The sequence below is a fragment of the Comamonas testosteroni ATCC 11996 genome (assembly GCF_000241525.1).
GTDB lineage: Bacteria > Pseudomonadota > Gammaproteobacteria > Burkholderiales > Burkholderiaceae_C > Comamonas > Comamonas testosteroni.
Genome location: NZ_AHIL01000043.1, coordinates 115,343 through 346,028 on the forward strand (window position 1 = coordinate 115,343; position 230,686 = coordinate 346,028).

A 230,686-nucleotide genomic window follows, 5' to 3' on the forward strand; every position below is an offset into this window, starting at 1 on the left:
CGGGCAAGACCATCGTTGGCGGTTTCCAGGTACGTGTGAAGCGCAAGAACGGCAGCCTGTTCGACGCGCGCCTGTATGTATCGCCGCTGATTGATGCCCATGGCCAGCATACGGGGTGGATGTCGTCCATGACGGACATTACCGAGCCCAATCGGATTCGCGAACAGCTTTCTGCCTCGTACGAGCGCTTCACCATCGTGCTGGAAGCGCTGGATGCCTCCGTTTCCGTGGCACCGCTTGGCAGTGCCGAGCTGCTGTTTGCCAACAAGCTGTACCGCCAGTGGTTTGGTTCGCACACCGAAGGGCATCTGCAGCTGGTCGCCCAGGCCGGCAAACTGCCGATTCGCCACCAGCCCGAAGCCGAGAACGAGGACGGCCTCATGGGCTTGCCCACGGATACGCTGACTGCCGCACGCAGCGAGAATGCCGAGATCTTCGTGCCTAGCCTTGGCAAATGGCTGGAAGTCCGTTCGCGCTATCTGAGCTGGGTGGACGGCCGTCTGGCCCAGATGGTGATTGCCACCGACATCACCCAGCGCCGCCTGGCCGAGGAACAGGCTGCGGCCCAGGCCGAAAAGGCCCAGACCGCCAGCCGCCTCATCACCATGGGCGAGATGGCATCCAGCGTGGCCCACGAGCTCAACCAGCCCCTGACCGCCATCAGCAATTACAGCTCGGGCATGCTGACACGCCTCGAAAACGGCACGCTTACACCCGAGCAGATGAAGTTCGCACTGGAAAAGACAGCACACCAGGCCCAGCGTGCCGGACAGATCATTCAGCGCATCCGCTCCTTCGTGAAAAAGAGCGAGCCCAATCGCATGCTGGCCCAGGTGGGCGAGATGGTGAGTGAGGCGCTGGAACTGGCCGGTATCGAGTTGCGCCGCCGCAATGTGCAGCTGACCTCGCATATTGCCGAACGCATGCCGCCGGTAATGGCCGATGCCATCCTCATCGAGCAGGTCCTCATCAATTTGATGAAAAACAGTGCTGAGTCAATTGATATGTCCGACCGCCCGCTGGGTCAGCGCAATGTGGAATTGCGCGTGCGCCCCCAGGTCTTTGAAAGCCTGCCGGGGGTGGAGTTCACCGTGGAAGACACGGGCAAGGGCCTGCCGCCGGAAGTGTTGGAACACTTGTTCGAAGCCTTCTTCTCCACCAAGAGCGAAGGCATGGGCATAGGCCTGAACCTTTGCCGCTCGATTGTCGAATCACATCAGGGCCGAATGCATGCCGAGAACCTCTACAATGGAAGCGAAGTCACTGGTTGCCGGTTCTCATTCTGGCTACCGTTGGCAACGGGTGTGGAGACGACAACACTCACCACGACAAGCGAACCCATAAAGAGGACGATTGCATGAGTTTGATTCCCAAAAAAGGCACTGTTTACGTAGTTGACGACGACGAAGCAGTCCGTGATTCGCTGCAATGGCTGCTGGAAGGCAAGGACTACCGCGTGCGTTGCTTTGACTCAGCCGAGACCTTTTTGTCGCGCTATGACCCGCGTGAAGTGGCCTGCCTGATCGTCGACATCCGCATGGGCGGCATGACCGGTCTGGAACTGCAGGACCGACTGATCGAGCGCAAGTCTCCTCTACCCATCGTCTTCATCACCGGTCACGGCGATGTGCCCATGGCTGTGAACACCATGAAGAAAGGCGCACTGGACTTCATCCAGAAGCCTTTCAACGAGGAAGAACTGCTGGGTCTGGTCGAGCGCATGCTGGATCACGCCCGCGAGGCCTTTACCGGCCACCAGCAGGCCGCCAGCCGCGATGCGCTGCTGGCCAAGCTCACGGGCCGCGAAGCTCAGGTGCTCGAGCGCATCGTCGCCGGCCGCCTGAACAAGCAGATCGCCGACGATCTGGGCATCTCCATCAAGACCGTGGAAGCCCACCGCGCGAACATCATGGAAAAGCTCAACGCCAATACCGTGGCCGATCTGCTCAAGATTGCGCTGGGCCAGGGCCAGACCAGCGCTGCGGCCAAGGCGGCAGCTGCCGTCAATTAAGTGCTCCCCGCGAAATTGGAAGCCATTCCAATCGCGAGATAATCCTAGGAGCACTGGCCAAGCCTCGCGCTTTAGCCAACTCCTATTCTGATAGCTGCTAGTGCTTGTACATCAAGGGCTAGCAGCATTTTTTATTGGTACTCCAGCAATGACAGCCCAACTCATCGACGGCAAAGCACTCTCCGAACAACTGCGCAAGGAAGTCGCCACACGCGCGGCAGCACTCAAGGCCAAGGGCATCACGCCCGGCCTAGCCGTAGTTCTGGTGGGCGACAACCAGGCCTCCCAGGTCTATGTGCGCAACAAGGTCAAGGCCTGCGAAGACGTGGGCTTCCACTCGGTGCTGGAAAAGTACGATGCCTCCATGACCGAAGCCGAACTGCTGGCACGTGTCGAAGCGCTGAACAACGACCCCAGCATTCACGGCATTCTGGTGCAGTTGCCCCTGCCCAAGCACATCGACGACCACAAGGTCATCGAAACCATCTCCCCTGCCAAGGATGTGGATGGCTTCCACGTGGCCAGCGCCGGCGCACTGATGGTCGGCGAAGTCGGCTTCAAGGCCTGCACGCCCTATGGCTGCATGAAGATGCTGGAATCCATCGGTATGAAGGATCTGCGCGGCAAGCACGCCGTGGTCATCGGCCGCTCCAACATCGTGGGCAAGCCCATGGCCATGATGCTGCTGGCCGCCAACGCCACGGTCACCGTCACCCATAGCGGCACCGCCGATCTGGCTGCCATGACTCGCCAGGCCGACATCATCGTCGCGGCCGTGGGCAAGGTCGACGTGCTGACCGCCGACATGGTCAAGCCCGGTGCCGTGGTCATCGACGTGGGTATGAACCGCAACGCCGAAGGCAAGCTCTGCGGCGATGTTGACTTCAACGGCGTCAAGGAAGTGGCCGGCTACATCACCCCTGTGCCCGGTGGTGTCGGCCCCATGACGATTACCATGCTGCTGGTCAACACCATGGAATCTGCGGAACGCGCTACGCGCTGACCCCCCCTGAGGCGCTTTCGCGCCTTCCCCCTCTCTATTCGGGAGGGGGACGACAGCATCGCTGCGGGGCGGCCCTTGCTTGCTGTCTCTGGCTTAAAACCAGCACAGCGCGCTTCTGACCAATGGCTGACGCTATGACTGCCATAGCAAATATTGCCGTGGCAGTGCTTGATTTTCCCGACCTTGCCGGCACCTAATACAGCATGAGCAATCCACTTCTCGAATCCTCCTCCCTGCCCTTGTTTGACCGCATTCAGCCTGCGGATGTGGCACCCGCCATCGACACTTTGCTGGCCCGTGCCAGCGAGGCGCTGGAGACCGTGGTTGCACCGGACTTCCCCGCACAGTGGGAAGCCATCTCTGCCGTGCTGGACGTGGCGACCGAAAGGCTTGGCACCGCCTGGTCGGCCATCAACCATCTCAACAGCGTGGCCGACACCCCCGAGTTGCGTGCGGCCTATAACGAAGCCCTGCCAAAAGTCACCGAGTTCTGGACCAATCTGGGCGCCGATGAGCGCCTGTATGCCAAGTACAAGGCCATTGACCCGGCCAGCCTCAACAAGGAACAGCGCGCCGCCTGGGACCATGCCATGCGCGGCTTTGTGCTCTCCGGTGCAGAACTGCAGGGCGCTGCCAAGGAACGCTTTGCGCAGATTCAGGCACGCTCTGCCGAGCTGGCCCAGAAATTCAGCGAGAACGCGCTGGACGCCACCGATGCCTTTGCCTACTACGCCAGGCTCGACGAGCTGGACGGTGTTCCGGCCGATGTGATCGCCGCGGCCAAGGCTGGCGCCGAAGCCGATGGCAAGGAAGGCTACAAGCTGACGCTTAAGATGCCCAGCTATCTGCCCGTGATGCAGTTTGCCAAGAGCAGCGCACTGCGCGAGAAAATCTATCAGGCCTATGTGACCCGAGCTTCCGATCAGGCCGAGGGCGATGGCAAACGCTTTGACAACACTGCCGTGATGAAGGAAATCCTCGCGCTGCGCCTGGAAGAATCCCAGTTGCTGGGTTACAGGAACTTCGGCGAAGTCTCGATCGTGCCCAAGATGGCCGATTCGCCCCAGCAGGTCATTGACTTTCTGCGCGATCTGGCGAAACGTGCCCGTCCCTATGCCGAAAAGGATGCAGCCGATCTGCGTGCCTTTGCCAAGGCTGAACTCGGCATTGCCGACCCGCAGCCCTGGGACTGGGCCTTCATCGGCGAAAAGCTCAAGGAAGCCCGCTACTCCTTCAGCGAACAGGAGCTCAAGCAGTACTTTCCGGCCCCCAAGGTGCTGGCCGGCCTGTTCAAGATTGTCGAAACCCTGTTCGAAGTCTCCATCCGCCGCGATGAAGCTCCGGTCTGGAACCCCTGCGTGGAGTTCTACCGGATCGAGCGCTCCACCGCACAAGGCCCTCAGCTGGTCGGCCAGTTCTATCTGGACCCTCAGGCGCGCAAGGGCAAGCGCGGCGGCGCCTGGATGGATGATGTGCGCACGCGCTGGCTGCGCCCCGACACCCATAAGCTGCAAACACCTGTGGCCCATCTGGTCTGCAATTTCGCGTCCGGCGTGGACGGCAAGCCCGCGCTGCTCACGCACGATGACGTGATCACCCTGTTCCACGAAACCGGCCACGGACTGCACCACATGCTCACGCAGGTCAACGAACGCGATGTCTCGGGCATTGCTGGCGTGGAATGGGATGCGGTCGAACTGCCCAGCCAGTTCATGGAAAACTTTTGTTGGGAATGGGATGTGCTCAAGCACATGACCGCCCATGTGGACACGGGCGAGGCCCTGCCCCGCACGCTGTACGACAAGATGATTGCCGCCAAGAACTTCCAGTCCGGCATGCAGACCCTGCGCCAGATCGAGTTCGCGTTGTTCGACATGTTGCTGCACACCGAGCACAACCCGGCAGACGACTTCATGGCGCTGCTGAACCAGGTGCGCGCCGAGGTGTCCGTGCTGCAATCGCCAGCCTACAACCGCATGGCCCACACCTTCAGCCATATCTTTGCCGGTGGCTATGCCGCCGGTTATTACAGCTACAAATGGGCCGAGGTGCTGAGCGCGGACGCCTATGCGGCTTTCGAAGAAACCATGCTGGCCGATGGCTCGCCCAACCCCGAGACCGGCCGCAAGTACCGCGAGTCGATCCTGGCGGCCGGCGGCAGCCGCCCTGCCATGGAATCCTTCAAGGCTTTCCGTGGTCGCGAACCACAGATTGACGCCCTGCTGCGCCACCAAGGCATGAGCCAGGCCGCCTAAGTTCTTGTGCGGCCTCTCAAAAAAGCGCCCCTCCAGGGCGCTTTTTCATGCCCGCGACTGCGAGCAGAAGGCATAGACTGACACTGGCTGACTTGCGCACCGGGACCAGATCAAGACAAACCGGAGTCTGGCTGCAGACAGACCTTCATGCAGGCTATGCTCTGCCCATTGGCGTTCGCGCCCTCAGACCTCTTCATTGCACTTCATTGATCAAGATTGAGATGCCACGATCTTTCATTGCCCGGCCTTCGGCCGAGAAACCGACTTCACGCAACGCCCTGCTACTGACGATGCTTGTGGCCGCCTTTGCCGCATTGGCGGGCGGAGTCAGCCAGGCCCAGAACCTTTATCGCAGTGTAGGCCCCGATGGGCGAGTCACTTATTCCGACCGGGCCATCAGCCCCAACGCCAAGCCCAGCGCCGAAGCCGTGAGCAATGCCGATGGCCCGGCGTCTACGGCCAACGTGCAGCTGCCTTACGACTTGCGCCAGACGGCCAACCGTTACCCCGTCACGATCTATACGGGCAAGGACTGCGGCCCGTGCGACGAGGCTCGGTCGCATCTGCAGAACCGCGGAATCCCGTTCAACGAGCGCACCATAGATACCAGCAGCGATGTTGCAGCGCTGCGCAAGCTCAGCGGACAGGACAACCTGCCCTTTGCCACCATCGGCAACCAGCACCTCAAGGGCTTTGGCGCCGACAGCTGGGACCAATACCTGAGCGCCGCAGGCTACCCCAAGCAGCCCCAGTTGCCGAAGAACTACAAAGCCCCCGCTGCCAAGCCCTTGACCGTACCGGCGCCAGCCGCGACCGATGCGGTCAAGCCTGCAGAGCGCCCCGCTGCACGCATCACGGCGCCCGCAGCCCCCGCCCCGGGCGCACCCACACCCGACAACCCCGCAGGCCTGCGCTTCTAGAATTCATGAACTTCAATAAAATCAGGCTCTAACGCTTACCCATCAAGCGCTAGCAGCTATCAATTTCATAAAAAAAGCCACCTGCACAAGCAGGTGGCTTTCGGGCAGCTGCTTGCTGCTTAGTATTCCAGCGTCTGCACGCCTTGCGCGGTTCCCAGCAGGCAAACCGCAGCCTTCTGATGGGCAAACACGCCGACGGTCACCACGCCTGGCCACTGGTTGACTTCGGACTCGAAGGCCAGCGGCTCGGCGATCTTCAGGCCGCGGACATCCAGAATATGCTGGCCGTTGTCGGTCACCAGCGGCGCTCCATCCTTCATGCGAATTTGCGCCGTCACGTCAGCGCCCATGGCTTCGAAGCGACGGGCGATCTGGGCAGCTGCCATGGGAATGACTTCCACGGGCAGTGGAAAATTGCCCAGCACTGGCACGCGCTTGGATTCATCGGCAATACAGACAAAACGTTGAGCCAGCGCCGCCACGATCTTCTCGCGCGTCAGCGCCGCACCGCCGCCCTTGACCATATGGCCCTTGCCGTCGATCTCGTCGGCACCGTCGATATAGACAGCCAGGCTGGTGACTTCATTGGCATCGAATACCTTGATGCCCAGGGCCTTCAGGCGCTCGGTACTGGCCACGGAGCTGGAAACGGCGCCAGGAATCTGATCCTTGATGGTGGCCAGTGCATCAATGAATTTGTTGACCGTGGAGCCTGTGCCCACGCCCACAATTTCACCAGCGACCACATATTTCAGGGCAGCTTGTCCGACCAAAGTTTTCAGTTCATCTTGAGAAAGAGGTGCAGCAGATGTCGTCATGAGGGAAAATCCAGGTAATCCAGCGATTATCTCCATGTCTCTTATTCCTTACTCACTGACGCGTCCTATTCTTTTCGGCATGGACCCCGAAGCGGCCCACGACCTCACCATGAACTTCATGGCCAAGGGTCAAAATACCTTGCTCCAGAAAGCCTGGGCGCGCCCTCTGATCAGCGACCCCATCGAGCTGGCGGGCCTCAAGTTCCCGAACCGCGTCGGCATGGCCGCCGGCCTGGACAAGAATGCACGCTGCATCGATGCGCTGGCCGCCATGGGGTTCGGCTTTGTGGAAGTGGGTACCGTCACGCCCCGCCCCCAGCCCGGCAACCCCAAGCCCCGCATGTTCCGCATTCCGGAAAAGAACGCGCTGATCAACCGTCTGGGCTTCAACAACGAAGGCCTGGATGCTTTCCTGGCCAATGTGCGTCGCTCGCAGGTGCGTGCAAAAGCAGGAAACAATGGCGGCGCCATGCTGCTGGGCCTGAACATCGGCAAGAACGCCACAACCCCCATCGAAGAGGCCACCAGCGACTACATCAAGGCGCTGGACGGTGTTTACCCTCATGCCGACTACGTGACGGTCAACATCAGTTCGCCCAACACCAAGAATCTGCGTGCGCTGCAAAGCGACGAAGCGCTGGATGCTCTGCTGGGTGCTGTCGCCAATCGCCGCGAACAGCTTTCCAGCCAGCATGGCAAGCGCACGCCGGTGTTCGTGAAGATCGCTCCCGACCTCGATGAAGAGCAAGTCGGCGTGATTGCGGCGACGCTGGAGCGCCACGGCATGGATGGCGTGATTGCCACCAACACCACCATCAGCCGCGACGCCGTCAAGGGGCTGCCGCATGCCGAAGAAGCCGGCGGCCTGTCCGGCGCGCCCGTGCTCGAAGCCAGCAACCAGATCATTCGCCAGCTGCGCTCAGCCCTTGGCAGCCGCTTTCCCATCATTGGCGTGGGCGGCATCCTCAGCGGTGCCGACGCCGTGAGCAAGATCCGCGCGGGCGCCGATGTGGTGCAGATCTACAGCGGCCTGATCTATCGCGGCCCCGACCTGGTCACCGAAGCAGCCCAGGCCATCGCTCATATGCACTGAGTTTGACGCGTGGCCTGGCCGCGCCAAAAGAAACAGCCCGTCATGCCTGAGCCTGACGGGCTGTTTTTTCATGCCCCTTCAGCCGCGTGTACGTTGCTGCAGTTTGAGGATCCAGGGCAGTGCTGCGCTACCCCAGCGAATCAGCTTGCGTGGTCCCAGAACCATGAGCAAGCCACCCGCTGCCGCAGTTGCCAGTGGATGCAGGCGAACAAAAGACAGCAGCCGCTCAGGCAAGGGAGCCTCCGCGTCTACATGCGGAGTTTGCGTAGTGCGCAAGGCGAGTGCCTGCGCCTTGGCCGTGGCTCGGGCCTTGACGCGCGCGCGTTGCTTGGCAATGCGCGACAGCACCAGCTTTTGCTCGGCGGTCGCTTCATCCCAGAGCAGAGCATCCATGTCTGCGGGCTTGATGGGCTCCAGCTCTGTGGATCGCGAATCGGGAGAGATCCTGCTCATGCTAAATCCTCTCCTTCAGCGCTTGCCAATCCGATTTGAGCTCGCGCCGCGTGAGCCTGAAAGGACTGGAGAGTTGATTGACAGCTGCCAGCAGTCGCCACAGCCCCAGGCCCCAGACCAGAACCCAGCCACCGACCAGCAGCCATGCCACCAGCCGACGATGCTCGCTGTCCCAGAACTGCACGAGCACAGCCATGGACAGGACGATGAGCACGACCACGGTGAGTGCACCCAGCACAATGGCCAGCACCGCCAGCACTTGCATGCTGCGCTTGTGCTGCTGCCACTCAAGCTGGGCAAGATCAACCCGATCTTCGGCCGCGATCGCGGCCTCGTTCAGATTGGCACGCCAGCGCTCCAGCAGGGAATCAAGACCTAGTAGTGAAATCAAATTCACAGGCACTTGTCCTTTTGCAGCTCAGCAATGCTTAGCGACGACCCAGCATGAAACCCAGCAGTGCACCCACTGCCAGCGCGGCACCGGCGACGCGCCAGGGTTCGTCATGAGCGTAACGATCCGCCACATCGGCAGCTTCACGTGCCTGGCGAGCGGCATCCTGAGCCGCACGCACGGCAGACTCGCGCACGTTGGCCATGCCGTCGTCGATGCGCTGACGAAGCACGCCGATTTCAGGAAGCTTGTCCAGTTCACGGGCAGACAGCAGACCACGCAGATCGCTGACCAGTTTTTCCAGATCGTCTTGGGCGGTGGAAACGGCGTCGGAAACAGAGCGTGACATATCGATCCTTTCAATGTGACGAAATTGGAATATCGCATGCACTTTGCAGTGCACCAAGATAGCTGCGAGACAGCAAGCATCAGGGCCGGCCGCTCATAAAACCTGCAGCATGTGAACATCTTACAGAAAACGCACCGCCTCTAAGAAACTCGCGGGCCTGCAGCACTGTCGGACAGCAGCGAAACTGCCTTGCGTCAAGGACATACAAAGCCACCCAAGGCTCCAAACCGATCTGTTTGCTGCAGCAGCCGTTGCGGTGGCGCAGCACATCGAACTCAGACTGCGCTCAGGCACGCCATGTATGCATCAGCTTGATCTCCAGAACTTGCCACCAAGTAAAGCCGATTACATACGGCAACACACCGATTGCTTAACAGTTCATTAATAAAGTGACTGCATGCTCGGCGGCAAGTCATCTTCTCGCGAGATTTCCATTCAAAAAAACTCCTGGGCAAGCGAAGACTTGACTCAAATCAAGTGACACAAACGGCAACTTTCATATAGTCAATTAGACATAAAAGATATTAATTTAATACTATTTTGTGTTTAAGGCATCGGGGTTTTCTGGTGCCAGTGCGACGATGAAAGGAAGGGCCATGCCACTTCAGAAACGAGAATTCTCCGACTGCTCAACCAGCAGCTCGGACTGCACCTGCAGCACCCCATCCATTGCCCGGACACCTCAGCAGGCAGTGACAGCGCCCACCAAGCGCGGTTTTTTGCAGGACTTGATTGCCATGGCCGCCAGCTTCGGCGTTGCGGGCAGCGCCCGCGCAGCGCTGCCCGGCGACCCCAGCTTCCAGCCCCTACGCCGACCCGGCATGGAAGGCAAGCGCTTCGGCATGCTGGTCGATATGCGCAAGTGCATTGGCTGCCAGGCCTGCACAGTGAGCTGCTCGGTCGAAAACCAGCCCCCTATCGGCCAGTTCCGCACCACGGTGCTGCAGTACGAGATCGACCAGGCCGGCGACACGGCTGCCGCTATGGTCAGTCTGCCGCGACTGTGCAACCACTGCGATGAACCGCCTTGCGTGCCCGTCTGCCCGGTACAAGCCACATTTCAGCGCACCGACGGAATCGTTCTTGTCGACAACGAGCGCTGCGTAGGCTGCGGCTATTGCGTACAGGCCTGCCCTTACGACGCACGCTTCATCAATCACGAAACGCAGACCGCCGACAAATGCACCTTCTGCGAACACCGCCTGGAAGCCGGTCTGCTGCCCGCCTGCGTGGAAAGCTGCGTGGGCGGTGCGCGCGTGATTGGCGACCTGAACGACGCACACAGCGAAATCAACCAGCGCATCAATGCTCACAAGGACGAGATCAAGGTCCTCAAACCCGGCATGAAGACCAAGCCGCATGTCTTCTACATCGGCCTGCCCGATGAGTTTGTGAACGGTGTCGATGGTCAGGCCACGGTTCGCCTTGTTGCCGAACATCTGTGAAAGGAGTGCCCTCATGCAAATCATTGAACTCCTGACCCCAGCCTACGAAGCGGCATGGCTGCCATGGGCCGTGCAGTATTTCTTTCTGGTCGGCATGGCCACGGGGGCCGCACTGCTGACTTCGGCCTGTGCGTTCGGCCCGGCCCGAGGCTTGCTCCAACGCCTGTTGCCCACTTCCGTGCTGGTGCTGGCCGTGAGCGCAATTGCCGCACCTATCGCCCTGCTGGCCGACCTGCACCAGCCAGCGCGCTTCTGGCATTTCTATGCCCACCTCACACCCTGGTCGTGGATGAGCCTGGGTGCCGTGCTCATGCCCACGTTTGTCGGGCTATGCGTGTTGATGTGCGCGCTGTGGTGGCTGGGCAAGCACAGGTTGATGCGCCTTCTGGTGCCTGTACTGGTGCTGTCCACACTCAGCATCGTGGTCTACACGGGCGCCGAAATCATGGTCATCCGCTCGCGCCCGCTGTGGAACACGCTGTGGGTACCGATCAATCTGGCACTCAGCGGCTGGCTGGCCACCGTGGGCATGGGCTTTGTGCTCTACCGCTTTCTGCCCCGAGCCTTGCAGCCTGATGCAGCAGCCCTGCATGGGCTGCGCCATCTGGGCCTGTGGCTGGCCACCGGCCTGATTGCCAGCGCCCTGACCTGGGGGATTGCCGGGATCGCAGGCCAGAGCCCTTCATTTGACATGGCGGTGCGCCTGTTCAATGAATTCCCTGTCTGGCGCATCTCCATGCTGGGCTCGGCCATGTTTGGCGCAGCCGTGGTGATCGCCCTGCTGCGCGGCGAGCATCGTCTGGCAGCCAAGGGCTACACCCTGGTGCTGGGCGCCGGCCTGACAGCATCGGCATGGGCCTTCCGCTGGGCACTGTTCATGGGCGTGCAGGGCGTGCCCAAGTTTGGCGCAGGCCTGTATCTGTACAGCATGCCTCTGGGCGGTGAAGGACTGATGGGCATGCTGGGCATGGCTGGCCTGTGCGTGGCACTGGTTGGGCTGGCCACCTGGGCGCTGGAGCTGTTCCCGGCTCGCAAGCCCGCTAGCGCCGCCTAGAAATCAAGCCAAGTACGTATACAACGCAATACCCGCAGGCGCCAGCAGCTATCAAAACCATAGAAATGCTGCAGCGCTTGCCCTTCCCTCACACAAAGGGCAAGACCATGACTGACAAAAAACTCCCCCCCGAACAATCCCAAGGCGCCGAGACCGGGCACACCGATGCCGGCCGCCGCCGCATGCTGCTGCGCGGCGGCGCCGTCGCAGGCGGTCTGGCAGCTTTTGCCGCAGGCTATGGCGAAACTGTGGCCAAGGGAGCCAAGGGACTGATCACCGGCAGCTCGGGCAAAACCACCCAAAGCGCCACGCGCGGCAACTCGCTGACGCCCGAATTCCGTATCGACCCCGCCAGCGGCAAGCTGACAACCCAGCCCGGACAGGTGGTCAGCCCCTCCTCATGTCTGGGCTGCTGGACACAGTGCGGCGTGCGTGTGCGCGTCGACACCGCCGACAACCGTATCATCCGTATCGCCGGCAACCCCTATCACCCGCTGGCCACAACCCACCCCGCGCCCATGGAAACGCCGGTGCGCGAGGTCTATGCCATGCTGGGCGGTGACAACGGCCTGGAAGGCCGCGCCACCAGTTGCGCCCGCGGCTCGGCCATGCTCGAGCACCAAAAAGCTCCCCACCGCGTTCTCAAGCCGCTCAAGCGCGTGGGCCCACGTGGCGCCGGCCAGTGGAAGAGCATCACGCTCGAAGAGCTGGTTCAGGAAATCTGCGAAGGCGGCGATCTCTTCGGCGAAGGCCATGTGGACGGCCTGCGCGCCATCCGCGACGTCAACACGCTGATCGATGAAGCCAATCCCGAATACGGCCCCAAGTCCAACCAGCTGCTGGTGACGGAGGCCGCCAACGAAGGCCGCACCCCGCTGGTCAACCGCTTTGCCAAACAATCGTTCGGCACCATCAATGTGTCCAATCACGGCTCTTACTGCGGTCAGACCTACCGTGTGGGCACAGGTGCGGCGCTGGGCGATATGGCCGGCATGCCCCACGGCAAGCCGGACTGGCAGAATTCGCGCTTCGGCCTGTTCATCGGCACCTCGCCAGCGCAGTCCGGCAACCCGTTTCAGCGCGTGGGGCGCGAGCTGGCCGAGGCCCGTTCGCGTAGCGAGAACACCTATAAATATGTGGTGGTCTCACCCATGCTGCCCACTTCGTCCAGCCATGCGGCAGGTGACAACAACCGCTGGCTGCCCGTCAAACCCGGCAGCGACCTGGCGCTGGCCATGGGTCTGATCCGCTGGATCATCGACAACGAGCGCTATGACAAGCAGTTTCTGACCCAGCCCGGCCCCGCCGCCATGGCAGCAGTGGGCGAGGCATCCTGGAGTAACGCCACGCACTTGCTCATCAACGAACCCAAGCACCCCCGCTTTGGCCAGTTCTTGCGCGGCGCGGACATTGGCCTGCCCATGCCGGAGCCAGTGGACGAAAAAACACCCGCCGAAGACGTGTATGTGGTGCAACTGGCTGATGGATCGCTGGCCGCGCACACCGTGGCCCAGAGCGCCGAGCTGATCGTGGAGCGTGAATTCACTCCCCGCAAGGCTGCGGATGCGACCGATGAACCCACTCCGATTGCTGTCTGCACCGCCTTCGTCAAACTGCGCACTGAAGCGCACAAAAAGACGCTGGAGGAATACGCTGCTCTTTGCGCCGTGCCCGTAAAGGAGATCGAAGACCTGGCGCGCGAGTTCACCAGTCATGGCAAACAGGCCGTGGCCAACTCCCACGGCGGCACCATGAATGGCTCCGGCTTCTACACCGCCTACGCCATCGCCATGCTCAACAATCTGATCGGCAACTTGAACGTATGCGGCGGCTGGGTGATGGACGCGGGGCCATTTGGCCCCTTCGGCCCCGGCCCACGCTACAACTTTGCGCAGTTTGAAGGTGCCGTCAAACCCAAGGGCGTGGCCCTGTCTCGCACCAAGTTCCCCTACGAGAAGACCAGCGAGTTCCGACGCAAGAAAGAAGCGGGCCAGAACCCCTACCCCGCCAAGGCCCCCTGGTACCCCGCGCCCGGCGGCCTTTCCAGCGAGATGCTGGCCGCCGGAATGCTGGGCTACCCCTACCCGGTCAAGGCCTGGATCAACCATATCAGCAACCCCATCTACGCTATGTGCGGTTTCGAGAATGCGCTGGCCGACTCGGTCAAGGACGTGAAAAAGCTGCCGCTGTTTGTCTCGGTGGATCCCTTCATCAACGAAACCTCTGCGCTGGCCGACTACATCGTGCCAGACACCGTCACCTATGAGAGCTGGGGCATTGGCGCACCATGGGCCGACGTGGTGGCCAAGAGCAGCACGGTGCGCTGGCCCACCGTCGATGCCGCTACCGCCAAAACTGCCGACGGTCAGCCCATCAGCTTCGAGACCTTTGTCTTTGCCGTTGCCAAGCAACTGGGTCTGCCTGGTTTTGGCAAGAACGCCATGTCCACCAAAGACGGCGAGCCGCTCGATCTGGAAAACGCCGAAGACTTCTATCTGCGCGGCATCTGCAATATCGCCTACCAGGCGGGCAAGTCCGTGCCCGAAGCCAGCGATGACGACATCGCAATCACCGGCCTCGAGAAGTGGATGCCCTCGCTGCAAAAGCGTGTCGCCCCTGAGGAAGTGCGCCGCGTCGCCATGGTCATGAGCCGTGGCGGTCGCTTCGACAAGGTCGAAGACGCCTGGAAGGGCGACCAGCTCAAGCTGCAGGCCAAGTTCCCGGCCACGTTCTGGCACGAAGGTCTGTCCAGAATGCGCCACTCCATGACCGGCGAGCGTTACAGCGGCTGCCCCACCTGGTACCCCACGCGTCTGGCCGATGGCTCGGACATGCGCCAAGTGTTTTCCGAGCAAGACTGGCCGCTGACCATGACCAGCTACAAGTCCAACTTGATGAGCAGCATGTCCATCGCCGCCTCACGGCTGCGCCAGGTGCACCCGCACAATCCTGTGAGCATCAACAAGGCCGACGCGGCAAGGCTGGGCATAGCCAATGGCGACCACATCGAACTCAGCACCCCCGGCGGCAAACTCCAAGGCGTAGCCTTGGTACGCGCGGGTATCGCGCCCGGTGCGATCGCCATTGAGCACGGCTACGGTCACAAGCAACTGGGCACCGTGTCCCACAAGGTCGACGGCCAGCCCACCCATGCCAACCCCCAACACGGCAATGGCGTGAACCTCAATGCTCTGGGCTTTACCGATCCGACCCGACCTCAAAAAGACAATGTATGGATCGACTGGGTATCGGGGGCAGTGGTCAGGCAAGGGTTACCAGTAAGAGTCCGAAAAGCTTGATAAGAGCCTGAAGCTCTGGCGGGCGATCGGGGCAGAAAATCCCGTCGCTCGCGTCTGCGAGGGATGGCCCTGAAACGACCGCCAACAACCCGCTGCGATATCTTGAACCTGCCGAGAAGCAACCGCATTGCCGATCATTGGCTTGCAACAAAAATCCTGGCCGGATTAGAGATTAGGTTCGCCGCGACATTGGACGTGGCAAACCGCAAGCTCTACTCCCGGATGACAGGTTTTCAACTTTCATGGAAATTCAAAAAGATAGTAATCAATTCATGAAGCACTATTCCATCAAATAAAACAGCACATTATTTACAATTAAAAACCACTCAATATTGGTATTTAAAGCCAAAAAAAACAAAGCTTCTTTCTTCTCAGGAAAATTTCGCATACAGCCATCAGAATATAGATGATTATATTGTTTTGAAAATTACACTTAAAAACAATATCTAAATTATCTAATTTCACTTCATTGTTGATAGCAATGTAGTTCTAGACTTCAATAAATTGTACAAATAACAACAGCAGATCCGCAGAATCCTATTCCGTGCCCAAACAAGGTATTTCTGTTTTCATCTGGCTTATTGAAACTGACATTAACCGAAAGAACGTTTTGGCACAGGCATCTGCGAAGCCAAAACGCAACTCCGGTTGGCATTGATCATTGCGCAATGGCAAATGGTCTTTCGCCTGAATTCATCCCGGTGGTCTGAGAACTCGCTATTCAAAGGAATGATCATGAAAAAGTCTTTGATTGTCATGGCGGTTGCTGCCTTGGCTGGTGTGGCATCTGCTGCAACCAACACGGGGACCAATGCATCCTCGGGAACCTATTCCTCGGTTGCAAGCTCCGGCACGGGCAGCGCTGTGAGCTTCAATAGTGCGAAGACCAGCGCTCAAGCAAGCGGCTTTGGAACCAGCACCGGCACCACCGGTTCCTGGGGACCTGTGGCCTCGGGCCAATCGAGTGTCGGCGGAAGCGCCTCCACCACAGGAACCGTCACCAGTCTTGCGGCAACCAGCGGGGGCGGCGTTGCCGGCGGCTACGGAACCACCAACGCCAACGCACATTCGGATGTAGGTAGCAATTACCTCGGCCACGCTCCCGGTAAGTTGGTCAGCGGTGGCGCCGGAGGCTACGCAAACTCGAGCACCAACAATGTGGCTGGAACCGCGTCAATCGGCAACGGCATTGCAGTGGTGAACAGCACTGCCCATACCAACTCCTACTTTGGTGCGAACTCGCAGGCGATCTCGGGTCCGGGAGGAACCTCGACCAGCAATAACTCTGGCGCCTCCTCTGTCGGCAATGCGACAACTACCGGCTTCAGCCTGGGTACAGCCTTCGGAGGCTCCAATGGTGGCGGAACTTCGGGCAATGCTTATGGATGGGCGAACTCAGCCGCCAACTAGATAAGTTCCGCGAACTCAGTTGTATTGCCCCCGAGTTGAGGCCTCCCAAGTCAAGACTCGGGGACAAGGGAGAAACAGCATGAAAGCCTCAATAGCCTTGCTAAGCCTTTGTGTCCCTTTGTGCAGCTTTGCGCAGAATGCCGATAGCAGTGCACAAAGCCTCTCCAGCTCCTCGTCAGTGGGTGCACAACAGAATCAATCCATCACCATCGTGAATCCGGTTGCTGCGGCGGACAGCCGATCGGTATCCAGCATCGAAAGCAGGTCGACCTCAAGCTCGGATCAAAACATAACAACCAACGGAACCACCACCCAGAATCTGAACAGCACGGTATCTGGGACATCCAGGAACATCGTCGAGTACAGCGGCACATACACCGTGAAGAACGTTCCCAGCGTGAACGGCCCCAACCTCACGACCAGCAATGACACCTGCATGGGCAGCAGCAGTGGAAGTGCCAACGGCCCAGGCTTTGGCGTGAGCTTCGGCACAACCTGGACGGACGAGCATTGCAAACGCCTGAAAATGAGCCGTGAGCTCTGGAACAAGGGCATGAAGGCAGCCTCGCTGGCAATGGACTGCATGGATCCTGCCGCTCGCATGGCACTTGAGATCACGGGTTCTAAATGCCCTCAATCCATGACCGTAGAAGAGCGTCGGAACAACTACGGGCCGGATGCTTCGGCACAGGGCAGTCCTGCACCTTCTACCGCCCAGGTGATTTCTGGCACCAGCCTCGGGCAGGCAATCGAGTCCAGACAAACGGCAAGCCTCTATCCGAACTGACAAGCGCTCGGGGCAGTCCTGGCGGGTGGCACAAGGGCAGCCTGAGCCTTGGCGGATTCTGTGAAATGCAGGAGCAATCCTTGCAAAGACTAGGGCTTTGGCCCAAGCCAAGCACGGTTGGTGCCGCTGTGGAGTGGACTGCAAGTCCTCCTGAATCCACACTATCCCGGCCACCCCAATCTCGCGGGCTGATGCGATACGCTAGCATCCTCTTGTGCGCCTTGGCGCTCCGTCGCATTGTGCGGGATTTCTCCGCCTAGCCCCTTCGAGATCCAGCCCATTTGTCCGTCATGCCCATCTATGTCGCTCTGCTGCGGGCCGTCATGTCGGCGGAACCGGCAAACTCCCCATGGCCGAGTTGAAGTCCATGTGCGAGGCCGAAGGGTTTGCACAGGTACAGACCTATATTGCCAGCGGCAATGTAGTACTGGATGCAGATTGCACCGAGCAGCAGCTCAAGTCCGCATTGGAACGACGCCTGGCCAGTTACGCCGGCAAGCCCGTGGATGTCATCGTGCGCACGGCCCGGGAAATGGAGGAGGTGCTGGCCAACAACCCCTTTCCCGAATCCCCGGGCAACCGCACTGTTGCCATCTTTCTCGATGAAGCACCACCTGCGGACGCACTAACCCAGATCAAGGGTCGCAAGGACGAACAACTGCAGTTGGGACGGCGCGAGATCTATGTGGCTTATGGTGCAGGAATGGGCAGTTCCAAGCTCAGGATTCCAGCAGCAGCCCAAGGTACGGCCAGAAATATCAACACGATTGCCCAATTGGTTGAAATGGCGACAGCACGCCATGAGGTTGCGACACGGGAAAAGCGCTGATACCCGCTTGAGCCGGTCGCACGCAGGCGGTGAAAGCGGCACAGCCACCTGATATCTCATCCTTTGTCTTGGCTCAGGCAGGCTCTTTCTATCCACCCTTGCTCATGAATGCGTAGTGTTCTGCTGCCGGTACCGGCTTGCGCGCACTCGAAAGTACGGAGCCCTGCTCCGTGAAGAGAAAAGGATAGAAGCTCATGCAAGCATCATTGCCCATGCCGGCCACCTCGGCTTCCCAGCCTTCCCAACGCAAATCACGGTAGAAGTCGCGCAGCCCACCCGTGAAAGCCCATTGCACAAAAGCCGTATGCCTCATCTCCAGCGACTCCCAGGCCCAGGTGTCTGGAGCCAGATAATGGACGGCCCCCAGATCCTCGCCCAGGGCCCCGCCATTGATGGCAAAGAATCCCCCAACGGCATCGTCGGCAATCAGCAAAAATCCGCTGCTGCGCGCGCGATTCCACGCTGCGAGATCGCGTGTAAGCCTGGGATGCCCCGAGCCCAGCATTCTGAGCCAGCCCCCATCAATGAGAATTCCACCGGTTCCATGAGCCATGGCCCCCAGCGGCGAGCGTGTCGTGACCTGCAATGCAAGCAACACGGAGTCTCTCTGAGCCGAGGGAGGAAGGCATTCGACAGGAATGCTCGCCTCCTGCGCCCAGGCTTGTATCAGTGGCAAGGCCGGCTCGTCGCGATCCAAAAGTTCTGCCAGTGCACGCATCGATCCTCCTTGATGCAAAAGTCAATAATGTCGGAATTCTGACATTTGATCCTGGTATCCGGAAGCCTCGTGAAAGACCTCCAATCGCTGCATGACTCAACATTGACGTGATGGCTCATTCGCTAGGCATCGGCTCCGGCGGCTGGCTGGCGCCTGGCAGTGTCTGGACCGCTTGCACGGAATGAGGGTGGGCCTGATGCAGCCCTAAGGTGCAGCCAAAGGGATCAAGCAGCATTGCCGCAGCCGCACCAAGGCTTGTGACGATGGGACCTCGGTACAAAACCGCCCCTCTTTGTTCAAGTTCCTGTATCGCTTCCTGCAAATCAGCCACCTCCCAATAGACTGTCGCCCCACCGGCTCCCCCCGGACACTTGCTGTCCTGCGGATGGAAACCGATCAGACATCCCGACGTCCGGATAAAAGCGTAGTGATGATTCTCGTATTGCACCTGGGACTGAAACAATTCGGCATACCAGATAGCAGCGGCATCAATATCTTGCACAAACAGCACGATGGATTCAATTTGCTTCAGCAACATAAGCGTTCAATGACTCTGCAAAACAGCGGCCCACAAATGTAGCGCTGACCTGGTGCTGAAAAGCAGCCGATATGCAGAAGCTGCAATCGCCTGGGAAGCATGCCGCGCAGCAGCCAGGAGCCATCGATTCCCGAGAATGTCTGCAGCCTCCTTCTCACCCCCCATTGGGTGGCACTCTGAAGCCTGCCCCTACTCGTGCCTCGGCACGCTCCAGCCAGTTTCGGACTCGTGCCAGCCACTGCAACGCGCGGAGTTCCCCGGACTTTGTCACTTCAAGCGAGTTGAGGCTCGGAGCCCTGTCACTCAAGACCCCATATTCCCCGCCGTGGTCTTCAATTTGATGATTTTTCATGGTCGGCCAATGGTCTACAGACACCTAACATCTGTAAAGTTGAATGATCTGACCATTTAATTCAGAAAATCTGAAGAATAAATCATGCGAAACCTCAATCTCGACCAGTTGCAGACGCTGATTGCCATTGCCGATCTCGGCACCTTCGCCGCAGCGGCCCAGGCGCTGCATCTGGCTCCACCCACGGTCAGCCTGCACGTCAAGGAACTGGAGGCGCGCATGAATGCCACGCTGCTGCTGCGCGGCAGGCGCCAGGCGGAACTGACATCGGCCGGCCTGGTGCTGGTGCAGAAGGGACGCAAGCTGCTGGAGGCCGGAGACGACCTGATCGATCAGGTTCAGCGCCATGCAAGCGGTCGCGCCGGCCTGGTCAAGGTAGGCGTATCAGCCGGGGTCAACATCCGGCTGTTTCCGTTGATGCTCGACGCCCTGAGTCGCCGCAGCCCGGGCATTGACATCAAGTTGGAGGCTGTTGGCTCGGCCGACTCCATGCAACGCCTCAAGGCCGGAACGCTCGATATCGCCCTGGTCGCCAGCCCGCAGGCGGAGACGGCTGAGATCATGCTCACGCCCTGGCGTAACGACCCCATGGTGGCCCTGTTGCCCGCAGCCTGGGAGGTCCCCGAACAGGTCAGCCCCGAATGGCTGGCAAGCCGCCCCTGGGCCTGCTTTGCTTCCGCCACGCAGATGCACGGCCTGATTGCCGGCTGGTTCGGCCAGGCAGGCCTGAGTCCCCGCCCATTCATTGCACTGACCTATACCGAGGCGCTAAAAAGCCTGGCAGCCGCCGGTCAGGCTGCAGCCCTGCTGCCGCTGGAAGCCATGGAAGAGCAGCAGCAACAGAGCAGCGTGCAGATACGGCATCTGTCACCCACCTTGATGCGCCCCATGGCCATCGCCCATCGCCAATTGCCAACGCTGAACCCTGCGACCGCCAGCGTGCTGACGGTGCTGGCGGAGTTCGGCAATCAGGCAGCGGCGTGCGCGCCACAGCTCGCTTGACCTCAGCGCTGGACTGCCTAGAATTGAGCACTTTCGCTTTCCAACGAGACTCTTCACCCATGCGCCATTGATGCCGCCGTCTGCTTGACGGCCACCTCCCCTCCTCCCAATCGCTGCCGTCCACATGTGCAGCCTGGGGATGTTAGGCATCAACCCATCGCATGGTCTTATGACAGAAACTCGCCTGACGCTGCATGGCGTCTCTTACACACTGCCCAATGGGCGGCCACTCTTTTCCAATCTTTGCTGCAACTTCGGCTCACAGCGCACGGCGATGGTGGGTCGCAATGGAGTGGGCAAAACCGTGCTGGCACGCATTCTGGCTGGCGAGTTACCTCCCGGCAGCGGCGGCGTAACCCGTGCGGGCCGCATTCACTATCTGCCACAGAACCCTCTGGCATCCCGTCCAGACCTGAGCATCGCTGCACTGGCAGGCCTGAGCAACACGCTGCTGGCACTGGAGCGTATTGAACAGGGCAGCTGCGAAGCCAGCGACTACGAACTGCTAGCCGAGCGCTGGGACATACGTCAGCAATTTCAGATGCAGCTCGAGCGGATCGGCCTGCCTCAGCTGGCACCGCAAACACCTGCCAGCCAGCTCAGTGGTGGCCAGGCCATGCGCGTGGCGCTGCTGGGTGCACAACTGGCCCAGGCCGACTTTCTGATTCTGGATGAACCCAGCAATCATCTGGACGCTGCCAGCCGCTCTGCCCTGGCGCAGCAACTGCAACAATGGCGCAGCGGCCTGCTGCTGATCAGCCATGACAGAGTCTTGCTGGAGGTCATGGACTCTGTTGCGGAACTGACCCCCAGCGCAATCACCATCTATGGCGGAAACTACTCTTTTTACAGAGAAGTCCAACGCCAGAAAACCCAGAATGCACAAGACGAACTGGCCCGCCTCAAGCTGGAGCGCAGCCGCACCGAGCAGGCCTTGCACACGCAGCAGCAGCGCCAGAGTCGCAGGCAGGCACGCGGTGAAAAGCTGGGAAAGAACGGCAATCAGGCCAAGATTCTGCTGGACGCTGGCAAGGAACGCGCCCAGAGTTCGGGCGGCAAGCTGGCGACCCAGCAGGCCGCAGCGCGCGAAACCCTGAACCAAAACGTGCGCGAGGCGGCCCTGGCACTGCAGCGCCAGGTGGACTGGCAGGCCGACAGCATCCACTGGCATCCGCCTCAAGAGCTGAGGAGCCAGGGAGACCACATCGTTGCCGAGCTGCGTGATGTGCAACTGCCTCACGTTGGGCCGCCCCCTCCTCTAAATCTGGTGCTGCGCGCCGGTCAGCGCATGGCCGTCAGCGGCCCCAACGGCTGCGGTAAGTCCATGCTGTTGCAACTGCTGGCAGGGCAGTTGCAGCCGCTGACGGGCGAGTACAGCCTGAATACGCCGTTTGCACTGCTGGACCAGCACCAGAGCCTGTTGCAATCCGAATCACCGGTTCTGAGCCAGTTGCTGGCCGCCAGTCCGCGCACGCCCGAGTCGCTGCAACGTATGCGACTGGCACAGGTCGGACTGGATGCGCGCCATATTGATCAACCTAGCGGACAACTCAGCGGTGGCGAGCGCCTCAAGGCTGCCATGGCCTGTGCACTCTACCGTGACGAGCCAGCGCAATTGCTGCTGCTGGACGAACCTGACAACCACCTGGATCTGCCATCCCTTCAGGCGCTGGAGAACATGTTGTGCCAATACGCGGGCACGCTGATTATCGTCTCGCACGACAGCATGCTGCTCCGGGCGCTGAAGTTGACGCACCAGCTGAGCTTTGCCGCTGAAACATGGACATTGACAACGCTCTGATCGCTGCAGTCGGCACTGTCACGTTCATTGCCGACTGGCAGGGTCAGCTCTCGGTTGAGCAGCGCCGCGCATCCTGCCCGTAGTTCGGCAATCCACGAGGCACCTGTGCACACCATGTTTCCGAGCTCCCCGACCATTCACGCGCTTGCCCCTGTTTTCGGTTTCAGAGGTTCAGGAAGTCTTTTTCCAGCTTCTTCCGTCAGTGGAGCGATAGTCACCACCCGTGGCACAGCAACCGCCTGCACCAAAGGCCATTCGCCCCAGTGTGACCCGAAGCACGCCGGCCTCATAACGGATGGATTGACGCTGGCAGGAGGTGAAGAACGGGTATGGCTCGGGTGCCAGCACCTTTTCCCAGCGAACTTCGCCCTTCTCCAAAGGCTCCACAAGAAAGACCTCGCAATCGTGGACCAACAGGAATACCGGCAGGCCTGCCAGCACGCCCTTGAAGACCTGCTCCGGCGTTGCATCACGCGTGGCCTGCGCCTGCTTGCTAAGAGGTGTTCGGGCTTCGCCAGAGTTGCAGCCCGACAGACCTGTCAGCGCCAGCAACAGAAAGGAAAACAAGGGCTTTGCGATCATGAGAGCCCAGTATGCCAGTTGCCTGCAATCGCCACGGCTGAAATCGTTTTGGAAAACCAGAGCAGTCAGCCTGTGTTTCCTGTGATCCGCGATATCTTCATGCCCTACTGCATCAGCGCGCGCGACCAGCCCACCATATCGCCCCCTGGAGTACGGTGTCAGACCACCAGCGCAAGCTGTGTTTTTTCAAATCGGCCCCACGTCTCATGCCTTCCGGGCGAGTCTCAAGGCATTGGGCTTCGACCTGAAAACCGACAAGGTCATGAAGCTTGAGCTGGGTGCAGACCAGAGCCATTTCTCTTCGGGCAATGCCACGGCAGAACTCCCGCTCTTGGCAGCGCTTCAATTTCTGGGCACAAGGTCTAGCGGACTTGAAAAAATGGCCAGCGCCTGATGCATCAGCGCTGGTCGCTACGGTTGTAGTGAGTGCGACCTAACCGAGCTTGGTGCCCACGCGTTCGCGCAGTGATGCCAGAAGCTCGGCCGGGAGAAACCTGAAAGCCAGTTGCAGCAGCACAAAGCCGATCAGGCCATCGTCCAGCCAGCCCAGAATGGGGATGGTGTCGGGGACGAAGTCTATGGGGCTGACAATATAGAGCGCCGCCAGCACGGTGAACAACTTGGCCGTCCGGGGCGAGCGCGGGTCACGCAGCACGGCCCATGCGAGCAGCAGCTCCTTGCGAAAGCTTGTCAGCAGACGACCCAGTTTCCACATGGCGGAGACCCCTTCAAAGCGACAAAACACCAGCCCTTAGCTTGCGACTGCTCTCAGGAAAAACAAGGGAGCAGCCATTTTCTGGCGGCACAGAATGTATCCAGGAACCCGATCCATTCAGGACATACTCACTGCGGCGCCTTGTAGGCAGCCGCTGAAAGTTATCTTTTTCGGAGCAACTCAACCATCCACCGGATTCAGCGGCGTCTGCAGCGTGAGCTGATAGAAGGCCAGATCCAGCCAGCGCCCGAACTTGAAGCCCACCTGCGGCATCAGGCCCACGGACTCAAAACCCAGACGCTTGTGTAGTGCAATGCTGCCCGAGTTGGCGGCGTCGATGGCACCAACGAGCACGTGCACATCTCCACGCTGCCTGGCCTCGGCAATCAGCAGCTCCATCAGTTGCTGCCCCAAACCTCGGCCCCGGTGCTGTGGATGGACATAGACCGAATGCTCGACCGTGTACTTATAGGCGGGGTAGGCGCGAAAACCACCCCAGCTGCAAAAGCCCAGCAACCGGCCTTGCGCATCCTCAATGCCGATGACGGGGAAACCGCCTGCACGCTTGGCCTCAAACCAGCTGACCATGTTTTGTGTCGTGCGCGGCTGGTAGTCGTAGAGCGCCGTGGAGTTGACGATGGCATCGTTGAAAATGTCCAGAATCGCAGCGGCGTGGCGTTCGTGCGTGCATTGCACGGTGTTCAGATCACTCATTTCTTGGCCTAAGGCACCCAAATTAGAGACGGTATTATGGGCAAGGACCAAGCAGTCGTGGCCTGCGCAGCGTTTAACTGCACAGGCCTGAGTGCTATAAGAATAGATCCGGCATCCTTCCCGCCGGTATTTTCAGGAAACCCTCATGCAAAGCAGCGCACGCAACCAGTTCAAGGGCAGTGTCTCCCATATCAGCCACGGCATCGTCACCGATGAAGTCCAGATCCGTACTGAACACAATGCTGAGCTGGTGGCGACCATCACGCATGGCAGCGCCGTCAGCCTGGGCCTGAAGGCCGGCAGTACCGTGATCGCCATGGTCAAGGCGCCGTCCGTGATGGTGGTGACGAATTGCGAAGGCGTGCGCTTTTCGGCGCGCAACCAGCTCAACGGCAAGATCACCCGAATCAAGCCCGGCGCGGTGAATGCCGAAGTGACCATAGACGCCCAGGGTCTGCAGGTAGTGGCCATGATCACGCAGGAGAGCACCGAAAACCTGGGCCTTGCCGTGGGCAAGACGGCCACCGCCTTGTTCAAGGCTTCTCAGGTCGTGCTTGCGGTGCTGCCTTGATTAACGAATCTATTGTTCTGCAGCCGATAGGCCGCGTACACAGCCCGTTCAAGCATGCCGTGGGCATGCCCATACAGACCGTTGCCGCCCAGCAGCATGAAGGAAAGATAGAGGTTTTTGCGCCTTTTGCCGCGGGCTTGCGCGATGTGCAGGAGTTTCAATACCTGATCCTGCTCACGCACCTGCATGAAGCCACGGAAAAGCTTGAAGTCGTGCCCTTCATGGACACCAGCAGTCACGGCGTGTTTGCCACAAGGGCACCTGCAAGGCCCAACCGCATTGGTCTGTCCATTGTCGAACTGCTTAGCATGGACGGATGCTGGCTGCATTTCCGCGGTAACGACATGCTGGATGGCACGCCCGTGCTCGACATCAAACCCTATGTGCCCCAGCTGGATGTGCGCGAGACAGAACGCATAGGCTGGTTTGCCAGAGGGCTGGATCAGTTGCCGGGCAGACTCTCCGACGAGCGTATGCGTTAAGAGCTATTTATTTTCCGAGCTGGAACAGCCGATGCGTCCATCCCCAAAGCGCATGCAGCTAATTGATGCATGGCATGGCACTTAGCGCTCTTCGTATCTGCCGGTCACGCGCCCCTGGCTATCCGTCACCACACTGCTCTTGACCTGCCAGACCAGACCATCGAGTCCTGGCACGGTGTACTCGCCGTCGCGCCCCTTGACGGCCTGCTTCCAGGCCTGCATCTGAGCCTGGGTCAGGCTAAGCTTGAGCTCATGGTCGCTATGCCAGTCCAACATCCCGCCTTCGCTGTCGCCGGCAGGCACCAGCTCCAGGGTGGAACCATCACCTGCCAGAATCAGCGGACGGCCATGGGGCAGGCGAGCCGGCAGCATGGCCTTGAGGTCGCGCACGCCCAGGCTTCCCAGACGTATCACTGTCTGCGGGCTGCGCAGCAGGCGCTTGCGGTGACTGAAGCCAAGCACATCGTTGTAGAGCACACCCGTCTTGGAGCCTTCACGCGCCGCACCAGCATCAATGGCGGCCTGGACATCGGGCAGATCATGCAGGCTGGGCCGCGCCAGGTCGGTGATCCACAGCGGCATATAACTCTGCAGGGAATGCAGCGCTCCCTGCACATTCCAGCGGCGTACCTCGCGCAACTCGTCACTGGTCAGCCCCACCAGCTGCAAAAACATCAGGTCGCCATAGGGCGTATGAATGGCCGGCAACTCCGGATCCAGCGCAAAGCCCATTTCGGTCAGCAGCGTGTCGGCGTCAGCCTTGATAGGACCGTTGGCCGTCATCCAGTGGCCGGGAGCCAGCACATTGCCAGTGCGAAATACATATCGAGCAATATTTTGCAAAAAGTTAACAGGCCAACTAGGTGGCTCCTGCTCACTGGCGGCACGCATCAGTCTGAAGCTCAGCTCGAAACCATAACCACTGGGCTTGCCTGGAGCGATGTCGTAGCTATCATCCAGATCGCCATACAGGTCGCTGAAACCATAGCTGACATAGTGCCAGTGCGGCGCACCCTGCTCGCTGCGATAGACGCTGACCCCGTCCAGCGGCTCTTCTCCCCCTAGACGAAACTTGATCAGCGTCCCGAAATGCACGGGCTGCTGATCGCCATAAACCGTCTGCAGCGCCCCATCAATTGCATCCCATCCCTGGCTGCCCTCTTGCCCGTTAGCGTGGGTTTGAGAGTCGTAGGTTTCGCGGGAATTCATGGCCTTTTTCTCCTTTGCCCCAAGTATCAAGGCAGGCGAAAGCCGTTCGAGCAGGATTACAAACGGAGATGTGAGCGAGCGTTTCTTGCAACCATGCGTTCAAAAACCTCGGCCGCCCACTTCAATCTGCCACCAGGCTGGCAGCAGTGCACGCACCTCGGCGCGCGCGAAGCGGTCGTCCATCAGCACCAGAACGCCACGATCGTACTCGCTGCGTATGACCCGGCCAGCTGCCTGCACCACCTTGCGCAGGCCAGGGTAGAGATAGGTATAGTCATAGCCCAGCCCCACTCCCATGGCCTGATCCATGGCTCGCTGCATGGCTTCGTTGACAGGATTGAGCTGGGGCAGACCCAGCGTGGCAACAAAAGCACCGATCAGACGGCTGCCGGGCAGATCCACGCCTTCGGAGAACGCCCCGCCCAGCACGGCCAGACCCAGGCCCCGACCGCCCTCGACAAAGCGGGCCAGGAATTCGGCACGCGCGGCTTCGTCCATGCCGCGCTGCTGCAGCCATAGCGGCAGCTGCGGGTGCAGACGTTCCAAAGTGGCGGCAACCTGCTGAAGATAGTCAAAACTGCTGACAAAACACAGATAGTTGCCAGGCAGTCGTGCGTATTGCTGCGCGATCAGCTCGGCCATGGGGGTCAGCGATGCATCGCGATCTCGCCAACGTGTCGAAATATGGCGTGCGATATGCACCTGCAGCTGCCGGGCTGCGAACGGCGCCGGAACATCCAGCCAGGCCGTATCCGCAGGCAGCCCCAGTAGATCGCGATAGAACTGTGGCGGACTCAGCGTACCCGAAAACAGCACCGTGGCCTGTGCCGCCTCATGGCGTGCCGCCAAATGCGGCGCGGGCACCACATTGCGAATGCACAGCGTGGATGTCGGCGTACGCACTCTGCTCGCACGCTGCAGCGGCGTGGCCAGTTGAATATCAAACAGCGCATGCGGCCCGAACTGATCAGCCAGCGCCTGAAAATGCAGCAATTCCCAGTAAAAATCCAGCAAGGCATGGTCGGCAAGTGCAGGCTGCCCTCCTGTGGCCGCATGACCGGCTATCTCCTGCTCAGCCAGCTGATCCGCTATTGCGCCTGCGGCCCGTTGCATGGCGCCCAGCAGCACACCAGGAATGCTCTCGTAGCTTTGGTAACTGGTCTGATCCTGGGCCTTGTTCAGCGCCTGCCACTGGCGCTGCAGTGCATCGAGTGCCTTTTTGACAGCACCTGTCGCGCCCTGGCGAGCCTGCGCCAGATCAAGCTGTGACAGCGGTGCCGTATACATGCTGCGTGCGCGCTCCAGCAGATTGTGCGCCTCGTCCACCAGCACACCCACACGCCAGTCCTGCTGCAAGGCCAGCGCATAGAGCATGGCGGCACTGTCGTAGTAATAGTGGTAGTCGGCCACCACCACATCGGCCCAGCGCACCAACTCCTGCGACAGATAATAGGGACAGATGCCATGCTCCAAGGCCAGAGTCCGCAACGCCGGTCCATCCCAGAGCGGCAGTTGCAGCGCCTGTTGCCTGGCCGCAGGCAGTCGGTCAAAGAAGCCACGCGCTAACGGACAGGACTCTCCATGGCAGGCCTTGTCGGGATGCTCGCAGGTCTTTTCGCGCGCCTTCATGTCCAGGACACGCAGTGGCGCAAACGATGCCGATGCCGATGCCGATGCCGATGCCGGCAAGGCTTGCTGCAGCTGGCCCAGCGCATGCAGGGCCAGTCCATGGCCAGTGCCCTTGGCAGTGAGAAAGAACAGCTTGTCCAGACCGGCTGCATCAGCCTCCGAGGCACCCTTGACCATGACTGCTGCCATGCTCTTGAGCATGGGAAAAATCGTAGCCAGGGTCTTGCCGATGCCGGTCGGGGCCTGGGCCATCAGGCAACGACCGCCTTCGCTGGCATGGGCCGTACGATAGACGGCCACGGCCAGCTCCCGCTGCCCGGATCTGAAAGCCGGCATGGGAAATTTCAGCTGCGCCATGGCCCCATCGCGCGCCTGACGGTGGGCGTCCTCGCGACGTGCCCATTCGAGATAACGGGCACATTGCAACTCGAAAAAGGCTTGCAGTTCGGTGGCAGAGCACTCTTCCACCAGCACGGTCTCCTCTGCGCTGCCGATCTGGAAATAAACCAGCGCCAGCTTGATCCGCTCAAGGCCGCGCTCCTGACACAGCAAATGACCATAGACCCTGGCCTGGGCCCAGTGCAAGGCCCGGTGATGAGGGCGCACGCCGTCGAGCCGGCCCCGGTACGTCTTGATCTCTTCGAGTTGCTGCTTGAAGGCATCGAAGCCATCGGCCCGGCCGCGAACCTGCAGCTCTTCGAACCGGCCGCTGAGCGCCAGCTCCGTTTCGTAGCCACTGATGTTTTTACGCCGTTTCTGCACCACGGCATGGCCTTCCATACCCTCCAGCGCACTGGGCGCAGGCGTGAAGCGCAGATCCAGATCGCCGCCGCGCGCCGTGAACTCGCACAGTGTGCGTACTGCCACGCTAAGCGCAGGCTTCATGGCGCGCCACCATCGTCACGCCACTGTACATGGCAGACGCTCACGGGAATGCCCTTCTCCGTGCAATAGGCCAGCCAGCGAATCTGGTTGTCCTGCAGCTTGTCACCCGGCGCTTTGACTTCCACCAGCTCATAGCGTGAACCGGCATCGGACCGCAGAGGCCAGAAGCGCACCAGATCGGGAAAGCCGGTGCGGTTAGCCTTCACGTCCAGCAGCAGCCGCGCGAACAGAATCCGCAGATGGGCTGCAGGCATGCAATCGAGCGCCAGCTCCAGCAGCTCTTGCGTCAATGTGCCCCAGAACACGAACGGCGACTGAACGCCTTGCTTGTCGGCAAAACGCTGGCGAATCGTGGCCCGATAGCGACCGTCCTCCAGCTCGGCCAGACAGGCATCAAACAGCGGCTGGCGGCGCAGCACAAAATCCGGTGCTCCCAGATCGGCCGGCCCACTCTGGAAGGGATGAAAAAACGCCCCCGGCAGCGGCGCAAAGACGGCGGGCCAGCACAGCAGACCGAATAGCGAGTTGACCAACGCGTTCTCGACATAGAACACCGGCGCATCGTCTCTATGCCAATGGAATTGAAGCGCGAACTCCACCGCCATGGGCTGGGTGGGTCGGTCCAGCAGCACATCGCTGCGCAGGGCCGCCACGGCCGGGGCCAGAGCAGGCTGGCGCCCCGCAGCCACCAGCCCCAGGCTGCGGCTCAGACGCGGCAACATGCGCGCCACGCGCTGACGCTCCTCTTCACTTTCAGGCGCGGCTTGCGCCTGGCTGGCAAGAGCCAGCGCCTGGTCGAAGCATTGCATGCGCTCCAGCACGCGAATATGACGGTGACGTGCACCCGCATAGCGGCTGGCCCCATAGGCCTGAGCTGCCAGCGGCCAGTCCTGCAGCCTCTCGCACTCCTGGCCAAGCTTCAGCAGGACCTTGGCCCTGCGCATGTCCAGCCACGGGTTTTCGCTATGGTTTTCAACAAGTGCAGGCAGCAGTTGTGCGGGCTCCACGCCTTCATCGAGAGCCTGGCGCCGGGCCGATATCTCCAGATAGAAGTCCAGATCTTCGCGGCGCTGAAATGCGCGCGAGTCAGCATCCAGCGCCACCGGCTCATAGCGGAAAATACCGAGGTCGGCCAGCACGAACTCCGACCAGTCCTGATAGAGATTGCCAAAAAACATCAGCCTCAGACGCTCTCCCAGCTCGCCCACCATGACGCGCCAGACTGGCTCCACGGCCCCTGGGTACCAGACGGCATAAGACCGGGGCTCGGGTTGCCTCTCGGCCAGCAGCTGCAGCATCTCGGCCTTGCGCATGGAAGAACACAGTTCAAAACCAGCCAAGATCCGCAATAGCTCGGGTTTGGTGTGCAGGCCGAACAGCTCGACCACCTCCATGGGCTCGGTGGCACTGAGCCAGCCACGCTCCAGCAGGGGCGCTGCGGCATCGACCGTCATTGGAATCTCCTCGTAGGCCAGCTTGCTGGCGCGAAACCAGGGCCCGCGCCGCATCAGCATGCGTACCAGCAGCGCCCTGGAGCTCTGTGGCAGGCGCGCAAAGCCGGCGATGAAATCAACCTCCTGCTCGCTGAGCAGATCGCCATAGCGCTGCGCCAACCAGTCCAGCGCCTGCTGGAAGTTGTGCAGATAGTAGAAGCGGTGCGGCGGAAGAATGGCGACTTGGGGTACGGTCACGATGACGCTTACAAAATGCTCGGCAGGAAGATGGGTGGATGCCAACGATGGGACCTGTATTTTCATACAGCTCGAAAATCCCTGCAGATTCACCCACCCAACGATTGCTGCTCAGCGGACGAAACGCTTGTAGCTTGAATGCCCGATGACAGTGGCACACAATCAAAGCTTCATTCAACAAGGAGCAGGCAATGCTGGACTGGAACGAATACCGCAAGGAATTGGCTGGCAGGCTGGGAGAGTTTTCCGAGTTGAGCCCAGGCACCATGGAGGGCTACAAGGCCCTGTCCAGCGCGGGCAAGAAGACCGCTCATCTTGATGCCAAGACTCGCGAGCTGATTGCGATTGCCGTGGGCGTTACCACGCGCTGCGACGGCTGCATTGCCGTGCATACCAAGGCTGCCAAGGCAGCCGGTGCCAGCCGGGAGGAAATTGCCGAAGCTCTGGGTGTGGCTGTGGCCTTGAATGCGGGCGCCGCCATGGTCTACTCGGCGCGTGCCCTGGACGCTTTGGACGAATAAGACTCTAAAAACATGGTGGCCAGTGCTTGGCTGGCTTGCCTCCCTACCATTCAAAGCACGACCTGCGTGCCCAGCTCCACCACCTGGTTGGCTGGCAACTTGTAATAAGTCGCCGCGCTGGCCGATTGTCGGGACATCCAGCCAAACAGAGCGCAGCGCCAGGCGGAAAGACCGCCGGGCCCGTCCACCACCTGCACCCTGGCCACGAAAAAGCTGGTCGTCATGGGGTCCAGATTCGGTATCTCGCCATCGACGTCCGGTGCAATCCGCTGGAGCGCCGCCGGAATATCAGGCTGCTCGCGAAAGCCGAAATGCATGTCCAGTGCCCAGACCCCATTGCACATGGGCTTCAGTTGCAGGCGCTCGCCATCATGCACATAGGGCGTGTTCTCGTTGATCACGTGGAGAAATACCGTCTGCTCATGCATGACCTTGAAATGCTTGAGATTGTGGAACAGCGCGTTCGGCACCAGCTTGGGGTCGGAAGTCAAATAGACGGCCGTGCCGGACACTACCGGCACGCCGCTCATGGGCGAGCTCATCAGATCGCTCATGGGAATATCAAGGCGACGGCGATGTTCGGCCACCAGCTGGGTGCCGTCGCGCCATGTCGTCAGCGCAATGAAGATGATGGCGCCCAGCGTCAGCGGCAGCCAGCCGCCCTGCTCCAGCTTGGTCAGGTTGGAGGCAAAAAAACCTATCTCCAGCACCGCAAAACAGGCCAGCGCTGCCAATGTGGCGACTCTTGCGCGGCTGCGCCCCAGATAGACCACAAAGCCCACCAGCATGGTGGTGATCAGCATGGTGCCCGACACGGCAATGCCATAGGCCGCCGCCAATGCCCCCGAGGACTTGAAGGCCAGCACCAGCGCGATCACGGCCAGCAGCATCAACCAGTTCACGCTGGGGATATAGATCTGGCCCTGCTCCTGATCGGAGGTGTGCAACACACGCACACGCGGCAGATAACCCAGACGGCTGGCCTGCAGCGTCATGGAATAAGCCCCCGAGATGGTCGCCTGCGAGGCAATCACCGTGGCAGCCGTGGCCAGCACCACAAAAATCAGCAACCAGGACGGCGCAGCCAGCAAGAAAAAGGGATTGCTGGCCGCAGTCGCATCGCGCAACAGCAACGCGCCCTGGCCGAAGTAATTGAGCATCAGAGCCGGGAACACCAACCCATACCAGCCCAGACGCACGGCCCGGCTGCCGAAGTGACCCATATCGGCATAGAGGGCCTCGGCACCTGTCATGGCCAGAAACACGGCCGACAGCAGGAAGAAGGCCTTGTCCGTGTGTTGCACGGCGAAGCGAAGCGCATGCAGCGGGTTGACGGCCTCCAGCACCATGGGCGTCTGCACAATGCTGGCCACACCTGCCCAGGCAATGCATAGGAACCAAACAATGGTGACCGGGCCGAACAGCCTCCCCACCACACTGGTGCCCTTCATCTGAATGGAAAACAGTCCGATCAGAATACCTATCGTGATAGGTACGATGAAATGCTCGAACTCTGGCGTGGCAATGCTCATGCCCTCCACGGCAGAGAGCACGGAAATCGCCGGCGTGATGATGGCATCACCATAGAACAGTGCAGCCGCAAACACGCCGGCCCCGACCACAAAGCGGGAGCGGCGCGACTGATCGCCCATCACGCGGTGGGCCAGCGCCGTCAGCGCCAGCACGCCGCCCTCTCCATCGTTATCGTGGCTGAGCACCACCCACACATATTTGATGGCGACGATGACGATCACAGCCCACAGCAGGGCCGAGAGCGCGGCCAGCACATTTTCGGGACCCACCGTCAGCCCATGTGTGCCTGTAAAAGCCTCCTTGAACGCATAGAGCGGGCTGGTGCCGATATCGCCAAAAACCACGCCCAAAGCCGCCAATGTCAGTGCCGACTGGCTGCTGCCCTGCCCCGTACTCCCAGCCCCATGAAGCCCGTGTTTGCTTTGTGACATAGCCATGCTTTTGCAGTGATAAAGGCCACCGCAGCCGGGCGGCGGCAGCCCAGTATGGCACGCTGACGGAAATTGAAAAGCCTGGATGACGCCGGACCGAGCTGTCTTTCTTTATGCAATCTTGATAGCAGCAGCCACCATCCATACCAGGGCTTGAGGCCTGATTTTCTAGATTCAAGGCTTCACAACAACCGGCTTGCCCTTCAAGCCTGTCTCCCATGAAGCCTGTCGCCATCCTCCAGCACGAAGCATCGCAAGGTCCCGGCATCCTGCTCGACCATCTGCGTCAGCAAGACATTGCCCATGTGCTGCTAGATCCCTGTGCCGAAGGCGCGGCCCCGGCCAATGCGCGCGACTATCGCGGCATCATCGTGCTGGGCAGCAACCATTGCGCCAACGAGCAGTTGCTCTGGATCGATGAAGAGCGCTGCCTGCTGCAAAGTGCCCTGCAGTACGACATCCCCGTGCTGGGCCACTGCTTTGGCGCGCAAATGCTGGCCCGCGCCATGGGCGCACGCGTATGGCGCAACCCCTGCCCGAACATAGGCTGGAGCGAAGTCCGTATCACCCCCAGCGCCCAGCAACTGATGAACCTGCCCGCACAAGCCACCATCTTCAACTGGCATTACGACACATTCGACATTCCGATGGCCGCCAGGCGCACCATGTACGGACAGCATTGCCTGAACAAGGGCTTTGTCCATGGCCGGCAATGGGCGTTTCAAGGCCATCTGGAAGTGACCGCAGACAGCGTGCGCCAATGGTGCGGCGAGGGCCACGATGAGCTGCTGCAGGCCCGGGGACCGGCCGTTCAGAGCGAGGCCCAGATCCTGAACCGGCTGCCGCAACACATAGACCGGCTGCATGCCATGGCTCTGCGCACCTACAAGGCATGGACCGATCAGCTGGACAGGCCGGTGTCGGTTTCGTGCAGCAATTCCTCGGAAGCTTTGAGCCGATTTCGCCTTAAGTCCAATGCATACCTTCGCATGCAGCTATGAATTTGCAAGCATCAGAGTCCAGGAATGCAATGAACAGACGTTTTTTTGCATCTGGCGGACGGTCTCTGGCAAGGCACGGCCGCTGTCTGGGTCAGAATGGCCTGCAAACTCACTGCTCCAAGCTTCATGGACTTCACAACGCTTGAAAAACACCTGGATGCCTCGCCACTGCTGAAGGCGCACAAGCAATACTTTCTGAATCTGGCCCAGCCCGCCGTGGCCATTCGCCTGGGCCACACAATAGGCACGCCCCTGCAAAGCCGCTTTGGCGGCCAGCCCATGGTGCCTGCGGGCTTTGCCTGGCCCGAGCATCCAGACGGCCACTACCTGTTTGTCGGACAGGTCAACTTTGCCGAACTCCCGGGCGGGCCCGGCCGCCCTGCAGAGCTGCCGGCCAGCGGCCTGCTGTCGCTGTTCTACGGCTTTGACGAGGACGACGCCATCTTCTGGCGCGACCAGGACTATCTCAAGGCGTTCTACTGGCCGGACATCAGCGACATGCATGAGATCCAGGCTCCCCACCAGTGGGTCACGGACAGCCGTGCGCTTCAGTTTGAGAACGGCATCGACCTTCCTCGTCACGAGGAGCTGCGCAAGGACTGGCCAGTGGAGTTCGATGAACTCCAGGACTGGCTCCATGGGCTTGAGGAAAGCGGCGATCTGCCTCGCGACTATCTGCTGGGCCGCCCCTCCTGGGACAGCCTGGGCTACGACCCCACGCCCGAGGCAGAGGAACACCCCGGCAGCTCGCACTGGCGCTCTCTACTGACGCTGCAGTCGCATGAGCAGTTCCACTGGTGCTGGCAGGACGGCGCACGCCTCATGGCCTTTATCGAGGATGCCAGGCTACGCGCCAGGGACTTCAGCCATTTGCAGGTGGACTGCGGCTGACGCCAGGTTCAACAGCCACAACCATAAAGAGCAGTTCATGCCCACACAAATTCCAGCAGAGATCCTCAGGCACTGGCAAAACGGTCACAAGATCGAAGCCATCAAACAGCTGCGCGAGCAAAGCGGGCTGGGTTTGAAGGAGGCCAAAGACCTGCTGGAAGCCAGCGACGAGCCGGACTTTGTCCAACATGGCGCAGCAGAGCGGACGCAGGCCATGCAGCAGTTGCGCGAGCAGCTGGACAAACTGGGCATGAAGGATGCCACTTTGCTGCTGGACCAGCTGAATCGGGCCGACACCGTGCCCGGCAGCTCCTTCTCTTCCATCAAGACCACCACCACGACCGTCAATGGCAAGACCACCACCAGCGTCACCGTGAGCGGCGATCATGCAGAGGCCATAGAGGCGTTGATGTCCGGCGCGAACACAGTGCCCGCAGAAACCAGGGCCGAGGTGGAAGACGCCATGGCACGCGGCAACAAGATCGAGGCCATCAAGCTGCTGCGCGATGCCACGGGCCTGGGTCTTGCCCAGGCCAAGGACCATATCGATGCGGCCATGGATGGGATTGCGCTGGACTGGCAAATCCTGCAACGGCAATCGGTGCAGGCCAGCGTCCCAAACCGCTTTCAGCCCGGAGCGCCATCGCCGGGAGAAGTCCCCAGAGGGCAAGGCCGGTATCTGTGGCTGCTGGTGCTGGCACTGGCTGCCGTCGGCCTTTGGTATTACTTCAAGATGCCTTAAACCCATAAAACACAGGCGGAGAAGGCTCACTTTCCAGGAGCTTTCGGCTCAGATTCAAGGTTGCGGGGCAGTTGCATCGGCCAACTGCCAGCCGCCACCCAGCGCCTGGTACAGCGCCACGGCGTTTTCCAGCTGGCTCTGACGCAGGCGCAGCACTTCCTGCTGCACGGCAAACAGATTGCGCTGGGCATCCAGCTCCTCCAGATAGCTGGCGTAGCCGGCCTCATACCGATCCTTGGCAAAACCCAGGGTACGACCCAGCACTTTTTCGCGTTCCTTGGCATGCTCCCACTGGGCTTGCAGTTGCTGGGAACTAACCAGGGCTGTTTCCACATCGCCAAACGCCTTGATGACCACGCCGCGATAGGCATAGGCGGCCTGATCGCGCTGGGCAGATGCCGCATCGAACTGACCCTGCAGGCGACCGCCGTTGAACAGCGGGGCCAGAATGCTGCCTCCCAGCGACCAGACCCGGGCCGGGTTGTAATCCAGCGCGTTGATGAACAGGCTGCCGAAGTTCACGCTCAGGCTCACCTGCGGCAAAAAGGACGCGCGCTGTGCCGCAAGATTGCTGTCGCTGGCCGCCAGCAGCAGCTGGGCACGTGCAATATCGGGGCGGCGCTCCAGCAAGCCCGATGGCAAGCCAGGTGCAGGCATGGCAGGCAAGCTCATGGACTCGAGCCTGGCATGGTCGCTCAATGTGGTACGGGCCAAGGCCTGTGCCTGGTCGTCACCGCTGCCGCCCACCAACTGCATCAGCACTATGCGCTGGCGCTGCAGCGCCAGAGACAGCTGCTGCACCGATTGCCGCACGCTTTCCAGCTCGGCCAGCGCCTGGCTTTGCTGCAGCTGCGAGATATAGCCCACACGCACCTGGTCGGTGAGCAGGCGCACCGCTTCCTCGCGCGACTTCACCGTATCCTCGGCCACGGCCAGCTGGGCCTGCAGCGAGCGCAGAGCGATATAGGCCTGCGCCACGGTCGCGGCCACCGTCAAATGTACTGCGTCGCGATCCGCCTGGCTGGCCTGCAGGCGCTGATCGGCGGCCCGGCTCATACTGCCCAGGCGGTCCCAGAGATCCAGCTCCCAGCTCGCTTGCAGCACGGGCTGGGCCGAACGCACATGCACCATCTGGCCGGTTCTCGCGCTCAAGCTGCGGTTGGCCGAGCCCGGTGCGCTGAGCGACAGCTGCGGTGCAGCCGCCGAGCCCGTCACATCGAGATTCGCGCGTGCCTCCTCCACCCTGGCCAGGGCTGTGAGTACATCGTTGTTGCGCGCAAGCGCCAGTTCCACCCAGCGACTCAGCTGCGCATCACCAAAGGCCTGCCACCAACCGGTCTGGACTACGCTGGCACCACCTGCGGCCTGATCCGTGCTCCAGCTGGCCGGCACCGCAGGCTGAGCGCTGTCCGGGGCCCGGGTCAGACTGGGCACGCTGCAACCAGCCACGAGGAATGCCAGCGCCAGGGGCAAGGCACGCACGGTATGAAGGGCGTTCTTCATGGCTTGGCCTGTTCGGATGCAGAAGCTGCGGGCGCTTGAGATTTTTGAGCCAAATCGGCATCAATCGCCTGCTGGGTATGCGCTGAATGCTCTACTTTTTGTGCAGTATCGAGGCGCACGATGACCGACATGCCGGGGCGCAGACGCGCCGCATCGGCCTGACCCTCATCGATGGCTATCTTGATGGGCAGACGCTGGACGACCTTGGTGAAATTACCCGTGGCGTTGTCGGCCTTGAGCACGCTGAACTCCGAACCCGTGGCTGGCGCAATCTCCAGCACATGGCCCGTGAGGCGCAAGCCGCCCAGTGCGTCCACGCTGAAGCTCACGAGCTGGCCGATCTGCACCCGAGCGGTCTGGGTTTCCTTGTAGTTGGCCACCACCCAGTAAGTGGGCGGCACCACATACATGAGCTGCGTACCGGCCGCCACGTACTGGCCCTTGCGCACCGATACCTCGCTGACCTGTCCATCGCTGGGAGCATGGACCACGGTGTTGTCCAGATTGATCTGGGCCTGACGCAGCAGCGCTTCAGCCATCTGCACCTGGGCCTTGAGAGAGTCACGGCCCACGGTCGTGGCCTTGATCTTTTCCTGGTTGATCGCGATGTCGGCCTGGGCCTTGGCCACGTTGGTCGCGGCCAGGCGCGAGGTGGCGCGCACCTTGTCGCGTTCGTTCAGAGACACAGAGCCTCGCTCGGCCAGCTCCTGCACACGCTTGAGCTCCGCCTGCGAGCGCTGGGCCTCTGCCTCCACGGCAGCCAGACCGGCGCGGCTGGCACTCAGCGTGGCACGGTTCTGGGCCTGTGTCTGTTCCGAATTGCTCAGCTGCGCCTGGGCATTGGCCAGTTGCGCCTGGGCCTGGGCGACGGCCGCTTCATAGCTGCGGCTATCGATGCGCACCAGCGGCTGGCCGGCCTTGACCTGCTCATAATCCTTGACCAGCACCTCCGTCACGTAGCCATTGACCTGCGGAGCCAGCACGGTGACGGCACCACGCACATAGGCATTGTCCGTGGTCACCACCGAGCTGTTGAAGGGCCACAGATTCCAGGCCCGCAACACGAGCAGCATGCCTGCCAGGGCCACGACCAGCATGATGAGCACGCTGCGCAATGAAGGCTTGATCTTTTTTGGCGTGGGAGGCAAGGCTGCAGCGGGTGAAGGGGCAGCTGTCGCCGCAGAGGCTGCGGGGGAATGGGGTTGTTGACTGTCGCTCATGCTCAATCTCTTGCTGTTATCGGTTTGAGTTCCTTGCCTGGGGGCCGGAGCCATCCCGGCCGCCATCGTCGGCCGCAGGGCTGCTGCGGGCGTTTGTGTCGATTTCCTGCTCCAGTTCGGCCTCGAGTTCGAGCGCCTGGGCGTTGTCCTGCAGGGGGTCGCGGCTGGCCAGCACGGCCTGCTCGCGAGTCTCGGCCGCCTGCGCGGCGGCAGCCAGGTGCGTGGCCTGCGCGCCTTCGATCACCACGGTCCGCGCCGGACTGGCGGGCCCGGCCTGAGCGCCCTCTTCCACATCGCCATAGGCATCGGTGGCCGTGGGCTGCACCACCACCGTGACACGCTGCGATACATCGGGCTCATGGGCGTTCGCTGCCTCAGGCTCTGCGAGCGGCGCCACCGAAGGTGCGCGCTGGGGCGTACCGTCGGTCCCGGCGGCTGCCGCCACCTGGTTGCCGCTTTGCCGTGTCATGGCGCGCACCATGGCGGCAGCCTGGCGCACTCGCGCCGAGGCTCCCAGACTCCAGAGCAGATACAGCAAGGCGATGGCGGCCGTCAGCGCAAACACATCGTTATAGGCCCTGACATTGGCTTCACGCCGCACGATCTGCGACAGCTGCAGCGTTCCCTGGTTGGCGCGCATGGCGGGATCGGGCGTCACCTTGCCGTAGATCTGGTTCTGTATCTTGAGCCGCTCGGCCACCACGGGGTCGGTCGGGTCCATCTGCGCCACCAGGGCCACGGAGTAGATCTGCTCGCGGTAGGTCTGGTAAGTGCTCAGCAAGGCCGAACCGAGCAAACCGCCCATAGCCTGGGTCATTGAGATGGTGACCACGGCGGTGAGCATGTGATTGGCTCCGAACTTGAGCCCCTGGATGATGCCGGTCAGCATCAGCGGGCCCATGAAGACGCCCGAGCCCACCGCCAGCAGGAACTGGCTGAAGAAAAAGTCCGAAGGACGGTCCACGCTGCTGCGATGGTGATCGAGAAACGCGGCCACGGCGAACAGCGCAATCGCCACCACAATCTGCTTGCCCATATTGGGGACACCGAAAGTAGTGGCAGACAATGCAATACCTATAAGCGTTCCAAGCAAAATCACCATGAATAGCGGCTGCATCTGGTCGGATGTCATGCCCAGCGTGCGCATCAATCCCACCACGCCGTAGCTTTGCTCGGCCGTGAGAAAGCGCAGCAAAATGGCACCGATCACGAAACGAATCGTCGGCATCTGCGCGAACCAGCGCGTGTGGAACATGGGGTTGACGCGATGGTGCTCGATGTAAAGCGCGACGCTGAGCAACGCGATCGCTGCCACCAGCATCCAGGCCAGCCCCGGCGTATCGAACCACCAGCGCGAATAGCCCTGGACCAGCACCGCGATCAACAGACCCAGGCCCGGCACCATCAGGCTGAAAGTGACGAAGTCCAGCTTCTCGAAGGTCCTGATGTACAAGCCCGATGGCAGCTTGAGCAGCACCACGGCGGCAAAGGACATCAGTGCCAGGCCGGCTTCAAACAGATAGAGGTTGTGCCACTCGCTGTTGTAGAGCAGACCCGGCGACAGAATCCAGGCCAGCGGCGTGGCCAGTTGGCCCACGCCCACGCCGATCACCAGCATCTTGAGCACATAGGTGCGTGGTGCGGCCTGCAGCATGTAGAGCGTGCTCAGCGACGAGCAGGTCGCTGCTGCCAGGCCACTGGCCGCGCGCAGCAGAATCAGGCTGTCGTAGCTGCCCAGCAGCAGATGCAGCACGCTGAGCGCCGCGTAGCAACCCAGGCCGATCTCGGTGAACAGGCGCATGCCGAACTGCTGGCGGAATTTATAGACCAGCAGATTGGCCGTCATATTGAACATGACGTAGGCGCCCGTCAGCCAGGCGGCCTCGACCGAGGTCAGCCCCATCTGTCCCTGAATCGTGGGCAGATTGGCTGTGAACAAGGCATTGCCCAAGCCACCGGTCAACCCGACCAGCACAGCAATCAGCCCGTAGCAGACGCGAATCCAGGGCTCGTGATGGGGCATGGCCGGCGAGCCGGGCAGCGCGGGCTTTTCATGCTCGGCCCAGTCCGGCGGGCGGCGCAGCAGGATGACGGGCCCCTGAGGAATGGCGGGAGGAGCTGAAGCCTGACTGCTGGGAGATTTCGGGCCTTCTTGATTGGCTTGAGCCTCCGTGGCTTGTGCTGCAGCTTGACTCATAAACCTCAGGCCTTGATTCCGTCCAGAATGATTTGCAGGGCGCGACGCGCCAGTTGTTTGCGTTGCGCAGGAGTTTCACCACGCAGGGCGCCGCCCAGCATGCCGAACACCAGGGACAGATCCTTGGCATTCAAGGCCTGCTTGCACAGGCCCTTGGCCACAGCACGCTTCATGGGCTCTTCGAAAACCAGCCACATCTGCTGGCGCGCATGGATGACCTCTGCATCACTCTGGTCCACCGTACGCCAGTAGTCCACCAGCGTGGCGGAGACAGCGATGCGCTCGCCCACCAGAGCCAGCAGCTTGAAGAAGGCCTGGTCGTCGTCGCGCCAGGCGATGGCAGCGGCCCGGGTCTTCTCGACCGAGCGCTCCAGCAGCGCCACCATGATGGCGCGACGGTCCGGGAACTGACGGTACAGCGTGGCGCGGCCTACCTGGGCACGCTCGACGATGAGATCCAGGGGAGCGGTCACGCCATGCTCGGCAAACACGGCATCGGCCGCGTCCAGCAACTGGGCGCGGCGTTCGGCGGATGGAGGACGGGTGGTGGACATGTCATCAATTATCGGACAGTTTTGTCCGATAATTGATGACACCCAACGTTTCCCCTTCCCTGGTAAGGGTCGGGCAATGCGCTGCCGGACTCAGTCTTGCGGCAGCGCCTGCAGGCCGCGCCGGCTGGCGAATTCGCGGCGTTGTCCAGTCAGAGGATCGTCAAAGGCCAGGCTGCGTGCCAGCAACTGCAAGGGATTGGAATAGTCGCCCGGCTCCGGGTCATTGACCACGGGATAGAAGGCATCACCCCTGAGCGGCAGACCCAGCGCCGCCATATGCACACGCAGCTGATGGCGCTTGCCCGAAACAGGACTGAGCCGATAGCGTGCCCAGGCACTGTTGTGCTCAATGATTTCCATCAAGGTGCGGCTATTGGGCTCGCCCGCGACCTCATGCATGCGAAAGAAATGCCCGCTCTCCTCCATGCGGCTCACGTGCTCGCGCGGAAAGCTCAACTCGGCACGGTAAGGTGCCACGGCCTCGTAGACCTTGTGAATGGCCCTGTCCCTGAACATCCCCTGATAGATGCCGCGTGTAGCGCGCTGCACCGAAAACACCACCAGCCCCGCGGTGTCGCGGTCGATGCGATGAATCGGCGACAGCTCGGGCAGATCGAACTCGCGCTTGAGCCGTACCAGCAGCGTGTTCTGCAGATACTGGCCTGCGGGCACCACAGGCAGAAAATGCGGCTTGTCGGCGACGAGCAGATGCGCATCGCGATGGATGACTTCAGCCGCAAACGGAATCTCTGGCTCGCCGTCCTGCTCGCGATAGTAGTAATAGCGCAGCCCCGGCATGAATGCAGCGTCCGGGCCGGCCATCTCTCCGGTTTCGCTGACCACTTGACCGGCTGCCATGCGACGCAGCCAGTCTGCGCGCCCGACGGCGGGCAGGCGTTCGCACAAGAAGTCGATCAACAGCCCCCCGCCCTGGGATGGCAACACCACACAACTAGGGCTGACGCCATCGCGCACGGGCAGAACCTTGGGATCGTGGGAGTTATGCATGGCGCGGAATTTTAGTGGCTGACCCGATTCCTGGACCTCATGGCGGCATGGCCCCCTGAGCTCGGGGCGTCATGAATGCTCCGACCAGCTGCTGCCGGATCAGCGACCGCCTGCGCCCTCGCCAGACAACGATGCGACTTGGCGCTGGCTAATCCGTTCGGATATTGGCTTTGCGAATAGTGTTCTCCAGAACTCTTTTCTCCTGCTCCAGATAGGCCAGGAACTGGAGATGCCCCATTCGCATGGGCTTGAAGCCGGCTTCCGTCAGTTTTCTGCTCATCTCGAGGTCCGCTTGCAAGACCGCGATTTCATCGGCCAGACGCTTGACGATACGGGCATCCGTATGAGCGGGAGCCAGCAAGCCTTGCCAGGCCTCAACCTCCAGATTGCGAAGGGCCGGTGTCTTCGAAAGACTTGGCGTTTGGGGCAGCGCGGCCAGACGCTGGCGGGATGTCATGCCCAGTGCCCTGACCTTGCCCTCCAGCACAAACGGCTGAGCCAGCGCTACAGGCAGCACGGCAAGGTCGATCTGACCACCTGCCAGCTCGGTCAGCACCTGCGGGCCAGACCTGTAGGGAACATGCACCAGATCGATACCGGACATCTGCTGAATCAGCTCCCCCGTCAGGTGCAGGCTGGTACCGATACCATCGGTGCCCAGAGTTAGTCGCCCCGGTTTCTGGCGCGCAAGTTCAATGAGATCGTCCGCACTGCCTGCAGCAAGTCCCGGGCGGGCGAGCAGCGCAAACACCGAAGAGGCAACCGGTGCCACGGGCTTCAACTCGTGCAAGCCGTCATAGCGAAACTTTGCCGGCGAGATCAAGGGAGCAACCAGCACCGAGCTGGCCACACCGAAGAGCAAGGTATAGCCATCGGGTCTGGCTTTGATGACACGCTGCGTTGCAATGGTCCCCGATGCCCCAACCATGTTCTCGATGATCACGGGCTGGCCCAGGCGCTCTGCCAGACGCGGCACTACCAGCCTGGCGGCTACGTCCACACTGCCTCCGGGCGCGAAGGGAACTACCACCGTCAGTGCCTGGGCAGGCCAGAGCTGGACAGCAGCCTGGCTTGCCGGTGATAGCTGCTGCAGCAGCGGAGCGCCCAACGCCCAGGCTGCAAACTGTCTGCGTCGTATTTGCATGATGATCTTTCTGCTGGATCTGGAATGGCTCAGCGGGACAACCAAGGCAGTTGCGCTGCCTGGTAACGCCATGTCTGGAACACCATGTTCAAACGGCCCGGGCCTGTGCGTCGTGCAGCGGCATCGGGATACTCGCCAAACCAGGGCAGGATGAACTCCCAGACCACCTCGCCTTGCGGCGTCACTTCAAACAGGCGTCCCGTGGCTGACTCCGTGATGTGCGTGTTGCCGTTCCAAAGCCGCTGCGCGCTGCCCATGAAGGCGGTGTAGAAGGCATTGACCATCTCGTCCTGGTAGCTCCACGCGATCTCATGCGAGACAGGATCTATTTCCAGCACACGCGAGAAAGCGACATGGGCTCCCGTGCGGAAGTTGCCGTTGTCAAAGGTCAGGATATGGCCGTTTGCCAGAGGAACCGGAGCATGCTGGTGCGAGACCACCGATGGCGGGATATGCAGCTTCACGCTGCCACTGGCCTTGTCCACGCCAATGATTCCCGAGGTCGTGCGCAAGCTCATGAACACCGTTCCATCGACCGCAAGCCCAAGGCCGTTGACCAAAGGCCAGTGATAGCGGCCAAAGCCCGGGTGAATGGGAAAGTGCTCGGGCTCCAGATGCTCCCAGGCCTTCCACTCCCAGACCAATCGACCTGTGCGGTCCACTTCCCGGATCACATCGCCATACATCACCTCATCCGGCCCTTGGGAGCTGCCGCCCGGCACGCGTTCTGCAAAGCCCTGGGGGACAGGGGCGCAAGCGGCGTAGAGCAAATGGCCATTGGGCAACCACTGTGCATCATGGTGATGGGCCGGATCTTCATAGCGCCAGACCACCTCTCCATCGGGTCTGACCTCGTAGAAATCGCCGCCGTGCCACATGGACCATGGCGCATAGAGGTCCGGCGATCCACGGTGGTTGCCGTTGTAGCCCAGATTGCCGTTAGGCAGGATGACAGCATGGCGGCCGGCGCGCACCGGCAGCTTCCACTCGTGAGCCACCTGGCCGTGGATATCTATGAGGTAGACATGCCCATCCGCCGTCTGGGGGGCGATCAATGTGTAGCCGCCTGCGCTCAGAGCGCTGTCATGAGCGATAAGACCTGTGCCGCGTCGGCGTTGGGTGACCTGGTCAACGGTGGTAGCCATGGGGTTCTTTCTGTGACAGAAGGGATTGATGGCTGCCACTCTAGAAGTTCGTCAGCGTCAGGAATAGCTGTTTGTTTTTTAAGAGGTGTCAGATAAAACTTTACACTCAGGACATGCCAGCAATTTCTCAGGCTTTTCGATGCTTTGACGAGGTGGCGCGCCGAGGTTCGGTGCGCAAGGCCTCGGCGACCCTGCACCTGACCGCAGCAGCGGTCAACCAGCAAATCCTCAATCTCGAAGCGCAGGTGGGTCAGCCACTGTTCGACCGACTGCCCAGAGGCATGCAGCTGACGGTGGCCGGCGAGATCGTGCTGGCAGCAGTCAGGCGAAGCCAGCGCGACTTTGACAATGCCCTAGCCCAGGTCGAAGACCTGAATGCCTTGCGGCACGGGCATGTAAGCGTGGGTGTACCCCACGCGACGGCCGAATACCTCGTGCCCCAGGTAATTGCGGCAATGCATCATCGCTATCCGGACATCACTTTCAGCGTGCGTGCCGGCATCGGTGAAGAGCTTCTGCGTCATGTAGCGCAAGGCGAGATCGATGTGGCCTATTGCCTGCGCCGAACACCTCCTGCCGGTGTCGAGGAAATGCGCTCCTGGGCACAACCCTTGGGCGTGGTGATGACTCCTGATCACCCTCTGCGCATGCGGCCTCGACTGCTGCGTCTGCGTGACTGCCTGGCCTATCCGCTGATCATGATGACTCCCGACATGGAGTTGCGCAGCATGCTCGAGCGTCTGGGCGACGGTGCACTGAGCCGGGCCCTACCGCTGGTGCAAACCAGCAGCATCCCCATGGCCCGGCGCCTGGTGGCAAGCGGCCAGGCACTGGCCTTCATGCTGCCGGACAATGTGGCGGAAGACGTGGCGGCCGAACGCCTGAGCTGGCGTGCGCTGCACGATGCCGGAGCCCTGCTGCACAGCTGCGCTTATCAGCGCACCGGCTACGCGATGGCTGCGGCCATGGAGATGTTTCTGACCGAGCTGGAACATGCAGCGGACGAGTTGAAGGCAAACTTTGATACCGGTGTTTCCTGGTCCATCGGCAATCTTGCCGTTTAACAGCATGGAATCGGCAGGCACCGGATAGGCACTGGCACCTCAACGCCGAGCGGAATGACTTTGCACAATGGAGCAACACTTCGCAGCACTTCATGAAGCACCGCAGTCATTGCTGCAGATGTTTGCATTCGCAGCAACAGCACTCTTCCAGCTGCAGCATCGTTTCCCGGATCGGTCGCAAAGTCTGAGCTCATTGCATGCGGGCATACATGCATCAGGCAATTGGATGACGAGGCATTTCACGTATGCGCAATAGCATGTGGCAAAAAAGGATGCAACAGCCATGGTCGATCCCACCAGCACTTCAGCCCCTGAATCCGCTCCTGCACATTCGCGCCTGGCACGTCACTGGCTGCGCTGGTCAGCCCTTGCGATGGCGCTGCTGCTGGCTTTGATTCTGGCGGCGTCACTGCTGATTGCCTTCATGGACTGGAACAAGCTCAAGCCATGGATCAATGAAAAAGTCAGCACTTCCACGGGCCGCGAATTCGCCATCAATGGCGATCTGCAGCTGCAGTGGACCTGGCCACAGCCTCTCGATACGGGCTGGCGTCACTGGGTGCCCGGCGTGGTGGTGCACGCCAGCGATCTGACACTTTCGCAGCCCCAGGGCTGGCTGGTTCAACAGGCGCCTGAAAAATCCGATGACAAACAGCCGGCATTACCTGCGACGCCCAAGGAGCTCAACACCGGTCGCCTGCCCGAGCAAGGCCAGGCAGCTAACGAGAAAAAGACGGCCGCAGATGACGATGACGCCATAGCTGATGCCGGCCGGCAACCGCCCGAACGCGATGCCCGCACCATGATCACCGCAGCAAATGCCACGGCCAGCCTGCGCCTTTGGCCACTATTGGCGCACCATGTGCAGCTCGACTCCTTGCTGTTGCAGGCTCCAGATATGGTGCTGGCCCGCAACGACAAGGGCGAGAACAACTGGACATTTGACAAGCCCGCAAGCAGCGGCCCGAAGTGGAGTTTTGAAATAGGCCAGCTGCGCATCAGCGACGGCGTTCTGGGCTGGTCCGACGCTGTCAAGAACATGGCCGTGCGCGCCCGTATCGACACGCTGCGTAGACCGGTCAGTGCCGATCAACCTTATGGCGTGCGCTTTGGCCTCGCTGGCTATCTGCACCAAGGCAAGACCCGCGCGCAAATTCAGGCCCAGGGTCTGGCGGGGCCTGTACTGGATCTGCGCCAGGACAGGCTGCGCTTTCCGTTGCTCATTTCGGCCAAGGCTGGCAGCCTGCAAGCATTTGCCAAGGGGATTCTCGACAATCCCAAGACACTGGACGGACTGGACTTTCAAGTTCAGGTGCGCGGCAAGAGTATGGCCGACCTGTTCGAGCTCAGCGGCTTGCTGCTGCCCGCCACACCGCCGTTCGAGACCAGCGGCCGTCTGATCGGCAGCCTAGCGCCAGGCAAGGCCGTCTGGCAATACGAGAAGTTTCAGGGCAAGCTGGGTCAGAGTGATTTGAGCGGCGACCTCCAATACCGCTCCGCCCAGCCTCGGCCAAAACTGACAGCACAGCTGCACTCCAAACAACTGCGACTGGTGGATCTGGGTCCGGTCATAGGCGCAGCCCCGTCCGGCAGCCCCGACAAACCCCAGCCCGTCAACGGCAAGGTACTGCCGCAAATTCGGTTCCAGACCGAGAACTGGGACAAGATGGATCTCGACCTGCGCTATGAAAGCAGCCATATCCTGCGGCCCGAAGCTCTGCCCCTGCAAAACCTCAGCGTGCATGCGCTGCTGGACAACGGCAAACTCACCCTATCGCCACTGAAGTTCGGCCTCGCCGAAGGCACGCTGAATATCGACGCCAGCGTGGACAGCCACGCCAGGCCCGTTGCAGCCAAACTCAACACACAGGTGCAATCTCTCAAGCTCTCCGCGCTGTTTCCCACGATTGAAAGGATGAAGAAAAGCCTGGGCCGGCTCGATGGCGCAGTCGCGCTCACCGGGCAAGGCGAGTCACTGGCACAGTGGCTGGGCACGGGCAATGGCTCGCTACGCCTGTTTGTGCGCGACGGCACTTTCAGCTCGCAACTGCTGGACCTCGCCGGACTGAACGTAGGCTCCATCGTCATCGCCAAGCTATTTGGGAGCGACAAGGAAGTGCAGCTGCGTTGTGCCGTGGCCGACTTCAATGTGCAACAAGGCATTGCCCGCCCACGCATGGCCAAGCTGGCCACGACTGAAGCCGTTGTTGAAGCCACGGGCGAGATCAACCTGGCGCAGGAACAGCTCAATCTGCGCATCGTCCCTGAATCGCTGAAGTGGAAGTTTTTCTCACTGCGCACACCACTTTATGTGCGCGGCAGCTTTGCCAAACCCGATGTGGGCCTGGAGCCGGGCCCCTTGGCAGCCCGTGCCGGTGCTGCAGTGGCTGCTGCCGTTTTTGCGCCAGCGGCACTGGCTCTGGTGCCGCTGACCGTGCCTGCCGCCGACGACGATGTGAACTGCAAGCAGTTGCTGACTCAAGTACGCAGCCGGTAGACGAAGGCAAAGGCGGGCTGCCGATTCTCGCCTTCCCAACCGGAGCTCATTGGTACCTGCTTGTCTGCGCACGATCCAATTCGGTCGTCAACGCCTCCGTACTCAGTGACGGCCTTCATTGTGGAAGATCATCAAGAAATGAACGGATGTATCAAATCTCGAATGCCCCAGGCCTAGGAATGAAGCTCGGTACTCTGGGCACGTAGCCAATTGAATACCTGCAGGACGATTTCCGAACGCGCCTGCTTCTCCATCCCCGACAACCACCAGGTAGAGCCAGGCAAGCGCGGATATTCCGAAAGTATTTGCAGTTGACCGCGTGCGAGGCTGGCGTCTACCAATAGACGCGGCAGACAAGCAATACAGCCTCCTTCCAGAACAGCCTCGATCAAGAGGCGAGCGTCGTCATAAATGGCTCGCTTCCTGAAGCGTGCCAGCGGCCCCAGGAACAGCGGAGCAGTTACGTCACTCGTCAGGCTTTCTTCCAGACACGTCAGATCCGCATGCAAATGGTGCTGTGTCTGCGGCACTTTGGCTAACTTCCGTGCCAGATCGGTGTTCGCTACGAGTACCCATTCATCCTGAAATAGTGGTATTTCCTGCAAACCAGGCTGCAAAAGAGGCCTGTTGCCGATAGCGATATCGACATCAATTTCGTCAACAAAACGGGCACTTTCGTCCACGGACAGCAGCAGACACAGCTCGGGCAGTTGAGCTTGAAGTTCTCGCAATCTTGGCTGCAGCCAGCCATGCAGCAAGGGTGCCGGGCATACCAGCACCACCAATCCCGGATCCAGATAAGTGGCGATTCTTCCGAGGCCACTTCGCAAAACGGTCAGCGTACGTTGAACGCTGCGCAGCAGCACTTCACCAGCGACGGTCAGTTCCACTCCCCGCCCTGCCCGCCGGAACAAAGGCTGCATGACCTGGTCTTCCAACTGCTGCACCTGATGGCTGATTGCCGACTGTGTCACATGCAGTTCGTCAGCCGCACGCGAGAAACTGCCATGTCGGGCTGCAGCCTCAAACCCCATCAACAACTTCAGAGAAGGAATGCGATGCTCTGACATATGAGAAAACTTAATACATTTATCAGAATCATATCATTTGTCCTCATATAACTCTCTCACCACAATGCCGTCCATAGCAATGCGGTGGCAATTTCCCCGCATTGATTCTTTTGATTGATAAGGATGAGTGATGAGTACACGTCGATATTTCATGCGAAGCTGCGCGTCAGGTGGCGGCGCAATGGCGGTGCTGGGTTTGCTGGCCGCGTGTGGCGGAGGCAGTGATGGCGGTCCAGACACAAACCCGGTCACTCCGCCCTTGGACAACGGCAGCACCAGCAATCAGGGCCAGGACTGGCATATGCCCGACGAGGCCGAAGCACATAAGGCAACATGGATGGCGCATGGCGCCTCGAGCGCGATCTGGACACGTGCGCAAGTACCGCAGGTTCAACTGGCACTGGCGCGCATCGCCAACGCCATTGCAGCCTACGAACCCGTCAACATGCTGGTTCGCCAGAGTGAACTCGAAAATGCGCGGCAGTTGCTTGATCCGCGTGTCACGCTGATTCCCGCCAAACTTGACGATCTGTGGATGCGCGACACCGGCCCCGTCTTTATACGCAAGCCCAATGGCGAGCGGGCGTGTGTGAAGTTCAATTTCAATGGCTGGGGAAAAAAGCAGCAGTTTGACCATGACGGCCTGGTAGCCGATGTGGTCAGTGCTCATGTGAAATTGCCACTGCTTGCCACACGCCTGGTCCTTGAAGGCGGAGCATTGGAGGTTGACGGCAAGGGAACGGCCATCATCACGGAAAGCTGTGTGCTGAACAGCAATCGCAATCCAGGCTGGAGCAAGGCCGATTGCGAAGCAGAGTTACGCCGTTTGCTGGGTATTCGCAAGGTCATCTGGTTGCCCGGCATCAAGAACAAGGACATCACTGATGCTCACACGGACTTCTATGCTCGCTTTGTACGTTCCGGCGTGGTGGTTGCTCACCGCGACATGAACCCTGACTCCTATGAGTATTCGCTGACCAGGCAACACCTGGAGATCTTGCGAAGCGCCACCGATGTCGACAATCAGCCGCTGAAAATCGTCGTTGTCGATAGACCCAGCCAGATTCGCCCGGGAAATAATCCGGACACTTTCGCCGCTGGCTACATCAACTACTATGCAAGCAGCCGCGCCATTTTCTTGCCCGAATTCGGGGATGCGAAAGCTGATTCGATTGCCAAGGAAATATATGCGCAGCTGTACCCAGGACGCGCAGTGGTCCAGATCAATATCGACCCTATCGCTGCCGGCGGCGGGGGCATCCATTGCACCACGCAACAGGAAATCATCTAAGACCGGATGAGCCATATGCAACGACGACATTTCCTGAATGCCGCTATTGGCCTGACAGCCGGCACAACCGCTGGCATGCATGGATTGCCAGCTCAGGCAGCCGGTAGCTGGCGCATGCCTGACGAAGGGGAGCGCCACTCGGCCACCTGGATGGCCTTTGGCGCCAATGACGATGTGTGGGGAAAACGTCTGAAATCGGGCGCGCAGGCAAACCTGGCACGCATCGCACAAGCGATTGCCAGTGTTGAACCCGTTCACATGCTGGTCAACGAGGAAGACTACGACCTTGCGGCGCGGTTGTGCGGCAATAAGGTCAAGCTGGTGGTGCAACCCATCGACGACTTCTGGATGCGCGACACCGGGCCAGTCTTCGTGAAAGGGGCTGGCGGAGCGTTAGCCGGTGTGAGCTTCAATTTCAATGGTTGGGGTGAAAAGCAGGACTACGAGGACGATGCGCTGGTGGCCAGCTTCGTCGCCGGGCGCGCGGGTGTTCCCGTTATTGAAAGCTCCCTCGTTCTGGAAGGGGGCGGTATCGAAGTCGATGGTCGCGGAACGGCGATCATTACGGAAAGCTGTGTACTGAATGTCAATCGCAACCCTGGCGTAAGCAAGGCGCAGTGTGAAAAAGAGCTGCACCGAGTGCTGGGTATCGAGAAAGTCATCTGGTTGCCAGGTATTGCCGGCCAAGACATCACCGATGGTCATACCGACTTTTATGCCCGCTTCTGCGCTCCTGGTATGGTGGTGGCCGGTTTCGAAAGCGATTCATCGTCGCCTGAGCATGCGGTCACACGTCGCCATCTCGAAATCCTGCGCAAAGCCACGGACGCACGTGGCCTTCCGCTAAAAGTTGTGACCCTGCCAGGGCCTGACCATGTTCGGCCGCAGTATGAAAACAAGGACTTTGCTGCCGGCTACATCAACTTTTATGTATGCAATGGCGCGGTGCTATGCCCTGAATTTGGTCATGTGCAAGCCGATCGCAACACGAAAGCGATCCTGCGTGAGCAATTTCCCGGACGCGACATCGTGCAACTCAACATTGACGCGATCGCAGCTGGCGGTGGCGGAATCCACTGCACCACACAGCAGCAGCCGGCCTGAAATGATCAATAGACCTGTCCGGAATGAGAGGTTTCAGGAAAAGCTGACCTTCACTACAGGATCTCGAACGACAGCAATCGGTGTGCTGCCGCAGCATCCATCGACGTAAGCAAGCTCTGTTTTTGGCTCGATTGCTGCCGTTGAGCTTTCTGACTGCTTTGGCGAGTCTCGCTGTCCGGCCTCCCGGGGTCTTGCTGTGTCCAGTACTGCGACCAGAAATCTGTTTGAGTGCCAATATTGAAAGCTTCATGCATGCTTTCAGGCGAGATGGTGCCGGACTGTTCCAGCCATGTCTTGCATGCCGGGAATCGACGGCAGCCAGAAGGCATACAGCCTCCTGCACTGCCGCGGATAAACCTTTCGGCTTCAGTCCTGATCGCTCTACAGAATCAGACGCTCTTGAGGCGGAAGACGCTGACCATCTGCGACAGGTCGCTGGTCTGCTGCTGCATGGATTGCGCAGCAGCGGTGGACTCTTCCACGAGGGCAGCATTCTGCTGGGTCACCAGATCCATCTCGGCCACCGCGCGGTTGATCTGCTCGATGCCGCTGGTCTGCTCATGGCTGGCGGCAGTGATCTCACCCATGATGTCAGTCACGCGCTGCACGCTGCTGACGATTTCATCCATGGTCTGGCCAGCCTGACTGACCTGCGCGCTACCCTCCTCCACCTTGGTGACCGAGGCCTGAATCAGCTGCTTGATTTCCTTGGCCGCTTCAGCGCTGCGGCCAGCCAGCGAGCGCACTTCCGATGCCACGACGGCAAAGCCGCGGCCTTGCTCGCCTGCGCGTGCCGCTTCCACGGCTGCGTTCAGCGCCAGGATATTGGTCTGGAAAGCAATGCTGTCGATCACGCCGATGATGTCGGATATCTTGCGCGAAGACTGGCTGATGGCCCCCATGGTCTCCACCACCTGCGACACCACCATACCGCCCTTGACGGCCACGTCGGAGGCCGACAGCGCCAGCTGATTGGCCTGACTGGCGTTATCGGCATTTTGCTTGACGGTAGAAGTCAGTTGCTCCATGGATGCAGCCGTCTGCTGCAGGGAGCTGGCCTGCTCTTCCGTGCGCGCAGACAGGTCATGGTTGCCCGCTGCAATCTGCCCCGACGCTGTGGCAATGCTGTCCGTGCCCTGACGCACCTGCCCCACCAGCCTATCCAGGCTGGTATTCATATCGTGCAAGGCCTGCATGAGTTGCCCGGTTTCATCGCTGCTGTTCACATGGATCTGTGCCGTGAGATCACCATCGGCCACGCGGCGGGCCACGCCGACAGCATGCTTGAGCGGAGCGGTGATGCCTTGCGTCAGGCGCCAGGCGCTGACAGTGCCGATGGCCAGAGCCAGCAAGGCCAGAACCAGGAAGTACGTCCGGCTGCTGCTCTCGATCTGCTCCACCTCTGCCGCCTTGGCATCCAAGCTGGCGCGCTGCAGGTTCAGCAGCTCGCCGAGAAGCTTCAGATAGCCCTGGGCGGCTGGCACATAGCTGTTGATCAGCGTGGACTCCGCCTCTTCGGCCATGCCTTCGGCCTTGAGCTGACTGACCTTGTCGCGGCTGGCGAGATAGGTCTTGCGCACCTGCATGATCCTGTCCAGGATCTCGCGCTCCGCAGGCTCGGAGATCAGGGGCTCGATCTGCTTGAGCACATTGGCCGTGCTCTTGGTAGTGGCGGCCGCATCCGCTGCCAGAAACTGCACAAGACTTGCGTCGCTGCTCTTGGCGATGGCCGTGGTGCGTGCCACGGCCACGCTGACATTACTGTTCCAGTCGCTGATCAAGCGCTCCTTGGTCAGCGGCTCCTGCATCATCTGCTGCGTGGCCTTGCCCACCGAGTGCAGTTGCCAGATGCCGATAACCGTGATCACCACGGCAAATGCCAACACCACTGCGAACCCCAGGCCCAGTCGGGCACCAATGTTCAGCTTGGTCAATCTCATCGCTTTCATCCATTCCATATAAAAGTAAATAGCCGGCAAAGCGGCCACTCCGATACATGAAATGGGGCCGACCCGGCAAAGCCGCTTGCTGCGTCACTCGCATAGCGCAAATCGCAACACAATGTAATTGGTATTATCAAGGGATTACGTCGTTGGGTTAGCCGACCTGAAGCATCAACGCACAATGCAACGCGCTACAGCCTTCACAACAACAAGCAAAGGGCGCGAAATGCGCCCTTTGGTGTCTTTGTTGCATGCTCTGGTTAAGCAAGCCTGCTGGCTCACGAGAAGCTGGGTGACCGCTTCTCGATAAAGGCTATCACTGCTTCACGATGATCTGCCGTTTTATGGGCAATCGCCTGATAGCCGGCCGATATTTCCAGCAGCGAAGCCAGCGTGGCATTCTGGCCCTCTCGCAGCAAACGCTTGGTCATGCGCATCACCCCGCCCGGATTGGCGGCTATCTTGAGCGCCAAGGCCCTGGCGGCCGGCAGCAGCTCGTTCGGGGGCACGACCTGGCTCACCAGACCACAGGCCAATGCCTGGCCTGCGCTGATCGCCTCTCCCGTGAAAGCCATTTCGCTGGCCTTCGACATCCCCACCACGCGCGGCAGCAACCAGGCCCCGCCATCACCGGGAACAATGCCCACACGAACAAAGCTCTCCGCGAACGTGGCATTTTCCGACGCAATCCGGATATCGCACATGCAGCTCAGATCCAGACCCGCTCCAATGGCCGGGCCGTTGACGGCACAGATCACGGGAACATCCAACTGGTAGAGGGCATTCGGAATTTGCTGAATTCCCTGCCGGTATTCCTCGCGAATCATGTCGGGAGTGAGTGCGTCATCGAAATAGCGCTTCATGTCCTTGACATTGCCGCCGGAGCTGAAGATAGAGCCTGCGCCGGTCAGGATCAGCACCTTCACGCTGGCGTCCAGGCGCACATCTGCACAGAGCTGCACGAACTCCGCAACCGCCGTATTGCCGGTCAGCGCATTGCGTGTCTCCGGCTGATTCATGGTGACGGTCAAGATACCGCCATCGCGTTCAATGTTCAGAAATGCCATGTTCCATGGTCTCCATAGTTGTTGAGCTGCTTCAAGCCAGGGCCTCTACATCGGTGATCCGCCGGATCAGATCCAGTGTCATGCCCTCGTGCGACATCAGGGCCTGCCCGGCCGATGCCTGCCAATAGGCTTCGCTGCCTGCCGTCAGTCGCCATGCATGCAATCTGCGGGTGAACAGCTGCAGGTCATATTCCTCGGTGAAGCCAATCGCGCCATGAATCGCATGCGCAAGCTCCGTGACCACCAAAGCCGCCTCGCTGCAGCGTGCCTTGGCAACGGCCACACGCAATCTGTCAGGTACGATGCCTTCACCGCTGCAACCGAGCTGAGCCGCCATGCGGGCCGCAAACACATGCTCGCTCATGACTGCCAGCTGATGCTGGATCGCCTGGAACTTCCCGATAGCACGCCCAAACTGCTGACGCTCGTTCGCATATTGCAAGCTACGCTGGAACACGTCACGCATGGCTCCCGCCATCTGCGCGGCCACCACGGAGGCCTGCAGGCTGCGGGCATCGAACTGCAGCCCGGGCCGGATGACGCCGGCGACCCGCAGCTGGTCTGGCGCCCAGGTCAACGACGCGTCCAGCGCCAGAGCGTGCGGCGCAAGCTCAGCCTGTGCAACGCTCAGCAGATACCAGACCCCGGCTTCTTCTTGCACTTGCACCAGCACCGAGTCCGTGACCTGCCCGCCTCGCACCAGCGCGCAATGCAAACCGCCATCGACCTGCACCGTACCCTGCGCCAGCGCAATGCTGCCGGCCGGGCAGGCCATCTCCGCCTGCGCCAGCATGGCCCGAGCAAGCATGGTCTCTCCCAGAGGCAGAGGCAGGGCGTGGGCTCCACATTGCTCCAGCACGCCAAATATCTCGCTCAAACCCAGACCGGCACCGCCCTCTTCTTCGGCCAGCAAGGCATCGGCCAAGCCGGTTTCCTCCAGCTGCTGCCATAGTCGGGCGACGGCCGCTGAGCGGCTGCCAGCACTCTCGATCTTGCGAATCATCTGAGGGGAACACCAGTCTGCCAGCACCTTGCGCGCTGCATCTGCAAACAAATCGTTATTGCTCATGAACTTGTCTCCGATCAGCGCAAACCCAGACCACGGGCGATCATGCCGCGCAGAATGTCACGCGTGCCACCGCGCAAGGAAAACGAGGGAGAAGCTTCGGTGACGTACTTGAGCGTCAGCAGCAGCTCCACCGGTACATCTTCGGCCGGCCGGGCAAACAGCTCCTCGGCAATGGCCGCCGGGATCATCTGCTCCAGTGTCGTGCCCAGCTCCTTGACCAGCGCGGCTTCGACAACAGGACTTGCTCCCTGGGTCAGCTTCTGCTGCACGGATACCGACATCGCGCGCAGCGGTGCCAGTTGCGTCAGTACTTTGCCCGCAAGCCGCATGCCGGACTCGGTGCGCCCCTGCGGCGTGCGTGCATATTGCAGCCATTGGTCGAACAGCACGATGCTGGAGAACAGCCGCTCCGGGCCGCTGCGCTCGAAAGCGAGTTCGGCGGTAACCTGCTCCCAGCCCTGACCTTCGGCACCGATCAGCGCATCGGCAGACAGCTGCACATTCTCGAAAAAGACCTCGCAGAAATGGCTGTCACCCGATAGATCCTGAATGGGACGCACCGTCACACCGGGCAATGTCAGGTCCACGATGACTTGCGACAAGCCCTTGTGACGGTCCTCGGCACTGCCGGAGGTTCGCACCAGGGCAATCATGTACTGGCAGTGATGCGCGTTGGTGGTCCAGATCTTCTGGCCATTGAGCAAGAAACCCTGCTCGTTGGGAAGCGCTCTAGTCCTCACACTTGCCAGATCCGATCCCGCATTGGGCTCGCTCATGCCAATACAGAAAAATATCTCGCCCCGGCAGACTCTTGGAATGTAGAACTGCTTTTGCGCTTCCGTACCGTATTTGAGGATCAGCGGTGCACTCTGACGATCGGCAATCCAGTGCGAACCCACGGGCGCACCGAAGTTCAGGCATTCCTCCACCAGCACATAGCGGGCGAACGCGCTGCGCTCGCCTCCGCCATAAGCCTTGGGCAAGGTCATGCCAATCCAGCCCTTTTCCCCCAGCTTGCGGCTGAGGGCCGGGTCATATCCGCTCCAGGATTTGGCGCGGACATGCGCAGGAATGTCTTTGACCGCGTCCTGCAGAAAAGCACGCACCTCGGCGCGCAGTGCCTCGCCTTCTGGCGGGATGCCTGTCAGGCTCAGTCCATCGAGAATGGTCATCGTCTTGCTTTCTCTCAGTCCAGGGACACGCCCGTGCTTTTGACAACACCTGCCCAGCGCTTGATTTCGCTCTGTATGTATTCGCCGTAGGCCTTGGGCGTGGATCCCAGCGGCTCGGTGCCCTGCACGCGCAGCTTCTCCAGCACTCCGGGGTTCCTGAGGGCCTTCATCAGCTCGGCATTCAGGCGCTCCACAATCGCATCAGGCGTTTTGGCGGGCACCATCACGCCTTGCCAGGCACCGGCCTCGAACCCGGTCATGCCGCTTTCGGCCAGCGTAGGCGCCTTGGGGAAATTGGGAATCCGTCCGGCCGTGCTGACGGCCAGCAGCCTGAGCCTGCCGTCCTTGATGAAAGGCGCTACCGAATTGATGGTGTCGGTCATGAAATCGATCTGGCCAGCCACCAGATCCACGTCGGCAGGGGCGCTGCCTTTGTAGGGCACATGACTTGCATCCACGTTGTAGTGCTGCACCACCTGAAAAGCCGCCAGGTGCGTGACATTGCCGTTGCCCGCCGAGCCGTAGGAGAGCTTGCCTTTGTGGTCCTGGGCGTACTTCACAAGCTCCTGCACCGTGGCGACAGGCAGCTTGGGATTGACGACCAGTCCCAGCGGAACCACCGCAGTCAAGGCTACGGGGCGCAGGTCCCGGCTCACGTCATAGCTCTGCTTTTTGTAGAGCGAGGGGCTCAGTGCAATCGAGGAGGTGTTGTAGAGCACGGTGTAGCCGTCGGCTGGCGCCTTGGCCACCAGCGCATTGCCGATGTTGCCGTTGGCACCTGGCCGGTTGTCCACGATGACCGACTGCCCCAGTTGCTGGCCTACCTGCTGCGCCAGCACTCGTGCCACCATGTCCGTGGGACCGCCTGGCGGGAAAGGGACGATCAGCGTGATCGGCTTGCTGGGCCAGTTGTCCTGCGCCTGAACCGCACCGCAAACGGCCAGCGCGGCAGCGGCCGACGCGGCAACGGCGAGCAGCGACAACCGACGTGAAAATCGATATCTCATCTTGTGTCTCCTGTAGTTTTCTCATCTCGGCGCACAGGGATGTGCGCACTGGTGCAACGGCGTCAGCAGCAGCGCGGACCTAAGCTCCACGCCCAGCCAGCAGGCGCACGGCGGTATAGACCATCACCTGCTGGCGACGCTGGTTGTAGACCTCGATCCGCGAACTCACCACCGCGCGACCGCCTTTGCTCGTTGGCTTGATGTCGATCACTTCGACCAGCGCCTCAATGGTGTCGCCCACCACCACTGGGGCCAGAATCTTCTGGTGCAGCTCGAGCATGGCCAGGCCCGTGCCCTGGATCATGCTTTGCAGGATGAAGCCTTCGATCAAGGTATAGGTGAGCGCGCCCGGCACCGGGCGGCCCTGAATGGCACCGCCGTCATAGCCGTCCTCGATGAAGATCGCCTCAAGCATGCCCGTGGTGTTGATGAAGTTGACCAGATCGGTCTCGGTCACCGTACGGCGAAAGGTGCGCAGTTGCTGGCCTACCCGCAGGTCCTGCCAGACAAAGCCCTGGCCCATGCGCGGCGTGTCTGCCAGCGCCGAGGCACGGTTTTCAGTAGATGAAATCAAATTGCTCACGCTCATTCTGTCTCCGCTTCATGCTGTTTGTTCAGCAGTCCTTCGACTGCAAGGCGGCAATGCGCGCGTCGTCCCAGCCTGCCTCGCGCAGCAATGCCTGTGTGTGCTCGCCCAGGCGCGGGGGCATGCCTATGGGTGGCTGGGTGCCGTTGATGCGCACGGACGAACGCGGAAATTTCACAACCCCCATCGCGGCATCCTTCTTCTCGACAAAAAAGCCGGTGGCCTGCAAATGCGGGTCATGGGGCAGATCGTCCATGCGAGTCACCGGGGAGGCTGGAATCTCCAGCTGTTCGCTGCTGGCCAGCCAATAGGCGGTGTCCTTTTGCGCCACGTAGCCGCTCATCGTCTCCAGCAGCTCGGCGATGTGGCGGGTGCGCATCGCCTGGGTGGCAAAGCGCTGGTCCTGTGCCAGCTGCGGCTGACCGACGGCCGCAAAGAAGCGGCGCCAGTGCGCATCGGTGTATGGCATCAGGCAGACATGGCCGTCCAGCGTCCTATAGGGCTTGCGCCAGGGCGCCATCACGCGCGGATAGCCCGCGCCACTCTGCGCGGGTGTGAAGTGCATGCCGTAGAAATGCTCCACCAGGTTGAAGCCCGCCATGGTTTCGTACATGGGCACTTCGACATAACTGCCCTCGCCCCTGCGCTCACGCTGATAGAGCGCCGCCAGCACCGCATGCGCCGCTACCAGAGCGCAGGTCTTGTCGGCCGCAATCGTGGGCAGATAGCGGGCCTCGCCCGTCTGGCGCTGCATGAGATCGGCCAGGCCACTCATGCCCTGGATCACGTCGTCATATGCAGGCTGCCCGGCATAGGGACCGTCTTCGCCAAAACCGTGCAGGCCCACATAGATGAGGCGCGGGTATTGCTTGCGCAGGCTGTCCGGATCGAGCCCGAGCCTGGCCAGCTTTTGCGGGCGCATGCTGTGCATGAGCACATCAGCGCCCTGCAACAGCGCATGCAGCGCGGCCTGCGCCTGCGCTTGCTTGAGGTCCAGCATCACACTTTTCTTGCTGCGGTTGGAGCCCATGAACATTGCCGCCATGCCAGGCTCCAGTGCCGGGCCGGTGTGGCGCGTGGAGTCGCCCTGCGGCGGCTCGATCTTGATCACCTCGGCGCCGTAGTCGGCCAGCACCTGGCTGGCCATGGGGCCGAAAATCACGCTGGAAAGGTCCAGTACCCGCACCCCTGACAAGGCCCCCTGGGCTTCGTCCTGGCCCACGATGCGCGTGTGCTTCAACGACTCCTGGCTGCTCATCCCAATACTCCGCTTTCCTGATAGGCCTGCATCTGCTGGGCAGACAGGCCCAGATGGCGCTCCAGCACCTCTTGTGTGTGCTGCCCCAGCTGAGGCGGTGCATGGCGGTACGTCACCGGTGTGTCCGACAAACGGATGGGGCTGGCGACCAACGGCACCTGGCCCGCCTTGGGGTGTGTCATGGCGATCTGCATGCCGCGAGCCCTGACCTGCGGATCCTCGAACACCTCACGCACCGTGTTGATGGGGCCGCAAGGCACGGCATGCTGCTCCAGCAGTTGCACCCAGGCCCTGGTGCTGCGCGTGAGCGTCACGCGGCGGATCATCTCCACCAGCTCGGCTCTATGGGCCAGCCGCGCCGCATTGCTGCAGAAACGCTCGTCCTCGGCCCATTCGCTCCTGCCTGCCGCCTGGCAGAAACGGGCAAACTGGCCGTCATTGCCCACGGCCAGGATCATGTGGCCGTCTTCGGTCGGGAACTCCTGGTAGGGCACCGTGTTCGGATGCGCATTGCCCATGCGCTGCGGCACCTGGTCCCCGTACAGATAGTTCATGCTCTGGTTGGCCAGACAGGCCACGCCGACATCGAGCAAAGCCAGATCTATGTGCTGGCCACGCCCCGTATGCTCGCGGGCCTGCAGGGCCGCCAGAATCGCCGTGCTGGCATAAAGCCCGGTGAGGATGTCGGTCAGCGCCACGCCGACCTTCATGGGGCCGCCTCCGGGCTGGCCATCGGCATGGCCCGAAATACTCATCAGTCCCCCCATACCCTGGATCAGAAAGTCATAGCCCGCACGATGCGCATAGGGACCGTCCTGGCCAAAGCCCGTGACCGAGCAGTAGACAAGGCGGGGATTCAGGGCACTGAGGCTCGCGTAATCAAGCCCGTACTGCGCCAGACCGCCAGTCTTGAAGTTCTCGATCAGCACATCGCATCGGGCCGCCAGCTGACGCACGATCTCCTGGCCTTCGCCGCGGGTGAAGTCCACGGAAATCGACTGCTTGTTGCGGTTGGTGCACATATAGTAGGCCGACTCCCCCGTCGGCAGGCCTTCGGTGTCGGCCACGTAGGGCGGCCCCCAGGCACGCGTGTCGTCACCGCTGCCGGGTCTTTCCACCTTGATCACCTCGGCGCCCAGATCGCCCAGGGTCTGTGCCGCCCACGGACCCGCCAATACCCGCGAAAGATCGAGCACCTTGATGTGCTGCAGCGCCTGTGCCGGCCGGCTTTCATTGGCTTTCATTGCAAGGGAACCTTGGCCTTGACGACGATGCGCTTCCACAGCGCGATTTCGTTCTTCTGGAATTCATGCATCTGTGCCGGGCCGCCGGTCATGGGAATGGCCCCCAGACGCTCGTAGAAGGCACGGGTCTCATCCATCTTCGAGATGGCGGTGAAAAGCTCGGCAAGCCTGGCAGTCTCGGCGGCCGGTGTCTTGGCGCTCACCATGGCACCCACCCAGGTGTAGGCCTCGAATCCGGGCAGGCCGGCCTCGGTGGCCGTGGGTATCTCCGGGGAGGTGCTCACGCGCTTGTCGGAGGCCACTGCCAGGATCTTGACGCGCCCTCCCCGGGCCAGTTCCTGTACTGCCGTGACTTCCGCGAAGGTGTAGTCCACCGTCCCTGAAGCGACGGCCGTGGTGGTCTCCCCTGCGCCCTTGAACGGGACATGCACGGTTTCGATCCTGGCAGCGTCGTTGAGCAGCTCGCCCATCAGCTGATAGCCTGCCGAGCCGGCCCCGAAATTCACCTTCCCCGGGTTGGCCCTGGCATGGCTGATCAGGCCCTTCAGGTCCGAGTAGGCCGCTTGGGGCGCAACGGCCAGCATGGCCGGCGAGCGCATCATCATGGTCAGCGGCGCAAAGTCCGTTAAGGGATCGTAGGGCAGATGCCTGAACAGCGCTACATTGACCGCCAGCGTTGAATTGCTGCCGATGAACACGGTATAGCCATCGGCGGGCGCCGACAGCACCTGTTTGACGGCGATGAAGCCGTTGGCTCCTGCCTTGTTTTCCACGACCACGGGCTGGCCTGTGAGTTCCTGAAGCTTGCGCCCGAAATAGCGTGCCGAGGTGTCGGTGCCGCTGCCCGGACCAAAGGGCACGATGAGCTTGATCGGCTTGGAAGGGAAGGCCTGGGCCCGGGCCATGGAGGGCATGCCTGCGCCGAGCAGGCCGTAGCCCAGCAAGGTCGCCAGCAGGTATCTGCGTGCTTGCTTCAAGTTTGTCTCCTGATACGGAATTGCTGCCGTGTTTTTCTTGTGAGCTCACTTTAGGCAGGCGAGAAATTAATGTCTAATATTAAAAATTTCATTTCTGATATCCATTGAATATCAATGAACCTGAAGCAACTGAACCAGTTCATCGCTCTGGCCGAAACCGGCAACTTCCACCGTGCCGCAGAGCAGTTGCATATGGCTCAGCCGCCGCTGTCCATCTCGATTCGCAAGCTGGAGGAGGAGCTGGGCAGCGCCCTGTTCGATCGCACCAGCACCGGCGTCGTGCTGACGGCTGCCGGCAAGGCCATGCTGGAGAGCGCACGCGCCACCCTATTTCATGCCGACCAATGTCGCCAGGCTGTACGCGATACCAGGGAAGGCGTGGGCGGCCTGATACGGCTGGGCTTTGTCGGCTCGGCCACCTACGAACTGCTGCCGCGCCTGATCCCATCGTTTCGCGACCGCTACCCCAAGGTGGGGCTGGAGTTCTATGAGGCGACCAGTGCCGAAATCCTGGAAGGGCTGACGACCCGGCGCTTTGATGCCGGCCTGCTGCGCTACCCCGTGCTGGAGCTTGACGAAGGTATTGAACTCACGCCGCTGGATCAGGACGAGTTCGTGCTGGCCGTCTCGGACAGCAGCCCCCTGGCGCAGCGCGACGCCATCGCTCTGTCCGAGGCAGCGCACGAACCTTTTGTGATGTATCCGCAGGACACGGTTCCCAGCCTCGCCGCGCTGGCCAAGCTACGCTGCCAGCAATCGGGCTTCACCCCCCGCATCGCCCAGGAGGCCATGCAGGTGCAGACCATCATGAGCCTGGTGGCCTCCGGCCTGGGCGTGGGACTGGTCGCAGGCGTGTCGCACCTCGTTCAGCCACGCGGCGTGAAATGCCTGCCCTTGCTGGACAACCCACCCGGCTTTCGTGTGGGCATAGCACTGGTGCATTCGACCGCACCGGGGAGCCGGGCCGTGGAAAAGCTCATTGAACATGCGCTGCAACATGCCAAGCTGCCGGCAGCGCCCTGAATTCGCTGCGGCCAGCGCGCACCGGCCTCGGCGGGCTCAATGAAAATCCCGGCTGTTCAGTCCGACCTCGGCAAACCGCCCCAGCCAGCGGGTCACATCCCTGGCCTTCATCACGACCAGATGACGAACCGCAGGTTCATCCCCTGTCTGGGCCGCAGGCATATCCCCCTCTGACTCCGACGCCTCCAGTTGCGGGGCCGTGCTACGCTGCCAGATGCCCTCCACGGCCAGCAGACGCGAGGCCAACAATGCAGAGCGCCAGCGCGCAAAGGTCTGGCTCCAGACCACCAGGTTGATGACGCCGGTTTCGTCTTCCAGCGTGATGAACAGCGTGCCGTTGGCGGTAGGCGGGCGCTGGCGCACGGTCACGATGCCACAGGCACGTACCTTCTGGCCTGGCAGCATCTGATGCAGCTCGGCTGCGGTTTTCAGGCCATGGCGCGCCAGCCTTGGGCGCAGCAAGGCCAGCGGATGGCGGCGCAGGCTCAGGCCGGTGGCGGCATAGTCGAACATGATTTCCTCGCCCTCGGCAGCCTGGGGCAGCTCAAGCCTCGGCTCATGAATGGCGGCCTGCGCAAAAATGGGCGGCAGGCTGGCCTGCGCAGCAGCATCCCACATCTGCTGGCGGCGGTGACCGGCCAGGCTGCGCAGCGCATCGGCTGCGGCCAGGGCTTCCATATCCGCCTTGTCCAGCCGAGCCCGGATCGCCAGATCGCTCACGCCCTTCCACGGAGCCTGCGCAGCTTCACCTTCGATCCGCAGCGCAGCGGCCTTGCCCAGCCTGGCAACCCGGTTCAGCCCCAGGCGCACGGCCGGCTGAGGCTGGGCCACGCCGCGCATGGCTTGCAAAGGGGCTTCCAAGGTGCAATGCCAGTGGCTGTGGCAGACATCGACCGGCAGCACACGCACGCCATGGCGGCGCGCATCCTGCACCAGTTGCGAGGGCGAGTAAAAGCCCATGGGCTGGGCGTTGAGCAGAGCCTGCAGAAAAATGGCCGGCTCGTGGCGCTTGAGCCAGGCGCTGGCATAGGCCAGCAGCGCAAAGCTATAGGCATGGCTTTCGGGGAAGCCATATTCGCCAAAACCCAGCATCTGCGCAAAGATGGCCTGAGCGAATTCCAGCTTGTAACCACGCGCCACCATACCGTCGATCAACGGGCGCTCGAACTTGTGTACGCCGCCCTTGCGCTTCCAGGCCGCCATGGAGCGACGCAGCTCATCAGCCTTGCCGGCCGAAAACTTGGCAGCATCCATGGCGATCTGCATCACCTGCTCCTGAAAAATGGGCACACCCAGGGTCCTCAGCAAGGCATTTTCAAGCTCCGGTTTTTCAAGCTTGAGTGGCAGCTTCCGGCGTGCACGCTCGCGCGCAAGCAGATAGGGATGGACCATGCCGCCCTGAATCGGGCCGGGGCGCACAATGGCGACCTCCACCACCAGGTCATAGAAGGTGCGCGGCTGCAGACGCGGCAGCATGCTCATCTGGGCACGGCTTTCGATCTGGAAAGTACCCACGGTATCGGCCTGGCAGATCATCTCGTAGGTCGCGGCATCCTCCTGCGGAATCTGGTGCAGCTCCCATGGCTCGCCACGCCAGCGAGCGCGCTCGTTCAGCGCATTGCGCAGCATGGTGAGCATGCCCAGGGCCAGCACATCGACCTTGAGCAGACCCACGACATCGAGATCGTCCTTGTCCCACTGTATGACGGAGCGCCTGGCCATCGTGGCAGGCTCCACGGGCACCAGGCGCGTGAGCTTGTCCTCGGTCAGCACAAAACCACCCACATGCTGGCTGAGATGACGCGGGCTGTCCTTGAGCTGCCAGGCCAGCTCTATCCAGAGGCGCAGCCGGTGCGCGCCCACAGCGCAATGCATTTCGCGCGCCAGCACCTCGGCTTCCTGTAGCTTGCGCTGCACCCAGTCTTCGGGCAGTGCTTCGGGCGCCTGGTACTCCTCTGCCGCATCCGCCGTCTCGGCATGCGTCTGTGCTTGCGCCTGGGCATGCTCGCTGAACCAATACTGTCCCTTGGCCAGGGCATCGATCAGATCGACCGGCAGGCCCAGCGCCTTGCCCACATCGCGCAGCGCGCTGCGGCTGCGCCAGCAGCTGACCACGGCCGTGAGCGCGGCGCGGTCACGGCCATATTTGCCGTAGATGTACTGGATGACCTCTTCGCGCCGCGCGTGCTCAAAGTCCACATCGATATCGGGTGGCTCGCTGCGCTCCTTGCTGATAAAGCGCTCGAACAGCAGATTGCCACCATCCGGGTTTACCGCGGTGATGCCCAAGTAGTAGCAGACCGCAGAATTGGCCGCCGAGCCGCGCCCCTGGCAGAGAATACCGACGCTACGCGCATAGCGCACGATGTCATGCACGGTGAGAAAGTACATCTCGTACTTCTGATCCTCGATCAACGCCAGCTCTTTGTGTAGCTGATCGCGCACCTTCTCGGGAATGCCCTGGGGATAGCGTCCCGCCGCGCCCTCCCAGGTCAACCAGGCCAGGGTCTGCGTCGCCGTCATGCCGGGCAGCACGCTCTCCTTCGGATAGCGGTAGCGGATCTCGTCCAGAGTGAAGCTGCAGCGCCCTGCCAGCTCCAGTGTTGCCTCCAGCATGGCCCTGGGATAGAGCGAAGCCAGCCGCAGACGCGAACGCAGATGCCGCTCGGCATTGGGCTGCAGCGCAAAGCCGCATTCGGCCACGGTGCGCCCCATGCGGATCGCCGTGACCACATCCTGCAGCGGCTTGCGCGAGCGCGCATGCATATGGACATCCCCGCAGGCCAGCAAGCGCAACCCCAGCGCCGCGCCCGCCTGCTGCAGGGTCTGCAGCCACAGGCTGTCGTCGGGCGCCAGGTGCAGCTCCACACCCAGCCAGAGGTTTTCAGCATCAAGATAGCCTGAAACGCCTTCCAAGCAAGCGGTTACAGCTATCAAATCCGATGCATCCAGCTTCCCACGCTGCGGCAGCAGCAGGCACTCGCAGCCTTGATTCAGCAGCTGCCAGGGGCTGGACTCGTCGACCAGATACTTCCCTTTGTCAGCCCGGCTGCGTGCAGCGGTGATGAATTCACAGAGATTGCCCCAGCCTGGCAGATCACGCACCAGCACCACGATCCTGAGCGGGCCCCAGGCGAATTCGCTGCCATGGATCAGATGCAGGCCGCAGTCCCGCGCCGCTTCAAAGGCGCGCACGGCACCGGCTACCGAGCATTCGTCGGTCAGCGCCAGCGCCGCATAGCCCAGGCTTTTGGCCCGGTGCACCAGCTCTGCAGGCGATGAAGCACCGCGCAGGAAGCTGAAATGCGAGAGACAGTGCAGCTCGGCATAGGCCAGCGGCCCTCTGCCCATGCCCTGAGCCACGGGACTGGCCGGTATCGCGGCAGGCGGCGGCCCCGCCAACCGCAGAGAGGGAGCGGGCGGCTCGGCCATGATCAGCTCAGCCATACATGCCTTGCGCGAACCAGCTGGCAGGGCTGGCGGTCATGCCCATCAGGTGTTCGCTACGGACGCGCTCGCGGTAGATCCAGACATGTCCGACGACGGCGTTATAGGCCACGAAATAGTCACGCTCGGCGAGGCCGCTCGGTGCAGCAGCCTGGGCATCGCCAGCAGCATCCCACCAGCCGGACTCCAGCCTGTAGGGACCAGCCCTGAGCTGCAGCGGCCCATGCCATTGGGGACGATTGCCCTGCACGGGCAAGGCCTGGGGCTGGGGCAGCAGCCAGGGCGGCCACAGGGCTTGCCAGGGGTCGGCACATCCGGGCTGACGGCCGCGTTGCGTGCCTTGCTGCCTGAGCTGCGCTCCCGCTCCAGCCTGGGTAGCGTCTCTTGCCGCAGCCGGATTCTTGCTCTGCAGCAAGGGCGCAGCAGCTTGCCAGCGCTGCATGCGCTCGGGGCGGTGGTCGGCCAGCGGCTGCACCATCTGCACGGCCTCCTCACCCCAGCGGGCGCTCAGCCGTTCCACCCATTCATGCCAGGCCAGACTGTCCGACGGGCTCTGGCCCTGGGCGGCAGGCAGGCAGCTCAGCGGCTCGGCCGCCCAGGCAGCCGTCTCCAGCGCCTGCAACTCCAGCATGTCCACGGGTGCGCGCCAGCGCTGCTGGCCCAGGTGCTCACGCAGCAGGCGCTGCAGATGCGCCATGCCCTGCGTGGGCTGGGCCGTGCGGATGACCAGCGCTTCCCAGGCCGGCAGCTCCTGGCCGTCGATACGGCGCAGATCATGGTGCCAGCGCAATTGCAGTGCCAGCACCGCATGGTGACGGGCCTGCAGCCAGCACTGCAGCGCGCGCAACAGCGGCTGCGCGGCATGGAGCACGGCATCGGCATGGTGGGCCGGATAACCCAGATCATGGCGCAGCTCGAACTGCTGAGGCAGTTGCAGCCAGTCAAGTGGCTGGGGCAGCAGACCATAGGCCTCGTCGAGCGCACGCAAGGCCTTGGCTCCAATACGGCGCGACAGCCCCGCGCGCGGCAGTGAGCGCACATCGCCCCAGCACCGGCAACCCAGGCGCAGCAGCACGGCGCTGTTCTGCTCCAGAGCGCTCAGCGTCCATAGCGGCAGCGCATCGGCATGCAGCGATGTCTCAGGCATGGTCAAGGAAACAGGGATGGAGCCACAAGGTCGCCCCTGCTGCAGCCGCAGCCGTGCCAACGCCTGCCAGGCCGTGCCGCCCTGTCCGCGCAGCGGCTGCACTGCCGCATCGCCGCCCCCGGTCTCCGGCGGGCCGGACACAGCGGCCTGACAGGCCTGGGCAAAAGCACTGTCCAGCCGTGTCAGCAAGACCTCTCTCCCGCCCCAAAGACGCTGCACCATACTGGTCTCCATGAGCAAGGCGTCTTCGAGCAAGGCCACACGCGGCGAAAACTCCAGCGCCCACCAGCAGGCACTCTCGGGCACCGGGCTTGACTTGCTCAGGCAGGCCAGAGGCCAGGCTATCCAGTGCTCTGCACTGCCCATCTCATGCCTCCGTCATCCAAGGCGAGGCCGCTGCAGGAGCTGCGGCTGTCATGCGCCCTTGCATGAGCATGGCGGCCTCTTCGCTCTGGCGCGCATGTCTTTGTGCCTGTGCCTGCAGCACGGGCTGCCAGGCCCACTTTGAAAGCGGGAGCTGTATGGGGCGCTCCAGCAAAGGCCCACGGCGCTTGAGTATCTGTATCTGCAAACCCGGCGCCTGCTGGGCAGCGGAGTCTGCCGTGACTCTCTCCAGTCTCAACCGCAATGCGGCGGGAGAGCTCAGCGGCTCGGCCAGCAACTCCTGCCATAGCCACAGAGGCCGGCCCTGCGAAGCGGCAGCCAGCTGCAAGCGGCGCAGCGTGGACGTTGGAAGTTCAGGCAACCAGGCCAGCACCGCCAGCACATCCCGGCAATGCAGCGCCTGCTCGCAGGCCCAGGCCAGATCCTGGGCACTGCGCCCCAGCTGCACCGCGCACAGCCGCTTTGCGTCAATGCCGGCGGCCTGCAAGGCCGGGGCGAAGGGCAGATAGGGCGGAGCCACCAGCACCAGTTGCCCCATCCGCGCATCCCCGCGAGAAGCCGCATGCTGCCGGACACGGGCGGCCAGCGCGGGCAACAGCAAGGCCCACTCCGCATGGCAGTGCGCGGGTTGCTGCAGCTGAATCAAGGCGTTGCCGGGCCAGCCACCACCGGGCAGCTCGCAGTCCAGCGCTGCATGGCCGCTGGGCCAGACATTGCGGCAGGCATCCTGCTGCCAGTCCGTGCCGCGCCAGACACCGGGAATCTGTATGGCGGACAAATGCGGGTGGCCCACAGCTTGCAGACCCCGCTGCACGCCCTGCTCTGCACCAGCCTGCTGCCGGACGGACGCCGTCATGCCTGGCTGTGAGCCAGGGCGGGCCAAGGATGTCTGGGACTGGATGTGCATGCGAAAACTCTTTGATACTGTACAAATATACAGTTATCTGAGTTTCTGCGCAAAACAAAGCCCTAAGACTGGTAGAAGATGCTGCCAGCCCTTGTTGATCGGGCATCGCACGCTATCAAAAATACTTTTTCAAAATGCCGCCAGCAGACACGGCAAAGCACGCCGCGCCGCGGCGTGATGCACAGAATATTGAAGAAATACCCATGTAGCGCCCGTCGATAAAGCGCCTGCAGCTATCAAACTTGAGGACAGCCGTTTCGAGCGAAGCTCGTGGTCAATGCCGTCAATTGAGCGACTGCGTGTCGACATTCATGGCCGAAGTGCGGCCTGCCTGCGGCATCAGCTGAGCACAGGCCTCGCACCATTCGGCCACGGCGACTTCCAGCGTGGAGCCGCCCTGCCCCAGCGTGGGCCAACGGCGCAGGCAGTCGTTCATGATCGCCTGCAGCTGCCACAGGGCCTCGCGGTTGACCAGGGCCAGCTCGCTCATGCCCATCGCATCATCCTTGAAGAATCTCAACACATCCAGCTGCTGGCTGGGGTGGGAGCCTGCCTCGGCCAGCTGTTTCTGCAATTGCGCAAGACTGGCCTCCACGGCCACCGCCGCCTGTGCGTCGGGCATTTGCTGCCAGTGCTCGGGAAAGTCACGCCTGAGTTCGCTCCATTTGCGCAGCGCAGCCTCCAGGGCCGCAATGCTGTGAGAGAACTCAGCCTGAATCGGCGCCAGCGGCTTGCCGGGACTGATTTCGTCGTAGAGCAGCGGCAAAATCAGGTGCACCAGATCGGCCGGATAGCTCTTGTGGTTCATCCGCAGCATGAGCGACAGGCGCTGACCCGGCATGTCCGTGAATTTCTCGAAGAAGGCCGAGACCACCTCGGCCAGCAGCAGCACCTGCCCCATGGGCGAAATGGCGTTGCCCTTGATGCCGCGCGGATAGCCGGAGCCATCCATGCGCTCATGGTGCTCGAGCACGGCGATTTCCACGGCGCGCGAATACAGTTCGGTGCTGCGCACCACCAGCATGGCGGTGACGGAGTGCGCGACCAGATGCTTGCGTTCCTCGCCGCTCAAGCGATGGTCCGGGTCGGTCCAGACCGGGTCCATATAGAGCATGCCCACATCGTGCAGCAGCGCAGCCGTGGCCAGTGGCACGCATTCGCGCTCGGTCCAGCCGTTCTTGAGCGCCAGAAAGATCGCCACCAACGTCATCTGCAGGCTGTGGTGGTAGAGGTCGGAGCGCTGCTCGCGCATGACGGTGAGCTTGAAGGCAATGGCCTGAGGCAACAGCAAACTCTTGAGCGGCGCGAGCAGACGCTCGATATCACCGATGGACGCCACCATGCGGTGCAGCAGATCGACCTGCTCGCATTGCTGGCGCGCCAGAGCGACCAGGGATGCCACGTCGACCAGGTCGCCCGTGATCAGGTTGGCATCGATGGGGTCACGCAGCTTGTGCATGACCAGACGGTCATAGAGACGGCTGTCAACACGTGTGCCTTTGTCCACCAATTTCATGCCCTTGTCGGTATAGATTGCATCGCCTGTCATGACCTCCGTATGCTCGGCCATATCGGTGACCGCGCGCAAAAAATGTACATCGGTCTCGTGCCCCTGCGCACCAGCGTTCTCACTCATCAAAGCGCTCTTTTTCTGTCTGCTCAATCAAACTCAATTGTTGCAGATTGCAATAATTTGTGGGCCACAATTAAAGCAAAAACAGCTTACATCGCTTGTCTCATCAACCCTGGCAGCTATTAATTCTGCTGATTTCGCAGAAAAGGCATAAAAAAAGAACCGCCGCAGCGGTTCTTGCCCGGGAGCGCAGCGCCGCTTATTTCAGCAGCGTGACACCCGTCTTGGACTGGATCTCGTCAAAGCTCACGCCCTCGGCCAGCTCCACCAGCTTCAGGCCTTCGGGTGTCACGTCCATAACACCCAGATCGGTGATGATGCGATCCACCACGCCCAGACCCGTCAGCGGCAGGGTGCAGCTGGGCAGAATCTTCAGGTCGGTCGTGCCGTCCTTTTTCTTGGCCACATGTTCCATGAGCACGATGACGCGCTTGACGCCTGCCACCAGGTCCATGGCTCCGCCCATGCCCTTGACCATCTTGCCGGGAATCATCCAGTTGGCCAGATCGCCTTTTTCGGACACCTGCATGGCGCCCAGAATGGACAGATTGATCTTGCCGCCGCGGATCATGGCAAACGACTGGTCGGAGCCGAAGATGGCCGAGCCGGGAAGCGTGGTCACGGTCTGCTTGCCGGCATTGATCAGGTCGGCGTCGACCTGGTCTTCGGTCGGGAAGGGGCCGATGCCCAGCATGCCGTTTTCGGACTGCAGCCACACTTCCTTGTCGCCCGTGTGGTTGGCCACCAGTGTGGGAATGCCGATACCGAGGTTGACGTAGAAACCGTCTTCGAGTTCTTGGGCCGCGCGCGCGGCCATCTGGTCTTGGGTCCAGGGCATAAGAGCCTCCTGAATAAATCTTGATTGACGTTATTGGTAGTCGCCGGAATCGATCATGGGCTGCAGGTGCGAAATCACACCATCGAGCAAGTGCAGCAGATCGACGCTCTGGCCGTCTTCGAGCCGTTTGAGGACCATGTCGCGAGCCCCCACCTGGATGCTGGTTTCGCGGTAGCGCACAACGGGGTCGGTTCCCCACTCGTCGCTCACCATATGCCAGTCCATATCGTCCATTTCGCAGCTCAGCGCGTCCCCCAGCACCACGCCCAGTCCTCGGGCCAGCAACAGGTTGTCGGCCGATACCAGGCCTCGATCGAGCAACTGCTGCAACTGCGCCAGGCCAGAGCGGTCCATGCTCCAGTCGCTCAGCCCCAGTTCACGGGCCGCGACCTGGCACACCAGCAAGCGCTCGCGGTCCAGTTGCTCCAGCTCCTGCGCAGCCAGCGCACGAAAGATTGGCAGGTCGGCCTGGGCGGCAGCCTCGGGCGAATGGGACGAATCCACCATGGTTCAGGCTTCGCGCACGGTGCGCTTTTCGATGCGCTTTTCGGGATTGGCGTTGTGCACGATGCGGTGCACATAGATGCCGGGCAGATGGATGTCGTCGGGGGCGATCTCGCCCACTTCCACCAGTTCTTCGACCTCCACCACGCAGACCTTGCCGCAGGTGGCTGCCGCAGGGTTGAAGTTGCGCGCCGTCAGGCGGAACTGCAGATTGCCGCTCTTGTCCGCGCGCCAGGCCTTGACCAGGGACACATCGGCCACGATGGCGTGCTCCATCACATAGGTCTCGCCGTCGAATTCGCGCAATTCCTTGCCCTCGGCCACCAGCGTGCCCACACCGGTCTTGGTGAAGAAGGCCGGAATGCCGGCGCCGCCAGCGCGCATCTTCTCGGCCAGCGTGCCCTGAGGCGTGAACTCCAGCTCCAGCTCACCAGCCAGGTACTGGCGCTCGAACTCCTTGTTCTCGCCCACATAGCTGGAGATCATCTTCTTGACCTGGCGGGTGTCCAGCAGCTTGCCCAGACCAAAGCCGTCCACGCCGGCGTTGTTGGATGCCACCGTGAGGTTCTTGACGCCGCTGGCGCAAACCGCATCGATCAGGGCCTCGGGAATGCCGCACAGGCCGAAGCCGCCAACGGCCAGCAATTGCCCGTCGGACACCACGCCCTGCAGCGCCGCTTCTGCTGATGGGTAGAGCTTTTTCACACATGTCTCCTTGAAATTGGATGCGCTACGATACTACGTACTTGAGTAAGTAGTTTTTCGTAAAGAGCAGTACCATGGTTGTGGATTACCGGCTGGCGTTCGACGCCGCCCCTGTAGGTCTCGTCATCTCGCGCAACCGCATCATGATTGACTGTAATCGGCAATTGTGCGAAATGTTCCATGCCTCGCGCGAGGTACTCATAGGACAGACGTTCCAGGTGCTATACCCCAGCGTTGACGAATACGAGCGCCTGGGCGCGCGCATTGCCCCGATTCTCAACACCACAGGCATCTATTCCGACAACCGCATCATGAAGCGCGCCAATGGCGAGGTGTTCTGGTGCCATGTCAGCGGCCGCACGCTGGACCGCAACGATCCCCATGCCTCGGGCATCTGGAGCTTCGAGGACCTCTCGGCCCACCGCCCCGTCAAGGCCGAACTCACGGGCCGCGAACGCGAAGTCGCTGCACGTCTTCTCGAAGGCATGACCAGCAAGGAAATCGGCAAGGCACTGGCCATCAGCCATCGCACCGTGGAAATCTACCGCGCCCGGCTGATGCGCAAATACGGCGCCTCCACCGCAGCCGATCTGGTGCACAAGCTGGTAGCCGGCTGAGCCGCTGCCACAGCTGAGGCCAGGTAGGTCAACGACCTGATTTGATGGCTCATGCTTGTGCAAACAGGCTGCCTCGCATACGCTTTAAAAGTCACAGTCTCAGTCACTTTGCGAAGTACCTGAACCCGACTTTGCGTCGGCTCAAGACTCGACCCACATTTCTTCCTATGGCGCTGCTTAGTAATTTCAATAGCACAACACGCGCTTCAGGCCAGCCGCGCACCGATAATTCATCTCAGCCAATCGCTAATAGCTATTGAGTTGAATTGAGTGATATCAATTATTGATTGATATCTGTTTCCTGGACCTACCGACCTGTCGGATCGTTGAAACGGAGAGCCCCATGACTACTGAATCCAAGTGCCCCTTCCACCAAGGACAGAACAGCGAAACCGCCGCCGCAGGCAACGCCACCAGCAACAAGGACTGGTGGCCCAATCAGCTGCGCGTGGATTTGCTGAGCCAGCACTCCGCCAAAAGCAACCCCTTGGGTGAAAATTTCAACTACGCCCAGGCTTTCCAGAAGCTGGACTATGAAGCCGTCAAGCGCGACCTGCGCGCCCTGATGACCGACTCGCAGGACTGGTGGCCCGCCGACTTCGGCCACTACGGTCCCCAGTTCATCCGCATGGCCTGGCACGCAGCAGGCACCTATCGCATTCAGGACGGTCGAGGCGGCGCAGGCCGCGCCCAGCAGCGCTTTGCCCCGCTCAACAGCTGGCCTGACAACGTCAACATCGACAAGTCGCGCCGCCTGCTGTGGCCGATCAAGCAAAAGTACGGCAGCCAGATTTCCTGGGGCGACCTGATGATGCTGTGCGGCAACGTTGCACTGGAAACCATGGGATTCCGCACCTTCGGCTTCGGCGGCGGCCGCGTGGACACCTGGGAACCCGATCAGGATGTGTACTGGGGCGCCGAGAAGGAATGGCTGGCCCCCACCCAGAACCCGAACAGCCGCTACAGCGGCGAGCGCGACCTCGAGAACCCGCTGGCCGCCGTGCAGATGGGTCTGATCTATGTCAACCCCGAAGGCCCGGACGGCAATGGCGACCCTCTCTCGGCCGCGCATGACATCCGCGACACCTTTGCCCGCATGGCCATGGATGACGAGGAAACCGTGGCGCTGATCGCCGGCGGCCACACCTTCGGCAAGACCCATGGTGCGGGCCCCGCCAGCCATGTGGGCGCCGAGCCCGAAGCCGCCGGCCTGGAAGCCCAGGGCCTGGGCTGGGCCAGCAGCTACAAGTCCGGCAAGGCCGGCGATGCCATCACCTCCGGCCTGGAAGTGACCTGGACCCAGACTCCTGCACAGTGGAGCAATTTCTTCTTCGAGAACCTGTTCAAGTACGAATGGGTGCAGGAAAAAAGCCCTGCGGGTGCCATTCAGTGGGTTGCCAAGGACGCTGGCGATGTCATCCCCGACGCACATGGCGGCCCCCACAAAAAGCCCACCATGCTGACCACCGACCTGTCGCTGCGCATGGACCCGGCCTACGAGAAGATCTCGCGCCGCTTCCTCGAAAACCCACAGGCTTTCGCCGAAGCCTTTGCCCGCGCCTGGTTCAAGCTGACCCACCGCGACATGGGCCCGCGTGCACGCTATCTGGGCCCCGAAGTACCCCGGGAAGAGCTGATCTGGCAAGACCCCATCCCCGCCGTCAAGCATGAACTGGTCAACAACGCCGATGTGGCCGCCCTCAAGGCCAGGCTGCTGGCATCGGGTCTGTCGGTGCAGGAGCTGGTGGCCACGGCCTGGGCATCGGCCTCCACCTTCCGCGGCTCGGACAAGCGCGGCGGCGCCAACGGTGCCCGCATCCGCCTGGCTCCGCAAAAGGACTGGGCAGCCAACAACCCAGCGCAACTGGCCAAGGTACTGGGCAAGCTCGAGGAAATCCAGCGCGAGTTCAACAAGGCTGCCGAGGGCGACAAGCGCATCTCGCTGGCCGACCTGATCGTGCTGGCTGGCAGCGCGGGCGTTGAAAAAGCGGCCGCAGACGCTGGTGTGAAGATCAACGTGCCCTTCACTCCCGGTCGCGGCGACGCCAGCGACGAGCAGACCGATGCAGAATCCTTCGCGCCGCTGGAGCCCAAGGCCGACGGCTTCCGCAACCACCTGCAAGGACGCTTCCCGGCACCCGCCGAAGCCCTGTTGATCGACAAGGCCCAGTTGCTGACGCTCACGGCCCCCGAGATGACCGTGCTGATCGGCGGCCTGCGTGCCATCAACATCAACACCGCCGGCAACCACGGCGTGCTGACCCAGACTCCGGGCAAGCTGACGAACGACTTCTTCGTCAACCTGCTGGACATGGGCACACAGTGGCAGCCTCTGGAGGATGGCAACTACGAAGGCGTGGACCGCAAGAGCGGCGCCAAGAAGTGGACCGGCACCCGCGTGGATCTGGTCTTCGGCTCCAACGCCGTTCTGCGCGCCGTGGCCGAGGTCTATGCCGAAAAGGGCAATGAGCAGAAGTTCTACCAGGACTTCGTCGCTGCCTGGGTCAAGGTCATGGAACTGGACCGCTTCGACCTGAAGAAGTAACAGGGCGCACCGGGGTGAAAGCCCCGGCTCCAGGAAAATCCCAAAAGAAAAAGCTGCCAGCGCCTGTCAATCAAGCGCTGGCAGCTCTTTTTCCAGGCGCAACACATCACATCTCCAGCTCGACTGCTTCCTGCGACAGATCCCAGCCCAGCACAAAGACTTCGTACTGGTTCTGTCCGCTGTCGTCGCTCCAGACCTCGGGACCGAACTCGCTCATATTGCCGCTCAGGCTCAGCCCTTCGCGCAGCGCGCTGGAATCGGTCTGCTCGGCCAGCACAAAGCGGCCGTTGCCGGTACGCAATGCGACCCGCCCGGAAGACTGCTTGAAGGCCACGACGGTGGCTTGTTCTGGCATAAGGACTCCTGTGCCATTGCTGGCTGTTTTTGGTTGCAGCCAAGTCTAATCAGGCCTGGGCAAAGCGAAAGCCCTGCTATTTCGGCCTGTGTGTTCCATCCGTAGGACGATCTCCGTTAGGCTTGCGATATCTCCCCAATCAAGCCCCACAAGCCATGCTTTTCATTCTGTTCAAACTTCTGCACCTTCTGGCCATCATCATCTGGGTGGGCGGCATGTTTTTCGCGCATTTCTTTCTGCGCCCTGCCGTCCAGGGTCTGCAGCCGCCCGAGCGCGTGACGCTGATGCATGGCGTGCTGCAGCGCTTTTTTGCCTGGGTCATGGTGCTGGTGGTCGTCGTGCTGGCCACCGGCATCGGCATGATTGGCAGCATTCACGCCATGGCCGCCCAGGCCGGCGGCCAGTTCAACATGCCGGTCAACTGGATCGTGATGAGCATTCTGGGCCTGGTGATGATGGCCGTGTTCGGTCATATCCGCTTCGCCCTGTTCAAGCGCCTGAATGCGGCCGTGCAGCTCAAGGACTGGCCCGCAGGCGGCAAGGCACTGGAGAGCATCCGCAAATGGGTCTCCTTCAATCTGGCCCTGGGCCTGGTGATCGTGGTCGTGCTGCGCGTGCCGCTCTGAGCCTCCTTTCCCCTGCCCGCACCCGCCCGGTCTCCATGACCGGGCTTTTTTTTGGGGCTGCGCCAGATTCATGCACATAACAACAAAACGCAAACTGCTTTTATTTTCATAGCAAGCGGTACAAGCACGCCAAGGCCCGATATCTCGCTGCTCAAACCTTGCTGACATTTTTTTGCAGCTGCACAATAATTGCTGACTCAATCATTGACCAAGCAAATATTGGTGGCGCCATTGCAAAACCAGACCGACCCCATCATCGACCCGCAGGACGAATCCAGCTTCTTCTACCAGGCAGGGGTCTACGCGCCAGACAAAAGCATTGGCTTTCTCATGCGGCGTGTACTGAGCTCCATCCTGCAGCTGGCCGACGCTCAGCTGGCCGAGCAAGGACTGACCTATGTGCAGTGGCTGCCGCTTTACAAGCTGCTGATCTGCTCCGACACCAACAGCAGCACGCTGGCCAAGGACCTGGGCATGGACCCGGCTTCGGTGACGCGCGCGCTGGACCGCATCGAGGCCAAGGGGCTGCTGCGCCGCGAGCGCTCCACCACCGACCGGCGCGTGGTACATCTGGTACTCACCGAGGAAGGGCGCAGCGTCGCCACCCAGGTGCCCAAGGTGCTGACCAAGGTGCTCAACGGCCATCTGCGCGGCTTCAGCCACAGCGAATGCACGCTGATGCTGTCCATGCTGCAGCGCATGCTGGTCAACGGCGATGCGCTGCGCGAGGCCCTGACCCAGGAGCCGGGCAAGCCCCCCATCCAAACGAACGAGGCAGGCCGCGACCCCGGGCACTAGGCTGGCCTGCTGCCTACTTTTTTCACCGCCCTATTTCAATAAAAACCACTGGCACTTTTCCATGACCTCTAGACCTTCACGCAAACCCGCCACCGAGTGCGCCCCTGGCCGCCCGCTGCTGGCAACCGCAGCACTGGCCGCCGTGCTCGCGCTGGCAGGCTGTGCCTCGCAAGGGCCGGCACACCAGCCGCTGGCACGACTGGGCTCGGCCGATGTCGGCCTGAACGACTCCGCCAGCCTCAGCGCTGCAGATGCCACGGCACTGGCCTCCTCCCAATGGTGGAAAGGTCTGGGCGATGCCCAGCTCAATCAGCTCATCGATCAGGCCCTGGCCGGCAGCCCCAGCCTGGCTGCCAGCAACGCCCGCTTTGAAAAAGCCGCGGCCCTGGCCACGGCCAGCAGCACGGCCAGCGATGTGCGCGGAACGCTGAGCGCTGATGCCACACGCCAGCGCTACACGGCCAACGGCATGATTCCCGCCCCCATTGCGGGCAATATCTACAACAGCGGCAATCTGCAGGCCGGCCTGTCCTGGTCGCCCGACTTCTTCGGCAAGCATGCCGCGGACCTGCAGGCCGCGCTGGGCCAGGCGCGTGCTGCCAAGGCCGACAGCGCCGCCGCCGCCAACCAGCTGGCCGCACAGGTGGCGCGCAGCTATATCGCCCTGGCCAGGCTGATTGCCCAGAAGGAAGTGGCACAGCGCACGCTGGGCCAGCGCCAGTCACTGCTGAACCTGAGCGAGCAGCGCACCCGGGCGGGTCTGGACAGCCAGGTGGAGCTGACCCAGGCCCAGGCCGGCATGCCCGATGCCCAAACCCAGATCGAGATGCTCGGCGAGCAGATCACGCTGGCGCGGCGCACGATTGCCGTGCTCTGCGCCCAGGCGCCCGATGCACAGAATGCGCTCTCACCCAGACTGTCGGTGCTGCGCATCCAGCCCGTTCCCCAGGCTCTGGGCGCGGATCTGCTGGGCCGCCGCCCCGATGTGGTTGCCGCGCGCTGGCGCGTGGAAGCGGCCACGCAAGGCATTGAATCGGCCAGGGCCGACTTCTACCCCGATGTGAACCTGACCGCCTTTGTGGGCCTGAACGCGCTGGGCCTGGATAATCTGCTGCAGGGCAGCTCGCGCCAGATGGGCATCACGCCTGCGCTGCGCCTGCCGATCTTCGACGGCAAGCGCCTGCGCGCCCAGCTGCGCGGCAAACAGGCCGATCTCGACACCGCCATCGCCCAGTACAACGGCGCCGTGCTAGATGCCGTCAAGCAGGCGGGCGACGCCATTGCCTCCGTGCAATCGCTGCAGCGCCAGCAGCAGCTGCAAACCGAGTCGCTGTCCAAGGCCGAGCGGGCCTATGACTTTGCCGTGCAGCGCTATCAGGCCGGCCTGGGCAGCCAGATCACCGTGCTCAACACCGAAACCCAGCTCATCAACCAGCGTCGCCTGGCCGTGGACCTGCAGGCGCGCGAGCTGGACACCCGAGTGGCCCTGGCCGCAGCCCTGGGCGGCGGCTGGAGCGACGACACCCCGGCTGTTGCCCTGCAATAAACATCGGACTCAACAAAATCAATAGCTGCTATCGCCCTACTGTCATTGAATTCAAGGCAGAAACACTCTCAATTCCTTTATTGACAAGCGCTAGCAGCTCCTCTTTTTCAATAGCGCAAAACCGCTTCACAGATAACAAAGCGCCAACATCATGACCGACACCAAGCCTACTCAGAACGCTCCTCAAGCTCCTGCGGCAGCCACGCCCAGCGCCAACCCTGCGGGCCGCCGCAAGGGCCTGACCATCGTGGCGGCCGCTGTCGCCGTGGCCGCCATCGCCTGGGGCGGCTGGCACTGGATGGTGGCCCGCAACTACCAGACCACGGACAACGCCTATGTGGCAGGCAATGTGGTGCAGATCACGCCCCAGGTCGGCGGCACCGTGATCAGCATCGGCGCCGACGATACCGACTATGTCAGGGCCGGCCAGCTGCTGGTGCAGCTGGACCCTGCCGACTATCTGGTGCAGCTGGCCCAGGCCGAGTCGCAACTGGCCCAGACCGCGCGCCAGACCCGCACCCTGTATGCCAACAACGCCCCGCTGGCCGCCCAGGTAGCCCAGCGCGAAGCCGATCTGCTGCGCCTCAAGGCCGATGCCGCCAAGGCCAACGACGATGTGGCGCGGCGCCGCCCCCTCACGGCCACCGGCGCCGTGGGCAAGGAAGAGTTTGACCATGCCAAGGCTCTGGCAGCGGCCGCCAGCAACGCCGTGGCGGCCGCCGAAGCCGCCGTGCGCGCGGCCAAGGCCCAGCTGACGGCCGCCGAAGCCCAGACCAAGGGCACGACGGCCGAGGACTTCCCCGCCGTCATGGCGGCCGCAGCCAAGGTGCGCGAGGCCTATCTGGCCCTGCAGCGCACGCGGCTGATCGCGCCCGTGGACGGTTTTGTGGCCAAGCGCGGCGTGCAACTGGGCCAGCGCGTGGCCGCCGGCTCGCCGCTGCTGACCGTGGTCGATCTGCACAAGCTCTGGGTGGATGCCAACTTCAAGGAAAGCCAGCTGGCCGATCTGCGCATGGGCCAAAAGGTGGAGCTGACCGCCGATGTCTACGGCGACAAGACAACGTACGAAGGCAAGGTCGTGGGCCTGGGCGCAGGCACGGGTGCGGCGTTTGCGCTGCTGCCCGCGCAGAACGCGACCGGCAACTGGATCAAGGTGGTGCAGCGCGTTCCCGTGCGCATCAGCCTCGAGCCCGAGGCGCTCAAGCAGCACCCGCTGCGTGTGGGCCTGTCCATGGACGTGAAGGTCGATATCCGCGACAAGGACGGTCAGGCCCTGGCCAGCACGCCGCGCACCGAGCCCGTGGCCCAGACTACCGTCTATGACGGCAGCCTGGCCCAGGCCGAGCAGCGCATCCAGCACATCATCGCGGGCGACAAGCTGCCGGCGCTGACCCAGCTGGCCGACCTGCCCGCCCCGGTCGCACCCGCTCAGCCCGCCCAGTCCGCAGCCCAAACTGCGCAATAAGACGCGGAATCAGCCATGACTTCCACGACCTCTGACGACCCCGGAGCTGGCGCCTCGCCACCAGCCCCGGCGGCCCGCCCCATGCCGCCAGCCATCGCCCCGCTCAAGGGCGCGCAGCTCGCCCTGGGTACGCTGGCGCTATCGCTGGCCACCTTCATGAACGTGCTGGACTCCTCCATTGCCAACGTGGCCATTCCGGCCATCTCCGGCGATGTGGGCGTCAGCCCCAGCCAGGGCACCTGGGTCATCACCAGCTTTGGTGTGGCCAATGCCATCTCAGTGCCGCTGACGGGCTGGCTCACCCAGCGCTTCGGCGCCGTGCGCCTGTTCACCATGAGCGTGCTGCTGTTCGTGCTGACCTCCTGGCTCTGCGGCTTTGCCTCCTCGCTGGAGATGCTGGTGCTGTTCCGCGTGCTGCAAGGCGCCGTGGCCGGCCCCATGATCCCGCTGTCGCAGACCCTGCTGCTGTCCAGCTATCCGCCCGCCAAGGCCGGTGTGGCGCTATCGCTCTGGGGCGTGACCACGCTGGTCGCGCCCGTGGTCGGGCCACTGCTGGGCGGATGGATCACGGACAATATTTCCTGGCCCTGGATCTTCTACATCAACGTTCCCGTGGGCCTGCTCTCGGCCCTCATGACCTGGAGCATCTACCGCAACCGCGAAACGCCCACGCGCAAGCTGCCTATCGACACCGTGGGCCTGTCCCTGCTCGTGCTCTGGGTGGCGGCGCTGCAGCTGATGCTGGACAAGGGCAAGGAGCTGGACTGGTTTGCCTCCAATGAAATCATCGCCTTTGCGGTGATTGCCGTGGTGGCCTTTGCCGTCTTCGTGGTCTGGGAGCTGACCGACGCCCATCCAGTCGTCGATCTGCGCCTGTTCAAGCGACGCAACTTCGCGGCTGGCTCGATCGCGCTGTCGATCGCCTATGGCCTGTTCTTCGGCAATGTCGTGCTGCTGCCGCTGTGGCTGCAGCAATGGATGGGCTACACCTCCACCTCGGCCGGCCTGGCCCTGGCGCCGGTTGGCCTGCTGGCCATCCTGCTCACGCCAATGGTGGGCCGCAAGGTCGGTGTCTGGGATCCGCGCAAGATGGCCACGATTGCCTTCATCGTGTTTGCCATGGTGCTGTGGATGCGCTCGAAGTTCACCGTGGAGACCGACTTCGCCCATATCCTGATTCCCACGCTGATTCAGGGCGGTGCCATGGCATTTTTCTTCATTCCGCTGACCACCATCACGCTGAGCGGACTGACGCCGGACCGCATTCCTGCCGCCGCTGGTCTGTCCAACTTCGTGCGGATCACGGCTGGTGCCATGGGAACCTCGATTGCCACCACCCTGTGGGAAAGCCGGGCTTCCATGCACCATGCGCATCTGACCGAGTTGCTGGTGCAGGGCCAGGGCACGTTTGCCAGCACGGTCAGAAATCTGCAGGCAGCGGGCATGAGCGCCGAGCAGGCCTATGCCCAGATCAACCGGCTGATCGATCAGCAGGCCTTCACACGGGCCGCCGACGACATCTTTCTGGCATCGTCCTTTCTGTTCCTGAGCCTGATCGTGCTGATCTGGTTCACCAAGCGCCCGGCCTCTGCCGCAGGAGCCTCCGACGCGGCCGCCGGCGCACACTGACAAACTTCAGACAGAATGGGCTGCAAGCGATTGATCCACAATCGCTTGCAGCTATTTTTCTGAAGTTTCTAGGTGCCGGCAGCCTGCTTGTCCAGGCGCCGCAAAAACACCTGCAGCTCCTTGACGACCTGGGCATCGCCCTTGGCCTGAGCGCAGCTCAGCCCTTGCTGCCAGGCGGCTCGCGCCGCCTGCGCATCGCCCAGCGCCAGCTCCACCCTGCCCAGCTGCTTCCAGGCGACGGAGTATTCGGCATCCAGTGCCGTGGCCTTGCGCAGATGCTCGCGCGCCACGCCCATCAGCTCCTCATCGGCATAAGCCTTGCCCAGGGTGTAACGCAGCAAGGCACCGTCCTTGCCGGCAGCCAGCAGATTTTCGAGATTCAGAACCATGGGATTCATTGTGCTTGCTCCTCCTCGAGCAAGTGTCGCATCGGTCCCATGCCAGTGCCCGAATGGCCGTTGCCGCGATACGGCCTCTTGCAAGTTCGCTCTTGCAGCGCAGCAAACCGTCCCAAACTGCGGCAAATGTCTTACTAAGGCGCCCGATCTTGTTTCGCAAACCAAGCCTCTCCACCCCCATCGCCGACTACGAGGACTCGCCTCAGTATTCAGGCGGGCGCTTTCGCAACACGTATCCACGTCCGGCTGACGGCCCCAAGCCTGATGCCGGGACGCTGTGGAAGTTCTTCTTCAACAAGCCGGCCGATTCCGAGCCGGGCAAGGCGCTGCCCGTGCTGCCGCTTAGCACGGCCGAGCTGAACCTCGCGCCCGAACGCAGCCTGTATCGCCTGGGCCATTCCACCTTGCTGATGAAGCTGCGCGGCGGCTGGTGGCTGACGGACCCGGTGTTTTCCGAGCGTGCCTCCCCACTATCGTTTGCCGGCCCCAAGCGCTTTCATGCCCCGCCGATTGCCCTGGACGAGTTGCCTGCCTTGCGCGGCGTGCTGCTCTCGCATGACCACTACGACCACCTGGACCGAGCCACCATTCGAGTGCTTGCGCCCAAGGTAGGCGTTTTTCTCTGCCCTTTGGGAGTGGGAGACAGACTGGCGGCCTGGGGCGTGCCGGCCGACAAGATCGTGCAGCACGACTGGTGGCAGGGCAGCGAGGTCGACGGCCTGCGTTTCACGGCCACGCCCGCCCAGCATTTCTCTGGGCGCAGCCTGCGAGACGGCAACCGTACGCTCTGGTCTTCCTGGACCATAGAAGACCGCCAGGCCGACAGGCCGCTGCGCGTTTTCTTCAGCGGCGATGGCGGCTACTTCGACGGATTTGCCGAAATCGGCAGGCGCTTCGGCCCCTTCGATGTCACATTGATGGAGACCGGAGCCTACGACGCCCACTGGCCCTATGTCCATATGCATCCGGCCCAGACCATGCAAGCCCACCGGGATCTCGGCGGCCAATGGCTGCTGCCCATACACAACGGCACTTTCAACCTCGCCATGCATGCCTGGTGGGATCCCTTCGAGCAAATTCTGAGTCTGGGCAGGCAGCACGGCATAGAGATCGCCACGCCCATGATGGGCGAGCGCCTGGACCTGAGCGCTCCGCATGCCGGCTCGGCCTGGTGGCGTGCCTGTGCCGAGGTCGATATCAAAGGACTGGATCTGCGCCCTGCGCAACCCTGAAAATGCTGCCGACATGGCCGACAATGCCCTCATGGACATTTCGCGCACTTCACACCTTGCCGCAGCCCTGGCCACCTTGCTGCTCGGTGCCTGTTCCCACCTCTCCGATGGCAGTCAGCCCAAGCTGCCTCCGGATGCCGGCACCCCGAGCACGGTTTCCGAGCGGCCGGAGCCGACGCCGGCTCCGTCATTGAACACGCAGCGCAAGCGGTCACAGAGCATGGAATGGCCCGCCTGGATCAATGCAGATTGCACACCCCCCGCCCAGCTCGATCAGCAACCCCGGCCACGCCGCCACACCACGCCCTCCATCAGCGCCCACTGGTTTCCGAACGGGCTGGAAACCACGGTGGTCTTCCGCCTGGAAGTCACGGCTCAGGGTCAGCTCGGCCGTGTGGCCTATCAACCTGCCGATGCCGATCCCCGCATCGTGAATTCCATCATGCGCTCGCTCAAGCTCTGGAAGTTCAAGCCCGGCATGCGCCAGGGCCAGCCCGTGGCAGCCTGCTTCGAGCAGCCCTATCAGTTGGTGTTTCCACGCCAGGAGATTGAGCTCCCCGAGCCTCCATCCTTGAATACCGAGACACGATGAGCGCACAGGCCCAATCCCGGCGATCTGTGCTCGAAAACCCCAAAATCCACTAATTGCGGTGGTGCAGGCACCCTGCCCGCCGCTAGAATCGCCAACGTCAGGAGAGAGTGCCTGCAGCTTGAAGCTGCCTTGCACCGCCGAAGGCGCAGACCCCCACCCGGAGTCAAAACGCTCAGGCAAAAGGACTGACAAACGCTGCAAGGTGTGCGAGCCTGCAGCGTCCCTTGCTGGAGAGAGATGCAGGCCGTCATTTCGTATGTGCGCCAGCATCCACCGAAGGAGCAAACTGTCCGCGAAAGCAAAGACAGTGAATCTCTCAGGTAAAGCGGACAGCAGGGCAAGCCCGCCAAGCATGGCCCAGTCATGCATGGCCACTCATTTGGTTTTGACCACCGGAGCGCTTGCCTGTGACTGCTGCTGCCACTTCTTCCGATCTGCGTTCCACGCCGCTGTTTGCCCTGCACCAGAAACTGGGTGCCCGCATGGTGCCGTTTGCCGGCTACTCCATGCCCGTGCAATACCCTCAAGGCCTGATGGCCGAGCATCTGCACACGCGCAAGGCCGCCGGCCTGTTCGATGTCTCGCACATGGGCCAGTTGCTGTTGCGCGGCCCCGATGCCGCCGCCGCGCTCGAATCGCTGATGCCCGTCGATGTCATCGACCTGGGCCTGCACAAGCAGCGCTACGGACTGCTGCTCGATGAACAAGGCGGCATTCTCGACGACCTGATGTTCGTCAATCGCGGCGATGATCTGTTCCTCATCGTCAACGGCGCCTGCAAAGAGGCCGATATCACCCATATCCAGAGCGGCATCGGTAACCGCTGCGAGGTCGTCCCACTGCCCGAGCGCGCCCTGCTGGCCCTGCAAGGCCCGCAAGCCGCTGCGGCCCTCTCGCGTCTGATTCCCGGTGTGACGCAACTGGTCTTCATGACCGGCAATCACTTCGACTGGCAAGGCCATGCGCTCTACATCACGCGAAGCGGCTATACGGGCGAGGACGGCTTTGAAATCTCCCTGCCCGGAGAAGCAGCCGAAGCCTTTGCCCAAGCTCTGCTGGCCCAGCCCGAGGTGGCCCCCATCGGTCTGGGCGCGCGCAACTCGCTGCGCCTTGAAGCCGGACTTTGCCTGTACGGCAACGACATAGACACCAGCACCACCCCGGTGGAAGCCGCGCTGAACTGGGCCATGCAGAAGGTGCGCCGCACCGGCGGCGAGCGCGAGGGCGGCTTTCCCGGTGCGGCCATCGTGCTGGAGCAATTGCAGAACCCTCAGTCGCTGCGCCGCAAGCGCGTGGGCCTGATCGCGCTGGAGCGCATTCCCGTGCGCGAGCCCGCCGTGCTGGAAAACATGGACGGACAGCATATCGGCCACATCACCAGCGGCCTGCTCAGCCCCACGCTCAACCAGCCCGTGGCACTGGCCTATGTCGAGCCCGACTACGCCGCCATTGATACGGAAATCTTCGCCATGGTGCGCGGCAAGCCCGTGCCCATGAAGGTGGTCGCCACGCCATTCGTTCCCACCCGCTACTACCGCGGCTAGGTCTGCCGCCGTGCATGAGACGGGCCACTTTGCCAAACAGCCGCCAGAACACCGCTAAAGTGCGAACTGGACCTTTCTCAAACAACACCCGATTCCCCTGAATCCCCCATCTGGAGCTTTCCATGAGCATCAAGTATTCCAAAGAACACGAGTGGATCAACGCCGCTGACACCAATGCCGCCATCGTCGGCATCACCATACACGCACAGGATGCGCTGGGCGATGTGGTGTTTGTGGACCTGCCTGCCGTGGGATCCTCCTTCAAAGCCGGCGATGTGGCTGGCGTGGTCGAATCCGTCAAGGCCGCTGCCGATGTCTACATGCCCGTGACCGGCGAGATCGTCGAAGTCAACGAAGCCCTGCGCGATGACCCGTCTCTCGCCAACAGCGACCCACTGGCCGCGGGCTGGTTCTTCAAGGTCAAGATGAGCAATGTGGGCGAGCTCGAAGCTCTGATGGAAGAGACCGCCTACAACGACTTCGCCAAGGACAACTAAGCGTATCAACGGCCCTCGCATTGCGAAGGCCGTTTTTGCATGCAGCCATGAGCACCATTCTGTATTTCGACGATCCGGACATCGGTCTCGCCCGCGAGACCAGTCACCCGACCTTTGCACGCATCGCGGCCCAGGACTTCTATTACGACTGCGGTGACGACTTCAGCCCCTTCGGCAACGATGATGGCAGCGACACGCTGGCCGCACTTGAAGAGTGGTACCAGGAGCAGACGGGCGGTAAGCCCGCCAAGGCACTGCGCTTTCTGCGCCAGCAACTGAGCGACTGGGATTTGCCCGTGCCCCAGGACATGCTGGCTCAAGACGAAGCTGCCAAGGCCCAATGGATGGCCAGCGACGACATGAACCAGATCTATCTGCGCTCGGTCTGTCGCGCCCACGTGGCCACCGCCTTTGGTCAGCTCAAGATCACAGGCAGCATCGATGCCGATCTGCACCAGCAAGCCCTGCTTGCCCTGGCCTGCCAGCAATGGCTGAACACCGTGGCGCGCAGCAAATATCCCGATTGGGAATATGCCGACCAGGAAAGCGAACGCCTGGCCCTGATGAACACCGCGCTGGAACAAGCCAGCACTGCTTGAAGCACCGGCCGTATGCCTTCAGGCATACGGCATTCACGCATGCCTGGCATGCAAACCGTCAGTCACAGTATTTGAGAATAGGTCCCTCCCATGCTGATGTCGCCTCCCGCCCCCGTCGCTTCGCTGGAAGCGCTGGAAAACAGCCAAGAATTCATCCCCCGTCATATAGGCCCGGACGCCGATGAGCAGCAAAAAATGCTGGCCGCCATCGGCAAGCCATCGCTGGACGCCTTGATCCGCGATGTGATGCCCGACTCCATCGCTCGCGCCAGGCCCATGGATCTTCCGCCGCCGATTACTGAAGCCGCTGCGCTGGCCGAACTCAAGGCCATCGCCAGCAAGAACCAGGTGCTGAAGAGCTTTATCGGCCAGGGCTATTACGGCACGCACACGCCGGGCGTCATCCTGCGCAACATCCTCGAGAACCCCGCCTGGTACACGGCCTACACTCCCTACCAGGCCGAAATCTCACAAGGCCGCATGGAGGCGCTGGTCAACTTCCAGACCATGGTGACCGACCTGACCGGCATGCCGATTGCCAATGCTTCCATGCTGGACGAGGCCACGGCAGCCGCCGAGGCCATGGCGCTGGCCAGGCGCTCTGTCAAATCCAGAAGCCATCGCATCGTGCTGGCCGGCGATCTGCACCCGCAAACGATTGAAGTCATCGAGACCCGCGCCCGGCCGATCGGCATCGAAGTGGTGATCGCCAACAGCCAGCAGGAGTGGGATGCCGCGCTGGCGGGCGACCTGTTTGCCGCCGTCATCCAGTACCCGGCCTCCAGTGGCTGGATCGTGGACTGGAAGGCCGATGTGCAAGCCATTCACGCCAAGCAGGCGGCCGCCATCGTGGCCACCGACCTGCTGGCCCTGACACTGCTGACACCGCCCGGCGAATGGGATGCCGATATTGTCGTGGGCAACAGCCAGCGCTTCGGCATGCCCATGGGAGCAGGCGGCCCGCACGCGGCCTTCATGGCCTGCCGCGACGAATACAAGCGCAGCCTGCCCGGCCGTCTGGTGGGTGTCAGCGTCGATGTGCATGGCAAGCCCGCCTACCGCCTCGCGCTGCAGACACGTGAGCAGCATATCCGCCGCGAAAAGGCGACGTCCAATATCTGTACGGCCCAGGTCCTGCCGGCCGTGATCGCCAGCATGTATGCCGTCTACCACGGCCCCCAGGGACTGAAGCGCATTGCCCAGCGGGTGGCGCGCCTGACGGCGATCCTGAGCCGGGGCCTGGCAAGGCTGGGCTTCAGCGCCCATCACCACGACACAGCCTTCGACACACTGAGCCTGCATACCCGGGATGCAACCGATGCCCTGGCGGCTCGTGCCGTATCCCGAGGCGTCAATCTGCGCAAGGCCTGGAATGAATATCTGTGCATCAGCCTGGACGAAACCACGACCCGGGCCGATGTCGAGCTGATCTGGAGCATCTTTGCCCAGGAGGGTCAGGCTCTGCCCACCATCGAGGCCATGGATGAAGGCCCTACCTCACTGATCCCCGAATCCCTGCAGCGCAGCACGGCCTATCTGAGCCACCCGGTCTTCAACACCCATCACTCCGAAACCGCCATGCTGCGCTATATCCGCAGCCTCAGCGACAAGGACCTGGCCCTGGACCGCAGCATGATCCCGCTGGGCAGTTGCACCATGAAGCTCAATGCCACCAGCGAGATGATCCCCATCACCTGGCCCGAGTTCGCCGACATCCACCCGTTTGCTCCTGCCAGCCAGCTGCAAGGCTATGCCGAGCTGGACCAGCAACTGCGCGACTGGCTGTGTCAGGCCACGGGCTACGCGGGCATCAGCCTGCAGCCCAATGCAGGCAGCCAGGGCGAGTACGCAGGTCTGCTGGCCATCAAGGCCTTCCATGAATCACGCGGCCAGGCGCACCGCAATATCTGCCTGATTCCCAGCAGCGCCCACGGCACCAACCCGGCAAGCGCGCAGATGGTGGGCCTGCAGGTCGTGGTCACCCAATGCGACGACAACGGCAACGTGGACATGGCGGATCTGAAGCTGGCCTGCGAGAAGCACAGTGCCAATCTGGCCTGTATCATGATCACCTACCCCAGCACGCACGGCGTGTTCGAGACCCAGGTCAAGGAGCTGTGCCAGCTGGTGCACAGCCATGGCGGCCGCGTCTATGTGGACGGCGCCAATATGAACGCCCTGGTAGGTCTTGCCGCGCCCGGCGAGTTCGGCGGCGATGTCAGCCATCTGAACCTGCACAAGACCTTCTGCATTCCTCACGGCGGCGGCGGCCCCGGCGTCGGCCCCGTGTGCGTGGTCGAAGATCTGGTGCCCTTTCTGCCTGGGCATGCCACCGCAGGCGACGTCCGCCAGGTGGGCGCTGTCAGCGCAGCGCCTCTGGGCAATGCAGCCGTTCTGCCGATCAGCTGGATGTATATCCGCATGATGGGCGAGCCGGGTCTGAAGCTGGCGACCGAAACCGCCATCCTCAACGCCAACTACATCAGCGCGCGGCTCAAGGAGCACTTCCCCACGCTGTACGCGGGCGAATACGGACACGTGGCCCATGAATGCATTGTGGATCTGCGCCACTTCAAGGACAGCTGCGGCGTGATGGCCGAGGACGTGGCCAAGCGCCTGATCGACTACGGCTTCCATGCACCCACACTGTCCTTTCCCGTGCCCAACACCCTGATGGTGGAGCCGACCGAGAGTGAAAGCCTGTATGAGCTGGACCGCTTCATCGAGGCCATGATCGCCATCCGCGCCGAGATTGCCGAGGTCGAGGCCGGCAGACTGCCCCGGGACGACAACCCGCTCAAGAACGCACCCCATACGGCAGAGGCCTTGCTGGCCGCCGACTGGCACCATGGCTACAGCCGCGAAACCGCCGCCTATCCCGTGCCTGCCCTGCGCCGCGCCAAGTATTGGAGCCCCGTGGGCCGCGTCGATAACGTCTATGGTGATCGCAATCTGTTTTGCAGCTGCGTGCCCATGGACGCTTACGAAGACTGATAGCCAAGGTCTCCGCCCCAAGCCAGTGCGTTCCGCCGCACTGGCTTTTTTATGCTCAATCAATGCCGAACGCCTGCCAGCCCATCGCTGCTCGCCAGCAATCAGTGCATTCACAACATCAATGCAATCCGCGTTGCTGGCGCCAAACCGAGCACCGAGTTGCCTGAATACCGGTTGACTGTCCGCCTTTTTCAAGGGCAACTGCAGGGACCGGCTTACACTGCCGATGTCTTCCGCCTGTCTCATGAGCTCCTCTGAACCCACTTCCCCACCCTTGCTGCCTGTCATTGACGGCGGCCTGCCTCTGCATGCCCTGCTGGCCCCTGGTGCTGCGCCGCTGGGCCTGAGCGCCAGCACCCAGCCATTGGTGCCCGAGGATGAAGACCCGCTGCAGGCCCTGGTAGCGGAGTTGCGCAACTACCAGCACGAGCTGGAGCTGCAAAACGAGGTGCTCAATTACAGCCAGGCCGTCGCCGAGAGCGCATCGGAGCGGTTTGAAACGCTGTTTGCAAGCATTCCGCTGCCGCTGCTGGTGGTTGATGAATACGATATGGTGGTTCAGGCCAATGCCATGGCACACCGCGCTTTTCAGCCCACCGAAAAAGACCGGTTGCTGATCAACTTCAAGCCCTTTGTGCATGTCAACGACGCAGAGCGCGTGACCACGGCCTTCGAGCAGGCCAAAGCGCTGGGACGCGCCGAGGTACACGAGGTTCTGTTCCAGATCACCGAAGAATTCGAGCTCTGCGGCGACCTGCATGTGGCCGGCGTGGTCGTGCCCCAGCAAAACGGTCCAGCCACCTGGCAGTATTTGTGTGCCGTTGTCAATCAAGGCCCGCTGCTGGCCGAGCGCAAGGCGCTGCAAGAGCGCAACCAGCAGCTTTATGCCAGCGAGAGACGGCTGGAGTCGGTCATCAACTCCGCGCTGGACGCCATCATCTGCGTCGACCAGCACCAGCGCATCACCGTCTTCAATCCCACGGCGGCGGCCCTGTTTCTGTGCTCGCCTCAGGATGCCCTGGGCAGCCCGCTGGAGCGCTTTCTACCCGATGCCGCCCGGGCGCTGGCTTTTTCCTCGCTGACCACACAGGCCGTGCTGGGCGAGATGACGGGTCTGACCCTGTCGGGGCGTGAGATTCCCATGGAAATCAGCGTCTCCTTCGAGCACCACAGCAGCGGCGACACCACCACCATCTTTGCGCGCGACCTGACCAGCCGCAATCGCGCCGAAGCACAGCGCAATGTGCTGGAGACCCAGCTGCGCGAATCCCACAAGATGCAGGCCGTGGGCACCATGGCCGGCGGGATTGCCCACGACTTCAACAACATCGTGGGTGCAATCCTGGGCAATGTGGAACTGGCCAAGGCCGATAGCTGCGGCAACCCGGCTGCCATGGAAAGCCTGCGCGAGATCGAAAAAGCCGGTCGCCGCGCCCGAGATCTGGTGCGCCAGATTCTGACTTTCAGCCGCAATGACCTGCCTGAACGCCGTCCGGTTCAGGTGCAGGAAGTCATGTCCGACACAGCTCGCCTGCTGCGCGTGACTCTGCCTCCCTCCATAGAGCTTCAGGTGCAGGAGTCCAGCGATCTGCCACCGCTGCTGGCCGACCCCACCCAGGTGGAACAGGCGCTGTTCAATCTCTGCAACAACGCCATGCAGGCCATTGGCAGTCAGCGCGGCATCATCCAGATGCGAGCCATGCGCATTGCTCCCGACAGCTACCAATGCGAGCGCCTGGGTCTGGCCGTGGCCGAATACCTGGTCTTTATGGTGCAGGACTCCGGCCCCGGCATGGACGCCGTGACCCAGAGGCGCATCTTCGAGCCTTTTTTCACCACCAAACCGGTCGGCCAGGGCACAGGCCTGGGCCTCTCGGTCGTACATGGCGTGATGCGCACCCATGGCGGCGCTGTCGATGTACACAGCGAACTGGGCCAGGGCAGTTGCTTCACGCTGTACTTTCCGCTCAGCGACCCGACTTCCAGCCACTGTGCGCTGCCGCCCATGCGCATGGACAAACCCGAAGCCCCGCTGCCCGAACCTGTCCTGGCCACGCGCCCCAGCCATGTCATGTATGTGGACGACGATCAGGCCCTGGTCTTTCTGTTTCAGCGCCTGCTGCGCCGTCGCGGCTATGAAGTCTCGGGCTTTACCGATCCTCACGAGGCCATGGCCGCCCTGCATGAGGAGCCACAGCGCTTTGACCTCATAGTCACCGACTACAACATGCCCGGCTTCAGCGGCCTGGACCTGCTCAGACAGGCTCTGCAGATCAGCCCTCAACTGCCGGTTGCCCTGGCCTCCGGCTATGTGACGGCCGAAATCGAGCAGGCCGCGATTGCAGCCGGCGCCCGGGCCCTGATCCACAAGCCCAACGATGTGCAGGAGTTCTGCGCCACTGTGCACGAACTGCTCAACCCCTGAAACAATCGATAGCTGCTTGAATGAGTGCGTTGAACTGTGTGTATGAAGACGAGCACCTGCTGGTGCTTGACAAGCCCTCCGGCCTGTTGTGCGTGCCCGGTCGCGGCCCCGACAAGCAAGACTGCCTGAGCCTGCGAGCCCTCCGGCATTTCGGCGATGCACTGGTCGTGCATCGGCTCGATCAGGCCACATCCGGTCTGGTCGTCATGGCTCGCAATCCGGCCGTCCAACGCCAGCTCAGCCAGGCCTTTGCCGAGCGCAAGGTCGACAAGCGCTATATGGCCGTAGTGGCCGGCGAATTGCAGGCGCACAGTGAAGCAGCGGATACCAGGGGCTGGCAACTGATAGACCTGCCGATTGCGGCCGACTGGGAGCGTCGGCCGCTGCGCGTCATCAATCACGAAACCGGCAAAAGCAGCCAGACGCTGTGGCGGGTGATCGAGCACACCACTCAATCTGGAATACCCGGCACCCGGGTTCTGCTGAGCCCGTTGACGGGCCGCACCCATCAGTTGCGCCTGCATATGGCTGCCATAGGCCACCCCATGCTGGGCGATGCGCTATATGCCAGCGAAGCCGTGGCCAGCGCCAGCCCGCGCCTGCTGCTGCATGCTGCAGCACTGGAGCTGTCGCACCCGGTCACCGGTGAACTGCTGCAGCTAAAAAGCGAGCCTCTTTTTTAAGCCCCATCAAATCAGCAGCAGCCGTCAAGCTCTCAAAGTTGCCACGCCGCAACAAAAAACCCTTCAGCGCTGCACTGAGGCAGGACAGGAGCCTGCACAAAAAGACCGCTGATGCAGACACTTGCAGCACAGTTCAGGCCTGGACTGTGCATATACATCACAAATGCAGGCTGAGCCATAGCCCTTGGGTAATAGCTGCTATGCACGACATAGCAAAAACCGAAAGCCTGCACCAGCCCCTGCATACCCTGTTGCCTTCGTTGACCACTCGATTAATCTGAGCTTCTTTGCGCGAACTGCTATGGCAGCAATCGCGCTTTTCGAACATCTCCCGATTAAGGAAGTCCTCATGAGCATTCCGTTCCGCATGCAAACCGTTGTTGCTGCCCTGGGCCTGGCTGGTGCCGCCCTGGTCTCCACCGCGCATGCCCAAATCAAGATCGCCCTGGTCATCCCCACCACCGGTGCGCTGACCCAGTATGGCGACATGGTCAAGGAAGGCGCCACCACCGCCGTTGAAATGGCCAATGCCTCTGGCGGCATCAACGGCAAGAAGATCGAGCTGGTACCCGTGGACGATGCCTGCGAACCCAAGCAAGGTCCTGTCGCTGCCAACCGAGTGGTCAACAACAAGATCGGCTATGTGGTCGGCCCCGTCTGCTCCGGCGCCTCGATTGCCGCAGCACCCATCTACAACAACGAAGGCGTGGTGGTCGTCACTCCTTCTGCGACCTCGCCCGCTCTGACCGACGGCAAGAACTACCACTTCATCTTCCGCACCATTGGCCGTGACGACCAGCAAGGCCCGGCGGCCGCCAAGTTCATTGCCGAGAAGCTCAAGCCCAAGAAGGTTGCCGTGCTGCACGACAAGCAGTCTTACGGCCAGGGTATTGCCTCCTCCGTGCGTGACGACCTGAAGAAGGCCAAGATCGAGGTGGCCCTGTTCGAGGGCATCAACGCTGGCGACAGCGACTACTCCGCCGTCATCACCAAGCTCAAGGGCGCAGGCGTGGACTTTGTCTATTACGGCGGCTACCACCCCGAAATGGGTCTGCTGCTGCGCCAGGCTGCCGAGCAAGGTCTGAAGGTCAAGATGATGGGCCCTGAAGGCGTGGGCAACCCCGAAGTGAATGCCATTGCCGGCCCTGCCGTCGAAGGCATGCTGGTGACTCTGCCCGCCGACTTTGCCGCCAACCCCAAGAACGCTGCCGTGGTCAAGGCCTTCCAGGACAAGAAGCGCAATGCTTCGGGTGCCTTCCAGCTGACCTCGTTTGCCGCAACTCAATCGCTGCTGGCCGCCATCAAGGCCGCTGGCGACAACCCCGCCAAGGTGGCGGACTGGATGCACAAATCGACCGGCGTGGACACCGTGCTGGGCCCCGTGTCCTGGAACAAGCAAGGTGACCTGAACTCCTTCGATTTCCAGGTCTTCCAGTGGCACAAGGACGGCAGCAAATCGCTCGCCAAGTAATTCCACCACTCTCTCCGGAGGCAATGGCAGGGGCCATGCCTCCGGATGTTTGTTATCTGGCCCTCGGGCCTTTTCCTGTTTCAAGGGTGGCGTTACATGTCAGACTTTCTCCCCCAGCTGATACAACAGCTATTCAACGGGCTCTCACTCGGAGCCATTTACGCCCTGATCGCCATTGGCTACACCATGGTCTACGGCATCATCGGCATGATCAATTTCGCACACGGTGACATCTACATGATCGGGGCCTATATTGGCCTCGTGACGCTTTCGGCGATTGGCACGCAAAGCGGCCTGCCCGTATGGGCCATCATCGGCCTGATGCTGGTGGTGGCCGTGTTCGTCACCGGAGTCTATGGCCTGGTCGTCGAACAGGTGGCCTACAAGCCCGTGCGCCAGAGCCCGCGTCTGGTCGCACTGATCTCGGCCATCGGCATGTCCATATTCCTGCAGAACTGGGTGGCTCTGGGCCAGGGCGCACGCGATATGGCCGTGCCTTCGCTGCTGCCGGGCGCCATCAATTTCCACATGGGCAATTTCGAGGTCTTCATCCCCTATACCCGCGTGCTCATCATCGCAGTGACCGTGGTTCTGATGATTGCGCTGACCATGTACATCAAGCATTCGCGCATGGGCCGTGCCTCACGCGCCTGCGCTCAGGATATGCACATGGCCAATCTGCTGGGCATAGATACCAACAAAGTCATCTCCTTCACCTTTGTGCTGGGCGCCGTGCTGGCGGCCGTGGGCGGCGTTCTGATTGCGCTGGCGGTGGGCAAGCTCAACCCCTTCATCGGCTTCCTCGCCGGCATCAAGGCCTTCACGGCCGCCGTGCTGGGCGGCATCGGATCCATCCCCGGCGCCATGCTGGGCGGTGTGATTCTGGGCGTAGCCGAGACCTTTGCTGCAGCCTACATCTCGTCGGAATACAAGGACATCGTGGCTTTCGGCCTGCTGGTGACCATATTGATGTTCCGCCCCTCGGGCCTGCTGGGCAAACCTGAAGTGGAGAAAGTCTGATGAAGTACAGCTTTTCTGCCGCTTTGCGCGATGCGCTGATCGCCACCGTGATGACGGCCATCGTCGTCACCCCCATCTTCAGCCTGCACCTGGAGCGCGCCGGCGTGCGCACCATCATCACTCCCGACTGGAGCATGACCGGCTGGGCTTGCCTTGCCATCTTTGTCGTGCAGATGCTCAAGCCCCTGCTCGCTGGCAAGCTGCCCAAGGTCAATCTGCCGGCCGTGCCGCAGATGAAGTCGGGCACACGCAACGTCGTCATCTTCGTGGTGCTGATGATGGCCGCCTCCTGGCCGTTCTTCGCGGGCCGCAATGCTGTCGACATCGCGACCCTGGCCATGATTTACGTCATGCTGGGCCTTGGTCTGAACGTGGTGGTCGGCTTTGCCGGCCTGCTGGATCTGGGCTTTGTGGGCTTCTATGCCGTGGGCGCCTACACCTATGCGCTGCTGTTCCACTGGGCTGGCTGGACGTTCTGGGAAGCGCTGCCGCTGGCCGGCGCAGCCTCGGCCCTGTTCGGCTTCGTGCTGGGCTTTCCCGTGCTGCGCCTGCGTGGTGACTATCTGGCCATCGTGACGCTGGGCTTTGGTGAAATCATCCGCCTGCTGCTGACCAATCTGACCAGCTTCACGGGCGGCCCCGACGGCATCTCCAGCATTCCCAAGCCTACGGTGCTGGGCCTGCCCATGACCCGCTCGCCCCTGACCGAGGACGGCACGACCTTTCATCAGTTCTTCGGTCTGGAGTTCAACTCCATGCACATGGTGATCTTCGTCTATCTGATGGCCCTGCTGCTGGCCATGGTGACGCTATTCATCAGCAACCGCCTGATCCGCATGCCCATTGGCCGCGCCTGGGAAGCGCTGCGCGAGGATGAGATCGCCTGCCGTTCGCTGGGCCTGAACCCCATGAAGATCAAGCTCTCGGCCTTCACGCTGGGCGCCATGTTCGCGGGTTTCGGCGGCGCCTTCTTCGCCGCTCGCCAGGGCATCGTCAATCCCGAGTCCTTCACCTTCATCGAGTCGGCCCTGATCTTGGCCATTGTGGTGCTGGGCGGCATGGGCTCGCAGCTGGGCGTGATCGTGGCGGCCATCATCCTGACCGTGCTGCCCGAGTTGGCACGCGAGTTTTCCGAATACCGCATGCTGATCTTCGGTCTGGTCATGATTTTGATGATGGTCTGGCGCCCACAGGGCCTGCTGCCCATGAAGCGGCACCAAGTGGAGGTGAAGTCATGAAGCTGCACCTGAACGCTATTATTTCAATAACTACAACCACAGGCAGGGCAAGCGCATGAGCGAGTATTTGCTAGAAGTCAAAGACCTGTGCATGCGCTTCGGCGGCCTGCTGGCCGTGGACAACGTGGGCTTTAACGTACGCCCTCAGGAAGTGTTTGCCATCATCGGCCCCAACGGCGCGGGCAAGACCACGGTATTCAACTGCATCAGCGGGTTCTACCAGCCTTCAGGCGGCTCGGTCGTTCTGGACGGCCAGAGCATTGCAGGCCACAGCAGCCACCAGGTCGCCAACCATGGCGTGGTGCGCACCTTCCAGAACGTGCGCCTGTTCAAGAGCATGACGGCACTGGAAAACCTGCTGGTCGCACAGCACCGCCAGTCGCGCGCCACGCTGCTCGGCGGCCTGTTCAACACGCCAGGCTATCGCCGTGCCGAACAGGAAAAGATCGACAACGCGCTGCAATGGCTGGACGTGATGGGCCTGCGCCAGTTTGCCAACCGCGAGGCCGGCAATCTGGCCTATGGTCACCAGCGCCGGCTGGAGATTGCGCGCTGCATGATCACCAAGCCTCGTGTGCTGATGCTGGACGAGCCCGCCGCCGGCCTGAACCCGCAGGAGAAGAAAGACCTGCAGCATCTGATCGACGATCTGCGCAAGCAGTACGGTGTGGCTGTGCTGCTGATCGAGCACGATATGGGCCTGGTCATGGGAGTGTCCGAGCGCATTCTGGTCATGGAATACGGCAAGCCCATCGCCATGGGCCTGCCCGAGGCGATTCGCAATGATGAACGGGTCATCAAGGCCTATCTGGGAGAGGCCTGATGAGCCAGCATATGTTGCAACTGGAGCAGGTCTCCACCCACTATGGCGCGATCTGCGCGGTCAATCATGTCAGCCTGCATGTCGATCAGGGCGAGATCGTCACCCTCATCGGCAGCAATGGTGCAGGCAAGACATCGCTCTTGATGACGGTCTGCGGCAACCCTCGTGCCAGCAGCGGGCGCATTCTGTTCGAGGGCGAGGACATCACCCAGATGTCCACTCATCACATCATGCGCCGCGGCATTGCCGTCTCGCCCGAAGGCCGTCGTGTCTTCAAGGACCTGACGGTGACCGAGAACCTGCAGATGGGCGGTTTTTTCCTGAACAAGGCCGAGATCGCCGACGGCGTCGAGCATGTGTTCAAGCTCTTTCCTCGCTTGAAGGAGCGTGCAGCGCAACGCTCGGGCACCATGTCCGGCGGTGAGCAGCAGATGCTGGCCATAGGCCGCGCACTGATGAGCAAGCCGCGCCTGCTGCTGCTGGACGAACCCACACTGGGCCTGGCGCCGCTCATCATTGCGCAGATCTTCGAGATCATTCAGACCATCCGTGCAGCGGGTGTGACGGTGTTCCTGGTCGAGCAAAACGCCAACCGCGCCCTGCAGATTGCCGACCGAGGCTATGTGCTGGAAACCGGCAAGGTGGTGCTGGAGGACAGCGGCGTCAACCTGCTGAGCAATGACGAGGTGCGCAAGGCCTATCTGGGTCATTGACAGCTCACTGACCTCATCCGAGGTCATCACCAGGCCCTGCCGGACGCCAGTCTTGCGGGGCCTGCTCTTTTTCTGTCTTCAATCACCCGTAAGATGCCCGGCATGACAAAGCATTTAACGATTCTGACCGGTGGCTCTCGCGGCATGGGCCTGTCCATGGGGCAACTGCTGCTGCAACAAGGCCATCAGTTGCTGAGCATTGCCCGCAAAACCAGCTCCGCCCTCACTTCCAGCGCCAGCAAGCCCGAGCAGCTATTGCAATGGGAGCAGGACCTGGCACAAAGCGCCGCAGCCGCGCAACGCCTAGCGACCTGGCTGGGCACGATGGATCCCCATGAATGGGCCAGCATCACCCTGATCAACAATGCGGGCGTCATGCCGCAGATTGCGCCGCTGTCTCAGGTGCCTGCCGCCGACATGATCAATGCCCTGCGCGTGGGTCTTGAAGCGCCCATGGCCCTGACCGGAGCCTTTCTCGGAGCAACCGAGAGCTGGCAGATCCCCCGCAAGGTGCTCAATATCTCCTCGGGTCTGGGCCGCCGTGCCATGGCCTCGCAAGCCAGCTACTGCACGGCCAAGGCCGGCATGGACCAGTTCAGCAGCTGTGTGGCGCTGGAAGAGGCTGCCAAGCCCAACGGCGCACGCATTGTCTCTCTGGCACCCGGCGTCATCGACACCGATATGCAGGTACAACTGCGCAGCGCAGCTTCAACCGACTTCCCCGACGTGGGCCGTTTTGCAGGCCTGCACAGCAACGGGCAGCTGACCTCGGCCGATGACGCCGCAGCCCGCGTGCTGGCCTGGCTGGCACGACCGGACTTCGGCGACCAGGTAGTCGCCGACGTACGCCAGGCCTGAGATCGCACTCGGAGCGGCCGGACTCCAACACATGGCTGCAGCCGCCTTATCCAAACCAAAGGCCAAAGGCGCCTGCAGCTCTTGTTGCTGTGAACTACCGGGCCAGGCAAAAAATCGGGGAACAGGCCCTGCCTATTCTCGAACCAAGCCCTGGCAAGTCTTTCATGCGTGGCAGAATGTTTCCACTGGTCTGCAGCAGCCTCTGAGGCTGCGCGCAGAACCACAATCCGCACCCGTGGGCCACATCGGCAGCGACACCCGATCGGTACGCTGCCCCCGTGCTAGCAACGGCAGCAACCCTGTCGTGCAGCGCGTGCGGATGGCGATCATGTCCGTACGGCATGGCTCTCGCACCCCGGTAAAGACAAATACCCATTGATGGCGGAACCACCGTCCCCGATCATCGAAAAGCCCACCTTCCGTGACTCTGGCTTCCGAGCTCAAGGCTCAGGTACCAGCCGCGACTGCGCCGCCCTTGTTTGCGGGCCAGCGCTCCCCCGTTCGTCTCTGGAGCTTCTTTTTCATGATTCGCCAAATTCTCATCAGCACAGCCGTGATCGCAAGCGCGGGCCTGAGCTTTTCAGCCGCTGCACAAGACCCCGCTGCCGACTACCCCAACAAGCCCGTGCGCATGATCGTGCCCTTCCCGCCTGGCGGCGGCACCGACATCCTCTCGCGCGTGATTGCCAACAAGCTCACCGAAGTCAGCAAATGGACCGTGGTGCCCGACAACCGTGCGGGTGCAGGCGGCACCATCGGCATCACCGAAGCGGTCAAAGCGGCGCCCACGGGCTATGACATGGTGATGGGCCAGAAGGACAATGTGGTCCTTGGCCCCTACCTCTACAAGAACCTGCCCTGGAACCCCAGCAAGGATCTGACCCCCGTGGCTCATGTGGCCTACACCCCCATCGTGATCGCCACCGCCGCCAACTCGCCGTACAAGACGCTGGCCGACGTAGTGGCTGCAGCCAAGAAGACCCCGTCCAAGATCACCTACGGCTCGCCCGGCAACGGCACCAGCATCCATCTGGCCGGCGTGATGCTGGAAAAGGCCTCGGACATTCATCTGACCCACGTGCCCTACAAGGGCTCCAACCCCGCGATGATGGATGCACTGGCCGGCAATGTGGATCTGCTGGTGTCCTCCGTACCCTCGGCCATAGCCCAGATCAAGGCCGGCAAGCTGCGCGCCATCGCCGTGACCTCGGCAAAGCGCTCGTCCTCGCTGCCAGACACCCCTACACTGGCCGAGTCCGGTCTCAAGGGCTTTGATGTGAGCACCTGGTACGGACTGTTCATGCCCAAGGGCACGCCCGCAGCCATCGTGACCAAGGTCAATGTCGAAGTGAACAAGCTGCTGGCCACGCCCGAGGTGCGCGACGCCATTCTGACCCAGGGCGCCGAGCCCCAGTCCATGAGCGTGGCCAACTTCGACAAGATGTTCCAGGCCGACTTCAAGCAGTCCAAGCAGGTTGTCGAGTCCTCGGGCGCCAAGATCGAGTGACATCCCGACGCGGCGCGCAGGATTCGCGCCGCCCTGCCTGGCGTGGACAGGCCTGATCTGAATCAATGCAGCCTATGACAGGCTCGTGAATACTTCTGCGGAAACCCCTGAATTTCTGGAGAACATCATGGCATTGCTGGTCTGGGTCCCCGAGCTGGACACCGGGATTGCGGAGATCGACCGGCAGCACCGCCGCATCGTCGATTACATCAACAGACTCTACGAGTTGCGCAGCTCGCCAGATCGCGAAGGTCTGGGCGATGTCATCGGCGAGATGATCGACTACACCGTCTCGCACTTCGTCTTCGAGGAAAGCCTGATCGAGAGCGCCGGCTATATGTTCGCCGGCCCGCACAAAAAAGTGCACGAGCTGTTCACGCGCCGCGTGATCGAGATGCAGACCCGCTTCGATGCGGGTGAGGATGTGGCCGCCGAACTGCACGGCATGCTTTCGCGCTGGCTGTTCAACCACATCCGCAACGAAGACCATGGCTATGTGGACTCGGCCAAGGTCTATCTGCGCATGATGTCCAAAGAGAGCGGACAAGCTGCACAGAAGGAACAGCTCAAGGCCGAGGTGCTTCAGGAGCTGGAATTGCAGCGCAAGAAAAAAGGCTGGCTGGCCCGGCTGCTCAATCGCTGAGCACTCTGGCTCATCAGAAAAACGGCTCCCTGAGGAGCCGTTGCTTCGTGGGCAGCCGCCTTACGCTCACTCGCGCACCACAAGAACCGGGATTTTGACTGCGCCCAGCACACGTTGCGTGACGCTGCCCAGCATCAGCTTCTCAAGGCCGCGTCGCCCCTGCGAGCCCATGACAACAAGGTCTGCGCCCACGCTCTCCATGGTGCGCACAATGCCTTCATGCACGGCATGACCCTCACCCACCAGGGTCTTCACGGGCACACCCGCCTCATCCATGATGGCCTTGACCGCATCCAGGGCGGTGTTGGCTTCGGCGGTGGCCGCGCTCAGATACTGAGACTGGCCATAGGCAAAGTCGGCGCCCACGCCGGTGAAAGGATAGGGATCGACCACATACACCGCCGTCACGGCGCTGCCGAAAACCTTGGAGAGTTCAGCGGCCTTGCGTGCGGCCAGCATGGAGGGCTTGGAGCCGTCGACCGGAACCAGGATGTGATTGAACATGGACATATGTTTCTCCTTCTAGGTTGCAGGCGACACGGAACCCGGACCAGGGACCCAGGGCAAATGCCGCTCTTGGAATAGCATGCAGTCTGCCTTCATCATGCCTCAGCGTGTTGACATGAATCAACCCTAAAGTTCACTCCAAGCCATCTGCCTCAGATGCAGACATGGGCCGCCTGGTACTCGTAGCACTTGTCCAGCAGAGTGTCGGACTTGTCGGTGATAGTGATGCGCGTGCCGTCTGGGCGCAGCAGGGAGACGTTCTTGAAAGCCGGCTCATGAGGCTTGCTCGATGCATCGCGGCGCACGGTCCATTCCTCCTGGACGATGCCGCCCGGCAGGTCCAGCATCACGACGATCTGCTCGGTATCGTCCGACAGCCTGATGCACTTGGCATCATTGAGCTCGACCACGGCACCGGCCGGCGCGGCCAGACCATAAGGGCACTCCTCCACCCCGTGAACCGGCACCGAGGCATCGCCAAGGGTAATCTCAAGGCCATTGCGAAAGTAGATCGTGGGTTCCTTGGTGTAGGCCGCCTGTGCCGGACGGTCTTGCGAAGGCTTGCAGGCCGCTACTGTGACAAGAGCGGTCAGCACTGAAATACTAAGGGCGTAAAAGCGATTCATATAAAAAACCACGCCCTGCAGGGCGTGGTGTCGGCCAGCTGTTCTGGCTTGTTGGATGCAGGAAAGACTTGAAGGGGCGAGAGCCTCGCCGCAACAAGCCTGCATCATGCAGTGTCGAGGGCGTCACTTTGATGCGTTGAGCACGTTACAGTTTTGCTCAAATTTTCAGAACAAAGCCGTCCGGCCCAATCAAGCTCAAGCGGCCTGGCCCTGCTGCTCCTGGAGCTCGGCCCCCTGGAAGTTGCCGCGGCGATAGGTCAGCACCAGCGTGTCGCGCACGCCACCGGGCTCGGCAGGTTGGATCGGCGTGGTCTCATGAATCATGCGCGCATCGTCGAGCAGCATCACCGACCAGGGCTCGGTCAACGTGAAGCGCTGGCCATTGGGGCCGGTCGCTTCGAACACGCGGGTCTCGCCCCCTTTGACGCCCTTGCGTCCCACCAGCAGCACGGCGACCAGATCGACGCCGTCGCGGTGCGCGCCTTCGGGCGTGGGCCGCCCGATGCCGTCCGTGGTGTCGATGCGGAACTGGTGCGCCTCGACAAACCAGCGCTCATGCCGCTCGTCGGCGCAGAACACCTGATCGGCCAGTTGCCCCAGAGCATTGATCATCTCCAGCCATGCCGCGCTCGTCGTCGTGCTCTCCAGCATGGGCTCGAACATGCGCTGCATGCCGCCATGCAGCGCGTTGTATTCCACCGGCTGCCAGTGCGCGCGGTGGGGCACTTGCTGCACCTGGTCGCCTTCGCTGACAAAGCAGGAATGGCGGCGGCAGCGATAGCGGCCACCATCCTTGAGGAAGGCATCGGGCGGCAGGCCCTGCCAGTCCGCATCCATGGCATGCAGATCGCTCACGCTCAGGCCCATCCACTGGGCAAAGTCCTCGGGCTGCAGCACGGCATAGCCGCGCGTGCGCAGGGACTGGGCTGCCTCGGCAGCGGCAATATAGGGAGGGGAAAACATGATGTGCGCCATAAGGTCGGCAAGCTTACTCCTCGCAAGCCCCGCCGGCTTGCGCCGCGTCATCAAAATTTACGCAAGGCAGCATCAACCAAATTGCATGGATGAAAAAAAGCCTGCTTCGCGCATGGCAATGCAGGCAGAGCGCAAGGCGCCGGGACCACGCACCGGGCTTCCATCACCGCGGTGATGAAGCCCAGGCGGTCTTGGGCTTAAACCAGGGGCAGACCCACATAGTTCTCGGCCAGCGAGGTCGAGCCTGCCTCGGAGTGAACGATGTAGTCCAGTTCGGCTTCCTGCACCTTGGTGTTGAACTCGCCCTCGCCGGGGAAGTTGTGCAGCATGGAAGTCATCCACCACGAGAAGCGCTCGGCCTTCCAGACACGGCGCAGGCACTGCTCGGAGTAGCGGTCGATACCGGCTTCGGACTGCTCCTTGTAGTACTGGGCAAAGGCCTGCGACAGATAGCCCACGTCGGAAGCCGCCAGGTTCAGGCCCTTGGCGCCGGTGGGGGGAACGATGTGCGCGGCGTCACCTGCCAGGAACATGCGGCCGAAGCGCATGGGCTCGGTCACAAAGCTGCGCAGCGGTGCAATGCTTTTTTCCAGCGATGGCCCGGTCACCAGATTGGCGCGGGCTTCGGGGTCCAGGCGCTTCTTGAGCTCTTCCCAGAACGCCTCGTCGCTCCAGTCCTCGACCTTGTCGGTCAGCGGCACCTGCAGATAGTAGCGGCTGCGCGTGGCGCTGCGCTGGCTGCACAGGGCAAAGCCGCGCTCGGTGTTGGCGTAGATCAGCTCGTGCGACACGGGCGGCGTATCCGAGAGCAGGCCCAGCCAGCCAAAGGGATAGACCTTCTCGAAGGTCTTGATCTTGTCCTGAGGAGCGCTGGCGCGGCAGATGCCGTGAAAGCCGTCGCAACCGGCGATGAAGTCGCACTCGATCTCATGCACCTGGCCGTCTTTTTCGTAGCGCACCTTGGGCTTGTCGCTCTCGAAGTCCACAGGCTGCACATGACTGGCTTCGTAGACTGTGGTCAGGCCTTCCTGAGCCCGCACCTCCATCAGGTCACGGGTCACTTCGGTCTGGCCATAGACCATCACGCGCTTGCCGCCGGTCAGACCATTCAGGTCGATGCGGTGGCGCTTGCCCTTGAACAGCAGCTCGATACCGTCGTGGGGCAGGCCTTCCTCGTTCATGCGCTTGTCGGCACCCGCCTGCTTGAGCAGATCCACCGTCACCTGCTCCAGCACGCCGGCGCGGATGCGGCCCAGCACATAGTCGGCGCTGCGCTGCTCGATGATGATGTTGTCGATGCCCGCCTTGTAGAGCAGCTGCCCCAGCAGCAGACCTGAGGGACCGGCACCGATGATGGCGACTTGTGTACGCATGATTGTGACTCCTTGTTATGGCTCAAAAACCTGTCAATCGGCGAGCGTGACAACGCCGGTTGCGCTATGAAGCAAGACTAAGTTTTGTGCTGTATCAAGACAAAGGAGAGAAGCGTTGTTTGCGCGATAATCGCACAATGAGAACGATGATCGCGCAAAACAAGAACGGCAGCCCCCTCCATGAGTGACCCCGGCTCCCCCTCCATCGCCCCGGCAGACTTCATTGCTGGCCTGGCCAAGGGCCTGGCCGTACTCGAGAGCTTCGACACCGAGCGCCAGCGCCTGAACGCCACCATGGCGGCTGATCGCGCAGGCATCACGCGCGCCGCAGCCAGGCGCCATCTGCTCACGCTGGCCTATCTCGGCTATCTCGAATCCGATGGCAGCTATTTCTGGCTGGCTCCCAAGGTCCTGCGCCTGTCGGGCAGCTATCTGGCCTCGGCCCGGCTGCCGCGCATCGTGCAACCCGTGCTGCACAGGCTGGCCGCACAGACCGGACTGTCCTACTCCTGCGTGGTGCGCGAGGGGCGTGAAGTCGTCATCGTCGCGCGCAGCGCCGTGCATGAAAAAGGCGAGCGTCTGATGGCCCACGGACTGCACCTGGGCACGCGCCTGCCGGCGCACGCTACGTCCACCGGACGGGTGCTGCTGGCTTCGCTCTCGAGCTCGGAGCTCGACGACTGGCTGGCCACCTATGACCTGCCCAAGCTGACGGCACACACGGTATCCGATGGCGCGGCGCTCAAGGGCTTGCTCGACGAGGTGCGCCGTCTCGACTACTGCATGGCACTTGAAGAGCATGAACTGGCGATTCAGGCTGTGGCCGTGCCGCTGCGCAATATGCGCGGGCGCACCGTGGCTGCGCTGAATGTGGTGACATCGGCCAAACGCATGAGCCCGCAAACCATGCAGCAGGAAATACTGCCGCTGCTGCAGGAGGCCGCCAGAACCTTGCGCCCCCAGCTTTGACGCTATTAATTCAGAAGCTTATTGCGCCTGCTCCCATTCAATTTCAGATAGATATATATCTGAAATCGTTATCTAACAATCGCAACAAGCTCCACTAACAGGAGCATGAGCCATCAGCGGCAATGCCCCGGCACAGGCCAGTCGTTCAGATATGCCCGCTTTCCACCGAGCAGACCTGCATGCTGAGGCGGCGCAGCAGCTCGGCCGTGCGGCGCATCAGGGGCGTGGACTTCTTCTTGGCGGGCTGCACCAGGCACAAGGTGCTGACGATATGCGGCGACTTGATGGGCACCTCCACCAGCGCAGCATCCGTGGCATGACTGTGCATGGCGCTATCGGTCAGCGCCGCATAGCCATAGCCGCCGCGCACCAGATCCAGAATGGCGGGCACGCTGGAAACCTCCCAGACCACATTGAGCTTGACCTGGGACAGCGTGGCCTGGGCCTCCATCAGCTTGCGGAAAATCTGCCCGTGCTGGGGCATGATCAACGGGAACTCGGCCAGATGCTCGAACGGGATGCTGGTGCGCCCTGCCAGCGTGCTGGCCGGGCCGATCAGGCACAGGCGCTCTTCGAGCACGGGCAAGACCTCGATCTGCGGATGGGGCTCGGGCGTGTAGACCAGGCCCAGATCCATGCGCCCCGAGGTCAGCCACTCCGAGATATTCATGGAAAAACCCTCGACCACCGCCAGCCTGGCCTTGGGCATTTCGCGGCTGAAGCCGTCGATCAGGGGCAGGGTCAGGCGCCGCGCCAGGCTCGGCGGCAGGCCGACGGTGATGCGCCCCACGGGCTCGTCGCGCTGGCTGCCCAGATCTTCCTTGGCCATGGCCACGCGCTGCATGATGGCGTGACCATGCTCGAGCAGGCGCCGCCCCGCATCGGTCAGCGTCACGCCGCGCCCGGTGCGTATCAGCAAGGTCTCGCGCAACTCTGTTTCAAGGGCCCGCACCTGACGGCTGAGAGCCGGCTGGGCGGTGTCCAGCAGTACCGCAGCCTTGCTAAAGCTCCCTACTTCGGCCACCCGAACAAAGGTCTCTATCTGCTGCAGATTCATGCTCACACCTTTCAAAACAAGCTATGCTATTTTGCTATAGCTGCTAGCCTCAGCTAGACCTAGGTGTTTATGCCCCAAGTGACACAATGTAATTAACTGGGCCTGAATATCTAAAAATAACAGCCGACGATATCAACAATGCGTGGTCCACACGCAATTCATCATCGACATCCTTCCAGGGAGACAAAATGACCCATAAGCTCAATATGAGCCGTCGCCAAGCTGCATTCGCACTTGGCGCCATTGCTGCAGCCGTGGCAGCCCCCTCTTTCGCCCAGAGCGACAAGTGGCCCACCAAGTCCTCGCGCATCATCAACCCCTTCCCCGTAGGCGGCGGCCCTGATGGCATCTCGCGCCTGGTGGCCGACAAGCTGGGCCGCGCCTGGGGCCAGCCCGTGGTGGTGGAAAACCGTCCCGGCGGCAACGGCTTCATCGCCATCAACGAATTCAAGCGTGGCGCGACTGACGGCACGGACATGATCCAGCTGGACAACGTCCACATCGCGGCCTACCCCCACCTGTTCAAGAAGCTGCCCTACGACCTGAACAAGGACTTCGACATCCTGATGCCCTTGTTCCGCAACTACTTCTTTGTCTGCGTGCCCGTCAACAGCCCCTACAAGACCATCGGCGATCTGATCGCCGATGCCAAGGCGCATCCCGGCAAGCTTAACTACGGTTCCTGGTCCGTGGGCAACCCCGTGCACCTGGGCTCGGCGCTGCTGGAAAACCAGACCGGCACCAAGATGGAGCACGTGATCTACAAGGAAACCAGCCAGCTCTACCAGGGCGTTGCCAATGGCGAGCTGACCTTTGCCCTGGGCTCTCTGGGCACTGCTGGTCCTCTGGTGCGTGGCGGCAAGCTGCGCTTCCTGGCGGTGGCGGCTCCCAGCCGCATTGCTGGCTTCGAGAACGTGCCCACGGTGTCCGAATCGGGCGGCCCCAAGGATTTCGCAGCCATCGGCTGGAACGCCCTGGCCGTGCGCCCCGGCACCCCTGCCGCCGTGGTCGAGAAGATCCGCACCGATGTCCGCCAGGCGCTGACCGGCCAGGACGTGAAGGAAAAGTTCGCCGCCTTCGGCTACGAGTCCTTCAACCCCACACCCGCCGAATTCAAGGCCTTCATGGCTTCAGAGAGCAAGCGCTTTGGCGAGGTGATCAAGAAGGCTGGTCTGGCTCTGGACTGATCCAGCCCGCCCATCCGTAAAGAAGCCGCCTCTTGAAGGCGGCTTTTTCATGCGCTGCGGCATCAGGAAAAACGCCCGATGCACAGCACCGGGCGTTTTGCAGAGAAGCGAGCAACCTTCTTATTGATCGCGCGCCTCGATGGCACGGTTGATACCCAAGGCAGCCAGCGTGCACAAGGCGCCCGACAGCAGATAGATACCCAGAGCCACCAGTCCGAACTTTGCCGAGACTCCCAGGGCCACCAGAGGCGCAAACGCCGCACCGATGAGCCAGGCCATATCCGTGGACAGGGCCGCGCCGGTGTAACGGTAGCGCGACGAGAAGTTGGAGGTCACGGTGCCCGAGGCCTGGCCGTAGGACAGACCCAGCAGCACAAAGCCCACCAGGATGAACACATTGTTGCCGGTGCTGCCGCTGCCCAGCAGCCAGGGCGCCAGAAAGCTGAAGATGCCGATCAGGCAGGCCATGGTGCCCAGGGTGTTGCGGCGACCCACACGGTCCGCCAGCCAGCCCGAGAGCATGATGGCCGCGCCTGCCAGCAGCGCGCCAATGATCTGCACCACCAGCACTTCTGTCATGGACTGGTTGGAATACATGGAAATCCAGGACAGCGGGAACACGGTCACCAGATGGAACAGCGCAAAGCTGGCCAGCGCGGCAAAAGCCCCGATCATCACATTGCGGCCTTCGTTGGCCATGAGACTGGTCACGCTGATGGGCTCCAGCTCACGTTCCTGCAGAAGCTGGGTATAGGACTGGCCCACGACCAGGCGCAGGCGGGCAAACAGCGCCACCACGTTGATGGCGAAGGCCACGCAGAAGGGGTAGCGCCAGCCATAGCTCATGAACTCGTCGGCCGTCAGGTTGGAGTACAGAAAGGCAAACAGCGCTGCCGCAATGATGAAACCCAGCGGCGCCCCGAGCTGACCAATCATCGAGTACCAGCCGCGCTTGTTCGGCGGCGCGGACATTGCCAGCAGCGAAGGCAAGCCGTCCCAGGTACCACCCAGCGCCAGGCCCTGGCCGATGCGCAGGATCACCAGCGCCCAGACGGCCTTCATGCCGGCCGTCTCATAGCTGGGCAAAAAGGTCATGCCCACCGTGCACACGCCCAGCAGCAGCAGCGCCAGAGTCAGCTTGGTGGCACGGCCCCAGGCCCGCTGCACGGCCATGGACAGCGCCGTGCCCACGGGGCGGGCCACGAAGGCCAGCGAGAAGATGGCAAACGCGGCCAGCGTGCCGTCGAGCTTGGATAGGTAGGGAAACAGCAGCGAGGGAAACACCAGCACGCAGGCGATGCCGAACACGAAGAAGTCAAAGTACTCGGAAGAGCGCCCGATGATCACCCCCACGGCAATCTCGCCGGGGGTCACATCCTCGTCGGTATCCGCATAGGCCAAGGTTTCCGAGTTCTCATAGTCTTGCTGAGTAAGACCAACGGACGGGTTCATGCTTGTCATAAAGGTACAACTCCTTGTCTTACTTTTCAGTCCCGGGGACGCTTTCCGTTCTACGCCCAAGCATGTGCAGCTGCAATAGAGTTTTTGCCCTGAACACTGTCAGCCCAGCCCCGTGCGGGCCCCGTTTCTGAGGGCTGATTTGACAATTTCAAGCCCTGTCAGCTCAAAGTTTGTCTACACGCCAAAGCTGCTAAACCCTTGTCGCATAGCGCATTTCCAATCCCGAGCTGTTGACCTTGGACAAAATGTCCAATGGACAAGCCCCTGTTTGGTATTACATTTGCCGAGATCCAGTAATCCGCGTTTACACCTAAGCGCGACTTTGTCACGCCTAAAGCATGTTAAAAATCAAGGAAATCCGTGGGCCCGCGTGGCTCTCAGCGGCCGCTTTGACCGCAACCCTCGCCGGTTGCAGCAAGGCCGTCGTCCTCAACCCAGCTGGCGATGTCGCCAAGCAGCAAGGCGACCTGGTCATTACGGCCACTTTGCTGATGTTGCTCATCATCGTCCCCGTCATCTTTTTGACGCTGCTGTTTGCCTGGAAATACCGCCAGTCCAACACCGAAGCCAAGTACGACCCCGAATGGCACCACTCCACTGCGCTGGAGCTGGTGATCTGGACGGTTCCCCTGCTCATCATCATCGCTTTGGGCGCCATTACCTGGATCAGCACCCACAAGCTCGACCCCTATCGTCCCCTGGACCGCATCTCCTCGACCAAGGCTCTGGACCCCAACGTCAAGCCTCTGGAGATCCAGGTCGTGTCGCTGGACTGGAAATGGCTGTTCTTCTACCCTGAGCAAGGCATTGCCACCGTCAACGAAGTGGCTGCCCCGGTGGATCGCCCCATTCACTTCAAGCTGACCTCCACCCACACCATGAACGCGTTCTACGTTCCTGATCTGGCCGGCATGATCTACACCATGCCCGGCATGCAGACCGAGCTGAACGCCGTGATCAACAAGCCCGGTGTCTATGGCGGCAAGTCCTCTCACTACAGCGGCGCTGGTTTTGCGGGCATGACCTTCAAGTTCCACGGCCTGGAAAACGAGCAGTTCGATCAGTGGATTGCCAAGGCCAAGACCGAAGGCAAGACCCTGACACGCGATGCCTATATCGATCTGGCCAAGCCCAGCGAGCGCAACCCCGTTGAACGCTTCGCCAGCGTGGACGAAGGCCTGTACCACAAGGTCCTCAACCGCTGCGTGGAAGACGGCAAGATGTGCATGAACGAAATGATGGCCATCGACGCCGCCGGCGGCAGGCCACCTGCACACCACAGCAAGACCTCCAGCGTGACCCTACCCCTGGATGTCTGCACTTCCAAAGACGCTGACCGCGTTGTCGCTCTGCTCGACGAAGTCGCCGCCTCCGGAGCTGTCGCACAGCAATAAGTAGTTCACGGTGCGGATGCGCTCACCGCTCAGCCGCTCCAATACGACAGAAGAGACTCAACATGTCTGAAACAACAACCCCGGCCTCCCACTGGCTGTTGGGCCGTATCACATGGGACCAGATTCCCATGACGCATGAGCCCATCGTGCTCTTGACCTTTATTGCCGTGGTGCTTGGCGGCCTCGTCGTGGTCGGCGGCATCACCAAGTTCCGCCTCTGGGCTCCGCTGTGGAACGACTGGATCACCTCCATCGACCACAAGAAGATCGGCATCATGTACATGATCCTCGGTCTGGTCATGTTCCTGCGCGGCTTTGCCGATGCCGTGATGATGCGTCTGCAGCAGTCCATGGCCTTTGGCGACAACATGGGCTACCTGCCTCCTCACCACTACGACCAGATCTTCACGGCCCACGGCGTGATCATGATCTTCTTCGTGGCGATGCCCTTCGTGACCGGCCTGATGAACTACCTGGTTCCTCTGCAGATCGGCGCACGTGACGTGTCCTTCCCGTTCCTGAACAACTTCAGCTTCTGGATGACCACCGGCGGCGCCGTGCTGGTCATGATCTCCCTGTTCCTGGGCGAGTTCTCCACCTCCGGCTGGCTGGCCCTGTCCAATCTGGGGCACCAGAGCGGCAGCACGGGTCTTGACTACTACATCTGGGGCCTGCAGGTCGCCGGTGTGGGCACGACCTTGTCAGGTATCAACCTGATCGTGACCATCATCAAGATGCGCGCTCCCGGCATGAACCTGATGAAGATGCCCGTCTTCACCTGGACTGCCCTGTGCACCAACGCCCTGATCGTGGCCTCCTTCCCCGTGCTGACCGCAGCCCTGGTGCTGATGTCGCTGGACCGCTACGTCGGCACCAACTTCTTCACGAACGAGCTGGGCGGCAACCCCATGCTGTACGTGAACCTGATCTGGATCTGGGGCCACCCCGAGGTCTACATCCTGATCCTGCCCTGCTTCGGCGTGTTCTCCGAAATCGTGGCAACGTTCAGCCGCAAGCGCCTGTTCGGCTACACCTCGATGGTCTACGCCACCGTGTGTATCACCATCCTGTCCTACCTGGTGTGGCTGCACCACTTCTTCACCATGGGCTCGGGTGCCAGCGTGAATACCTTCTTCGGTATCACCACGATGATCATCTCCATCCCCACGGGCGCGAAGATCTTCAACTGGCTGTTCACCATGTACCGCGGTCGCATCCGCTTCTCGGTGCCCATGCTGTGGACGGTGGGCTTCATGGTCACCTTCGCCATCGGCGGCATGACCGGCGTGCTGCTGGCCGTACCTCCCGCAGACTTCGTGCTGCACAACTCGCTGTTCCTGATCGCCCACTTCCACAACGTGATCATCGGCGGCGTGGTGTTTGCCGTGTTTGCCGGTATCAACTACTGGTTCCCCAAGGCTTTCGGCTTCCGACTCAACGAGTTCTGGGGCAAGGCTTCGTTCTGGTTCTGGCTGGTCGGCTTCTGGGTTGCCTTCACTCCCCTGTACATCCTGGGTCTGATGGGCGTGACTCGCCGTGCCAACCACTTTGACGATCCCTCGCTGCAGATCTGGTTCATCATCGCTGCCTGCGGCGCTGCCCTGATCGCTGCCGGTATCGGCTGCTTCTTCATCCAGCTGGCCGTGTCCATCTGGAAGCGCGACGAGCTGCGTGACGTGACCGGCGACCCATGGGAAGGCCGTACCCTGGAATGGGCCACCTCCTCGCCCCCTCCCCAGTACAACTTTGCCTTCACCCCCGTGGTGCACGACATCGACGCCTGGACCGACATGAAGAAGCACGGCTATCAGCGTCCGCTGAGCGGCTTCGAGCCCATCCACATGCCCGCCAATACCGGCGCCGGCGTGGTGATTGCCGGCCTGTCCACGGTTCTGGGCTTTGCTCTGATCTGGCATATGTGGCCTCTGACGATCGCTTCGTTCGTCGCGACCATCCTGGCTTCGATCATTCATACCTTCAACTACAAGCGTGACTACTACATCCCTGCGGTCGAAGTGGCCACAACGGAAGAAGCACGTACAAAGCAGCTTGCAGCAGCCCATGTCTAATACACATATCAACGCTGGCGGCGCAGCCGCCCTGGCTACTCGCGAGTACCACCTCGCGCACGAGCCCCATCCGGAAAACGGCACCTCGCTGGGCTTCTGGCTCTACCTGATGAGCGACTGCCTGATCTTTGCCGCACTGTTCGCCACCTATGGCGTGCTGGGCCGCAGCTATGCAGGCGGCCCCTCGGGCAAGGATCTGTTCGATCTGTCGCTGGTCGCCGTCAACACGGCCTTCCTGCTGATGTCGTCCATCACCTTCGGCTTTGCCATGCTGCAAAAGCAGAAGAAGAACGTGAACGGCACGCTGCTGTGGCTGGCCGTCACCGGCCTGCTGGGCGCAGCCTTCCTGGCCGTGGAACTCTATGAGTTCCACCACCTGATCCATCAAGGTGCAACGCCTCAGAGCAGCGCCTTCCTGTCGTCCTTCTTCACGCTGGTGGGCACCCACGGTATCCACGTGACCTTCGGTCTGGTCTGGCTGATCACCCTGATGATCCAGATCAAGAAGCACGGCCTGATCAACGAGAACGTGCGCCGTATCAACTGCCTGTCCATGTTCTGGCACTTCTTGGACGTGGTCTGGATCGGTGTGTTCACCTTTGTGTATCTGATGGGGGTGCTGTAAATGAGCGCACACGATATCCACGCCGGTCATGACGATCACCACGATCACGACGACCTGCACGTCACCATGGGCGACTATGTGAAGGGCTTCATCCTGGCTGTCATCCTGACAGCCATCCCCTTCTACCTGGTCATGAACAACATCATCACCGACCGCACCACGGCCGTGGCCGTGCTGGGTCTGTTCGCGGTGATCCAGGTGCTCGTGCACATGGTGTACTTCCTGCACATGAACGGCAAGATCCAGGGCGGCTGGACCATGCTGTCCACCATCTTCACGGTGATCTTCCTGGCGATTGCGATCTCCGGCACGCTTTGGGTCATGTTCCACATGAACACCAACATGATGCCCGGTCATGAAATGCACCAGGCCGCAGGCCATGCAGATCACGCAGGTCACACGGCTCCCGCAGCTGTCACACCTTGACTGACCTGATGAAGAACCAGAGCGCTGCGCGGCAGCGCTCTCCCTTCGCCAAGGCGATGCTCGCGTTTGTGGGCATCGCCTTGTTTTTAGGGTTCATGGCTCTGGGCACCTGGCAGGTGCAGCGCCGCGCCTGGAAGCTCGATCTCATCGAGCGCGTGGAGCAGCGCGTGCACAGCGCCCCCGTGGCTTTGCCCGAGCCCGGTCAATGGCCGCAGATCAATGCGGCCAGCCACGAGTACCTGCCCGTCAAGGCGCAGGGCCAATGGCTGGACAGGCAAAGCGTGCTGGCCAAGGCCTTGACCGAGGCCGGCGCGGGCTTCTGGCTCATGACGCCGCTGCAGCTGAGCGATGGCACGCAGGTTCTGGTCAACCGCGGCTTCACGCCCGAGAAGCTGCGCGGCCAATGGCTCAAGCAGATTGCCGAAGCCGGCCCGTCCGCCGAGACCGTCACCGTCATCGGCCTGATGCGCATGAGCGAGCCCGGCGGTGGCTTTTTGCGCAAGAACGATCCCGCCAACGGCCAGTGGTACTCGCGCGATGTCACCGCCATCGCCCAGGCCCTGGGCCTGAGCAGGGCCGCCCCCTACTTCATAGACCAGGGCGTGCCCGCCAGCAACCCGGCCTATGCCCGGGCAGAGGCCGGCACCGAAGTCCTGCGCCCCGGCATGACGGTCATCCGCTTCCCGAACAGTCATCTGGTCTATGCGCTTACCTGGTATGGGCTGGCCATCATGGTGATCGGAGCGGCCTGGCTGGTACGCCGGCACGACAAGGCAGTTGCCAAAAGCTGATGCCCCCTGAAAAGCGCTCCCCGGAGCGCTTTTTTTCAGTCCCTTAAGGCGGCGCCTACATCAGGAACGCATAGCCCCAGAGGCGTCCGTGGCAGTCCCGCTCGGTGACAATTGCGCGGTGAGCCAAATTTCCGATTCCCTGTTTCGCGTACAGCGCCTGACCGAGCGGCAGAACATGCAGCTGCTGATTCAGCTGCGCTGGATTGCCGTGGTCGGCCAGGTCGTCACCATCTCGCTGGTGCACTACGGCTTTCAGATTGCCCTGCCCCTGCTGCCCATGGCGCTGGTGCTGGTAGCCCTGGTCGCCACCAACCTGGCCTATATCTACTGGAGCCAGGGCCTGCACCGCCCCGTGACCTCGCGCAGCGTCTTCTATGCGCTGCTGGCCGATGTGCTGGCCCTGACCATTCAGCTGTACCTGAGCGGCGGCGCCAGCAACCCCTTTATCTATCTGTATCTGCTGCAGGGGATTCTGAGTGCCGTGCTGCTGCCAGCTCATTACACCTGGTGCGTGGTGGCGGCCTCCTTTGTCGGTGTCATGGGCCTGACCCTGTTTCACCAGCCCCTGCATGTGCAGTTCGTCAGCCAGGAAGGCCTGCCCAGCCTCTACGTCGTGGGTGTGCTCATCAGCTTTGCGCTGACCAGCATTCTGACCATCGTCTTTCTGACCCGCATCGTCGAGAACACGCGCCGCCGCGACAAGCGCATCTCCAACATGCGCCAGCGCGCCAGCGAGGAAGAACACATCGTGCGCCTGGGCCTGCTGGCCACCGGCGCGGCCCACGAGCTGGGCACCCCCATGGCCACCATGTCCGTGATCCTGGGCGACTGGCAGCATATGCCGGCCCTCATGCAGGACGAGGACCTGCGCGAGGACCTGCAGGAAATGCAGCGTCAGCTGCTGCGCTGCAAGTCCATCGTCTCGGGCGTGCTGCTGTCTGCCGGCGAGACCCGGGCCGAAGGCACGGAAAGCACCACCTTCGCCAGCTTTGTGCAAGGCGTGGTCAGCCACTGGCAGGCACATAACAGCCTGCAGCACTTTGCACTGCACCAGCAGGGTGTGAAGGACTTCGCCATGCTCTCGGATACTGCATTGCAGCAAATGATTTGCAATTTGCTGGACAATGCCCTCGAAGCCTCGCCCGACTGGGTGGAGCTGACCCTGAGCAGCGATCACGACCAGATCCGCATCCAGGTGCGCGACCACGGCCCGGGCTTCGATGCCGCCGTGCTGCAGCAACTGGGCCAGTGCCATGTCTCCACCAAACAGGAGCGCCCCGGTCGCGGCCTGGGCCTGTTTCTGGTGACCAACGTGGCCCGCGCCCTTGGCGGCCGCGTTCACGCCGGCAATCTGCCGGCTCAGCAAGGCGGCGGCGCTCTGGTGGAGGTCAACCTGCCCCAGTCCGCTCTCGCGATTTAAGACATTGTTGTTTGCATGCAAGAAGACCGTTTACTGCTGCTGGTTGAAGATGACGCGGCATTTGCACGCACGCTCAAGCGCTCATTCGAGCGCCGGGGCTACCGCGTGCTGCATGCCACCAGCGGCGAGGAAGTGCAGCTGCTGCTGACCCAGCACCGGCCGCAATATGCGGTCATGGACCTGAAGCTGGCCGGCAATGCATCGGGCCTGAACTGCGTGCAGATGCTGCATCTGCACAACCCCGATGCGCTCATTGTCGTGCTCACCGGCTACGCCAGCATTGCCACGGCCGTGGAAGCCGTCAAGCTCGGCGCCTGCCACTACCTGGCCAAGCCTTCGAATACCGACGATATCGAAGCCGCCTTCGGGCGGGTCGAGGGCCGCACCGACGTGGAGGTCAGCAGCCAGACCACCTCCATCAAGACGCTGGAATGGGAGCATATTCACGAGACCCTGGCCGAGTCCGGCTTCAACATCTCCGAGGCCGCACGCCGCCTGGGCATGCACCGGCGCACGCTGGCGCGCAAGCTGGAAAAGCGCCAGGTCAAGTGAGCGGCATCAAACCCTGACAACAATGTTGATAGCTGCCTACGCTTTTCAGCATTGCCTTTCAAATACAAAAGTATCTGAAATCGTTATGCAGCAATCGATAGCAGCTCCTTTTTTTATTAGCTTCGCTGCCTCGTCCCAGCGCACCGGCAGGCGTCCATGAAGCAGCAGCAACAGCGGCAGCCCCGACTCATCGGAACCACCGGCCTCGGCCTGCTGGTTCTGTCCTATGCGACGGCCCTGCCCTGGCTGCTTGGGGGCGAAGCCGTGCATCTGGTGCCTTTTCTCTGCGCCCTGGTCTTTGGCTGCTGCCTGATCCGCCCCCTGACCATCGCCTTTCAGCGCGCGCCAGGGGCAGCCAGGGCGACCGCTCTCCTGTTTCTGACCTTGATCGCCGCAGCCATTGCCTTCATAGTGACTGGCGGGCATGGCCAGCGCGTGCTTGTGCATCTGCGCACCCTGCCGCTGTGGCAGGCCAACCACCTCTTTTTTCTGTTCTTTGCCTTGCTGCCGCTGACCAAGGGCATCATCGTCGCTGCACTCAGCCTCATCAGCCAGGTCGCGCGCGGCACGGCAGGCAAGCCCTAGGCAGGCTCCCGTACCGTTTTCTCGCCGCAACCCGGCATTCATGGCTCCACCATCTATAGTTGCTTGGGAGATGCACATCATGAAAACCCTGGGCCGACTTGTTCTCTCCGCCTTTCTGGCACTGCTTGCCAGCCTGGCCGTGGCGGCGCTTTTTCTGCCGTTTCACAGCATCTTTCTGCCGCCCGACGGGGTCAGCTGCCTGCATGAGGGCATCTCGGGATGCATACGCACCCTGGAAATAAGCCTGCTTGTTTACGGCCCCTTGTTCTGCATCATTGGCGTTCTGATCGGCACGCCGGTCTTCATGCTGCTTCTGTACCTGCGCGATTGATCAGGCAGCTCTGCCCCCGGCATTGCGGTGCGGCTCCTTCGCGTGCGCGATCTGATCGTCGTCCGCAGGACAAAACATTCCGCCAAAGCTTGCGCCCATTCTGGCTACAAGCCCCGAAACGACCGCATTGGCAGCTGCTGCATCCGCCAGGATGCAGTCCATAGAACCTGATGAGCGAATCATCATTCATAGCTGACTTCGCCCGCCACCAGAAGTACTCAAGCATAAAAGCACCTGAATTGCTTGCCAAACAAGCGATAAAAGCTCTCATAAAGAGAGCAAATACAGGCCAGGCAGGCAATAAAAAACCGGCAGCGTCGCCACTGCCGGTCTCTTGTTTCAGCACCGCATACGGGCGCTGGCGAAGGCCTTAGTCGGCCACTGCCTGCTCGGGCTCGGCCTTGGGGGCATCCTTGGGCAACTCGGTAATGGTGAGCTTGACATCACCCTTGCCTTCGTTGCCCGCTTCGTCCCAGTCCACCTCCAGGCGTCCGCCGTTGGTCAGGCGACCGAACAGCAGCTCATCGGCCAGCGAGCGGCGGATGGTGTCCTGGATCAGGCGCTGCATGGGGCGCGCACCCATGAGCGGATCGAAGCCCTTCTTGGCCAGATGCTTGCGCAGCTCGTCGCTGAAGGTGACGTCCACCTTCTTCTCGGCCAGTTGCTGCTCCAGCTGCAGCAGGAACTTGTCGACCACGCGCAGAATGATCTGCTCGTCCAGCGGCTTGAAGCTGACGATGGCATCCAGACGGTTGCGGAACTCGGGCGTGAACAGGCGCTTGATATCGCCCATTTCATCACCGGCCTCACGCGGGTTCGTGAAACCGATGGTGGCCTTGTTCATGGTCTCGGCACCCGCATTCGTGGTCATGATGATGATCACGTTGCGGAAGTCGGCCTTGCGTCCGTTGTTGTCGGTCAGCGTGCCGTGATCCATGACCTGCAGCAGCACGTTGAAGATGTCCGGATGCGCTTTTTCGATTTCATCGAGCAGCAGCACCGAATGCGGCTTCTTGGTCACGGCCTCGGTCAGCAGACCGCCCTGGTCAAAGCCGACATAGCCGGGAGGCGCGCCGATCAGGCGACTGACTGCATGACGCTCCATGTACTCGGACATGTCGAAGCGGATCAGGTCCACGCCCAGGATATAGGCCAGCTGCTTGGCAGCTTCCGTCTTGCCGACGCCCGTGGGGCCGGAGAACAGGAAGGAGCCGATCGGCTTGTCCGGCTTGCCCAGACCCGAGCGCGCCATCTTCACGGCAGACGACAGCACTTCCAGCGCCTTGTCCTGACCGAAGACCACGCTCTTCAAGTCACGCTCCAGCGTCTGCAGCTTGCTGCGGTCGTCGTTGCTGACGTTGGCCGGCGGAATGCGGGCGATCTTGGCCACGATGGCCTCGATCTCGGCCTTGCCGATGGTCTGCTTGCGCTGACCTTCGGGTGCGATGCGCTGGGCAGCACCGGCCTCGTCGATCACGTCGATGGCCTTGTCGGGCAGGTGACGGTCATTGATGTACTTGGCCGACAGCTCAGCCGCCGCCTGCAGGGCTTCCTGCGCATAGGTGATGCTGTGGTGCTCCTCGAAGCGGGACTTCAGGCCCTTGAGGATGTCCACGGTCTCGGCCACGGTTGGCTCGACCACATCGACCTTCTGGAAACGGCGCGACAGGGCCGCGTCTTTTTCGAAGATGCCACGGTATTCCGTGAACGTGGTCGCACCGATGCAGCGCAGCTGTCCGCTGGACAGCGCGGGCTTGAGCAGATTGGACGCATCCAGCGTGCCGCCCGAGGCCGCACCGGCGCCGATCAGCGTGTGGATTTCGTCAATGAACAGGATGGCATGCGGCTTGTCCTTGAGCGACTTGAGCACGCCCTTGAGGCGCTGCTCGAAATCGCCGCGGTACTTGGTGCCGGCCAGCAACGCGCCCATGTCCAGCGAGTAGACCACGCCTTCCTTGAGCACCTCGGGCACCGTGCCTTCGGTGATGCGCCAGGCCAGCCCCTCGGCAATGGCCGTCTTGCCCACACCGGCCTCGCCCACCAGCAGCGGGTTGTTCTTGCGGCGGCGGCAGAGGATCTGGATGGTGCGCTCGACCTCGTACTCGCGCCCGATCAGCGGATCGATCTTGCCTTCCTTGGCAGCCTGGTTCAGGTTCAGCGTGAACTGCTCCAGCGGCGATGCTTTTTCATTGCGTTCGCCCGCCGCGCCTTCTTCGCTCTCCGAAGGAGATTCGGCCTTGGCGGGCTCGGGCGGCTCACCCTTCTTGATGCCATGAGCAATGTAGTTGACCACGTCCAGGCGCGTCACGCCCTGCTGGTGCAGGTAGTACACGGCATGGGAGTCCTTTTCGCCGAAGATGGCCACGAGCACATTGGCGCCCGTCACCTCCTTCTTGCCATTGCCTGTGGACTGCACATGCATGATGGCACGCTGAATCACACGCTGGAATCCCAGCGTGGGCTGCGTATCCACCTCTTCGGTGCCGTCCACCTGCGGTGTGTTGTCCTTGATGAAGTTGGACAGCGATGAACGCAGGTCGTCGATATTGGCCGCGCATGCGCGCAGCACTTCAGCTGCACTGGGGTTGTCCAGCAGGGCGAGCAGCAGATGCTCCACGGTGATGAACTCGTGGCGCTGCTGACGGGCCTCGACAAACGCCATGTGCAAGCTGACTTCCAGTTCTTGAGCGATCATGTGCGACTCCTTTCGGCTTGCTTGGTTGACTCTCTGCTAACTAATCTGAGGGCGGACTGCGCTTATTCAACAGGCTCGAATGTGGCCTGCAACGGATGGCCCGCTTTCTGGGCCGCCTGCAGCACCTGCTCGACCTTGGTCGCCGCCACATCCTGACTGTAGACGCCGCAGACGCCACGGCCGTCCAAATGAATCTTGAGCATGATCTGCGTGGCCGATTCTCGGTCCTTGCCGAACAGCTCCTGCAGCACGGCAATCACGAACTCCATGGGCGTGAAGTCGTCGTTGAGCATCACCACCTGATACATGCGTGGCGGCTGCAGCCGCTGGCGGCGCCTTTCAAGCACCAAGGAATCTCCATCGTCAGGCGTTCTGATCGCTGGCGAGACCGGGGGAATTGATGGGAGTTGGGTAGCCATGAAATCCATTCTAGCGAGCCGTTGCAATGTTTTTGCGCTGGCATATGCATAGCATTGTTAGGGATTTCAAGGCGACTGGAATCAAATTTGGCAAAACCAAGGGAAATCCATGGAAATCCCTTACCCAGCAAGCGCCCTGCGCTATCAAAAAATCAGGCTCTTATCCGACATTCGAGTGCAGGCAGCTTGCAAGGGCTGCCATGCTGTCTATTCATAGACCACTTTGACCTGACCCGCAGCTGCCGAGCCATACCAGGCGGCCAGTGCGGCATCCGAGGGATAGAAGCGACTGCTCTCGCCCAGCGCCAGCTCGCAACTGGCCGAGCCGCGCTCGTCGCGGCAGATCAGGTCCAGGCGCACTTTCACGCCATGGTTGATATTGCCGCTCTCGGTTTCCTCGACCTTGGCCGGGAACTGGCGCAGCAGCGCCGGCACATCGGGCATCTTCTCCCCGACGCTGACCTGCAGATAGCGCGCAAAACGGCAGCGTGCATCGGCCAGGCTCCACATCTGCTGCACCTTCATGCGCAGGCCGCCGCTGAAGCGGTCGGGCTGAAGACGGCCCGAAACCACGACAAACTCGTCCTCCTTGAGCACTTCGGCGCAAGCTGCCATGGTTTTTTCGTCGACGGAAGCTTCGATCACCGCCGATTTGTCGTCCAGCGTGAAGATGCTGAGCTTGCCGCGCTGGCCGTTGATGGTGCGCAGACCGCCGATGATGCCGGCCATGGTCTGCGGCTCGCGGCTGTCGCGCATCTCGCCGATCGGGGTGCGCACGAAACGGCGCACTTCGGCCTCGACCTCGTCGAACAGATGGCCTGTCAGATAGAAGCCGATGGCCGTTTTTTCCAGCGTCAGCTTTTCCTTGACGCCCCAGGGCAGCACATCGGCCATGGGCGGCTCCGCCGTGCTCGAGCCCAGCGCGTCATCGCCCATCATGTCGAACAGACCACCCTGATCGGCGTTGGCAATCGAGGTGGCAGCAAAGCCGAAGGCCGTGTCCAGCGTCGCCATCAGCGAGGCGCGGTTCATGTCTATCGTGTCAAAGGCACCGCCCTTGATCAGCGCTTCCACCGTCCGCTTGTTGATGCGGCTGCGATCCACACGCAGGCAGAAGTCGAACAGGCTCTTGAACGGCCCCTTCTCGTGGCCGTTGGGGCCTGTGCCCTCGCCGTTGCGCGCAGCCACAATGGCTTCAATGGCCGCCTGCCCTGTCCCCTTGATGGCTCCAAGGCCATAGCGTATGACCTTGTCGGTCACCGGCTCGAAGCGGTGCACGCCGCGGTTCACATCGGGCATCTCGAAAGTGATGCCCATCTTGAGCGCGTCCTCGTACAACACCTTGAGCTTGTCGGTGTTGTCCATTTCCACGGTCATATTGCCGCAGTAGAACTCGGCCGTGTAGTGCACCTTGAGCCAGCCCGTGTGATAGGCCAGCAGGGAGTAGGCTGCCGCGTGCGACTTGTTGAAGCCGTAGCCTGCGAACTTCTCCATCAGGTCGAAGACCTCGTCGGCCTTTTCCTCGCTCAGTCCGTTCTTGGCCGCACCCTCGCGGAAGATGCCCCGGTGCTTGACCATCTCCTCGACTTTTTTCTTGCCCATGGCCCGGCGCAGCAAGTCGGCGCCGCCCAGCGAGTAGCCGCCCAGCACCTGGGCGGTCTGCATCACCTGCTCCTGGTAGACCATGATGCCGTAGGTTTCGGCCAGCACCGACTCGACCAGCGGATGCGGGTACTCCACGACTTCCTGCCCGTGCTTGCGGGCAATGAAGGTGGGAATCAGGTCCATGGGGCCGGGACGGTAGAGGGCGTTCAGGGCGATCAGGTCTTCCAGGCGTGAGGGCTTGGCCTCCTTGAGCATCTGCTGCATGCCGCGCGATTCAAACTGGAAGACTGCTTCGGTCTTGCCGTCGGAGAACAGCTTGTAGGTCGGGTAGTCGTCCAGCGGAATGTTCTCGAATTGGAAGTTCTCCTGGCCCTTGTGGCGCTTCATGATGAATTCGCGCGCGATCTCCAGGATCGTCAGCGTGGCCAGACCCAAGAAGTCGAACTTCACCAGGCCCACGGCTTCCACGTCGTCCTTGTCGTACATGGCCACGGCCGAGGTACTGCCTGGCTGCTGGTAGAGCGGGCAGAAATCGGCCAGGCGGCCCGGCGCAATCACCACGCCGCCGGCGTGCATGCCGATGTTTCGCGTCATGCCCTCCAGGCTCTGCGCCATCTCGATCAGGGTCTTGACGTCCTCCTCGCGCTCGATGCGCTCGGCCAGAATCGGCTCTTCCTTGATGGCGTAGGTGTATTTGTCGCCTTCCTTGGGCGGATTGGGCGGGTACTTGAGCGTGACATGCAGGCCGGGCTTGTTCGGGATCAGCTTGGAGATGCCGTCGCAGAAGGTGTAGCTCATGTCCAGCACGCGGCCCACGTCGCGGATGGCCGCACGCGCGGCCATGGTGCCGAAGGTGGCGATCTGGCTGACGGCGTCGCGGCCGTAGCGGTCCTTGACATAGTCGATCACGCGATCGCGGTTCTGCTGGCAGAAGTCCACGTCAAAGTCGGGCATGGACACGCGCTCGGGGTTCAGGAAACGCTCGAACAGCAGGTTGTATTCCAGCGGATCGAGATCGGTCACCTTGAGCACATAGGCCACCAGTGAGCCGGCACCCGAGCCACGGCCCGGCCCCACCGGGCAGCCATTGGCCTTGGCCCACTTGATAAAGTCCGACACGATGAGGAAGTAGCCCGGAAAGCCCATCTTCATGATGGTGCCCAGCTCGAACTCCAGCCGCTCCACATAGCGCGCACGCTGGGCGTCGCGCTTGGCCGCATCGGGATAGAGGTGGACCAGGCGCTCCTCCAGCCCCTGGTAGGACTCATGACGGAAGAACTCGTCCATGGTCATGCCATCGGGCACGGGAAAGTTGGGCAGTTGCGGGTTGCCCAGCTCCAGCGTCAGGCTGCAGCGGCGGGCAATTTCCACCGTGTTCTCGATCGCGCTCGGAATATCGGCAAACAGTTGCTCCATCTCGGCAGCGGTCTTGAAATACTGGTCGCGCGTGAACTTGCGCACCCGCTTGGCATTGCCCAGGATCTCGCCTTCGGCGATGCAGACACGGGCCTCGTGCGCCTCGTAATCGTCGGGCTTGGCATACTGGATCGGGTGGGTCGCGACCACCGGCAGATTCAGACGGCTGGCCAGCTTCACGGCCGCCAGCACATGCGACTCGTCATCGGAGCGGCCTGCACGCTGCAGCTCGATGTAGAAGCGGTGCGGGAACATGGTGGCCAGGCGCTGGGCGATCTCGGCCGCGCCTTTTTCGTCGCCACGCGTCAGCGCAATGCCCACGGGTCCGGCCTGCGCGCCGGACAGCACGATCAGGCCCTCGCCCAGCTCCTGCAACCATTCCCACTTGTGCTGTGCCTGGTCGCGCACCACATTGCGCGTCCAGCCGCGTGCCAGCAGCTCGGCAATATTGTGGTAGCCCTGCCTGCTCTGCACAAGAACGATGATCCGCGAAGGCGGCGCATCGCCCAGCCCTTCGAGCACGATCTCGGCGCCCAGCAGAGGCTTGACGCCCTTGCCGCGACCTTCGCGGTAGAACTTGATACCGCCAAACAGATTGTTGAAGTCGGTAATGGCCATCGCCACCTGCCCGTCTTCGGCAGCGGCCTTGATCATGGCATTGACGCGGGTGGTTCCGTCGACGACGGAGAATTCGGTGTGCAGGCGCAGATGGACAAACATGGCCGCTATTGTAGGAAGAGCGCTTCGTCCCTGCGGACTCAATGCCTCTAGATTCGCTGTGGCCGTAGCGTAAAGACGCCAGCAACTCGCCGGCGCGATCCAGCGGCCCATTACAATGCGTCGATCCTTTTTCAGGAAGGTTTAGGCCTGGTGGTGTATGGTGTAGGTTTTGCGCCTTGCCGCCAGATGCGACGGGCCTGCCTCCTATTACCGCTAATGATTGTCAGAAAACTGTCCACCATGCCGCGTATTTCACTGACTCTAGTCCCTGCCGTGTTAATCGCCGCCACGCTGGCGGGATGCTCCAGCACCAAGGACGACCCGACGGCCAAGTGGACACCCGAGCGCATCTATACCGAGGCGCGCGACGAATCTTCCTCGGGTGCCTATGACAAGGCCGTGCCGCTGTTTGAAAAGCTCGAAGGCCGTGCCGCCGGCACACCTCTGGCCCAGCAGGCCCAGCTGGAAAAAGCCTACGCCCAGTACAAGGCCGGCGAAAAAGTGCAGGCTCTGGCCACGCTGGACCGTTTCACCAAGCTGCACCCTGCCAGCCCCGCCATGGACTATGCCCTCTACCTCAAGGGCCTGGTCAACTTCAATGACAACCTGGGCATGTTTGGCTGGCTGACCCGCCAGGATCTGTCCGAGCGCGACCAGAAAGCCGCCAAGGATTCGTTTGAGTCCTTCCGCGAACTGGTGACCCGCTTTCCAGATTCCAAGTACTCCGATGATGCCCGCCAGCGCATGCAGTACATCGTGAACTCGTTGGCCCAGTACGAAGTCCATGTCGCCAGGTATTACTACAGCCGAGGCGCCTATGTGGCGGCCATTGCCCGTGCGCAGACTGCCATCAGGGACTACCAGAACGTGCCCTCGGTGCGCGAAGCCATGGTGATCCTCGTCAAATCCTATGACGCCCTGGGCATGACTCAGCTGCGTGACGATGCCCAGCGCGTGCTGGACAGCAGCTATGGCGCCAACGCCGAGCAAAACGTAGAGAAGAAAAAAGAATCCTGGTGGAAGCTCTGGTAAGCAGCGTTTGCCACCCAAGAGACAAAAGGATGCGCCGAGCGCATCCTTTTTCATTTCTACGTCTCTGAATCCTGCGTCGGCGTCTGCTCGCCGTCACGTTTGACGTGTTGCACCGTCAACTGCTCCAGCGCCGCCTCGAACTCCGGCTGACTGCCCAGCACGCGCATGGGAGGCAACGCCGACATCAACTCCGCTCCATAGCCCATCGTCATCAAGCGACTGTCGCAGATGACCAGCACGCCACGATCGGCTTCACTACGGATCAGGCGTCCGGCCCCTTGCTTGAGGGCCAGGGCCGCCTCGGGCAGCATGTAATCATGAAACGCCCCTCTCCCCACGCTCTCCAGCAGTCGCGAACGGGCTTCAACCAGGGGATCGTCAGGTGGCGGAAACGGAAGCTTGTCGATCACCACCAGCTGCAGCATATCGCCGGGCAGGTCCACCCCCTCCCAGAAAGTGGCGGAAGCCACCAGAACAGCTCCTCGCCCAGCGACTGCCCCGGCGGCCATAAAGCGCTGAATCAAGGCCAGCTTGGGTGCCTCGCCCTGTACCAGCACATCCAGATCTGCAAACAGGCCCAGGCTGCTGCGCAGCGATGCGCTGATCGCATGCAGGGCCTTGAGGGTGGTAGTGAGCACCAGGGTGCGCCCACCTATGCGCTGCGCTGCATCCAGCACCAGTTGGGCGACCTGCTGGCTGTGCTGCGCGCTGCCTGCCGCAGCAAAGGGCTGGGGCACATAGACACCGGCTTGCCGATGGTAGTCAAACGGGCTTTCCACCTGTAGCACCTGTGCGCCGCGCAGGCCGCAGGATTCGACAAACCAGCTCAGCTGGGCGTCATTGCCCAATGTGGCCGAGGTGAAAACCCAGGCCTTCTTCCTTGAAGGATCGACCTCCCCGCCCTCATCCGAGCCGGCATCCTCCAGCGAGCGCTGAAGCAGCCGCTGCTGCATGATGCGGGCAATCGACAGCGGAGACTCCAGCATGCGCAGATACTGCGCACCGACCTCCAGCCAGCGCACGCATTCATCATCTGCAGGTGCAGCAAAGCGTGCCAGTCGCGCGAGCAACTCTGCGCCGCGCTCATACAGACGCTGCAACTCGGCCCCTGCCCCCCCCAGGCTTGAGAGTGGAATCAACAGGGCACGCAGGCTCTGCCCCAGCCGCACCAGTGCCGCACGCCATTTCACCGCATCCAGTCCCTGCGGGGTCACTGCTTGCCACGCAAGCCGCCCTCCGACCGGAGGCTTGCCTGCCTGCAGGCGCAGCTCACGCATGGCCTGCTCCAGCGTGGCGCAGAGCACCAGCCAGTCGGCCATGCCGCGTGCATGCTCCTGCGTCAGCCGAAGGGCATCACGTGCGTACCCCACCAACTGCTGACTGGACAGAGCCTCGCCCGCAAACTGCACGCCGATGTCGTTGAGCTGATGGGCTTCATCGATCACCACCACACCGGTGCTGGGCAAAAGATGGGCCATGCCGCTGTCGCGCACATCGAGATCAGCAAACAGCAGGTGATGGTTGACCACCACCACGTCGGCCTCCAACGCCTGCTGACGCGCCTGATTGACATGGCAGTCCTGCCAGTGCGGGCAGTCAGACCCCAAGCAATTGTCCTTGGTGGAGCTCACCAAGGGCATCACAGGGGAGCGCTCATCCAGCGCTGTCAGCTCGGCAAGGTCGCCGGTACGCGTGACCCTGGCCCAGCGCTCCACATCCGCCACGGCGCGCAGCACCTGCGGATCCTGGGGAGCCGTGCGGCCCTGGCGCACACGCTCCAGCCGCTCCATACACAGATAGGAAGAGCGCCCCTTGAGCCTGGCCATGCGAAGTGGCAGGCCCAGGCCATGAACCAGGCGCGGAAGATCACGGGCAAACAGCTGGTCCTGCAGCGCCTTGGTGGCCGTAGACACCAGCACGCGCTGGCCGCTGAGCAAGGCAGGCACCAGATAAGCGTAGGTCTTGCCAACACCCGTGCCTGCCTCCACCACCAGCACCCCGCCCTCCTCTATGGCCTGAGCCACCGCCAACGCCATGCGGGTCTGGCCTGGGCGCGGCGTGAATGCGGGCTCAGCCAGCGAGAGCGCACCTTGCTGCGCAAACACCTGCGCGACCGCCTCCTGCAAATGAGTCAAAACCGTTTCACCTTCCAACAAGCCAAGTCAGCCCAAGCTCACATAAGATCGCAAATATTCGCCGAAGCCCAGCCTCCGGTCGATAAAATGTAACGCAACGTTAAATCTCGCTCTGCGAGCGCACTCGCACATACTCATGTCATCCAGCTACCGCATTCAGGCGGCCACCGGCATCCATCGCGGTGACCGAGAATACCAGCAGGACCAGGTTCTGCTCATGGCGCACCCCTATGCCAAGGGCTGCATTCTCGGCGTGGTAGCCGATGGCATGGGCGGGCGCAGCGGCGGGAGAAAGGCATCTGACCAGGTCATGCTGACGGCCCGCCAGCTTTTCGAGCGCTTTGAGCCCGCCAAGGAAGACTGCACACGCATGCTGCGCACCATTGTGCAAGATGCCCACACAGTCATTCGCCTTACCGCCATAGCAGCGGAACAGGAGCCCCACAGCACCATCGCGGTCTTCGTGGTGCTGCCCGACAATCGCTGCCACTTCATGCACTCCGGCGATTCACGGCTCTACCATTTTCGCGGCGCCGCCCTGGTGCACCGCACGCTCGATCATTCCTATGTACAGGCACTGGTTGACCGCGGCGAGCTCACCGAAGCCGAGGCGCAATACCACCCACAGTCCAATATCTTGCTGGGCTGCCTGGGTGCCGAGCCGCCGCCGCCCATGAGCCACCACATGATTGAGAAACTGCTGCCAGGCGACAGCCTGATGGCCTGCTCGGACGGCCTGTGGCATTACTTCACCGCGCAGGAGCTGGGCACTGTGCTCGACGGCCTGTCGCCACGCGAAGCCTCTCAATTTCTGATTGAAAAAGCCAGGCGGCGCGCGGCTGGAGGTGGTGACAACCTCTCGCTGGCAATACTCAAGCTGGATACCTCAGCCGCAGCAGCAAGCGCCTGAAGAGTTATCAGTCCAGACAAGACATCTTCAAACGCCTTGGAAACGCGCGCTTGCAGCAATGCTTTCGGTAGCACCCTGCTGTTGAGCACTATCGATCCTCGAATGCATCAGGGAGCAGGCGCTGGCAGCGGCGCTGCAGTCTGACCGCGCTCCTTGGCCTGCTGCATAGCCCTGGCTTTGTGCTCGGCTGCAGCCTTCAGCTTGGCCTCATGATCTGCCCGGGCCTTGGCTTCACGCTCGGCCCGCCCCTGATCGGCCTGGGCACGGTTTTGCTCGTGACGGCGCACATAGTCGGCCTGCTTGCTGGCACGCTGCTGGGCCTCGGTCTGGCGCTGGGCCTGCGCCGCCTGCTCGTCAACCGCAGGTTTGGCACCCGGGCCAGTGGGCTGCGGCAAGCTCTTGCCGTTCTTCTCGCGTTGCTGCGACTTCATGGGCACGGCAGCATTTTCGGCCTTTTTCTCTTCGATGGCCTGCAGCTTGGCCGCCGCCTTTTCCTTGCGCTCCGCATCGTTGATTTCCAGCTCGCGCGCGCGCAGTGGCTCATCTTTTTCACGTGCCGCCTTGCGGGCATCGGCCAGACAGCCTTCCACGGCAAACTTCTGATAGCAGAGTTTTTCATCAGCCACGCGCTGCTGCTCGATGACGGCGCGCTTGCTGAGAATCTCGTCGCGCTCGGCTTCGCGCTGCTGAAGCAGATGCTGGCGCGCCTTGTCGGCAACCTCCTTCTGCGCCTGCTTGTCGCTCTGCTGCGCCGAATCCGCCTTTACCTGGGCCATGGCCGGCGCGCAAGCCAGCCAGACGGCGGCCAGAGGCGCCAGTGCAAAGCCTGCAATGCGGCGGCGGATCAGCTGGGCAAGGATAGTGGGCATCGTCATCAACTCAGAACTCGAAGTACAGGCTGGCATCTTAAAGCCGCAGGCAGCTGCCCGCAGGCGATCAGGTCAAGCTGGTGTCGACCACGCGGCGCTCAAGCGCCAGATATTCCTTGGAGCGCATCTCGTTGAGGCGCGAGACGGTGCGCGGGAACTCGTGGGACAGAGGACCTTCGGTATAGATCTTCTCGGGCGGCACGGCTGCCGACACAATGAGCTTGACATGGCGATCGTAGAGCACGTCCACCAGCAGCGTGAAGCGCCGCGCGGCCGAAGCCATGTTCACATGCAGCTCGGGCACATCGGACAACAAGATGGTGTGAAACTGCGTGGCAATTTCAAGATAGTCGTTCTGCGAGCGAGGGCCGCCGCAGAGTTCGCGAAAGTCAAACCACACGACGCCGCCGGCTCGGCGCTTGGCCGCAATCTTGCGGGTCTCGATCTGCATCACCGGTTCTTCGTCATGGGCTTCGGCCAGGCGATCGAAGGTCTCCTGCATCGCGGCATCGGCCTCCGGACCCAGCGGGCAGTGATAGAGCTTGGCATCTTCGAGAGTGCGGCGGCGATAGTCAGTGCCGTTGTCCACATTCACCACTTCCATGCGCTCCTTGAGCAAGGCAATCGCAGGCAGGATCCGGTCGCGGTGCAAACCACCGGGATAGAGCCCGTCTGGCTCGAAGTTGGAGGTCGTCACAAAGCCCACGCCGTTGGCAAACAGCGACTCGAGCAGCTTGTAGAGAATCATGGCGTCGGTGATGTCGGCGACATGAAACTCGTCAAAACAGATCAGCTTGTACTTCTTGGCGATCTTGGCGCCGAGGGCATCGAGCGGATTCTGCGTGCCTTGCATGAGATGCATCTCGCGGTGCACTTCGCGCATGAATTCGTGAAAGTGCAGACGCACCTTGCGCTTGAGGGGCACGGCGTTGAAGAAGCACTCCATCAGAAAGCTCTTGCCGCGCCCCACCCCGCCGTACATATAGACGCCCTTGGGCAGATCGGGGTGATTGATCAGTTTCTTGAGAGCATTGGAGCGCTTGCCCTTGTACGCGGCCCACTCGTCAGCGCAGCGCTGCAACGCATCGACTGCACGCAACTGCGCGGGATCGCTTTTGAAACCCTTGGCGGCCAGCTCCGCCTCGTAGGCTTGTCTTACATTCACCGTCTTGTCTCCAGATGCTCAAAAAACAATAGCTGCTACCGCTTATGCACTAAGCGTTAGCAGCCATTTTGTTCTGAATTCTAAAAGAAACTCAGCCTGCGCGCGGGCACTTCACAGCCATGTCAAAACCTGCGCGCAAGACTGAAAAAAACTTAGAAGTTCAGGGTGCGCTTGTCCACAGCCAGAGCCGCTTCCTTGGTGGATTCGGACAGCGAGGGGTGAGCGTGGCAGATACGGGCGATATCTTCGCTCGATGCCTTGAACTCCATGGCCACCACGGCTTCGGAAATCAGCTCGGACACCATGGGACCCACCATGTGCACGCCCAGGATCTCGTCAGTCTCGGCATCGGCCAGGAACTTGACCATGCCGGTCGTGTCACCCAGTGCGCGCGCGCGGCCGTTGGCCAGGAAGGGGAAGGAACCCGCCTTGTACTTGACGCCTTCAGCCTTGAGCTGCTGCTCGGTGCGGCCCACCCATGCCACTTCGGGGCTGGTGTAGATCACCGAAGGCAGGGTGGCGAAGTTCACATGGCCGTGCTGGCCGGCAATGCGCTCGGCCACGGCCACGGCCTCTTCCTCAGCCTTGTGCGCCAGCATGGGGCCGCGCACCACGTCGCCCACGGCCCACACGCCGGGCAGATTGGTCTTGCACAGATCGTCCACCACGATGGCGCCGCGCTCGTCCAGGGCCAGGCCCACAGCTTCGGCGTTCAGGCCGATGGTGTTGGCAGTACGGCCGATCGAAACGATCAGCTTGTCCACTTCCAGCGTCTGGGCTTCGCCCTTGGCATTGGTGTAGGCAACGGTCACGCCCTTCTTGCCGGACTTGACTTCACCGATCTTCACGCCCAGCTCGATCTTCAGACCTTGCTTGTCGAACGCCTTCTTGGCTTCCTTGGCGATCTGCTCGTCCACCACTGGCAGGAACTTGTCCATGCCTTCGAGCACGGTCACTTCCGTACCCAGACGGCGCCAGACCGAGCCCATTTCCAGGCCGATCACGCCAGCGCCGATCAGGCCCAGCTTCTTGGGAGCCTTGCCCAGGCTCAGGGCGCCGTCGTTGGACAGGATGTTCTCTTCGTCGAAAGCCACGCCGGGCAGAGCACGGGCGTTGGAGCCGGTGGCCACCACGATCTGCTTGCCGGTGATGACTTCCTCTTCCTTGCCGGCAACCTTGATTTCATAGCCGCCTTCGGCAGCCTTGACGAAGGAGCCGCGGCCGTGGAAGAAAGTAACCTTGTTCTTCTTGAACAGGTACAGGATGCCGTCGTTGTTCTGCTTCACGATCGCTTCCTTGCGGGCGATCATCTTGGCCACGTCCATCTCGACTTTGCCGGTGGAGATGCCATGGTCGGCAAAGTGCAGCTTGGCATGCTCGAAATGCTCGGAAGACTGCAGCAGCGCCTTGGAGGGAATACAGCCCACGTTGGTGCAGGTGCCGCCAGGAGCAGCGCCGCCAGCGGCGTTCTTCCACTCGTCGATACAGGCGACGTTGAAACCCAGTTGTGCCGCGCGGATGGCAGCGATGTAGCCGCCGGGGCCTGCGCCGATCACGACGACGTCAAATTGCTTGCTCATGATTTGAATCTTTTCTCTGTTTAACTCGAAAAAAGCCCACCGCTTTTGGTGGTGGGCTTTGTAGAAGCTCGATCTGCTGAATTACAGATCAAACAGGAGGCGAGAAGGATCTTCCAGCGCGTCCTTCATGGCCACCAGGCTCAGCACGGCTTCGCGGCCGTCGATGATGCGGTGGTCATAGGACATGGCCAGGTAGTTCATGGGACGGATCACGATCTGACCGTTCTCGACCACGGCGCGATCCTTGGTGGCGTGCACGCCCAGAATGGCGGATTGAGGGGGGTTGATGATGGGGGTGGACATCATCGAGCCGAAGGTGCCGCCATTGGAGATGGAGAAGGTACCGCCGGTCATTTCTTCAATGCCCAGCTTGCCTTCCTTGGCCTTCTGACCGAATTCGACAATCTTCTTTTCGATGTCGGCGAAGCTCATCTGGTCTGCATTGCGCAGGATGGGCACCACCAGGCCGCGAGGCGAGCTCACAGCGATACCGATGTCGAAGTAGCCGTGGTAGACGATGTCGTTGCCGTCAATGGAGGCGTTCACTGCGGGGAACTTCTTCAGGGCATGCACTGCAGCCTTGACGAAGAAGGACATGAAGCCCAGCTTCACGCCATGTTCCTTGGTGAACTGGTCCTGGAACTTCTTGCGCAGTTCCATCACAGGAGCCATGTTCACTTCGTTGAACGTGGTCAGGATGGCATTGGTCGCCTGGGATTGCAGCAGACGCTCGGCAATACGGGCGCGCAGACGTGTCATGGGCACGCGCTGCTCGGGACGGTCGCCCAGGTTTTCCTTGGTCACGGGAGCTGCCACCTGAGGCAGAGCTGCCTTGGGAGCGCCGGTGGGGATGGCTGCGCCGGCCTTGATGGCACCCAGAGCATCACCCTTGGTCACGCGACCGTCCTTGCCTGTGCCAGCCACGTTGGCAGCGGACAGGTTGTTGTCGGCCAGGATCTTAGCAGCAGCAGGCATGGCCACACCGCTCTTGTCGGCGCCGGCAGGAGCAGCGGCCACGGGGGCAGCAGCAGGAGTCGCAGCAGCAGCGGGGGCGGCAGCAGGAGCAGCGGCACCGGCGACGGCTTCGGAGTCGATCTTGGCGATCACTTGCTCGGCAGCCACGGTTGCGCCGTCGCCTTGCAGGATTTCGGTGATCACGCCAGCCGAAGGAGCGGGCACTTCCAGCACGACCTTGTCAGTTTCGATTTCGATGAGGATTTCATCGATGGCCACTGCCTCGCCGACCTTTTTCTTCCAGGTCAGCATGGTGGCTTCAGTGATGGATTCGGACAGCTGGGGGACTTTAACTTCAACGATTGCCATTTTGAATTCTTTCCAAAGATGTTTCTTGTGCCCCCTGTCCTCGGACAGGGGGTGTCGCCTGTATTACTTGGTCAGGACAAAGCCCTTGAGCTTGGCGAATGCGCCTTCCACCAGTGCCTTTTGTTGCTCTTGGTGCAGATGTGCGTAGCCAACGGCGGGCGAAGCGGACGCAGCGCGACCGGAGTAGCCCAGCTTCTGGCCTTCACGCATGTTCTCGTGGATGTTGTGCTGGATGAAGAACCAGGCACCCTGGTTCTGAGGCTCATCCTGGCACCACACGATGTCAGTAGCGTTGGCGTACTTCTTCACTTCGGCGGCGAACGCCTTGTGGGGGAAGGGATACAGCTGCTCGACGCGGATGATGGCGACGTCCTTGGATTCCTTCTCGGCACGCTTCTTGACCAGATCGTAGTACACCTTGCCCGAGCAGGCGATGATGCGCTTGACCTTGGCAGCGTTCTTGACGATGGTTTCGTCCTGCTCGGGGATCACGGTCTGGAAGCCACCAGAGGTGAACTCGGACAGGGGCGACGTGGCGTCCTTGTTACGCAGCAGCGACTTGGGAGTCATGATGACCAGCGGCTTGCGCAGGCCGCGAACCATCTGGCGACGCAGCACGTGGAAGATCTGGCTGGCCGTTGTGGGCTGCACGATCTGCATATTGGTGTCGGCAGCCAGCTGCATGAAGCGCTCCAGACGCGCCGAGCTGTGCTCGGGGCCCTGGCCTTCATAGCCGTGAGGCAGCATCAGTGTCAGGCCGTTGACACGACCCCACTTCACTTCACCGGATGCGATGAACTGGTCGATCACCACCTGGGCGCCGTTGGCGAAGTCGCCGAACTGGGCTTCCCACACCACCAGGGTATTGGGATCGTTCGATGCATAGCCGTATTCAAAGCCCAGCACAGCCTCTTCGGACAGGATGGAGTCGATCACGACGAACGGAGCCTGATTCTCGGCAGCGTTCTGCAGAGGAATATATGTGCCCTCGTCCCACTTTTCACGCTTCTGGTCATGAACCACGGCGTGACGGTGCGTGAAGGTGCCGCGACCCGAGTCTTCACCCGACAGACGCACGGGATAGCCCGAAGCGACCAGGGAGCCGAAGGCCATGGTTTCACCCATGCCCCAGTCCACGTTCACATCGCCGCGGCCCATGGCTGCGCGATCGTCATACACCTTCTTGACCAGAGCATGAGGGTTCACGCTGGCAGGCAGAGTCGTGATCTTCTCGGCCAGGCGCTTCCACTCGGTCAAGGGAATAGCTGTGTCGCCAGCGTCGGTCCAGGTCTTGCCCACGAAGGGGCTCCAGTCCACAGCGTACTTGCTCTTGAAGTTGGTCAGCACCACGTCCTGGGTGTGACGACCTTCGTCCATGGCGGCGCGATAGGCCTTGACCATGTCGTCGCCCAGCGTGTCGCCCAGGCCTTGCGTGGCCAGCTTGTCTGCGTACAGCTTGCGCGTGCCGGGGTGGGCAGCGATCTTCTTGTACATCAGAGGCTGTGTCAGTGCAGGTGTGTCCTGCTCGTTGTGACCCAGCTTGCGGAAGCAGATGATGTCGACCACCACGTCCTTAGAGAACTCCATACGGAATTCCAGCGCCAGCTGCATGGCCAGGCACACGGCTTCTGGATCATCGCCATTCACGTGCAGCACGGGCGACTCGATCATCTTGACGATGTCGGTGCAATACAGCGTGGAGCGCAGATCGCGGGGATCAGAGGTGGTGAAACCGATCTGGTTGTTGATGATGATGTGAACCGTACCTCCGGTGGTGTAGCCACGGGTTTCGGACAGCGCCAGGGTTTCCTGGTTCACGCCCTGGCCGGCGAAGGCTGCGTCACCGTGCACCAACACGGGCAGCACTTGCTTGCCCATGGGGTCGTCGCGACGATCCATGCGCGAGCGCACCGAACCTTCGACTACGGGGTTGACGATTTCCAGGTGCGAGGGGTTGAAGGCCAGCGACAGGTGAACGGGGCCGCCCTTGGCAGACACGTCGGAGCTGAAGCCCTGGTGATACTTCACGTCACCGGCAGGCAGATCTTCGGGAGCGGTGTGGTCAAACTCGGCAAACAGATCCTTGGGCGCCTTGCCCAGGGTATTGACCAGCACGTTCAGACGGCCGCGGTGAGCCATGCCGATCACGACTTCCTGCACGCCCTTGGCGCTGGCGGAGTTGATCAGCTCGTCCATGGCGGCGATGAAGGACTCGCCACCTTCCAGCGAGAAGCGCTTCTGGCCCACATACTTGGTGTGCAGATAACGCTCCAGGCCTTCAGCAGCGGTCAGGCGGTCAAGGATGCGCTTTTTCTCGTCGGCGTTGAAGACGGGCTTGGAACGAATCGATTCCAGGCGTTGCTGCCACCAGCGCTTTTGATTCTGATTGGTGGCATACATGTACTCGGCGCCCAGGGTGCCGCAGTAGGTTTCGCGCAGAGCATTCATCAGCTCGCGCAAAGTCATGCTTTCCTTGCCGAAGAAAGTGTTGCTGGTGTTGAACACCACTTCCTGGTCGGCGTCGGTGAAGCCGTAGAAGGAAGGCTCCAGCTCGGGAATTTCGGGGCGCTCGGTGCGCTTCAGGGGATCCAGATCGGCCCAGCGTTGACCCACGTTGCGGTAGGCAGCAATCAGCTGCTGCACGGCCGTGCGCTTGCGACCCAGCTCGGAGTCAGCGCCGGAAGCCACCACCACCTTGGTGCCGCCCTGCTTTGCACGCTCGGCAAAAGCATTGATCACGGGCAGGTGAGGAACGTCCTTGTTGTCGGTGCCGTCCACTGCAGGCACATGCTGCAGTGCATCGAAGTATTCACGCCAGGAATCGGGGACGCTACCGGGGTTGGCCAGGTAGTTCTCGTACATCTCTTCGACATAGGGCGCATTGCCGCCGAACAGATAGGTGTTGCCTTGATAGGCTTGATAGATCGTTGACTGATCGCTCATATCTCGCTGACCTCCGCTTTCCTTCGGAAAGCATTAGCTGGTTTGTGGAACCTCCCGCGACACGGCTGTACCGATTGGCGGATGCGACTGTGGCTGGGGAAGGGCCTTGAGTTGCGGCAGCCATTGTGCCACTGTTCAAAGTCTTGGTCTTATAAAAGACAAGATGTTTACACCCCTGGGAGTCGCTTACATTGCGGGAACTCCATAAACAAGGATTCGCATGCCGCTTTTGCCGCTTCACAAACGTGCATTCATTCTTCTTTTAATAGCAGTAACCGCAGGATTCGGCTTGGTTCTCGAGGAATATGCCGTAGCCATCTTCTGGGGTGTGGTGTTTGCCATCGTCTTCGCCCCCCTGCACCGCAAGCTGCTGATGCGCATGCCCAACAAGCCCACGCTGGCCGCGTTGGCAACCTTGCTAATTAGTCTGGTAATGGTCATTTTGCCGCTGTCTCTGATAGGGCTGTCGCTCATCAAGGAGACCTCGGCCATCTATGACCAGGTCAGCAGCGGCAACCTGTCCGCTGGCAGCTATGTGGAGCAAGTCTTCAATGCCCTTCCCTCCTGGCTGACGCCATGGATGGAAAAGCTGCACCTGGGCACTCTGGAGGAAATCCAGGCCAAACTCTCCAACATCGCGCTGCAGGCCAGCAAGCTCGCGGCTACCAAGGCCGTGGGACTGGGACAGAACACCCTGGGCTTTGTCGTGGGCTTCGGCGTCATGCTCTACCTGATCTTTTTTCTGCTGCGCGACGGCAAGGAGTTGGTCGCACGCATCTGGGCAGCCACGCCTCTCGCGCCCGAACACAAGCGCGAGCTGGCCATCAAGTTCATTACTGTCATCCGCGCCACAGTCAAGGGCAATCTGGCCGTTGCAGCCGCCCAGGGCGCGCTGGGGGGACTGATTTTCTGGATTCTGGGCATTCAGGGCGCAGTACTCTGGGCTGTGGTCATGGCTTTTCTGTCGCTGCTGCCCGCAGTGGGGGCGGGCCTGGTCTGGGGGCCGGTGGCTATCTACTTTCTGGCCACGGGCGCTGTCACCAAAGGCCTGATCCTTGCCGCTTATGGCGTACTGGTCATCGGCCTGGTGGACAACGTGCTGCGCCCCCTGCTGGTCGGCAAGGACACCAAGATGCCTGACTATGTGGTGCTGATCTCCACCCTGGGGGGCATGGCCTTGTTCGGTCTTTCGGGCTTTGTGCTCGGTCCGGCGATCGCCGCCCTGTTCATGGCGGCCTGGGAGTTGTTTGCCACCATGCAGGAGCAGGAGGAGAAGCTGCTGAATCAGAAAATCGCGCAAAAACGCACAACAACCGATTCGCAACAGCCTGCAGCAGACCTTGCCTCCACCGTCGCCCCCCTTCCTACCGAAACACGGAAAAGCGACACAGATTAGGAATTTTCTGTTCAATTCGGCCTGCCGACCGATGGCTTTTCGAGCTGAAAGTTGATAGGTTGAGAGGCGTAGGTTGAAAGCTATCGCCGCCATTAAGAAAAACAAAAACGAAACATAAAACTCAAAGTCGCTCAACGTTACTCAAGAATTAAGGGTTTGTAACTGCTATCAAAAATGAGGGGGGTCGTAAAATTTGCTTTCACATAAGCGTTCATACGAAAAGGTACCCCACAATGGACCAATTCTCCAGACGCCAGTTCATGAAAGTGACTGGTTCGACTCTGGCGGGTTCAAGCTTGGCGCTGATGGGCTTCTCACCCACAGCCGCCCTTGCTGAGGTGCGACAGTACAAACTGTCAGCCACCACCGTAACCCGTCAAACCTGCACCTACTGCTCGGTAGGTTGCGGCATCCTCATGTACTCCCTGGGCGACGGCGGGAAAAACTCCCGCCTGTCCGTGATGCACGTGGAAGGCGACCCGGATCATCCGGTCAATCGCGGCACGCTGTGCCCCAAGGGTGCATCGCTGCTGGACTTTGTCCACAGCCCCAGCCGTCTCAAGTACCCCGAATACCGCGCCCCCGGCTCGTCCGAGTGGAAGCGCATGTCCTGGGACGAGGCACTGAACCGCATCGCTAAGCTGCTCAAGGAAGACCGCGACGCCAATTTCGTTGAAACCAACGAAAAAGGTCAGAAGGTCAACCGCTGGCTGACCACCGGCATGCTGGCCGCTTCGGCCTCCAGCAACGAAGCCGGCTACATCACGCACAAAGTGGCCCGTTCCTGGGGCCTTCTTGCACTCGACAACCAAGCACGTGTCTGACACGGCCCGACGGTGGCAGGTCTTGCCCCGACGTTTGGCCGTGGAGCGATGACGAACCATTGGGTCGACATCAAGAACGCGGACGTTATTTTGATCATGGGCGGTAATGCCGCCGAAGCACACCCCTGCGGCTTCAAGTGGGTGACCGAAGCGAAGGAGCACAACAAGGCTCACTTCATGGTGGTCGATCCGCGCTTCAACCGCTCGGCATCCGTGGCTGACTTCTATGCGCCGATCCGTTCCGGCTCGGACATCGTCTTCCTCGGTGGCGTGATCAATTACCTGCTGACAAACGACAGAATCCACCACGAGTATGTGAAGAACTACACGGACTTCTCATTCATCGTGCGCGAGGACTTTGCGTTCGACGAAGGTATTTTCTCCGGCTACAACCCCGAAAAACGCACGTACGACAAGGCCTCCTGGGACTATGAGCTCGGTGAAGATGGCTTTGTGAAGGTCGATCCCACGCTGGAACACCCTCGCTGCGTCTATCAGTGGCTCAAGAAGCACTACGCCGGCTATACGCCCGAGAAGGTGGAATCCATCTGCGGCACACCCAAGGAAAAATTCCTGCACGTGTGCGAGAAGCTTGCTTCGACCGCCGAAGCCGGCCGTGTTGCCACCATCATGTACGCCCTGGGCTGGACTCAGCACACCACTGGTGCGCAGATCCTGCGTACCGGCGCCATGATCCAGCTGCTGCTGGGAAATATCGGTATCGCCGGCGGCGGCATGAACGCGCTGCGCGGCCACTCCAACATCCAGGGCCTGACGGACCTGGGCATCCTGTCTGCTTCGCTTCCCGGGTACCTGACGCTGCCAAACGAAGCCGAACAGGACTACAACCAGTACATCGCCACCCGCACGCCCAAGCTGCTGCGCCCTGGCCAGATGAATTACTGGTCGAACACGCCCAAGTTCCATGTCAGCCTGATGAAGGCGTGGTGGGGAGCGGCCGCAACTGCTGAAAACAACTGGGCGTTCGACTATCTGCCCAAGTTGGACAAGCAGTACGACATGCTGCAGATCTTCGAGATGATGACGCAGGGCAAGGTCAACGGCTATATCGCTCAAGGCTTCAACCCCTTGGCGGCTCTGGCCAACAGCAACAGCGTGCGCGAAGGTCTCAAGAAGCTGAAGTTCCTGGTCATCATGGATCCGCTGGTCACAGAAACTTCCGAGTTCTGGAAGAACCACGGCGAATTCAACGACGTGGACTCCGCTTCCATCCAGACCGAAGTGTTCCGCCTGCCAACCACCTGCTTCGCCGAAGAAGATGGCGCAGTGGTCAGCTCCTCGCGCGTGCTGCAGTGGCACTGGAAGGCTGCAGAGCCCCCAGGAGAGGCCAAGACCGACATTGCCATCATGTCCGGTCTGCACCTGCGCCTGAAGGCTCTCTACCAGAAGGACGGCGGCAAGTTCTCCGACCCCATCACCAATCTGTACTGGCCTTATGCCGAAGCCGATCACCCCTCCTCCGAGGAAGTGGCCAAGGAATACAACGGTCGTGCGCTGGTGGATCTGTTCGACCCCAAGGACCCCACCAAGCTCATCCGCAAGGCCGGCGAGCAACTGGCGGGCTTCGGCGAAATGCGCGATGACGGCACCACCCTGGGCGGCTGCTGGATCTGGGCTGGCAGCTGGACCTCGTCCGGCAACCAGATGGCGCGCCGCGACAACAGCGACCCGACAGGCATAGGCAACACGCTGAACTGGGCCTGGGCCTGGCCTGCCAACCGCCGTGTGCTGTACAACCGCGCATCCTGCGACCGCCAGGGCAAGCCCTTCAACCCCGAACGCGTGCTGATCAAGTGGAACGGCAAGCAATGGGGCGGCGCGGACGTGCCGGACGTCGCCGTGGGCCTGGATCCTGAGGTGATCAACCCCTTCATCATGAACCCCGAAGGGGTGGCTCGCCTGTTTGCCCGCAAGGGTATGGCAGAAGGTCCGTTCCCCACGCATTACGAGGCGTTTGACAACCCGCTGGGCTACAACCCCATGTATCCCAACAACAAGTTGGCCGTCATCAGCCCCGTGATACGCATCCTGGAAACCGCCAAGGGCACCCAGGGCGATCCCAAGGACTACCCGCACGTGGGTACGACCTACCGCCTGACCGAGCACTTCCACTACTGGACCAAGCACGTTCAGCTGAACAACATCGTTCAGCCCGAGCAGTTCGTGGAAATCGGCGAGGCACTGGGCAAGGAACTGGGCATAGAGACCGGCCAGAAGGTCAAGGTTTCGTCCAAGCGCGGTTTCGTGAAGGCGGTTGCCGTGGTGACCAAGCGCATCAAGCCCATGAAGATCGATGGCAAGACCATCCATCACGTGGGTGTGCCTATTCACTGGGGCTTCTCCACAACGGGACGCAAGGGCTATCTGGCGAACAACCTGACAGCCTCCGTGGGTGACGGTAACAGCTTGACCCCTGAATCCAAGACCTTCCTCGTGAAGGTGGAAAAGATCTAAGGAGCCACGCTGATGTCCTCAACCATGTCTCTCGATATCAAACGCCGCTCGGCCACGACGACCCCCGCACCCAGCGCACGCGGTGCGCACGCGGGGGAAGTCGCCAAGCTGATCGACGTCTCCAAATGCATTGGCTGCAAGGCTTGCCAGACCGCCTGCATGGAGTGGAACGACCTTCGCGACGAAATCGGCACGGTTGCCGCAGGCGTCTACGACAACCCGACGGATCTGACGTCGGAGTCGTGGACCGTGATGCGCTTTGCCGAGTACGAAAACGAAGCCACAGGCAACCTGGAATGGCTGATCCGCAAGGACGGCTGCATGCACTGCGAAGACCCGGGCTGCCTCAAGGCCTGCCCCTCGCCTGGCGCCATCGTCCAATATGCCAACGGCATCGTGGACTTCCAGCAAGACCAGTGCGTAGGCTGCGGCTACTGCGTCACGGGCTGTCCGTTCAACATTCCGCGCATCTCCAAGAAGGACAACAAGGCGTACAAGTGCACCTTGTGTTCGGACCGCGTGGCTGTTGGCCAGGAGCCCGCCTGCGTCAAGACCTGCCCCACGGGCGCTATCCAGTTCGGCACCAAGGAAGCCATGCAGGAGCAAGCGTCCCGCCGTGTCGTGGACCTCAAGGAACGCGGCTACGAAAAGGCGGGTCTCTACGACCCGCAGGGTGTGGGCGGTACGCACGTGATGTACGTGCTGCACCATGCGGACAAACCTTCGCTGTACAAGGGCCTGCCGGACGATCCGTCCATCAGCCCCATGGTGTCGCTGTGGAAGGGTGTAGCCAAGCCTCTGGCCATGGCCGCACTGGGCGCAGCCGCAATCGGCAGCCTGTTCCACTACATCACCAAGGGACCCAACGACGTGTCCAAGGACCTTGAAGATGAAATGGAACGCAAGGACGCCGAAGCGCTGAACAAGGAGAACGGCAAATGAAACGCAATCCTCGCGACCTCGTGCGCTACAACGCATCGGAGCGCGCCAACCACTGGGTGGTAGGCATTTGCTTCATCTTGCTGGCCCTGTCCGGTCTGGCGTTCTTTCACCCGGCCTTCTTCTGGTTGACCAATCTGTTCGGTGGCGGCCCCTGGACCCGCATCCTGCACCCCTACATCGGGGTTGTCATGGGCGCATTCTTCGTCATCATGGCCTGCCGTTTCGCCAAGCTCAACATCGTTGAGCCGCGCGACATCGAATGGCTCAAGAACGTCAACAAGATGATCGATGGCGACGACCACGACATGCCCGAACAGGGCAAGTACAACGGTGGTCAGAAGCTGTTGTTCTGGGGCCTGGTAATCGGCATGCTGCTGATCGTGATCACCGGCTTTCTGATGTGGCGCGCCTGGTGGACATTGCCGGTCAACGTGGTGCGAGCGGCTTCGGTGGTTCACGCCATCGCTGCCGTGTGGATGATCGGTCTGATCATCATGCACGTGTATGCCGCCATCTGGACTCGCGGAACCATTCGCGCCATGCTTTATGGCACAGTAACGCGAGCCTGGGCCAAGCAACACCACCGCGGCTGGTACCGCAAGATGACGGGTGACAACGACTAAGGTTTTTAGTCTTCTCCCCTAACAACCCAGCCGCCAAGCGTTTATCGGCGCTCGGCGGCTGATTCATTTGGAAACCCTGTCAATGCAACGCATTCTTCAACCCGGTGAAATTGAAGCACTGGATCACACCAGCTTTCCCCGCATCTTGCTGCCCCAGGTAAGCAGTCTGTTCGCCGAACGCGCTGCACGCCTGCGTCAGCTGGCCAACGGCAATCCCATTGCAGACTATCTGCTGTTTGTGGCCCAGATCATGGATGCGCAGCACAAGGCTGCCGCCACCATCGAGATCTCTGTGCCCGATGCCGAACTCATGGCGCGTGCTCAGGAGCACTCGATGCCTCTGCTGCCCGCAGTCGACACCATCGACCCCGCTTGGCAAGCCGTGCTCGACAACATGCTCGACACGCTGCAGGGCAGCGAAGGCCTGCCCGCACCGCTGCAGCCTCTGCTCAAGGAGCTGCGTGCACTAGCCCCCGAGACCCGTGCAGACATTGCCAAAAAGCTGCTGCAAAAAGAAGTCGCCGCCCGCCATGTGGGCATGGCCCCCTTCATCATGGCTGCGCTGCAAGTGACCTTTGCCAAGCGCTCGGCCAGTCTCCGTGCCCGCGACGTTCCCTACACCGACCCTGCCAGCATCTGCCCCATCTGTGCCAGCGAGCCCGTGGCCAGCATCATCCGCATTGGCGGCAAAGTGGCCGGTCACCGCTATGCGCACTGCGGAACCTGCGCCTGCGAGTGGCATATGGTGCGTATCAAATGCACGCACTGCGAATCCACCAAGGGCATCCACTACCAGGGCCTTGAAGGTGCGGGCGAAGAAGTTCTGGCCGAGACCTGCGATGAATGTGGCAGCTACCGCAAGATCGTGAATCAGGAAAAGAACCCCATGGTCGAGCCTCTGGCCGACGATCTGGCCAGCCTGATGCTGGATCTGCTGATGAGCGAGACCCAGTTCCAGCGCGCCAGCGCCAATCCTCTGTTGTTTGTGGCCGTAGCCGAAGAGCAGTCGGGCGAGACTGGCAACGAGCTGGTGGACCCCGCAGCCTGATCCCGCCGGCAGCAAGCGCCAGCATAATGAAGGCGGCAGCTCTTTCTGCCGCCTTTTCCATTTTCCGAAGACCCCACACCCTCCGGCCATGAGCAATACCGCAGCGACCGCCCCTGAAATTTCGCACCCCTCCCAGCTTCCCGCCGTGGACAAGGTCTTGCTCGCCATCGAGATGCAGATGTTGCGCGAATCCTATGGCCTGGACGCCTGCACCAAGGCAGTACGCGATGTGCTGACGGGGCTGCGCCAGCAGCTCCTGGGTTTTGCCGATCAGCCCGGCCAGACTTTGCAGGCCGACATCGGCAGCATTGTGCAAGCCGCACAGCGCCAGCTTCAGGCCCGGTTCGCGCCACGCCTGCAGCCGGTCTTCAACCTCACCGGCACGGTGCTGCATACCAATCTGGGCCGCGCCCTGCTGCCGCAGGCTGCGATCGATGCCGTGGTGCAGGCCATGAGCTCCCCCGCCAATCTGGAATATGACCTTGAAGACGGCAGCCGCGGCGATCGCGACGACCTGGTCGAGTCGCTGATCTGCGAGCTGACCGGCGCCGAAGCCGCTACCGTTGTCAACAACAATGCCGCAGCCGTGCTGCTGGTTCTCTCCACCATGGCCACGGGCAAGGAAGTCGTGGTCTCGCGCGGCGAGCTGGTGGAAATCGGCGGCGCCTTCCGCATCCCCGATGTCATGACCCGCGCCGGCGCGCGGCTGGTCGAGATCGGCACCACCAATCGCACGCATGAAAAAGACTATGCAGAGGCCATAGGCGAAAACACGGCCGCGCTCATGAAGGTGCATTGCAGCAACTACGCCATCACTGGCTTTACCAAGGCGGTGAGCGACGCCGATGTCGCCCGCATTGCACACGACAGCAATCTGCCGATGATTGTCGACCTGGGCAGCGGCACGCTGATCGACATGCGCGACTGGGGCCTGCCCTATGAAGTCACGGTGCGCGAGACGGTCGAGTCCGGCGCCGACATCGTCACCTTCAGCGGTGACAAGCTCCTTGGCGGCCCGCAGGCCGGAATCATCGTGGGCCGCAAGGAGCTGATCGCCAGAATCAAGAAAAATCCGCTCAAGCGCGCTCTTCGCGTGGGCAAGATCACGCTGGCTGCGCTGGAGCCCACGCTGCGCCTGTATCTGAACCCCGAAAAGCTCGCCCAGGAGCTGACCACGCTGCGCCTGTTCACGCGCAAGGCCAGCGACATGCAGACCCAGGCCGAGCAGCTGCAGCCTCTGCTTCAGCAGGCACTGGGCCAGGACTATGTGGTGGAGACCGCTGCCATGAACAGCCAGATCGGCAGCGGCGCCCTGCCCGTGGAAAATCTGCCCAGCTTCGGCCTCAGAATCTATCCGGCCAGCGGCAAGCAGGCGGGTCGCCAGCTGACCCGGCTCGAAGCACGCTTTCGTGGCCTGCCTCGGCCCGTGATCGGGCGCCTGCATGACGACGCGCTGTGGCTGGATCTGCGCTGCCTGGAAAACCCGGCACAGGCCCTGTTTGCCGCGCAACTGTCGCGGCTGGCCTGAGACAGCACCATGGCCCCGGCCCTCCGCATTTATACAAAAACACCTTGCCTCGCTTGATACACAAGCGCCAGCAGCCATCAAAACTACAAGCACACCATGATCATCGGAACCGCAGGCCATATCGACCACGGCAAAACCACGCTGGTGCGTGCGCTCACCGGCGTGGAAACCGACCGCCTCAAGGAAGAGAAAGCCCGCGGCATCTCCATAGAACTGGGCTATGCCTACAGCCCGCTGCCCAACGGCGATGTGCTGGGCATCATCGACGTGCCGGGCCACGAGAAATTCGTCCATACCATGGCCGCCGGCGCCGTGGGCATTGATCACGCCCTGCTGGTCGTGGCTGCCGACGACGGCGTCATGCCCCAGACCATAGAGCATCTGGAAATTCTGCAGCTGCTGGGTGTCAGGCGTGGCAGCGTGGCGCTGACCAAGGTCGATCGCGTGCTGCCGCAACGCATTGCCGACGTGCACCGCGAAATCAACGCCATTCTCGGCGTCACTGCGCTGGCGGGCAGTCCCATCTTTGAAACCAATGCCGCAGACCCCGGCAATGCCGGCGTGCAGGCTCTGCGCGAACACCTGCAGGTGCAGGCCCAGATGATGCAGGCCCGTCCCCGGGACGGACTGTTCCGGCTCGCCGTGGACCGCGTCTTCACGCTGCCGGGACAGGGCACGGTGGTCACGGGCACGGTCTTCAATGGCCAGGTGCGGGTGGGTGACACGCTGGCGCATTCGACCAGCGGTCAGGCCGTGCGCGTACGCAGCATTCATGCCCAGAACCAGAGCAGCGACAGCGGCGTCGCCGGCCAGCGCTGCGCACTGAATCTGGCTGGCATAGGCAAGGACGAAATCGAACGCGGCGACTGGATCATGGACCCGCGCCTGCTACAGGCCACAGATCGCCTCGACATTCATCTGCATCTGCTCAGCGAAGCGCCCCCACTAGAGCAATGGACTGCGGTGCATGTGCATCTGGGCACCAAGCGCACAACAGGCCATGTCGCCCTGCTGCAGGACCAAGGCATAGAGCCCGGCACCGAAGCCCGCGTGCAGCTGGTGCTGGATACGCCGGTCTTCGCACTGCCCGGCGACCGCCTGATTCTGCGCAACGCCCAGGCCAGCCGCACCATCGCAGGCGGCATGGTGCTCGACCCCTATGCCCCGAGCCGCAAGCGCCGCAGCGCGGAGCGCATGGCCTACCTCGACGCCATGGAGCAGCTCATAGCCCGCAGCGACTTCGGGCCACTGATTGCACAGGCTCCACACGGCATTGCGCGCTCGCAGCTGGTGCGTCTGAGCGGCCATGCCTTCCCCGAGTCCCGCCTTGCCGACACCATCCAGCTACCCATTGCCGGCGGCGATGCCCTGGTGCTGGGCCTGCAGCGCTGGCAGCGGCTGCAGACCCAGATCATCGACAGCCTGGCGCGCTTTCACGAAAAATCGCCCGACGAGCCCGGCGTCAACGCGGCCAGACTGAGGCGCATGGCCTTGCCCGGCCTGCAGCAAGGCAGCTACGACGCACTCTATCAAGGCCTGGTCGATGCCCTGCTCAGCAGCCAACTGCTAGCCAGCACCGGTGCCTGGCTGCATTTGCCGCAACACAGCGTGCAGCTGAGCAGTGCCGAGCAGACGCTGGCCGAAAAGCTGCTGCCCGCCATCACTGCAGGCCGCTATGACCCGCCCTGGGTGCGCGATCTGGCGCGCGACCATGCGGCAGGCGAAGAGCTCGTGCGCCAGCTGCTCAAAAAGCTTTCGCGCCAGGGCCAGTTGTTCCAGGTCGTCAAGGATTTGTTCTATACACCGGCACGCATGGATGAGCTCGCGGCCCTGGTTGCCGACATCGCCAGCCGCCACGCCAGGGGGGAAGTGGAAGCCAGCGCCTTCCGCGACGCAACTGGTCTGGGCCGCAAGCGCGCCATCCAGATTCTCGAATTCTTCGACCGTACCGGCTACACGCGCCGCGTGCGCGACGCCCATCTGCTGCGCCCTGACGTACATTGGAATAGCACTCCACGCTGAGCCTACAAGGAAAACAGATAGGAATCAGTCCAGGTTCTTTATCCCGCTTACGCAACAAGCTATCAAATTTGAGTAGATCGGGATATGCGGCCTTGACGTGCTTTTGTCATCGGGTGCCGGATTGCTGGCTACAATCGCTGTCTTATCTTCTACAAGAGTGGCAGTTGCCACTCTTGACTCAAAGGAAGGCAATCGTGCCCGGTGGCGCGGCCGGGCTTCAAACCCGGTGGGGGGCGTCAGCCGCTCCCGGGTTGGTTCGACTCCAGCTGCTTTCCGCCAGAATACGGTTTCAACCGTTGATGCGAAGCGACCACAACGGGCAATTGCCATCTCGCGGGAGCTGTGGTCGCAAGGAGCTCAGCTGATCGACAAAGGCACCTTTGTGGTGGACGAGTCCGAGCACAGCGGGGCCCCGGACATCATCACCATTCGCGCCCGTGCTGCCGATCTGGGCGGCGAGATCAGCAAGCGCACCGAAAAAAGCTGGCACGACAACAGTCTGGGCAACATCCTGGCCACGCTCGCCAAACGCAACGAGCTCACCCACAAGGTAGATGCCAAGCTGGGCGCCACCCAGATCCAGCACATCGACCAGACCAATGAATCAGACATGCACGTCATCACCCGGCTGGCGCGCAAATATGACGCCGTGGCCACTGTGAAGAAGAAGCATCTGCTCTTCATGCCGATCAAAGGCACCAAGACCAGCAAGGGCGAGAGCTTGCCCACCATTGAAATCACCCGCATCGACGGAGATCAGCACCGCTGGGCCAGTGGCACCCGCGATGCCTATGACGGCGTGAAGGCGCTGTGGAATGACCGAAACTTTGGCAGCGAGGCCGATGCGCTGGCTGCCGCCAAGAGTGAGCTGCAGCGCATCAATAGAGGTATGGCCACGTTCGATCTGAATCTGGCCATCGGTGTGCCAGAACTGATGCATCAGACCCCTGTGCGCGTGACGGGGTTCACTTCTGAGAGTGATGGCCAAGGCTGGCTGGTCAAGGAAGTCACCCACACATTGGGGGATAGCGGCCTGACCAGCAAGGGGCAGATGGAACGCAATGCAGACGCGATGAATACAACCGAAGCTGATGCTTAACGCTGCCCAGGCAGCTCTTACTTCAACGATCCCTTGTGCATCCTGGCATTCTCAATTTCCTTGCCTGCATCAGCGATAGCTTTTTCATAATCGCCTCTCGATGGTGAAATCACTGGCAAGACTTGCCGTTCGTCGAAATCCTTTACCGAAGCAAATTCAAGCTTCAGTTGGTACTGTTTGCTTTTGGCATTCTGGACCTCCAAGGTGTTCCAGTTTTCGCAAGCCATGAAGCCGACTTCATAGTTCTTCCTCATGCTTGCACCGGCACGCAGGCCGCCGCCGTACTTGAAAGAGCTGTAGACCTTGCAATGACGCGTGCTGGTTTCTTCACCATTCAAGAACAACCAGGCATCCCATTGGGCAGACGACAAATTGAATTTACTGGCGTTGCTGACTTCATAGACAAAGTCCTTGCCAAATCCAAATCGATTCTGAATCGTCAGTCCTCGAGCCGAGATCTTGGAAAGCTCTGCCTCCACGCTCTTCAGAGACTGCTCCTGCTGCGTCAGCCTCTCTGCATTGGCCGCCAACTCTGCTGCACTCTTTGCTGCCTGCAGGGTTTTCAGCTCTATGTACTCATCTGTCTCACGACTGATGACGACACGCGGCGTCATGCTCGAGTACTTCGCGATCAGCTGCTGCAGACTGAAATTGCTTACGGCCCAGTTGAATGCCTCCTGCTGATGAGCACTCATGTCTGGCCATGCCTTGTTCAGCGAAGCTCTATAAGCCGTTTCATCAGTTGTTGCCAAGGGAGCATCGATGCCCTTACCTGTACAGCCTACCAACAACAGCGCTAAGCCCAGCAGGCCCGCTGATCCACGACTCACTAGCATCGAAGTTCCCTCATTCGTTGATGTATTGCCGGCTCAAATATACCAATTGTTACAACTATACCAATGTATCTGAGACGACCCAATGTGGGTTCTGGAAATTCATGCGATCACTCAGTGCAGGAGGCCTTTGGATAAGACGAAGTTATCCGTCGCGCAAGTGATGTTGGTTACAAGAGCAATTTTGCGATTGACACACTGTGCACATAAACAGTATTTCAGTGAACCAACCTGCCCTCGTGGTCAGCACTCTTCCAGAGCCGGCCATGGCGCTAGGTTGCGTGCAGGCCGGATTTTCCAGCCCTGCAGAAGACTTTGGGATTCCCCGCTTTGACCTGGCCAAGAGCCTGATTCAACACCCTGCCACCGCCTTTGTGATGCCTTAAACGGTGACAGCATGATGGGCGCGGGCCTTTATGACGGAGATTGGCTCCCGGTGGATGAATTCTTACGTCCCCAGCATGACGACATAGTGGTGGCGGAGATGGACGGGGATTTCACCTGCAAGCGCCTGTCCAGCGCTCCTGCAGCGTGTGTGCAACTTTGCCGGGTCGTCGGTCGGCGATCTGCAATCTCTGATGGAATGCACGCCCGTGGACGATGCATGGGCGTCGGCTGGCGAGCAGCCGAGCACTTGGCAGAGCTTGACGTGCATACCGAGGTAGGCGCGCAAATTCTGGTGCAGGAAGGTCTCTACGGGCCGACGCAGGCCCTGTGCGACAAGGTGCTGTCGCTGCATCGACTATTTCGACAGCGTGACATGGTGCCCCTCGTCGCAAGGATAAGTCTGCTTGAGCCAACCAGCAATCTGCTTAGGCGACCATAGCATCCGTAATTTGTGGGCCACGGTTTGGGACAATGTGCGGTTCGCAACGAGTTTGCAGCACGTGGGGCGCCTTGCTCGGTCCCAAACAGCTGCATCTACCTGGTTCACTCGGTAGCTGTAGTGCCCAGCATTGCGCTTGATCTCCCGGCTGACTGTCGATGGTGCTCGTCCTAGCCGAGTGGCAATGGCGCGAATCAACGCCCCCCCCACGATGACTCGCGAGATCTCTTCTCGTTGGGCCAGCGTCAATGCGGTTGCGGCCCGTGATCGTTGGGCGGGACGGATTCCACCTGTCTCGGCCAGGATTCGGTGGATCGAAGAGTGGGCGCGATCAAAGAGCTTGCCGATCTCCTGCAACGTCCAGCCTTACGTCCAGCGCCCCTCATCAGAGCTTTCCGGCTATCTTAATAATAGATTCTGGGTCGCTGCTTCATTTGCAACACTCCTGCCGCCTATGTGGTGGCTAGTGTGTTGCATCGACCGGTTGAATCCGCCGCCGGACTACGACAGTCGCAGATCAACACATCTCAGCCACTGAAGGCCGCGAGGCTGTAATGACCGCTTTCGAAATAAGAACCGCCCCCCGAATCGCTACTGCGGTGCAAGCGATCCAAACCAGCAGGACGCGGTAACGCCCCCATCCGTCAGAAAGTCGCTGCCAGTAATAAAGGCACCATCGGGCCCCACCGGTAGCACGGCTACGTTCGCAACGTCATCCGGCTCGGTGAAAGGCTTCGCTGGACAGCCATCGATCATGCATCAATAGTCGGTGCCGCGCGCTCCTGAGAGCTCGTCCTTTGCCAGTGGTGTGATGATGCCCAGACTGATGGTATTGACGCGTACACTGCGCTCACGCCGCAATATTTTGTGCGCTACATATCGCTATCTACAGCCACCGTGCCGAGCGCAGTTTTCAAGTCGCCTTCCACCTTGACGCAGTTAAGGAACTTACACCCTCAAGCGAGTGCGTTCTGTGCGCCCAGACTTCGAAGTCCTGCACGAACGCGAGGCTGCACTCTTCCTGGCACTGTTTGGGCGCAACGGTGTCGAGCACAACCACTTCGTTGCTGCCCGAGGGCGACTTGACCATCAACGCGTGTCAGACCTTGATCGAGCCGTCGTCGACCAGCGTGTGCGTGATCAGCAGCAGCGAATCGTAAAGGCCGGTCAGGTACGACACCAACAATTTGATCTGACTCAGCGAACCCGAGCGATGTCTTCCAATTGCCACGTCTTGTCAAAGAGGGGCTTCGTCGGACCATATGCCCGAAACATCACTTCGAAGGTCCCACCGGATTTGGTCGGAATCCAGTTCTCAGCGCGCCGGGCCGGTGCCTTCGGACCAAAGTAGATATCCACGGAACCGTCCGAATTTTTTTGTAGGCCGGCCTCCAGCGAAGAACGCGTCGGGAGTTCTACCCCACGTATAAACGTGTGGGTCGCGCGGTCATATAAGGTGATGGACCAGTACTGGCTGACAGGTACATTCGGGGGTACGGTGAGGCGATAAGTGGTACCTCCATCAAGGAAGCGCCCGCCGCTGTCCTTTGTTGTCAGCAGGTAGTACTGACCGGTGCCCGGGTTTTTGATGTTGCTGAATCCGAAATAGTAGATGGTGCCACGCGCATCGGTTAGATAGCGGTCACCGAGCTCAAACGTTCCATGAGACTCGCTGACACCGGGTTCCGCTGGAAAGAACCACTGCCTGCCAGGGTAATACCGAGGCGGCACCATCAGGAATCGATTTACGAACCACTGGTGCGCTTCGTGAAGCGAAGAAAGGAGGATTGTCTTTGTCGTATTGTCCGGCGCGAATCGCTTACCTTTTTCGATGCCGATCGATGCCAGCCAGCTATACATCATCTTGTCTCGCGCCTGAACCGGTTCAATCTGAACCATCCTGTCAAGTGCCTCGAAGAAGCGGAGATCGTAGGGAATTGCCCCATCAAACTCGATGTTCGTCACATCGACAAACTTCGTTTCGGCCACGCTTTCAGCGGTAGACAACGGGTATAGCTTTACGCGTTTCACGTACGAACCGGCAGCAGCGATGTCCGCTTCGCTGTGGCTCCTCGGTATGGAACGAAGCAGGGCAAATCCCTGAAACGTCTGTGACGGAACGACAATGTAGCCGTCGGGCACTTGGCCTTGATATCCAGGTGGCAAGATCAGATATTTCCCGCCCTTTCCCTTGTCAGCACCGGCGATGCCCACATCTTCGACTGCTGATTGCCAAGCGTCCATTATCGAACCATTGATTGTGCCTCCGTCCGCAGGAGGAATCTCGAGCACCATCGGCCCGGCATCCTTGGTGTTGATGAATGGAATTGCGTACAGAACTTCGCTGTTGGGTGTAAGCAGTTGATTCGTCCAGTTCGACGGACGCGTCCACACAGCGATTTCGTTGGTGTGTCCTCCAGCTCGTTCCATTGACTGGATAATGCCGTCGAAATTTACCAAGGGGATGCCCCAGATTGCGAGTTCGACGGCGCGTCGTTCGACGGTGCGTTGGTGTATCGCTTCGCCAGAGAGAGGCCGCAGGTCGAATGGGGATGATCGAGCGACGAGGGGGAGTGTTGAGGTAGCGAGGGCGACGAACAACAATAGTTTCCGGCTTTTCTGCTTCACACGATTCATCGTTTTACCCTCCCGAACTAATAGTCATGCTGGCTTGAAAGCCAATTTAGTGGAGCCGGATATTTCCAGTTTCGACCGACACTGATTGCGGGCCCCTCTCGCCAGGTCATGCGGCATATGATCTAGCCTATGCAGGCCCAGTTTCTGGCGCATCGTCCGAATGGGGTAGCTCCTGGTAAGAAAGGATGCCGCTCAGGATTCGTAATGGATCATTCGATGCGGGGCGGCCTAGCTGTGAACCGTCAAGAGGTTATTTGCAGGTTCGAGCCTGGACACCGGAGCGATGTGACTGATGCCCCTGTATGGCCTGTGTCAGTTGTAGTGGCGCTGCAAGATAGCCAGGGAACGGGTCCGCTCAGCTGAGTTCTGGCACGTCCAGCCATAGGCCCACTCGCGTAGCGCTGACTGGATGAACCGCTTATCCTTCACTTCGCAGCCCGCTTTTGGCCGATCTGCGACTATCGCTGAACGACCCAATGCCGTCTATGGCTAAGAGTGGCTAACATCACTTCGTCATAGCCCCTCGCAGAGCAGTTATGCTTGCGGCCCTCATGGCAAGACGACCCGTTAGCAAAGAACTGTGGCGACAGCTACAACCCCTGATCCCAGCCTTCGTGCCTTCTGCCAAGGGCGGTGCGCGCAAGCTCGCGGTCAGCGACGAAGCCGCCCTCAACGGCATCCTGTTCGTGCTGCAAACAGGCATTCCATGGGAGGACCTTCCCCAATCTCTTGGGTACGGCAGCGGCATGACTTGCTGGCGGCGCCTGCGAGACTGGAATGCCGCTGGTGTCTGGAAGCAGTTGCACCAAGCCATGCTGATGCGCTTGCGTGAACACGACCAGATCGATTGGAGCCGGGCCAGCATTGATGGCTCCTCGGTACCAAGCCCCCGGGGGGCCAGGAAACGAGCCCCAACCCCACGGACAGAGGCAAGCTCGGCTCCAAACGACACATCGTCGTAGATGCCAGAGGCATCCCGCTGGTGATCTTGGTCAGCGGCGCGAACCGGCACGACTCTAAGATGTTCGAGAGGTGCGTGGACGCGATTCCTGCGATTGCAGGCTTGTCAGGGCGTCCCCGTAAAAGACCAGCCAAGCTGCACGCCGACAAAGGCTACGACTTCAAGCGATGCCGAACCCACCTGAGGCAGCGGGGCATCATCGGCCGGATTGCCAGACGAGGCGTTGAGAGCAGCCAGCGGCTGGGCAAGCACCGCTGGGTGGTGGAGAGGTCGCACAGCTGGTTTGCAGGCTTTGGCAAGCTGCGAATCCGCTTTGAACGACGGCTGGATATCCACGAAGCGCTGTTGAAGTTGGCGGCAGCGATCATCTGCGCACGCTTCGTGGATAGGTGGTGTTAGCCAGTCTAAGGACATGTCGACGACCGCTTTGCGGCGGTCCACAAAATTGCAGTCCTGACGCGTGAGGCTGCTTTGAGGCCAATAGCGTCCGCTCACATCAGCAAATCGGCGACACCGAAGAGCTAAGTAGCACGCAGAAGGAAGTACCGGCGTTCTTCTAGGAAAAACTGCCTCGATTAGACCGGGCAGGTCAGATAGGGCCGCTTCGGAATTAAAGCCACAGCTCTCGCCATAATTCAGGATGTGCCGAGGTTGATTCCTGCGCTGCCAGGATGCCTGGCGCTGCATGTTCCTTCATTTCACGTCTACCGATTCCTATCCGCATGTCCGCTACAACTTCAGACTCCAATCCTGCTGCACCGGCAGTGAAGCTTCGCATGCGTGTCATGACAGGTGACGTCATTGCCATCGGCCCGGGCAAAATTGAACTACTGGAGGCCATCAACGAAACGAAATCCATTGCAGCTGCTGCAAAGTCCCTGGGCATGTCCTATCGCCGGGCCTGGTTGCTTGTCGATGGCATCAATCATTCGTTGAATGCTCCGGCAGTGATCACCTCAACCGGGGGATCTCATGGCGGCGGTACAGCACTCACGGAAACAGGGCATCTGGTCGTCGCACTGTATCGACGTATAGAGCAAGAGGCACTCAAAGCATGCCAGTCTGATCTGGACAAGCTGGTCGCCCTGGTCCAGAGCAGCTAGGCAGGCATTTGACAGACACGCTGATTTGCAGGTGTCCCGCTCGGCCATGGAAGTGCATGCCAAAGTGGCACTTTGCACCCTGGACCTCATGACCGGGAGCAATGTATGCGCCTTCACCGCGGGCGCTCAATACATCCAGTCGGGTTCGTTGTAGGCTGCGGCAGAGCTTCCAAGCCTCTGTCGGGAGACTGCCCAATCCATCGCAATATATACTCAGATATAACGAGAGATGACCTGATGGACCTGATCTACTGACGCGCATGGACTGCTGCTTCAGGCTGCTCAGTCCTCCCCAACGCTTACGGAAATCGAGATCTATATGGGAAGCGAAAAGCTCAGTATCGAAGAGCGGCTGCAAGTGCTGGAGATTCTGCTGGAGGAATCGATATGGGGGCTGCACCTCGAGCAGCCAGAGCACCGCAAGGCCATCGCGTCTGCGCTCTATACCCGCCTTGCAGTGGCCAATCTGCATCAGGCTTATCCACCCAGCGTGACCGCCGCCTTGTATGAGCAGGCAGATGCGCTGTGCGAGCTGGACAACACGCCCGCCCCCCTCAAGCCCATGTTGCGCCCCCTGATCAGATATTCGGGGACCGGAGACTGAAAGCAAGCCCGGCCTCGGAACATTTAGGCCAGTTGGCAAAGGTTGGCGGGGCGAGAACCTGTGAGCACATGGCGCATGCGGGTGACCCCAATCACCGTCCATCGGCGCGTTCGAACAAGCAATGCCTTGTTGGCGCTGCGCAGCAATCACGTTGAATAGAGGGCTTTAGTGAAGCAAGATCACCTCTCCTACCTGCTAGCCCTCCACCAGGAGCAGGACTGGGTAGCCGCAGCAGTCGAATCTGTTCGAGCAGGAGAAACTGCGCCGCGACCCTCTCGCTTCCCGTGAAGACGTCAAACGTGCGCGCGAGCATGCCACGCGCAGTCCTGTCTTACTGGCTTTCATCGTGTCGCCCCAGCTGCGCATGCGAGTGCCGGAGCGCGAGCAATGGCTGGCAGCCGGCTGCGCCCTAGGCAACTTCATGAATGCCGCGCACCAGCTCGGCTTCGGTGCCATCATGCTCAGCGGCGAGCGCTGTTTCAATGCCTTGTTGTGTGCTGAGCTGGGGCTTGACCCCACAGAGTCTCTGGCTGGTTTCATCAGCCTCGGCAGCATAAAGACCGCAGCCGAGCCGCGCAAGCCGACCATGCTCAATGCCGTCAGAGCCTTTTGGCAACCTGGCAGCAGCCCCGAGTCATCTGGCTCGGCGGCAGACAGTTCACGCAGCGCAACATAAGGACCCGTTAAGCTGGCTGCGGCCAGGTCCAAGTGGTGCGCGGCAGATCACCTGAGCCGCATGGCTAGGCCCGCGTTGCATGCCGAGAACCGAGAAAATTCTCACGTTTTTTTCGCGACCGGTCTTTCAAGCTTCCGAAGTAGAAAGAATGCCAATGCTGCAACTCCAGTCAGCACCAGAGACAGCGCGTTCGCGCAATCTGTCTCTGACCCCAGCACATGGTTGTAAACAGCCAGCGATAGCGTCTCGGTGCGCCCACTGACATTGCCACCCAACATCAACGAGATGCCGACTTCCCCCATCGCGCGGCCAGCCGCCAACACCAGTCCGGCCAGAATACCGAGCTTGGCCTGCGGCAACTCGACCTTCAGAAACACCTGCCAAGGTCTTGCGCCCAGCGTCGCTGCCACCTCACGCAATGACTCGTCAATTTCAGCAAACGCGGCCTGGGACGGTTTAACCATCAGCGGAAGGCCTGCAGCCACCGCAGCAATCACCAGGCCGGTTTCGCTGAACACCCAATGCGGCCTCCATTCCAGAGGTAACCAAGCCAGCAACCAGCCCTCGCGCCCCAACAGCAGCAGCAGTGCATAGCCAATGACAATAGGCGGAAAGACCAGCGGCAAGGTCACGAGCGCGTCGAGCAAGGCCTTGCCACGAAATGCGCAGCGAGCCAAAGCCCAGGCAATGGGCACTCCAAGCGCCAATTGCAGCAACACGCTCCAGCCCATAACCTTCAGTGTCAGTGGGATGGAGATCCAGGCACAGGTCTCAGCGAGCAAAACAGCCGGGCAGAGGTTTAAAGACCATTGGCGGTCATGATGCGCCGCGCGGTGTCACCTTGCATAAAGGCCTGAAAGCGACTTTGTGCCTCGGTGAGGGAACGATCCCTGACTGTGCCAAGCGATATCTCAATCGGGTCGTAGCAGCTCTGTGGCAATTCGAGCACGGAGCCTGCGCGCCCGGCAATCGCCAGCGCCTCGGTCTTGTTCACGAACCCCGCATCCACTTCTCCCGAGGTGATGTAGCTACCAACTTGAGGCACACCTTCAACCTCGAGCAACTTGGGAGCCAGCGCATCGGCGAGGTGAAGCCGCTTCACGCACTCATCGGCCGCTCTGCCAAATACGGTCCGCGAGCGATGAGGAATTGCGACGCGCGTGAAGGCCGTGTTTTTGAGCTCGTCAAGGCGACTCAAGGATTTGCCTTTGCTTGAGACAAGAACCAGCCGACCTGTTCCGAGCCGGTCAAAGTTGCTGAATAGTCCGGTCGGCTCCAGCAGACTCTTGTCACCGATCAAAAAAACGACTTCCCGATTCTGCCTAGCCTGGGTCTCGATCTGTTTGATGTGGCCAAATGCAGCCTGCGCTTCAACACCCGTTTCTTTGCGAAATGCCTCGATGAGTTCGAGCACCGGTTTGCGGTAGCCGCCCATGGCGGCAACAAGCACTGACTCAGCGGCGCTGACTGGCGTGGCGACCAGCAGCGTGACCATGCCCGCCAGTCCCAGCAGATTGCGGGCAAAGAAGCGCCGTGAGGAACGCCGCGCTCGATATTGATTCAAATCGGCAGTGCTCTCGTCGTGATTAACAGCATTCAACATTCAGATCCTCTGCAGAAGCCAGCGCTGGTATGCAGCGTAGCGTTATATTCTTCTAAATATAACACTCTAAAATATTGAGCCGCAGCTTATGACAGACACCATCACACTACGCCCCATTGGCATCATTCATAGCCCTTTTCAAAGTACCCAGGGAATGCCGATACAGACTGTGGCAGCAGCCGACGTTGAAGGTGAGTTGGAGGTCTTCGAAGAGTTCGCCCCAGGACTGCGTGATATCGAAGGCTTTGAGTTCCTCATCCTGATCACCCATCTGCACCAGGCGGTGGAGAAGCTGGAAGTCGTGCCGTTTATGGATACGGTGAGCCACGGCGTATTTGCGACCCGTGCTCCAGCGCGGCCCAACCGGCTTGGTCTGTCCATTGTGCAACTGGTGAAGGTCAAGGGACGCATATTGTGCTTTCGCGGCAACGACATGCTGGACGGTACGCCTGTACTCGACATCAAGCCTTATGTACCCCAGCTGGATGTCCGCAGCACGGAGCAAGTCGGCTGGTTTGGCCACGGGCTGCAACGTCTGCCCGGCGCAGTCTCGGATGACCGGATGTCCTGACTCGACTCGGGTGACCTATATCTTCACTGGCCGCTTAGGCGTTTGGTACATGACACCGCATAGGCCTGGAAGCCAAAACGCAGCACCTATGCTCTGACCGCATCCTCGAGACAGCGCTCGAGGTCTGCAATGGGTTAGAACCACCAGTCCGCCGCCATGAATACTGCTTTTGACCTGCCTGGATCCGCTGATCCTTGATTGCCCTTGCGAGAGCTCTGCTGAATGGCCGCTCCCTGTTGGTACAGCGATCGCTCAGGGCACGAAGAGTCCAATGACCGCTAATGACGGCAGCTGTGACCAGTTCTCCAGAACTGGATGACTGCAGCCAGCCTGAGGCGGCCTGTCGGGCAATGATGCTGACCTGCAGCTCTTGGCCAGCCTCAGCCCTTGAACACGACCAAGACCAAGCCGCAGTCATTAACTAAGAAAAGATAGGCCTATGCATTGGCTTATAGAAACAATAAATAAAGCAGAAAGCAGAAAGCACGCCATGACGCAAATTTGCGCGGAAGCTGCTTCCCGCCATTCACCCTCTTTGCATTTCAGACTGCGACTTCCTGCTCCTGCAGCATCCGCCACATCACCTTGCCGCTTCCGCTCTTGGGCAAGGCCGTCACGAACTGCACCAGACGCGGTGCCTTGTAGACCGCCATATTGTCATGGCACCACTGGATGATCTGCTCTGCCGTCGTAGCCTCATGGCCGGCACGCAGCACGACCACGGCCTTGACGGTCTCGCCGCGATAGGCATCCTTGGCGGAGATCACGCAGGCCTCCTGAATCCCGGGATGGCGGAACATCAGCGACTCCACCTCGGCCGGCCACACCTTGAAGCCGCTGGCATTGATCATGCGCTTGAGCCGGTCGGTGATGAAGAAATAGCCCTCCTCATCCACGCGCCCCAGGTCGCCGGTGCGGAAAAAGCGCTTGCCATCCAGTTCCATAAAGCTCTGCTCGGTCGCCTCGGGGCGCTGCCAGTAGCCTTCAAACACCTCGGGGCCGTTGACCACGATCTCGCCCTGCTCTCCTTGGGGCACTTCCTCCAGTGTGTCGGGGCTGATCACGCGCGCATCGGTACTCATGAAGGGAATGCCCAGGCATTGCTGCTTGGGATGGTCGGGCGGATTGCTGTGCGAAGGTGCGGCGGTTTCGGTCAGGCCATAGCCCTCGCAAAAGCGCAGGCCGTATTGCTCAAGCAGGCGCTGGGCCACGGCCTGGGGCATGGCGGCGCCGCCGCCGCCGATGTATTTGAGGCTGGAGAGATCGAAGGACGCAAAATTGGGGCTGGCCAGCAGATCGATCACCATGGTCGGGATATTGGTCCAGCTCGTGACCTGATAGTGCGAGATCAGGCGCCCTGCCAGTTCACGCTCCCAGCGCGGCATGATGATCAGCGTCGCCCCCACGTAGATGGCGCTGTGCAGCACGGACACCATGCCCGTGATGTGAAACATGGGCACGACGGCGAGCACCACGTTCTCGCTGGTGCCCGTGCCCCACAGCGCGCCAGAGACGGCGTTGTGGTTGATGCTGCGGTGCAGGTGCATGCAGCCCTTGGGCTGGCCCGTGGTGCCGCTGGTATAGGGCAGAACGGCCAGATCGTCACGGCCCGCAGTATGCAGTGGCGGCAGCTCGCTGCAGGCCAGCGCCTGCGTCCATGCATGGACCTGGCCGTGGTTCAGGCTGGCAGGCTCGCGCTCGCCCAGCAGCCAGTTGCGCCAGGCTTCGGGCGGCGCATCCGGCCCCTGCACATCGGCATCAAAGCCGTCGGTGAACCGTGTCACCAGCAAGTGCTGCAGCGCCTCGGAGGGTTCCAGTGCATTGCTGGCCTTGGCCAGCTCCGGCGCTAGATCGGCCGTGGTAATGGCCACCTTGGCGCCCGAATCCGTGATGTAGTGCTTGAGCTCCTCTGCCGTATTCATGGGGTTGACCGGCACCACCACCGCATTGGCACGAAAGATGGCGTAATGCGCCAGCACCAATTGCGAGCTGTTTTGCATCAGCACGATGACGCGGTCGCCTTTTTTCACACCCAGGCCATGCAGATAGGCAGCCATGCGCTCCGTGCCCTCGCACAGCTGCTTATAGGTCGTGGTGCGCCCCAGAAACACCAGCGCGGCCTTGTCCGGGTAGCGCCTGGCATTGATAGCAAGGTTTTCCCAGACGCTAGTTGCTGGAACGGTGATGGAATATGGCAGCCGATTAGGCCAAAACTTGTGGTGAGCGGGCATGAGTCAGGCAATCAGAAAAGCGTATACATAGTCCGGGTGGACTAATCAATCCGCAAGACTAGGCCTGCAACCTCGGCCCGGCATCCGGGATGCCCCCAACAGCCGGTCACGCAGGTGACGACTGGTGCGACCTGGCGCGGCTCGCCCTGCTCCGGCTCCGCGCTATGGCTTACCATGCGCAAATGCCTCATGAATCACGCCTGCAGCAGTCGCTGCGCCAGCTACTCGCCAGCCAGCGCACCGCCGCCCTGGCCGTACAACCGCAGGCCGGCTCTTCAGCGCCCGGATATCTTCCGGCCCCGGGCCTGTCTCTGGTGCCATGGGCCTGGAGTGGCGAATTCAGCTGCCTGGTACTGCATGTCAGCGCGCTGGCCAGCCACACACAGGCCATGGAGCGGCATCCCGCCGTCAGCCTGCTGATGAGCAGGCCAGAGTCCGCTGGCGAAGCCGTGCATGCGCTGGAGCGCATCAGCATTCAGGGTGTGGCATCCACTCCGCCGCGCGACAGCGGCCTGTGGCATGGCGCCCGGGCCAGCTATCTGGAGCGCTTTCCCGAAGCCGAGCCCATGACGGCGCTGGGCGACTTTCGTTTTGTCTGCATCACGCCGCAAAGCGGCAGGCATGTCGCAGGCTTCGGCGCGGCGCGCGATGTGGACGAGCACGATCTCATAGCCGCACTCAACCCGGCTGCCTAGTCTTTGCTGACCCGGCCCAACCTGGATTGGACAGCTTGAGCCTGGTGCACATGCTCGGCAATCAGGCACATGCAGGCCAGAGGCTGGCCCTGCACCAGGGCCTGAACATGGTCCTGCCAGATCTGCCCCTGCTGCTCCACGCTTGCGTCCAGAAAGCACTGCAGCATCTGCTGCGGATCTGCACAGGCCCGATAGTGATAGGGATCGCGCCGCTGGCATGCCGCGCGCAGATGCAGGCCGAACGCCTCCCACGTCACCGCCCGGCCTTGCAGACGCTGCCACTGATGCAGCAGCTCATGGGCAAAGACGCCTGCCACCACAGGGTGGGCAAGCCGCAGCGGCCGATGCGGGTCAGCCTGCTCAAAAAAGCTGCGCGGCAGATAGATGCGCCCGCCACCCAGGGACAGCGCCCGCCTGGTATCGCCCAGACGCCGCACATGCAGACGCATGCCGGGCAGCAGCTCATCCAGCGCAGTGCCGAAATGCCGCTGCACGAATCCGGTCTCGACCGGCATCAGCCTTCGCCGCCAGAACATCATGCAACAGGGCGCGCGCAAGGAGGATTCCGCATATCGGAGACTCCCGGCACGCGCTAGAACTCGAAGACCTGGCCGGGCTGCGGAACCTGCACCGAGAAATGCAGGCGCTCGTGCAGCAGCGCGGCCAAGGCCCGGGATGCCTGCGGCTCCCCATGCACCACAAAGGTCTGCTGCGGCGGCCGGGTGAACGCAGCCGCCCAGTCCAGCAGGGCCTGCTGGTCGGCATGGGCCGAAAAGCCGCCCAGGGTATGGATGCCGGCACGGACCTCGACTTCATCGCCGAGCAGGCGCACCAACCTGGCACCGTCGACCAGCCTGCGCCCCAGCGAACCTTCGGCCTGAAAGCCGCAGATCACCACGGCACACTCGGGCCTGGAGAGATTGTTCTTCAGATGATGCAGCACCCGCCCCGCATCGCACATGCCGCTGGCCGAGATGATGACCGCGCCGCTCCTGATGCGGTTGAGCTTGATGGAGTCCTCCACATCGCTGATGAAATGAATGTGCGGCGACTCCTTGAGTCTTTTGACGCTGCCCAGCAACTGCCTGGCCTCCTCGTCGAACACGCTGAAGTGCCGCAGCGTGATGTCCGTGGCCGCCACCGCCATGGGTGAATCCACAAATATCTCTACCGGCGGCAGACGCTGCTGCTGGATCAGCTGCAGAAAGTGATAGAGCAGCTCCTGCGTGCGCCCCACGGCAAATGCCGGGATGACCACATTGCCATGGGGAACCGTGCGCGTGACCACATCGACCAGCTCCTCCAGGGTATCGCCCGTGCTCCTGTGCTGCCGGTCGCCATAGGTGGACTCGATGAGCAGCAGATCGGCATCCATGATCGGCGTGGGGTCGCGCAGGATCACCCGCCCCGGCTGGCCCAGATCGCCGCTGGCCACCAGCTTGCGCGAGCCGCCATGACCATCTGCCAGCCACAGCTCCACAATGGCCGAGCCCAGAATATGCCCGGCATCCTGAAAACATACTGTCACCGCAGGATGAGGTTTGAAGCTGTGGCGATAAGGCATGGCCTGGACCTGCTCCAGCGTGCTCGCCACATGGGCCAGCGAGTACAGAGGAACCGCCGGCTCTCGCTCGCGCCGCTTGCCTTCGCGCTGACGCCGCGCCGCCCGTTCGGCATCCATCATCTGGATATGGGCACTGTCCTTGAGCAGGACTTCGAGCAGGTCCTTGGTGGCCAGAGTGACATAGATAGGGCCCTTGAAGCCCTGAGCCACGAGCTTGGGCAGCAGGCCGCTGTGGTCGATATGCGCATGGGTCAGAACGACGAAGTCCAGGCCTGCGGCATCAAAGGCAAAGGCTTGCTGGTTGTGCTCGTCAGCCTCGCGACCGCCCTGGGCCATGCCGCAGTCGATCAGAAAGCGACACCCATGCGCCTCGACCAGAAAGCAGGATCCCGTAACCGACTGCGCCGCGCCGTGAAAAGTGATGTTCATGAAGCATCCATTGACGATCCACATGGACCGTCAATGAATCTAGCACCACTGGCACCTGCGTTTCCAGAGCCTCAAGTCTTGCCTTGACGCCCATCAAATCAACAGAAACCATAGCGACCACGTGCGGGCTGCGTCGATTGCCCGCACCAACGGCTCGCTGCCGTCTCCGGCTTTTCCAATACATGCCCTCCTGAGCTGCTGCGTCATTGGAGATGGGGTGCCCTGCCGCGTCACTCTGTTACGAGCTAGGTGCCCCGCGCCCTCGGCGGTACTAGCTGCCTCGGCTACGGCCCCCGGCATCCACATAGGCGCCTGACTCGAACAGGTGGGCCTCTGCCCTCTCAATGCGGTCGATGACCGGCTTGCCCGCGCGACTGACCAGTAGTTCCAGCAGCGACTCTGTCAATGCCATCCCCGAGGTAATCGATGGAAAAAATGAAGGACTCTGTGTCGAAAAAAGCAACGTCACATCCGCCAAAAGCGACAGCGGCGAGGCATCGCTATCGGTAATGGCAATTACTTTGCAGCCAGCACGCTTGCCTGCTTCCACCACCTGCAGCACCTCCCGGGAATAGGGCGCGAAGCTGATGACCAGGAGTGCATCCTCCTCGGTCATGGATCGAGTCTGCATCTCCAGAGAGCCGCCCTGGCCGTCTATGAGATGCACGGAATTTCTGAAAAGCCGATACACATAGACGAAAGAAAACGCGATGGGAAAGCAGGCACGAAACCCCGCTACATGAACATTGGGCGCCGCTTCCAACAAGACGGCCGCATCGTTGAGCCCGCTCCTGCTATGACGCTCCGTGGCCTCAAGGTTCGCCTTGTGAACCTGAAATATCTCGCCCGCCAGACCTTGCTCACTGGCGCGCTCCAGCAAAGAGCGGGCCCTGTCGCCATAGGCTTCCCGACCCAAGCCCATCTCCTGCGCAATCGCCTGCTTGAGTTCCGGCCAGCCGGCAAATCCTAGCTGCTGAGCAAATCGCACCAGCGTCGCCGGACGTGCATCCGCACTGATACCCACGGTGCGCATCGAACTGGTGACCACTTCGTTGGGATGGTCCAGCACGTATTTCGCAATCCGCTGCAGAGCTGGACTCAGTGAGTTGAAGCGGCCTCGCAGCTCGTCTTTGACAGTCATGGTTGAAGACTCAATCGAAAGCTTTCCTCGCCAGATGCTTGGCTGGAACGCTTATGGAACAAATGTTCCCAAAGCATACAACTCAGCAAAATACCTCTTGACGAAACATTTGTTCCATTAAATACTTTTAATAGAACATTAGTTCCAAAACACAGCAACACCTCCAAGCACCCATATCAGCTTTCGGAATCTTCCACATGACGCACGTCTTTCACCGCCATCTGCGAACCGCCCCACCCGTTGCCGTATCGGCTCACGGCATGCGAATTCAGGATGCCAGCGGCCATAGCTACCTGGACGCATCCGGGGGCGCAGCCGTTTCATCACTGGGCCACGGACATCCAGACGTGATTGCGGCGATGCACGCCCAGATCGACCAGCTCCCTTATGCGCATACCAGTTTCTTCAGCTCTCGGCCGGCCGAGGAACTCGCAGACGAGCTCATCCGCACAGCGCCTGAAGGCATGAGCCATGTGTATCTGGTCAGCGGTGGCTCCGAGGCTGTGGAATCCGCATTGAAGATGGCACGCCAGTACTTTGTGGAAATCGGAGAGCCTGAGCGCACACATTTCATTGCCCGGCGACAGAGCTACCACGGCAATACCCTGGGTGCTCTGGCCGTTGGCGGAAACGAATGGCGCCGCGCCCCTTTCGCTCCCATTCTGGTACCTGCCACGCATGTGGCGCCTTGCTACCCGTATCGCGAACAACGCGCCGAAGAAACTCCCGAGCAATATGGACAACGGCTGGCGCAAGAGTTGGATACGGCCATCCTCGCCCAAGGTCCGGGGCGAGTCATCGCCTTTGTGGCAGAGACCGTGGGCGGAGCAACTGCAGGCGTGTTGACTCCGGTACCTGGCTACTTCAAGGCCGTGCGCGAAGTCTGCGACCGCCATGGCGTGCTTCTCATCCTCGATGAAGTAATGTGCGGCATGGGACGGACCGGGACTCTGCATGCCTGCGAGCAGGAAGGCATCAGCCCGGACCTGATGACCGTCGCGAAGGGACTGGGAGGCGGCTATCAGGCCATAGGCGCGGTGCTTGCAAAAAAGCACATTGTTGACGCCATGTCTTTCGGCAGCGGCTTCTTCCAGCACGGGCACACCTATCTAGGACACCCCGTCGCCTGTGCTGCGGCGCTTGCCGTCCAGCGGGTGATACACCGGGACGGACTTCTGGCCAAGGTGCAGGAGGACGGCGCCTTCTTCGGTGCGCTGCTGCGCGAAACCTTCGCCGACCACCCTCACGTGGGGGACGTGCGCGGTCGTGGCTTCTTCTGGGGCATTGAGCTGGTTGCAGACAAAGCCGAGAAACGCCCATTCGACCCGGCGCTCAAGGTCAATGCAAATCTCAAGAAGGACGCCATGGCGCGGGGCCTGCTGTGCTATCCGTTCGGAGGCACTGTCGATGGAGTCAACGGAGACCATGTGCTGCTTGCACCGCCCTATATCGCCAGCCGCGATGAGCTCAAGACCATTGCCAGTCTGTTGGCAGAGTCCGTGGACGCCATCACCCGGCAAGCCGCAATCGCGGCCTGAAGACTCCCACACCCCGTTCTCAACCCCACTCTCTCATTCAGGAATACCATGCGCTTGTCTATCCGAAACGTCGCGGCTGCCGCCATGATGGCCACTGCTCTTGTCCCCGCACTGGATGCCCTCGCACAGGAGTCGCCTACCTTGAAAAAGATCAAGGAGAGCGGGACTATCACCCTGGGTCACCGCGAGGCCTCCTTCGGATTCTCATACATCTCCGATACCTCCACCCCCATCGGCTACAGCCTCGACATCTGCATGAAAATTGTGGACGCCATCAAGGCCGAGCTGAAACAGCCCAAAATCGATATCAAGTACCAGGTGGTGACGTCGCAGAACCGCATCCCTCTTGTGACGAACGGGACGGTCGACCTTGAGTGCGGCTCCACGACCAATTTGGTAGAACGCCAGAAGGACGTGGCATTTTCTCCGGACATCTTCCGATACAACGTGCGCATGGCAGTCAAGGCCAGCTCAGGCATCAAGAGCATTGCTGACTTGCAAGGCAAGTCGGTTGTCACCACCGCTGGCACGACTTCGTTCCGACTCCTGCGTGAAACCAACCGTGGCAAGGTGCTGGAGGTCACACAATTGTCCGGGAAAGACCATCTCGACTCCTTTCTGCTGCTGAATTCGGGCCGTGCAGCCGCCTTCGTGCTCGACGACATCTTGTTGGCAGGTCTTATCGCGAACACCCAGAACCCGAAGGAATTCATCATCACGGGCGAAAACCTGCGCACAGAAAATCAGTCTCTGATGCTGCGCAAGGACGACCCGCAGTTCAAGGCGCTGGTAGACCGCGTGGTGGTCGGAATGATGAAATCAGGCGAAATGGAGACACTCTACAAAAAGTGGTTCATGTCGCCGATTCCACCGAAGGGGACCAACATCAACTACCCACTCAACGCAGAAACCAGAGAAGGCTTCGAGAATCCTTCTTCAAAGGGCATCTGACATCCTCGAACTTCCAGGCACCAACATATGACTCGGATTGCTCTCATTCACGCCCTTAGCCATTCGGTCGAGCCCATCAACGCCGCATTCGACCGAGACTGGCCGCAAGCCGTTCGCATGAACCTGCTGGACGACAGCCTGTCGGCAGACCTCGCACGAAGCAGCCACGGACTCGACACAGCCATGCACAGGCGCTTCGAGGTCCTGGCCGACTACGCAGTGGGCACGGGTGCCCAAGCTATTCTCTTCACCTGTTCGGCATTCGGATCCTGCATCGATGCGGTCGCTGCGCGGCATGCCGACCTCCCGGTGCTTCGGCCCAATGAGGCCATGGTGGCCGAAGCACTGCGACAGCCCGGAAAAATTGGACTCATCGCGACTTTTGCGCCCACGCTGAAGTCGATGCCGCCCGAGTTCGGTCCGGATGCCGACCTCGTTCTGGCTCTGGCCGAAGGCGCGTTGCAGGCCATGAATGCGGGAGACCTGGCCCGCCACGACGCGCTCATTGCAGCCCAAGCCGCTCGATTGAGAGACGAAGGATGTACCCGTATCGCTCTGGCGCAGTTCAGCATGGCAAGAGCCAGGGCGGTTTGCGAGCAAGCGTCGAACCTGCCGGTACTCACCACGGTAGATAGCGCGGTACGCGCACTGAGGACTGCGCTTTGCAATCCGGTCACCACGCGGGGATAGGCTAGAGCCCGCCTCTTAGCGGCCGAAGACCTTTGTGCCGAGCTTCATCACTCAACGCAGAGAGGCAGCTGCCGACAGCGGTAGACGCGGGCCGGCACAGAGCCTGCGATGATGTTGCATCTGGGCCCAGCTCAGGCCTGCCCGGAGCAGGCCCCTCCTCATCCACGAGCCGCCACGGGCTCGCCGCTGTCCCAGCCTCCGCCCAGTGCACGAATCAGCGCCACCGTGGCGGTGTACTGCGCGGTGCGCACCTGCAGGGCCTGGCGCCGGTTGCGCAACTCGTTGCGGCGTGCATCCAGCAGCTCCAGCTGGCTCACCAGACCGTTGCGATAGCGCACGTCCGAGAGATGGGTGGCGCGCTCCGCAGACTGCACGGCCTGCCCCAGCACATGGGCCTGACCCGAGAGCAGACGCAAGGCACTGAGCTGATCCTCCACATCCCGAAAGGCCGCGAGCACCTGGCCGCGCTGGGCGGCCACTGCTGCCTCCAGACGCGCACGTGCGCCCTCTTCCTGCGCTGCGCGCTGGCCGCCGTCGAAGATGGGCAGGGACAGCAAGGCGCCTATGCCCCAGGAGCGCGCCGACCACTTGAACAGATCGCCCAGCTCCGGAGAGGCATAGCCGCCATTGCCCGTGAGCGTGATGGCCGGAAACCATGCGGCCTGGGCCACGCCCACGCGGGCCTGGGCAGCCAGCACCGAAGCCTGGGCCGCCGACACATCGGGGCGGCGCGCCAGCACCGTCGCAGGCACGCCTGCCGGAATCACAGGCAGCGTTGCCAGCACAGGCTGTGCAGCCAGCGTGAAGCTTGTGGCGATATCGCCCACAAGCACGGCCAGCGCATGCGTGAGGGCCGCCTGCTGGCGCTCCAGCGCCAGCGTCTCGGCCTCGGTGGCCGAAACCTCGGTCTGCATGCGCGCCACATCCAGCTCTGCCGCATCGCCGGCCCGGAAGCGCTTCTCGATCAGCGTCAAGGTCTCGCGATAGGCCACCAGACTCTGCTCGACCAGCTGGCGTTCGGTCTGCAGCGAACGCAGCTGCAGATAGGTCTGCGCCACATCGGCCTGCACCATCAGGCGCGTGCTCTGCAGTAGTGCTTCGCGTGCATTGGCATCCTCGCGTGCCGCTTCGCTGGCCCGCGACAGCCTGCCGAACAGATCCGCTTCGTAGGAGAAGTTCAAGCCGGCCGTGACCAGGGTTGCGGGTTGCATGCCGCTCGCGGTGTTCAGCCCGGCCTGGCGCACAGCGCCGCCCGAGGCCCCGATCTGCGGCTGCCGCTGGGAATCGGCCGAGCGCAGCAGCGCACGGGCTTCGGCCAGGCGTGCCGCAGCGGTCTGCACATCGGTATTGGCTTCACCCGCGCGCTCCACCAGAGCGCTGAGTTCGGCGTCGGCAAATACCAGCCACCAGGCACCGCGCGGCTGGGCCTCTGCCGGGGCAGCCTGCGTCCAGCCCGCGGCTGCGGCCTGGGCGCTGAAGCTTGCTGGCACGGCAACGCCGGCATGCTCGGCCACCGTGGGCGGTGCGCTGGCGCAACCTGCCAGCACCAAAGCTGCCGTCAGCACGCTCAGGGACGGCATCAGGGATCGAATGCCTTGCATCGTTTTCATATCGGAATCCATGGTTGATTGGGCTTATTCGTCATGGCCGCGCGGCGCAGCAGGCATGGGCAGGGCCGAGGCGCCGTGACCCGGCTCGCTGATCGGCGCCACATGGCTGCCGTGCTGCTGCAGGGGCCGGTTGCCAGCCAGACGACGCAGCACCACATAGAACACCGGCGTGAGGAACAGGCCAAAGGCCGTTACACCGATCATGCCGGCGAACACCGCCACGCCCATGGCGCTGCGCATCTCGGCTCCCGCCCCCGTGGACAGCACCAGGGGCAGCACGCCCATGACAAAGGCCAGCGAGGTCATGAGGATGGGGCGCAGGCGAAGGCGGCTGGCTTCGATGGCGGCCTGCACGGGCGTGCGGCCGGCAAATTCCAGCTCGCGGGCGAACTCCACGATCAGGATGGCGTTCTTGGCCGACAGCCCCACCAGCACGATGAGCCCGATCTGCGTGAACACATTGTTGTCACCGCCGCTCAGCCACACGCCCGTCATGGCGGCCAGCAGGCCCATGGGCACGATGAGGATGATGGCAATCGGCAGGGTCAGGCTTTCGTACTGAGCCGCCAGCACCAGGAAGACCAGCAGGATGGCGATGGGGAACACCAGCACGGCGGAATTGCCGGCCAGGATTTCCTGGTAGGTCAGCTCGGTCCACTCGAAACCTATGCCGGGCGGCAGGGTTTCGGCAGCAATGCGCTCGACGGCTGCCTGGGCCTGACCCGAGGAGAAGCCAGGAGCGGGCCCGCCATTCACGTCGGCGGCCAAAAAGCCGTTGTAGCGCATGGCGCGCTCGGGCCCAAAGCTGGGTTCGAGCTTCATCAGCGCCGACAGCGGCACCATCTCGCCCGTGGTGGAACGCACCTTGAGCAGGCCCACGTCTTCGGCACGCGCCCGGTAGGCGGCATCGGCCTGGACGCGCACGCTATAGGTGCGGCCGAACTGGTTGAAGTCGTTGGCGTACAGGCTGCCCAGGTAGATCTGCAGCGTCTCGAAGATATCCGTCACGGGCACGCCGAGCTGGCGCGCCTTGGTTCGGTCGATGGCGGCGTAGAGCTGGGGCACGTTGACCTGCCAGCTTGTGAACAGGCCGGCCAGCTCGGGCGTCTGGTAGGCCTTGGCCATGAATGCCTTTACGGCCGCGTCCATGGCGTCGTAGCCCAGCGAGGCACGGTCCTCGATCTGCAGCTTGAAGCCGCCGGTCGTGCCCAGGCCTGCCACGGGGGGCGGCGGGAACATGGCGATAAAGGCTTCCTGGATGCTGCCAAAGGCCTGGTTGAGCTGACCCGCCACGGCACCGCCGCTCTGGTCGGCATGCTTGCGCTCGGCAAAGGGCTTGAGCGTGACAAAGACGATGCCCGAGTTGGAGCTGTTGGTGAAGCCGTTGATGGACAGGCCCGGGAAGGCGATGGCGTCTTCCACATTGGGATTGTTCTTGACGATCTCGCCCATGCGGCGGATCACGTCTTCCGTGCGATCCAGCGTGGCGCCATCGGGCAACTGGGCAAAGCCGACCAGATACTGCTTGTCCTGGGCCGGCACAAAGCCGCCGGGCACCAGCTTGAACAGACCCCAGGTCGCGCCCACCAGCACGGCGTAGATCACCAGCATCAGCGCCTTGCGGCCGATGACGCGCTGCACGCCGCCGCTATAGGCATCGGAGCCGCGGCGGAACAAGGCGTTGAAGCGGCGAAAGAACCCGCCCAGCACGCGCTCCATGCCGCGTGTCAGCGCGTCCTTGGGCGCATCGTGGCCGCGCAGCAGCAGCGCGGAAAGCGCAGGCGACAAGGTCAGCGAGTTGATGGCCGAGATCACCGTCGAGATGGCGATGGTGGCCGCAAACTGGCGGTAGAACTGGCCCGTGAGGCCGCTGATGAAGGCCAGGGGCACAAACACGGCGCACAGCACCAGGGCGATGGCGATGATGGGCCCGCTCACCTCCTGCATGGCGCGGTAGGTGGCCTGGCGTGGCGACAGGCCGGCCTCGATATTGCGCTCCACGTTCTCCACCACCACGATGGCGTCATCCACCACGATGCCGATGGCCAGCACCAGGCCGAACAGGCTCAGCGCATTGATGGAAAAACCCAGCAGGTGCAGCACGGCAAACGTGCCCACCACCGAGACCGGCACGGCCAGCAGCGGAATGATGGAAGCGCGCCAGGTCTGCAGGAACAGGATCACCACCACAACCACCAGGGCCACGGCTTCCAGCAGGGTCTGGATCACGGACTTGATCGAAGCCCGCACGAATTGCGTGGGGTCGTAGGCGATGCGGAACTCCACACCTTCAGGCATGTGCTTTTGCAGCTCGGCCATGGTGGAGCGCACATTGGCAGAGATCTCCAGAGCGTTAGAGCCCGGAGCCTGGAACACGCCCATGCCCACGGCGGGGTCGTTGTTGAGCAGGGAGCGCAGCGAATAGTCGGCCGCGCCCAGCTCCAGCCTGGCCACGTCGCGCAGGCGCGTCACGGCGCCGTCGGAGCCCGTCTTGACGATGATGTCGCCGAACTCTTCCTCGGTCTGCAAGCGGCCTTGCGCATTGATGGACAGCTGCATGTCAACGCCAGGCAGGCCGGGCGAGGCGCCGACCACACCAGCAGCGGCCTGCACGTTCTGGCCGCGGATGGCGGCCACCACGTCGGCGGCCGAGAGACCGCGCTGCGCCACCTTCTGCGGATCGAGCCAGGCACGCATGGAATAGTCGCCGCCGCCGAAGATCTGTACCTGGCCCACGCCCTGGATACGCGCCAGGCGGTCCTTCACATTGAGCACGGCATAGTTGCGCAGATAGTCGATGTCATAGCGGCCATTGGGCGAGACCATGTGCACGACCATGGTCAGGTCGGGCGCGCTCTTGACCGTGGTGATGCCCAGGCGGCGCACTTCCTCGGGCAGGCGCGGCTCGGCCTGGGAGACGCGGTTTTGCACCAGTTGCTGGGCCTTGTCGGGATCGGTGCCCAGCGCGAAGGTCACGGTCAGCGTCATCACGCCGTCGGTCGTGGCCTGGCTGCCCATATAGAGCATGCCTTCCACGCCGTTGATGGATTCCTCCAGCGGCGTGGCCACGGTTTCGGCAATCACCTTGGGATTGGCGCCCGGGTACTGGGCGCGCACCACCACCGAAGGGGGAGCGACCTCGGGGTATTCCGAGATCGGCAGCGTCCGCATGGCGATCAGCCCTGCGAGAAAGATAAGCACCGACAGCACGCCCGCGAAGATCGGGCGGTCGATGAAAAATCGGGAAAGGTTCATGGTGTCGGAGGATTAAGGGTTCTCAGACCGTAGGTTGCTTGGCGGCGCTGCGGCCATCGGCCAGCTCGGCCTTGGCGTTCATGGGCACGTCCTGAGGCGCGACCACCACGCCTGGGCGCACACGCTGCAGTCCGTTGACGACGATGCGCTCGCCGGCCTTGAGGCCCGAAGTGACCACGCGCAGGCCGTCCACCGGTGCGCCCAGTTGCACCTCGCGGTACTCGGCCTTGTTGCCTTCGCCCACCACCAGAACGAATTTCTTGCTCTGGTCCGTGCCCACGGCACGCTCGTTGATGAGCACGGCCTGGGTGGTCTGGGGCTGACCCATGCGAATGCGCGCGAACTGGCCGGCCATGAGCGTGCCGTCCACATTGCCGAACACGGCGCGCACACGCACCGTGCCGCTCTTGGCATCGACCTGGTTGTCTATGAGCTGCAGATGACCGGCATAAGGCGTGCCGCCGCTGGTGCCCACCCCCATCTGCACGGGAATGGTTTCAATCAGCGCACGCGTGCTGCGTCCCTGGCTTGCGCTCTGCAGGCCCTGCAGCGCCTGGGCCACGATCTGCTCGTCGGCGTCGAAGCTGGCATACATCGGGTCCACCGACACCAGGGTGGTCAGCACCGGCGCTCCGGCCCCCGAGCTCACGAGATTGCCCACGGTGACCTCGATGCGGCCCACGCGCCCGTTCACCGGAGCCTTGACCTGGGTGTAGCCCAGGTTCAGCTTGGCGGTCTGCAGCGCAGCCTGGGCGGCGCGCAGATTCGCATCGGCCTCGCGCCGGGCATTCACGCGCTCGTCGTATTCCTTTTGCGCGATCGCCCGCTCGTCCCACAGACGCGTGGCGCGCTCGGACTCGCTCTGGGTATAGGCCATGCGCGCCTTGGCGGCAACGACCTGGGCTTCAGCGCGATCGACTTCTGCCGCATAGGGAGCCGGGTCTACGGTGAACAGCAGATCACCGGCCCTGACCAGCGCACCTTCCTTGAAATGCACGGCCTGCACTGCGCCCGAGACGCGCGGCTGCACGTCCACGCGCTGCACGGCTTCGAGGCGACCGGAGAATTCATTCCACAGCGTCACGTCCTGCTGCAGAACCTGGGCTGCCGAGACCGGCACGGCCGGCGCGGCGGCCTGCGCAGCCGGGGCTTCCGCGTGCGATGCCTGCAGGCCCAGCATGGCGGCGGTCGTGGCGATCACGGCAGCGGCGACGCCGGCGGCGGCCCACCGGCGGCGGTTGGAGAGTTTGGAGTGCTCGTTCATGGCAATGTCTTTGGTTCAAGGGTTGAAAGCGGTAGCGGCTCTTTCGGCGGCAGGCATGACTCATCCCTTCCAGCGCTCAGGCCAGGAATCGAATGAGAAAGAGAAGAAAAAGGCGCAGCCGTGCTGCGTCCGGCCCACAGGGACGGATCAGGTCAGCGATCTGGGCAGGGCAAGATCAGCTCAGAGCCGACATCGGGTGGTTTCGAAAAACTGGCGCAGCTGCTCCTGCAACTGCGCGGCGCAAGGGCAGGACTCGGGCGGCTGCTCCAGCAGCGCCTGCGGCCATTGCCCCGCTTCTGCAAACACATGGCGAAACACGCTCAGGCCGGCAGCTTCCAGCCGCGCGCCATAGTTCAGTGCCTCATCGCGCATGGGGTCGGCCTCGCCGACCAGAATCAGCGTCGGCGGCAGTCCCGCGAGGCGGCGGGCCCTCGCCGGCACCGCATAGGGGTGCTCCGCATCATGCGGCTCACCGAGGTACTGGCACCAGCCCGAAGCCCATTTGCATTCGACGGACTCGCCCTGGGCGGCACGCTGCGAAGGCGTGGCCGAGCAAGGGTCCAGCATGGGAGAGATCAGAATCTGCCCGGCCAGCGGGGGCTGCTGCTGATCGCGCGCCATCATGCAGACGCCGGCCGCCAGATTGGCGCCGGCCTCTTCACCGGCCAGATAGAGCGGAGCGCCCTTGCCGGCCAGCTTGGTGCGTTGCTTGTAGGCCCACAGCAGCACCTCGTAGCCCAGCTCCAGCGGACGCGGAAACGGATGCTCGGGTGCCAGCGGATAGGCCAGCGACACCACACAGGCCCCGGCCGCCGCCAGCGAGCTGCCGACGGTGCAACCGTTGTCCAGATCCCCGGCCACAAAGGCGCCGCCATGGAAATGCAGCACCAGCGGGACCACTTCGCCGCGTCGCTTGCCGCCATACAGGCGCACATGGGCCTGCACACCGTCGGCCACGGAAATCGTGGTGTCGGTATGAGTAATCGGCTGCAATGCGGTGGCTTTGGTGTTTGACATGGATTTTCCGGACAGGACCGGGTGATGGAACAGAAATGTAGCAACAGCAATTGACGGCATAAACCCCGCAAACGCGGCCACACTGTTTCCAATTCTCGAACAATGACGGGGTGAGCTGTGTGTGAGAATCCCGCATCCTCGGCGAGTCCGGGTTTTCGCGAGGACAAGGAGATCCCATGGATCAGATACAGGCCATGCGTATTTTCGCGCGGGTCGTGGAAGCCGGCACTTTCACGCGTGCAGCCGATTCGCTGCAAATGCCAAAAGCCAGTGTGACCAAGAACGTTCAGGCTCTGGAAGAGCGCCTGCGCGTGAAGCTGCTCAACCGTACCACGCGTCGCGTCACCGTGACCGCCGATGGTGCGGCCTACTACGACCGTGCCGTGCGCCTGCTCGCCGACTTCGACGACCTCGAGGCCAGCGTCAGCCAGGCGCGCACCACGCCGCGCGGGCGCCTGCGCGTGGATGTGGGAACGACGGTGGCGCGTCTGCTCATCATTCCCCATCTGAGCGAGTTCCAGTCGCGCTACCCCGAGATACAGATCGATCTGGGCGTGAGCGACCGCACCGTGGACCTGATCAGCGACAACGTGGACTGCGTGATCCGCGGCGGCGAGCTGGCCGACCAGTCCCTGGTGGCGCGCCGCATCGGCAATCTGGAATTCATCACGGTTGCCGCCCCCGAATATCTGCAGCGCCACGGCGTGCCCCGGCATCCGCGCGATCTGGAGTCCGGCCATCGCAATGTGATCTATTTCTCGCCGGTCTCGGCCAGGCGCTATCCGCTGGAGTTCCACAAAGACGGCGAAGTGATAGAGATCGCCAGTCCCGCCCACCTGGGCATCAACGAAGGCAATGCCTATATCAGCGCCATCCTCGCGGGCCAGGGCATAGGACAGCTCAGCCGCTTTCAGATTCACAAGTACCTGGAAAACGGCCAGCTGCAACGGGTGCTGGAAGACTGGAAGCACCCTCTGCTGCCGATCTACGTGGTCTATCCGCCCAACTCCCACCTCAGCGCCAAGGTGCGCGCCTTTGTGGACTGGGTGGTGGAGCTGTTTTCGCGCAATCCGCTGCTGCAGGGCGAAAGCCGGCCCGCCTAGGCAGGCAGGGCCGCACTTGCCAGGCCGTCAGGGCAGCATCACTGCTGCAGCTGCGCCCAGACCTTGTCCAGCCGCTTGGCGCTGACCGGATAGGGCGTGCGCAGCTCCTGGGCAAAAAAGCTCACGCGCAGCTCCTCCAGCATCCAGCGGTACTCCTGCATACGGGCATCGATCTGCCCCTTGCGCTCGGCCACCAGCCGCCAGTAGCGCTGCTCCAGCGGCAGCAGCTCCTTGAGCTTGGCGGCATCGCGTGCCGGATCGGCCCGGTACTTGTCCAGGCGCGAGGTAATGGCCTTGAGATAGCGCGCGTAATGACCGAGCTGCGCCCAGGGGGCCACGGCGATGAAGTTCTTGGGCATCAGCTTTTGCAGCTGCTCGCTCGCGTCCTTGGTGGCCTCGGGCGCGTTCTTGGTGTCCTTGATCTTGCGCGCGGCGGCCGCGTACTCGGCAAGGATCGTGGCCGACATGCGTGCCACCTCGTTGGCAATCAGCGTCAGGCGGCCACGGCCGTCCTGCACGCGCTGCTTGAAGTCAGCCTCGTTGCTCGGCAATGGCTCCTGCAGAAAGGCGCGGTCAATGGCCACATCGATGATCTGGCCGCGCAGCTCCTCCTGCGTGCCCAGCGGCATATAGGCCACGGCCATCTTCTGCAGGTCGGGAATGTTCTTCTCCAGATACTTGAGCGCATCACGAATCTGCAGCGCGAACAGACGGCGCAGGCCCACGCGGTGCTTTGTGGCAGCGGCTTCGGGTTCGTCGAAGACTTCGATGCCGACGGCATCGCCATGATCGATCAAGGCCGGAAAGCCGATCAGCGTGGTGCCGCCCTTCTTGATTTCCATGAGCTCGGGCAGCTCGCCAAAGCTCCAGTCCTTGTAGCGCGCATCATGCGACTGGGCCGGCTTGCCCGCCGCAGCCCTATCATTTTTAGGAGCTTCTTTCGCTTGCCTACTATCACTTTCAGATACTTTTGACTCTGAAATTCTTGTATCACCTGCGCTAGCAGCTACCTTTAATGAAGCAAGCGCCTGAAAAGCGCCGCGTGCCTTGGCGCCCCACTCGGCCTTGAGCGCGCCCAGATTGCGGCCCTGGCCCAGCTGGCGGCCATGCTCGTCCGTGATGCGGAAGTTCATGAACAGATGCGGGCTCAGCATGTCCAGCTTGAAGTCTGCGCGCTTCACATCCAGCGAGGTCTCTGCCTGCACCTGCTTGAGCAAGGCGTCGATCAGCCCCCCCTGGGCCCAGCGTTCGTTCTGCGTGAACAGCTCGGCCAGCCGCGCGGCGCTCTCGGGCAGCGGCACAAAGCGGCTGCGCGGGCGCTGGGGCAGGCTCTTGAGCAGCGCCTGGATCTTGTCCTTGAGCATGCCCGGCACCAGCCACTCGGCACGCTCCTCCGACACCTGGTTGAGCACGAACAGCGGCACGGTGACCGTGATGCCGTCGCGCGCGTCGCCAGGGCTGTGCAGATAGCTGGCGCTGCAATCGGCACCGCCCAGCTTCACGGTCTTGGGAAATTTGTCCGTGGTGATGCCGGCGGCCTCGTGCCGCATCAGCTCGTCCCTGGACAGGCGCAGCAGCTCGGGCTGGTTCCTGCTCTCGGTGCGGAACCACTTGTCGAAGGTCGCGCCGCTGTACACATCCCTGGGCAGTTGCTGGTCGTAGAAGGCAAAGATCAGCTCGTCGTCGACCAGCACGTCCTGGCGGCGGCTCTTGTGTTCCAGCTCCTCGACCTTTCGCATGAGCTTGAGGTTGGCGGGCAGGAAATGCCATTGGGTTTCCCACTCACCCTCCACCAGAGCCTGGCGGATGAAGAGATTGCGCGCCTCGTGCGGATCGACACGGCCGTAGCTCACGCGGCGGCCGTTGTAGACCACCAGGCCATAGAGCGTGGCGCGCTCCAGCGCCACCACATCGGCCTGCTTCTTGCTCCAGTGCGGGTCCAGCAGCTGCTTCTTGAGCAGATGCCCGCCCACCTCCTCCAGCCACTGCGGCTCTATGGCCGCAATGCCGCGGCCGTACAGGCGCGAGGTCTCGACCTGCTCGGCCGCCACGATCCAGCGGCCGGGCTTCTTGCTCAGGTGAGCGCCGGGATGCGGGTGGAACTTGATGCCGTGCGCGCCCAGATAGCTCTCGCTTTCCTCTGCCTTGTAACCGATATTGCCGAGCAGCCCCGACAGCATCGACAGATGCACGGCCTCATAGCCCGCAGCCTCGTTGTTGAGCAGCCATTTCTGCTCCTTGACCACGGTCAGCAACTGCGAATGGATATCTCGCCACTCACGCACGCGGCGGATATTGATGAAGTTCTGGCGCAGCAACTGTTCCCACTGGCGGTTGCTGATCTTGTGCGTGGCCTCGTCGGCATGTTGGGCCTGCTCGGCGGGGTTGAACAGCGCCAGCCGCTCCTCGACCGTGCCTTCGAGCTGCGCACCGCCAGCACGCTGACTGACGGGCAGGAAGGCCTGGTTGCGCGCATTGGGCTTGGCCGCAGGCGCGTGCTGGGCCGCCATCTCCTTGCGGCTCTTGGCCACGACCTTGCCGCCGCGCGCATCCGACAGCCACTGCCACAGACGCAGATAGCCGCTGAATTCGCTTTTCTCGTCGTCGAACTTGGCATGTGCCTGGTCGGCCTGCTGCTGCGCTTCCATGGGACGGTCGCGCACGTCCTGCACGCTCAGAGCCGAGGCAATGATCAGCACCTCGGCCAGGGCGCGGCGCTCGCGCGCTTCCAGAATCATGCGGCCCACGCGCGGGTCCAGCGGCAGACGCGACAGCTCCTTGCCCATGGGCAGCAGATGGCCGTGATCGTCCACTGCACCCAGCTCGGCCAGCAACTGATAGCCGTCGGCAATGGCGCGGCCCGAGGGCGCTTCAAGGAAGGGGAAATGCACCACATCGCCCAGACCCAGCGACTTCATGCGCAGAATCACGCCAGCCAGCGAGGAGCGCAGGATTTCGGGGTCGGTGAAGCGGTCGCGGCTGACAAAGCTCTCTTCGTCATACAGGCGAATGCAGATACCGTTGGCCACACGGCCGCAACGGCCCGCGCGCTGGTTGGCAGCGGCCTGCGAGATCGGCTCGACCAGCAACTGCTCCACCTTGCTGCGAAAGGAGTAGCGCTTCACACGCGCCGTACCTGCATCGATCACATAGCGAATGCCCGGAACCGTGAGCGAGGTTTCGGCCACATTGGTAGCCAGCACGATGCGCCGGCCCGTATGGCCGTCAAAGATACGGTCCTGCTCGGCCTGAGACAGGCGCGAGAACAGCGGCAGCACCTCGGCGCTGCGCAGCGTGGGCGAGTGCTGCAAATGCTTGCGCAAATGGTCGGCGGCTTCGCGGATCTCGCGCTCGCCGGGCAGGAAGATCAGGATATCGCCACCCTTGCCGCCGGCCCAGAGTTCATCGACGCCATCGGCAATGGCGTCGTTCAGATCCTTGTCCTTTTCACCCTCGAACGGGCGATAGCGCATCTCCACCGGATAGGTTCGGCCCGAAACCATGATCACGGGCGCCAGACCGTTCTTCGATTCGAAGTGCTTGGCAAAGCGGTCGGCATCAATGGTGGCTGACGTGACCACCACCTTCAGATCGGGGCGCTTGGGCAGGATCTGCTTGAGATAGCCGAGTAGAAAGTCGATGTTCAGGCTGCGCTCATGCGCCTCGTCGATGATCAGCGTGTCGTAGGCCTTGAGCAGCGGATCGGTCTGGGTCTCGGCCAGCAAGATGCCGTCGGTCATCAGCTTGACGGAGGCGTTCTTCTGCAGCGTGTCCTGAAAACGCACCTTGTAGCCCACCACTTCGCCCAGCGGCGTGTTCAGCTCCTCGGCAATGCGCTTGGCCACCGAGCTGGCGGCAATGCGGCGCGGCTGGGTGTGGCCGATCAGATGGCCGCGCACCTGGCCGTTGGCATCGGGCGCGGCATTGAGCCTGCCCCGGCCCAGCGCCAGTGCGATCTTGGGCAGCTGCGTGGTCTTGCCCGAGCCGGTCTCGCCACAGACGATGATGACCTGATGGCGATCCATGGCCTCCATGATTTCCTGGCGACGGCTGGATACGGGGAGCGACTCGGGGAAGTTGATCTTCAAAGGCATAAGGGCTGGGATTATCCCCGTCCTTGGACGGTCTTGCGCAGCAATGGCAAAAGCAGCCGTGCCGCGCAATTTTCAACGCCCTGCGGCGCGCCGGCGATGGCAGATGCAGCAGCGTTCATCGCGGGGACACCAACGCTTGCTATGCTCGCGGCAATTTTTGCAGGACTTACGCAAACAAGAATGCTACAACGGCCTGCCTTCTGAGGCAGTCGCCCGGCCTGGGCCCTTTTTGCGCAAGTCGTTTTTTGGTTTCTCCGCTGCCCATGGTCTCGACTGCTGCTTTCGTCATCCCTCTTCTGGCTCTCTGGCTCTGGTGGCCTGTCTCCAGCCTCAACGGCACCTCCCGTCTGGCCCGCCTGCTGGCCGTGCTGATCACAGGCCTGCTGGGCATCGCGCCGGCCTTGCTGCTCAAGGCCGTGCAGACCAATGCCCTGCCCTACGCCGTGGTGGCGCGCCTGCAGGTTCCCGGTGGCTGGATTCTGGCCATGCTACTGATGCTGGCGCTGTTCGTGCTGCTGCGCGATCTGCTGTGGCTGATCGCCCGGCTCATGGGACGCACCGGCCTGGCGCAGCTGCTGCACCTTCCCGCACTCACCGCAGCCGCCGTGGTGGCCACCGGCTGCCTGAGCGCCATCGGCGTCTTCAACGCCCTGCAGCCACCCCGGGTGCACGAGCAGCAGATCGCGGTCAGAAACCTGCCCGCTGCCCTGCAGGGCCTGCGCATTGCCGTGCTGGCCGATATCCACGCCAGCCCGGTCAATGATGCAAGCTATGTGCAGACCATCGTGCAGCGCACCCTGGCCACCACGCCCGACCTGATCGTGCTGCCCGGCGATATGGTGGACGGCGATGTCGCCACCAGCCGTCCCCATGTGGCGCCGCTGGCCGCCTTGAGCGCACGCTACGGCGTCTGGGCGGCACCGGGCAACCACGAGTACTACAGCGGCTATAACGCCTGGATGGCCGAGTTCCGCCGCCTGGGCCTGAATCTGCTGGAAAACCGCATGCAGCTGCTGAACATCAAGGGCAGCAAGCTGGCCCTGTCCGGCATCGGCGACCCGGTGTTCGGCCGCACCTCGCCCAACAACGCCGACCCCGAGGTCGCCGAAGGCGTCCCCCCCGATGTGGACGCGGTTGCCGCCCAGGCCCGCAAGGCCGGCGCACCGTTTCATATCCTGCTGGCACACCAGCCCAAGTTCGCGCGCGACAACGCGTACAAGGGCGTGAACCTGCAGATATCGGGCCATACCCACGGCGGGCTGATTCTGGGCATGGACCGCTGGCTGGTGGCTCCCGTCAACAACGGTTTTGTGCGCGGCGAATATGACGTCGGCAACATGAAGCTGCTGGTCAGCAGCGGAGCAGGCCTGTGGGCCGGTTTTGCCATACGCCTTGGCGTAGCGCCGCGAATCGAGCTGCTGACGCTGGTTGCGCAGCAGTGATTACCGGCTTTGCTGACTCCCGGGGTTCAGCAAGGCCCGTATTTCGTTGAAATCTTTACAGCGCAAAACACTCTCAACCATTTGAAGCATTTGCAAAAATCAAACAGATTTCGAGATTCGAACTTTTCTCGGCAATCCAGGCCTTCATAAAGCAGCTGATTTACGGCCTTCTTTTCAAATCAGTCACTTGCACCAGAAATCCCTTGAAACTTAGCGCGCAGTCTCATTAACCCAAACCCCATTCATGGATTGCCATGCCTGACAAAAAGCTGTCAAAACCAAGCGTACTTACATTCCCGTAAAGCGATCCAACAGGCTGCGGCAAATGCGCCGCTAAGATACAAATCATTTTTCATGGGTCCGTACCGGTTCATGCCAATGCGCAGAAACCGGCCCATATTCCAGGCATTGCCAAGGCAGCAATGCCGCCGAGCGGCCATTCCAGCGGACTCTTTTCTCGATTGCAGACCATGAATTGTTCCCAATGCGGCAACCCGCTCTCTCCCAATGCCAAGTTCTGCAAGAGCTGCGGCGCCAGACAAGAGCCGGACGCGGCAATCACTGCTGCTGAAAAAATCTGCAGCCAATGCCAGGCTGTCTGCAAACCCGAGGCCCGCTTCTGCACACGATGCGGCATGGTGTTCGAGCGCACCGTCGAAAACCGTGCTGCAGCGGCAACTGCGCAGCCCATGCCTTCAGGTGCCTCGCAGACCATTGATGGCGCAAGCCTGGCTCCGCCCTTGATCGAGCCCATGGATACACCCGCACCAAGGCCGCCACAGTCGGAGCCCGTCGCATTTGCGCCGCGCAACGACCGCACACCGGCCTTTCCCCAGGAGCCGGTGAGCGGCAGCAATGCCTGGATCAAATGGGTGGCGCTGGCACTGCTGATCGCTGCCATTGCGGGCGGAGTGATGATGGCAAGCAATATGAAGGGCCTGACCGGCGCGGGCAATAGTGCATCCGGTTCGTCCCAGGCCGGCAAGGATGGGATTTCGCCCGAAGACAAAGCCAAGGCCGACGCCCTGGTCGGCCCGCTGGGCGGCAGTACCGCAGCGCAAACGACACCTGCCGAAAATGCCACGATTGCCGGCGCCGTAGACAACGCGCCCGCCACCGCAGTCGCCCCTGTGGTGACGACCCCAGACACTGTCAGCGCCCCCCCCGCGCCAGCGGCCAGCCCGGAGCTGTCCCCAGCCCCGGCATCTGGCAAACCGCCCATGCCGGCCCCTGCAAGAACACCCGCAGTCAAGAAGAACACCGCGCCATCGCTGGATGACCTGCTGGATTGAAAGCCATGAAAAAACTCAAACTCACTGTGCTGGCCTGCGCCGCAACCCTGCTTGGCGGCTGCGCCACCTTGCAAGATGCCTCCACATCGCTGAGCTGCATGCTCTCGCGCGTCACCAATTCCGCCGACCCCAGCTGCGGCCCCGGCGGCAGCGCGCCCGCAACCGCTGTGTCGGGCGGGCAGAACGAGCGCTTTGCGCGTCTGCAGGCCGCTCTGGATCAGGAAACCCAGCAGGCGCAAAGCATGCAGGCCCAGGCCGTGCAAGCCATGCACAAGCTGCCGCCCAAACAGCGTGCCGTGGCCGGTCCGGTGCAGACCAGAACCGTCAGCATCGCCGATGCCCAGTCGGGACAGGCACACCAGATGCGCAGCTTCTCCGCCCTGACCGTGGAGATGCCGCTGGCCGCCAAGGGCCGCAAGGAATACACCCAGGCCATGAATGTGCTCAAGGAACTGGCCAATGAACTGGCCGACAACCGGGGCTCGTCGAGCATCGTGGTCGATCAGTCTGACGAGGACGTCAAGGCCGGGCGTGTGAATACCGCCACAGGCACCACCCAGTCCAAGGGCGGCAAGCCCGTGACTGTCATCAAGAAGATCGATACTGGTCTGCCCGCCGGCGTGGAGCGCTACACCATCGAAGCTGGCGAGATCCGCGGCAAGCTTTGACACCCGGCAAGCCAGCGGCTCATCGCGCCACACCAGCCAGCCTCAACCATCAGACAGGACAAAAAATGAGAGAGCAACCCCTGGGAGAAATACGTTTTGCCACCCTTGCCAGAGCCGCCGAAGGACCGACTCAGTGGCGACCGCTGCTGCTGTGCTTTCTGACGCTGCTGCTGACCGGCGCACTGATAGCAGGCGCGGCCTGGATGCTGGTCAAGGCCGGCTTCTTCATGTACCTGATCTTCATGCTGGCGGCCGTCGTCGCGCTGCTGGCCGGCTCTTCAGGCGTGGGCATCATGCTCATGGACAAGGCCAGGAACGAGCCCGTACGCTCCTTCTCGGCGGCTGCATCGGCCGGTCTGCTTTGCCTTCCCAAGTTCCTGCTGGTCGGTCTGGCGATATTTGTTGCCACGCTGGCCTACTACCTGCTGGCTGCCGTCATTTACTTCATCTGCAAGATTCCCGTGCTCGGCGGCATTCTGGCCTTTGTGGCCCACCCGATTCTGGTGCTGGTCGCCGCAGCCTTGCTGATCGCAATGATCTGGGTCGTCGGCCCGCTGATGGGTCCCGCGCTGTGGAGCGGCCTGTCCGTCAAGGCTGCGCTGGCCAACGTGCTGAGCATCGCTCGCAAGCGTCTGGTCGAAGTGGTGCTGATGGAAGTCGTGCTCTATGTCATTTTGGGCCTGGTCTGCTTCATGCTGTTTGCCGGACTGGTGCCTGCCACCGTCTCCCTGACCGGGATGGCCATGAGCATTACCGGAGATGCCGGCGCCATGGCCGGCATGTTCATGGGCGGCGGCTACGGCCGTGGCTACGGTGGTGGCTTCAATCCCATGGGCATGATGGGTGGCGGCAGCACCGGCCTCATCGCCGGCCTGGGCGTTCTGTACTGTGTGGTGGGCGCACTGCTGGCCCAAGTCGCCATCATGGGCATGAATCTGATCTATCTGCAGGCTCGTGAAAGCGTGGACCCTGCCGAGGCCGAGGGTGCACTGGACAGCCTGATTGGCGATGTACGCAAAAAAGCCGAGGAAGCCAAGGCCCAGACCATGGCTGCCGCAGAACGCACCATGGCTGCGGCCGAGCGCGCCAAGCAGGCTGCCAGCGAGCGCCTGCAGGAAGCCACAGCCAAGCCCGCCGCCACCGACACCCCGCCCGGCAACGACAGCAATGCCAGCGCTGGCGCGGTAACGACTGGCGCAGCAACGGCTGGCGCAGCAGCGGCTGGCGCAGCAGCGGCTGGCGCAGCAGCGGCTGGCGCAGCAGCGGCTGCCGCAGGTCTGACTGCCGCTACAGCGGCATCCACCGAACAGGCATTTGCAGAGCAGCAGGCGCGCGAGCGTGCTGCCGCCGATGCGGCGGAAAAAGCACGTCAAAGCGCTGAAGATGCTGCCGCCCGCCAGCGTAGCGAAGCCGAAGCGTCACGCCTGCGTGCCGAGGCCGAAGCAGCCCGTCTGAAGGCTGAAGCCGAGGCCGCCGAGCAAGCTGCACGCGAACGTGCGGCTGCCGAAGCTCAGGAACTGGCCGCACGCCAGCGGGCCGAAGCCCAGGCCGCAGAGCGCGCAGCACAGCAAAAGGCCGCTGAGGAGCGCGCCGCAGCCCAGGCTGCCGAAGAAGCACGTCAGCAAGCCGAAGCCGAGCGACTGGCCAGGCAGCAGGCTGCCGAGCGTGAAGCGGCCCGCGCCCGCGCCGAAGCAGAGGCAGTCGAGAAAGCCCGCCTGGCTCAGGCTGCGCCGAGCTGCCCCGCCTGCAGCGCCCCTGTAGCCGCCAATGACCTGTTCTGTGGCGAATGCGGCAACAAGCTCAAGTAGAAGCTTGCATAAAAAAGGCCTGCAGCGCTTGCGAACAAGCGCTCCAGGCCAAAAGCAAAAAAGGGGGCTTCAGGCCCCTTTTTTTGTGCTCCCCGGACTCAGAGCCCACAAGCCTGTTCGACCTGCTCCTTGAGCCCCTTGGTCGATGGCTCTCGCCCCATCAGCGCCAGCAGCCCGCAGGCCAGCGAACCCTGCCAGTGCACATAGTCATGACCGGTGCTGTGCACACGCTGCACGACCTTGTTGCCCTTGGCACGCAGCACATCACCCAGCTCCTGGCTGGTTTCGCGTATGCCTGCCTGACCACCGCGAGCCCCTTCGTATAGGCCGGCATCAAAGTAAAAGCGAATAGGCAGTTGCGGTGCTTGCTCATACTGGCGAGCCAGCCAATTGGGCGGCTCGCCCTTGGGTGCCCACCAGTAGGAGCCCGAAAGACTGAGCACATTGCCAAACCACTGCGGATAGCGCAGCGCCACATAGCTTGAAGCCAGGCCGCCATAGCTCGATCCTGCAATCACAGTGCGCTCAGGCCCGGCCGCTATACCCTGTGCCTTGAGCCAGGGCATGAGCTGCTTGCCCATGAAGTCGGCAAACACCGGGTTGGGCGGCAGCTCGCGGCTGCGCGCGTCGCCTTGGCCATTGGCCACCAGCACGACGGCCGTTGCAGGCAGCAGGCCATCGGCCATCAGGTTGTCGATGATGGCGGGCGTGGGAACCTGGCGCAGATAGGCCTGGGCGTCGAACAGCACCAGCAGGGAACGCCCAGCCGCATCGGCCTGCTGCCAGCCCTGCGGCTTGTAGATCCAGATATCGCGCCCATTGCCCAGCGCCTGGCTGCCCAGCCAGTGACGCTGCAACTGGCCAGTTGCCACGCTGGCACGGGACTGGCTCCAGGGCTGGGGCGGCGCCTTGGCCAGTGTCAGCACGGAGCGCCCGTCGTAGCGATCCTGCACCGCCTGCAGATCCGCAGACCGCCCCCAGCTCTGGCGATTGAGGGGGTCGCGCTGCAAGGTGGACAGAATGGATCGGCGCTGAATCATGGCATCGGCCGAAACCTGAGGCACATCGGGCGCAAAGCCATAGCTGAGCCGTGCATCCCTGGGCATGACGAAACTGGCCCACCAGACATCGCTGCTTCCGAGGCGCTGCAGCGGCTCATGATTGCCCGATGGACTGCCGAACAGTCTCACGGACTGCCCGGCGCCGCGCCAGACAAAGCTCACCAGCTGATGCTCGGCATCCCAGGGCTCGATCAGCGGCGTGCCCTGGCGTTCCATTTCCTGCCAGAAGCTGCGGCTGTCGCCGCCCTGCGCCAGCCGCTCCTGCAAGGCCTTGAGCCTGGGGCTGCGCAGCGGCTCGGGTTCGATCTCTGCCGCAGGCCCATGGCCAGCCGCCAACGGCGCCAGCACCTGGGTGATCGTCAGCTCGTAGGCGCCAGGACTGGGCGCGGCATGGGTCGGTGCATCGCTGTGCCCGCCCTGCGCCACCGACATGCCGCTTGCTGTCGATGCATAAGGCTGGGCATTCTCTGCACGCAGCACCAGACGCTCCTTCGCCTTGCCCCGGCTTTGCCAGGTGAATGCGTGATCGACGCCTGCGCCCTGACTCAGCCGCCGCAGATGGCGTCCGTCAGGCGTCTGCACATCCAGCACCACGCCCAGCGCCTGCAGATTGCCGCGCACCACGGCTCCGGCCGGAGCCTCCAGCTGCAGGTTCAGCGTCTGCCCCGGCGCCAGCCTGCCGGAGAGCGGCTCCCGCACCGAAAGCAACGAGGCCGCCTTGCCCTCGCTCTGAAGAGTGCTGGCCGGCAAGGGCCGGGCCGCACCGGCCGAGCCGCCGATGCCGACGCTGGCCGCAGCCAGCAGACCTGGAACAAGCAGGGAGCGCAGCCCTTTGCCCGGTGGCCTGTGGCCCCTCACCGGCAATGGCAATGGCAATGGCAACCCTTGATGATTTTCATGCATTGATGCCTCCTCTGCCTCAGAAGTCCACCGCAGCGCTGATGCGCACGGTGCGCGGTGCGCCCACGGTCAGGAAATTGTCAGCAAAGGCTCCAGCCCAGTAGTTGCGACCAAAGACGTTGTCCACCGTACCGCGCAAGACCACTTTCTTGTCGGCAACGCGCGTGGTGTAGCGGGCGCCGACATCAAAGCGCGTCCAGCTCGGTGCACGCAAGGTGTTGGCCGAGTTGACCCACTGCTTGCCCGTGTGCACCATGCGTGCGTTCAGCGCCAGACCGGCCACACCCGGAACATCCCAGTCTGCCGCCAGATTGGCCGCCCAGCGCGCCGCGCCGAAAGCATCATGGCCGTCGTTGTTGGCGCCCTGGGTGCTGGTCAGCTTGGGCTGCAGGTACGTGATGCCGCCCAATACGCGCAAACTGGAGCTCACGGCACCAAAGGTATTCCACTCCACACCGCGATTGCGCTGCTCGCCATTGAGCTTGAGGGTATTGGCCGCCGTATCGATGGTGGTCGAAGGCTTCTCGATCTGGAACAGCGAAAGCGTATTCGTCCAGCCTGCGCGGCGCCACTTCACGCCCGCCTCCATCTGCTTGGATTTGTAGGGCGCGAATGTCTCGCCTGCATTGGCATAGGTGGAGCCGACCTCAAGGCCGGGGCTCAGCCCCTCGATGTAGTTGGCATAGAAGGACAGATCCTCGCCCCAGGGCTTGGCCACCAGGCCCAGCATGGGAGTGACAGCGCTCTCGTCGTAGCCCTTCATCTTCTGATTCACGCGCTGGTGGCGTGCGCCCAGCGTCAGCTGCAGCCTGTCCTGCAGCAGGCTCAGGGTATCGGCCACGGCGAAACTGCGGATCACATTGTCGTTTTCCTGGCGCACGGCATTGCGCGGGCCTGCCAGAACCGGCAGCACCGGGTCGTAGATATTGGTGGTGTAGCTGCTGCTGACCACGATGGGCAGCGCGCGCCCGCTTTGCTGCTGCAGCTCGTTGAACGAGAACACCAGCTGATGGCCCACATCGCCGGTCTTGAAGCGCCCGCGCAAACCCGCGTCCAGCGCCGTGCTGTTGGTATAGCCCTGCAGGTTATAGGTCTGACCCACGGCAGAGCCGTCGCCCACGGCATTGAGCACCACACGTGTGCCCGTGGGCTGGCCTGCATAGTCATGCCAGGCCTTGCCCAGGCTGCCGTAGAGCTGCCAGCTGTCGCTCAGCTCGAAACTGCCGCGCAGCGCCACCGACTTGTTCTCCACTTCGGTGTTGACGCCGCGGAACAGATTGTTGCTGGCATCCGGCGCCGCAATCAGATTCTTCATCTTGCCAAAGCTCACCATCACCGGGCTGCCGTTGTCCAGATTCACTTTGTAGTGATAGGCATCCAGTCCCAGCGTAAAGCGATCGCCCTGATAGTCGAGCGCCACGGCGCCCAGGCGGCGGCGGCGCTTCTGCTCGTCGACCTCGGTTTCCCCGCTGGACAGCACGCCGTTAAAGCGTATGCCCAGGCGGCGCTCGGGGCCAAAGCGCCGCGATACATCCGCATGCTCCTGCAGCTGCGAGCCCGAGGTGAAGGTGGTGGTCAGCCGCGTCAGATCCTCGGCCAGCGGCTTCTTGCTGACCACATTCACCACACCGCCCACCGCTCCATTGGGAGCCATGCCGCCAAGCAGCGCGCCCGGGCCCTTGAGCAGTTCCACGCGCTCGATCATCTCGGTCGGCACATGGCTGTCGGGCGCCAGGCCATACAGGCCGTTGAACGCCACTTCGCTGGCGTTGACGTCGAAGCCCCGAATCACATAGTTCTCGTTGACATGGCCGGTATTGGTGGTAAAGCGCACCGAAGAGTCGTTTTCCAGCACAGCAGCTACCGTGGCCGCATTCTGGTCGCGGATCAGTTCTTCGGAGTAGGCAGTGATGTTGAAAGCAGCATCCATCACATCCACATTGCCCAGCAGCCCCAGCGCTGCCCCTTTGGCGACCTGGGCGCCAGGGGCAAGCGCGGGCAGAGCGCTGCCGTCCTGCTTGCCGGAAACCATGACTTCGCCCAGGCGTTTTTCCTGCGCATCCGGCGTCTGGGACTGCGCCTGGGCTCCGGCACTCAAAACCACCAACACCGCCAGCCCCACGGCTGAGCGGGGGCTGCGGCAGGCCGCAGAAGAAAGCCAATGCGCGAATGGCGCGAACTGTGTGGATGCCGGCTGCACCTTGCCTGCGCCGCCACGAACCGGGGTTGCCATGTAGACCTCGTTTTTGATTGATCTCCTATGGCTAAAACGAAGTGCGTGGCTAAGGCTTATTAAGAATGAATCTCAATTCTGTGAAATTGTATAACACGCAAACCTTCTTAAAAAGATAGCAGCAAGCGATTTCCATGCATAGCGATAACCCGTTTTCAGGGCTGAGTACCGGCGGGCTTTTCCGCCTCGCAGTTCTGCTCGGCGTTCTCGCTCATCAGCACACGCACCACCTTGTGGGCATCGGCATCGAAGACCGCGATATCGGGGCAGTAACGGGCACCTTGGGGCGTATCGACTTTGCGGTAGCTTGCGCCATAGGCCTTGAGGACTTGGGGTGGCTGTCCGGCTCTGGGCTCGGCCAGTACCTGTACCTGGTTCTGGCCCATGGTGGCAGCGGGATCGGTATCGCACCAGTCGGCAGCGGGCTCCTGCCCCAGGCTCAGCTCGCCGCCGCGCTGGTACAGGCCGCCAGGCCAGCGCACATGGCCTTGTGCATAGGCTGGCATCTGATAGCAGGCCATGAGCTTGCCGCCCTTGCGCACCGGCAGCATATAGCTTTCGGCCTGCTCGACCAGCTCCGGCCCGGTGGGCTTCCAGGCATAGATGTCCACGCCATGGCTGCAGCAGCTGGCACGCCATTCGCTATAGATGCGTTTGGCCTTGCCATCAAAGGCGGGCGAGGTGATGTCCTGCAGGGACTGCGGCCCCAGTACCAACTTCTGCGTACTCGGGTCGTAAAGCCAGGTGCGGTGCGCAATATTCGGCCCCGCAGGCAGATCCAGGGCCTGGGTCAGGTCCGGCCAGCCATCAAAATTCGCATCCACCCAGCGCGGCTGCACCAGCCAGCAACTGCCCACGGCAGCGGTCGGCAGGCTTTGCTTCAAGCGTCCCTGCTCATAGACCTGAATGGCTGAAACCTCAAGATCCGTATGTTCGCCGCAGTCCGCCAGGGAGCGCAGCTTCTGATTCATCAGCAGGCGCAACTCGTAATGCAGCGCATGGGGAAAATCCGGGGGCTGGCGCAGCAGATGGACCGGCCAGCGCCTTTTGCCATCCATGGACTGCCACTGGCCCTGCAGACGCTGCGGCGCCATGCCCGGCAAAGCCGCCAGCGACCAGCGGCCCGAAGGCCTGGGATCGCTGGCCCCCGTCATGGGCGTTTCCGTCAGCTGTCCGCTTGCCGTGCCTTCGAGATCAAGCGTGGCGTCGGGCCGATTGCAGGGTTCATAGCAATAGCTGCCGCCGACGGCACCGCCCAGCCGCCATAGCTCCAGCTTGACTGCCTTGCCGGCGATCTCGCCACGATAGCTAGCCGACCAGACCACTGCTTCATGCAGGGTGTCTGTCTTCTCGGCATGCGCCATCGACGCCCAGCTCATGAGCGCCATCGCGATATTCAGGCTCACAGCCCGGCCAGTCAGGCATTTCAACGTCATATCTCTTCCATTCACTTCGATCACCAGGCTCGTATCTGCATCATGCCCGCAGCAAGCCTTTTAATGTGCGGCCAATATGAATGCTGCAAGATGTGACAGATCTGCGCACAAGCATGGACAGCCAAAGCGATTTATGCAATCAGACAACAACACACAACAAAGCCGCAATATGGGCCTGCTGGTCGCAGCCCAATCCCTGGGAGGAGCCTCTCCGCCCATCATCATCTCGCTGGGCGGGCTGGTCGGGCAGCAGCTGTCGTCCAACCCCACGGCATCCACCTTGCCGGTCAGCATCTACCAGCTCGGACTGGCGCTGTCCACCCTGCCAGCGGCCTGGATCATGAACCGCATGGGCCGCCGCGCGGCCTATGTGCTGGGTGCCATTTTGGGCGTGATCTCCGGCGTGGTCGCCGCGCAAGGCATTGCCCACAGCGACTTCGTCACCTTCTGCATCGGCACGGCGCTGGCCGGCTTCTATGCGGCCTGCGTGCAGAGCTACCGCTTCGCCGCCACCGATCTGGTGAGCGAGCCCGCGCAGCAGGCCAAGGCCATTTCGCGCGTGATGATCGGCGGTCTGATTGCCGCCATCATCGGCCCGCAGGTCGTGATCTGGACCCGTGACGCCCTGCCTGCCACCCCGTTTGCCGGCAGCTTCTACAGCCAGGCGGCCCTGGCCTTGCTGGCCCTGCCCCTGCTCATGGGCCTGCGTCTGCCGCCGCCTCAGAGAAAAAAGGCCGTGGCTGACGACGCCAGGCCGCTGGGTGAAATTGCCCGCACGCCCCAGTTCGTCGTGGCCTGCGCGGCCGGTGTCGTCAGCTACGGACTGATGGCGTTCCTGATGACCGCTGCGCCCATGGCCATGGTGGGCTGCGGCCACAGCGTGGGCGAAGCCGCCATGGGCATCCAATGGCATGTGCTGGCCATGTTCGTGCCCAGCTTTTTTACCGGCAAGCTGATTGCACGCTATGGCAAGCGGCCCGTGACAGCTCTGGGCCTGCTGATGATAGGCGCAGCCGGTGTGCTGGCCTTGATGGGCCTGGATATCTTCCACTTCTGGGGCTCGCTGATTTTGCTGGGCGTGGGCTGGAACTTCGGCTTCATCGGTGCCACGGCGCTGCTGACCGAGTGCTACCGCCCCTCGGAGCGCGCGAAGGTGCAGGCACTCAACGACTTTCTGGTCTTCGGCACGGTGGCCGTGGCCTCGTTCGGATCGGGCCAGCTGCTGCACAGCGCTGGCTGGAACGGCATCAATATCGGCATGCTGCCCTTGGTGGCCGTCGTGCTGGTGCTGCTGGGCCTGCACAGCCAGCGCAGGGCAAAGGCCTGAAGCTGCGCCGATGTTTGCCGCCTTCAGACAGCTATCAAAATAGAAGCTATCACCACCTTACTGGCAATGGAATCAATGGATTTCACCCATGAAATCCATTCAGGCAAAGCGCTTAAAGCTATATTTTTTATAGCATAACATTCCCTGTGAATGCACCGATCGGGTGTTGCCTGAAGGCCGCCTCAACGCTCGCAGCAGACCGTCTGCAGGACCGCGCCGACAGGCCAGGAGGGAATGCCAGCCTCCAGCCGGGCTGCAGCTTGCCGAGGATTACCCTGGCCTCATCCCTCAAAGCGGCTACTCAGTCCTGCCGCAGCCTTGCCCCAAGTCGTGATGCCGACGCCCGGGCCTGCCCCGCCATGCAGCAGCGGCCACTTCAGGCCCCGGAACATGGGTAACGCCCATAGCGCATTTCAGCGCCTGCCGGGCCCACCGAGCCAGCTCCCTCTTCAAGCCATGTCAGCGCCTTCGCCGCCCCCCGGGCGCCTTTGCGCGCGGGCTCCAGGCAAGGCCTTGCGATCGCGCTCTGTAGCCGACACCGACCGTGGGCCGATCTGCGTCAGCAAGCGCATGAGACCAATGCTTACGCAACCTACAACGGCGTCACATTTGCATCTCACGCAGATTAGAAAAATTCTTACGAACTCGAATATTGATAAGCGATTTCTATAGGAATACTATTTCCACAAAATTAAACAAAAGAATGAAGTTGATAGAAAAATTGTATTTAGTCACATATCGCCCGAATCCTGTAGACATCAGTCAGATGAGCTGAACGCAGCAGACCGCCAGCGTCAGCTCTGAGGCCCGAACAGGATTCGCTGAACACAGGACTGGAGATTGACCATGACATCTTCCGAACTCAGCGCAGCATCCGAACTCGTGGTCGCCGTTTTCACCGAGCCGCGTTCGCTGATCCTGTTGCTGCTTTTGCTGGCAGCCAGCATCAGTGACCTGCGCACACGGCGCATCCCCAATCGCCTGACCTTCGGTGGCATCACCCTGGCCCTGCTCTATGGTCTGCTGGCCCACCACCCCCATAGCGGCGGCTTTTTCTGGGCACTGGGCGGCATGGCGGTAGGCCTGGCATTGATGCTGCCTCTCTATCTGCTGCATGCCATGGGAGCCGGCGACGTGAAGCTGATGGCCATGGTCGGCAGCTTTCTAGGCCCCGCCGCCACCTGTCAGGTCGTGATCTTTGTCTTTATCACCGGCGGCTTGGCAGCCATCAGCTACGCACTCTGGCATCGCATGGCCGGCAAGCTGGTGCGCAACTCGGCCGAGGCAGTGCAGTTGCTCTACGTCAATGTCGCTGCGGGGATCCGTCCCGATGCCCGCTCCAACTCGGCGCATTCGGTAGGCACCTTGCCTTACGGCGTCAGCATCGCCCTGGGAACCCTGGCGTTCCTGGTCGCTCGGCAGTTCACCTGGGTCTAGTCACTTACATCACGGCATAGCGGGAGCCTCCCATGAAAAACCTCAAAGCTTTGGGTCTGTTTATCCTCGCAGCACTGGCCAGTCTGGCAGCGGCTGTCTACGCCGCCAACTGGGTGGCCCAACGCGGCAGCCTGGACGCCGACAAGGTGGTTGTCGCTGCCACCGACATTCCACTGGGCGGCAAGATCTTGCCGAACATGCTCAACACGGTGGACTGGCCGCGGGGCTCCATACCCGATGGCGCATTCCATGACATGCAACAGCTGCAGGATCGCGTCGTCAAGGTCGGCGTGCTGCGTGGCGAAGCCGTGCTCGAAGGCAAGCTGGCACCCGTAGGCACCAAAGGCGGACTGGCAGCCGTCATCGCTCCGGGCAAGCGGGCCATGACGGTACGCGTCAACGATGTGGTCGGTGTTGCGGGCTTCGCCCTGCCCGGCAACTACGTGGATGTGGTGGTCAATGCCCAGCAGGAACAGAACGGCAAGACAGAAGAGTCGCGCCAGATCAGCAAAACCGTGTTGGAGAACGTGCTGGTTCTGGCCGTGGCCCAGGAAGCCGATCGTGACGAGACCAAACCCAAGGTGGTGAGCGCCGTCACCCTCGAGCTGAGCCCGGAAGATGCCGAGAAACTCGATCTTGCACGCAGCGTGGGCAATCTTTCACTGGTGCTGCGCAACCAGATTGACAAAGATCCCACCAGCACTGCAGGCATCACCAAGCACCAGCTGTTTGGAACACCAGAGGCAGCCCCTGCACCGGTCAAGGTCGCAGCTCCTGCCAAACCCGTGATGCAGCGAGCCAGGCCCGCACCCCAGGCTTCGACAGCCACCTGTGTCGAAGTGATCCAGGGCGGCGCTCGAACTCTCAACTGCTTCTGATCTTCTACTCGCAACAACTCAGAGAGGTCGGCCGTGCAACACCATCACCTATACATAGCAGCCAGCATGCTGCTCGCCAGCTCAGCGCCTGTGCTGGCCCAATCTGCGGGCACGCCTGCTCAGCCCGGCCCCGTGGCTGCGGCAGCTCCCGCAGCTCCCCGCAACACCTTGCCCGCCAGGAATTGCACGGCCATCCGCACGGAGGATCCAACCACCGTCACGCTGGGGAAATCCGTGGTCATTCCGCTGAGCTCGCCCATGGCGCGCATCCTGGTCAGCGGCCAGACGCCCGGAGCGGGTCAGGCAGCAGCGCCCATGGCCGCGAATGCCCAGCCGCAAATGCAGAACGGCATGGGTGATATCGAGGTCCAATTGCTCAGCCCGCGAGACCTGTTCTTTCGCGGCCGCAAGTCTGGCTCCATGAACGTCATCCTGCAAAATGCCCAGGGTGCCTGCTTCATCAAGGACGTGATCGTCACCATGGACCCGGGGCCGCTGCAGGCCAAGCTCAGCGAGCTCATGCCCGAGGAACGCAGCATCCGCGTCCAGGGCGCCGACAATGCCCTGGTCCTGAGCGGAGAGATCAGCAATCCGCTGCGCCTGGACGATGTGGTGACGCTCGCCGGCGCCTACAGCGACAGCAAGAAGATCGTCAACCTGCTGCGCACCACTTCGCCTCACCAGGTGATGCTGGAAGTCAAGATTGCCGAGGTCAGCAAGACATTGCTCGACAAGCTCGGTGCCAGTCTTGCGGGCCAGCGCATCACCAGCAATGGCATGAATACATTCTCCATCGCCTCCAACTTCCTCAGTGGCGGCGGAGGACTGCTGAGCGCCATGCGCATAGGCAAAGGCTCAATCAGCATTGACGGCCAGAAAGACGACGGCCTGGTGCGTATTCTGGCCGAGCCCAACATCATGGCCATCAGCGGCCAACAGGCCAGCTTTCTCTCGGGCGGCAAGATCTTTATTCCCGTGGCACAGAGCAATACCACTGGCGTGCCAGTGATGACGCTGGAGGAAAAAGAGTTCGGCATCGGCGTCAAGTTCACGCCCACCGTACTGGGTGGCTCACGCGTCAATCTCAAGCTGGTCTCAGAAGTGTCCGACCTGTCTCAGACAGGCTCACCCTTCACCGCCATCAATGGCGTCACCTCCGTCATTCCCTCGCTTTCGGTGCGACGCGCAGACACCACGGTGCAGCTCAATGACGGGCAAAGTCTGGTCATTGCCGGTCTCATCAAGAACAACATCACCGAGGCCGTCAAACGCTTTCCGGGACTGGGGGAAATACCGGTTCTCGGCGCACTGGCCCGCAGCACCGAGTTCCAGACCGATCAGACCGAGTTGATGTTCATCATCACTCCGCGCCTGGTACAGGCACTCGCAGAAGCACCCAGAGTGCCCACCGACAACCATGTGGTGCCCTCACGCGCCGAGGTCTATCTCAACGGTGCGCTGGAGAGCTCCAAGCCCGCGCCAGCCGCGAAGACTGCGCCCGCCGCAGCCATGCCGTCCGGCACTGCAACCCCAGCTCCGGCACCTGCCCCGGTAGCAGCACCACAGGAGCTGCTACCGCAAGCACCGGCCGAGCCCTCGGTTGACCGTCCCGCCCCCTGAACCCGCCCACCTGAACCGGAGGCAAGCCATGATCGAACGCAGCATCCTATTTCCCGTGGCCCTCGCCGCCCTGCTGGCGGGCTGCGGCAGCACAACCCCGCACTACGACGCTCGCTTTGGCGAGGCTGTGCGCACCGCCCGCATGCAGATGACCCTCAACCCTGAAGCCGGCAAGGCTCCTGGCGTCGGTGTTGATGGAGCCACTGGCATGGACGGTCGAGCCGCAGCGCACACCATGGAACGCTACGAGCGCAGCTTTAAAACGCCACCGCAGGCAGTCAATGTCATCAATATTGGCGGCTCGCTGACCGGCAACCAAAGCGGCGGTGCAGGGGGAGGCAGCGGCGGTACGCCCTAGTCCCTGGAATCTCCAGATCTCAGTTCATCAGTTCCACACCATTGAATTTGAAAGGAGAACAGATCGCATCGCGGCCTTGCACGCCACTTACCGCCGGCCCAGCAAACCGGCACCCAACCCGTGTAGATGTTTTCGATCCGTTACTCACTTTAGAGGTATCACCATGAACAGCATCGCTCAGCAATTTGGCCGTTCCCTGCAAGCCTTTGTCCAGGATGAAGAAGGTGCGCAGATCATCGAATACGCGCTCGTCGTAGCCGTAGTGTCCATCGGACTGATTCTTCTGATGAAGTCTTCCATAGGCAACGCCCTCTTCACTGATTGGCTCACCAAAGTCAAGGCTTGCCTGACCAACTCGGCCAGCTGCACCTAACTGTATTGAGAGGTAAGCCATGACGCAGCCGCGCTAACTGTCATGGCCATCAGCAAAGAACCGATAAAGACGCATTGCACCATGAAAAACAGCCCGCACTACTGGACCGCAACCCGGCACATGCGTGGTTCTGGCGCCGCGCCATAGCGCCAGCATGGAATCGTTGACCCAACTTTGAGGTATCACCATGAACAGCATCACTCAGCATTTTGGCCATTCCCTGCAAGTCTTTATCCAGGATGAAGAAGGCGCGCAAATCATCGAATACGCACTCGTTGTGGCCGTGGTCTCCATTGGCTTGATCCTGCTGATGAAGTCTTCGATCAGCGACGCCCTCTTCAATGATTGGCTCACCAAAGTCAAGGCTTGCCTGACCAACTCGGCTAGCTGCACCTGACTCTATCCACAGATAAGCCATGGCGGTCGTCTCGTCCGTCATGGCTCTCCAGCCAACCACTCCATTCGAAACACATCATGAGAAACCACCCACACCTCAGGTCCAAAGCCCGGCCCATGCGTGGTTCTGCCGCACAGCGGCGGCAGCATGGTGCCTTTCTGATTACCTTTGCCCTGTTCATGCTGTTCCTGCTGGGCTTTATGGGCATTGCATTGGATTTGGGCCGGCTGTTTATCGTCAAGACCGAGCTGCAGACGGCCATGGACAGCTGCGCGCTGGCAGCGGCACGAGAACTCAATGGTCAATCTGACGCCATCACGCGCGCCCAGAACGCAGGCATGGCGGCGGGTAACAGCAACAACGCCAATCTGCAATCCGCTAACTGGAACGGACAGGGAAAGCTCCCCGCCACTGGCATCAGCTTTCGGAAACAGGATTACGTCACTCCGACATCGGACGGCAAGCTGGCACGTTATGCCGAATGCCAGTACTCCATGAGCAGCATCAAGCTCTGGCTGCTGCAAGCCATGGGGGCCTTTACCGGCGATAGCGCCACCTGGCCCAATACAGGCACCGTGGAAGCAAGGGCCGTGGCAACTCGCGCGCCTTCACAAAGTGCCTGCCCAATTCCCGTGCAACTGAAAAAGGCAAAGTTCGATGCACTGAACAGTTCGCCCGGTGGCGGCAAAGGCACCTGGATCGTCGCCATGACCAAATCGGGTGGCGGCAGCGACTTCGGCTGGTCCAATCTGGATGGATCCACCAGTGCCACTGAAACATGGGCTGAGCTGGAAGGGAAATACTGCAACACCCAGTTTCCCCAACTCCCCCTTGATACCAACGGCCTAAAAGCCTCGGCTTTCGAATACTGGAACCATCGTTTTGGTATTTACAAAAAGGCTTCAGACACCCCGTCTCAGAACCCTAGTGCGAGCCGCCCCGATTTCACGGGCTATATCTACACCGACACCAACTGGCCGAGCAAATTCAATGCCTACGACGGTCCTGCTCAAGGCGGCACCTCCAACTTCATAACGCAGCGCCAATCGTTTACCCCTTGTGGGCCCAGCTGTCCCGCCAAAGGCAATGAAACCGTGATAGGGACCGCCGAGATCAAACTTTTTGGTGCCGACCGCCGCCTGGTACTCGTCCCTGTAGTGAATACCGGTGGCTATGTCGTCAATTTCGCCTGCATGTTGATGCTGCAACCGCTTCCCAGCCCAATCAAAGACGACATTTCCCTTGAATACCGGGGCAATGCCACCGACCTAGACAGTCCCTGCACCACCACCGGTCTGGCAGGCGGTACATACGGCCCATTGGTACCCGTCCTTGTAAGGTGAACATCATGCGCAAATATCAGCATCGACAACAGGGGGCAGCGCTGATTGAGCTGGCGCTAAGCATTCCTTTCATGATCATGCTGAGCATGATCGTCATCGAGTTCGGCCGTGCCCTTTACGAATACAACACGGTGACCAAGTCGGTACGCGATGCCGCGCGCTATCTCTCGGCAAACACGCCTAACACCTTATGCCCTGACGCCCAGAATCTGGTGGTCTACGGTACAACGACAGCGGGCAGCCAACCCCTAGCTCCCGGACTCAAGACCAGCGCCGTGAGCTGCAGCTGGCAGACCACGGGTGCACTCCCGCTGATCAATACCGTCACCGTCACGGTTACCGGGTATCACTTCTCGTCACCGATATCCAGCGTGTTCGGCCTGCAGCTGTTCACCAACGGAGGCATCAACTTCGGCAATATCACCGCCACGATGAGGACGCTGACATGAAACACCTCACTCAACGCGGCTCCACACTCATTGAATTTGCACTGGGGCTGCTGATCTTTCTGATGTTCCTGCTGGGCGTGGTGGATTTCAGCCGCCTGCTCTACACCTGGACCGCGGCCAACGAAGCCACACGTGCCGGTGCTCGCTATGCGGTGGTGTGCGATGACCGAAACCGGCAAACCAAGGTACTTCAGCACATGCAGAACCGGCTGCCGCAAATCACCGCTGTGGACGTGATTTGGAAACCCGACAGTTGCACGACTGCCACCTGCAAGAGCGTCACGGTAAGCATCCCTCAAGACGGTCTGAAGTTCCAATGGATCGCGCCCATCGTGGGGTCGGCGGCGCAGACCGTCATCGACATGCCGGGATTTAGCACCACCCTGCCGCGTGAAATCATGTACCAGGACTCCAACGCCCAATCGGACTGCACCCCTTGACCAGCGAGAACTCGTATGAAAATCGCCATCATCTCCCCCAACACCGCCCATCTCCGCGAGATGGCCCATGTGCTGCAAGAGCAGTCGCACCAGGTGCAGACCTTCGAGGGTGGCAAGACCCGCATGCCCACGATTGCCGAGCAGGAGCTGCCGGATCTGATCATCGTCGATGGTATGTGCTGCGACCCCGCAGACCTGGCTCCGGTGGAACAGGTAACCACCCATCACCCACGCATGGCCGTGGTCCTGCTGTGCGCCCAGCAGACACCAGAGTTTTTGCTGCAATCCATGCGGGCGGGCGTGCGCGAGGTTCTGCCATCGCCGCCGCCGCCGCAGGCGCTGGCCGATGCCGTTCAGCGCCTTGCCAGCAAATTGCAGGACAGCACCACCAACCGTGCACAAGGGCAAGTCATGGCCTTTCTGCCCTGCAAGGGCGGTGCCGGCGCCACTTTCCTGGCCACCAACCTGGGCTGGGCGCTGGCGCAAAAGCACTCCGTGCTGCTTATCGACCTGAATCTGCAGTTTGGCGATGCGCTGCCCTATCTGCATGAAGGCAAGCCAAGCTCGACATTGGCGGATGTGGCACGTGACCTTCACCGCCTTGACGCATCTTTTCTCACCGCCAGTACGGTAAAGATCACACCACGCCTGCATGTGCTGGCGGCCCCCGAAGATGCCATGCATGCCATGGAAGTGGAGCCCGGGCATATTGAGGCCATCGTGCAACTGGCTGCCACACACTACGACTTCGTGCTGCTGGACATGGGGCGCGTGCTGGACCCATTGGCTCTACGCGTGCTCGACAAGGCGCAGTGCATTGTTCCTGTGCTGCTGCCCAACGTACCCGCCGTTCGCAATGCGCAAAAGCTGCTGCGCATGTTCCACGATCTGGGCTACCCGCAAAGCCGCCTGCATCCGGTGCTGAACCGGGTGGACAGGCGCAGCGAAATCGGTCTGTCTGAAGTGCGCAAGACCCTGGGCCTGGAACAGCAATGGCGCAGCATTCCCGACTCAGCCCAGGAAGTACAAGCAGCCATCAATGCTGGAGCACCGCTGGCCGAATCCGCTCGCAGTAGCAGCGTGGTGCGCGAGCTGACGGCCTGGGCCGATGCGCTGTCACCTCGAACTCATGAAGAAAACGGTAATTTCTTGAACCGGCTCTTTCGCCGGGCGTAGGCATCTGTATTGCAGAAGGAGACTGTCATGTCACTACGAGATTTCCTGACCGCGCCATCAACACGCACGCCCAAGCCTCTGCTGCAGGTCGTGTCTGAGTCCGCAGATATGTCGGCCATGCCCGCAGCAGAGCCTCCTGCGCCATCCACCCCCATCTATAGTCACTCTGCGGCCTATCTGGCACTCAGAAGCCGCATTCATGCCAAGCTGCTGGAGCGGTTCGATCTTGCTGCCCTGGATGCAGTATCCGTGCAGACACTGCAGCAAGAAATTGCGACCATGACCGAGCGACTGCTGACTGAGGACTCCGCGGCCATCAACGATCTCGAGAGAAAAATGCTGATCCGAGATATCCAGCACGAGATGCTGGGTTTCGGTCCACTCGAGCTGTTGATGGCCGACCCTTCGGTATCGGACATCCTCGTCAATCGCTACGATCAGATCTATGTGGAACGCCAGGGCCGGCTGGAGTTGACGCCCGTTGTCTTTACCGATGAAAAGCATTTACTGCGCATCATTGACAAGATCGTTTCACGCATAGGCCGACGCATCGACGAATCCAGCCCCATGGTCGATGCCCGCCTGCCAGATGGTTCGCGCGTGAATGCGGTCATCCCGCCCGTGGCCCTTGATGGCCCCATGATGTCGATCCGGCGCTTTGCACGCATCCCTTTGCGCATGGAGAATCTGATCAACGACCTCAAAAGCCTGACACCTGGCATGGCCCTGGTTCTTGAGGCTCTGGCCAAGGCCAAGGTGAACATGATCATCTCTGGCGGCACCGGGGCCGGCAAGACAACGCTGCTCAACATTCTCTCCAGCTATATTCCAACAACGGAACGCGTGGTCACCATCGAGGATGCGGCCGAGCTGCAACTGCAGCAGCCTCATGTGGTACGCATGGAAACGCGCCCGCCCAATATAGAGGGCCGTGGAGAAATCACGCAGCGATCCCTTGTGCGTAACGCACTGCGCATGCGCCCTGACCGCATCATCATCGGCGAAGTCCGGGGCGCCGAAGCGGTAGACATGCTGCAGGCCATGAACACCGGCCACGAAGGCTCATTGACGACCATCCATGCCAATACGCCACGCGACTCTTTGGCTCGACTCGAGAACATGGTCGGCATGGCAGGCCTCAATCTGCCGCACCAGGCCGCACGCCAGCAGATTGCATCGGCCATTACGGTGATCGTGCAGGCACTCCGGCTCACGGATGGCAAACGCAAGATCACCAGCATCCAGGAGATCACGGGCATGGAGGGGGATGTGGTGACCATGCAGGAGATCTTTGCCTTTACCCAGACCGGGATCGGCGCCAATGGTGAAGTCCAGGGATATTTCCACGCCACGGGTGTCAGACCCAAGTTCGCCGATCGGCTAAAAGGCTTCGGCATTGCGTTGCCCGACAGCATCTTCGCTCCAGAACGCCACTATCAATGAACTCCGCAAAAAGGTGCCGCCATGCTGTCCTTTTTCTCTTCCCACTCGATCCTGGTAATCATCGGTCTGGTGTTTGTAGCAGTGCTCCTGCTACTGGAAGCACTGCACACGATCTGGAAGCAGTACAAGAGTCCTGAGGCAAAGCGGCTTGAGCGCCGGCTCAGAGCCTTGTCAGCAGCCGATGACAACAGCAATCCGACCAAGCTGGTCAAGGAGCGCGTACTTAGCGATATGCCCAGGATGCAGCGTGTGCTGCAAACCATGCCGCGCGCCCACCAGCTAGACCGCTTCATTGTTCAATCAGGCCTGGACTGGACGGTTTCGGGCTTGCTGCTAGGCAGTGCAATACTGTTTGCGCTAGGTATGCTGACAACCGTCATGCTTCGCCAACCCATGGAGCTGGGCGTGCTTTCAAGTCTGGTGCTGGGCTCCCTTCCATGGCTGTTTCTGCAACGCAAAAGACTGCAGCGCCTGAAACGTATGGAGCACCAACTCCCAGAAGCGCTGGACCTCATAGCGCGCGCATTGCGCGCAGGCCATGCATTCTCCGCAAGCCTGCAAATGGCTGGAGAGGAACTGACCGAACCTATCGCCGACGAGTTCCGCCTGGTGCATGACGAAATCAACTATGGCACATCGCTACAGCAGGCCTTGAGCAATCTGGGTGAGCGGGTACCGATCACAGATTTGCGCTACTTCATCGTCGCCGTACTGATACAGCGCGAATCTGGCGGCAACCTCACCGAGATGCTCAGCAACCTGAGTCGCCTGATCCGCGAGCGGCTCAAGCTCCATGCCAAGGTCCGCGTACTCTCCGCTGACGGGCGAATGTCGGCCTGGTTCCTGGGCTTGATGCCATTTGGACTGGCCGCTCTGCTCAATCTAATGAATCCGGAATTCATGCATCCGCTCTGGACTGACCCTATTGGCATCACCATTCTGAAATGGTTGGCCGCACTGATGGTCATAGGTCTGTTGCTGCTGCGCCGCATCGCCCGTATCAGGGTATGAGTCCATCTGAAACGCAAGGAGTCCTCCATGTTGATCGTCGCCCTGCTCACTTTCACCGCCGTCATGCTGGCTGCTGGCGCCTTGTTCTTCTGGGCAACGCCAACAGTCGCCGAGCGACGCTTACAGTCACTTACACCCACCTCTCAAGACAAGGGGTGGACAGAAACAGTCGTCAAGCTGGTCGGCCCATTTGCACACCTGTCGTCCCCCACCAAAGACAGTGATGCAACGCCATTGCGGCTGCGCTTTCTGAATGCCGGCATCCGCCACGAGAGTGCACCACTGCTGTACTTTGGAGTCAAAACGCTGCTGCCTCTTGCTTTGGGGCTGACGGTGTACTCGCTCATGCGGGCAGCCAGCAAGGCAGACAGCACCCAGCTATTGTTCTTCCCCTTGGTGACCGCTCTTGTGGCCTGTTACCTGCCGAATCTGGTTCTGCGCTGGATGGCCTCGCGCCGCAAGCGCGAGATCTTTGAAAACTTTCCCGATGCCGCTGATTTGATGCTGGTCTGCGTAGAAGCAGGCATGGGCCTGGATGCCGCGCTGGGCAAGGTAACCGATGAAATTCGCATCAAAAGCGAAGCCCTGGCAGAGGAGCTCCACTGGACCAACCTGGAAATGCGAGCTGGCAGCACTCGCGAAAAATCCCTGCGAAATCTGGCGGCCCGCACCGGTGTAGATGAAATTCACACTTTTACGGCCATGCTGACGCAGGCAGACCGATTTGGCACCAGCATAGGCGAATCGCTCCGGGTTTTCTCGGATGATCTACGCCACAAACGGCAGATGCGCGCCGAAGAGCTCGCTGCCAAGATACCCACCAAGATGCTGCTGCCACTGGTGACCTGCATCTTCCCGGCCATCATCATGGTGGTTCTGGGTCCGGCCATCATACGAATCGTGCGCATGATCCTGCCCATGATGGGCGGCAGCATGTGAGGGCTTCAACAGGGGGTCGGATTCGCCTCTCGGACGAGATATCCTGAAAGTAGTCGCGACATCTTTGACCTAATCCACAGGGACAGCCATGACCTGCAGAGAGCATGTGCTCTCTCTATGACGCCTGGATTGACAATCTTGAGCTGGCCCCCTCTCGACGTGGTCGAAAGATGCGCCATGAAATGAGCAGCACGGAAAAATCTGCGCAAACGGCAAACGGCAAACGGCAACCGGCAACCGGACGATTGACCGAGTGTCTATCTTTGCCTCGCATGGTTTCGACGCTGACTGCCACTCGGAGCTCTGCTCAAATACAAGCCGTCATTTTTTGAAAACTTCACGCCACAAAAGCCACAAACTGTGCGATCAGCGCGCACAAACCCTGCAACAACCTGCTAAGGCAAGCGAGTAGCCGCTACACTTTGCGCCTCAGGCCTGCGTAATACCCGACGCGGGCCTTTTTTCCCGCTTTTCGAGGTTTTCGCGCACTGCCATGTCCACCGTCTTCAACTTCACCTTTGTTCCCTGGTTCCGGTCTGTGGCCCCCTATATCCACAAGTTCCGACACCAGACCTTTGTGGTGGGCCTGACCGGTGAAGCCATTGATGCGGGCAAGCTCAGCTCCATCGTCCAGGATCTGGCCATGATCCAGGCCATGGGCGTCAAGATCGTGCTGGTGCACGGCTTCCGCCCCCAGGTCAACGAGCAGTTGCGCCTTAAGGGCCAGGAGCCGCGTTATTACAACGGCATGCGTGTCACCGACTCCATAGCACTGGACTGCGCTCAGGAAGCGGCCGGCCAGCTGCGCTACGAGATCGAAGCCGCCTTCAGCCAGGGTCTTCCCAACACACCCATGGCCGGCGCGCGCGTGCGCGTGATTTCGGGCAACTTCCTCACGGCCCGCCCCGTAGGCATCGTCGACGGTGTGGATTTCATGCACTCCGGTCTGGTGCGCAAGGTAGACGTGGAAGGCATTCGCAGCGCCCTCGACTCAGAAGCCATGGTGCTGGTCTCGCCCTTCGGCTTCTCGCCCACGGGTGAGGCGTTCAATCTCAGCATGGAAGAAGTGGCCACCCGCGTGGCGATCGAGCTCAAGGCCGACAAGCTGCTGTTCCTGACCGAAGTGCCCGGCGTGCGCATGGACCCCAGCGGCCCGGCCGATGAGAACAACCCCATCGATACCGAGCTGCCGCTGGACGCCGCGCGCCGCCTGCTGGCCCAGCTCCCGCCTGCACAGCAGCCTACCGATGTGGGCTTTTACCTGCAGCACTGCGTGCGCGCCTGCGAGCATGGCGTGGAGCGAAGCCATATCCTGCCCTTCTCCACCGACGGAGCGCTTCTGCTGGAGATCTATGTACACGACGGCATAGGCACCATGGTCATTGACGAAAAGCTCGAAGAACTGCGCGAGGCCACGATCGACGACGTGGGCGGCATCATTCAGCTTATCGAGCCCTTCGAGCGCGACGGCACGCTGGTCAAGCGCGACCGCACCGAGATCGAGCGCGATATCGCCAGCTACACGGTCATCGAGCATGACGGCGTGATCTTCGGTTGCGCGGCCCTGCACCCCTACCTCGAGGCCAAGACCGCCGAAATGGCCGCCGTTACCGTCTCGCCCAAGAGCCAGGGTACGGGCGATGGCGAGAAGCTGCTCAAACGCATTGAACAGCGCGCCCGCGCCCTGGGCTGCGAAACCATGTTTGTGCTGACCACGCGAACCATGCACTGGTTCATCAAGCGCGGCTTTCAGCCCGTGGAGCCCGAATGGCTGCCGGAGGCCCGCAAGGCCAAATACAACTGGGGCCGCAAGAGCCAGGTACTGGTGAAGAAGCTCTAATCCGCCTTCATTATCAAAAATGGCTTTCAGCGCTTGATGAACAAGCGTTGGGGGCTATTTTTTTGGGGAGTAAAAGATGCGTGCAGCAGGCGCAGGCGGCGCAAGCCGCGGCTCTGTGTGCAGCAAGGCCGGCTAACGTGGCGTCGCTCTGTCTGCCACAGCCGCAAATTCCGACGGCGGGCGGCCGAACTGTTTGCGGAAAGCCGCCGAATAGGCGCTATGGCTTTCATAGCCGCTTTCCAGCGCCACGGTGGTGATGGGCATGCCCTGCAGCAACTGGGGGATGGAAGCCATCAGCCGCATCTGCTGATACCACCGGCCCCAGTTCATCCCGGTGCTTTTCAGAAATCGACGGTGCAGCGTCTTGGGCGTCAGCGCGTGCTGCCGGGCCAGGAGTTCCACCGTGGTGCGCTGCGCCGGTGCACCCAGCATGCTCTCGCAGATGCGTCGCATCAGCGCATCTTCAGGCCAGGGCAGGTAATACGGCAGCGGCGCCAGCGCCTGCAACTCCTCCAGCAGCAGATCACCCAGCAGCGCATCGCGCGGGCGATGCGGCCCCTGATGGGGCAAGTCGACAAGCGCCGCCATCAGCTCCCTGACCAGCGGCGAGACGTGGAGCACGCAGTCCCGGGCCGGCAGGCGTGCCGACCATGCCTCCTCAATAAACAGGCCAAAGGCTCGCACCGCCGTGGTCGCCGTGATCCTGTGCAGCATGCCCGGGCGCAGCCACACCGCAGTGGTGGGTGGAACCAGCCATTGCCCGCAAGGGGACTCGACCAGCAACACGCCTTCCGAGGCATAAATGAGATGGCCGCGCGCGTGGCTGTGCTGCGGCACCACATGACCAGGCGGGTAGCGTTGTTCCACGCCGGTGACAGGCAGTGACGAGGCCTGGGCATGCTGCAAATCCAGGGCATGTGCACCATGTTCGGGGGAAGCAAAACCCATGAAATATGTCCAAATCTCTACAACAAATGAATATCTATCGATAGAAGTCTATACCTTTGGCCGCATAAAGTAGCCCCACTGTCTGCATCAACAAGCATTTTTGCCGTGAAACACTGCCACCCGCTTTCGCTACGCCTACTGGCTCTGACATCTGGTCGGGGTCTGCATGCACGTGTTCGCGCATGGTCCCATCCTGGTCTTCCCAGACCCCGGCCTTAGCCAGCCCCATCCGGGCAGGGAGACCAGGTGATCGTTTCTTCAACTCCAAGGTCTCTATGCTGGCTGATCCTTCTACCAAATACCGCGCATTTCCCGTTGTGGACTTGCCCAACCGCCAATGGCCTGGCCGTACATTGACGCAAGCGCCCGTGTGGCTGTCGACCGATTTGCGCGACGGCAATCAGGCGCTGTTCGAACCCATGAACCGCGAGCGCAAGCTGCGGCTGTTCCAGGAGCTGGTCGCCATCGGCTTCAAGGAAATCGAAGTTGGCTTTCCCTCCGCTTCGCAGACCGACTTCGACATCGTGCGTCACCTCATCGATGCCCAGCTGATTCCGCATGACGTCACGCCCATGGTCATCACCCAACTGCGTGAGGACCTCATTGCCACCACGGTGCGCAGCGTGGCCGGCGCGCGCCGCGTGATCGTGCACCTCTACAACGCCGTGGCCCCGGCCTTCCGCGAAATCGTCTTTGGCATGGAAGTGCCGCAGATCATTGCCATGGTGGAGCACCATGTGCGCCACCTCAGGCAACTGACCGAGCAGCACCCCGAAACCGAATGGGTGCTGCAGTACTCTCCGGAAACCTTTTGCATGGCCGAGCTGGACGTTTCCCTGGCCGTGTGCAATGCCGCGATTGCCGCCTGGGATGCCGGCCCCGAACGCCCCATGATCATCAACCTGCCTACCACCGTGGAGGTGACCACCGCCAATGTGTTTGCCGACCAGATCGAGTGGATGGACCGGCGTCTGGTTCGGCGCGAGCACATCACGCTTTCGGTACACCCCCATAACGACAGAGGCACTGGCGTGGCCTGTGCCGAGCAGGCCCTGCTGGCCGGTGCCCAGCGTGTGGAAGGCTGCCTGTTCGGCAACGGCGAGCGCAGCGGCAATGTGGACCTGGTGACTCTGGCCCTGAACCTCTACACCCAGGGTATTGCTCCGGGCCTGGATTTCTCCGACATCGCCGCCGTGGCACGCATCGCCGAAGCCTCTACGGCCCTGCCCATACATCCGCGCCACCCCTATGTGGGCGATCTGGTGTTCACAGCATTTTCCGGCTCACACCAGGATGCGATTGCCAAAGGCTTTGCGGCGCAGAAAGCCGATGCCCCATGGCGCGTGCCCTATCTGCCCATAGACCCGCAGGACCTGGGACGTACCTATGACAGCATCGTGCGTGTCAACAGTCAGTCCGGCAAGGGCGGCATTGCCTTCCTGCTGCAAAAGGACAGAGGCATCACCATGCCACGGCGCATGCAGATCGAGTTCAGCGCCATTGTCCAGGCCTGGGCCGACAGCAGCGAAACCGAGCTGAGCAGCACGCAGATCTGGGAACTCTTCGAAGCCACCTACCTGCATGCCCAAGCCGAATCTCGGTCACTGCGTTATGAAAGCCACCGCCTGTTCGACAGCCCGCAAGGCCAGGGTATCGAACTGCACTGGCACGATGCCGACGGGCACCCCAGACTGCGCAGCGGCATCGGCAACGGCCCAATTGCAGCCACCGTCGCTGCACTGGAGTTGCCGCTGCGCATCGACAGCTATGAAGAGCGCAGCCTGGGCAACGGCGCCGACGCCTGCGCCGTTGCCATCATCGAAGCCGCATTGCCTGGCGTGCCCGGCTCTCGATTTGGCGTAGGCATGCACGCGAACATCGTCACCGCATCGGTGATGGCGCTCGTGAATGCCGCTGCGCGCTTTGAGGGGGACATGATTCAGACCCGCGCGTAGCCTCGCTGCTTCGCCCTATCGTCGGCCGACACCATTTGAAGCTCGGCCTGCGCGGAGCCCTCCCTCATACGCCGACCCGGTCTTTTCCGTCTAGTTTGGGCCGGTCTGTCACAATTTCGGGGCGGGCCCGTTATGCCGATGGAGGCCTCTGCCCACTTGGTGCATCGGCGATGTTGCGCTGCGTCACAGCACTACCAAGCAGTCTGCGCTACAAAGTCGACATCCGATTTGCATGAGGCATGCCATGAACACACTCCCTCCTCAGGCCATCAGCCAGGATGTACTGGCCGAAAAATATCTGGCTGACGGCGAGCAATCCGAGCAAGACCTGTTTGCCCGCGTGGCACGAGCCCTGGCAGCAGTTGAAAAGCCTGAACTTCAGACGCATTGGGAGCAGCAATTCCTGGCCAATCTGCAGCGCGGTGCCATCGGTGCTGGCCGCATCATGGCAGCTGCGGGGCTGGACACCAAGGCCACATTGATCAACTGCTTTGTGCAGCCCGTGGCCGACGCCACCAATGGTTTCGACAGCCAGGGCAACCCCGGCATCTACACAGCGCTTTCTCAGGCGGCCGAGACCATGCGCCGCGGTGGCGGCGTGGGTTATGACTTCTCCAATCTGCGACCGCGCGGTGCGCTGGTGCGTGGCACCAACTCCTTTGCATCGGGCCCCTGCTCCTTCATCGATGTCTTCGATGCATCCTGCACCACGGTGGAATCGGCCGGTGCGCGCCGAGGAGCCCAGATGGGTGTGCTGCGCATTGACCACCCCGATGTGCTGGAGTTCATCACCGCCAAGCGACAAAAAGGCCGCTGGAACAATTTCAATGTCTCCGTGGGCGTGAGCAGCGCCTTCATGCAGGCGGTCAGGGACGATGCCGAATGGGAGCTGGTGCATGTCGCCAGCCCCAGCGAGGCACAGATCCAGGCCGGCGCCCATCGCCGCGACGATGGTCTCTGGGTCTATCGCAGCCAGCCTGCGCGCACGCTGTGGGATGCCATCATGCGCTCGGCCTATGACTTCGCCGAGCCCGGCATCCTGTTTCTCGACAATATCAATGCCGACAACAACCTCTGGTATGCCGAGCAGATCGCAGCCACCAATCCCTGTGGCGAGCAACCCCTGCCGCCCTATGGCTGCTGCGATCTGGGCCCCGTCATACTCACTCGATTTGTGCGCGAACCCTTCACACCCCAGGCTTTCTTCGACATGGAGGCCTTTCGCGCCGCCGTCACGGTTCAGGTGCGCATGCTGGACAATGTGCTGGACGCCACCGTCTGGCCCCTGCCCGAGCAGCAGCGAGAAGCGCAGCAAAAGCGCCGCATCGGCGTGGGCTTCACAGGACTGGGTGACGCGTTGATTCTGCTGGGCCTGCGTTACGCCAGCGATGAAGGCCTGCAGCAGGCCGAATCCATAGCCCGCGCCATGCGCGATGCGGCTTATGCCGCATCAGTGGAGCTGGCACAGGAAAAAGGCGCCTTCCCGCTGTTCAACGCCAAGCAGTATCTGAAAAGCGGTTTTGCCAAACGCCTGCCCAAGGAGCTGCGCGCCGCCATTAAAAAATATGGCCTTCGCAACAGCCATCTGCTGTCCATCGCTCCCACAGGCACCGTGTCGCTGGCCTTTGCTGACAATGCGTCCAACGGCATCGAGCCCGCCTTTTCCTGGACCTATACGCGCAAAAAACGCACGGCCGACGGCGGCGAGCAGTTCTACACCGTGCAGGATCACGCCTACCGACTCTACAAGGCCTTGCACGGTGACGAGGCCTCGCTGCCCGAGTGCTTTGTCAGTGCGCTGGAACTGAGCGCCAGCGAGCATGTGGCCATGATGCGCTGCGTACAGCCCTTTATCGACACCTCGATTTCCAAGACCGTCAACATCCCGGCCAACTATCCGTTCGAGGACTTCAAGCACCTCTATATGGAGTGCTGGGAGGTTGGTCTCAAAGGCTGTGCCACCTACCGCCCCAACGACACACTGGGTGCGGTTCTCTCCACAGATTCAGCACCTAACCCCTCTCAAGCGCTTACCGATACAGCACAGACCGCTATCAATTCCTCAGGCGCCGGCGGCCTGACGGCCGTGATCGAGCGCCGCCCCGAGGGTCCGCTCAATGCCGTGGTGGACAAGATCGAATATTTCACGCATGACGGCATACGGCGTCTCTATCTGGTCGTCAGCTTCATGGTTGTCGACGGTGTGGAGCGTCCCATCGAGTTCTTCATGCCCGTGGGCCAGACTGGCGAGAGCCAGCAATGGATCACGGCCACCATGCGCAGCCTGAGTCTGGCCGCGCGTGGCGGTTTTCTCGACAAGGCCCTGGCTGATCTGCGCAAGGTGGCCTGGGATCGCGGCCCGGTGCGCTACGGCAGCAGGACGCGTGACGATGGCAGTCGCATCCCGCTCTGGCACGACAGCGAAGTGGCGCTGCTGGCCTATGCGATTCAAAGCATCATCGCCAACCGCGGCCTGCCCCAGCCGGCGCCCAGCACGGCCGCCACGCCGACATCTCCGCCCGAGAGCAGTGTCTCCGTCAGCGGCCAAAAGTGTCCCGACTGCGGAGCACACGCCATGATCAGAAAGGATGGCTGTCAGTTCTGCACCGCCTGCGGCTTTGTGGGGTCATGCGGTTGAAGATGGGTAGTTTCAGTCGCGATCAAGCTGAGCAGCGAATTGGATGACTGAGTCCGCAGCAGCATCCATTCAGATTCAGGCGGATACCCGAAGCAGCGGTCCGACCTGGCTTCGACCCCAACACGCTGCGCTCAACAATGCGACGGGTTGCCGAGGCATGTGGAAACGCTAAGTACAGACGTTGATATCGAGGCCTTCGATCATCGCTCGCTCATCTGAAAGGTGTTCCGTCATGAAAGTCAAAGTCCTCTGCTTCGGCATCTCGCTGGACGGTTACTCCGCCGGCCCCAACCAGGATCTGCAGAACCCGCTCGGCGTCGGTGGGCCTGAGATCCTTGAGTGGTTCTTCCCCACCCAAGTCTTTCAGCGTATGCATGGGGGGTCTCAGATCGGCGAAACAGGTGTCGACAATCAGATGGCCGAGCGCTCCTTCGAGAACATCGGTGCGTGGATCCTTGGGCGCAATATGTTCGGCCCGATACGCGGCCATTGGCCTGACGAAAGCTGGAAGGGCTGGTGGGGCGATGAGCCGCCTTATCACGTGCCCGCATTTGTCCTGACTCACCACGCGCGGCCCACACTGCACATGCAGGGCGGCACTGATTTTCACTTCGTCACGGATGGCATTGCATCGGCGCTGGCACAAGCCAAGGCAGCCGCAGGTGATCGCGATATTCGCATTGGCGGCGGCGTAGATACCGTGCGACAGTTCCTGCAGGCGCGGCTGGTCGATGAGATTCACCTCGCTGTACGTCCTCTGTTGATGGGCTCCGGTGAAAACCTCTGGCAAGGCTTGGACATGCGTGCTCTGGGCTATGAGATCGCCGAGGTGAGACAGGGCGAGCGGGCCATGCATGTGATTGTGCGCAAACAAGCGTAACGCCTGCAAATTGGGTCGCACTTGATACAGCTGGCGTACTCCTGGCAGTCCGGACTGCCCAAGCCCATTGGCCTGACGCTTGTGTCGGTCAAGGGCCAACCGCGATGGCCAGCGGCAGTCGTATCCAGGACGCTTGCTTAACGCTTGGCTTCGGAAGTCGAAAAAGATGACCGGCTGGAACGATAGGCCAGATCGGTGCTGCAAGTGGCCTCAGTCGTAGACGTCACATACCTCACCAATGGCGAGGTCGCCCCACTTCTCGCTCATTGGATATCACATGCCTGTAGGCCTGACTCACCGACTGCGCCTCGCGTCCAGAATCACCTGAACTACTGATTTCACCCGAGCATAAGCACCGTTGGCCCAAGCTAGTTCAATTCCGCGTAGACGCTGCTGATGGATTCAACCGACAGCCTAGCCTTGACGCGACTTTTGCAGTGCATCAGGCTCGGAAGACTCGTCCCGCGCCACAGGCTGTGTGGACTCCGCTGGAGCCGCAGCGGCTTCAGGCTCCGGCTCCTTGGGCAAAGAGGCCCTTGCCACCTGGAGCATGTGCAAGGCCAGCGATTCATACAGCGGCCGTGCAATCATGCGCGAGATCATGCTGGCGATCATGGCCGATGCCATGAGGCTCAGCACCAGTGAGTGGCCGTCCACCATCTCCATCACGATGATGAAGGCCGTCAGCGGCGCCTGGGTGACCGCCGCCAGAAAGGCCGCCATGCCCATCGCTATCAATGCAGGCGCTATATCCGTGGTTCCAACAATCGATGCAACGTTATTGCCCACGCCTGCACCAATCGACAGCGAGGGCGCAAAGATACCGCCGGGTACGCCCACCCAGGCCGATAGCCAGGTAGCGATGAATTTGAGCGTGACATAGAACTCGGGCACATCGGCCTCGCCCTGCAGCATATGCTTGACGGCTTCGGAGCCCGCACCAAAGGTGGCGCCGCCGGTGACCACGCCGATGACGGCAATCAGCAGGGCCAGCACTGCCGCAAAGCGGATGGGAAAGCGTGACCTGAGTTTGTTGAGACGCTCGGAGGACGAAGTCAGCGAGTGGGTCATGAGCTTGGCGAACAAGCCGCCCAGCACGCCGCAGGTCAGCGCCACGGCAAGACAAGGCAGCAGGTCACGCCAGCCGAGCTCTGCCACACGAATGCGGCCAAAATAGCTCAGGTTGCCGAAGACCGAGACCCCCATCAGACCGGCCAGAACAATGGCCGCGATGATGAGCCCGCTGGAGCGCGACTCCAGCTTGCGCGAGAGTTCCTCGATTGCAAACACCACGCCCGCCAGCGGAGCGTTGAAGGCTGCGGCAATGCCCGCCGCTCCACCGGCCACCAGCAAGGCATGGGTATTGATGACGGACTTGGGCCCCAGCCAGCGTCGCGCCGAATGCATGACGCCGGCAGCCACCTGCACAGACGGTCCTTCCCGTCCTATCGACAGCCCCGCAAGAAAGCCTGCGCTGGACAGCACGATCTTTGCAAACGACAGCCACAGCGACACAAAGCGCTTGCGCAGACTGGCATCGACCGATGGCTCCAGCGTGGCAATCACCTGCGGGATGCCCGAGCCGCTGGCACCGGGAGCCCATTTGCGCGTGGCCCAGACCGCTGCCGCCGTGATGGCCGGCATCCAGATCAGCACCAGCCAGCCATTGACACCGTGGTAGATGCTCTCGAAAAATCCGAACGCTGCCTCTGCCAGCAGCGTGAAAGCCACCACGCTCAGGCCCGCTGCTGCGGCATAGGCCAGCACCACCGTCCGCTCCAGCCAGCGCTTTCCGTCGCGCATCTCCTCATTGAGGTTGTGAAAGAAATCTGGCTCTTGCTGCATGGGCGGGCAATCGTTTCGGGGCGGCTGGAAAAATGGACGAATACCCACATTCTGCGCCCGCCCAAGGGCTTGCTAAATCGGCAATAGCCACAACGATTGCCCACACAGGTTTTTTACAATAGCCAACCGAGCGGCACATATATTTCGAATCACCGGGCTAAGGCCCGAGGGAATGCACATGCGGTCATGCCGCGCAGGCTCATCTCCGCCATGGCGGTGACAGGCCTCTGCATCCAGGCCTGCTGGCTCCAATCCGGTAGCCCTCATGCCGTATCGGTCATTCCTTGCATGCGGCCAAAAGCGTCACGGCCAAGGCAGCCAGACCTCCCATGGCCACCAGCACCGCACCGGACCTTGGCATGTAGGCGAGCAGCCATGCGAGGGCCAGCGCGGCCACACACAGGTCGCCCAGCCAGACGATGACTCCCACCGCAGCACCCCACAAGCCCGTGCACAGCCACAGTGCGAGCAGCATCAGCGCCACCCCCACCAGGCGCAACACGACCCGCAGCGCGGGCCCGGGCTCGCCGCGCGATACAAGCTGATCGCAATGCCTGTCCATGGCCTGGCTCAGCACCAGCATGCCTGCCAGACACAGCGCCAAGGCACAGACCATCACTTGCCACAGACTCATGCCACACCTTTCAGCGCCTGCAGCGCGACCGCCATCACGGCAGCCGAGCCTGCCATCCATGCCGCCACTTTCAGCAGGCTGCGCACATGAAAGACCCAGAGCGCCACTGCCGTGTAGAGCAAAAAGCTGAGCAAGGTAGACAACAGCACGGCAGGTCCACGCTGCATGGCACCCACGGCCACAAGCACATGGGCCATCACGGCGCAGGCCAGCGCCGTGAGCGCATAGCCGCCCAGCGCGGCCATCAACACGCGCAGCAGCACCGCCCAGCGATGGCGCCTGGTCTGTGCCCTGGTCATTGCCGCCGCTTTCATGCGAGACTTCCTGAGATCGCGCCACGGCCCGCACGCGGCTGCGCCATGTTCTTGCTATGCTGCGACTTGTCATGCCGCCATGCGCCCCAGGCCACCAGCAGGCCCAACACCATGCATGTCAGCTCCAGTCCGCCCCTCTGACCATCGCCCTGCGCCAGATACATGCCCACGTGCTGGCCTGTAGTCATGGCATTGAGCAGCGGCAGGCCCAGGCACAGCAAGGCCACAATCCATAGCTGTTCGCGCCAGGCCTGGCGCGCCGTGCGCAGCAGCGCATGCAGCAGGCTCAGAGCCCAGACCGCAAAGAACACGCGAATTTCCCAGTTGGAACGCGCCTCCAGCACCAGGGGCAGCAGACGATTGCCATACAGATAGGCAATGGACGCCAGCGCCGAGCCTGCCAGCGCTGCCACATTGAGCGCATCGATGCAGCGGTACATGGAATGCGTTGCCACGCCCCATTCGTTACCGCTTTTTGCTCGACGCTTGACTGCAAACAGTATCGATCCGGAGGCAATCATCGCGGTGCCGATCAGACCCAGGACAAAGTACAGCCACTTCATCGTCCAGCCACCAAAGGTGACCAGATGCAGCGCGCTGATGACGGGATAGGTGTCGCTTGCGAAACTACTGGACGGCCGATTGGCGGGCGGCTGCAGCAGCTGGCCGTCGACGGCATCGAAGGTCGCCGAATTGGCGACATTGACCATTTGGCGCGTCGCCGCCGTATCGGGCTTGCCTTCCATGAAACGCACCGTGGCCCGACCGTGTTCGGGTCGCTGCATCGACACCTCCACCACAGGCTGCGCCAGCAAGAACTGGGCATGCTGTGCAAGGCTGACAAGATCCGCACCGGCAACGGTAACGGCAGGCGCATCTGAAGCCGCTTTCACCTCGGGCCTGGCCTTCAGCTCGGACTCGTAGCGGCTGTAGGCCGAATGGTCCTGCCCATACAGCGATTGCAGCGGCCAAGGCATATAGCTGGTGTAGAAATGCGCGAGTCCCGTGTAGACGATCATGAACAGAAACGGCAGCGTGAGCACGGCCGATGCATTGTGTGCATCCAGCCAGGAGCGCTGGCCCTTACCGGGCCGGAAGGTAAAGAAGTCCTGAAAAATGCGCCGGTGCACGATCACGCCGGAGACCAGCGCCACCATCATGCACATCGAGACCAGTCCCACCACCCAGAAGCCAGCGATACCTCCCTGCAAGGAATAGTGAAAGGACATGAAATGCCGGCCGCCTTCGGTCTCACGCGTGGCGGGTTCGGGCAAGGCTTCGCCCGTCTGTGCATTCAGGCTGGCCTGCAGATCGCCGTCCTGGGCACGCGCGAATACCTTGACCCCATCGCCTGTGTGCAGCGGCAGACCGATGCGCCAGATACTCGCATCCGGCGCCGTCTTGCTCAGGTGCCGCTCGGCCAGCCGCAAGGCCTTCAGACGCTCGTCCAGAGAAAGCGGCTGATGGCCGCTTCCCTCCAGTGGCAATCCCTGCATCCATCGCGTGATGGGCTCACGGAACACACTGATCGAGCCCGTCAGAAAAATGGCGCAGAGCAGCCAGCCGCACACCAGGCCGCACCAGGTGTGCAGCCATGACATGGTCTGGCGAAGTCCGGGCTGAGATGCTGGCTTGCCGCTCATGTCAGCCCGCTCAGAACGCGCCACGCAAGGTCAGCAGCACGCTGCGCGGCTCGCCATACCAGTTGCCGCTACCCGAGGTTCCAACCGTCTTGTAGTAAGTCTTGTCGAACAGATTGTGCACATTGAGTGCAGCCGACCAGTTGCGATTGATACGGTATTGCACGCTGGCGCCCCAGACGGCGTAGCCGGCCTGAGTGAAGCGGAAGGGAACGGCATTGCCATCGTATTGGCCCGATGCCGGGTTGTAGCTGTTGGCCGTACCGCTGACATAGGTGGCGCTTTGCAGCGTCACGCCGCCGCCCAGCGTCCATGGCGAGAGCTGCCCCTGCAACTGATACGTGCTCCACAGCTTGAACAGGTGCTTGGGTGTGATGGAGCTATAGACCAGTTGCGACGGGTCGGTCTTGTTGCGATTGTGGTTGTAGGTATAGCCGGCAAACAACTGCCAGCCTTGCGCCAGCTGACCGGTCACTTCCATGTCCAGCCCCTGGCTGATGATCTTGCCCTGCGCGACATAGCAGCAGCTCAGGCCCAGATTCCCCACATCCGTTTCCGGATAACGCGGATCACGCACCGCCTGCCCCTTGCGCTCGATACGGTACAAGGCCAGCGCAGTATTGAGCTTGCCATCGGCGAGCTCCCCCTTCATGCCCAGCTCGAAGCTGCGCCCCTTGATCGGGTCCAGCGCAGCCCCCGGTGCCGGCCCAGCCAGCATATTGGCCTGCGACTTGTGGATCTCGGTCACGCTGCCATAGGCTGTCCACTGGTTGCCCAGGTCATATACCAGGCCCGCATAGGGGGTGAAGATGCCGCTTTCGCTGTAGTACTCGCGACCGCTGGCCCGAACACTGCCATCGGCGTTGTAGTTGATATATGGCGTGTCGTAGGAGTAGCTGGCATATCGTCCTCCGACAATGGCGGTGAGCTGATCCGTCAGGCTCAGGTTGGCACGACCATAAAAGCCTTTTTGCGTGGCACCATAGCCGGGATAGCTGCGCGTCATACGTTCACGTACCGCTGGGGGTATTCTGCCGGGATCGAACTCATAGACATTGGTCAGAGACAGCGGCGTATCCATCTCGGAGTAATAGGTGTCCTGATCGTCACGGACCTTGCTCCAGTCCGCGCCGAGCAGCAAGCGGTGCTTGCGACCGAACAGCGAGAACGGGCCGCTGGCATGCACATCCAGGCTCTTTTTCTCCGAACGAAAGTCGTTGGAAAAGCCGGTCCAGTTGGCGCCAAGACCTGTTGCCGGGTCAACGGCTCCGCTGAGGCTGGCCAGCCGTGCATCGCTGTCCACCTTCTGATAATTGAGCTGGGCCTTTAGCTTCCAGTCCCCCGCCAGTTGCTGGTCGAGCTGCGCAAAAACCTCCTTGGCGCTCTTGTCGTAGTGGCTCCAGCCCGCCATCAGCGCGGTTTTGCGGGACAGCTTCAGATCGTCGCCATTGGCAGCTCGCGGCAGGCCTTCGCGCCAGGGAGTGGCCTTGAGCTTGTCGTAGCTGGCTCCCAGGCTCACACGTGTGGAGCTTGTCACATCGGCCTCCAAAATGCCGTAGAGCAAGCTGTTTTGCGAATTTGCTCCGCGATAGAAGAAATCCTTGTCCGAATGCGCGAGCACAGCACGGCCACGCAGGCTTCCTGCTTCATTCAATGGACCCGCGACATCCAGCTCGGCCTGCTTGCGACTCCAGCTGCCGACGCCCACCGAGCCCAGAATCTGCCTTTGCGCCGTGGGACGCTTGCGCACCAGATTGATGGCGCCGCCAGGCTCCCCATTGCCGCTGAACAGACCGTTGGCGCCGCGCACCACCTGCACGCTGTCATACATGGCCAGATTGGGGTCGAACAGCTGCTGACTGAAAGCGTCCACGCTGGCTCCGTCGATCTGCACATTGCTGATCTCGAAGCCGCGCGACAGAAACTTGGTGGCCGCACCGCCGAGCCCTCCCGCACCGCCATAGTCCACCGTCACGCCGGTGGTCTGCTGCATCACTTCCCCCACATTGCTCATGGCCTGATCTTCAATGCGCTGGCGCGTCACCACCGAGATCGACTGCGGTGTCTCGCGGATGTCCTGCCCTTTGCCCAGGGACACATGCGAGGCGGCATACGAGCCGCTGCCCTCCGTGGCTTCGCGCTGAGCCTGGGCCGTCACCGTCACTTCGCCTAGAACGCCGCTCTGGCTGCTGTGGCGGCGCACGGTGATGGCCGCCCCGACAGGGACAGCCTCCAGCCCACTCCCCGCCAGCGCCTTGGCCAGCGCCCCGTTCAAGGTCTGAACGCCTTGCAGCGCAGGCGCCGTGCGGCCTTCCACCAAGGCTGCGTCGACCGAAACCGACACCCCCCAGGTGCGGGCCAGTGCATTCAATGCCTGCCCCAAGGGCTGCGCAGGCAAGCTCAGGCTGTGCGATGTGGACATGGCCGCCTGGCTGCTGACGGCCTGGGCATGGGCCGTCGGCAACACCGCCAGAGCTGACCATGCCAGACAGGCCATGGCACTGGCCAGAGACACTGCGCGCAAACCGCCACAATGTGAACCCGCAGCCTGTGAACCTGCAGCCGTACCCTCCTCTTGTTCAGAAGAAAAATGAGAGTGATTTCTTTTCATCAGATGAATCCTGTGAATTGCTTGTCAAAGTGCTTTCACAGTGAAGACGCATGAAACGGCTTGTACCGGACAAAAATTTTCAGCCGGCCAGGCCTGCCGTCAGCGCCGGAGGATGGCGACTCTGCCATCGGGCAGCGACTGCACTCGCACCGGCAGGGAGCGCGGCAGACTGGCGATGAAGATGGCAGGCTCGCGCAGCTTGAAACTGCCGGTCAATCGCAGGGCTTGCAGAGAAGCTGCATCGTCCAGCACCATCGGCTGGGTCAGGTAGTCATTCCAGCGCGCCACGACCTCGGGAAGTGGTGTGTGGTCAAACACCAGCCAGCCTTCACGCCAGGCGCCCACATCCGCCGCGTTCAGGGAGTAAGGGGCAAGCTGGCCGTCTGCCCCCAGGCGCAAGCCCTGGCCTGCGGTCAGGAGCGCGTCGGGGGGCCGATCGGCCATGCCGCCCTGCTTCCACACTGCCACACGCCCCTGAGCAACGCTGACCTGCAGGCCGGCAGGCCGCAGCGCCACGGAGAAAACCGTGCCCAGCACACGTACGCGGCCCAGGGCCGTGTACACCTCGAGGGGTCGCTCTGCGTCATGGGCTACGTTGAGCCGGATTTCGCCCTGTTGGAGATGAACCTCGCGACGCTGGCGATACAGCAGCACCGATGCGTCGGTGCTTGGCGCCAGATCAAGCTGGCTGCCGTCGGGAAGTTGGCGGCTCAGTTGCTGGCCATGGCCTGTATGCAGCGCCATCTGCTCCGTTGGCTGCAGCCAATGCCAGCGGCCAAGCATGCCGGCCAGGCCCGCCACACCAGCTACCCCCAGCACGGACAGCGCACGACGGCGGGTCTGCTGCACACGCGCCGAATGAGTCGCGGGCAAAGGCATCTCGCCCTGCAAGGCACTGCCTTGTGTCGCAGCCCAGCCTGCCATGGCCGCCTGCGCCGCCTGTTCGTTCGCAGGTTCCCTGGCACGCCAGCGCGCCAGCGCCTCGGTCGCTTCCTGCGCCGCTTCAGGGCTTGCGCCATGCTGGCGCGCAATCAGCAACAAGGCGTGCTCCAGCCGCTTGCGGTCCGGCATTCCGAAGGAAACGTCGACACTCATGAGGTCAGCCCCATGCAATCACACACGGCGCGCACCACATGCTTTTCAATGGCGGCTTCGCTGATATTCATATGGGCTGCGGCCTCGGCATGGCTGAAGCCATAGATGCGCACCAGCACAAACACCTCGCGGCGCTTGCGCGGCATGGCCTGCAAACGGCGAGACAGCAGGGCCAGCTGCTGCTGCCCTTGCACCTGACGCTCGGGCGAGGGAGCTTCGTCCGCAGCCACCACGGCCAGGGTCTGCAGCATGCGGGCTTCGGCAGTGCGGCGGCGCGCATCGTCGATCACGATGTTCTTGCCGGTGCGAAACAGCAGTGCCCGCAAGTCCCGTATTGCAAGATCTTGCGACTGCATGGCAAATACGCGGGCATAGCTTTCCTGCACCACATCAGCAGCCGCATCCCGGCTATTGAGCGAGCGAGCAAAGAAACTGACGAGTTCTGCGTAATAGTGCGCAACCACGGATACACCTCGACCTCTTGCGAGGCATGCCGCCCAGGCTCTGGAATCGGCCGCAAAGCATGCAGCTACGGAGCGGGAAAGCGCAGACTCTATCAGAAAATGAGAATCAATCTCATTGATTGGCGAATCTCAAAGCCTCTTCGCATTGATGCAGAGCCGGCGTCGCGACAGGCTTTGAACTTGCGTCTGCATCGCTGGCGCGGCTGGACGAGCTCCACCCCGGGTCATCTCCGGTGCTCAAACCTTCAGGAGTGGCAACTGCTGCTTGCCCGGTGTTCCGGCCCGGGCAGGCAGCACAGCTCAGGCCAGAAAGGCCAGCCCGCAGCGCGTCTTGCTGAAGGCAATCGAGTGGACGGCCAGACCCCTGCAACAGCGCTTGTTCCAGGCCGGCAGGCATGCAAGATCCTTGCCCACCATCGAAATGGCCACGGTGCTTCAGATCGCGTAATACCAGCGTTTGACCGCTTCGCCAGCCCTGGCCAGCACGGCCTCCCGACCCGCACCATCGAGCTGACTGCCAGTCAGATAGGCCGTCACCAGCAGCGGCGCAGATTGCTCGGTAGGCCAGACGATAAGGGTGTCGCAGGCCGTACCCCTCTCGCCGCTGCCCGTCTTGCCACCCACCTTCCAGTCGCCGGGCATGCCGGCACGCACACGCTTGTCGCCGGTACGGCTGTCCACCAGCCATTGCTGCAACAGGGCGCGGGCATAGCCCTCCAGCACATCGCCCAGCAGCAACTTCTGCAGGCTTTGCACCATGGCCTGCGGCGTCGTGGTGTCGCGCTCATCGCCGGCCAGCGCCGTGTTCAGCGAAGGTTCGTTGCGGTCCAGCCTGGTGGTGCCGTCACCCAGTTCGCGCAGCCATTGCGTCAGCGCCGCCGGCCCGCCGCTGGCCTCCAGCAGCACATTGGCCGCCGTGTTGTCGCTGACGAGCACCATCGCTTCGCACAGCTCCTGCACCGTCATGCCCCCATTGGCTCCCGCCCGCTTTTCGGATATCGGCGACCATGCCACGACCTCGGAAGGAGAGTAATAGAGCTTGCGCCACAGACGAATCTCGTCTCTTTGCGCCAGATACAGCACACGTGCTGCGAGCAAGGTCTTGAAGGTGCTGCACATGGGAAAGCGCTCATCGCCACGCCAGCCTGCCTCGGCACCGCTGACGGTATCCAGCACATGCAGTCCGAATCGGCCCTGAGACTGAATTTCCAGCGCCGCCAGCTCGTCGCTCAATGTTCTCGCTGCTGCGGCTTGCTGCTTGGAGATAAAAGCACAGCCGCTCAGTCCCCAGGCCCCCAGACCCAAGGCCAGTCCTGTTGTCAGCATGCTGCGTCGTTGCATAAGATCCTCTTTTGGTTAACTGCCATGGTTTGAAGCATAAATCGGTAGATTCTTACGAACCAGCAGTAATAATTGACGCAATCCATTAGAAAAACTTTTACCTCCATCGTCCCATGCAGCTTCCACTGAACGCCTTGCGCATGTTTGATGCAGCAGCCCGTCACCTGAGCCTAACCCGCGCAGCACAGGAGCTGCATGTGACACAGGCCGCCGTCAGCCAGCACATCCGCAATCTCGAAGAACGCCTGGGCAAACCTTTGTTTCGTCGCCTGCCGCGTGGCTTGGCCCTGACCGACGAAGGCCAGGCTTTGTGGCCCGTGGTAGCGCAGAGCTTCGAGCGCATAGAACAATCGCTGCAGCAGGTGGCAGAGCCACGACCACGTGAAATTCTGACCGTGGGCGTGGTCGGCACTTTTGCCATCGGCTGGCTGATCCCCAGGCTGAGTCAGTTCCAGCAGTTGCACCCCTATATAGACCTCAGGCTGCTGACCAATAACAATCGCGTGGATCTGGCCGGCGAAGGGCTGGACGCCGCCGTGCGCTTTGGCGACGGTGCCTGGCATGGCACGCACGCGCAGATGCTGCTGCGCGCACCGCTGTCTCCCATGTGCATCCCCATGCTGGCACAGCAACTGCGCGAGCCTGCCGACCTGGCCCGGCAAACCCTGCTGCGCTCCTATCGCACCCAGGAATGGGAAGGCTGGTTTGCCGGCCTTGACCAGGCAGCCCCGCTGGCGCGCGGAGCCATGTTCGACTCTTCGCTGACGCTGGCCGAGGCCGCCGCTCAAGGCGCAGGCGTTGCCTTGCTGCCCGCACGCATGTTCGAGCACATGCTGCAGCAAGGCCGGCTGGTGCGCCCTTTTGCCCATGAGGTCGACACCGGCGCCTACTGGCTGACCTATCTCAAGTCGCGTCAGGCCAGCTCCGCCCTGCAGACCTTCAGACAGTGGCTGATGACCCAGCTGCAAACTGACTGAAACAAGCGCTCTGCGATGGATAAAACCTTTTCGGGTCAAGAGTTTCAAGCTATCAATCCGTGAGCACTCCACCGCACCTAAGCCGCACAGGCCTGCATGGCTTCAGAGCAACAGGTACAGTACACGCCCAGCAAGCGCCATGGCGCTTTGGTTTTATTCATCTCATCAGACACCTGCCTTGACTGCCGCCGCCACCCTGCCCGTCCTGTACTCCTTCCGCCGCTGCCCTTATGCCATTCGCGCCCGTCTGGCGCTGGCCCATGCGGGCCTGGCTTGCGAACTGCGTGAAATCAATCTGCGCAACAAGCCGCAGGCACTGCTCGACGCATCGCCCAAGGGCACGGTGCCCGTGTTGGTACTGCAGGACGGCAAAGTCATTGACCAAAGCCTAGAGGTGATGCTGCATGCGCTGCGCGACAACGACCCCGACGGCTGGCTGCAACCCACGCACGGCAGCCTGGAGGACATGCTGGCTCTGATCGAGCGCAATGACAGCTTCTTCAAACAGGCTCTTGACCGCTGCAAATACCCCGAGCGCCACGACGCCGAGACCGTGAACCAGGCCCAGGCCGATGCGCTGACCTGGCTGTCGGCCCTGAACGATCAGCTCGAAGAAACCGGCTATCTGTTCGGCCTGAACCCCAGCCTGGCCGATATGGCACTACGCCCCTTTGTGCGCCAGTACGCGCGCATCGACGAAGCGCAGTGGAATGAGCAGCCTTGGCCTCATCTGCAGCATTGGCTGCAGCGCTGGATCGACTCGGCCCTGTTTGCCGAAGTCATGGAAACCTATCCGGGCTGGGTGCCAGGCACGACTGGAGCTACGTTTGTCAGCGACAGCATTGAAAGTCTTTGATATTGAATTCATAACTGCATGCGTTTACAAATATGCGCTGCGCCCCAATTTCCAGATAAAAAGCCCCCGCAACACAAGCTGCAGGGGCTTTTTATATAGCGCTCACTCCTCGATCAGTAGTAGCCCACCATGTTGATATACCAGCCCTTGGCCCGGTAATCATCCACCTTGGTCAGGTCGCCCTTGAAGTCCGTAAAGTTGTAGCCCACGCCCACGCGCAGATTCTTGGTCAAATCCCGGTCCACTCCGACCAGCCAGCCGTTCTTGTCGCCACCGTCCTTCACACCCAGCCAGCGGTATTCGACCAGGGCATGCCACTGGTTCATCACCTCGTAGCGGGCCTGCACGGCGGCAAACGTGGTGGCGGAGTCGAACCATTGCCCTGTGCCACGCCCGAATCTTGCCTTGCCTTCGCGGTGGGCGAATTTGACGGCGCTCTCCCATTTCTGGGTCCAGCGGTACACGCCTTCGAGCGAGACCACATGCGACTGCTGGTCATAGTAGGCGGACGAGGTGCTGGCCGTGCCGTCCCAGCCGACCTGGCCCAGTGAGCTCATGTCGTAGAGATAGGTGTAGCGACCGAACAGGCCCCAGCGGGAGCTGTCCCAGGGTCGGTAGGCAAAGCCGATACTGCTTTCGACCAGCTTGGCGCCGGCTTCGGCGTTGTTCCTGTCCTTGGTTTCCGAGTAATTGAGCTTGCCGGCGATGCGCCAGCTGTTGTCCACCTTGTGGGTGAGGTAGTTGGTGAGTACCCATTGAGTACGGTTCTCCGATCCGGAGTCACGGCGCCATTCGACCTTGCTACTCCAGTTGGTGCGCACATTGGTGCGCCCACCGTAGAGGCTGATGGCGTCACGACTGACGTTACCAGTGGAGGCCGTCAGGTCGCCATGCTGCAAGGTGTAGCCCAGGCGCCAGTTCTGGCCGGGGTAGAAGTCCATGCCAAAAGTGTGGGCCAGGCCAGAGCCGCTGCGCGGATCCTTCAAGTACTGGCTTTCGTTGAAGATATTGGTGCGCTGGCTCAGGCGCCAGCGCTGGCCCAGCGTCAGGCCGGGGCGCTTGCCGTTGTTGAACAGACTATCGTACTGGGTGGTGTCGGTGGAGACGGTGTAGGCACCATAGAAGCTGTGCTCGGGCGTGAGGCGGTATTCGCCCGACATGGTCAACGCATTGCCCCGGCTGCCATGGGTAGCTTCGCCGCTGACGGACGACTGGTTGCCGAACAGGTAGCGGGCGCCTGCGGTGACAGCGTCGTTGTTACGGTATTTGCCGCCGTCGTTGTCGAGTGTGGCCTGACCAATGCCGTAGAGCTCCAGCGAGGGGTTCAGGCGCTGGCTGTACTTGAGCGCTGCCAGCGTGCCGATGCCCTGACCGCTGTAGCGATCTTCGTCGATGCGGCGCACTTCGGCCGTCAGCGCACGCCTGTCGTCCATGCGCCATTCGGTGGTGACCTGGCTCTGGGTGAGCGACTCGCCACCTCGCTCGGCACGACTGTGCTTGGCGTAGAGGGTCATGTCGGGGCGCAGCTCGCCGAGCAGCTCGGCGCCATATTCGGTGACGTCCTGGCCCAGGTAGTCGGTGCGGGCGGTGGAGAAGCCGGCATCGACCTTTCGCCACCAGGCGCCGGTGCTCCAGGCGCTTTGGGTTATGCCCTGCTCTTGCAGATTGACGCGGGCTTCGACCGAGGTGGCATCACCCTTGCGGGCTGCAGCGGGGTTCAGGCGGGTAAAACTCAGACCGCCGTTATCCGAGAAAAAGACGGGCACACTGGTGGATTCGCTGTGGCTGCGCTCGACCTTGAGGTATGTGCCACGGCCGGCCTGCAGGGTGACGTCCACACTCTTGAGCTTGTAGTCGTCGCCTTCGTTCTGCTCATCGACATAGGTGCCGCCCACGGCCACATGCTCGCCAATCCATTGCTTGCCACGGCCACCCAAGGTCATGTTCTTGCGCAGATCGCTGGGGGCGTATTCGTAGTCCACCAGCAGGCGCTGCTCGTAGCCAGACAGCGGCGCATCCCGGGTGATAGTGTTGTTGCTTTCGCTGGCGATCTGGGCCAGCGGTCTGCGCGTGATGATGCGGCCCTGGTAGGAGTCCACTTCGTAGTCCGCGCCCCGTACTAGTTGCTGGGTGCTGATGGTGCGGCCCGTGGCCCGGTCACGCACTTCCAGCATGACGATGTCGGAGCCGGGCAGGATGTCGGTGTGGCGCAAGTAGTAGAGACTGCCGCCCGTGCCCAGCAGCTCAGTGTGGCCATGAGCGGTGTTGCTGTCGGAGGCAAACACGCGCAGCTGGGATTTGGCCTCACCCAGCTGGGTGGTTTCATTGCTGCGCAGGCTGGCCGCTGCGCCGTAGAGCGAGCGCTGGTATTGCGCAAACTCGGTGCCGGTCAGACCAGTGGCGTAGTTGCCCCACAGGGCCTGGTTTTTGTCCCAATCGGCACGCAGGTACATGCGGCCCTGGGTGTCGACGTCCCGCGTCGTGGTGGAGTCATCACCGTAGGTCAGGTAGTACTGATCGGGGTCGAGACGGCGGAAGACATCGCGTGCGTAGGTGTCGGTAAAGCCGTTGAAGAGGCTGCCTATGGGGCGCTCGGTGGTGTCGGCCTGAGCAGTAATGAGGTATTTGGACTTCAGTTTGGACTTCAGATAGAAGGCCAGACGGGCGTCGGTGAGCAGGTCTTTGTCTCTGCCCTCTTCCTTGAAACCTTCGTGCGAGCCACTGATGCGGTTGCCCTGCAAGGTGACATCGGCCAGGGCCACGCCAAAGAAGTATTCGCCGCTGACGTCCACGCCCAGCTTACGCTCGACCTTGCCGCCACGGCCGTCCACGGCCACGTCGAACTCATGCTGGCCCACAGGCATCATGTATTCAGCAACGAACTTGCCCTCCAGATCTACGGGGTAGCTCTGGTCATTGATCTTGAGGGTCGTACCTTCGGGAATGTTGCGGCCCTGCACGCGAATGCGTGAGCCGTAGAACGGAATATTCTGCAGGCGCAGACCATTGCCCGCAAAAGCGCTGTTGATCAGGCTTTGCTGCAGTGCTTGCTGCAGCGACAGCGATCCGTTCATGGATTTTTCCAGATTGTCACGCAGCAGCGTGTTGGCACGCTGTTCATCCTGCGGAGTGACAAGTTGGAATTTGCTGGGGTAGGTTTCGTCGAACTGCACGGCTTTGCCGTCCGTACCGGGCTTGCCATAGGCCCGCACGATATAGATGAGCTCGTCGCCGACCCGGTAGCGGTAGTCGCTGGACAACTGGCCATCCCACTCGGTGGAGACCACGGCTCCGACCTTGAGCGGCACGGTGGCAATGGGCTTGACGAAGTCGGTGTCGCTGCTGCGGAAGACCAGCAGTTCCATGCGATCAATGAAGGCCGGGTAGTTGCTGCGCACGTAGAAGTTGACGCTCTTGGTGATGCTCCCCATGTCGAACGGCACCAGAGTGGGCCCGGAAGCCGACAACTCAGCCTGGCCCAGCGTCGGATCTTCGGTGGCCCAGATCACGCCGCCGTCGGGCAGCGAGAAGGAGAAGCGCCCACGCGCATCGGCCCTGCCCGGAGTCTTCAGACCCAGGGAGACACGACGGTCAGGAGCCAGCTCTTGCGAACTGGACTGACGGCTGGTGCCCAGGGTCACGGGCTGGTCGTAGCTTTGCGATTGAAGACGGAACAGCATATGGCCGTCAGCATCACATTGGCCGCCGGAGACATTCTGGACTTCAGCGCAGTCTGCATTTACGCCGGCAGCTTCTGTTTCAGGAGCAGAGGCTGGAGCCGTGCTGGCCACGGCCGCCCTGGGGTTGATTTCAGCGGCCCAGAGTCCTGCCGCCGAACCTGCCATCAAACTCATGATGGTGTAGTCAAGCAATTTCATTTTCATGATCTGAACCTCAGTGGCGCGTGGCTTTCTTGTTGGAGCGATGGGCGGGGGCTGCGCCCTCTTCTGCCTGGACCTGAAGCTTTTGCTTCAGCCCCTGGGACAGATGGGGAAGCAGCGCCTCATAGACCGCCTTGGCTCGGGCCAGGCCCAGCTTCTGGTTGTAGGCGTGGCTGGCTCGCACATCGGTGTGGCCGACGATGGAAACCATGCCGCTGCCTTGCGCATTCAGGTGGGCTGCCACTTTTTGCAGCAACGCCTGGTACTGGGGGCGCACGATGGCTTTGTCGGTGTCAAACAGCACGTTGCCCAGCACGGCACCGTTGGCAGTGACGCCGCTGACGAGGCTGCCCGAATCGCTCACATCACCACGCACGCTGACCCTGGTGGCTGCCTGCACAGGGGCGGACAGTTGCTCGATCACCGCCTTGCGCACCGCATCTGCCCGGCCAAAGGCCACGGCTTCGCTTTCGCCATTGGCGCTGATGAGCAGCTCGCCGCCCTGGTATTGCTGCAGCTTGGCCGCAACCTGGGCAATGACACCGTTCTCAGCCAGGTACTGTTTGCGGATCTCGGTAGAGCCTGCGGCAAACAGCACGCTGCCCAACTCGATCTCGGCAGTTTGTTGCGCACCGGCCATGAACTCGGGGTTGAGCTGCACGCCAAAGTCAAAGCGCACGGGCAGACCGGGAGTGATGCGGCGCAGCAGCGGGTTGCTGGTGGTGAACTCGGCACCGGCCGGCAGAGTGCTGGGGTCGACCTTCAGGATGAAGTGACGGCCACGCTCCCAGCGCCCTCCGTTAACGCCCACAAGGTGGTAGCGACCAAAGGGGTCGGTTTCCATGAGCAGGCCTTCGACGGATGCCACACGCACGCCGGGAATGCCGCGCTCATCAATGCCGGTGCTTTTGATGATGTAGTCCACACCATAGCCGTCGGCACCCTGGCTGATCTTGCGCTCGACGTCGATCTCGACCGCATTGCGACCAGCAGCAGCTTCACCAGTTTTCTCGATCAGGGTCTGGCCGGCCGCATTCATGCGCACGGTCACGCCCTGGTCGTTGCTCAGCACAAAGTCGTCGGTAAAGTCCAGGCTCTTGAGCTTCTGGTGGATGACAACGGTGTGCTTGGCCACGGGGTCGGCTTCGGACTGGCGGGCCGTGATGGAGCCCAGTGCCAGACCATGCAGCAGCGGAGCGCTGGCGTCAGCTGCCGGTTCGGCGCCTTGTCCGCGATCCACTGTCGTGGAATTGGCGATGTAAGCCGAAGGTGCAAAACCACCTTGAGCTTTCAGGCCCGAGATCCTGGCGCTGTCTTGCCAGCCGTCGCGGTCTCGGTCATCAAACACGGTGCCGAAGATCAAAGAGTCATCAAGCAACGGGTCGCTGACCAGTTCCACCGAGGCTGTGGCCTGGTTGGAGATGGGGTCTCCCAAACCGTTACGGGCAAAGGCCGTGTTGACATGGTTGCCTGGACGCACACCGGCACCCACACGCATCATGTAAACGATGGTGCCGGTCTGGCCCACATCCAGTGTGACGCCGCTGAACTGCACAGGGCGCACGCCCGATGCAGAGACGGCAGAGCCAAGGCCCACAGCACTCATGGAGCCGTTGACAAAGGTGAAACCGTTGGCAGCCGTATCGATCACGTTGGCATTGACGACCTTGACGGCACCAATGTTCTGCACCTGGAGGCTGTAGCGGACCAGGTCACCAATCTTCACGGTGCGCACCGAGGCAGTCTTGACGATACGCAACAGCGACTCATCAGGTTTGACCGTGACCTTGATCACGGCGTCATCGCAATTTCTCGGGTTGAGCTTCTCGCAGATACGGTAGTGGATGACATAGTCGCCCGCAGGTGTCCCCGAGGGAACGGTGACCTTGCCGGTCACCACATCAAGCACCGGTACACGGGGATCGCCACCAATGGGCTGGGCCGGTGTGGTCACCGTGCCAGTGATGCGCTCAGGCGTGAATGGCTTGCCGTCCAGGGTGTCATTCTCCGAGTAGGCATTACCCACTTCCTGATCGCCACCCGAGCCACGATTGCCGGTGTAGCTATCGTCCTTGGCGTCTATGGGGGAAGCCGTCACCTTGATGGTGATAGTGGCCGTATCGCACACCGTGGGAGCGAGCCTGTCGCAGATCTTGTAGACGATGGAATAGTCGCCGGCGGGGGTGCCGGGCGGCACTGACACAACACCCGTAGCCACATCAAGCAAGGGAACCGTTCCACCGTTGATAGGGGTTGCCGGTGTGATGACTGTGCCGACGATCTTGCCCGGTTCAACAGGCACGCCATTGAGCGTGTCGTTGACATAGGCATTGCCTGCATTTGCACTACCCGTTGCGCCATTGACGCTGGGCAATGGATCATCCACGGCATCGATTTCGCGCACCACGGGAGTCGTCACCGAGCAGGGAGCTTGGCCGCAAGTCGGAGTCAGGCCACCATCGCTCGGGATGCCTTCCACCCGATTGTTCACCGAAGTGATCGCATCCGGCAGTACCCGAACGCTATAACTCACGCGGTAGATGCCCGGAATCGTTTCCTTGGCCAACGTCAG

185 protein-coding genes, 1 tRNA gene, 4 pseudogenes and 2 riboswitches (2 of these 192 cut by a window edge) are annotated in these 230,686 nt (G+C 61.7%); of the genes and pseudogenes, 107 read left to right on the plus strand and 83 right to left on the minus strand.

Annotated elements, in window-relative coordinates; all coding sequences use genetic code 11:
- From CTATCC11996_RS19020 to CTATCC11996_RS19040, 5 genes are all read left to right on the plus strand, one after another.
- Positions 1–1,361: the 3' portion of a PAS domain-containing sensor histidine kinase gene (locus CTATCC11996_RS19020; protein ID WP_034349628.1), read on the plus strand. Its footprint begins 1,207 nt before the window's first position; the window shows 1,361 of its 2,568 coding nt (coding positions 1,208–2,568); its start codon lies off the left edge, out of view; the stop codon is at positions 1,359–1,361.
- Positions 1,358–2,011 carry a response regulator transcription factor gene (locus CTATCC11996_RS19025; RefSeq protein ID WP_003055354.1) on the plus strand — a complete coding sequence of 218 codons (654 nt, stop codon included), beginning with the start codon at positions 1,358–1,360 and terminating at the stop codon, positions 2,009–2,011. Before CTATCC11996_RS19020 ends, CTATCC11996_RS19025 begins: the two co-directional genes overlap by 4 nt.
- A gap of 148 nt (positions 2,012–2,159) precedes the next feature.
- Positions 2,160–3,014 (plus strand): bifunctional methylenetetrahydrofolate dehydrogenase/methenyltetrahydrofolate cyclohydrolase FolD, encoded by an 855-nt coding sequence (folD, locus tag CTATCC11996_RS19030; protein WP_003079268.1) that lies wholly within the window; start codon positions 2,160–2,162, stop codon positions 3,012–3,014.
- A gap of 203 nt (positions 3,015–3,217) precedes the next feature.
- Positions 3,218–5,269 (plus strand): M3 family metallopeptidase, encoded by a 2,052-nt coding sequence (locus CTATCC11996_RS19035; protein WP_003079274.1) that lies wholly within the window; start codon positions 3,218–3,220, stop codon positions 5,267–5,269.
- Between the two features lie 221 nt (positions 5,270–5,490).
- Positions 5,491–6,189: a glutaredoxin family protein gene (locus CTATCC11996_RS19040; RefSeq protein ID WP_236597841.1), complete on the plus strand. Its 699-nt coding sequence runs from the start codon at positions 5,491–5,493 to the stop codon at positions 6,187–6,189.
- A 119-nt stretch (positions 6,190–6,308) separates the two neighbouring features.
- Here the strand turns inward: CTATCC11996_RS19040 and rpiA are convergent, their stop codons facing one another.
- The gene (rpiA, locus tag CTATCC11996_RS19045; protein ID WP_012838302.1) at positions 6,309–7,007 is read right to left on the minus strand and encodes a ribose-5-phosphate isomerase RpiA; all 699 of its coding nucleotides are present in this window, start codon (positions 7,005–7,007) and stop codon (positions 6,309–6,311) included.
- A 34-nt stretch (positions 7,008–7,041) separates the two neighbouring features.
- Here rpiA and CTATCC11996_RS19050 point away from each other — a divergent pair, with 34 nt between their 5' ends.
- Complete coding sequence (locus CTATCC11996_RS19050) at positions 7,042–8,100, plus strand: quinone-dependent dihydroorotate dehydrogenase (RefSeq protein ID WP_003079281.1); 1,059 nt, start codon at positions 7,042–7,044, stop codon at positions 8,098–8,100.
- 78 nt (positions 8,101–8,178) lie between these two features.
- On the opposite strand, the gene CTATCC11996_RS19055 is transcribed toward CTATCC11996_RS19050, so the two are convergent.
- Genes CTATCC11996_RS19055 through CTATCC11996_RS19065 form a run of 3 tightly spaced genes read right to left on the minus strand, consistent with a single transcriptional unit; the run spans position 8,179 to position 9,293 of the window.
- Entirely contained in the window at positions 8,179–8,553 is a 375-nt protein-coding gene (locus CTATCC11996_RS19055) for a hypothetical protein (RefSeq protein ID WP_003079284.1), read from the minus strand.
- Between the two features lies 1 nt (position 8,554).
- The gene (locus CTATCC11996_RS19060; protein WP_080569903.1) at positions 8,555–8,956 is read right to left on the minus strand and encodes a phage holin family protein; all 402 of its coding nucleotides are present in this window, start codon (positions 8,954–8,956) and stop codon (positions 8,555–8,557) included.
- Positions 8,957–8,981: 25 nt separating this feature from the next.
- Positions 8,982–9,293: a DUF883 domain-containing protein gene (locus tag CTATCC11996_RS19065; protein WP_003079290.1), complete on the minus strand. Its 312-nt coding sequence runs from the start codon at positions 9,291–9,293 to the stop codon at positions 8,982–8,984.
- A gap of 596 nt (positions 9,294–9,889) precedes the next feature.
- Here CTATCC11996_RS19065 and dsrO point away from each other — a divergent pair.
- The 6 genes and pseudogenes from dsrO to CTATCC11996_RS19095 all read left to right on the plus strand — a co-directional run bounded on the left by dsrO (position 9,890) and on the right by CTATCC11996_RS19095 (position 18,117).
- Positions 9,890–10,738, plus strand: a complete 849-nt coding sequence (gene dsrO, locus CTATCC11996_RS19070) for a sulfate reduction electron transfer complex DsrMKJOP subunit DsrO (protein ID WP_003079293.1) — start codon at positions 9,890–9,892, stop codon at positions 10,736–10,738.
- A gap of 13 nt (positions 10,739–10,751) precedes the next feature.
- Complete coding sequence (gene nrfD, locus CTATCC11996_RS19075) at positions 10,752–11,792, plus strand: NrfD/PsrC family molybdoenzyme membrane anchor subunit (RefSeq protein WP_003079296.1); 1,041 nt, start codon at positions 10,752–10,754, stop codon at positions 11,790–11,792.
- A gap of 107 nt (positions 11,793–11,899) precedes the next feature.
- The gene (locus CTATCC11996_RS19080) at positions 11,900–15,091 is read left to right on the plus strand and encodes a tetrathionate reductase subunit A (protein ID WP_034349787.1); all 3,192 of its coding nucleotides are present in this window, start codon (positions 11,900–11,902) and stop codon (positions 15,089–15,091) included.
- Between the two features lie 735 nt (positions 15,092–15,826).
- Positions 15,827–16,501 (plus strand): hypothetical protein, encoded by a 675-nt coding sequence (locus CTATCC11996_RS19085; RefSeq protein WP_003079302.1) that lies wholly within the window; start codon positions 15,827–15,829, stop codon positions 16,499–16,501.
- Positions 16,502–16,580: 79 nt separating this feature from the next.
- Positions 16,581–17,288, plus strand: coding sequence for a hypothetical protein (locus CTATCC11996_RS25965; RefSeq protein WP_172590548.1), 708 nt, complete (start codon positions 16,581–16,583; stop codon positions 17,286–17,288).
- Positions 17,289–17,578: 290 nt separating this feature from the next.
- A pseudogene (locus tag CTATCC11996_RS19095) lies at positions 17,579–18,117 on the plus strand (DUF1697 domain-containing protein).
- Positions 18,118–18,205: 88 nt separating this feature from the next.
- On the opposite strand, the gene CTATCC11996_RS19100 reads toward CTATCC11996_RS19095, so the two are convergent.
- Both CTATCC11996_RS19100 and CTATCC11996_RS19105 read right to left on the minus strand, forming a co-directional pair.
- Positions 18,206–18,835 (minus strand): DUF2625 domain-containing protein, encoded by a 630-nt coding sequence (locus CTATCC11996_RS19100; RefSeq protein WP_003079310.1) that lies wholly within the window; start codon positions 18,833–18,835, stop codon positions 18,206–18,208.
- Positions 18,836–18,950: 115 nt separating this feature from the next.
- The gene (locus tag CTATCC11996_RS19105; protein WP_003079314.1) at positions 18,951–19,373 is read right to left on the minus strand and encodes a VOC family protein; all 423 of its coding nucleotides are present in this window, start codon (positions 19,371–19,373) and stop codon (positions 18,951–18,953) included.
- 436 nt (positions 19,374–19,809) lie between these two features.
- Between CTATCC11996_RS19105 and CTATCC11996_RS19110 the strand changes: the two genes are divergently transcribed.
- Positions 19,810–20,727 (plus strand): LysR family transcriptional regulator, encoded by a 918-nt coding sequence (locus CTATCC11996_RS19110; RefSeq protein WP_003079317.1) that lies wholly within the window; start codon positions 19,810–19,812, stop codon positions 20,725–20,727.
- 169 nt (positions 20,728–20,896) lie between these two features.
- Positions 20,897–22,528: an ATP-binding cassette domain-containing protein gene (locus tag CTATCC11996_RS19115; protein WP_003079319.1), complete on the plus strand. Its 1,632-nt coding sequence runs from the start codon at positions 20,897–20,899 to the stop codon at positions 22,526–22,528.
- 171 nt (positions 22,529–22,699) lie between these two features.
- Here CTATCC11996_RS19115 and CTATCC11996_RS19120 read toward each other — a convergent pair whose 3' ends face one another.
- The 3 genes from CTATCC11996_RS19120 to CTATCC11996_RS19135 form a co-directional block, all read right to left on the minus strand.
- Positions 22,700–23,110 (minus strand): hypothetical protein, encoded by a 411-nt coding sequence (locus CTATCC11996_RS19120; protein ID WP_003079322.1) that lies wholly within the window; start codon positions 23,108–23,110, stop codon positions 22,700–22,702.
- Positions 23,111–23,543: 433 nt separating this feature from the next.
- Positions 23,544–23,825: a YkvA family protein gene (locus tag CTATCC11996_RS19130; protein WP_003079330.1), complete on the minus strand. Its 282-nt coding sequence runs from the start codon at positions 23,823–23,825 to the stop codon at positions 23,544–23,546.
- A gap of 180 nt (positions 23,826–24,005) precedes the next feature.
- Complete coding sequence (locus tag CTATCC11996_RS19135; RefSeq protein WP_003079333.1) at positions 24,006–24,539, minus strand: GNAT family N-acetyltransferase; 534 nt, start codon at positions 24,537–24,539, stop codon at positions 24,006–24,008.
- Positions 24,540–24,684: 145 nt separating this feature from the next.
- On the opposite strand from CTATCC11996_RS19135, the gene CTATCC11996_RS19140 reads away from it, so the two are divergent.
- Positions 24,685–25,110 carry a TOBE domain-containing protein gene (locus tag CTATCC11996_RS19140; RefSeq protein ID WP_003079337.1) on the plus strand — a complete coding sequence of 142 codons (426 nt, stop codon included), beginning with the start codon at positions 24,685–24,687 and terminating at the stop codon, positions 25,108–25,110.
- Complete coding sequence (gene tsaA, locus CTATCC11996_RS19145) at positions 25,110–25,592, plus strand: tRNA (N6-threonylcarbamoyladenosine(37)-N6)-methyltransferase TrmO (protein ID WP_034349788.1); 483 nt, start codon at positions 25,110–25,112, stop codon at positions 25,590–25,592. Before CTATCC11996_RS19140 ends, tsaA (CTATCC11996_RS19145) begins: the two co-directional genes overlap by 1 nt.
- An 81-nt stretch (positions 25,593–25,673) precedes the next feature.
- On the opposite strand, the gene CTATCC11996_RS19150 is transcribed toward tsaA (CTATCC11996_RS19145), so the two are convergent.
- From CTATCC11996_RS19150 to CTATCC11996_RS19160, 3 genes are all read right to left on the minus strand, one after another.
- The gene (locus tag CTATCC11996_RS19150; RefSeq protein WP_003079343.1) at positions 25,674–26,801 is read right to left on the minus strand and encodes a suppressor of fused domain protein; all 1,128 of its coding nucleotides are present in this window, start codon (positions 26,799–26,801) and stop codon (positions 25,674–25,676) included.
- 99 nt (positions 26,802–26,900) lie between these two features.
- A complete protein-coding gene (locus CTATCC11996_RS19155; protein ID WP_003079346.1) occupies positions 26,901–29,315 on the minus strand; it encodes an ATP-dependent DNA helicase in 2,415 nt (804 codons plus the stop codon).
- Complete coding sequence (locus CTATCC11996_RS19160; RefSeq protein WP_080569905.1) at positions 29,312–31,072, minus strand: VRR-NUC domain-containing protein; 1,761 nt, start codon at positions 31,070–31,072, stop codon at positions 29,312–29,314. The genes CTATCC11996_RS19155 and CTATCC11996_RS19160 overlap by 4 nt, the downstream gene beginning before the upstream one ends.
- A 125-nt stretch (positions 31,073–31,197) precedes the next feature.
- Between CTATCC11996_RS19160 and CTATCC11996_RS19165 the strand changes: the two genes are divergently transcribed.
- Positions 31,198–31,527 carry a carboxymuconolactone decarboxylase family protein gene (locus tag CTATCC11996_RS19165; protein WP_003079352.1) on the plus strand — a complete coding sequence of 110 codons (330 nt, stop codon included), beginning with the start codon at positions 31,198–31,200 and terminating at the stop codon, positions 31,525–31,527.
- Between the two features lie 50 nt (positions 31,528–31,577).
- Here CTATCC11996_RS19165 and CTATCC11996_RS19170 read toward each other — a convergent pair whose 3' ends face one another.
- Entirely contained in the window at positions 31,578–33,491 is a 1,914-nt protein-coding gene (locus tag CTATCC11996_RS19170) for a potassium transporter Kup (protein ID WP_172590547.1), read from the minus strand.
- Between the two features lie 218 nt (positions 33,492–33,709).
- Between CTATCC11996_RS19170 and CTATCC11996_RS19175 the strand changes: the two genes are divergently transcribed.
- The 3 genes from CTATCC11996_RS19175 (at position 33,710) to CTATCC11996_RS19185 (ending at position 36,125) form a co-directional block, all read left to right on the plus strand.
- Positions 33,710–34,492 carry a type 1 glutamine amidotransferase gene (locus CTATCC11996_RS19175; protein ID WP_003079356.1) on the plus strand — a complete coding sequence of 261 codons (783 nt, stop codon included), beginning with the start codon at positions 33,710–33,712 and terminating at the stop codon, positions 34,490–34,492.
- Between the two features lie 126 nt (positions 34,493–34,618).
- Positions 34,619–35,383: a YwqG family protein gene (locus CTATCC11996_RS19180; protein ID WP_034349790.1), complete on the plus strand. Its 765-nt coding sequence runs from the start codon at positions 34,619–34,621 to the stop codon at positions 35,381–35,383.
- A gap of 37 nt (positions 35,384–35,420) precedes the next feature.
- Positions 35,421–36,125 carry a ribosomal protein L7/L12 gene (locus CTATCC11996_RS19185; protein ID WP_003079363.1) on the plus strand — a complete coding sequence of 235 codons (705 nt, stop codon included), beginning with the start codon at positions 35,421–35,423 and terminating at the stop codon, positions 36,123–36,125.
- Between the two features lie 54 nt (positions 36,126–36,179).
- Here CTATCC11996_RS19185 and CTATCC11996_RS19190 read toward each other — a convergent pair whose 3' ends face one another.
- The 7 genes from CTATCC11996_RS19190 to CTATCC11996_RS19220 form a co-directional block, all read right to left on the minus strand.
- Complete coding sequence (locus CTATCC11996_RS19190; RefSeq protein ID WP_003079366.1) at positions 36,180–37,628, minus strand: efflux transporter outer membrane subunit; 1,449 nt, start codon at positions 37,626–37,628, stop codon at positions 36,180–36,182.
- The gene (locus CTATCC11996_RS19195; protein ID WP_034349638.1) at positions 37,625–38,848 is read right to left on the minus strand and encodes an HlyD family secretion protein; all 1,224 of its coding nucleotides are present in this window, start codon (positions 38,846–38,848) and stop codon (positions 37,625–37,627) included. The genes CTATCC11996_RS19190 and CTATCC11996_RS19195 overlap by 4 nt, the downstream gene beginning before the upstream one ends.
- 16 nt (positions 38,849–38,864) lie before the next feature.
- Positions 38,865–41,045 carry an efflux MFS transporter permease gene (locus tag CTATCC11996_RS19200; RefSeq protein ID WP_003079370.1) on the minus strand — a complete coding sequence of 727 codons (2,181 nt, stop codon included), beginning with the start codon at positions 41,043–41,045 and terminating at the stop codon, positions 38,865–38,867.
- A 5-nt stretch (positions 41,046–41,050) separates the two neighbouring features.
- The gene (locus tag CTATCC11996_RS19205; RefSeq protein WP_003079372.1) at positions 41,051–41,599 is read right to left on the minus strand and encodes a TetR/AcrR family transcriptional regulator; all 549 of its coding nucleotides are present in this window, start codon (positions 41,597–41,599) and stop codon (positions 41,051–41,053) included.
- Positions 41,600–41,689: 90 nt separating this feature from the next.
- Positions 41,690–42,607, minus strand: coding sequence for a pseudouridine synthase (locus tag CTATCC11996_RS19210; protein WP_034349641.1), 918 nt, complete (start codon positions 42,605–42,607; stop codon positions 41,690–41,692).
- A 148-nt stretch (positions 42,608–42,755) separates the two neighbouring features.
- Entirely contained in the window at positions 42,756–43,751 is a 996-nt protein-coding gene (locus CTATCC11996_RS19215; RefSeq protein WP_003079378.1) for a Bug family tripartite tricarboxylate transporter substrate binding protein, read from the minus strand.
- A 29-nt stretch (positions 43,752–43,780) separates the two neighbouring features.
- On the minus strand, positions 43,781–44,896 hold the full coding sequence (locus CTATCC11996_RS19220) for an aryl-sulfate sulfotransferase (RefSeq protein ID WP_003079381.1): 1,116 nt from the start codon (positions 44,894–44,896) through the stop codon (positions 43,781–43,783).
- Between the two features lie 113 nt (positions 44,897–45,009).
- Here CTATCC11996_RS19220 and CTATCC11996_RS19225 point away from each other — a divergent pair, with 113 nt between their 5' ends.
- Entirely contained in the window at positions 45,010–45,960 is a 951-nt protein-coding gene (locus tag CTATCC11996_RS19225; RefSeq protein WP_003079383.1) for a LysR family transcriptional regulator, read from the plus strand.
- A gap of 283 nt (positions 45,961–46,243) precedes the next feature.
- Positions 46,244–48,457, plus strand: a complete 2,214-nt coding sequence (locus CTATCC11996_RS19230; protein WP_003079386.1) for an AsmA family protein — start codon at positions 46,244–46,246, stop codon at positions 48,455–48,457.
- 173 nt (positions 48,458–48,630) lie between these two features.
- On the opposite strand, the gene CTATCC11996_RS19235 is transcribed toward CTATCC11996_RS19230, so the two are convergent.
- Complete coding sequence (locus tag CTATCC11996_RS19235; RefSeq protein ID WP_003079389.1) at positions 48,631–49,527, minus strand: LysR family transcriptional regulator; 897 nt, start codon at positions 49,525–49,527, stop codon at positions 48,631–48,633.
- Positions 49,528–49,657: 130 nt separating this feature from the next.
- Here CTATCC11996_RS19235 and CTATCC11996_RS19240 point away from each other — a divergent pair, with 130 nt between their 5' ends.
- Entirely contained in the window at positions 49,658–50,818 is a 1,161-nt protein-coding gene (locus CTATCC11996_RS19240) for an agmatine deiminase family protein (RefSeq protein WP_236597843.1), read from the plus strand.
- Positions 50,819–50,824: 6 nt separating this feature from the next.
- Entirely contained in the window at positions 50,825–51,922 is a 1,098-nt protein-coding gene (locus tag CTATCC11996_RS19245; protein WP_003079395.1) for an agmatine deiminase family protein, read from the plus strand.
- A gap of 389 nt (positions 51,923–52,311) precedes the next feature.
- Here the strand turns inward: CTATCC11996_RS19245 and CTATCC11996_RS19255 are convergent, their stop codons facing one another.
- The 9 genes from CTATCC11996_RS19255 to CTATCC11996_RS19295 form a co-directional block, all read right to left on the minus strand.
- Entirely contained in the window at positions 52,312–53,862 is a 1,551-nt protein-coding gene (locus CTATCC11996_RS19255; RefSeq protein WP_003079401.1) for a methyl-accepting chemotaxis protein, read from the minus strand.
- A 281-nt stretch (positions 53,863–54,143) separates the two neighbouring features.
- Positions 54,144–54,932, minus strand: coding sequence for a crotonase/enoyl-CoA hydratase family protein (locus CTATCC11996_RS19260; RefSeq protein WP_003079405.1), 789 nt, complete (start codon positions 54,930–54,932; stop codon positions 54,144–54,146).
- A 31-nt stretch (positions 54,933–54,963) separates the two neighbouring features.
- Positions 54,964–56,001, minus strand: a complete 1,038-nt coding sequence (locus CTATCC11996_RS19265; protein WP_003079408.1) for an acyl-CoA dehydrogenase family protein — start codon at positions 55,999–56,001, stop codon at positions 54,964–54,966.
- 14 nt (positions 56,002–56,015) lie between these two features.
- Positions 56,016–57,173, minus strand: coding sequence for an acyl-CoA dehydrogenase family protein (locus CTATCC11996_RS19270; protein ID WP_003079410.1), 1,158 nt, complete (start codon positions 57,171–57,173; stop codon positions 56,016–56,018).
- A 14-nt stretch (positions 57,174–57,187) separates the two neighbouring features.
- Positions 57,188–58,180 carry a Bug family tripartite tricarboxylate transporter substrate binding protein gene (locus CTATCC11996_RS19275; protein WP_034349648.1) on the minus strand — a complete coding sequence of 331 codons (993 nt, stop codon included), beginning with the start codon at positions 58,178–58,180 and terminating at the stop codon, positions 57,188–57,190.
- Between the two features lie 79 nt (positions 58,181–58,259).
- Positions 58,260–58,769: a MaoC family dehydratase gene (locus CTATCC11996_RS19280; protein ID WP_003079413.1), complete on the minus strand. Its 510-nt coding sequence runs from the start codon at positions 58,767–58,769 to the stop codon at positions 58,260–58,262.
- Positions 58,770–58,794: 25 nt separating this feature from the next.
- Positions 58,795–60,024 carry a CaiB/BaiF CoA transferase family protein gene (locus tag CTATCC11996_RS19285; protein WP_003079415.1) on the minus strand — a complete coding sequence of 410 codons (1,230 nt, stop codon included), beginning with the start codon at positions 60,022–60,024 and terminating at the stop codon, positions 58,795–58,797.
- Positions 60,021–61,268, minus strand: coding sequence for a CaiB/BaiF CoA transferase family protein (locus CTATCC11996_RS19290; protein ID WP_003079417.1), 1,248 nt, complete (start codon positions 61,266–61,268; stop codon positions 60,021–60,023). The genes CTATCC11996_RS19285 and CTATCC11996_RS19290 overlap by 4 nt, the downstream gene beginning before the upstream one ends.
- Positions 61,265–62,245, minus strand: a complete 981-nt coding sequence (locus CTATCC11996_RS19295) for a Bug family tripartite tricarboxylate transporter substrate binding protein (RefSeq protein WP_003079420.1) — start codon at positions 62,243–62,245, stop codon at positions 61,265–61,267. Before CTATCC11996_RS19295 ends, CTATCC11996_RS19290 begins: the two co-directional genes overlap by 4 nt.
- Positions 62,246–62,359: 114 nt before the next feature.
- Here CTATCC11996_RS19295 and CTATCC11996_RS19300 point away from each other — a divergent pair, with 114 nt between their 5' ends.
- Positions 62,360–63,268: a LysR substrate-binding domain-containing protein gene (locus CTATCC11996_RS19300; RefSeq protein WP_003079423.1), complete on the plus strand. Its 909-nt coding sequence runs from the start codon at positions 62,360–62,362 to the stop codon at positions 63,266–63,268.
- A gap of 36 nt (positions 63,269–63,304) precedes the next feature.
- Here CTATCC11996_RS19300 and dnaE (CTATCC11996_RS19305) read toward each other — a convergent pair whose 3' ends face one another.
- The 7 genes from dnaE (CTATCC11996_RS19305) to CTATCC11996_RS19335 form a co-directional block, all read right to left on the minus strand.
- Positions 63,305–66,715, minus strand: coding sequence for a DNA polymerase III subunit alpha (dnaE, locus tag CTATCC11996_RS19305; protein WP_003079426.1), 3,411 nt, complete (start codon positions 66,713–66,715; stop codon positions 63,305–63,307).
- Positions 66,708–68,228, minus strand: coding sequence for a DNA polymerase Y subunit UmuC family protein (locus tag CTATCC11996_RS19310; RefSeq protein ID WP_003079429.1), 1,521 nt, complete (start codon positions 68,226–68,228; stop codon positions 66,708–66,710). Before CTATCC11996_RS19310 ends, dnaE (CTATCC11996_RS19305) begins: the two co-directional genes overlap by 8 nt.
- Position 68,229: 1 nt before the next feature.
- On the minus strand, positions 68,230–69,153 hold the full coding sequence (gene imuA / locus CTATCC11996_RS19315) for a translesion DNA synthesis-associated protein ImuA (protein WP_003079431.1): 924 nt from the start codon (positions 69,151–69,153) through the stop codon (positions 68,230–68,232).
- Positions 69,154–69,436: 283 nt separating this feature from the next.
- Positions 69,437–70,789 (minus strand): HD-GYP domain-containing protein, encoded by a 1,353-nt coding sequence (locus CTATCC11996_RS19320; RefSeq protein WP_003079434.1) that lies wholly within the window; start codon positions 70,787–70,789, stop codon positions 69,437–69,439.
- Positions 70,790–70,985: 196 nt separating this feature from the next.
- Positions 70,986–71,624 (minus strand): 3-oxoacid CoA-transferase subunit B, encoded by a 639-nt coding sequence (locus tag CTATCC11996_RS19325; RefSeq protein WP_003079436.1) that lies wholly within the window; start codon positions 71,622–71,624, stop codon positions 70,986–70,988.
- A gap of 30 nt (positions 71,625–71,654) precedes the next feature.
- Positions 71,655–72,131 carry a DUF3806 domain-containing protein gene (locus tag CTATCC11996_RS19330; RefSeq protein WP_003079438.1) on the minus strand — a complete coding sequence of 159 codons (477 nt, stop codon included), beginning with the start codon at positions 72,129–72,131 and terminating at the stop codon, positions 71,655–71,657.
- Between the two features lie 3 nt (positions 72,132–72,134).
- Entirely contained in the window at positions 72,135–72,833 is a 699-nt protein-coding gene (locus CTATCC11996_RS19335) for a CoA transferase subunit A (protein ID WP_003079441.1), read from the minus strand.
- 74 nt (positions 72,834–72,907) lie between these two features.
- Between CTATCC11996_RS19335 and CTATCC11996_RS19340 the strand changes: the two genes are divergently transcribed.
- Positions 72,908–73,450, plus strand: a complete 543-nt coding sequence (locus CTATCC11996_RS19340) for a PAS and helix-turn-helix domain-containing protein (protein ID WP_003055436.1) — start codon at positions 72,908–72,910, stop codon at positions 73,448–73,450.
- A 343-nt stretch (positions 73,451–73,793) separates the two neighbouring features.
- A complete protein-coding gene (gene katG / locus CTATCC11996_RS19345) occupies positions 73,794–75,995 on the plus strand; it encodes a catalase/peroxidase HPI (RefSeq protein ID WP_003079446.1) in 2,202 nt (733 codons plus the stop codon).
- 106 nt (positions 75,996–76,101) lie between these two features.
- Here katG and CTATCC11996_RS19350 read toward each other — a convergent pair whose 3' ends face one another.
- Positions 76,102–76,350: a hypothetical protein gene (locus CTATCC11996_RS19350; RefSeq protein ID WP_003079448.1), complete on the minus strand. Its 249-nt coding sequence runs from the start codon at positions 76,348–76,350 to the stop codon at positions 76,102–76,104.
- A 155-nt stretch (positions 76,351–76,505) separates the two neighbouring features.
- Here CTATCC11996_RS19350 and CTATCC11996_RS19355 point away from each other — a divergent pair, with 155 nt between their 5' ends.
- From CTATCC11996_RS19355 to CTATCC11996_RS19375, 5 genes are all read left to right on the plus strand, one after another.
- Positions 76,506–76,976: a CopD family protein gene (locus tag CTATCC11996_RS19355; RefSeq protein WP_003079451.1), complete on the plus strand. Its 471-nt coding sequence runs from the start codon at positions 76,506–76,508 to the stop codon at positions 76,974–76,976.
- Positions 76,977–77,198: 222 nt separating this feature from the next.
- Complete coding sequence (locus CTATCC11996_RS19360) at positions 77,199–77,774, plus strand: MarR family winged helix-turn-helix transcriptional regulator (RefSeq protein ID WP_115597205.1); 576 nt, start codon at positions 77,199–77,201, stop codon at positions 77,772–77,774.
- 61 nt (positions 77,775–77,835) lie between these two features.
- Complete coding sequence (locus tag CTATCC11996_RS19365; RefSeq protein ID WP_003079456.1) at positions 77,836–79,320, plus strand: efflux transporter outer membrane subunit; 1,485 nt, start codon at positions 77,836–77,838, stop codon at positions 79,318–79,320.
- 151 nt (positions 79,321–79,471) lie between these two features.
- Positions 79,472–80,785: an HlyD/EmrA/EmrK family protein gene (locus CTATCC11996_RS19370; protein ID WP_003079458.1), complete on the plus strand. Its 1,314-nt coding sequence runs from the start codon at positions 79,472–79,474 to the stop codon at positions 80,783–80,785.
- Between the two features lie 15 nt (positions 80,786–80,800).
- Complete coding sequence (locus tag CTATCC11996_RS19375; RefSeq protein ID WP_034349652.1) at positions 80,801–82,414, plus strand: DHA2 family efflux MFS transporter permease subunit; 1,614 nt, start codon at positions 80,801–80,803, stop codon at positions 82,412–82,414.
- 68 nt (positions 82,415–82,482) lie between these two features.
- Here CTATCC11996_RS19375 and CTATCC11996_RS19380 read toward each other — a convergent pair whose 3' ends face one another.
- Entirely contained in the window at positions 82,483–82,812 is a 330-nt protein-coding gene (locus CTATCC11996_RS19380; RefSeq protein ID WP_003079464.1) for a hypothetical protein, read from the minus strand.
- Between the two features lie 149 nt (positions 82,813–82,961).
- Here CTATCC11996_RS19380 and CTATCC11996_RS19385 point away from each other — a divergent pair, with 149 nt between their 5' ends.
- The 16 genes from CTATCC11996_RS19385 (at position 82,962) to CTATCC11996_RS19460 (ending at position 101,651) form a co-directional block, all read left to right on the plus strand.
- Positions 82,962–84,044 carry an MBL fold metallo-hydrolase gene (locus CTATCC11996_RS19385; protein ID WP_003079466.1) on the plus strand — a complete coding sequence of 361 codons (1,083 nt, stop codon included), beginning with the start codon at positions 82,962–82,964 and terminating at the stop codon, positions 84,042–84,044.
- A gap of 13 nt (positions 84,045–84,057) precedes the next feature.
- The gene (locus CTATCC11996_RS19390; RefSeq protein ID WP_003079467.1) at positions 84,058–84,636 is read left to right on the plus strand and encodes an energy transducer TonB; all 579 of its coding nucleotides are present in this window, start codon (positions 84,058–84,060) and stop codon (positions 84,634–84,636) included.
- An 88-nt stretch (positions 84,637–84,724) separates the two neighbouring features.
- Positions 84,725–84,834, plus strand: a riboswitch (glycine riboswitch).
- Between the two features lie 19 nt (positions 84,835–84,853).
- A riboswitch (glycine riboswitch) is annotated at positions 84,854–84,979 on the plus strand.
- 64 nt (positions 84,980–85,043) lie between these two features.
- Entirely contained in the window at positions 85,044–86,180 is a 1,137-nt protein-coding gene (gcvT, locus tag CTATCC11996_RS19395; protein ID WP_172590546.1) for a glycine cleavage system aminomethyltransferase GcvT, read from the plus strand.
- A 122-nt stretch (positions 86,181–86,302) separates the two neighbouring features.
- Entirely contained in the window at positions 86,303–86,677 is a 375-nt protein-coding gene (gene gcvH, locus CTATCC11996_RS19400; protein WP_003079471.1) for a glycine cleavage system protein GcvH, read from the plus strand.
- A gap of 47 nt (positions 86,678–86,724) precedes the next feature.
- Entirely contained in the window at positions 86,725–87,276 is a 552-nt protein-coding gene (locus CTATCC11996_RS19405; protein ID WP_003079473.1) for a hypothetical protein, read from the plus strand.
- A 90-nt stretch (positions 87,277–87,366) separates the two neighbouring features.
- Positions 87,367–90,270 carry an aminomethyl-transferring glycine dehydrogenase gene (gcvP, locus tag CTATCC11996_RS19410; protein ID WP_003079475.1) on the plus strand — a complete coding sequence of 968 codons (2,904 nt, stop codon included), beginning with the start codon at positions 87,367–87,369 and terminating at the stop codon, positions 90,268–90,270.
- Positions 90,271–90,514: 244 nt separating this feature from the next.
- Positions 90,515–92,695, plus strand: coding sequence for a PAS domain-containing hybrid sensor histidine kinase/response regulator (locus CTATCC11996_RS19415; protein ID WP_034349794.1), 2,181 nt, complete (start codon positions 90,515–90,517; stop codon positions 92,693–92,695).
- Positions 92,696–92,715: 20 nt separating this feature from the next.
- Positions 92,716–93,378 (plus strand): RluA family pseudouridine synthase, encoded by a 663-nt coding sequence (locus CTATCC11996_RS19420; RefSeq protein WP_034349653.1) that lies wholly within the window; start codon positions 92,716–92,718, stop codon positions 93,376–93,378.
- 349 nt (positions 93,379–93,727) lie between these two features.
- Entirely contained in the window at positions 93,728–94,849 is a 1,122-nt protein-coding gene (locus CTATCC11996_RS19425; RefSeq protein WP_003079480.1) for a branched-chain amino acid ABC transporter substrate-binding protein, read from the plus strand.
- Between the two features lie 96 nt (positions 94,850–94,945).
- Positions 94,946–95,869: a high-affinity branched-chain amino acid ABC transporter permease LivH gene (gene livH, locus CTATCC11996_RS19430; protein ID WP_003079482.1), complete on the plus strand. Its 924-nt coding sequence runs from the start codon at positions 94,946–94,948 to the stop codon at positions 95,867–95,869.
- Complete coding sequence (locus CTATCC11996_RS19435) at positions 95,869–97,107, plus strand: high-affinity branched-chain amino acid ABC transporter permease LivM (protein ID WP_003079484.1); 1,239 nt, start codon at positions 95,869–95,871, stop codon at positions 97,105–97,107. Before livH ends, CTATCC11996_RS19435 begins: the two co-directional genes overlap by 1 nt.
- 55 nt (positions 97,108–97,162) lie before the next feature.
- Positions 97,163–97,930 (plus strand): high-affinity branched-chain amino acid ABC transporter ATP-binding protein LivG, encoded by a 768-nt coding sequence (gene livG, locus CTATCC11996_RS19440; protein WP_003079486.1) that lies wholly within the window; start codon positions 97,163–97,165, stop codon positions 97,928–97,930.
- Complete coding sequence (locus CTATCC11996_RS19445; protein WP_080569907.1) at positions 97,930–98,643, plus strand: ABC transporter ATP-binding protein; 714 nt, start codon at positions 97,930–97,932, stop codon at positions 98,641–98,643. The genes livG and CTATCC11996_RS19445 overlap by 1 nt, the downstream gene beginning before the upstream one ends.
- A gap of 93 nt (positions 98,644–98,736) precedes the next feature.
- A complete protein-coding gene (locus CTATCC11996_RS19450; protein WP_003079490.1) occupies positions 98,737–99,501 on the plus strand; it encodes an SDR family NAD(P)-dependent oxidoreductase in 765 nt (254 codons plus the stop codon).
- Between the two features lie 523 nt (positions 99,502–100,024).
- Entirely contained in the window at positions 100,025–101,008 is a 984-nt protein-coding gene (locus CTATCC11996_RS19455) for a Bug family tripartite tricarboxylate transporter substrate binding protein (protein ID WP_034349796.1), read from the plus strand.
- Positions 101,009–101,093: 85 nt separating this feature from the next.
- Positions 101,094–101,651 (plus strand): bacteriohemerythrin, encoded by a 558-nt coding sequence (locus tag CTATCC11996_RS19460; RefSeq protein WP_003079493.1) that lies wholly within the window; start codon positions 101,094–101,096, stop codon positions 101,649–101,651.
- A 66-nt stretch (positions 101,652–101,717) separates the two neighbouring features.
- On the opposite strand, the gene CTATCC11996_RS19465 is transcribed toward CTATCC11996_RS19460, so the two are convergent.
- From CTATCC11996_RS19465 to pobA, 4 genes are all read right to left on the minus strand, one after another.
- On the minus strand, positions 101,718–102,155 hold the full coding sequence (locus tag CTATCC11996_RS19465; RefSeq protein WP_003079494.1) for a universal stress protein: 438 nt from the start codon (positions 102,153–102,155) through the stop codon (positions 101,718–101,720).
- Between the two features lie 155 nt (positions 102,156–102,310).
- Positions 102,311–102,754, minus strand: a complete 444-nt coding sequence (locus tag CTATCC11996_RS19470; RefSeq protein ID WP_238532430.1) for a hypothetical protein — start codon at positions 102,752–102,754, stop codon at positions 102,311–102,313.
- A 225-nt stretch (positions 102,755–102,979) separates the two neighbouring features.
- On the minus strand, positions 102,980–103,759 hold the full coding sequence (locus CTATCC11996_RS19475; protein WP_003079498.1) for a 2OG-Fe dioxygenase family protein: 780 nt from the start codon (positions 103,757–103,759) through the stop codon (positions 102,980–102,982).
- A 197-nt stretch (positions 103,760–103,956) separates the two neighbouring features.
- The gene (gene pobA / locus CTATCC11996_RS19480) at positions 103,957–105,132 is read right to left on the minus strand and encodes a 4-hydroxybenzoate 3-monooxygenase (RefSeq protein WP_003079500.1); all 1,176 of its coding nucleotides are present in this window, start codon (positions 105,130–105,132) and stop codon (positions 103,957–103,959) included.
- Positions 105,133–105,312: 180 nt separating this feature from the next.
- Here pobA and CTATCC11996_RS19485 point away from each other — a divergent pair, with 180 nt between their 5' ends.
- Entirely contained in the window at positions 105,313–106,101 is a 789-nt protein-coding gene (locus CTATCC11996_RS19485) for an IclR family transcriptional regulator domain-containing protein (RefSeq protein WP_003079503.1), read from the plus strand.
- Positions 106,102–106,246: 145 nt separating this feature from the next.
- On the opposite strand, the gene CTATCC11996_RS19490 is transcribed toward CTATCC11996_RS19485, so the two are convergent.
- Complete coding sequence (locus CTATCC11996_RS19490) at positions 106,247–107,158, minus strand: LysR family transcriptional regulator (RefSeq protein ID WP_003079504.1); 912 nt, start codon at positions 107,156–107,158, stop codon at positions 106,247–106,249.
- A 188-nt stretch (positions 107,159–107,346) separates the two neighbouring features.
- Between CTATCC11996_RS19490 and CTATCC11996_RS19495 the strand changes: the two genes are divergently transcribed.
- Positions 107,347–108,345 carry a Bug family tripartite tricarboxylate transporter substrate binding protein gene (locus CTATCC11996_RS19495; RefSeq protein WP_003055494.1) on the plus strand — a complete coding sequence of 333 codons (999 nt, stop codon included), beginning with the start codon at positions 107,347–107,349 and terminating at the stop codon, positions 108,343–108,345.
- Positions 108,346–108,465: 120 nt separating this feature from the next.
- On the opposite strand, the gene CTATCC11996_RS19500 is transcribed toward CTATCC11996_RS19495, so the two are convergent.
- Positions 108,466–109,806 (minus strand): MFS transporter, encoded by a 1,341-nt coding sequence (locus tag CTATCC11996_RS19500; RefSeq protein ID WP_003079506.1) that lies wholly within the window; start codon positions 109,804–109,806, stop codon positions 108,466–108,468.
- Positions 109,807–110,144: 338 nt separating this feature from the next.
- Between CTATCC11996_RS19500 and cyoA the strand changes: the two genes are divergently transcribed.
- From cyoA to CTATCC11996_RS19545, 9 genes are all read left to right on the plus strand, one after another.
- A complete protein-coding gene (cyoA, locus tag CTATCC11996_RS19505; RefSeq protein ID WP_034349657.1) occupies positions 110,145–111,200 on the plus strand; it encodes a ubiquinol oxidase subunit II in 1,056 nt (351 codons plus the stop codon).
- Between the two features lie 62 nt (positions 111,201–111,262).
- Positions 111,263–113,269, plus strand: a complete 2,007-nt coding sequence (gene cyoB, locus CTATCC11996_RS19510; protein WP_003079510.1) for a cytochrome o ubiquinol oxidase subunit I — start codon at positions 111,263–111,265, stop codon at positions 113,267–113,269.
- The gene (gene cyoC, locus CTATCC11996_RS19515) at positions 113,262–113,894 is read left to right on the plus strand and encodes a cytochrome o ubiquinol oxidase subunit III (protein WP_003055501.1); all 633 of its coding nucleotides are present in this window, start codon (positions 113,262–113,264) and stop codon (positions 113,892–113,894) included. Before cyoB ends, cyoC begins: the two co-directional genes overlap by 8 nt.
- Complete coding sequence (cyoD, locus tag CTATCC11996_RS19520; protein WP_003079512.1) at positions 113,895–114,320, plus strand: cytochrome o ubiquinol oxidase subunit IV; 426 nt, start codon at positions 113,895–113,897, stop codon at positions 114,318–114,320.
- Between the two features lie 8 nt (positions 114,321–114,328).
- Complete coding sequence (locus CTATCC11996_RS19525; protein WP_003079515.1) at positions 114,329–115,111, plus strand: SURF1 family protein; 783 nt, start codon at positions 114,329–114,331, stop codon at positions 115,109–115,111.
- 118 nt (positions 115,112–115,229) lie between these two features.
- Positions 115,230–116,531, plus strand: a complete 1,302-nt coding sequence (locus CTATCC11996_RS19530) for an ATP-binding protein (RefSeq protein WP_034349660.1) — start codon at positions 115,230–115,232, stop codon at positions 116,529–116,531.
- A 15-nt stretch (positions 116,532–116,546) separates the two neighbouring features.
- Positions 116,547–117,083, plus strand: coding sequence for a response regulator transcription factor (locus tag CTATCC11996_RS19535; RefSeq protein WP_003079519.1), 537 nt, complete (start codon positions 116,547–116,549; stop codon positions 117,081–117,083).
- A gap of 156 nt (positions 117,084–117,239) precedes the next feature.
- A complete protein-coding gene (locus tag CTATCC11996_RS19540) occupies positions 117,240–117,668 on the plus strand; it encodes a hypothetical protein (RefSeq protein ID WP_003079521.1) in 429 nt (142 codons plus the stop codon).
- 79 nt (positions 117,669–117,747) lie between these two features.
- The gene (locus tag CTATCC11996_RS19545) at positions 117,748–117,999 is read left to right on the plus strand and encodes a hypothetical protein (protein WP_003079523.1); all 252 of its coding nucleotides are present in this window, start codon (positions 117,748–117,750) and stop codon (positions 117,997–117,999) included.
- Positions 118,000–118,369: 370 nt separating this feature from the next.
- Here CTATCC11996_RS19545 and clpA read toward each other — a convergent pair whose 3' ends face one another.
- From clpA to dnaE (CTATCC11996_RS19560), 3 genes are all read right to left on the minus strand, one after another.
- A complete protein-coding gene (gene clpA / locus CTATCC11996_RS19550; protein ID WP_003079526.1) occupies positions 118,370–120,694 on the minus strand; it encodes an ATP-dependent Clp protease ATP-binding subunit ClpA in 2,325 nt (774 codons plus the stop codon).
- 62 nt (positions 120,695–120,756) lie between these two features.
- On the minus strand, positions 120,757–121,122 hold the full coding sequence (gene clpS / locus CTATCC11996_RS19555) for an ATP-dependent Clp protease adapter ClpS (RefSeq protein WP_034349666.1): 366 nt from the start codon (positions 121,120–121,122) through the stop codon (positions 120,757–120,759).
- Positions 121,123–121,320: 198 nt separating this feature from the next.
- The gene (gene dnaE / locus CTATCC11996_RS19560; RefSeq protein ID WP_003079529.1) at positions 121,321–124,854 is read right to left on the minus strand and encodes a DNA polymerase III subunit alpha; all 3,534 of its coding nucleotides are present in this window, start codon (positions 124,852–124,854) and stop codon (positions 121,321–121,323) included.
- A gap of 240 nt (positions 124,855–125,094) precedes the next feature.
- Here dnaE (CTATCC11996_RS19560) and CTATCC11996_RS19565 point away from each other — a divergent pair, with 240 nt between their 5' ends.
- Positions 125,095–125,886, plus strand: coding sequence for an outer membrane protein assembly factor BamD (locus CTATCC11996_RS19565; RefSeq protein ID WP_003079531.1), 792 nt, complete (start codon positions 125,095–125,097; stop codon positions 125,884–125,886).
- 56 nt (positions 125,887–125,942) lie between these two features.
- Here CTATCC11996_RS19565 and CTATCC11996_RS19570 read toward each other — a convergent pair whose 3' ends face one another.
- Complete coding sequence (locus CTATCC11996_RS19570; protein ID WP_042438009.1) at positions 125,943–128,021, minus strand: DNA repair helicase YoaA; 2,079 nt, start codon at positions 128,019–128,021, stop codon at positions 125,943–125,945.
- A 136-nt stretch (positions 128,022–128,157) separates the two neighbouring features.
- On the opposite strand from CTATCC11996_RS19570, the gene CTATCC11996_RS19575 reads away from it, so the two are divergent.
- Positions 128,158–128,931: a PP2C family protein-serine/threonine phosphatase gene (locus tag CTATCC11996_RS19575; RefSeq protein ID WP_003079534.1), complete on the plus strand. Its 774-nt coding sequence runs from the start codon at positions 128,158–128,160 to the stop codon at positions 128,929–128,931.
- Between the two features lie 107 nt (positions 128,932–129,038).
- Here CTATCC11996_RS19575 and CTATCC11996_RS19580 read toward each other — a convergent pair whose 3' ends face one another.
- From CTATCC11996_RS19580 to CTATCC11996_RS19600, 5 genes are all read right to left on the minus strand, one after another.
- A complete protein-coding gene (locus CTATCC11996_RS19580) occupies positions 129,039–129,800 on the minus strand; it encodes a hypothetical protein (protein WP_003079535.1) in 762 nt (253 codons plus the stop codon).
- A 67-nt stretch (positions 129,801–129,867) separates the two neighbouring features.
- Entirely contained in the window at positions 129,868–130,965 is a 1,098-nt protein-coding gene (gene zapE / locus CTATCC11996_RS19585) for a cell division protein ZapE (protein ID WP_003079537.1), read from the minus strand.
- Between the two features lie 152 nt (positions 130,966–131,117).
- Positions 131,118–132,545 (minus strand): dihydrolipoyl dehydrogenase, encoded by a 1,428-nt coding sequence (gene lpdA / locus CTATCC11996_RS19590; protein WP_003079540.1) that lies wholly within the window; start codon positions 132,543–132,545, stop codon positions 131,118–131,120.
- An 81-nt stretch (positions 132,546–132,626) separates the two neighbouring features.
- Positions 132,627–133,868 carry a 2-oxoglutarate dehydrogenase complex dihydrolipoyllysine-residue succinyltransferase gene (gene odhB / locus CTATCC11996_RS19595; protein ID WP_003079542.1) on the minus strand — a complete coding sequence of 414 codons (1,242 nt, stop codon included), beginning with the start codon at positions 133,866–133,868 and terminating at the stop codon, positions 132,627–132,629.
- A 63-nt stretch (positions 133,869–133,931) separates the two neighbouring features.
- Complete coding sequence (locus CTATCC11996_RS19600) at positions 133,932–136,811, minus strand: 2-oxoglutarate dehydrogenase E1 component (protein WP_003055529.1); 2,880 nt, start codon at positions 136,809–136,811, stop codon at positions 133,932–133,934.
- Positions 136,812–137,031: 220 nt separating this feature from the next.
- On the opposite strand from CTATCC11996_RS19600, the gene CTATCC11996_RS19605 reads away from it, so the two are divergent.
- The 9 genes from CTATCC11996_RS19605 (at position 137,032) to CTATCC11996_RS25175 (ending at position 148,768) form a co-directional block, all read left to right on the plus strand.
- Positions 137,032–138,207 carry an AI-2E family transporter gene (locus tag CTATCC11996_RS19605; protein WP_034349669.1) on the plus strand — a complete coding sequence of 392 codons (1,176 nt, stop codon included), beginning with the start codon at positions 137,032–137,034 and terminating at the stop codon, positions 138,205–138,207.
- 233 nt (positions 138,208–138,440) lie between these two features.
- Positions 138,441–141,506 (plus strand): formate dehydrogenase-N subunit alpha, encoded by a 3,066-nt coding sequence (fdnG, locus tag CTATCC11996_RS19615; protein WP_138983868.1) that lies wholly within the window; start codon positions 138,441–138,443, stop codon positions 141,504–141,506.
- A 12-nt stretch (positions 141,507–141,518) separates the two neighbouring features.
- Positions 141,519–142,448 carry a formate dehydrogenase subunit beta gene (gene fdxH / locus CTATCC11996_RS19620; protein ID WP_003079546.1) on the plus strand — a complete coding sequence of 310 codons (930 nt, stop codon included), beginning with the start codon at positions 141,519–141,521 and terminating at the stop codon, positions 142,446–142,448.
- Positions 142,445–143,071, plus strand: a complete 627-nt coding sequence (locus CTATCC11996_RS19625; RefSeq protein ID WP_003066500.1) for a formate dehydrogenase subunit gamma — start codon at positions 142,445–142,447, stop codon at positions 143,069–143,071. The genes fdxH and CTATCC11996_RS19625 overlap by 4 nt, the downstream gene beginning before the upstream one ends.
- Before the next feature lie 82 nt (positions 143,072–143,153).
- Complete coding sequence (gene fdhE / locus CTATCC11996_RS19630; RefSeq protein WP_003079549.1) at positions 143,154–144,119, plus strand: formate dehydrogenase accessory protein FdhE; 966 nt, start codon at positions 143,154–143,156, stop codon at positions 144,117–144,119.
- An 88-nt stretch (positions 144,120–144,207) separates the two neighbouring features.
- Complete coding sequence (selA, locus tag CTATCC11996_RS19635) at positions 144,208–145,647, plus strand: L-seryl-tRNA(Sec) selenium transferase (RefSeq protein ID WP_003079550.1); 1,440 nt, start codon at positions 144,208–144,210, stop codon at positions 145,645–145,647.
- A 96-nt stretch (positions 145,648–145,743) separates the two neighbouring features.
- A complete protein-coding gene (gene selB, locus CTATCC11996_RS19640) occupies positions 145,744–147,669 on the plus strand; it encodes a selenocysteine-specific translation elongation factor (protein ID WP_003079553.1) in 1,926 nt (641 codons plus the stop codon).
- A gap of 183 nt (positions 147,670–147,852) precedes the next feature.
- Positions 147,853–147,948 (plus strand) — tRNA-Sec (locus CTATCC11996_RS19645).
- A gap of 103 nt (positions 147,949–148,051) precedes the next feature.
- Positions 148,052–148,768, plus strand: coding sequence for a contractile injection system protein, VgrG/Pvc8 family (locus CTATCC11996_RS25175; protein ID WP_238532431.1), 717 nt, complete (start codon positions 148,052–148,054; stop codon positions 148,766–148,768).
- 17 nt (positions 148,769–148,785) lie between these two features.
- On the opposite strand, the gene CTATCC11996_RS19655 is transcribed toward CTATCC11996_RS25175, so the two are convergent.
- Positions 148,786–149,604 (minus strand): hypothetical protein, encoded by an 819-nt coding sequence (locus CTATCC11996_RS19655; RefSeq protein WP_138983869.1) that lies wholly within the window; start codon positions 149,602–149,604, stop codon positions 148,786–148,788.
- 218 nt (positions 149,605–149,822) lie between these two features.
- On the opposite strand from CTATCC11996_RS19655, the gene CTATCC11996_RS26370 reads away from it, so the two are divergent.
- Together CTATCC11996_RS26370 and CTATCC11996_RS25365 are read left to right on the plus strand one after the other, a co-directional pair.
- On the plus strand, positions 149,823–149,987 hold the full coding sequence (locus tag CTATCC11996_RS26370; protein ID WP_003079557.1) for a S24/S26 family peptidase: 165 nt from the start codon (positions 149,823–149,825) through the stop codon (positions 149,985–149,987).
- A gap of 14 nt (positions 149,988–150,001) precedes the next feature.
- On the plus strand, positions 150,002–150,427 hold the full coding sequence (locus CTATCC11996_RS25365) for a S24 family peptidase (RefSeq protein WP_236597928.1): 426 nt from the start codon (positions 150,002–150,004) through the stop codon (positions 150,425–150,427).
- On the opposite strand, the pseudogene CTATCC11996_RS26550 reads toward CTATCC11996_RS25365, so the two are convergent.
- The 3 genes and pseudogenes from CTATCC11996_RS26550 to CTATCC11996_RS26555 all read right to left on the minus strand — a co-directional run.
- Positions 150,356–150,813: pseudogene (locus CTATCC11996_RS26550) on the minus strand (transposase); the annotation flags it as partial. The gene CTATCC11996_RS25365 and the pseudogene CTATCC11996_RS26550 overlap by 72 nt on opposite strands.
- A gap of 811 nt (positions 150,814–151,624) precedes the next feature.
- Positions 151,625–153,064, minus strand: a complete 1,440-nt coding sequence (locus tag CTATCC11996_RS19665; RefSeq protein ID WP_003079559.1) for a DUF1254 domain-containing protein — start codon at positions 153,062–153,064, stop codon at positions 151,625–151,627.
- Between the two features lie 228 nt (positions 153,065–153,292).
- Positions 153,293–153,490: pseudogene (locus CTATCC11996_RS26555) on the minus strand (IS481 family transposase); the annotation flags it as partial.
- A 125-nt stretch (positions 153,491–153,615) separates the two neighbouring features.
- Here CTATCC11996_RS26555 and CTATCC11996_RS25200 point away from each other — a divergent pair.
- The 4 genes from CTATCC11996_RS25200 (at position 153,616) to CTATCC11996_RS19690 (ending at position 156,408) form a co-directional block, all read left to right on the plus strand.
- A protein-coding gene (locus CTATCC11996_RS25200) for an IS5 family transposase (protein WP_085959867.1) occupies positions 153,616–154,424 on the plus strand; the annotation gives its coding sequence in 2 pieces (ribosomal slippage) (positions 153,616–153,946 and positions 153,946–154,424; 810 coding nt in all).
- A 377-nt stretch (positions 154,425–154,801) separates the two neighbouring features.
- The gene (locus CTATCC11996_RS19680) at positions 154,802–155,128 is read left to right on the plus strand and encodes a winged helix-turn-helix domain-containing protein (protein WP_003079562.1); all 327 of its coding nucleotides are present in this window, start codon (positions 154,802–154,804) and stop codon (positions 155,126–155,128) included.
- 319 nt (positions 155,129–155,447) lie between these two features.
- Entirely contained in the window at positions 155,448–155,732 is a 285-nt protein-coding gene (locus CTATCC11996_RS19685; protein ID WP_003079563.1) for a hypothetical protein, read from the plus strand.
- Between the two features lie 259 nt (positions 155,733–155,991).
- Complete coding sequence (locus tag CTATCC11996_RS19690) at positions 155,992–156,408, plus strand: nitroreductase family protein (protein ID WP_236597929.1); 417 nt, start codon at positions 155,992–155,994, stop codon at positions 156,406–156,408.
- 101 nt (positions 156,409–156,509) lie between these two features.
- Here CTATCC11996_RS19690 and modB read toward each other — a convergent pair whose 3' ends face one another.
- Both modB and modA read right to left on the minus strand, forming a co-directional pair.
- Complete coding sequence (gene modB, locus CTATCC11996_RS19695; protein ID WP_034349677.1) at positions 156,510–157,190, minus strand: molybdate ABC transporter permease subunit; 681 nt, start codon at positions 157,188–157,190, stop codon at positions 156,510–156,512.
- Positions 157,191–157,207: 17 nt separating this feature from the next.
- Positions 157,208–158,011, minus strand: a complete 804-nt coding sequence (modA, locus tag CTATCC11996_RS19700) for a molybdate ABC transporter substrate-binding protein (protein ID WP_003079566.1) — start codon at positions 158,009–158,011, stop codon at positions 157,208–157,210.
- Between the two features lie 88 nt (positions 158,012–158,099).
- Between modA and tsaA (CTATCC11996_RS19705) the strand changes: the two genes are divergently transcribed.
- Positions 158,100–158,582, plus strand: a complete 483-nt coding sequence (gene tsaA / locus CTATCC11996_RS19705) for a tRNA (N6-threonylcarbamoyladenosine(37)-N6)-methyltransferase TrmO (protein ID WP_003079567.1) — start codon at positions 158,100–158,102, stop codon at positions 158,580–158,582.
- Positions 158,583–159,124: 542 nt separating this feature from the next.
- Here the strand turns inward: tsaA (CTATCC11996_RS19705) and CTATCC11996_RS19710 are convergent.
- Positions 159,125–160,813: a long-chain fatty acid--CoA ligase gene (locus tag CTATCC11996_RS19710; protein WP_034349681.1), complete on the minus strand. Its 1,689-nt coding sequence runs from the start codon at positions 160,811–160,813 to the stop codon at positions 159,125–159,127.
- A 182-nt stretch (positions 160,814–160,995) separates the two neighbouring features.
- Between CTATCC11996_RS19710 and CTATCC11996_RS19715 the strand changes: the two genes are divergently transcribed.
- Positions 160,996–161,508, plus strand: coding sequence for a pyridoxamine 5'-phosphate oxidase (locus CTATCC11996_RS19715; protein WP_172590545.1), 513 nt, complete (start codon positions 160,996–160,998; stop codon positions 161,506–161,508).
- On the opposite strand, the gene CTATCC11996_RS19720 is transcribed toward CTATCC11996_RS19715, so the two are convergent.
- The 3 genes from CTATCC11996_RS19720 to CTATCC11996_RS19730 form a co-directional block, all read right to left on the minus strand.
- Positions 161,505–162,023, minus strand: a complete 519-nt coding sequence (locus CTATCC11996_RS19720; RefSeq protein WP_003079573.1) for a hypothetical protein — start codon at positions 162,021–162,023, stop codon at positions 161,505–161,507. The genes CTATCC11996_RS19715 and CTATCC11996_RS19720 overlap by 4 nt on opposite strands.
- 77 nt (positions 162,024–162,100) lie before the next feature.
- A complete protein-coding gene (locus CTATCC11996_RS19725; RefSeq protein WP_003079576.1) occupies positions 162,101–163,501 on the minus strand; it encodes an MBL fold metallo-hydrolase RNA specificity domain-containing protein in 1,401 nt (466 codons plus the stop codon).
- 271 nt (positions 163,502–163,772) lie between these two features.
- Positions 163,773–164,642 (minus strand): MurR/RpiR family transcriptional regulator, encoded by an 870-nt coding sequence (locus tag CTATCC11996_RS19730; protein ID WP_003066482.1) that lies wholly within the window; start codon positions 164,640–164,642, stop codon positions 163,773–163,775.
- A gap of 197 nt (positions 164,643–164,839) precedes the next feature.
- On the opposite strand from CTATCC11996_RS19730, the gene CTATCC11996_RS19735 reads away from it, so the two are divergent.
- The 3 genes from CTATCC11996_RS19735 to CTATCC11996_RS19745 all read left to right on the plus strand — a co-directional run bounded on the left by CTATCC11996_RS19735 (position 164,840) and on the right by CTATCC11996_RS19745 (position 167,821).
- Positions 164,840–166,180 carry an aspartate aminotransferase family protein gene (locus CTATCC11996_RS19735; RefSeq protein WP_034349688.1) on the plus strand — a complete coding sequence of 447 codons (1,341 nt, stop codon included), beginning with the start codon at positions 164,840–164,842 and terminating at the stop codon, positions 166,178–166,180.
- Positions 166,181–166,264: 84 nt separating this feature from the next.
- Positions 166,265–167,131, plus strand: a complete 867-nt coding sequence (locus CTATCC11996_RS19740; protein ID WP_080569912.1) for an amino acid ABC transporter substrate-binding protein — start codon at positions 166,265–166,267, stop codon at positions 167,129–167,131.
- A 27-nt stretch (positions 167,132–167,158) separates the two neighbouring features.
- A complete protein-coding gene (locus tag CTATCC11996_RS19745) occupies positions 167,159–167,821 on the plus strand; it encodes an aspartate/glutamate racemase family protein (protein WP_003079583.1) in 663 nt (220 codons plus the stop codon).
- Between the two features lie 158 nt (positions 167,822–167,979).
- Here the strand turns inward: CTATCC11996_RS19745 and CTATCC11996_RS19750 are convergent, their stop codons facing one another.
- The 4 genes from CTATCC11996_RS19750 to CTATCC11996_RS19765 form a co-directional block, all read right to left on the minus strand.
- Positions 167,980–169,443 carry an efflux transporter outer membrane subunit gene (locus CTATCC11996_RS19750; protein ID WP_003079585.1) on the minus strand — a complete coding sequence of 488 codons (1,464 nt, stop codon included), beginning with the start codon at positions 169,441–169,443 and terminating at the stop codon, positions 167,980–167,982.
- A 12-nt stretch (positions 169,444–169,455) separates the two neighbouring features.
- Positions 169,456–172,686 (minus strand): efflux RND transporter permease subunit, encoded by a 3,231-nt coding sequence (locus CTATCC11996_RS19755; protein WP_003079587.1) that lies wholly within the window; start codon positions 172,684–172,686, stop codon positions 169,456–169,458.
- A gap of 22 nt (positions 172,687–172,708) precedes the next feature.
- Positions 172,709–173,950, minus strand: coding sequence for an efflux RND transporter periplasmic adaptor subunit (locus CTATCC11996_RS19760; RefSeq protein WP_003079589.1), 1,242 nt, complete (start codon positions 173,948–173,950; stop codon positions 172,709–172,711).
- A gap of 180 nt (positions 173,951–174,130) precedes the next feature.
- Complete coding sequence (locus tag CTATCC11996_RS19765) at positions 174,131–174,967, minus strand: alpha/beta hydrolase (protein WP_003079592.1); 837 nt, start codon at positions 174,965–174,967, stop codon at positions 174,131–174,133.
- A 176-nt stretch (positions 174,968–175,143) separates the two neighbouring features.
- On the opposite strand from CTATCC11996_RS19765, the gene CTATCC11996_RS19770 reads away from it, so the two are divergent.
- A complete protein-coding gene (locus CTATCC11996_RS19770; RefSeq protein WP_003079594.1) occupies positions 175,144–176,070 on the plus strand; it encodes a LysR family transcriptional regulator in 927 nt (308 codons plus the stop codon).
- A 38-nt stretch (positions 176,071–176,108) separates the two neighbouring features.
- Here the strand turns inward: CTATCC11996_RS19770 and hrpA are convergent, their stop codons facing one another.
- The gene (gene hrpA, locus CTATCC11996_RS19775; protein ID WP_003079596.1) at positions 176,109–180,164 is read right to left on the minus strand and encodes an ATP-dependent RNA helicase HrpA; all 4,056 of its coding nucleotides are present in this window, start codon (positions 180,162–180,164) and stop codon (positions 176,109–176,111) included.
- A gap of 263 nt (positions 180,165–180,427) precedes the next feature.
- On the opposite strand from hrpA, the gene CTATCC11996_RS19780 reads away from it, so the two are divergent.
- The 5 genes and pseudogenes from CTATCC11996_RS19780 (at position 180,428) to CTATCC11996_RS19795 (ending at position 185,374) form a co-directional block, all read left to right on the plus strand.
- Positions 180,428–181,606: a metallophosphoesterase gene (locus CTATCC11996_RS19780; RefSeq protein WP_003079598.1), complete on the plus strand. Its 1,179-nt coding sequence runs from the start codon at positions 180,428–180,430 to the stop codon at positions 181,604–181,606.
- A gap of 470 nt (positions 181,607–182,076) precedes the next feature.
- Positions 182,077–182,181, plus strand: a pseudogene (locus CTATCC11996_RS26380) (zinc-ribbon domain-containing protein); the annotation flags it as partial.
- A gap of 177 nt (positions 182,182–182,358) precedes the next feature.
- The gene (locus CTATCC11996_RS19785) at positions 182,359–182,898 is read left to right on the plus strand and encodes a zinc ribbon domain-containing protein (protein WP_236597930.1); all 540 of its coding nucleotides are present in this window, start codon (positions 182,359–182,361) and stop codon (positions 182,896–182,898) included.
- A 5-nt stretch (positions 182,899–182,903) separates the two neighbouring features.
- Complete coding sequence (locus tag CTATCC11996_RS19790; RefSeq protein WP_003079603.1) at positions 182,904–183,566, plus strand: hypothetical protein; 663 nt, start codon at positions 182,904–182,906, stop codon at positions 183,564–183,566.
- 65 nt (positions 183,567–183,631) lie between these two features.
- On the plus strand, positions 183,632–185,374 hold the full coding sequence (locus CTATCC11996_RS19795; protein ID WP_003079604.1) for a zinc ribbon domain-containing protein: 1,743 nt from the start codon (positions 183,632–183,634) through the stop codon (positions 185,372–185,374).
- A 98-nt stretch (positions 185,375–185,472) separates the two neighbouring features.
- Here CTATCC11996_RS19795 and CTATCC11996_RS19800 read toward each other — a convergent pair whose 3' ends face one another.
- The 3 genes from CTATCC11996_RS19800 to CTATCC11996_RS19810 form a co-directional block, all read right to left on the minus strand.
- Complete coding sequence (locus CTATCC11996_RS19800) at positions 185,473–187,338, minus strand: enterochelin esterase domain-containing protein (RefSeq protein ID WP_050878882.1); 1,866 nt, start codon at positions 187,336–187,338, stop codon at positions 185,473–185,475.
- Positions 187,339–187,354: 16 nt separating this feature from the next.
- Positions 187,355–189,568 carry a TonB-dependent receptor gene (locus CTATCC11996_RS19805; protein ID WP_003079607.1) on the minus strand — a complete coding sequence of 738 codons (2,214 nt, stop codon included), beginning with the start codon at positions 189,566–189,568 and terminating at the stop codon, positions 187,355–187,357.
- Between the two features lie 155 nt (positions 189,569–189,723).
- Positions 189,724–191,004 carry an XAC2610-related protein gene (locus CTATCC11996_RS19810; protein ID WP_003079609.1) on the minus strand — a complete coding sequence of 427 codons (1,281 nt, stop codon included), beginning with the start codon at positions 191,002–191,004 and terminating at the stop codon, positions 189,724–189,726.
- Positions 191,005–191,137: 133 nt separating this feature from the next.
- On the opposite strand from CTATCC11996_RS19810, the gene CTATCC11996_RS19815 reads away from it, so the two are divergent.
- The 15 genes from CTATCC11996_RS19815 (at position 191,138) to argA (ending at position 206,035) form a co-directional block, all read left to right on the plus strand.
- A complete protein-coding gene (locus tag CTATCC11996_RS19815) occupies positions 191,138–192,331 on the plus strand; it encodes an MFS transporter (RefSeq protein ID WP_003079610.1) in 1,194 nt (397 codons plus the stop codon).
- 846 nt (positions 192,332–193,177) lie between these two features.
- Complete coding sequence (locus CTATCC11996_RS19820; protein WP_003079612.1) at positions 193,178–193,768, plus strand: A24 family peptidase; 591 nt, start codon at positions 193,178–193,180, stop codon at positions 193,766–193,768.
- A gap of 32 nt (positions 193,769–193,800) precedes the next feature.
- Positions 193,801–194,646 (plus strand): Flp pilus assembly protein CpaB, encoded by an 846-nt coding sequence (gene cpaB, locus CTATCC11996_RS19825; RefSeq protein ID WP_003079614.1) that lies wholly within the window; start codon positions 193,801–193,803, stop codon positions 194,644–194,646.
- Between the two features lie 66 nt (positions 194,647–194,712).
- Entirely contained in the window at positions 194,713–196,266 is a 1,554-nt protein-coding gene (locus tag CTATCC11996_RS19830) for a type II and III secretion system protein family protein (protein ID WP_003079616.1), read from the plus strand.
- Between the two features lie 28 nt (positions 196,267–196,294).
- A complete protein-coding gene (locus CTATCC11996_RS19835; protein ID WP_003079618.1) occupies positions 196,295–196,624 on the plus strand; it encodes a hypothetical protein in 330 nt (109 codons plus the stop codon).
- A 163-nt stretch (positions 196,625–196,787) separates the two neighbouring features.
- The gene (locus CTATCC11996_RS19840) at positions 196,788–196,997 is read left to right on the plus strand and encodes a Flp family type IVb pilin (RefSeq protein WP_003079620.1); all 210 of its coding nucleotides are present in this window, start codon (positions 196,788–196,790) and stop codon (positions 196,995–196,997) included.
- 187 nt (positions 196,998–197,184) lie between these two features.
- Positions 197,185–197,394, plus strand: a complete 210-nt coding sequence (locus tag CTATCC11996_RS19845) for a Flp family type IVb pilin (protein WP_003079621.1) — start codon at positions 197,185–197,187, stop codon at positions 197,392–197,394.
- Between the two features lie 116 nt (positions 197,395–197,510).
- Positions 197,511–198,737 (plus strand): pilus assembly protein TadG-related protein, encoded by a 1,227-nt coding sequence (locus tag CTATCC11996_RS19850; RefSeq protein WP_003079623.1) that lies wholly within the window; start codon positions 197,511–197,513, stop codon positions 198,735–198,737.
- A gap of 5 nt (positions 198,738–198,742) precedes the next feature.
- Entirely contained in the window at positions 198,743–199,186 is a 444-nt protein-coding gene (locus CTATCC11996_RS19855) for a TadE/TadG family type IV pilus assembly protein (RefSeq protein ID WP_003079625.1), read from the plus strand.
- Entirely contained in the window at positions 199,183–199,626 is a 444-nt protein-coding gene (locus CTATCC11996_RS19860) for a TadE family protein (RefSeq protein ID WP_003079627.1), read from the plus strand. The genes CTATCC11996_RS19855 and CTATCC11996_RS19860 overlap by 4 nt, the downstream gene beginning before the upstream one ends.
- Before the next feature lie 15 nt (positions 199,627–199,641).
- Positions 199,642–200,802: a CpaE/TadZ family protein gene (locus CTATCC11996_RS19865; protein ID WP_003079630.1), complete on the plus strand. Its 1,161-nt coding sequence runs from the start codon at positions 199,642–199,644 to the stop codon at positions 200,800–200,802.
- Positions 200,803–200,829: 27 nt separating this feature from the next.
- A complete protein-coding gene (locus CTATCC11996_RS19870; RefSeq protein WP_003079632.1) occupies positions 200,830–202,245 on the plus strand; it encodes a TadA family conjugal transfer-associated ATPase in 1,416 nt (471 codons plus the stop codon).
- A gap of 21 nt (positions 202,246–202,266) precedes the next feature.
- Positions 202,267–203,256, plus strand: coding sequence for a type II secretion system F family protein (locus tag CTATCC11996_RS19875; RefSeq protein WP_003079634.1), 990 nt, complete (start codon positions 202,267–202,269; stop codon positions 203,254–203,256).
- Positions 203,257–203,283: 27 nt separating this feature from the next.
- Positions 203,284–204,195: a type II secretion system F family protein gene (locus tag CTATCC11996_RS19880; protein ID WP_003079637.1), complete on the plus strand. Its 912-nt coding sequence runs from the start codon at positions 203,284–203,286 to the stop codon at positions 204,193–204,195.
- 493 nt (positions 204,196–204,688) lie between these two features.
- Positions 204,689–206,035, plus strand: a complete 1,347-nt coding sequence (argA, locus tag CTATCC11996_RS19885) for an amino-acid N-acetyltransferase (RefSeq protein WP_003079639.1) — start codon at positions 204,689–204,691, stop codon at positions 206,033–206,035.
- Between the two features lie 132 nt (positions 206,036–206,167).
- Here argA and CTATCC11996_RS19890 read toward each other — a convergent pair whose 3' ends face one another.
- On the minus strand, positions 206,168–206,983 hold the full coding sequence (locus tag CTATCC11996_RS19890; RefSeq protein ID WP_003079642.1) for an AraC family transcriptional regulator: 816 nt from the start codon (positions 206,981–206,983) through the stop codon (positions 206,168–206,170).
- 275 nt (positions 206,984–207,258) lie between these two features.
- Here CTATCC11996_RS19890 and CTATCC11996_RS19900 point away from each other — a divergent pair, with 275 nt between their 5' ends.
- From CTATCC11996_RS19900 to CTATCC11996_RS19910, 3 genes are all read left to right on the plus strand, one after another.
- On the plus strand, positions 207,259–208,938 hold the full coding sequence (locus CTATCC11996_RS19900) for a 2-isopropylmalate synthase (RefSeq protein ID WP_003079645.1): 1,680 nt from the start codon (positions 207,259–207,261) through the stop codon (positions 208,936–208,938).
- Between the two features lie 244 nt (positions 208,939–209,182).
- Positions 209,183–211,576 carry an adenosylcobalamin-dependent ribonucleoside-diphosphate reductase gene (locus CTATCC11996_RS19905; RefSeq protein ID WP_003079648.1) on the plus strand — a complete coding sequence of 798 codons (2,394 nt, stop codon included), beginning with the start codon at positions 209,183–209,185 and terminating at the stop codon, positions 211,574–211,576.
- Positions 211,577–211,808: 232 nt separating this feature from the next.
- Entirely contained in the window at positions 211,809–212,456 is a 648-nt protein-coding gene (locus tag CTATCC11996_RS19910; protein WP_003079650.1) for a dihydrofolate reductase family protein, read from the plus strand.
- A 414-nt stretch (positions 212,457–212,870) separates the two neighbouring features.
- Here CTATCC11996_RS19910 and CTATCC11996_RS19915 read toward each other — a convergent pair whose 3' ends face one another.
- From CTATCC11996_RS19915 to bla, 8 genes are all read right to left on the minus strand, one after another.
- Positions 212,871–214,301 (minus strand): chloride channel protein, encoded by a 1,431-nt coding sequence (locus CTATCC11996_RS19915; protein ID WP_003079653.1) that lies wholly within the window; start codon positions 214,299–214,301, stop codon positions 212,871–212,873.
- 277 nt (positions 214,302–214,578) lie between these two features.
- Complete coding sequence (locus tag CTATCC11996_RS19920) at positions 214,579–214,935, minus strand: DUF3325 domain-containing protein (RefSeq protein ID WP_003079656.1); 357 nt, start codon at positions 214,933–214,935, stop codon at positions 214,579–214,581.
- Positions 214,932–215,249 (minus strand): hypothetical protein, encoded by a 318-nt coding sequence (locus tag CTATCC11996_RS19925; protein ID WP_003079658.1) that lies wholly within the window; start codon positions 215,247–215,249, stop codon positions 214,932–214,934. Before CTATCC11996_RS19925 ends, CTATCC11996_RS19920 begins: the two co-directional genes overlap by 4 nt.
- The gene (locus tag CTATCC11996_RS19930) at positions 215,246–216,892 is read right to left on the minus strand and encodes a PepSY-associated TM helix domain-containing protein (protein WP_003079659.1); all 1,647 of its coding nucleotides are present in this window, start codon (positions 216,890–216,892) and stop codon (positions 215,246–215,248) included. The genes CTATCC11996_RS19925 and CTATCC11996_RS19930 overlap by 4 nt, the downstream gene beginning before the upstream one ends.
- A 10-nt stretch (positions 216,893–216,902) precedes the next feature.
- Positions 216,903–219,500 (minus strand): TonB-dependent siderophore receptor, encoded by a 2,598-nt coding sequence (locus tag CTATCC11996_RS19935; RefSeq protein ID WP_236597845.1) that lies wholly within the window; start codon positions 219,498–219,500, stop codon positions 216,903–216,905.
- Between the two features lie 99 nt (positions 219,501–219,599).
- Positions 219,600–220,595, minus strand: coding sequence for a FecR family protein (locus CTATCC11996_RS19940; RefSeq protein WP_034349704.1), 996 nt, complete (start codon positions 220,593–220,595; stop codon positions 219,600–219,602).
- Positions 220,592–221,059, minus strand: a complete 468-nt coding sequence (locus CTATCC11996_RS19945; protein ID WP_003079666.1) for a sigma-70 family RNA polymerase sigma factor — start codon at positions 221,057–221,059, stop codon at positions 220,592–220,594. Before CTATCC11996_RS19945 ends, CTATCC11996_RS19940 begins: the two co-directional genes overlap by 4 nt.
- Before the next feature lie 435 nt (positions 221,060–221,494).
- Positions 221,495–222,400 (minus strand): class A beta-lactamase, encoded by a 906-nt coding sequence (bla, locus tag CTATCC11996_RS19950; protein ID WP_003079671.1) that lies wholly within the window; start codon positions 222,398–222,400, stop codon positions 221,495–221,497.
- 113 nt (positions 222,401–222,513) lie between these two features.
- Here bla and CTATCC11996_RS19955 point away from each other — a divergent pair, with 113 nt between their 5' ends.
- On the plus strand, positions 222,514–223,377 hold the full coding sequence (locus tag CTATCC11996_RS19955; protein ID WP_003079673.1) for a LysR family transcriptional regulator: 864 nt from the start codon (positions 222,514–222,516) through the stop codon (positions 223,375–223,377).
- A 139-nt stretch (positions 223,378–223,516) separates the two neighbouring features.
- Complete coding sequence (locus tag CTATCC11996_RS19960; protein WP_042437849.1) at positions 223,517–224,233, plus strand: glutathione S-transferase; 717 nt, start codon at positions 223,517–223,519, stop codon at positions 224,231–224,233.
- Positions 224,234–224,346: 113 nt separating this feature from the next.
- Here the strand turns inward: CTATCC11996_RS19960 and CTATCC11996_RS19965 are convergent, their stop codons facing one another.
- Positions 224,347–228,117 (minus strand): outer membrane protein, encoded by a 3,771-nt coding sequence (locus CTATCC11996_RS19965; RefSeq protein WP_138983870.1) that lies wholly within the window; start codon positions 228,115–228,117, stop codon positions 224,347–224,349.
- A gap of 10 nt (positions 228,118–228,127) precedes the next feature.
- Positions 228,128–230,686 carry the 3' end of a CshA/CshB family fibrillar adhesin-related protein gene (locus CTATCC11996_RS19970; RefSeq protein ID WP_080569914.1) on the minus strand. 3,648 nt of this gene lie beyond the right edge of the window, so only the last 2,559 of its 6,207 coding nucleotides appear in the window; the start codon falls outside the window, past its right edge — the gene reads right to left on this strand; its stop codon occupies positions 228,128–228,130.

What these genes read in the sequence shown, in the direction of transcription:
- CTATCC11996_RS19780 (WP_003079598.1), top strand. Translation starts at nt 180,428, where the DNA reads ATGGTCTCGACTGCTGCTTTCGTCATCCCTCTTCTGGCTCTCTGGCTC.
- cyoD (WP_003079512.1), top strand. Translation starts at nt 113,895, where the DNA reads ATGAGCGCACACGATATCCACGCCGGTCATGACGATCACCACGATCAC.
- CTATCC11996_RS19500 (WP_003079506.1), bottom strand. Translation starts at nt 109,806, where the DNA reads ATGACAAGCATGAACCCGTCCGTTGGTCTTACTCAGCAAGACTATGAG.
- CTATCC11996_RS19300 (WP_003079423.1), top strand. Translation starts at nt 62,360, where the DNA reads ATGAACCTGAAGCAACTGAACCAGTTCATCGCTCTGGCCGAAACCGGC.
- cyoC (WP_003055501.1), top strand. Translation starts at nt 113,262, where the DNA reads ATGTCTAATACACATATCAACGCTGGCGGCGCAGCCGCCCTGGCTACT.
- lpdA (WP_003079540.1), bottom strand. Translation starts at nt 132,545, where the DNA reads ATGAGCAAGCAATTTGACGTCGTCGTGATCGGCGCAGGCCCCGGCGGC.
- rpiA (WP_012838302.1), bottom strand. Translation starts at nt 7,007, where the DNA reads ATGACGACATCTGCTGCACCTCTTTCTCAAGATGAACTGAAAACTTTG.
- CTATCC11996_RS19755 (WP_003079587.1), bottom strand. Translation starts at nt 172,686, where the DNA reads ATGAACCTTTCCCGATTTTTCATCGACCGCCCGATCTTCGCGGGCGTG.
- CTATCC11996_RS19870 (WP_003079632.1), top strand. Translation starts at nt 200,830, where the DNA reads ATGTCACTACGAGATTTCCTGACCGCGCCATCAACACGCACGCCCAAG.
- bla (WP_003079671.1), bottom strand. Translation starts at nt 222,400, where the DNA reads ATGCAACGACGCAGCATGCTGACAACAGGACTGGCCTTGGGTCTGGGG.
- nrfD (WP_003079296.1), top strand. Translation starts at nt 10,752, where the DNA reads ATGCAAATCATTGAACTCCTGACCCCAGCCTACGAAGCGGCATGGCTG.
- CTATCC11996_RS25365 (WP_236597928.1), top strand. Translation starts at nt 150,002, where the DNA reads ATGGGCGCGGGCCTTTATGACGGAGATTGGCTCCCGGTGGATGAATTC.
- CTATCC11996_RS19735 (WP_034349688.1), top strand. Translation starts at nt 164,840, where the DNA reads ATGACGCACGTCTTTCACCGCCATCTGCGAACCGCCCCACCCGTTGCC.
- CTATCC11996_RS19285 (WP_003079415.1), bottom strand. Translation starts at nt 60,024, where the DNA reads ATGAGCAGCCAGGAGTCGTTGAAGCACACGCGCATCGTGGGCCAGGAC.
- CTATCC11996_RS19840 (WP_003079620.1), top strand. Translation starts at nt 196,788, where the DNA reads ATGAACAGCATCGCTCAGCAATTTGGCCGTTCCCTGCAAGCCTTTGTC.
- CTATCC11996_RS19655 (WP_138983869.1), bottom strand. Translation starts at nt 149,604, where the DNA reads ATGCTAGTGAGTCGTGGATCAGCGGGCCTGCTGGGCTTAGCGCTGTTG.
- CTATCC11996_RS19850 (WP_003079623.1), top strand. Translation starts at nt 197,511, where the DNA reads ATGCGTGGTTCTGCCGCACAGCGGCGGCAGCATGGTGCCTTTCTGATT.
- CTATCC11996_RS19965 (WP_138983870.1), bottom strand. Translation starts at nt 228,117, where the DNA reads ATGAAAATGAAATTGCTTGACTACACCATCATGAGTTTGATGGCAGGT.
- CTATCC11996_RS19135 (WP_003079333.1), bottom strand. Translation starts at nt 24,539, where the DNA reads ATGAGTGATCTGAACACCGTGCAATGCACGCACGAACGCCACGCCGCT.
- CTATCC11996_RS19185 (WP_003079363.1), top strand. Translation starts at nt 35,421, where the DNA reads ATGCCCACACAAATTCCAGCAGAGATCCTCAGGCACTGGCAAAACGGT.
- CTATCC11996_RS19435 (WP_003079484.1), top strand. Translation starts at nt 95,869, where the DNA reads ATGAAGTACAGCTTTTCTGCCGCTTTGCGCGATGCGCTGATCGCCACC.
- CTATCC11996_RS19800 (WP_050878882.1), bottom strand. Translation starts at nt 187,338, where the DNA reads ATGCATGAAAATCATCAAGGGTTGCCATTGCCATTGCCATTGCCGGTG.
- CTATCC11996_RS19540 (WP_003079521.1), top strand. Translation starts at nt 117,240, where the DNA reads ATGAAGCAGCAGCAACAGCGGCAGCCCCGACTCATCGGAACCACCGGC.
- CTATCC11996_RS19725 (WP_003079576.1), bottom strand. Translation starts at nt 163,501, where the DNA reads ATGAACATCACTTTTCACGGCGCGGCGCAGTCGGTTACGGGATCCTGC.
- CTATCC11996_RS19765 (WP_003079592.1), bottom strand. Translation starts at nt 174,967, where the DNA reads ATGTCAAACACCAAAGCCACCGCATTGCAGCCGATTACTCATACCGAC.
- selB (WP_003079553.1), top strand. Translation starts at nt 145,744, where the DNA reads ATGATCATCGGAACCGCAGGCCATATCGACCACGGCAAAACCACGCTG.
- CTATCC11996_RS19420 (WP_034349653.1), top strand. Translation starts at nt 92,716, where the DNA reads ATGAGTGCGTTGAACTGTGTGTATGAAGACGAGCACCTGCTGGTGCTT.
- CTATCC11996_RS19260 (WP_003079405.1), bottom strand. Translation starts at nt 54,932, where the DNA reads ATGGCATTTCTGAACATTGAACGCGATGGCGGTATCTTGACCGTCACC.
- CTATCC11996_RS19275 (WP_034349648.1), bottom strand. Translation starts at nt 58,180, where the DNA reads ATGAGATATCGATTTTCACGTCGGTTGTCGCTGCTCGCCGTTGCCGCG.
- CTATCC11996_RS19890 (WP_003079642.1), bottom strand. Translation starts at nt 206,983, where the DNA reads ATGGGTTTTGCTTCCCCCGAACATGGTGCACATGCCCTGGATTTGCAG.
- CTATCC11996_RS19730 (WP_003066482.1), bottom strand. Translation starts at nt 164,642, where the DNA reads ATGACTGTCAAAGACGAGCTGCGAGGCCGCTTCAACTCACTGAGTCCA.
- argA (WP_003079639.1), top strand. Translation starts at nt 204,689, where the DNA reads ATGTCCACCGTCTTCAACTTCACCTTTGTTCCCTGGTTCCGGTCTGTG.
- folD (WP_003079268.1), top strand. Translation starts at nt 2,160, where the DNA reads ATGACAGCCCAACTCATCGACGGCAAAGCACTCTCCGAACAACTGCGC.
- CTATCC11996_RS19600 (WP_003055529.1), bottom strand. Translation starts at nt 136,811, where the DNA reads ATGAGCGATCAGTCAACGATCTATCAAGCCTATCAAGGCAACACCTAT.
- CTATCC11996_RS19425 (WP_003079480.1), top strand. Translation starts at nt 93,728, where the DNA reads ATGAGCATTCCGTTCCGCATGCAAACCGTTGTTGCTGCCCTGGGCCTG.
- CTATCC11996_RS19915 (WP_003079653.1), bottom strand. Translation starts at nt 214,301, where the DNA reads ATGCAGCAAGAGCCAGATTTCTTTCACAACCTCAATGAGGAGATGCGC.
- clpS (WP_034349666.1), bottom strand. Translation starts at nt 121,122, where the DNA reads ATGGATTTCATGGCTACCCAACTCCCATCAATTCCCCCGGTCTCGCCA.
- CTATCC11996_RS19205 (WP_003079372.1), bottom strand. Translation starts at nt 41,599, where the DNA reads ATGTCCACCACCCGTCCTCCATCCGCCGAACGCCGCGCCCAGTTGCTG.
- CTATCC11996_RS19795 (WP_003079604.1), top strand. Translation starts at nt 183,632, where the DNA reads ATGAGAGAGCAACCCCTGGGAGAAATACGTTTTGCCACCCTTGCCAGA.
- CTATCC11996_RS19235 (WP_003079389.1), bottom strand. Translation starts at nt 49,527, where the DNA reads ATGTCAGAGCATCGCATTCCTTCTCTGAAGTTGTTGATGGGGTTTGAG.
- CTATCC11996_RS19750 (WP_003079585.1), bottom strand. Translation starts at nt 169,443, where the DNA reads ATGGATTCCGATATGAAAACGATGCAAGGCATTCGATCCCTGATGCCG.
- CTATCC11996_RS19255 (WP_003079401.1), bottom strand. Translation starts at nt 53,862, where the DNA reads ATGAGATTGACCAAGCTGAACATTGGTGCCCGACTGGGCCTGGGGTTC.
- cyoA (WP_034349657.1), top strand. Translation starts at nt 110,145, where the DNA reads ATGTTAAAAATCAAGGAAATCCGTGGGCCCGCGTGGCTCTCAGCGGCC.
- CTATCC11996_RS19280 (WP_003079413.1), bottom strand. Translation starts at nt 58,769, where the DNA reads ATGAGCGTGAGCAATTTGATTTCATCTACTGAAAACCGTGCCTCGGCG.
- clpA (WP_003079526.1), bottom strand. Translation starts at nt 120,694, where the DNA reads ATGATCGCTCAAGAACTGGAAGTCAGCTTGCACATGGCGTTTGTCGAG.
- CTATCC11996_RS19105 (WP_003079314.1), bottom strand. Translation starts at nt 19,373, where the DNA reads ATGTTGCTGAAGCAAATTGAATCCATCGTGCTGTTTGTGCAAGATATT.
- CTATCC11996_RS19165 (WP_003079352.1), top strand. Translation starts at nt 31,198, where the DNA reads ATGCTGGACTGGAACGAATACCGCAAGGAATTGGCTGGCAGGCTGGGA.
- CTATCC11996_RS19935 (WP_236597845.1), bottom strand. Translation starts at nt 219,500, where the DNA reads ATGAAAAGAAATCACTCTCATTTTTCTTCTGAACAAGAGGAGGGTACG.
- CTATCC11996_RS19920 (WP_003079656.1), bottom strand. Translation starts at nt 214,935, where the DNA reads ATGAGTCTGTGGCAAGTGATGGTCTGTGCCTTGGCGCTGTGTCTGGCA.
- CTATCC11996_RS19880 (WP_003079637.1), top strand. Translation starts at nt 203,284, where the DNA reads ATGTTGATCGTCGCCCTGCTCACTTTCACCGCCGTCATGCTGGCTGCT.
- CTATCC11996_RS19495 (WP_003055494.1), top strand. Translation starts at nt 107,347, where the DNA reads ATGACCCATAAGCTCAATATGAGCCGTCGCCAAGCTGCATTCGCACTT.
- CTATCC11996_RS19035 (WP_003079274.1), top strand. Translation starts at nt 3,218, where the DNA reads ATGAGCAATCCACTTCTCGAATCCTCCTCCCTGCCCTTGTTTGACCGC.
- CTATCC11996_RS19485 (WP_003079503.1), top strand. Translation starts at nt 105,313, where the DNA reads ATGAGTGACCCCGGCTCCCCCTCCATCGCCCCGGCAGACTTCATTGCT.
- katG (WP_003079446.1), top strand. Translation starts at nt 73,794, where the DNA reads ATGACTACTGAATCCAAGTGCCCCTTCCACCAAGGACAGAACAGCGAA.
- CTATCC11996_RS19845 (WP_003079621.1), top strand. Translation starts at nt 197,185, where the DNA reads ATGAACAGCATCACTCAGCATTTTGGCCATTCCCTGCAAGTCTTTATC.
- CTATCC11996_RS19210 (WP_034349641.1), bottom strand. Translation starts at nt 42,607, where the DNA reads ATGCATAACTCCCACGATCCCAAGGTTCTGCCCGTGCGCGATGGCGTC.
- CTATCC11996_RS19905 (WP_003079648.1), top strand. Translation starts at nt 209,183, where the DNA reads ATGAACACACTCCCTCCTCAGGCCATCAGCCAGGATGTACTGGCCGAA.
- CTATCC11996_RS19820 (WP_003079612.1), top strand. Translation starts at nt 193,178, where the DNA reads ATGACATCTTCCGAACTCAGCGCAGCATCCGAACTCGTGGTCGCCGTT.
- CTATCC11996_RS19745 (WP_003079583.1), top strand. Translation starts at nt 167,159, where the DNA reads ATGACTCGGATTGCTCTCATTCACGCCCTTAGCCATTCGGTCGAGCCC.
- CTATCC11996_RS19680 (WP_003079562.1), top strand. Translation starts at nt 154,802, where the DNA reads ATGCGTGTCATGACAGGTGACGTCATTGCCATCGGCCCGGGCAAAATT.
- CTATCC11996_RS19155 (WP_003079346.1), bottom strand. Translation starts at nt 29,315, where the DNA reads ATGAAGCCTGCGCTTAGCGTGGCAGTACGCACACTGTGCGAGTTCACG.
- CTATCC11996_RS19960 (WP_042437849.1), top strand. Translation starts at nt 223,517, where the DNA reads ATGGCGCTTTGGTTTTATTCATCTCATCAGACACCTGCCTTGACTGCC.
- CTATCC11996_RS19265 (WP_003079408.1), bottom strand. Translation starts at nt 56,001, where the DNA reads ATGAGCAATAACGATTTGTTTGCAGATGCAGCGCGCAAGGTGCTGGCA.
- CTATCC11996_RS19815 (WP_003079610.1), top strand. Translation starts at nt 191,138, where the DNA reads ATGCAATCAGACAACAACACACAACAAAGCCGCAATATGGGCCTGCTG.
- CTATCC11996_RS19810 (WP_003079609.1), bottom strand. Translation starts at nt 191,004, where the DNA reads ATGACGTTGAAATGCCTGACTGGCCGGGCTGTGAGCCTGAATATCGCG.
- CTATCC11996_RS19085 (WP_003079302.1), top strand. Translation starts at nt 15,827, where the DNA reads ATGAAAAAGTCTTTGATTGTCATGGCGGTTGCTGCCTTGGCTGGTGTG.
- CTATCC11996_RS19175 (WP_003079356.1), top strand. Translation starts at nt 33,710, where the DNA reads ATGAAGCCTGTCGCCATCCTCCAGCACGAAGCATCGCAAGGTCCCGGC.
- CTATCC11996_RS19330 (WP_003079438.1), bottom strand. Translation starts at nt 72,131, where the DNA reads ATGGTGGATTCGTCCCATTCGCCCGAGGCTGCCGCCCAGGCCGACCTG.
- CTATCC11996_RS19215 (WP_003079378.1), bottom strand. Translation starts at nt 43,751, where the DNA reads ATGCAAATACGACGCAGACAGTTTGCAGCCTGGGCGTTGGGCGCTCCG.
- CTATCC11996_RS19150 (WP_003079343.1), bottom strand. Translation starts at nt 26,801, where the DNA reads ATGAATTCCCGCGAAACCTACGACTCTCAAACCCACGCTAACGGGCAA.
- CTATCC11996_RS19575 (WP_003079534.1), top strand. Translation starts at nt 128,158, where the DNA reads ATGTCATCCAGCTACCGCATTCAGGCGGCCACCGGCATCCATCGCGGT.
- livG (WP_003079486.1), top strand. Translation starts at nt 97,163, where the DNA reads ATGAGCGAGTATTTGCTAGAAGTCAAAGACCTGTGCATGCGCTTCGGC.
- CTATCC11996_RS19455 (WP_034349796.1), top strand. Translation starts at nt 100,025, where the DNA reads ATGATTCGCCAAATTCTCATCAGCACAGCCGTGATCGCAAGCGCGGGC.
- CTATCC11996_RS19310 (WP_003079429.1), bottom strand. Translation starts at nt 68,228, where the DNA reads ATGGGCAGTGCAGAGCACTGGATAGCCTGGCCTCTGGCCTGCCTGAGC.
- CTATCC11996_RS19715 (WP_172590545.1), top strand. Translation starts at nt 160,996, where the DNA reads ATGCCTCATGAATCACGCCTGCAGCAGTCGCTGCGCCAGCTACTCGCC.
- CTATCC11996_RS19740 (WP_080569912.1), top strand. Translation starts at nt 166,265, where the DNA reads ATGATGGCCACTGCTCTTGTCCCCGCACTGGATGCCCTCGCACAGGAG.
- dnaE (WP_003079529.1), bottom strand. Translation starts at nt 124,854, where the DNA reads ATGTTTGTCCATCTGCGCCTGCACACCGAATTCTCCGTCGTCGACGGA.
- CTATCC11996_RS19200 (WP_003079370.1), bottom strand. Translation starts at nt 41,045, where the DNA reads ATGAGTCAAGCTGCAGCACAAGCCACGGAGGCTCAAGCCAATCAAGAA.
- CTATCC11996_RS25965 (WP_172590548.1), top strand. Translation starts at nt 16,581, where the DNA reads ATGAAAGCCTCAATAGCCTTGCTAAGCCTTTGTGTCCCTTTGTGCAGC.
- CTATCC11996_RS19130 (WP_003079330.1), bottom strand. Translation starts at nt 23,825, where the DNA reads ATGTGGAAACTGGGTCGTCTGCTGACAAGCTTTCGCAAGGAGCTGCTG.
- CTATCC11996_RS19790 (WP_003079603.1), top strand. Translation starts at nt 182,904, where the DNA reads ATGAAAAAACTCAAACTCACTGTGCTGGCCTGCGCCGCAACCCTGCTT.
- imuA (WP_003079431.1), bottom strand. Translation starts at nt 69,153, where the DNA reads ATGCACATCCAGTCCCAGACATCCTTGGCCCGCCCTGGCTCACAGCCA.
- CTATCC11996_RS19465 (WP_003079494.1), bottom strand. Translation starts at nt 102,155, where the DNA reads ATGTTCAATCACATCCTGGTTCCGGTCGACGGCTCCAAGCCCTCCATG.
- CTATCC11996_RS19925 (WP_003079658.1), bottom strand. Translation starts at nt 215,249, where the DNA reads ATGAAAGCGGCGGCAATGACCAGGGCACAGACCAGGCGCCATCGCTGG.
- CTATCC11996_RS19830 (WP_003079616.1), top strand. Translation starts at nt 194,713, where the DNA reads ATGCTGCTCGCCAGCTCAGCGCCTGTGCTGGCCCAATCTGCGGGCACG.
- CTATCC11996_RS19290 (WP_003079417.1), bottom strand. Translation starts at nt 61,268, where the DNA reads ATGAAAGCCAATGAAAGCCGGCCGGCACAGGCGCTGCAGCACATCAAG.
- CTATCC11996_RS19040 (WP_236597841.1), top strand. Translation starts at nt 5,491, where the DNA reads ATGCCACGATCTTTCATTGCCCGGCCTTCGGCCGAGAAACCGACTTCA.
- odhB (WP_003079542.1), bottom strand. Translation starts at nt 133,868, where the DNA reads ATGGCAATCGTTGAAGTTAAAGTCCCCCAGCTGTCCGAATCCATCACT.
- tsaA (WP_003079567.1), top strand. Translation starts at nt 158,100, where the DNA reads ATGACAGACACCATCACACTACGCCCCATTGGCATCATTCATAGCCCT.
- CTATCC11996_RS19320 (WP_003079434.1), bottom strand. Translation starts at nt 70,789, where the DNA reads ATGAGTGAGAACGCTGGTGCGCAGGGGCACGAGACCGATGTACATTTT.
- CTATCC11996_RS19245 (WP_003079395.1), top strand. Translation starts at nt 50,825, where the DNA reads ATGAGCCATATGCAACGACGACATTTCCTGAATGCCGCTATTGGCCTG.
- livH (WP_003079482.1), top strand. Translation starts at nt 94,946, where the DNA reads ATGTCAGACTTTCTCCCCCAGCTGATACAACAGCTATTCAACGGGCTC.
- CTATCC11996_RS19140 (WP_003079337.1), top strand. Translation starts at nt 24,685, where the DNA reads ATGCAAAGCAGCGCACGCAACCAGTTCAAGGGCAGTGTCTCCCATATC.
- modA (WP_003079566.1), bottom strand. Translation starts at nt 158,011, where the DNA reads ATGTTGAATGCTGTTAATCACGACGAGAGCACTGCCGATTTGAATCAA.
- CTATCC11996_RS19065 (WP_003079290.1), bottom strand. Translation starts at nt 9,293, where the DNA reads ATGTCACGCTCTGTTTCCGACGCCGTTTCCACCGCCCAAGACGATCTG.
- CTATCC11996_RS19120 (WP_003079322.1), bottom strand. Translation starts at nt 23,110, where the DNA reads ATGATCGCAAAGCCCTTGTTTTCCTTTCTGTTGCTGGCGCTGACAGGT.
- CTATCC11996_RS19760 (WP_003079589.1), bottom strand. Translation starts at nt 173,950, where the DNA reads ATGAACGAGCACTCCAAACTCTCCAACCGCCGCCGGTGGGCCGCCGCC.
- CTATCC11996_RS19940 (WP_034349704.1), bottom strand. Translation starts at nt 220,595, where the DNA reads ATGAGTGTCGACGTTTCCTTCGGAATGCCGGACCGCAAGCGGCTGGAG.
- gcvP (WP_003079475.1), top strand. Translation starts at nt 87,367, where the DNA reads ATGCTGATGTCGCCTCCCGCCCCCGTCGCTTCGCTGGAAGCGCTGGAA.
- CTATCC11996_RS19270 (WP_003079410.1), bottom strand. Translation starts at nt 57,173, where the DNA reads ATGACCATTCTCGATGGACTGAGCCTGACAGGCATCCCGCCAGAAGGC.
- CTATCC11996_RS19565 (WP_003079531.1), top strand. Translation starts at nt 125,095, where the DNA reads ATGCCGCGTATTTCACTGACTCTAGTCCCTGCCGTGTTAATCGCCGCC.
- CTATCC11996_RS19545 (WP_003079523.1), top strand. Translation starts at nt 117,748, where the DNA reads ATGAAAACCCTGGGCCGACTTGTTCTCTCCGCCTTTCTGGCACTGCTT.
- dsrO (WP_003079293.1), top strand. Translation starts at nt 9,890, where the DNA reads ATGCCACTTCAGAAACGAGAATTCTCCGACTGCTCAACCAGCAGCTCG.
- CTATCC11996_RS19365 (WP_003079456.1), top strand. Translation starts at nt 77,836, where the DNA reads ATGACCTCTAGACCTTCACGCAAACCCGCCACCGAGTGCGCCCCTGGC.
- CTATCC11996_RS19930 (WP_003079659.1), bottom strand. Translation starts at nt 216,892, where the DNA reads ATGAGCGGCAAGCCAGCATCTCAGCCCGGACTTCGCCAGACCATGTCA.
- gcvH (WP_003079471.1), top strand. Translation starts at nt 86,303, where the DNA reads ATGAGCATCAAGTATTCCAAAGAACACGAGTGGATCAACGCCGCTGAC.
- CTATCC11996_RS19240 (WP_236597843.1), top strand. Translation starts at nt 49,658, where the DNA reads ATGAGTACACGTCGATATTTCATGCGAAGCTGCGCGTCAGGTGGCGGC.
- CTATCC11996_RS19785 (WP_236597930.1), top strand. Translation starts at nt 182,359, where the DNA reads ATGGATACACCCGCACCAAGGCCGCCACAGTCGGAGCCCGTCGCATTT.
- dnaE (WP_003079426.1), bottom strand. Translation starts at nt 66,715, where the DNA reads ATGGCTGAGCTGATCATGGCCGAGCCGCCCGCTCCCTCTCTGCGGTTG.
- CTATCC11996_RS19110 (WP_003079317.1), top strand. Translation starts at nt 19,810, where the DNA reads ATGCGAAACCTCAATCTCGACCAGTTGCAGACGCTGATTGCCATTGCC.
- CTATCC11996_RS19475 (WP_003079498.1), bottom strand. Translation starts at nt 103,759, where the DNA reads ATGGCGCACATCATGTTTTCCCCTCCCTATATTGCCGCTGCCGAGGCA.
- CTATCC11996_RS19160 (WP_080569905.1), bottom strand. Translation starts at nt 31,072, where the DNA reads ATGAAAATACAGGTCCCATCGTTGGCATCCACCCATCTTCCTGCCGAG.
- CTATCC11996_RS19405 (WP_003079473.1), top strand. Translation starts at nt 86,725, where the DNA reads ATGAGCACCATTCTGTATTTCGACGATCCGGACATCGGTCTCGCCCGC.
- CTATCC11996_RS19535 (WP_003079519.1), top strand. Translation starts at nt 116,547, where the DNA reads ATGCAAGAAGACCGTTTACTGCTGCTGGTTGAAGATGACGCGGCATTT.
- CTATCC11996_RS19115 (WP_003079319.1), top strand. Translation starts at nt 20,897, where the DNA reads ATGACAGAAACTCGCCTGACGCTGCATGGCGTCTCTTACACACTGCCC.
- selA (WP_003079550.1), top strand. Translation starts at nt 144,208, where the DNA reads ATGAGCAATACCGCAGCGACCGCCCCTGAAATTTCGCACCCCTCCCAG.
- CTATCC11996_RS19525 (WP_003079515.1), top strand. Translation starts at nt 114,329, where the DNA reads ATGAAGAACCAGAGCGCTGCGCGGCAGCGCTCTCCCTTCGCCAAGGCG.
- CTATCC11996_RS19450 (WP_003079490.1), top strand. Translation starts at nt 98,737, where the DNA reads ATGCCCGGCATGACAAAGCATTTAACGATTCTGACCGGTGGCTCTCGC.
- CTATCC11996_RS19900 (WP_003079645.1), top strand. Translation starts at nt 207,259, where the DNA reads ATGCTGGCTGATCCTTCTACCAAATACCGCGCATTTCCCGTTGTGGAC.
- CTATCC11996_RS19050 (WP_003079281.1), top strand. Translation starts at nt 7,042, where the DNA reads ATGTCTCTTATTCCTTACTCACTGACGCGTCCTATTCTTTTCGGCATG.
- pobA (WP_003079500.1), bottom strand. Translation starts at nt 105,132, where the DNA reads ATGCGTACACAAGTCGCCATCATCGGTGCCGGTCCCTCAGGTCTGCTG.
- CTATCC11996_RS19375 (WP_034349652.1), top strand. Translation starts at nt 80,801, where the DNA reads ATGACTTCCACGACCTCTGACGACCCCGGAGCTGGCGCCTCGCCACCA.
- CTATCC11996_RS19580 (WP_003079535.1), bottom strand. Translation starts at nt 129,800, where the DNA reads ATGCCCACTATCCTTGCCCAGCTGATCCGCCGCCGCATTGCAGGCTTT.
- fdxH (WP_003079546.1), top strand. Translation starts at nt 141,519, where the DNA reads ATGTCCTCAACCATGTCTCTCGATATCAAACGCCGCTCGGCCACGACG.
- CTATCC11996_RS19770 (WP_003079594.1), top strand. Translation starts at nt 175,144, where the DNA reads ATGGATCAGATACAGGCCATGCGTATTTTCGCGCGGGTCGTGGAAGCC.
- CTATCC11996_RS19665 (WP_003079559.1), bottom strand. Translation starts at nt 153,064, where the DNA reads ATGAATCGTGTGAAGCAGAAAAGCCGGAAACTATTGTTGTTCGTCGCC.
- CTATCC11996_RS19055 (WP_003079284.1), bottom strand. Translation starts at nt 8,553, where the DNA reads ATGAGCAGGATCTCTCCCGATTCGCGATCCACAGAGCTGGAGCCCATC.
- CTATCC11996_RS19685 (WP_003079563.1), top strand. Translation starts at nt 155,448, where the DNA reads ATGGGAAGCGAAAAGCTCAGTATCGAAGAGCGGCTGCAAGTGCTGGAG.
- CTATCC11996_RS19415 (WP_034349794.1), top strand. Translation starts at nt 90,515, where the DNA reads ATGAGCTCCTCTGAACCCACTTCCCCACCCTTGCTGCCTGTCATTGAC.
- CTATCC11996_RS19835 (WP_003079618.1), top strand. Translation starts at nt 196,295, where the DNA reads ATGATCGAACGCAGCATCCTATTTCCCGTGGCCCTCGCCGCCCTGCTG.
- CTATCC11996_RS19390 (WP_003079467.1), top strand. Translation starts at nt 84,058, where the DNA reads ATGGCCGACAATGCCCTCATGGACATTTCGCGCACTTCACACCTTGCC.
- CTATCC11996_RS19225 (WP_003079383.1), top strand. Translation starts at nt 45,010, where the DNA reads ATGCCAGCAATTTCTCAGGCTTTTCGATGCTTTGACGAGGTGGCGCGC.
- CTATCC11996_RS19195 (WP_034349638.1), bottom strand. Translation starts at nt 38,848, where the DNA reads ATGAGCGACAGTCAACAACCCCATTCCCCCGCAGCCTCTGCGGCGACA.
- CTATCC11996_RS19875 (WP_003079634.1), top strand. Translation starts at nt 202,267, where the DNA reads ATGCTGTCCTTTTTCTCTTCCCACTCGATCCTGGTAATCATCGGTCTG.
- CTATCC11996_RS19720 (WP_003079573.1), bottom strand. Translation starts at nt 162,023, where the DNA reads ATGCCGGTCGAGACCGGATTCGTGCAGCGGCATTTCGGCACTGCGCTG.
- CTATCC11996_RS19325 (WP_003079436.1), bottom strand. Translation starts at nt 71,624, where the DNA reads ATGCCCTGGACCCAAGACCAGATGGCCGCGCGCGCGGCCCAAGAACTC.
- CTATCC11996_RS19025 (WP_003055354.1), top strand. Translation starts at nt 1,358, where the DNA reads ATGAGTTTGATTCCCAAAAAAGGCACTGTTTACGTAGTTGACGACGAC.
- CTATCC11996_RS19860 (WP_003079627.1), top strand. Translation starts at nt 199,183, where the DNA reads ATGAAACACCTCACTCAACGCGGCTCCACACTCATTGAATTTGCACTG.
- CTATCC11996_RS19605 (WP_034349669.1), top strand. Translation starts at nt 137,032, where the DNA reads ATGCCGCTTTTGCCGCTTCACAAACGTGCATTCATTCTTCTTTTAATA.
- cpaB (WP_003079614.1), top strand. Translation starts at nt 193,801, where the DNA reads ATGAAAAACCTCAAAGCTTTGGGTCTGTTTATCCTCGCAGCACTGGCC.
- CTATCC11996_RS19865 (WP_003079630.1), top strand. Translation starts at nt 199,642, where the DNA reads ATGAAAATCGCCATCATCTCCCCCAACACCGCCCATCTCCGCGAGATG.
- CTATCC11996_RS19180 (WP_034349790.1), top strand. Translation starts at nt 34,619, where the DNA reads ATGGACTTCACAACGCTTGAAAAACACCTGGATGCCTCGCCACTGCTG.
- CTATCC11996_RS19710 (WP_034349681.1), bottom strand. Translation starts at nt 160,813, where the DNA reads ATGCCCGCTCACCACAAGTTTTGGCCTAATCGGCTGCCATATTCCATC.
- CTATCC11996_RS19220 (WP_003079381.1), bottom strand. Translation starts at nt 44,896, where the DNA reads ATGGCTACCACCGTTGACCAGGTCACCCAACGCCGACGCGGCACAGGT.
- hrpA (WP_003079596.1), bottom strand. Translation starts at nt 180,164, where the DNA reads ATGCCTTTGAAGATCAACTTCCCCGAGTCGCTCCCCGTATCCAGCCGT.
- CTATCC11996_RS19230 (WP_003079386.1), top strand. Translation starts at nt 46,244, where the DNA reads ATGGTCGATCCCACCAGCACTTCAGCCCCTGAATCCGCTCCTGCACAT.
- CTATCC11996_RS19350 (WP_003079448.1), bottom strand. Translation starts at nt 76,350, where the DNA reads ATGCCAGAACAAGCCACCGTCGTGGCCTTCAAGCAGTCTTCCGGGCGG.
- CTATCC11996_RS19170 (WP_172590547.1), bottom strand. Translation starts at nt 33,491, where the DNA reads ATGTCACAAAGCAAACACGGGCTTCATGGGGCTGGGAGTACGGGGCAG.
- fdhE (WP_003079549.1), top strand. Translation starts at nt 143,154, where the DNA reads ATGCAACGCATTCTTCAACCCGGTGAAATTGAAGCACTGGATCACACC.
- CTATCC11996_RS19855 (WP_003079625.1), top strand. Translation starts at nt 198,743, where the DNA reads ATGCGCAAATATCAGCATCGACAACAGGGGGCAGCGCTGATTGAGCTG.
- CTATCC11996_RS19370 (WP_003079458.1), top strand. Translation starts at nt 79,472, where the DNA reads ATGACCGACACCAAGCCTACTCAGAACGCTCCTCAAGCTCCTGCGGCA.
- CTATCC11996_RS19340 (WP_003055436.1), top strand. Translation starts at nt 72,908, where the DNA reads ATGGTTGTGGATTACCGGCTGGCGTTCGACGCCGCCCCTGTAGGTCTC.
- CTATCC11996_RS19910 (WP_003079650.1), top strand. Translation starts at nt 211,809, where the DNA reads ATGAAAGTCAAAGTCCTCTGCTTCGGCATCTCGCTGGACGGTTACTCC.
- CTATCC11996_RS19445 (WP_080569907.1), top strand. Translation starts at nt 97,930, where the DNA reads ATGAGCCAGCATATGTTGCAACTGGAGCAGGTCTCCACCCACTATGGC.
- CTATCC11996_RS19380 (WP_003079464.1), bottom strand. Translation starts at nt 82,812, where the DNA reads ATGAATCCCATGGTTCTGAATCTCGAAAATCTGCTGGCTGCCGGCAAG.
- CTATCC11996_RS19100 (WP_003079310.1), bottom strand. Translation starts at nt 18,835, where the DNA reads ATGCGTGCACTGGCAGAACTTTTGGATCGCGACGAGCCGGCCTTGCCA.
- CTATCC11996_RS19955 (WP_003079673.1), top strand. Translation starts at nt 222,514, where the DNA reads ATGCAGCTTCCACTGAACGCCTTGCGCATGTTTGATGCAGCAGCCCGT.
- CTATCC11996_RS19490 (WP_003079504.1), bottom strand. Translation starts at nt 107,158, where the DNA reads ATGAATCTGCAGCAGATAGAGACCTTTGTTCGGGTGGCCGAAGTAGGG.
- CTATCC11996_RS19355 (WP_003079451.1), top strand. Translation starts at nt 76,506, where the DNA reads ATGCTTTTCATTCTGTTCAAACTTCTGCACCTTCTGGCCATCATCATC.
- CTATCC11996_RS19625 (WP_003066500.1), top strand. Translation starts at nt 142,445, where the DNA reads ATGAAACGCAATCCTCGCGACCTCGTGCGCTACAACGCATCGGAGCGC.
- CTATCC11996_RS19190 (WP_003079366.1), bottom strand. Translation starts at nt 37,628, where the DNA reads ATGAAGAACGCCCTTCATACCGTGCGTGCCTTGCCCCTGGCGCTGGCA.
- CTATCC11996_RS19805 (WP_003079607.1), bottom strand. Translation starts at nt 189,568, where the DNA reads ATGGCAACCCCGGTTCGTGGCGGCGCAGGCAAGGTGCAGCCGGCATCC.
- cyoB (WP_003079510.1), top strand. Translation starts at nt 111,263, where the DNA reads ATGTCTGAAACAACAACCCCGGCCTCCCACTGGCTGTTGGGCCGTATC.
- CTATCC11996_RS19080 (WP_034349787.1), top strand. Translation starts at nt 11,900, where the DNA reads ATGACTGACAAAAAACTCCCCCCCGAACAATCCCAAGGCGCCGAGACC.